Origin of the sequence: Mycobacterium sp. HUMS_12744610, assembly GCF_041206865.1 — a bacterium.
Classification (GTDB): domain Bacteria; phylum Actinomycetota; class Actinomycetes; order Mycobacteriales; family Mycobacteriaceae; genus Mycobacterium; species Mycobacterium servetii.
The window spans coordinates 400,649-625,721 of record NZ_JBGEDP010000001.1; the positions used below are offsets into that span (position 1 = coordinate 400,649).

Consider the following 225,073-nt stretch of genomic DNA (forward strand, 5'->3'; position numbering starts at 1 on the left):
CGCATCGACGGCGACACGGCGCTGATCGCGACGACGGACTTCTTCACCCCGGTCGTCGACGACGCCTACGACTGGGGCCGGATCGCGGCCACCAACGCGCTGTCGGATATCTACGCGATGGGCGGCCGGCCGGTCGTGGCGGTGAACCTGCTGGGCTGGCCGCGCGACGTGCTGCCCTTCGAGCTGGCGACCGAGACGCTGCGCGGCGGGCTGGACGTGTGCACGCTGGCGGGCTGTCACCTGGCCGGCGGGCACAGCGTCGACGACCCCGAACCCAAGTACGGGCTGGCGGTGACCGGCATAGGGGACCCGAAGCGGTTGCTGCGCAACGACTCCGGCCGACCGGGGACGCCGCTGTCGCTGACCAAGCCGCTGGGGGTCGGTGTCCTGAACGCCCGCCACAAGGCCACCGGGGAGCGCTTCCCGCAGGCCATCGACGCGATGACCACGCTCAACGCCGCCGCCGCGGCGGCGGCGTTGGCGGCGGGCGCCGACTGCGCCACCGACATCACGGGCTTCGGGCTGCTCGGGCACCTGCACAAGCTGGCGCGGGCCAGCGGTGTCACGGCGGTGATCGACTCGACCGCGGTGCCCTACCTGGAGGGCGCGCGGGAGGCGCTGGCCGCGGGCCACGTCAGTGGCGGCACGCGGCGCAACCTCGAGTGGGTGGCCCCGCACGTGGACCTGTCGGCGGTGAGCGGTGACGAGGCGCTGCTGCTCGCCGACGCGCAGACCTCGGGAGGGTTGCTGGTCGCGGCCGAGATCCCCGGGGCGCCCGTCATCGGGGAACTCGTGGCCCGCGGGGAGCACACCATCGTGGTTCGCTGAGCGGTTTGCCACCGAGCCCCCGGGGTAACCAGGGCGCTATGACCAACTTTGGCTACACTCTGATGACCGAGCAGAGTGGACCGAAAGACCTTGTGCGGTACGCCGTTTCGGCTGAAGAGCGTGGCTTCGACTTCGAGGTGTGCAGCGACCACTTCTCGCCGTGGCTGGTCTCGCAGGGGCACGCCCCCTACGCGTGGACGGTGCTGGGCGCGGTGGCCCACGCCACCGAACGGGTGGATCTGTACTCCTATGTGACCTGCCCGACGATGCGGTATCACCCGGCGATCGTCGCCCAGAAGGCGGCCACCGTGCAGATCCTGTCCGACGGGCGGTTCACCCTCGGCCTGGGCAGCGGGGAGAACCTCAACGAACACGTCGTCGGCGAGGGCTGGCCGACCGTCGAGCGCCGGCAGGAGATGCTGTGCGAGGCCATCGGGATCATCCGCGAGCTGTTCACCGGCGAGCTGGTGAGCTGGCGGGGCGACTACTTCGAGGTCGACTCGGCGCGGCTGTGGGACGTGCCCGAGGTCCCGGTCGGCATCGGGGTGGCGATGGGGGGTATGAAGGCCGTCGACCAGTTCGCCAAGCTCGGTGACCACATGATCGCCACCGAGCCCGATGGCGAACTCGTCCACGCGTGGCACGGCGCCCGCCGGGCGGCCGACACGGCCGGCAGCGGGCGCATCGTCGGCCAGATCCCGGTGAGCTGGGACCCCGACCGCGACGCCGCCGTGCAGCGCGCGCACGACCAGTTCCGCTGGTTCGCCGGGGGCTGGAAGGTCAACGCAGACCTGCCCACCCCGGCCGGTTTCGCCGGCGCGACGCAGTACGTGCGGCCCGAGGACGTCGCCGAGACCATCCCGTGCGGCCCGGACCTGGACGCCGTCGTCGAGGCCGTGCGGCCCTACTGGGAGGCCGGCTTCACCGACATCGCGCTCGTCCAGATCGGCGGCGAGACGCAGGACCGGTTTCTGGCCGAGGCCGCCGAACCGCTGCTCGAGGCGCTGCGGGTCGCGTCGGGCTGACGCGCGCCGCGCGGCAACATCGTCTGGCTCATAGGGGGTTGACGTGAGTGGAAACTCCGCAACGACAACGACTTTGACAAAAGCGCTCGGCGGCGGCAGGGCGCGATCGCGGCGGCGGTGCTCACCGGCATCGCCGGGGCCACATCTACGCGGCGTTGCGGACGGCACGGGCATGAGATCTTCGAGCACACGAAACCATTGAAGGAGCGCGCAATGCCAGAGGAGTTGCAGGGCAGGACCATCGCCATCCTGGCCGCCGACGGTGTGGAGAAGGTCGAACTCGAGAAGCCGCGTGCGGCACTGACCGGTGCGGGCGCCCGGGTCGAGGTCGTGTCGGTGCAGGCCGGTGAGATCCAGGCGCGCAACCACGATCTCGAGCCGGCCGGCACGTTCGCGGTCGACCGGGTGGTGTCCGATGTCTCCGTCGACGAATTCGACGGCCTTGTCCTGCCCGGCGGGACGGTCAACCCGGACAAGCTGCGCCTCGACGACCGCGCCGTCTCGTTCGTGCGCGACTTCGTGGAGTCCGGGAAGCCGGTGGCCGCGATCTGTCACGGCCCCTGGACGCTGGTGGAGGCCGGGATCGTGGCAGGGCGCAGGCTGACGTCCTACCCGAGCATCCGCACCGACCTGCGCAACGCGGGCGCCGACGTGGTCGACGAGGAGGTCGTCGTCGACGGCAACCTGATCACCAGCCGCTCCCCGAAGGACCTGCCCGCGTTCTGCGCGGCGATCCTTCGACAGTTCGCCCGCACTCCGGCGGGCTGAGGCGAAACCCGGGCGCGAACTGCTCCGAAGGCCGGACCGTTTGAGTCCATCGGTTTGCGGGCATAAGACAGGCCACGCCACGATCCTCGAATGGATTCCGAAAGGCCCAGGTTGACAATCACATTCCCCGCGCCGGCTGGCGCATTCGACGACCCGACCGCCCCCGCAAGCGGGAAAGTGTACCGGCCACAAGACGACTCGCGCCTCCTGGTGGCCACCATGGAGCGCACCGGGCTGATTCCCGGCCGCCGGGTGCTCGACCTGTGCACCGGCAGCGGGTTCGTCGCGATCGCGGCGGCCGAGATGGGATGCGCCGGCGTCACTGCCTTCGACATGCCCGCACGCCGTGCGATGTTCGCGCGGCAACGCCGCCGGCGCCGGGGTGGTGGTCGACGTCCGGGAGGGCTCCTGGACGCGCGCCCTGGATCTGGGCCCGTTCGAGGTCGTCGTCTCCAACCCGCCCTACGTGCCGACCCCGGCGAGCACCGTTCCCGAGGCGATCCCGGCGGTCGCCGGGCCGCCATGGGCGTGGAACGCGGGCGCAGACGGGCGCTCCATCCTGGACCCGCTGTGCCGGGCGATGCCGAAGCTGCTGTGCGACGGGGGAACGATGCTGATGGTGCAGTCCGCGTTCGCCGACACCGCTCGGTCGCTGGACATCCTGCGCTCGGCCGGTATAGCGGCGGAAGTAGTTGCCTCGGAGTTGATTCCGTTCGGGCCCGTCCTTTCGGCCAGGGCGGCCTGGCTCGAACAGACGGGGCGCATGCCGCGTGGCTGCCGCGAGGAGGAGCTGGTCGTGATCCGGGGGGACAAGCGATGAGCGCCGCCCGGGTACAGGTGGTGCCGGGCGGGCCGGTGCTGGTCTCGGGCCCGGTGCGCATCGAGATGCCCGACGGCGACGTCGTCGAGTCCGACCGGTTCATGGTGGCGGTCTGCACCTGTCGGCGCAGCGAGGAATATCCGTTGTGCGACACCAGCCATCGCCGGTGCCGCCGCGTCGCCGAATCCCCTAGTCGATCGGCCTGCGCAACGACGAGCGGCCCTGCTCCCACGCCGCCATGACGGTCGCGGCGAATCGGTCTTCGAGAAGCGCGTTGGCCCGCATGCCGAAGACGACGTCGGGCTCGAGCTGCGGTTCGCGCGCGAGGAGGTCGCCGACCACGTTGACGCGCACCACGTGCTCGTGGACCGCGTCGGCCTCGACGTGCTCGCGGTAGAACCTCACGCAGGCCGCGGGCGCGCCCATCCGCTGCAGCGCCTCGGCCATCCGCCGCGACCCCGGCGGAGAGGTGATCTCGATCGACGCGAAGTGCCCGACCGCGGCCCCGCGCAGCGCCCGGTGCAACCCGAACAGCGACATCAGGTTCACCACCGCCAGCGCCTCGGCCGGGACAGCGTCCAGGTAGCCCAGGTAGGCCGCGTCCAGGCCGGCGGCGCACAGCAGGTCGGCGAAGAGTTGCTGATGTAGGCGCGGGCCCTGGCCGGCGCCGTACTCGTCGTACTCGACCGCCACGAACGCGGCCTTGGCGCCGCCCGTCAGGCGGGGGATCGCCCAGGCGTGTGGGTCGCCCTCCTTGAGGTGGTACAGCGAACGGTGCACGAAGTACTCGCGCATCTGCTGCCAGGTTCCGTTGTCGCGCAGGTGATATGAGGGGCCGGTGCCGCCGGGCGGCTCGACGGTGAGCGCCTCCATCTCGGTCGCCGCGCTGCGGCCCGGTTCGATCGGTCCCACGTCGCGGCGCACGCCGGCCAGGAACACGCGTTCGAGCTCACCGCGCAAACCCAGCAGCGCGGGATTCCACTCCCAGGCGGGGTCCACGCCGGCGAAACCGCGGTAGTGCAACTCGTAGCACATGCACAGCGCCAGCTGCAGGTCCAGGCCGTAAGGGTCGGAATCGCGCGCACCGGAACCGATGCGCGTCAAATGGTCGAAGGAGGGCGGTCCGGTCAGCGCCAGGCGAACCGCCGTCGACAACGGTCCGTGGGCCGCCGGCAGGGCCGGTTCGGCGATGATCGGTGCACGGGTCACGCCGATGGATACCCGTCAGCCGCCGGAGCAAACTACCGGTTGCGCGCATACGATCGGGGTGGTGTGGACGCAGTCGCCCGTGGGGCAACTCTGATGGCGTCGGTGCCCCTCGAGGACTACGCGGTGCTGGGGGACCTGCACACCGCGGCGTTGCTGGGCCGGAACGGCAGCATCGACTGGTTGTGTCTGCCGCGCTTCGACTCGACGGCCTGCTTCGCGGCGTTGCTGGACGACGAGTCGGCCGGGCACCGGCGCATCGCCCCGGTCGGCACCGGGGCGGCGACCCGCCGCGCGTACCGCGAGGACACGCTGATCATGGACAGCGAGTGGGACACCCACGAGGGCACGGTGCGGGTGACCGACTTCATGCCGCCGCGCGGGGAGGCCGCCGACGTGGTGCGGGTGGTCGAGGGTTTTGTCCGGCCAGGTCCGGATGCGGATGCGGTTGGTGATCCGGTTCGACTACGGCAGCATCCGGCCCTGGATCACGTTCACCGAGCAGGGAATGCGCGCGATCGCGGGTCCCGACACATTGTGCCTGTCCACCCCGGTGCGACTGGCGGGCGATCACCAGGCCGTGGTGGCCGAGTTCGAGGTGGCCCGCGGCGAGAAGATCCCGTTCGTGCTCACCCACATGCCGACGCACAATCGCAACGCCGCCCAGGCGGAGGCGCAGCAGGCCCTGCGGGACACGGAGATGTTCTGGCGAAGCTGGATCGACCGCTGCACCTACCGGGGACCCTGGGACGCGGCGGTGCGCCGTGCCGTCATCACGCTCAAGGCGCTCATCTACCGGCCGACCGGTGGGGTGGTGGCCGCGGCCACCTCAGCACTGCCCGAAGTGTTTGGCGGCAAACGCAATTGGGACTACCGGTACTGCTGGTTGCGCGACGCCACCTACACGTTGCAGGCGCTGCTGGACACCGGGTACGTCGACGAGGCCAAGGCGTGGCGGGACTGGTTGGTTCGGGCCGTCGCCGGTGACCCGTCCAAGCTGCAGATCGACGAGTGGCGGGCCCTGCGGCACCGCATCCACGCCGACGTCTGCGAACACGGCTTCGACGCCGACCGGGGAACGTTCACCCAGTTCTACGGTTCCCGCGGCCTGGATGCCGCGCTGCTGCTGATCCCGCGGGTCCGCTTCCTGCCGTGGGACGATCCGCGGGTGGTGGGCACCGTCGAGGCCGTGCAGCGCGAGCTGAGCGACAACGGCCTGATCGTGCGTTACCGGCCCGGCGCCGACGGTGACGTCGACGGCATCCACGGCGGCGAATGCGCCTTCCTGGCATGCACTTTCTGGCTGGCCGACGCCCTGCACGGCATCGGCCGCCGCGACGAGGCCCGGGCGCTGTTCGAGCGCCTGCTCGACCTGCGCAACGACGTCGGTCTGCTCAGCGAGCAGTACGACACCGACACCGCCCGCCAGCTCGGCAACTTCCCGCAGGCGTTCAGCATGGTGGGCCTGATCAACACCGCCCGCCATCTGCAGCGCGATCAGTGACCCTGTGCCGGCGCCGGCGGGCGGAAGCCGGCCGCGACGACGGTCCCGTCGGCCGTGCTGTTGACCTCCATCGAGTCGCTGATCGCGCGCATCAGCGGCAGCCCCCGCCCGCTGTTTCCGGGGTTGGCGGCCGGGGTCTTCCAGGAGCCGGAATCGATGACCCGCAGGCGGATTTCCCGGTCGACGGCGTCGGCCTCGACCAGCATCGTCCCGTCCCCGCGCCCGCGGTAGGCGTGCTCGACGCAGTTGGTGCACGCCTCGCTGGCGACCAGCACGATGTCGGCACCCAGCGACTCCGGGACCCCGGCACCCTCGAGCCACTCGCCGAGACGGCGCCGCATACCGGCCAATTGGTCTGCGGCGGCCTGGGTTTCGAATCGGAACGGTGGTTGCCGGTGCCGGTAGATCACCATGGCGACATCGTCGTCAAATCCCGGCGCCGGGGCAAGCTCGCGAAGCACCGCCTCGCCGACGTCGTCCAGGGCCAGGTCCGCCGTCTGTGCCAGAACCTCTGCGGCGCGGGCGATCCCGACGTCTATCGACTCGTGTTTGCGCTCGACCAGGCCGTCGGTGAACACCATCAGCGTCGAGCCGGCCGACAGCACCCGCACGCCCTGCGGGCGGGGCGTGTCCCGGCGCACCGCGAGCGGCACCGACGCGGCGTCTGCCACCACGGTCGTCGCCCCCGGTTCCGGGCCCACGATCACCGCGGGCATGTGGCCGGCGTTGCTGTACTCCATGGCCCCGGACCCGGTGTCTAGGAGGGCGACGAAAACCGTTGTGCAATAAGCGTTGGGGATCAGCGACGCCGCCAGGTCGAGCTGCTCGAGCAGGAGGGCCGGCTGGGCGCCGTTGATCAGCAGTGCGCGCGCCGAGCTGCGCAGCTGACCCATGACCGCGGCGGCCGGCAGCCCGCGGCCCACGCAGTCGCCGACCACGATGCCGATGCGATGTTCGCCGACGGGCAGCACGTCATACCAGTCGCCCCCGATCTCCAGCGGCGGGACGGCCGGTTCGTAACGCACGGCGAAGCCGGGCGGCGGCTGTATCGGGGGCAGCATGGCGCGCTGCAGGGTCAGGGACGTCTCGCGGGCGGTCTCGAACTGGCGGACATGCTGCATGGCCAGGCTGAGGTGGCCGATGAGCACCGTGACCAGCAGCCGGTCCTCCGCGCTGATCCAGCGCGGGGAGCCCAGCTCGAGCCACAGTGCCAGATCCCCGGAGCCGGACAGCACCGCGACCAGCCCGTGGGCCTTGCCGGGGCGGTCCGGACCTTCGATCGGCTTGGCCGTCAGCGGCAGCTGCTGACGCGCCTGCTGGAAGGTCTCGCGCAGCCACGGATGGAGCTGGCGCCAGGACTGGGCCGGCCGGCCCGCCGCCTGCACGTTCGGTTCGCCGTCTCCGTTGGGCCATTCGGCGACGAGCACGCGGCGCACGTCGAGGGCCGCCCGGCATTCGTCGAGGGTGATCGACAGCAGCTCCGAGACGCTCTTGGCCACGGCCACCGACGTGGCCAGCCGCAGCACCGCGCTCTCGCGGGCCGCGAAGGCCCGTTCCGCGGTGATGTCGCGCACCGTGCCGACGTAGGCGTCGAGGCCGCTGCCGGATCCGCGGACCGTGTTGATGGTCACCAGGACCCAGACGAGGTGGCCGTCGCGGTGCCGGATCGGTGTCTCGTAGTGGCTGCCGCCGCTGTCGCGGACCACCGAACGTTGTTGCAGGGCGGTCTCCTTGTCGAGCAGCCAGGGGTGCGGCCACCGGTAGGGCAAGCCCTCGGCGGGGTACCCGACGATCTCGACCAGGGCGTGGTTCATCTCGACCACGGTCGCCTCGTGATCGGCGACGAAGAACCCCTCTTGCAGCGAGTTCACCAGGGCGGTGCGGAACTTGTCGCGGTCGGCGAGACCTTCGGCGCGCGCCCGTTGTTCGGCGTAGCGCCGGGTGCCGTCGAGGAATCCGCGGGTCGCGACGTCCAGCGGCGCCAGCGTCTGCAACAGGAACTCCAGGGCCCCGGCGTCGTCGACGGCGGCGGTTCGCCCCGCCTCATAGACCAGGCCGAAGTGGTGTTCGACGATGTCTAGCACGCTGATCCGGTCCTGCAGGGCGATCCGCCCGAGTTCGTGGCCCACGGCCAGACTGTCCTCGTCGCGGGCGGCCAGGTAGGCACGCAGCGCGGCGTCGTAGCGGGCGCGAAAGGCGTCGGCTTTGCTCATCTGGTTGCCCCCCGGTGACGAGCGGTGAGCACCATCGCGTCGTCGGTGTCCTTGGCGTGCTCGACCAATATATGTTCGGCGATGCCCGCGGCGGCCGCCGCGAAGTCGATTCCCTCCACGGCGAAGTCGGTGATGCCGTCGCTGGCGATGACGATCAGGTCGCCGGCGCGCAGGGGCACCACCTGCGCGGGCTGGATCTCCGGAATGCGGTAGCCGACGATGCCCGCGGTCAGGCGCGCCGCGGATCGGACGTGGATGCCGCGGGCGGACCTGGCGATCAGGTTGGCGGTGACGTTGCCGACCCCGGTCCAGGTCAGGGTGTTGGCCGTGAAGTCCACCCGGGCCAGGGTCATGGCGACCCCCCGGGTGCCGGCCAGCACGCGGTGGCACAGCTGCACCAGGACCTCCAGGCGTTCGGAGCGGGCGCGCCGCAGCGCATCGACGGCGCGCAGCGCGGGTGTCGCGGCGGCCGGGCCGTGGCCGAGCCCGTCCATCACACCGAACAAGGCGGCTTCGCCGCCGATGTCGATCGCGACCGCCTGGTCGCCGGAGATGGTCTCTCCGGGCAGCGGGCGACCCGCGGTGGCCCACTCGATCGGCCCGAGCCGGCCCCCGCGATTCCATTCCTCATGCACCCGGCGGAACCCATTTCCACATCTCGACCACCGTGCCGCGGCCGAGCACCGAGTGCACCGCCAGCCGGTCCATCAGGCGCCGGGCGCCGGGCAGGCCCATGCCGAGGCCGCGGCCGGTCGAGTACCCGTCCTCCATCGCGCGCTCGACGTCGGTGATGCCCGGGCCGTGGTCCTCGGCGCGCACCACCAGCGCCTTGCGGCCCTCCCGGTCGGCCACCGTGACGCGGACCGTGCCGCGACCCGCGTAGCTGGTGATGTTGCGCGCGATCTCCGAGATCGCGGTGGCGATCATCGTGACGTCGGTCAGGGAGAACCCGAGGTCGAGAGCGAGCTGGTGTCCCGCTTTGCGGGCGGCCACGATGTCGTCGGGATGCTCGATGGCGACGACGGCTTCGCTCGCGTCAGCCGCCACCGTCGCGCCCGATCGCCGGTTTGCCGGCCCGCAGCTGCCGATGCAGCAGACAGAGCCCCTCCTCCAGGTCCAGGGCGGTGGTCATGTCGTCGAACGCCAGCCCCAGCTGGACCATCGCGAAGGCCACCTCCGGTTGCAGGCCGACGATCACGGTGTCGGCGCCACGCAGCCGCGTCATCCGGGCGATGGTCTGCAGCGACCGCGCGGCGAAGGAGTCCATCACGTCGATGGCGGTGACGTCGACGATGATGCCTTGCGCACGGTACCGGCTGACGTGCTCCATGAGGTCGTGGCGCAGGCGCTCGGTGTCGGAATCGGACAGTGCCGCCTGCACCGTGGCGATGAGGATCGCCCCCTGCTTCAGGATCGGTACCGGCATGGTCCCCTCGCCCCGGCTGGGCTCACCCGGTCTGCTCCCCGGCGCGGGTGACTTCGTAGCCGAGCAGGCGCTCAGCCTCCTCGATGCCGCCCTGCAGGTCGCCGACGGCGTTCATCTTCGACAGGTCCAGCCCGATGGTCACCAGGGTCAGCGCGATCTCCGAGGACAGGCCGGTGATGATGACGCTCGCGCCCATCAGGCCGGACGCGTCGACGGTCTGCACCAGGTGGTTGGCCACCGTCGAGTCGATGGTGGGCACACCGGTGATGTCGATGACCACGACCTTCGCGCGGTTGGCGCGGATTGCCCGCAGCAGTTGCTCGGTGACCTGGCGGGCGCGCTGGCTGTCGAGCACACCGATGATCGGCAGGATCAGCAGCTGCTCGCGCACCTGCAGGACCGGCGTCGACAGCTCGCGGATCGCCTCCTGCTGCTGGCGGATGATGCGCTCGCGCTCCTGCACGAAGCTGACGGCCACGGTGTTGGCGATGCGGTTGGCCGCCGGCTCGTAGGCGTCGAGCACGCGGTTGAGCATCTCGAAGTTGCTTTGGTACTTCTTGAACAGCGAGCGGGCCAGCACGTCGCGCAGCAGCAGGACGATGCCGATGACCTCGTCGGTCTCCACACCCCGCGGGATGATTCGTTCGGACAGGTCGCGGGCGTAGGCCTGCAGCGCCTCCACGCTGCCCGTCTCGAGCACCTCGACGTAGTTGTCGTAGACGGCGGTGGCCTCGCCGAACAGCTCGTCCGGTGTCATCGCGGTGAGCAGTTTTGCCTCGGTGATCCTGCGGGCCCATTCCTCGCGCAGGATGGTGCGGTTCTGGCGCAGGTGCTGGACCAGTTGCGGCAGCAGTCCGTCGCTGGAGATGCTCACCGGCTGGGTGGCCGCGGCGGTGCCGGGGAAATTCGATGGAGATTCTGACATCTTTCCTCCTGATGCCCTCCCGGGGCGCACGCCGCGGTGCGCGCATCCTTGTGCGAGACTAGCTTGGATTGCTGTGGGGCAGGCGGTGAGGGCGTCTTGCTCTCGCCGTTCGTACGGCGGGTTACGCTTGCACCATCAGTCATGGCCCAGGACGAAGGATCGCCATTGTCAGCTCCTGATTCTATTACCACGATGGTCGCCGACCACGATGGGGTCTCCGTGGTCAGTGTGAGCGGCGAGATCGATTTGGTCACCGCTCCGGTCCTCGAACAAGCCATCGGCGCAGTGGTTGCCGAGGGTCCGACGGCGCTGGTCATCGATCTTTCCGCGGTGGAGTTCCTCGGTTCGGTGGGGCTGAAGATTCTCGCCGCCACCTACGAGAAGCTCGGCAAGTCCGCCGACTTCGGCGTGGTCGCGCGGGGCCCGGCGACCAGGCGGCCGATCCATCTGACCGGTCTGGACAAGACGTTCCCCCTGTACCCCACGCTGGATGACGCGCTGACCGCGGTGCGGGACGGCAAACTCAACCGCTAGGACGCCCGCGTCACTCGGGCTGCGTTTGGCCGGCGGCGCGTGCGGTTATCCGGCGTTGTAGGGGGTTCCGGAACGTCGAAGGGCTGGGAGATGAAGATCCGTCGTTCCACCGCGTGCCGGTCGCTGATCGCCGTCGTCGGGTGTTGCCTGCTCGGCGAGGTTCTCTGCCCCCCGCCGGCGCTCGCCGCGCCCCGTGTGAGCACCGCGTATCTGCGGCCGCACGACAAGGCCGCGGCCAGCCTGCGCGACTATGTGCGCACGCACCCGCAGCAGTACGACGACCTGCGCGGCATCATGGCGCCGGTCGTGGCGCGAAATCCGGGTCGCCCGTCAGCGGCCCCCGGCCAGCGCCCCGATGCGGGTGGATTCCAGGTGGTCCAGCAGGTCCTGCGCGTCGGCGAAGACGGGTGACGCGCCGGCGTCCTGCAACTCCGTGCGGGAGATGCCGCCACTGAGCACCCCGATGCAGGGGAGCCCGGCGTTCGCCGCGGCGTGCGCATCCCAGACCGCGTCGCCGACGAACACGGCTTGTTCGGCTCCCACGCCGGCCCGCTCCAGGGCGACCCGCATGATGCCGGGTTCGGGTTTGGCGGTGTCGACGTCGCGCGACGACGTGGTCGCGGCGATGACGTCGTCGCAGTCGAGGACCTTCAGCAACGCCTCCAGTTCGTCGCCGGGCGCCGAACTGGCCAGCACCACCTGCAGGCCGAGCGTGGCGACGTGGTGCAGCAACGCGCGGGCGCCCCGCAACGGGGCCAGCAGCGGGATGGCCTCGCGGTAGTAGCGGCTGTGCGCGTCGCTGAGCCGTTCCCGCACGTCGTGGGGCGCGTCGCACGAAAGCATGCGGACCAGCTCCGCGCCGTCCATGCCGATGCAGCGGTGGATGTGCCAGGCCGCGACGGGCAGGCCTTCGGCGTCGAAGGCCCGTTGCCAGGCGTGGACGTGCAGGTAGTTGGAGTCGACGAGCGTGCCGTCGACGTCGAACAGGACCGCGGGGCTATTCATGCGCCCGGCATACCCACACCACGTCCGGTTGACACCGGCGAGTGGGCAGGGGCGTTTGGCCCCCGCGCCGGCGGGTGGACGCGGTGGACACTTTCGTGGGATTCACTCCGAACGGCCCTGGTACGCAACCCTTCTCCCGTGGAGCGACGTTGGACCCGATCGATTACGAACGCACCACCCGCGGCCGTGCCGGCGAAACCGTCAACCACGGCGCTAATGTTCCGGGCCCGATCATCGTGGCGCTGATCCTGGCCCCCTGTCCGGGGTGGTCTCGGCCCTCCGGCTGATGCGCATACACCGCGGCGTCCGCGAGACGGAAGTGCGCCGGCACGCCGCGCGGCCCGACCAGCCACCGCCCCCGCCGGCCAGCTGACCGGACCGCCCCGGGGGTGTCGCGGTGGCCGCCCCGGCCCGTATCGACTGGCGGACGTGCAGATTTTTCCGTTTCGAGGGTGTGACCGGTACTCCAACGGGGTAGTGCATGAGCCACGGGTGATGAGTACAGGAAAGTGCGTCAACCCGCCACCGACGAGAAAGGAAAGGCCATGACGACCGCAAGCGATTACGACGCACGCCGCGTATCAGACACCGAGCACTCCGACATCGGCTCGCTCCGCGAGCTGGCACCCACCCGGCCCGAGACGTCGACCGCCGTTGTCGACCAAGACCCCAACGATGTGCACTTCTTCGAGTTGCCGGGCGCGGACCTGTCCTCCGAAGAGCTGTCGATCACGGTGATCCCCCAGCAGGCCGACGAGTTCACCTGCTCGAGCTGCTTCCTGGTGCAGCACCGCAGCCGGTTGCGCAACTCCGGCCCGGGAGTGGCGATCTGCGCCGACTGCGCGTGACCGGATCGCCGTAGACTCGGGGGATGGACGGCACCCTGGTTTTCGACGGGCGATGCGGGATGTGCACCCGGGCTGCCGGGCGGCTGGACCGCCTGGATCGGACCGGCCGACTCCGCATCGAACCGTTTCAGGCGCCGGGCATGGCCGACCGCCTGGGTGTTCCGGGCGACCGGCCGCCCAAGTCCGTGTGGTGGCTGGACTCGTCGGGCGCCGTCTCGTCGGGGGCCCGGGCCATCAACTCGGCCCTGTCCGCGGCGCTCGGCACGCCGGTGCCGTTGTGGATCTACCGGATTCCCGGGGTCGGCGCCGCGCAGAACGTCGTCTATCGCTGGGTCGCCGCCCATCGCTATCGCTTTCGCGGGGTGACACCGCTGTGCGAGGCCGAGCCGCAGCGCTGCGGTTGAGCCTATGATCCCCGAAAGCCGTGGTGCATAACGTTATTCAGCCGTGTCAGGTCGTTTCCGCCGCGCTGTCTGCAGCGTCTGCGACGCCGGGCCGCTTCGGCTTGCTCACGGACGGCTCGGGCCAGATCGCGGGTCTGTCGGGCCCGGCCGATGGCATCGTCGAGCACCGGCGGGGCGACGGACTCCTGCGCCTCGCGCCCGACGGCTCGCGACCGGTGGGCCTTCTGCCGGCAGGCATTGCTGCACTAGCGGGCGTCGGCGCGGGCGTGGAACGTGACGGCATGTTACAGCTATCCGTAACAGTCGTTGCCTAATCGTGCGAAATCGATTGGTGAACAATGGTTATCGCGACAGATTATCGCCGCCGTGATCTTGACGGAACGACCTCGCCGATAGTTCACTGGTGGCACCTGCCGATACCCCGCCCGGTGTGCGCGGAATCGGCGTCGGTGTCGAATGCACCGGTTTCGCGACAGCGAAGGTGCCGGTCGTGGTCGGCGAGAATGGCGTGAAGGAAAAATCGGCCTACGGGGCCCGGCCCTTCGGAGTGTTCGAACCCCGCCGGGGCCGACCTGGACCTCGATGCGACGTTGTACCGCATCGTCAGCGCCGCGATGACCGTGACGGGGGCCCGCTACGGGGCGGTGGGCGTGTGGGCGCCGGACGGCACGCCGCCTCGTTCGTGCCCGCTGGGATGGATCCCGACACGCCGAGACTGGTCGGCCACCCGCCCGTGGGTAAGGGCGTTGCGCCTCGACGATCTGACCAGGCATCCGGCCGCGGCGGGATTTCCCGCGCACCACCCGACGATGCGCGCCTTCCTGGGGATGCCCGTCGTCGCCCGGGCGCGTCTTCGGCGACGTCGACGAGATCACGTTGGAGGCACTGGCCTCGGCGGCATCGGCGGCGATCGACAACGCGCGGATGTTCGACCGGGTCAGCGCGGCCGCCCGGTGGACCGGCGCGAGCCGGGAGATCACCACCGCCCTGTTGTCGGAGGCCGACCCGGATCTGCAGCCGCTGCAGCTGATCTGCGAGCGGGCGGCCGAACTCACCGATGCGAGCAGGCGACCGTGCTGGTGCCCGCCGACCCCGAGCAGGCCAGCGTCGACGTCGACGCCCTCGTGGTGTCCGCCGCGGTCGGTAGATACTCGGATCAGGCTCTGGGACAATGCATTCCGATCTCAGGCTCGACGGCCGGCGAGGTGTTCCGGCCCGGTGAACCCTTGATCACCTCTTCGCTGTATTGCCCGGCCGACGCGATCACCAACCTGGGGGAGCGGTCGGCGATCGTGATGCCGCTGTCCGCCGAACAGCAGACGATCGTCGTGATCGTGTTGACGCGCAACGGCGCCGCACCGCCGTTCGACCCCGCATGCCTGCACCTGGTCGGTGATTTCGCCGGTCACGCCGCGATCGCCGTGATGCTGGCGACGACGCGGCGCTTCGCGCGGGAACTCAGCCTGCTGACCGATCGCGAACGCATCGCGGCGGATCTGCACGACCTCGTCATCCACCGCGTCTTCTCCGTCGGCATGGGCCTGCAGAGCGTCGCCGCACGGCTGCGCTCGCCCGAGTTGGCGGCGCGGGTGAGCGGCTTCGCCAACGAGCTAGAGGACGTCATCAACGACATCCGGGTGACGGTCTTCGACCTGCCGCGGCCCGCCACGCCCCGCCGCGGTTTCGCCGAGTGCATCCAGGATGCGGTTGCCCGGCTCACCGAGGGCGGGGACATCAGCACCTCGCTGAGCATGGCGGGCCGCCTGGCCGCCGTGAGCGAGGAACTCGCCGAACACGCCGAGGCCTTCCTCGTCGAAGCGCTCGGCCATGCCGTGCGCCACTCCGGTACGACCCGCATCGCCGTCACCGTCGGCGTCGACGACATCAGCGCCGAGGTGAGCGACGACGGGCCCATCCGGGCCGATGACCGGCGCCGTTGTGGCCTGGCCGACCTCGCCCGCCGCTCAGGGGAAACCGGCGGCCGCTGCGTCGTCACCAGCTCCGCCACGGGAGACACCGTGGTGAGCTGGAGCGCGGCGCTGAACCAGCGAACCCGCTGACGGACTTTTCTGGGTCGGGGTGGCGGGATTCGAACCCACGGCCTCTTCGTCCCGAACGAAGGGGTCATCTGCCGACCTGGTACTTGTCTGTACTGGATAGCCTGTACGGAACCGATAGACAGGCAGGTGAGGGCACCTTTCCCCGATCCCGTCTGTCCAATGAATCCAAGGAATACCAAGAGTCCTGACACGCACCAGACACGCGGCACCGGCGACATGTCACGTCCCCTACCTCGCACGGAACGCCGGTGTGGTGCGGTGGAATGGGTCTGTGACCGAGCACGACCTGGACGCGCTCCTCGCTGACATCACGGCGCTGGAAGCCGACGACGACCTCGATACCTTCCCCTGGACGGACGCGGCGCGGTGGACTCCGCCCGAGCCCGCGCCCGCGCCCGCACCACGACCACGACCACGCCGCCGCACGCGGGCACCTCGTACAGGGACGGTGTACGGGCGTGGTTACGTGCCGATGCCGCCCGACGACGCGCTCGACCGAATCACCGATCCGGGCGGTCTGACCATCGACGGCGAGCGGTACGCCGCGCTGCTGCGGGAGTACGGCACGCCCTGACCTGCGCGTATCTACGTCCCCGCGCGGCGGTGTCGGTGGGCTGGTGCACGATTCGGACTATGAATACGAAACAGATCGACGCCCTCGTCATCCACGCCGTGTCATGCCTCGCGCCGCGCCCCGCGCCCCTTGACCCAGACGTGTTCTTGTACCAGCGCATCGCGGGCGGCTACGTAGAAGCGGTGTACGGGCAGACGGCGGCGGGGGAGCGTGCCGTCTTCTACGTCCACGAGGACGGGATACGGCTCGGGCTACCACTCAACCGCACGGCTACGCGGCATGTGGCACACCTTGAACCCGGCGGTGTTCGTCCCCTTGTTCGGGAACGTCATCGTGGTCGGGGTGGACGGCTGCGAGGACGCCAGCGTGCCCGAGGGCGTGGTGGACGCGGCACTCACGGCGCACTGCGAGGTCGAGATAACGGGATGGTTCGAGCGCATCCGCGCCGCGCACGGCTAGGCGTCTGACCAGCGCATGTGGTCGTCCCCGCGCGGTGTCAGCGCGCGGCTGAGAGGCGCGGGATGCGCGGGATCGGGAGCTGGGTCGTGACCACGGTGTGCGCGAGGATGGCGTTGACGTGGCGCTGTTCCAGTTTGAGCAAGGTGTCCAAGTTCTCGCCCGTGGGGTCAGCGTCGAACACGGCGCGGGCGGCGGCGATGGCGTCCACACCGGGGTCGTTCCGGGCGAGGTCGTCGTCCGCCTTGGCTTGCACCTGGCAGACGGCAGCGAGGGTCAGCGCGATGTCCGCAAGTTCCCTTGCGTCCGTCCCCCGCGCGCCTTCGAGCGCCTTGACAACCTCACCCAGCGCGACCGCGAGCGCCGCGAAACCGCCCGTGAGCTGCGCGTTTCCGTGTCCTTCGGTCACGACAGGACGGTTCCCGGCGTCATTGCCGAAGCGGGCGGGGCTGCGCTCAGGGGTGTCGCGGCGGGTGAGGGCTTCGCGGGCTCAGACGGCTTGACGGGCTCAGACGGCTTGACGGGCTCAGACGGCTTGTCCTTGTCCACGTCGTCGTGCTTGTCCTCGTGGTCCGATGCGAGGGTGACCCCGCCGCTGTCGCCGCCGTCGTGGTGGTCTTGCCCCGCGAGGAGCTTGTCGAGGGCTTCGGGCGTGACTTCTTGGCTGTCCCCGCCGCCCTGACCCATGCCCTGGAACAGGGAGCCGAGGTTCTGGATGATGTCCGCGCCGGGGGTGTGCTGAGTTAGCTGACCGAGCTGTCCCATCGCCCCTTGCATGGCTCCCATGCCCTGTCCGAGGAGTTGCTGCATCTCGCCGCCACCGCCCGGTGCGCCGCCCGAGCCCATGAGCTGCCCGACCTTGGACTGCACGTCCGAGGGGAGGTCGGGGGTAGCGCCGCAGTCACTGCTACCGCCCGGCATCGAGTCGGGGACGGACGGCTCATCCCCGTTGACGAACTGGTCCTTGAGCTGGTCGTGCGTCTCGTCGTGCTGACGCTTCACGCCCTCGACGGCTTGCTTGTTGCTCGCGACGATCTGGTCGTATTCCTCCTTCGCGTCCTTCTGCATTCCGCCCGAGGCTGCCATGCGTACCTTGAGGGCTCCGACCTGCGCTTCATGTTGTGCTGCAATGGAATTGATCTGCGACTTCGCGTTGGCGGTGTTCATCGCGAGGAGTCCCGCCACGACGGCGCGGTTGCCGTGGAACTCCCCGCGCCCGGTGAGGTTACCGGCGCGGTGGGTCATGGTTGAGGTCGCCGCGTCTGCGGTCATCCCCGTCATGTTGCCCGCAACGGCGGCGTGCATCGTCTGCACGGCTGCCGCGCCCGTGTGGGCTCGTCCCGCCGCGTCCACTTCGCCGTGCGCCACCTGCGCGTGGTCGTCCTCATTCCACTTGGGCCACGAGTCCTCGCTGACGATCTTGTGCCAGTCGGGGGTGTTTGCTGGTTCGATCATTTCCTGCTCCTTGCTACTTGGTGCGGTCAGTTCGCCGACGCCGTGCCGGGGTCCATGCCCGACACGTTGCTCGACTGTCCAGGGTTGGACGCCGCGCTCGCGGTCGTGTCGGACGGGACGCCAGGCGCTCCTGCGGTCTGCACGGGCTGCCCTGGCGTCGAGGTAGTGCCGTGTCCCTCCTCGTTCGGGACGCCGACCGGCTGGTCGAGCGATCCGCTGCCCGAGTTGGGCTCGGCGAGGCGAAAGATGCCTTGGTTCGGTCCATCGAAGTTCGCGACATCGCTGAGTTTCTTGACCGACTGGTCCTCCATTAGCACGTCCCCGTTGCCCAGGAACACGCCCTGGTGTCCCTGTCCGGTGGACACGATGTCCCCTGGCTGCATCTGGCTCGGCGGAACCTTCTCCCCGATGTCCTGTCCCATCGGCGGGAGCTGGTAACCCGCCTCACTGGCAGCCATGTACAGGCTCTTGGGGTTGTTCGGATCGGCGTTCATGAGCTGCTTGACCAGCTCAGCCTCGTGCGCGGTCGGGAACGTGACCCGCTGCCCTGACGGCAGGGTAACCGAACGTGCCTCGGGCGAGTTCGGGTCTACTGGCGCGGGCTGAGTTCCGTCACCCGCGACAGGCGGGACAGCGGCGGCGGGGTCGGCGGTGTGGTCGGGGTCGCCCACGTCCGCCTTCTTGTCCTTGTCGTGATCCTTGTCCTTGTCGTCCTTGTCGTCGGTGTCCTTGAGGGCGTCGTCCTTCTTGTCCTTGTCGAAGGGGTCGTCCTTGAGGGCGTCCTTGTCCTTGTCGAACGGGTCGTCCTTGGGGTCGTCCAGGGGCTTCATGGGCGGCATGTCGGGCATTCCTCCGCCAGCCGGTGCGCCTCCGCCCATCGACGGCATCGACGGCATCCCGCCGCCAGGCATCCCGCCTCCGCCGAGCGGGTCGCCACCGCCGAGCGGGTTGGCGTCAGGCTTGCTGTTGAGCAGGGCGTCCAGCTTCTTGCTGAGGTCGTCCTTGGACATATCGGCGGGCTTCACGTCACCTGTCAGCACCGTCTTCGGGTCGCGCGTCTCGTCCTTGGGCTTGCCCTTGTGTCCGTCTCCCAGGTTGATCGGGGTCGCGTTCGGGGTAACCGTCCAACCCCCGGTCTGTTCGTCCAGTGCCTTCACCGCGCTATCAGCCTTGGCTTGGGCGTCAAGCATCGCCTTCTTCGGCTTGTCGGTGTCCAGGTGCTCGTCCATAGCCTGGTACACGTCCCACAGTCGCCATGCCGCCATCCCGCCAGCGCCGACCAGCGCCATCGGGCTGGTTCCGAACGGGATAAGCCCAAGGTCTTGCCACTTGAGGTGCAACTGCTCCCAGCGGTTAGCCAGCAGGTCTCGGGCTTGGTGGATGACGTTGTGGAGTCCGTCCAAGTGGCTCTGCGCCGCCGTGTCAACCGATTCGACGGCATGGGTCGCGGACTCGTACACGTCCTGGGTCTTGCCTGCAATCGCGGCGATGTCGAAATGTCCGCCGGGACCGTACACGGCGTTAACACGGTCCACCCACTGCTCGCCGCTGTGAGAGTTCAACGCCCCGCCCACCGTCTCCAGGGCTTCCACGATGCGCTTCATGGGTGCTTCGAGGGCTTGCCCAGGGTCGAGTTTGCCTACGGCTGGGGGCATTTCAGCGCATCCCTCGCCGCACCCGGTGGGGTCGTACGACCAGGTATGGGCGGGGTCGCGGTTCAGGGTCGCGGTGTTGAGGCGGTCGATGCTCTTGTCCCAGCCGTAGACACTCTTGTCGCCGCCGTTCTCGTCAGGATCATCCACGTCGCCCACCCCGGACACGGGCAGGTACAGCGTCGGCTGCCCCGCGCGGTCTGGGCTCGGCGGCGTGTGCTTGAGAACGTCCGTGTTCATATCAGTCTCCTTGTCGGTTAGGCGAGAGCGCCGGTGTCGATGTTGTTGAACTTCTCCGAGTGCTCACGTTCGCTGTCCTCGTGTGCGCGGCAGATTGCGTCGATGGCGTCGGCGTCGTGTGTGAGCTGGGTGATGATTCCCTGCACGACTTGCTCGTACTGGTGGTCAAGTGCGGCAAGGGATTTCGTCATGCCAGACGCGCACGGCATCACGCCTCCGTCACGGGTAGGCGTCCCCGCGCCGTCCGTGCTGTAGTGCTTGGTCAACTCCGCGATGGCAGCCTTCATCTCACCCGGCGCGGTATGCAAGGCATCGGCGGCGCGGCGCAGCTCCACCGCGAACGCTCCCAACGCCTCAGTGTCGATTTCGATTTCGCCCGTGCCGCCGTGACCAGCACCGAACGACTTGCCATTACCGGCCACATCGGTGCCGTTGGGGATTCCTGCCGCGCCGAGCGCGTCACTCAGGGACTTGATTGGTCCGCCGCCATCGCCGCCTCCCATAGCCCCCGCCGCCAGCAAGCCCAGCCCTAGTGCGCCAACAGCACTGCTCTTAGGGTGCTTCTTGACGAAGCCGATTCCGTCTGAGAACAAGGACTTACCCTTAGCCGCACCCTTCTTCGCGGCGTCCGCGAGGGCTTCCTTACCGCCTTCGCCTGCCTCCACGGCGGTCTTCTCGGCTGCGGACACGCCCTCAGCGGTCTTCTCGGCTGCGGACACGCCCTCTGCTACCTTGGCGGTGTCCTCTACACCCTCAGCGGCTTTCGTGCCCATACCAAGGAACTCGGCTATGACCTTCGGCGCTCCCCGTGCCGCGAACTCGATGAGTGGTTCAGTCATGATGCCGCTCCTTCACTGATGCTGGTTACGAGCTTCAACACGGGAAACAGCGCCCGCGCGAAGTCCTGGGTGAATCCTGATGTTGGGCTGGTCAAGTCGTTCCGTAAGCAGGACATGAGCGTCCTGAATCCGCTTCCGTAGTGCCACGTCTCGCCGCTTCCAGTGCCTTCGTGCGTTGCGGCGGTTGCACCTACCACGGCGTAGGGGACACCGCGCGGGGCGTCCGTGTTACGCACCGAGGGAGCCATGTCACCGATCCAGGCGTTGAGGTTCTGGATGACCTCGCCCACACACAATCCGTCCCTCTCGGGCGGGGCGAGGGCTTGTTTGCGGAACACGTCCAAGTCAGGGCGCAAGTCCGCCATCGCGGCGCGCTGTCCGATGGCGGCACCCACCGCGCGGGCGGTGTGTTGACGGTTGGTCATGTCAGCGCCCCCTCGTGGTGTAGGTGGTGCATACGTCCACCACGTCCGCGTTGTTGCGTGCAGCCTCGAACCCGGCGCGGAACGCCCTGGTGGGAATACCGTCCGTGCCGAACATCTCGGTCTGGTTGAACACCTCGGTAGCACGGTCCTCCGTGACCTGTGTGAACCGCGCGGCGATGAATGCCCCGCTAGCGCAGTCCGCGCGGGCTTCCAGGGTCGTGTGGTCTACCTGGTCCCTACCTGCGTAGTGCTCCACGGCGTGTCCGACCTCGTGTCCGAACACCTCCGCCACGGCAAGGTCTCCGCTGTCGCGGCGTAGTCCCTCGACAGCGGTCGAGTCGTAGTAGACAACTCCATCACACATCGCCGCCATGTCGTCGTGCCACGGGCACGGGTTGGCGTTAACGTCAGCCACCACGCCGGGCAACGGGAACTTCTCCCCATGCTCCGACCAGTACGCGGTCGCGTTGGCGACGATGGCGGGCACTAGTTCCGCCACGGTCAACTCCCTACGCGGCTGCGGTACGTCCCCCGTGGGTGGTGCTGGTACCGATGCTGGGGTCGGGGTCGGGGTACCCGCCTCCACGACGGGAACGGTCTCTGTGTGGCTTGCTGTGGGATGTCCCTCGACCGTCTGCGAGCACGCCGAGATGGACAGCGCCATACCCAGCGCCGCCAGTGTCGTTGTGCCGTAACGGATCACGATTCCCACCTCCCCCGCTCCTTGTCCTCGGTCACCGATGAGTTCGGTGTGAGGTCGGGCTTCTCAGCCGTCGTACGTCCCAGGATTCCGCCCTCTACCGCGTCCTCGATTGAGTCCATGCCGTGCTGCTTCGGGTCGGACGACTTGATGTCCGCGCGGGGCTTCGGCTTGCTTCCGCCCGCGCCGCCTCCGCCGGGGACGCCCGCGCCCATTGGACCGCTCATCATGCCGCCCTGCGGTGGTACGGGTTGAGCGCCTCCGACCGCGCCCACGGCGGGACGGTTGAGTCCGCTGATGTCGGCGCGAGTGTGTGCGCCTTGTATAGTCGCGCCCCGCTCCATCGCCGCGCCCGCTGCCGCTCCAGCGGCACCTGCTGCGGCGTCCCCGCTGAGGTCGGTCTTGAGGTCATCCAGGGGATCGCTTCCCTTGTCCTTGTCCTTGTCCTTGTCCTTGGGCAGGGTTGCGCCCCGCATCGGGGGCATGGACGGGGCTCCTCCGCCCGCGCCTGGGGACGCCCCGCCCTGCGGCATCTGGGGTGCCTGGGGTTGCTGCGCCATTGGAGGCATCTGCGGCTGTCCCCCGCCGAGCATCGGCTTGGCTTGGTTACCTGCGTCCGAGGTGTCGCTGGACAGGCTCGTGTCGCCCGCGCCAGCGCTTGAGCCGTCCCCGCTACCGCCTGAGCCTCCGCCGCCGGTGAACGGGTCGGTAGACGACGATCCGCCGTATGCCTCTCCGCTGCCCCAGTGCCCGCCGAGTGCGGTCGGTACGGTAACCCCGCCCAGTGTCCCCACGGTGGGCTGAGTACCGGATGCGTGGACCTCTACCGCGTTGTCGTGTTCGCGCTTCACGTCCTCGTACTCGTTCATCTTCTGCGCCTTGGCGTTATCGCCCTGCGCTTCGTCCAGGCGGCGCTTCGCCTCTTCTACGTCCTGCACGGAGGGAGCCTGGGCGAGTTGCTGGTCCACGGCGTGCTGCTGCTGGCAAGCCTGGGCGATTTCCGATGCCTTCATCGCCATCGCGGACTCCCACTGCCTCTGGTCGGCGATGATCCCGTTCACGGCGTCGGCGGTCGCGCCCTCCCCGTCGATGGGGTCGAGGGCAGGGAGCGAGTTGAGAGCCTCCGCGAGCGCGTGGAACTGCGCTGCGGCGTCGTGGAAGGCGAACTCGCTTGTGCTTGAAGGCATCTCGTCTCCTAGATCGCTACCGGCTTGTCGCCAGTCGTGGGGGCGGGCTTGGTGGACGTACCGCCATGCGGCGCGATGTCGCGGGCGCGGTCGCCAATCCTGTCCATGTCCTTGGCGTTCTTGTCCTCAGTCGCGTCGTGCTTGTCCGTCGTCTTGAGGAGTGCATCAGCCTTCTCCGAGAGCGTCCGCACGGCGTGATCGGCTTCGGTCGCGAACTTGTCCGAGAGCGCCTTCAGCGAGCTGACAGCGCCGTGGTACACCTCCTTGGGTGCGTGGTGGGAGAGGAACTGCCCGGACGCCGTGTCGACGGTGGGCGGCAGTGCCGCAAGGGATTTCGCCGCCTTCTGGAGCGCGGCGGCGCGCTCCTGTAGCACGGCAGCAGCACGGCGTAGCGCGGCGGAGTCGGTCTTCACCGTCGTCTGTCCAGTCGTACCGAGCGTGGTCGGGGTTGTCATGCCACCTGCTCCTTCCGTGTCCATGCCCACGCCGCCGCAACGCCCGTACCGAGCGCCAAGGCACCCAACACGGCTGGGAGGATGTAGTACCGCGCCGTGTCCGCGACGACCGTTACAGGCTCGGCGGTGGGGGCGTTGGTCGTGAACATCACCGCCGCGCCCTTCGGCAGCCTCCGCTCGGTCATGTAGAGGGTGTTCAGGTACGCCGCCCTCGCTTCGACCTGTTGACGGGAACCCGCCGGGGCGGAAACGACAGCGTGCCAATTCGCGCCCGTGCTCCGCTCGGGAAGGATGTATCCCGTCCGGCAATACCCGCACCAACTGTCGCACACCTCACGCGCTCGTCCTGGTGCTTCCTGGGCGAGGGCATCGCGGCGGGCTGCCCACTCAGACACGGGCGGCAGGTCGAACGAATTAGCAACGGGCGCAAGCAGTTCCGCCACATCGGGGCGGAACGCCACCGACACGTTGCTTAGGTCGTCGTCGCGGCACGGGTGCAGATTCAGCCGTGCGTCGTCGTCATCGTGGCATCCGTGGCGCTGCACCGCCCAACGGAGAGCACTACGGCGGTCCTCCTCGATGCGCTGCTGAGTCTCGGCGGGGATGCTGAGCGTGTACGTGGTCGATGTGAGGGGATGCGCGGCGATGACACCCGCACCTACACCGATACCTACGGCGGTCACGGTAAGCACGGCGGCGATGGCGGTGTGCTTGGTCATGATTACGCCCCGACTTTCTCGCTGATGTACTGGCTCATGCTGCGGGATGCGCCTATCGCCCGCGCTATCTCGCCGTGGCTCGCGCCCGCTGCTCGTGCTCGTGCTACTAACTCCGTCCGGCGGCTTCGTGCCGCCTGTCGCCCCGCCTCGTGCATAGCAAGGGCTGCCGCCGTGGCGGCTAACTCGTTCAGTAGTTCGGTCTTTGCTGACATGAGGAAAGTATAGCAATCCTGTACGGGATATGACCTGCTTGTCCGCGTGTCGCCGTACAGTGCTAGTTGACCTACCTACGTTGCTAACGTGCCGTCAACATCGCCCGCCGCGTGGCGATGAACCGTAGTAGCTCGTCGTCTGTCATCTCGTGGATGGACGGCTCTAGTGACGGGTTCGGGACTTCCGCCCCCGCCGTGGGCTCGGGCTGCGCTTGCGTACGTGTTGCGGTTTCCGGTATCGGGCTCTTGCCCCCGCCCTGTGCCGTGGGCTCGGGCTTCGTCTTGCCCTCTGCCGTGGGCTTGCCTTGTGCTGACGCCGTGGGCTTCGGCTCGGGCTTGCCCGTGGGCTTCGGCGTGGTCTTGCCCTCGGGCTGCGTGCGTGTTGCGGTGCCCTCGGGCTCACTCTTGCCCTGGGGCTTCGGCGACGCCTCGGGCTTGCCCTCTGTCTTCAGCTCACGCTTGCCCTCGGGCTCACCCGCCCCTGTGGGCTTGCCGCTGCCGTCCGCCTTGCCCTCTGCCTTCGCCGTGGGCTCATCGCTCACGCTTGCGCTGTCGCTACCGCTTACGCTCTCGCCCTCGTCGTCATCGCTTGCGCTCTCGCTCTCGCCGTGTTCGGGTGAGGCTTCGGTTGCGCTATCGCTGTCGCCTGCGCTCTCGCTCTCGGGTGCGTTCTCACGTGAGGGTGGGGTACCGCCCGCTATCTCCACCATCACGTCCTCCAGTGATTGCCCTACCTCCACCAACTCATCCATGAATGCGCTACCGACTTCACCGGCAACTTCACCAAACGCCCGCCCGACTTCACCGGCTACCTCGCCAACGTCACGGGCTAGATCACCCGCCAGATCACCGACTGACGTGCCCGCCATCGCTAGCGCGCCCCTCACGGCGTCCGCCATCCGCCACATTGCGCCGCGCTCGGCTTCCGCCTGTTCTTCCTTCTCGGCGGCTTCCTCGTCCTTGTCAAACATGCGCGCGGTCGCTGCTTCACCGCTGAGTTTCGCCGCCGCCTTGCCGTGCTCAACTGCTGCATCAGCCGCCGCTGCTGCCGCGCCTTGCCACTCTTTCGGTAACTGTGAGAGGATGCCCGACTTGTACCGATCCCCCGCCTTCGGGTCGGTGAATCGTTCGATCAATCGGGCGGTTTCCACCGCGTCCGCCAACGGCTGCATCACTGCGGGGTCGGCGTGACTTGTACCGTCCGCCTCCTCTACCCAGTTCTTCGGGTTCATGCCCGCGTCGTGGTATTTCTTGCGGGCTTTCTTGAGTTCCCGCTTCGCCCTTGCATTTTCACGTTTGCAATTGTGCGCCATGCAACGCTTCCCGCCTTCAGCCCTAGACTGACACATGACGGCTCGCCCTCCGTTCCCACTCCTCGGCGCTTGCGGGGATGTACAGCCCGGCGGGTAGTTGTACCGCTAGGTTCCCTTCTCCCCTAACGATTTTCAACCGTTCATCGGTCACGGGTACCGCCGTCCTAATGCCCGCCGCCATCGCCCCAACCGCCGCCAACGCCCCGACTTGCGGGCGAAATGCCACGGCGCGGTCGGTGCCATCGGCGAGGGTTTCGCGCGGTGCCGTGACCCCGAACGTGTCCTGAACAGCTTTAGCCAGTGATGACATTGTTGACCCTTTGTGTTGATGCCCACACAGCCAGACAAGACATGTGGGATAAGGGAATTCGGCAACAGGGACGCCCTGTTTGTGCAACCTGTCCTCGATCAGGGCGTGCAAGGCTAGCCGCCGCGCTGCGGTCGGGTCACTCGTTCCCTTGCCGCCCGCCCCGCTGCTGCCCCACTGCTGCTTAGCCATCACTACCAGCGCGGGCTTGCCGTTGCCGGTCAACTTGTGCATCACTTCATCGGCTGCTGCGCTCGCCCGCTGCCACTGTGAGAGGGGCGTGTGGTCCTTGCCCTCGGGGCGTACCAGCACCCGCCCAATCCTCGGCTGCGGGTCGGCGTCGGTGATACGTGAAAACGACACGACAGCACTAAGGACATCCACCGCCCAGACACTCCGCTCGCTCCGTGTCATAGGTCGAACCCTCCAGTGCTCGGCTCGGGCTGCGCTGCGGGCTGCGCGGGGTTCGGGATGAGTCCACGCCTTTGCGCCTCGGCAAGGGCTGCCAGTAGCGCCGCGTCATCCAGTGGTGAACCGCTCGCGGCGGGCGCGGGCGGTTCTTGCGTACGTGTTGCGCTCGCGCTTGCGGGGTGTGCGCCTGCGCCCTCGGGGGCTCGCCCCGCCAACGCCGCCGCCACCGCCCACTGATCGGGTACGGGCTGCGCGTCCGCCAGCGCGTCCTCCAGGTCGCCGGGGCTGATGTACCCAGCTTGTCCCAAAACCAGCCCCGCGCCTTCGGTGTCCATGACGAACCGCCCACGTGCGCTGATGGGGATGTTCGACGGGTTCAACTGTGGATTTCCCGGAATGCTGCCTAGTGTCATCTGCGTCATGATGTCATTAGTCATCCTGAAGGCGATTTTGAGTTGTGCATTATCGCGGATGTCGGTCGGAATGCTTTCAGCACTCGGGCGCTGCGTGGTGATAATGACGACAATTCCCGCGCTTCGTCCCATTCTTATCAAATTCTCGACACATTCCCTGATTTGATTTTGAATGGTCGCCTTCGCTTTATCGGTGGACGGTTTCAGCCATACCTGAGCCTCGTCCAGCACCGCGAAAACGGGCTTAACGCCCAGGTCAGCGCGCTGCTGAGGGGTCAAGTGCCAGAACGACGCCGCGCCTAGCCGTTTGTATATAGCATCCCCGCGTAATGTGCGCAATTTCTCCAATCGCTGCATTGTTTCCAGCGGGGCGTCAATATCGCCGCTGTTGTCGTAAACTCGACAAATGTGACGGAGAGGGTGCAAATCCCTTTGTGCTTTTCCATCAAAAACGTACAGCTCGGTGTTGTTTTCCATTCCCCGGAAAACAGGTAAAAGGCTCGCCGTTTTACCCGATCCCGCCACGCCGCCGATAATTACGCCTGACGTGTCGCGCCACGTAATCCACACCTCGCGCCCGTTCGAGTCGATACCCAAAAGGCTGCGGAATTTTTCATTATCCCAGGCTCCCGTGGTGAGATTCGCCAGGGCGGAAAATGGATCGCGGTCGTTAAATCGGATGAGGATGTCGCCGGTGTCGGTCTCGTGCAAGGTCAGGGCATCGCTGTTGAAACCCCTGGCTTTCAAGGCTGACCTGAGCAACGGCAGCTTCGGCTTCCACTTCTCCACGCTGTCGCCGTCGCGGTGCGCGTACGTCAGCTCCAGCCCGCCCGCGCGGATGCACACGTCGGTCAACGTCGGGACGTTGCGGGTGGTCACGGTTCGCGGGTACACGCCATACGTGCCCGTCATCTGCTCGGTGGTTTTGTCATCCATGACTAGCCCGGCGGCGTCGAAAACCCTCGCCATCGCCCCGTCGTCGCGTAGACGGGTCAGCGCGGGGTACTTAGTCACCACGTCGGACAGGGCGGCGCGGTGCGCGACTAGAAACTCGGGCGGTAACGTGCTCCCGTGCTTGTTCTGCAAAGACACCAGCGCGGCGTCGTTCCTCTGAAAACTCCCACCCCCAGGGCGTAGGGCAACCAGTGCACCCAGCCCGTGACGGCGGACTTTCACGTCCACGTCGGCGGGCGGCTCACACCTGAAATCCCAAACGATGATCGGCTTATTGTTCCCGCGCGTTGCGCCCGTCCAGATAGTGCGCGGCTCGGTCAGGATCGCCTTCTCGGCGGCGGCGGCTTCACGGTCAGCTTCGGCTTGTGCCCGTTCGGCGATCTTGCGCCGTTCCTCACGGGCGCGTAGTTCGTCCTTCGCCATCTGCTGACGGATTCGGTCAGCCTCGCGGGCTTCCTGTTGCGCTATGCGCTTCCGTTCCCTAATCTCCGCCTGTTGTATCTGCCAGCGCTCGCGGGCGGTCGGCTCATAGCCAGGGGTACCGCCAAACCCAAACAGTCCCATGTGTCAACCCCAGGTCATGCCGTCATCGCCAGCGGCGGCGCGACGGGCGGCTTCGATAGCCTCGCGGCGGCGCTGTTCGGCGGCTGCTTTCGCGGCGGCTTCGGCGCGCTGCAACTCGGACATGCGCTCCTCCTCAGCCTGTAGCGCTTGCGTGTGCAAGTCGGACGGGCTCACATAGACAGGCGCGGTCGGCTTCGGCGCGGTCGCGCGTTTGTACAGCCAACGGATCGCCGCCGCGATTGCCAGCACAACCACCACGTCCAGGAACCCATGCCCAGCGGGTGCGCCCACGGCGGTCACGACAGCAAGCCCGGAAACGATCAGCCAGTACATCGGTCACTCCTTCACGGGTGACGCCATGCCCGCCGCGACAGCCGCCACGACAGCGGCGACGTACGGGACAGACGCGGGAACATGTGCCGCCAGGTAGAAAGCAAGTAGGGAAATCATCGGGGCTCCTCCTAGTCAGAAAAGGTCAGCGAACGGGTCATCGCTCGGGGCGGGTTCAGGGCTCGGCGCGGCGGGGGCTTGCGGGCGTGTTGCGGTAGCCACGGCGGGGGCGGGTGTGTTTGCTGCACGGGTTCGGGCTCCCGCTACCGTCAACAGCGCGCTAAGGCGGCGGCGGGCGGTGTGGACGTTCCAGAGGGTCACGATCAGCCCCCGCCAGACCCGGAAATCCCCAATCTCGGCGGGGGTGTTCGCTACCACGTGCTCGAACTCGCGGCGTGCCTTCTCCAGGGCGTCCAGGGCGGCGTCCAGGTCGTCCGCAATCTCGGCGGGTGAGGCGTCCATGAGACGGCGGGGGATGGAGATAATTACGTCAGCCTCGCCCGCGTCGGTCAGGGTCACCAGCTCAGCCAGCAGCACGTCCAACGCCAGCAAGTCGGCATACGCCGCCGTCACGGTCGGGATGTCACGGCGGGCGGCTTTGATGGTTCGCCCCAAGGTCGCCGCGTCATTGAAAAACCCCCGCCGCTCCTCGTGCGCCGTGCCCCACTTGCGCGCTATGTCCTCGTCGCGGCTATGCGCGTCCAGCATGTCCAGCAAACTTGGAAGGCTCGCCTTGAACGCCGCGAACCCGTCCAGGTAGCGGTCGCGCTTCTCCTCGATTGCGCCGTCGTAGTCCAACATTCCCGGCTCCTCAGTCCAGGTAATCCCGCGACGGGCGCGCGTCGTACCCAGGCGGCGGCGGGGGCGGCGGGGCGGTGCGACGGCGACGGCTCGCCCACCAAACAAAGCCAGCCAGCCCCCCGCCCACCAGCGGCAGCACCACATGCTCCAGGGTTTGATCGCGCGGCTTGTACTCGCTCGGCGGGTCGGCGGGGCGGTACTTACACACGGCGGAACCGCTCGGGCTCGTGCCGTCAGGGTTGCACCACGGCGCGGCGGCGGCGGTGCCCATTCCCCCACCCATGCCCAGGGCGGCGGCAACGGCTACGGCGGCGGCTAGTCGTCGGGCGTTCATTCGGTCGTCTCCTTCGGTCAGGGTTGTTGTCATGCTAAACTCCTTGTTGTTGATTGGTCATCATCTGTTGACTGTTTGGGATTCCCCCGCCCTGCCAGGCGGGGGTTTCTGCTTCACGGGGTCTCGGTCTTGAACACCTCCCTCATCTCTGCGCGGGCTAACAGGTAGTCCTCGAAAGCGGCGACGCGCTCGGTGTCGGTCTTGTACTCGTTCCCGTACCGGGCTAGCCAGCGCTGCCAGTCCGTGCCGGTCACGCCGCGCTCCCGTTGGTCTTGAGCCCGTGCCGTCCCAGGTACCGAAGAATCTCGTCATCGGTGACGAACACGCTGCCTTTCCCATCGGTTCCGCAGCCGCCGCGAAACGCCGTAAGTTCCAGCTCATTTCGCGTCCTCCGTACGTCCTCCGAACACGCGCTCCATCTCGTCGCGGGTGTGTAGGTAGGACTCGTAGGCGTCGATGCGCTCGGCGAGGGTCGGGTAGTCGTCCCCATACCGCTCCAGCCAGCGCGCCCAGGTGGCGGTCATGCCGTCGCCTTCTCACCGCGCGCCGTGCGCTGCGCCTGCTTTGCCAGCCACGCCTCGAACTCGGGCACCGGGTACCGCACACCACGTCCTACCTGCATGGACAGTGGTCCGGTGTTCTTCGAGCGCCAGTAGGAGAGGGTTTGCTTGCTCACCTGGAGCCGGTCGGCGACCTGCTGCATGGTCAGGTACTCGGGGTGTTCCTTGGGGGTGCTACGTGCACGCTGCATGTTGTCTGTTCCTGTCTGTATCGTTTGGACTGCCTGTTTTGTATAGTAGCACGGCTTGTACGGATTGTGGTTTCCTGTACAGATTGGATAGAGTGATGACATGACAGACGCGGACGACCGGGCACTCGGGGCGGTGATTCGACGCCGCCGGGCGGCGCGGGGGCTCACTCAGCAGGCGATGGCGGAGAGACTTGGTATGTCCCCTGTCGTGTACGGACGGGTCGAGCTGGGCAACCGCCCGGTGCGTGCTGTTGAACTGCGCGACATCGCCCGCACGTTGGGCGTTCCGATGGATGACCTTGTGCGAGAAGTCGATCCGATCACCGCCGAGGAGATGGTCGAGCGCGCGGTCGCCCTGCGAGACACCGCACATCGCGCCCTGCGGGAGTACGCCTCTGTCGTGGTCGATGCCGTCGCCGCCGTGGACGAGTCCGACCACGGAGCCCTGGTAGACGACGAGCCGCTCACCGACGCCGACGACCTGGCGGAGTACCTGGCGCGGATGCCGCAGTTCGCGGGACTCACCGCGCCCGCCGACCTAGTGCCCATTCTGCGCCGAGCGCTCACCGACCTCGCGTCGTCCGTCCCTCTGTATGTGTCCACGGAATCGGAGGAGTGCGATGGCTGACCAACGCCGCCGGGCGGGTGCTCACATCGAGGACACGTGGAAGTACAAGGACGGAAAGCCCAAGCCGCGCAACGGGATCGGGAAACGCTGGCGCGTCGTTGTCATCGGGCTGGACGGGAGCCGTTCAGGCGAGCATTTCGACCGGAAGGTGGACGCGGAGACCTACCGCGATGCCGTCAAGAACAGTCTCACCACGGGGACGTACGTCAATCCGAGGGCAGGACTCGTCACCGTCGCGGACGTGTGGGAGCAGTATCTCTCGCACCAGAAGCCCGGCGGAACTCGGGAGCGGCGCGTGTCGGGGTGGAACGCATGGGTGTCCCCTCGATGGGCAAACGTCCTCGTGCGCGACGTGCAACGGTCGGCGGTCAAGGCGTGGATCGTGGACATGGGCAATGCGGGGGCGACCGCGACCACCATCGAGAACGCGATGGAGGTGCTGCGCGGCATTCTGACCGTCGCCGTCGAGGACAAGCGCATTGCGGCGAATCCCGCTGCGGGACATAAACTTCCCGCGCGCACCGAGCCACCCAAGGTCTACCTCTCCCATGAACAGGTCTGGGTGCTAGCCGACGCCATCGACCCGCGCTACCGCACGCTGGTGCTGTTCCTGACGTACACCGGGCTGCGATTCGGAGAAGCCGCCGCGCTGGAGGTCCAAGACCTGAACCTGCTGCGGCGACAAATACACGTCCGGCAACAGGTCACCGAGGTATCCGGTGTCCTCACGTGGACACCGACCAAAGGCAAGCAGGCGCGGCACGTTCCTCTGCCGTCGTTCCTCGTCGAGCCGTTGAGCGTGGAATGCCAAGGGCGGCAGCGTGCCGACGCGGTGTTCACCGCCCCGCGCGGCGGCACCCTGCGCCTGAACACGTGGCGGAACCGGTACTGGAACCCGACCATCGAGGGACTACGAGAAGCGGGCGAGTTCCCCGACGCGACACCGCACGACCTGCGGCACACAGCGGCGTCCCTGGCGGTGCAGGCGGGAGCGAATGTAAAAGTCCTCCAGACCATGCTCGGGCACAAGAGCGCGACCCTGACCTTGGACACGTACGCCGCGCTGTTCCCGGAAGACCTCGCGGACATCGCCGCGCGCTTCGACGCCGCCGTCGCACGACTGGGGACATCCGCAAAAACGCCCCGTTCTATTCTCCAGACACGCACCAGACACGCAGACCGCTAACGTGCCCTCAACAAGAAACCCGCCCCGTCCTGTTCTCGCAGGTCAGAGCGGGTTTTTCCTTGTCGGGGTGGCGGGATTCGAACCCACGACCTCTTCGTCCCGAACGAAGCGCGCTACCAAGCTGCGCCACACCCCGTGTGAAGCCACGACAGCCTATCGCACCGGCCTATCGACTGACCAAATCGCCTGCCCCGCTCAGGTCCAGGAGCACGAGCGTTCGAACTCGCCCAGCGTCGCCGCGCCGGTAGCTGATGTAGCGGCCGATCGTCGCGCTGGTGCCGCCGGCGCCCGCGCCGACCACGATCCATTCCGGGACGGGGTGGCGTTCCTCGCCCAGCTGCTCGTAGATCGACTCGGCGATGTTGTTGTTGCCGCGCCAGTCGGTGGCGCGCTCGGCGTTGGTGAACTGGTCCAGGTAGTGCCCGCCGGACTCCCGGGCGACGCGCTCGGCCTCGGCGTAGACCTCGCTGGCGTTCCGCACGAAATGGCAACGGCCGCCCTGCGCCTCGATCAGCGCCACCTTCGCGGAACTGGTGGCCGCCGGCATCACCGCGACGAACGGCAGTCCCAGCAGGGCCGCGAAGTACGCCTCCGACACCGCCGTCGAGCCCGACGACGCCTCGACCACCGTGGTGCCCTCGCCGATCCAGCCGTTGCACAGCGCGTAGAGGAACAGCGAGCGCGCCAGCCGGTGCTTGAGGCTGCCGGTGATGTGGGTGGTCTCGTCCCAGAGGTACAGCGCGACGTCAGCGTGCCGTCGACCAAGCCGACGGAACGCAGCAGGGCGTGTCGGCGCTGCGCCGGGCGTCGGCCTGGATCAGCCGGATGGCGTTGTCGGTCCAGCGCCGGGAGCGGGTTCGGACCGCGATCTGGGTCCGTTCGTTCAACGCATCGACGCTGCCGGCACGGAGCGCCCGAGATCGCTGTTCGCGTCCCGGTCGCCCATCGGTGCGGCGATCAAGGTCAGCAGGGTGGCTTCTGGCCGGCAGCAGAAGCGCACGGGCGCGAACGGGGAGGTCCCGAGGCCGGCCGAGACGTGCAACTGCATGGTGGCACCCCAACGGGACGGGCCCTTCGCACGGGAGCGGTCCAGGCCGCAATTGGTCACCAGGGCGCCGTAGAAGGGCAGGCACAGCTGCCCGCCGTGCGTGTGGCCCGCCATCACCAACTGGTAGCCGTCGGCGGCGAAGCGGTCCAGCACCCGCGGCTCGGGGGAGTGCGTCAGACCGAGTCGCAGGTTGGCGGCGGGGCTGGGCGGGCCCGCGATCGTGTCGTAGCGGTCCCGGTCGATGTGCGGGTCGTCGACGCCCGCGGCGGCGATGTGCAGGCCGGCCACCTCGAACTCGCGCCGCGTATGGGTGAGGTCGAGCCAGCCGCGCTCGGTGAACGCCGCCCGCAGGTCCTGCCAGGGCAGCGGCTCGCCGCGGACCCGGTGCGACGGGTTGGTCAGGTAGTTCAAGGGGTTCTTCAGGAGCGGCCCGAAGTAGTCGTTGCTGCCGAAGACGAACACGCCCGGCCGCGACAGCAGATCCCCCAGCGCCTGGACGACCGCGGGCACCGCCTTGGGATGCGCCAGATTGTCGCCGGTGTTGACCACCAGGTCGGGCTCCCAGCCGGACAACTCGCGCAACCAGGCCTGTTTGCGGCGCTGGTTGGGCGTCATGTGGAGGTCGCTGATGTGCAGCACCCGCAGCGGCGTGGACCCCGGGCTCAGTACGGGCATGGTGATCTCGCGCAGGACGAAGGCGTTGCGCTCGACGACCGCGGCGTAGCCGATGCCGGCGACCGCGGCGCCGACCGCCGCGGCGCCGGTGCGTATCAGGACGGGCAGAACGTCAGCCATGAAGGCAGCCTACTGCCGCTCCCGGGATGGCAGCGCGCATTCCCCGCCCCCGTTAGGCCCCGCGGCGCCTACGGGGGTGGCGCGCCCGGTGGCGGTGGTGGGGCCAGTAGCGGAATGGTGATCGGCGGCAGGCCCGGAATCTCCACGACCTGCGAGCCGACCGGCACCGGCTCACCCTCCGGCGGCGGAGGTGGAGCGGGGGGAATGCCGTTGCTGATCTGGATTGTGATGATCGAACCCGGGATCGTCTGACCGCTGGGCGTGGTCCCGACGACCTCCCCGTACTCGGCGGAACTGTTCACCGAGGTGGTCTGGTCGGCCACCCGGAAGCCCGCGTCCTTGAGGCGCTGGCGCGCCGCGTCCACCTTCAGTCCCGCCACGCTCGGCACCCGCGACGCGGGCGAGCCGTCGACGTAGCGGGGATCGGTGGGCGGCAGGTGCACGTCGCCGAACATGGTGGCGATCGGCTTCATCGCCGTGAACCAAGTGCGGGCGGGCTCGTTGCCGCCGTAGAGGTCGCCCTCGCTGCAGTGGCGCAGCGGCGACGAGCACAGGTCGGTCGGGTTGGTCGAGTCGTCGTAGATGTAGTTCGCCGCGGCGTAGTGGTTGGTGAAACCCACGAAGCCCGACGAGCGGTGCGCCTCGGTGGTGCCGGTCTTGCCGGACATGGGCAGGTCCCAGCCCGCCGCGCTGGCCGACCCGGATGCCGTGCCGCCGGCCTGGGCATCCTTGCTCATCGCGTTGGCCAGGGTGTTCGCCAGCCCCTCGGGTACCACCTGTTCGCACGTCTCGGTGGTGACGGCCACCTCGTTGCCGTGGCGGTCGATCAGCTTGTCGATCGGGCTCGGCGGGCACCACACGCCGCCGGAGGCCAGGGTGGCCGCGACGTTCGACAGCTCCAGCGCGTTTACCTCGACCGGGCCCAGGGTGAAAGAGCCGACGTTCTGGCGCTTAATGAAGTCGGCCAGGCTTTCGTTGCTGTCCGGGTTGTAGTCGCGCGCGGTGCCCGGGTCGGCGTAGGACCGCAGCCCGAGCTTGATGGCCATGTCCACCGTGGGCGTCACGCCGACCTGCTGGATCAGCTTGGCGAACGCGGTGTTGGGCGAGGTGGCCAGCGCGTCCGTCACGTTCATCGACCCCCGGTAGCGGCCGGCGTTGATCACGCACCAAGTGTCCTTGGGGCAGCCCTTGGCCCCGCCGCTGCCCATGCCCTTGGCCTCGAACCGGCCTGGCACCTCGAGGGTCGCGTTGATGCCCATGCCCATGTCCAGCGCGGCGGCCGTGGTGAAGATCTTGAACACCGACCCGGCGCCGTCGCCGACCAGCGAGAACGGCTGCGGCCGCATCGTCTCGCCCGCGTCGATGTCCAGCCCGTACTTGCGGTTGCTGGCCATCGCCATCACCTTGTGGGAATCCTTGCCGGGCTTGATCACGCTCATCACGCTGGAGATTCCCGGCAGGGTGGGGCTGGCGAACTTGTCGATCGCCGACTTCACCGGGGCCTGCACGTCGGGGTCCAGCGTGGTGCGGATCGTGTAGCCGCCGCGGGCCACCTGCTCCTTGCTGATCCCCGCGCGCGACAGGTACTCCTGAACGTAGTCGCAGAAGAACGCCCGGTCTCCGGCCGCGATGCAGCCGCGGGGCAGCTCGTTGGGCTGCGGCAACACCCCCAGCGGCGTGGCCTTGGCGGCGCGCAGGGCGTCGGCCTCCTGCGGGATGTTCTCGATCATGGTGTCCAGGACCAGGTTGCGCCGCGCCAGGGCGCCCTCGGGATTGGTGTAGGGGTTCAGCGTGCTGGTGGACTGCACCATGCCCGCCAGCAGGGCCGCCTGCTGCCAGTTCAGTTCCGAGGCGTTGATGCCGAAGTAGGTCTGTGCGGCGTCCTGCACGCCGAAGGAGCCGTTACCGAACGACACCAGGTTCAGGTACCGGGTCAGGATCTCGGGCTTGGTGAAGGTCTTGTCGAGCGTGAGGGCCATCCGGATCTCACGCAGCTTGCGCGCCGGGGTGGTCTCGACGGCCGCGCGCTTCTCGGCGTCGGTCTGGGCCGTCACCAGCAGCTGGTAGTTCTTCACGTACTGCTGCTCGATGGTCGAACCGCCGCGGGTGTCGACGTCCCCGCGCGCATACCCGGCCAGCCCGGTCAGGGTGCCCTTCCAGTCCACCCCGTTGTGCTCGGCGAAACGCTTGTCCTCGATCGAGACGATCGCAAGCTTCATGGTGTTGGCGATCTTGTCGCCGGGCACCTCGAACCGGCGTTGCGAGTACAGCCAGGCGATGGTGTTGCCCTTCGCGTCGACCATCGTCGAGACCGCCGGCACCTCACCCTCGAGGAGCTGCGCCGAGCCGTTGGCGACGACCTCGGAGGCGCGATTGGACATCAGCCCCACACCGCCGGCCACCGGGAACATCAGGGCGGTCGCGACCACACCGGCCAACAGGCAGAATCCGGCGAGCTTGAGAACCGTGAGGCCTGCTGGGGGGCGGTCTGGCATGGGTACTAGAGTAGCGGGCCACGGTTTCCCCGATGCCGCCTCAGCCGCCCCGCCGGACCGGCAGAACGACTAAGCATTTCGCTGACCAGGGATGTTGCCCCCGGCTCGAGTGATATTCGCGCCGACTTAACCGGTCGTACACTCCCGCCGGGGTGCGTGATGGTACGTCTGGTCGTAGGCTACCGCGCAGGACGGCACGCGCGTCCCAAAAAAAGGTTATGAGACTGTCGCGCAATTGCCACCTGACCACCTAACTTATACACACGGTGAGATTCGGCTAACACCGTCGTGGATAGTGTGGCGTAGATCGCAGTCGGGTCTGCACCCGAGGAGGGCGGCCGCGGAAGGCGGCCGGGCAGGAAGGGAACGACTCGTGTCAGGAACACGGCCCGCCGCGCGTCGGACAAACATCGCGGCTGCGCAAGGCGTACTCCGCAGCGTCGACGCCGAAGAACGAATCACCTGGGTTTCGAAGGCGCTGTGCCGGACCACCGATCCCGACGAACTCTTCGTGCGGGGCGCCGCCCAGCGCAAAGCCGCGGTGATCTGCCGTCACTGCCCGGTCATGCAGGAGTGCGGGGCGGACGCGCTGGACAACAAGGTGGAGTTCGGCGTGTGGGGCGGCATGACGGAGCGTCAGCGCAGGGCGCTGCTGAAGCAACACCCCGACGTGGTGTCCTGGGCGGACTTCTTCGACAAGCGTCGCAACCGCAGCGTCGGCTGACCCCTCGATCCGAGCGGCAATCGCCGCTTGCCTCTGATTACGACCCTGTTACAGCCGTGCGCCGTCGAACTGGCTTGTGCATGGGACGAATTCGCGGCCGGAACTATCGCGCGTGCAATAAGGCCGGCTTCAGCCCGCCGCGGCGGTGAGCTGGTCGGCCAGCGCGCGCAGCGCCTCCAGGTCCGACACGTCGAACGGCAACGACGGCACCCCCACGATCGGCACGTGCGGATTGGCGCCGGTGAACCGCGACAGCAGCCGCACCTCCCGCTTGGCAGTCTGCGCGCGGTCGGCGTGAATCCGCAGCACCGCCGCCGCCAGCGCCGCGGCCTCCGAATCCTGTCCCGAACCGAGCGCGGCCTCCAGCGTCTCGCTGCCGTCGACGGCCCGCTCGACCGGCAGCGAACACAGCGTCGGGTGAGTGCGGTTGAGCACCAGCCCGGCCAGCGGCATGCTCTCCTGCGAGAGCCGGTCCACGAAGAACGCCGCCTCGCGCAGCGCGTCCGGTTCGGCCGCCGACACCACCACGAACTGCGTCCCCCGCCGTTTGAGCAGCGCGTAGGTGCGCTCGGCCTTCTCCCGGAACCCCCCGAAGGTGGCGTCCAGCGACTGCACGAATGCGGCTGCGTCACCGAGCATCTGGGAACCGAGCACGGTTGAGAGCGCTTTCATCGCCAAACCCATTGCGCCGGTTACCAGTCGACCGATGCCACGACCGGGTGCCAGCAACAGCCGCCACAGCCGGCTGTCCATGAAGCTGCCCAGCCGCTTCGGCGCGTCCAGGAAGTCCAGCGCGTTGCGCGACGGGGGGGTGTCGACCACGACCAGGTCCCAGCGGTCCTGGCCCAGCAGCTGCCCCAGTTTTTCCATCGCCATGTACTCTTGCGTGCCGGCCAGCGACGTGGCGACGGTCTGATAGAACTGGTTGTTCAGAATCGATTGCGCCCGTTCGGTTCCCGAGTACTGGACCACCATCTCGTCGAACGTGCGGCGCATGTCGAGCATCATCGCGTGCAGCTCCCCGGTGACCTCGGGGGCCAGCGGCACCCGCTGCGGGACGTTGCCGAGTTCGTTGACGCCCAACGCCTGTGCCAGCCGCTTGGCCGGGTCGATCGTCAAAACGCAGACGTTGCGGCCATATTCGGCCGCACGCAACGCCAGCGCGGCGGCCGTGGTGGTCTTGCCCACGCCACCGGCGCCGCAGCACACCACGACGCGGTTCGACATGTCGGACAGGATCGCCTTCATGTCAAGGACTGTCGGTGTGACGCTCATCGAACCCCCTGTTGGGCAAGCGATTCCGAAAGCTCGTAAAGGCTGCCGAGGTCGACGCCGTCGGAGATCGCCGGCAGTTCGAGCCGGGGCACCTGCAACGCGTCGAGCTGTTGGGCGGTCTCGGCGCGCGCGGTGATGCGGGTCGCATGCTCGATGGTCTCGGTGAGCAGGCCGGCGAAGTCGGCCTCGCCGAGCGTGATTCCGGCCATCTCGAGGCCGGCCCGAACCGAGTCCGCGTCGATCGCGCCCTCGGCGGCCTTGGCGAGATCGCGCGGCTCCAGATACGAGGGGATGTTGCGGTTGACGATCACACTGCCGATCGGCAGCTCCATCTCGGCCAGCTCCTCGATGGCTTCCAGCGTCTCCTGCACCGGCAGCGCCTCGAGCAGGGTGACAAGGTGGATGGCGGTCTGTTCGGAGTGCAGTAACCGGACCACGCCCTCGCTCTGCGAGTGCACCGGCCCACCCTTGGCCAGGTCGGACACGGCCTTGGTGACATCCAGGAAGCGCGCGATGCGGCCCGTCGGCGGCGAGTCCACCACGACCGCGTCGTACACCGGCAGCCTGTTGCGGTCGACGCGCACCACCGACTCCTTGATCTTGCCGGTGAGCAGCACGTCGCGCAGACCGGGCGCGATCGTCGTCGCGAACTCGATGGCGCCGATGCGCCGCATCGCCCGGCCCGCGATGCCGAGGTTGTAGAACATGTCCAGGTATTCCAGGAACGCCGCCTCTATGTCGATCGCCAGCGCGTTGACCTGGCCGCCGCGCTCCGCCGTCGCGATCTTGAGCTCCTGGTACGGCAGTGGCGGCACGTCGAACAACTGCGCAATCCCTTGCCTGCCCTCGACTTCGACGAGCAGGACCTTGCGGCCGCCCGCGGCCAGCGTCAGCGCCAGGGCGGCCGCCACCGTCGACTTGCCCGTGCCGCCTTTGCCGGTGACGAAATGCAGCCGGGCCTTGGACAGGCGCGCCGGCCAGCCCACGGGACTACCGCCGCTGTTGCTGCCGGGAGTGCCGGAAGTGGTTGCCACCTTCGCATGCTAGCCCGAGCGACTCCGGCCCCCCGCAGATCGGGGTCGACCGATAGGCTCACGCCATGAGTCAACCGACCGCATGGGAGTACGTAACGGTTCCGCTGCTGACGCACGCCACCAAGCAGATCCTCGATCAATGGGGCGCCGACGGCTGGGAGCTGGTGGCGGTGTTGCCCGGGCCCACCGGCGAACAGCATGTCGCGTACCTGAAGCGCCCCAAAGGATGAGTGCATCGGCCCGGCTCGACCAGCTCGGCATCACGCTGCCCGAGGCGGTGCCGCCGCTGGCCGCATACGTACCGGCGGTGCGCACCGGAAACCTCGTCTACACGTCGGGTCAGCTGCCCATGAAGGCGGGCGAGCTGGCCGCGACCGGCAAGGTCGGCGCCGCGGTCACCCCCGAGGAGGCCAAGGCGATGGCGCGGGTGTGCGCCCTCAACGCGCTGGCGGCCGTGAACGCGCTGGTCGGGATCGACGCGGTGACCCGGGTCGTCAAGGTCGTCGGGTTCGTCGCTTCCGCAGCGGGCTTCAACGGCCAGCCGGGCGTGGTCAACGGGGCCTCCGAACTGCTCGCCGAGGTTTTCGGCGACAGGGGCGCGCATGCGCGCTCGGCGGTCGGCGTTTCGGAGTTGCCGCTGGACGCGCCGGTGGAGGTCGAGCTGATCGTGGAGGTGGCCTGACGGCCGCGACCGGGGCCGACGAGCCGCTGACCCATCCCGCCTACCGGCGGTTGCGGGCGGTCACCGACACGGCCTCTGTGCTGTTGGCCGACAACCCCGGGCCGTTGACGCTCGAGGGCACCAACACGTGGGTGCTGCGCGGCCCCGGCAGCGATGAGCTGGTGATCGTCGACCCGGGTCCCGACGACGACGAGCACATCGCCCGCATCGCCACGCTGGGCCGCGTCGCGCTGGTGCTGATCAGCCACCGCCACGGGGACCACACCGAGGGCATCGACAAGCTGGTCGAGCTGACCGGCGCGACGGTCCGCTCGGCCGGCAGCGGATTTCTGCGCGGCCTCGGCGGCGAGCTCACCGACGGCGAGGTGATCGACGCGGCGGGCCTGTGTATCACGGTGCTGGCCACTCCCGGCCACACCGCCGACTCGCTGACGTTCGTGCTCGATGACGCGGTGCTGACGGCGGACAGCGTGCTGGGCCGCGGCACCACCGTCATCGACAAGGAGGACGGCAGCCTGCTCGACTACCTGGAGTCGCTGCGGCGGCTGCGCGGTTTGGGCCGACGCGCGGTGCTGCCCGGGCACGGCCCCGAACTACCCGACCTGGAGGCCGCCGCGTCCGGCTACCTGATGCATCGCCAGGAGCGGCTCGAACAGGTGCGCGCTGCGTTACGCGAGTTGGGGGAGGACGCCAGCGCGCGCCGGGTCGTCGAGCACGTCTATGTCGACGTCGACGAGAAGCTCTGGGAAGCTGCCGAATGGTCGGTCCAGGCTCAGCTGGACTACCTGCGCCGAGATTGACGTTTCGCAGCGAAAGTGCGAGTGGGCGTCTGCAGAACGTCGATCTCGGCGCCAAGCGCCTAGCGCGCGCGGCGGGCCAGCCGCTCGGAGTCCGAGATGAGCACGCTCTTGCCCTCCAGGCGGATCCAGCCGCGATGGGCGAAGTCGGCCAGCGCCTTGTTCACCGTCTCCCTGGACGCCCCCACCAGCTGGGCGATCTCCTCCTGGGTCAGGTCGTGGGTGACGCGCATGGCGCCGCCCTCCTGCGTGCCGAAACGCTGGGCCAGCTGCAGCAGCTGCTTGGCCACCCGCCCGGGCACGTCGGTGAAGATGAGGTCGGCCAGGTTGTTGTTGGTCCGGCGCAGGCGCCGGGCCAACACGCGCAGCAGCTGCTCGGCGATCTCGGGCCGGTCGGCGATCCACGCCCGCAGCGCGTCGCGGTCCATCGAGACCGCGCGCACCTCGGTGATGGTGGTCGCGCTGGACGTCCTCGGGCCGGGGTCGAAGATCGACAACTCCCCGAACATGTCCGAGGGGCCCATGATGGTCAGCAGGTTCTCCCGGCCATCCGGTGAGCGCCGGCCGATCTTGACCTTGCCGGCGATGATGATGTACAGCCGGTCGCCGGGTTCTCCCTCGGCGAAGACCGTGTGTCCGCGGGGGAAGTCGACGGGTTGCAGTTGCTTCGTCAACGCGGCGACCGCGCCGGGCTCGACCCCTTGGAAGATTCCTGCCCTTGCCAGGATCTCGTCCACGTTGCCCTCTTCAGCTTTCCAACGATGTGATGTAGACAGGCTAACCTCTTGCTCGCGTGTCGAGTCTAGAGGTACACCGGAGTGTCCAACGTGCCAACGCTACACACGATTGACATATCCCGGGGTCTTAAACTGCGGATTGCCGCGTGGATGGGTGTGTCGCGGCGCGGGCGACACGAACTCGCCCAGCCGGTAGCAGTCGGGGGCGAACCCGGGCGCGGCGTGCCGCCCCCCGGCCGGCGGGGCTTCCAGTTCCCGCCGCTCCCGTCGCAGATGCAAATACTCCAGCGCCTCGGGCATGCCGTCGTGGGCCGGCGTGCGCATGTCCATGGCCTCGGCGGGCCCGGGTGACTCGTCTGACGCGGTGATCGCGAGCGGCCGGCCGGACAGGTCGCGTTCGAGCCGCCCGAGGCCGAACGTCGCCAGCATCAGCAGCCCCGGCACGCAGGCCACCAGCAACCATGACACAGGGAAAGTAAACATGGTGGTGCAGCAACACGAGGTCTCGGTCAGATCACGAAATCAGTACTCTGCCGAAATCAGTACTCTGCCGAAATCAGTACTCTGTCGTAGGTGATAGCGGCGAAGGCCGAGCGGCGGTGGGCCGAAGAAACCCGCACCGGGCTGGTGCGACGGGCACGCCGGATGAATCGCACCCTGGCCAAGGCCTTCCCAGACGCCCATTGCGAGCTGGACTTCACCACGCCGCTGGAGCTGACGGTGGCCACGATCCTCTCGGCGCAGAGCACCGACAAGCGGGTCAACCTGACCACGCCGGCGCTGTTCGCGCGCTACTCCTCGGCGCTGGACTACGCGCAGGCGGACCGCGCCGAACTGGAGGCGCTCATCCGCCCGACCGGTTTCTTCCGTAATAAGGCCACCGCCCTGATCGGCCTCGGGCAGGCACTGGTCGAACGGTTCGACGGCGAGGTGCCGTCCACGCTGGCCGACCTGGTGACGCTGCCCTGGGTGGGGCGCAAGACCGCGAACGTCATCCTCGGCAACGCGTTCGGTGTCCCGGGCATCACCGTCGACACCCATTTCAAGCGGCTGGTGGACAGGTGGCGCTGGACCGCCGAGGAAGATCCGGTCAAGATCGAGCACGCCGTGGGTGCGCTGATCGAGCGCACCGAGTGGACGATGCTGAGCCATCGCGTGATCTTCCACGGCCGTCGCGTGTGCCACGCGCGAAAGCCGGCGTGCGGCGTCTGCCTGCTCGCCAAGGACTGCCCGTCCTTTGGGCTCGGTCCCACCGAACCGCTGCTCGCCGCGCCGCTGGTGAAGGGCCCCGAAGCCGAGCACCTGCTGGCCCTGGCCGGGCTGTAAGCACGGCCTTGACCCGCAGCACGCGCTGGACCATCGCGATCGTGGCGGTGGTGGTGGCGCTGGCGGCCGCGCTGGTGGCCCAGTTGCGCGACGACGCCCCGGGGCCCGCGGCGACCGACGCCGGCGCCGGCCGCGAGCACCGCGACGCCGACACCCCGGCCGCGCTGGCGGGACCGCGGCGGCGAGCGGACCTGCGGCCCTGTCCTGCACCTGCCGGCGGTCCCGGCCCCGCGGCGCTGCGGGGGGTCACGGTGCAATGCGCCGCCGACGGGTCCGTCGTCGACGTCGGCCGGGCGCTGGCCGGGCGGCGGGTGGTGCTGAACTTCTGGGCGTACTGGTGCGCCTCGTGCACCGCCGAGCTGCCCGCGATGGCCGAGTATGCGCGCCGGGCCGGGCCGGGCCTGACCGTGCTGACCGTGCACCAGGACGAGAACGAGACGGCCGCCCTGCTGCGGCTGGCGGAGCTGGGGGTTCGGCTGCCGACCCTGCAGGACGGTCGGCGCCGCGTGGCGGCGGCCCTGCGGGTGGTTAACGTGATGCCAGCGACGGTGGTACTGCGGCCGGACGGTAGCGTTGCCCAGACGCTGCCGCGCGCTTTCGCCAGCGCCGACGAGATCGCGGCCGCGGTCGGAGACCAGGAGCGATGAGGCGGCAGCCGGAGACGGACGGGCGGTCGGGAACCCAGTGGAGGTGGCGGTGAGTGCTTGGGGTACCGCCCGCACGCAGGGGACGGATCCCGTTACGTCCGAACTCTGCCCGCCGTGGCTGCGCCCCCTCATCGACAACCTCGGCCGGATTCCCGACGCGTACCGGCGCCGGCTGCCGGCCGACGTGCTGGCGATGCTGACCTCCGGCGCGGCGTCCGCGGGCGGCGAACGGCGCGACGCGGCGGTGCTGGTGTTGTTCTCCGGGCCGGAGTCCGGGCCCGCCGGCGGCGGCATCCCCGACGAGGCCGACCTGCTGGTCACCGTGCGCGCCGCGACGTTGCGCCACCACGCCGGGCAGGCGGCGTTCCCCGGCGGCGCCTCCGACCCCACCGACGACGGTCCCGTGGCCACCGCCCTGCGCGAAGCGCGCGAGGAAACGGGCATCGACCCGGCCCGGCTGCAGCCGCTGGCCACCCTGGAACGGTTGTTCATCGCGCCGTCGCAGTTTCATGTGGTCCCGGTGCTGGCCTACTCGCCGGATCCCGGGCCGGTCTCGGTCGTCGACCGGGCCGAGACCGCGGTCGTGGCCAGGGTCCCGGTGCGCGCGTTCGTCAACCCCGCCAACCGGCTGATGGTGTACCGCGGCGACCTCGGCCACCGGTGGGCCGGGCCGGCGTTTCTGCTGAACGAGATGCTGGTCTGGGGCTTCACCGGCCAGGTGATCTCCGCCCTGCTCGACGTCGCCGGGTGGGCCCGGCCCTGGGACACCACCGACCTGCGCGAGTTGGACGAGGCCATGTCGCTGGTCGACGACCAGGGTGGGCCGGCCCGATGAGCCTGAACTCGATGACCCCCTCGCAGTGGCTGGACATCGCCGTCCTGGCGGTCGCCTTCATCGCGGCCGTTTCGGGATGGCGTTCCGGCGCACTGGGTTCCGTGCTGTCGTTCGCCGGGGTGCTGCTCGGTGCGATCGCCGGGGTGCTGCTGGCGCCCCACATCGTCAGCCACATCGCCGCCCCCCGCGCCAAGCTGTTCACCGCACTGTTCCTGATCCTGGCGCTCGTGGTCGTCGGCGAGGTGGCCGGTGTTGTGCTGGGTCGGGCCGTGCGCGGGGCCATCCACAGCCGCGTCGTCCGGACCGTCGACTCCGTCATCGGGGTGGGGGTCCAGCTCGTGGTCGTGCTGACCGCGGCCTGGCTGCTGGCCACGCCGCTGACCCAGTCGAAGGACCAGCCGGAGCTGGCCGCCGCGGTCCGGGGCTCCCGGGTGCTCGCGCAGGTCAACGACGTCGCCCCGCCCTGGCTGAAGACGGTGCCCAAGCGCCTGTCGGCGCTGCTGAACACCTCGGGACTGCCCGCGGTGCTCGAGCCTTTCAGCCGCACCCCGGTCATCCCGGTCGCGTCCCCGGATCCGGCCCTCGCCACCAACCCGGCGGTCACGGCCGACGCGCCGAGCGTCGTCAAGGTGCGCAGCCTGGCCCCCAGCTGCCAGAAGGTGCTCGAGGGCAGCGGCTTCGTCATCGCGCCCGACCGGGTGATGACCAACGCCCACGTGGTGGCCGGGTCCAACAGCGTCCAGGTCTACGCCAGCGGCAACCCGCTGGACGCCACCGTGGTGTCGTACAACCCCGCGGTCGACATCGCCATCCTCGCCGTCCCGCACCTGCCGCCGCCGCCCCTGGCCTTCGCCCAGACCCAGGCTAAGACCGGCGCCAACGTCGTGGTGCTCGGCTATCCTGGCGGCGGCAATTTCACCGCGACCCCGGCCAGGATCCGCGAGATCATCAAGCTCACCGGTCCCGACATCTACCGGGATCCCACACCGGTCACCCGCGACGTCTACACCATCAGAGCCAATGTGGAGCAAGGCAATTCGGGTGGGCCGCTGATCGATTTGAACGGCCATGTGCTCGGCGTGGTGTTCGGCGCCGCCGTCGACGACCCCGATACCGGGTTCGTGCTGACAGCCGACGAGGTCGCCGGGCAGCTGTCCCGGATCGGCGACACCCAGGGGGTGAGCACCGGGGCCTGCGTCAGCTGACCCAGTGCACCTGGCCGAGGAACTTCGTCAGCTGCCCGTTGATCTCGTCGGGCAGCTCTTCGTGGCTGAAGTGTCCCGCGCCGGCGACCGACAGGTAACGCCCGTGCGGGGCGTACCGCTGCGTCCGGTCCACCGGGTCGGCCAGCACGTAGGGGTCCGCGTCACCGCGCAGGTGTAGCAACGGCACCCCGAGCTGTTGGGACATCGACGTCATGAACCGCCAGCCTTCACTGCGCAGCTGGCTGCGCACCGCCCAGCGCTGGTACTCCAGGGCGCAATGGGCGGCCGCCGGAATCTGGATCGCGGTCCGCAGGTAGCGGATGGTTTGGGAGAAGTCCTCGGAAGCCACCCATTTCGCGCTGCTGCGGCTGGCTACGAGGCGCTCGATCTCGGCCGCGTCGTCCCGGGTTAGCAGGCGCTCCGGCCACAGCGGCAGCTGGTAGCGCAGCAGCATGGGTAGCAGCGCATACCCCTGATCCCGCCGGCTCAGGGCGGACCGGCGCAAGGCGGCGGGGTGCGGCGAGCTGATCAGCGCGATCGCGCGCACCAGGCGTGAATGCAGCAGCGCGGTCGCCCAGCACGCAAGCCCGCCCTCGGCGTGGCCGACGAGGGTCGCCGAGGAGTGCCCGAGCGCGCGGATCAGTCCGGCGGTGTCACCGGCGAGCGTCCAGCCGTCGTAGCCGCGCGGCGGCTTGTCGCTGCCGCCGTAGCCGCGCAGGTCGACCGCCACGACCCGCGCGCCGCTCAGTCCTCGCAGCTGATGGCGCCACGACCACCAGAACGAGCCGAATCCGTGCAGCAGCATCACCAACGGCCGCGCCGTGGCCGGGGTGCCCGCGTCCTGGCCTGTCGGCGGGGTGGCCGGCGATGCCTCGACCACGTGGAATCGGATGCCGTTGGCGTGCACGTCCAGATGCCGCCATGGCCCGTCGATGCGGGTCATCGACGGATCCGGCGCTGCCACCTACCAGCCCGAGGTGTCGGAGGGTGCGCCGCTGTCCGGCGTCTCGTGCCTGCCGCGCCGCTCGGCGCCCGCCTTGTCGTGGCCGGGGGTGAGGGCGGTGCGGGTCTCGCGGACCGATTCGATCGTCTCGCGCGGCCCGCGGATCCGGCGCACCTTCAAAAAGCCCAGCAGGGCGAGTAGCGACCCGAACACCACCATGATCGCGAACACGATCAGGTATGCCACCCAGTGCCACAGCCAGGTGTCGAGCAACTCGGCGAGGAAGAAGAAGAAAAAGAACGTGGAATAGAACAGCACCACCAGCGCGGCGATGAAGAACACGCTGCCGGTCAGGCCCTTCTTGACGTCGCGGGTGATCTCGGCGCGGGCCAGTTCGATCTCGGCGCGCAGCAGCGTGGAGACCTGGGCACTCGCGTCTTTGATCAGGTCACCGATCGAGGGCTCGGCGGGTCCGGCGTGCGGATCGGTCAACGGGATGGTGGTCAGCGTGCTGGGTACACCGTTCTTGCGATCGGCTCTGCTCACGGACGGTCCTCTTTCCTCAGTTGCCCGGCTGCTCCTCGGGCCGTGGCGGCCCGCGTCGTCGCGTGGACTCGATTGCCCGGCACGCGTCGTCGCGGTTCATGTTGCCATGCGGTGCGTCGCCGGACGAGGTCAGCCGAGAACCGCGAGCGCCGGGGTCGAGCCACCACAACTGCGGCTGAACCCAGCGGTCAGAGGTGGCTCGCGGCGTAGTCGGCTCCCCTGGCCACCATTCCGTCCTCGTAGGAATTCGGGTTGTGCAGGGCGAAGTCGAGCCCGTCGGAGCAGACCGGGTCGTTGTCGATGCACAGCTCGAGCGTCTTCGGCTCATACAGTGGGCCGATGGTCACCGGGGGCTCGCCCAGGAAGCTCATGGCCCTCTCGTTCGGCAACCCGAACAGCACGACCGATGACACGTGGTCGGCGATGTCGGGCGCGAGCGGCCTGGGCACCGTGGCGGGATCGACGCCGGCGGGCACCTCCGGCGAGGTGACGAAGCCCATCACGGCCGCGCCCTGCGAGTACCCGCTCAGCACCATCTTGGTGTTGGGGCAGTTCTTGGCCATCGAGACGACGTGTGCGCCGGCGTCCCTGACACCGTCGATGCCGGTGTCCCACTGGTCGCTGGCGGGGTATTTGACCGCGTACACGCCGAGTGCGTTCGCGCCGACGCGGGAGCGCAGCTGGTTGACGAACGCCTCGCCGACGGGGCCGATGCCGGGCGGCTCACCGGTGCCCCGGGCAAACACCACCTGTTCGGCGGGGCAGGAGGCGGCGGATACGGACGGGACGGGCGCGCCGGCCAAGCCGCAGGCTGCGAGGGCGGCGGCGCCCAGCAATTGGGGGATGCGCCATTGACTCATGCTCAATAAATGCCCGTTCGAGCAGCGCTCAATCTGAGAGAACTCTGTGGGTCGACGCTGCGAAAACTTTCCTGACGTCAGGTGCATCGGGTTGCCAAGCCTTCCGCCTTTGTCCATTCTCTTCCGACCGCCTACTGAGTTTCGTTCGCTTCGGGTTTCGGCTCTCCTCGATGGCGAAGGTTACCGCACAACCGCGTGGACAGCGACGACCTCGCGGACGACATACAGTTGGCGCCGAAACCCTTTTGCGGCGCAAGAAGCTCAGGGCCCCGTTTGCTGGGCGCGCCGACGCCGGAGGTCCGGCGCCCCGGCGGACTAGACTTATCGAGCCCCTCGAAATGTGGGGCCGGTTGATGGGAGTGTTGCTTTGCAGACGGTGCACCGTTGCTTCCTGGCGGCGATGGTGGCCGTGTTATTGGCCCTCGGTTTGCCGACCTCGCCGGCGGCCGCCGGCGACAAGGTCCCCATGGGCGGCGGCGCGGGCATCGTCATCAACGGCGACACGATGTGCACGTTGACCACGATCGGCAACGATTCCGCCGGCGAGCTGATCGGGTTCACCTCGGCGCACTGCGGCGGTCCGGGCGCCAAGGTCGCCAGCGAGGCCAACGAGAACAGAGGCCCGCTGGGCATCATGGTCGCAGGCAACGACAACCTCGACTACGCGGTGATCAAGTTCGATCCCGCCAAGGTGACACCGGTGGCCGACTACAACGGCTTCCCGATCGACGGCATCGGCGAGGACCCGGCCTTCGGTCAGATCGCTTGCAAGCAGGGCCGCACGACGGGGAACTCCTGCGGCGTCACCTGGGGCCCCGGCCAGGACCCCGGCACCATCGTGATGCAGGTCTGTGGCCGGCCCGGCGACTCCGGCGCGCCGGTGACCGTCAACAACATGCTGGTCGGCATGATCCACGGGGCCTTCACCGACAGCCTGCCGACCTGCATCATCAAATACATTCCGCTGCACACCCCGGCGGTCGTGCAGTCGTTCAGCGCGATCATGGCCGACATCAACGCCAAACACCGTCCCGGCGCGGGGTTCGCGCCGATCTCGGCGGCCTGAGCTACTTTTCGGCCTGGATCGCGTCGAACACGCCGGGGTCCAGCAGAGTCGAGGTGTCGCCCAGTTCGCGATTTTCGGCGACGTCGCGCAGCAGCCTGCGCATGATCTTGCCGCTGCGGGTCTTGGGCAGCTCCGGGACCACGTGCACCTCCCGGGGCTTGGCGATCGGCGAGATCTCGCGTGCCACCTCGGCGCGTAACTCGTCGACGACCCCGTCGTGGACCGCTACGTCGGCGCACAGGACGACGAAGGCGCAGATCGCCTGTCCCGTGGTCTCGTCGGTCATCCCGACCACGGCCGCCTCCGCGACCGACGAGTGGCCGACCAGCGCCGACTCGATCTCGGCGGTCGAAAGGCGGTGACCGGAGACGTTCATTACGTCGTCGATCCGGCCCACCACCCAGATCGCGCCGTCGGCGTCGTACCAGGCGCTGTCGCCGGCGAAGTACCAGCCGTGCTCGGCGAACCGCGACCAGTAGGTCTCGGCGTACCGTTCGGGATCGCCCCAGATGCCGCGCAGCATCGACGGCCACGGCTGATCCAGGACCAGGTACCCGGTGGCGTGTTCGCCCTGCCTGCCGCCGGGCGGTAGCGGGTTGCCGTGATCGTCGACGATCTTGGCCGAGATGCCCGGCAACGGCGTCATCGCCGAACCCGGCTTGGCCGCAGCGACTCCCGGCAGTGGGGAGATCATCGCGGCGCCGGTCTCGGTCTGCCACCAGGTGTCCACGATCGGGATGCTGTCCGCGCCGATCACCTTGCGGTACCAGCGCCACGCCTCGGGATTGATGGGCTCGCCGACCGACCCCAGCAACCGCAGGCTGGACAGGTCGTGCGCGTCGGGGATCTCGCGCCCCCACTTCATGAACGTGCGGATCAGCGTCGGCGCGGTGTAATAGATTGTCACCCCGTACTTTTCGATGATCTCGAAATGACGGTGCGGGGTGGGTGTTTCCGGGGTTCCCTCGTAGAGCACCTCGGTGGCCCCGTTGGACAGTGGGCCGTAGACGCCGTAGGTGTGCCCGGTGACCCAGCCGATGTCGGCCGTGCACCAGAATACATCGGTTTCGGGCTTGATGTCGAAGACGTAGAAGTGGGTGTAGGACGCCTGCGTGAGATAGCCGCCGGTCGTGTGCACGATCCCCTTGGGCTTGCCCGTGGTGCCCGAGGTGTAGAGCAGAAACAACGGCTGCTCGGCATCGAAGGGCTCCGGGAGGTGTTCGGCGGCAGCGGATTCGACGACGTCGTGCCACCACAGGTCGCGTCCCTCGGTCCAGGGCACCTCGATCCCGGTGCGACGCACCACCAGAACATGCTGCACCGGGCTCGGTCCGTCCGGGCCGGGCGCGGTGGCCTCGTCGGCCGCTTCCTTGAGTGGCGCCGGTTTGCCGCGGCGAAACTGCCCGTCGCTGGTGATCAGCAGCTTGGCCTGGGCGTCGGCGATCCTGGCCCGCAACGCGTTTGCGGTGAAACCGGCGAAGACGACGCTATGCATGATGCCCAACCGGGCGCAGGCCAGCATCGCGATCACCGCTTCGGGGATCATCGGCAGGTAGATCGCGACGCGGTCGCCGGCGACCAGGCCCAGGCCAGTCAGGGCGTTGGCCGCCTTACACACCTCGGCGTGCAGATCGGCATAGGTCAGGCTGCGGCTGTCGCCGGGTTCGCCCTCCCAGTGGATGGCGACCCGATCGCCGTGGCCCGCCTCGACGTGACGGTCCACGCAGTTGTAGGCCACATTGAGCTTGCCGTCGGCGAACCACTTGGCGAACGGCGCCGCCGACCAGTCCAGCACCTCGGTGAACGGCGCCGCCCAGGACAGCCGATTGGCCTGCGCGGCCCAGAAGCCGAGCCGGTCGGCCTCGGCCTGGCGGTACATCTCCGCGCGGGCGTTGGCCTGCTCGGCGAACTGCGGTGGCGGCGGATACGACGCCGGGCCTTCGGTACCGGTGGCGGTCACGGGCTGCTCCTAAGTCGAGGTACGGCCGTTTGCTGGGTCCGCGAAATCGACTCGGCCGGCGCGGACCCGCCGACCGTCTAGTGAGCCTAGCCCCGCGATGATACGGCCGCGCGCGTCATTCCGAGGTCAAAGGGGGCCCCGATAGCGGATAATCGCCGGTGTGCCGGCACGCCACGCGCGGCCCGTCCGCCGCCCGATCCGCGGGTTTGCCGCGGCTTTTGCCGGTTGCGCGGCCAGCACCCTGCTGGGAGCCCCGGCCGGGGCCGCGCCGGCCGAGGGCACCGACGAGCCGCCGCCGTGCTGGTCGGACCAGATTGCGGTGACGGGGACCCCGGCCGAGGGCGCCGTGGGCCACCGGGCACTGACCCTGATCTTCCCCCTGGCCGGCGGGGCGGACCCGTGCACCCTGACCGGCTATCCCGGGGTGGACACCGGGACCGGCGGCCCGCTGGTCCATGCCGAACCCACCCTGCGCGGGTACATGGGCGGGCTGCCGCCCGGCGTCGACGTGCCGCCCGCGGTCACCCTGTCGCTGTCGAGTGGGGGCCGTGCCGTCGTGGAAAGCCTGGCCGTCGACGAGCACGGCGGCCCGTGCCCCACCTACACCGAGTTGCTCGTCAACCCGCCCGACACCACCGAGGTGCTGATGGTGCCGGTCAGCATCTACGCCTGCCTGCTGCAGGTGCACCCCCTGACCCCCGAGTGACGCGCGCGCCGCCGCCCTTCGCTTAGGGTCGGGTGTCATGCGTCGGATGCGGGCACGGCTGGTGCTGGTCGCCGCCGTAGTGCTGGCGCTGGCGCCGCTGGGCTCGCTGGCAGGGTGTGGCGGCGGGATACTGAGCCCCGATCTGGTGGTGGTCAACGGCGGTGAGCCGCCCAACCCGCTCGTCCCGACCGGCACCAACGACAGCAACGGCGGCAGGATCATCGACCGGCTCTTCGCCGGGCTCGTGTCCTACGACGCCAACGGGACGCCGGCCAACGAGGTAGCCGCCTCGATCGACACCACCGACAACATCAACTACCGGATCACCCTGCAGCCGGGCTGGTCGTTCACCGACGGCTCCCCGGTGACGGCCCACTCCTTCGTCGACGCGTGGAACTACGGGGCGCTGGGCGCCAACGCCCAACTGCAGCAAAGCTTTTTCAGCCCGATCGACGGGTTCGACGAGGTCACCGGCCGGGCGGCCGGCGAGAAGGCGGGTCCGACCACCATGTCGGGGCTGCACGTGGTCGACGACCTGGAATTCACTGTCCGTTTGAAGGCGCCGACCATCGACTTCAAACTGCGGCTGGGCCACAGCTCGTTCTATCCGCTGCCGGCCGCGGCGTTCCGGGACATGGCCGCCTTCGGCCGCCACCCCATCGGCGACGGGCCCTACCAGCTCGCCGACCGCCCGGACGGCCCCGCCTGGGAGCACAACGTCCGAATCGACCTGCAGCCCAACCCCGGCTACCACGGAAACCGCAAGCCGCACAACAAGGGCCTGCGGTTCGAGTTCTACTCCAACCTCGACACCGCCTACGCCGATCTGCTGTCGGGCAACCTCGACGTCCTGGACACGATGCCGCCCAGCGCGCTGCCGATCTACAAGCGCGACCTGGGCGAGCGCGTCGCCGCCGGCCCGGCGGCGATCAACCAGACCCTCGACACCCCGCTGCGGCTGCCGCATTTCGGCGGCGAGGAGGGCCGGCTGCGGCGTCTGGCGTTGTCGGCCGCCATCAACCGGCCGCAGATCTGCCGGCAGATATTCGCCGGAACACGCAGCCCGGCAAGGGATTTCACTGCGCAGTCGCTACCCGGCTTCGACCCCAACCTGCCCGGCAACGACGCGCTGGACTTTGACCCCGACCGGGCTCGCAAGCTGTGGTCGCAAGCCGACCGGATCTCGGCGTGGAGCGGCCGCTACGTGATCGCCTACAACGCCGACGCCGGCCACCGCGAGTGGGTGGACGCCGTAGCCAACAGCATCAAGAACGTGCTGGGCATCGACGCCGTCGGGGCCCCGCAGCCGACGTTCGCCGGGTTCCGCACCCAGATCACCAACCACACCATCGGCAGCGCCTTCCGCGCCGGCTGGCAGGGCGACTACCCGTCGATGATCGAGTTCCTCGCCCCGCTGTTCGCCACCGGCGCCGGCTCCAACGACGTCGGCTACTCCGACGCGAAGTTCGACTCGGCGCTGACGACCGCCGAAGCGGCGCACGACCTGCGGCAGGCCGACGCGCTGGCCAACGACGCGCAGCGAATCCTCCTGCGCGACATGCCCGTCGTCCCGCTGTGGGACTACATCGGGGTGGTGGGATGGTCGTCGCGGGTCAGCGGAGTCGCGGTCACCTGGAACGGCCTGCCCGACTACGAGCGCATCGTCAAGGCTTGATGCGATGGGCTGGTACGTCGTGCGCCGGATCGCCGCCATGGTGCCCGTCTTCCTCGGGGCCACGCTGCTGATCTACGGCATGGTGTTCCTGCTGCCCGGAGACCCGGTGGCTGCGATCGCCGGGGACCGGCCGCTGACACCGGAAGTGGCCGCGCAACTGCGGGCCCGCTACCACCTCGACGACCCGTTCCTGCTGCAGTACCTGCGCTACCTGGGCGGCGTGCTGCACGGCGACCTGGGCCGCTCCTACTCCGGCCTGCCGGTGAGCGACGTTCTGGCGCATGCCTTTCCGGTCACGTTGCGGCTGGCGCTGATCGCGCTTTCCGTCGAGGCCGTGCTGGGTGTCGGCCTGGGGGTGGCCGCCGGGCTGCGCCGGGGCGGGGTCTTCGATGCCACCGTGCTGGTCACCGGGCTGATCCTGATCGCGATCCCGATCTTCGTGCTGGGCTTCCTGGCCCAGTTCGTGTTCGGCATCTGGCTGGGGGTCGCACCGGTCACGGTGGGCGAGCGGTCGACGTTCGCGCGCCTGCTGCTGCCCGGGATCGTCCTGGGATCGGTGTCGTTCGCCTACGTGCTGCGCCTGACCCGGTCCGCGGTCGCGGCCAACGCCCACACCGACTACGTCCGCACCGCCACCGCCAAGGGGCTGTCGCGGCCCCGCGTCGTGGCGGTGCACATCCTGCGCAACTCGCTGATTCCGGTGGTGACGTTCCTGGGTGCGGACCTGGGGGCCCTGATGGGCGGGGCGATGGTGACCGAGGGCATCTTCAACATCCACGGCGTCGGCGGCGTGCTGTACCAGGCGGTCACCCGGCAGGAGGCGCCGACGGTGGTGTCGATCGTGACGGTGCTGGTGTTGGTCTACCTGGTCACGAACCTGGCGGTGGATCTGCTGTATGCCGCCCTGGACCCGCGGATCCGCTATGGGTGAGGGGGGCTTCTGGCGCGACACGTGGGCCGGGTTGCGCCGGCGTCCCAAGTTCGTCGTCGCCGCCGCGCTGATCCTGTTGATCCTGGCCGTCGCCGCGTTCCCGGGTCTGTTCACCGGAGCCGACCCGACCTACGCCGACCCCGCCCAGAGCCTGCTGCCCCCCTCGTCGGCCCACTGGTTTGGCACCGACCTGCAGGGCCACGACATCTACGCGCGCACCGTCTACGGGGCGCGGGCCTCGGTGACCGTGGGGCTCGGCGCCACCCTGGCGGTGTTCGTCGTCGGCGGCGCACTGGGCGCGCTGGCCGGGTTCTACGGCGGCTGGCTGGACGCGGTGGTCTCCCGCGTCGCCGACGTGTTCTTCGGGCTGCCGCTGCTGCTGGCCGCCATCGTGCTGATGCAGGTCCTGCGCCAGCGCACGGTGTGGACGGTGATCGCGATCCTGGCCCTGTTCGGCTGGCCGCAGGTCGCCCGGATCGCCCGCAGTGCGGTGCTGGAGGTCCGGGCCGCCGACTATGTCCTTGCCGCCAGGGCGTTGGGGATGAGCAACTTTCAGACACTGCTGCGGCACGCGCTGCCGAACGCCCTGGGGCCGGTGGTCGCGGTGGCCACGATCGCCCTGGGTCTGTTCATCGTCACCGAGGCCACGCTGTCCTACCTCGGGATCGGGCTGCCGGCGTCGGTGGTCTCCTGGGGCGGCGACATCAACGTCGCGCAGACCCGCCTGCGCTCGGGCTCGCCCATCTTGTTCTACCCGGCCGGCGCCCTGGCGGTCACGGTGCTGGCCTTCATGATGATGGGCGACGCGCTGCGCGACGCGCTGGATCCGGCGTCGCGGGCGGTGCGGCCGTGACCGCTCCACCGGCGCCGCTGCTGTCGGTGCAGGGCCTGGAGGTCAGGTTCGGTGAGCAGCCGGTGGTAAGCGGGCTGGACCTGAGCGTGCTGCCTGGGCAGGCCGTCGCCGTCGTCGGCGAATCCGGCTCGGGGAAGTCCACGACGGCCGCCGCCATCCTCGGGCTGCTGCCCCCGGGCGGGCGAATCACAGCCGGGCGCATCGTTTTCGACGGGCGTGACATCGCCTCAGCCGGCCCCCGGCTGCTGCGGTCGATCCGGGGCCGCTCGATCGGCTACGTGCCCCAGGATCCGGCGACCAACCTCAACCCCGTGTGGAGCGTCGGATTCCAGATCCGGGAAGCGTTGCGGGCCAACGCCGGTGGCCGCACGGCGCGACGGCGTGCAGTGGAGTTGCTCGGCGAGGCGGGGATGCCGGATCCCGAGCGGCAGGCCGGCAAGTATCCGCACCAGCTCTCCGGTGGCATGCGCCAGCGGGCGCTGATCGCGATCGGGCTGGCCGGGCGGCCCCGCCTGCTGATCGCCGACGAGCCGACGTCCGCGCTGGACGTCACCGTCCAGCGGCAGGTGCTCGACCACCTGCAGCGGCTCACCGAGCAACTGGGCACCGCCCTGCTGCTGATCACCCACGACCTGGCGCTGGCCGCCGAACGCGCCGAGTCGGTGGTCGTCGTGCACCGTGGTGCGGTCGTGGAATCCGGTGCCGCAGCGGCGATCCTGAAAAATCCGCAACACGAGTACACCCGGCGGCTGGTCGCCGCGGCGCCGTCGCTGACGGTTCGCAGCCCGCGCCGGAAGGCGGCCGGCATGGCCACGGGCGACATCCTCGTCGCGTCGGGGCTGAGCAAGGTCTACCGCGAGTCGCGGGGGGCGCCGTGGCGGCGCACCGAGTTCCGGGCCGTCGACGCCGTGTCGTTCCGGCTGCGCCGGGCGGGCACGCTCGCGATCGCCGGAGAATCCGGATCCGGCAAGTCGACCCTGGCGCGCATGGTGCTCGGGCTGCTGGAACCGAGCGCGGGCACGGTGGTGTTCGACGGCACCCGCATCGACGGCAGCCTGGGCCGGGACGCCGAGCTCGCGTTTCGCCGGCGGGTGCAGCCGGTCTTCCAAAACCCTTACGCCAGCCTGGATCCCAGGTACACGGTGTTCCGCGCCATCGAGGAACCCCTGCGGATCCACCGCATCGGAGACCGCGAGGAGCGGGCGCGGGCCGTGCGCGAACTCCTCGACCAGGTGGCGCTGCCGTCGTCGGTGCTGGGCCGGCTGCCCCGTGAGCTGTCGGGTGGTCAACGCCAGCGGGTCGCGATCGCCCGGGCCCTGGCCCTTCGGCCCGACGTGCTGGTCTGCGACGAGGCGGTCTCGGCGCTCGACGTCGTGGTGCAGGCGCAGATCCTGGACCTGCTCGCCGGCCTGCAGGCCGAGCTCGGGCTGGCCTACCTGTTCATCAGCCATGACCTGGCGGTGATCCGGCAGATCGCCGACGAGGTCCTGGTCATGCGGGCCGGACGGGCGGTGGAGTACGCGCCCACCGGCGAGTTGTTCGACCGGCCCGGCCACGAGTACACCCGGCAGTTGCTGGAGGCCATTCCCGGCCCCCGACTAGGTTGAGAACCCGTGACCGATGACCCGCTGGCTCCGTTGATGGGGCTGCCCGGCGTGGCCGAGGCCGCCGACCATGCCCGCGACGCGCTGAGCCGGGCGCACCGGCACCGGGCCAACCTGCGGGGCTGGCCGGTCACCGCGGCCGAGGCGGCGCTGCGGGCGGCGCGCGCCTCGTCGGTGCTCGACGGCGGACCCGGGCGGGTCGACGATCCGGGCGAGACCGCCCAGGTCAGCGACCCCGTGCTGGCCGGGGCTTTGCGGGTGGCGCAGGCGCTGGAGGGCGGCGAGGGCCCGGTGGTCGGGGTGTGGCGGCGGGCGCCGCTGCAGGCGCTCGCCCGGCTGCACGTGCTGGCGGCCACCGACCAGGTCGACGAGGAGCGGCTGGGCCGGCCGCGGGCCGGCGCCGAGGTTGGGCCGCGACTCGAGCTGCTGGCGGGCCTGGTCGCCGGTCGCACTCGGGCGCCGGCCCCGGTGATCGCCGCGGTGGCGCACGGAGAGCTGCTGGCGCTCCGGCCTTTCGGCAGCGCGGACGGCGTGGTGGCCCGCGCGGTGTCGCGGCTGGTGACGATCGCCGGCGGGCTGGACCCGCACGGGCTGGGGGTGCCGGAGGTCGCGTGGATGCGCCGGCCGGCGGATTACCGGGACGCGGCCGAGGGGTTCGCCGAGGGCTCCCCCGAGGGGGTTCGGGCCTGGCTGCTGATGTGTTGCCGGGCGCTGCAAGCCGGCGCGCAGGACGCGGTGGCGATCGCCGACGCGCTCTCGGGCCGCTAGCGGATCGGTAGCCAGCGGCTCCCGGGAACGTGTCCGGTGAATCGTCGGGAAATACGAAGCGGGCGACGTTCCGACAATTGTCGGCCCGCCGCCCGCCAGCACGGAACCCGGTTACCAGGCGTGCATTTCTGGGCTGCGTGGGTTGGCCTCGGCGATCTTGCGACGCCCCACGGCTGCAGTCCCACCCAAAGGACCGCGATACCTTGAAGATTCGCAATTACGCAGGCCCGCAACACTTCTGCCATTATCGCGGCTATGACTCCGCGTGGGTGCCGAGAACCGTGCTGGGCGCCCGGGTCGGGAGATCGAACCTTCTCTTCCGGTTCGAGCTAGGCCTTGCCGGGCTTCCGTGGTTTCCTTTGTACTACTAGACCCTGGGCGCGGCAAGGCCCGAATCCGCAGAGAATGCGAATGCGCCCGGCGAGTTCGGGTCGCCGGTTTGCTGGGTTCAGACTCCCAGGCGGCGCAGCAGCGAGTAGGTGACGGCTCCGGCCGCCAGCGCGCTGATGCCCACCGCGGCGGTGGTGGCGATCGCGGCGCCCGACGGGGCGGGGATCCGGTCGCGCAGCGACACAGGCCGGGAGAAGACCAGCACCGGCCAGCCTCGCTCGATGGCTTCCTTGCGCAGGCTGCGGTCGGGATTGACCACGCTGGGGTTCCCGACGGCCTCCAGCATGGGCAGGTCGGTGATGGAGTCCGAGTAGGCGTAGCAGTGTTCCAGCGGGTAACCCTCGCGGGCGGCCAATTCCTTGATCGCCTGCACCTTGCCCTCGCCGTAGCAGTAGAACGCGATCTCGCCGGTGTACTTGCCGCCCTCGACGACCATGCGGGTCGCCATCGCGTGGGTGGCGCCCAGCGCCCGCGCGATCGGCGCGACGATCTCCTCTCCGGACGCCGAAACCAGCACGACATCACGGCCACACAACTTGTGCGCCGCGATCAGGTCCGCCGCTTCGGCGAATACCAGTGGCGTCACGATGTCGTGCAGCGTTTCGTTGACGATCGCCTTGACCTGTTCGACGTCCCAGCCGCTGCACATGTTCGTCATGTGGGCGCGCATCCGGTCCATCTGATCGTGATCGGCACCGGAGAGCAGGAAGATGAACTGGGCGTAACTGGATTTGAGCACCGCGCGGCGGTTGAGCAGGCCCTGGTCGAAGAAGGGTTTGCTGAATGCCAGCGTGCTGGATTTGGCGATGATCGTCTTGTCCAGGTCGAAGAAGGCGGCGGTGCGGGCCTGCGGAAACCCGCCCGCGGGAGCTTCCGGTGGTGCCTGCTGTTGTGCGGCCGGGTCGGAGACGGTCACCGACCCAGCATAGGTCGGTCATCGGGCGGTGCCGTGGTGTTGCACCAAAAACGCTAGCCGGAGAGACCGCCGTACATGGATGAGCAGCGTCTTTTCGCCTCAACGTCTGATTCGGCTGGAACTACCACTTGCGTTAGTCCGCACTGTCATGTGTATAGTAAGCATTACTCGGCCTGAGCCGAGGGTGTATCAGCCCGACCCCCCGGGGCTGATACACGACGACCCTCGCCTCCTCCCCCCCTGGCGGGGGTCGTCCCTTTTCTGGGGTAAAAAATCTCCTTGCCGGGCGGCCTGCCCGATTCGTCCGTTCGTTGCGGGAAGCACGTGATCCGCTGCGGTGCGCACGCGTTTGTGCACAGTTGCGTCTCTATCAACAGATTCGGCTTTGGGACTGGCGTCCCATGATCGCCGCGCCGCAGGGTGGACGGATGACCGGTACCGCACAGACCCCGGCGGCGGGGTCGTCGATCGTGCTGGCGGTGTTGGGCGATCCGCCGCTGCGTTCCGAGGTGGACCGGATGGCCGCGGCCGTCGGGGTCCGGATCGTCCACGCGGGTGGCGGGCCGCCCGTGAGCCGCAAGAACTGGGCGGCCGCCGCGGCGGTGCTGCTCGACGAGGCGGCGGCGCGGGGATGCGGGCAGGCTGCGCTGCCCCGGCGCGGCCGCGTGATAGTGCTGACCGCCGCCGAACCCGCCGCTGCGACCTGGGCCGCGGCCATCGCGGCCGGTGCCGAACGGGTGCTGATCCTGCCCGGGCAGGAGCACGAGCTGATCGGCGAACTCGCCGACGCCGCGGAGGCGGTGCGTGACGACGGGTTGCGCGGTGACGTTGTCGCCGTCGTCGGGGGCTGCGGTGGCGCGGGCGCCTCGTTGTTTGCGACCGCCCTCGCGCACGCGGCGACCTGCGCCCTGCTGGTCGACCTCGATCCGTGGGGCGGTGGCCTCGATCTGCTGGTGGGTTGCGAGACCGCACCGGGCCTGCGCTGGCCCGACCTGGCTTTGCGGGGTGGCCGACTGACCTGGCCGGCCGTGCGCGATGCCCTGCCCCGGCATCGCGGCATCAGCGTGCTGTCGGGCACCCGGCGCGCCTACGAGCTCGAGGCGGGACCCGTCGAGGCCGTGATCGATGCCGGCCGGCGCGGGGGAGTCACCGTGGTATGCGATCTGCCCCGCCGCCCGGCCGATGCGTCCCAGGCCGCGCTCGAGGCGGCCGATCTCGTCGTGGTCCTCAGCCCCTGCCACGTGCGGGCGTGTGCATCCACCGCCGCGACGGCCGCGCCGTTGACGGCGATCAACCCCAACGTCGGGTTGGTCGTGCGGGGCCCGGCGCCGGGCGGCCTGCGGGCCGCCGAAATCGCCGAGGTCACCGGCCTGCCGCTGCTGGCGGCGATGAGGGCGCAGCCCCAACTCGCTGACCAGCTCGAGCGCGGAGGCCTGGCACCCCGGCGGCGATCGCCGCTGCACACGGCGGCTCGCCGGGTCCTCGCCGTGCTGCCCCGGGCCGGGGCTCCCCAGCTCGGCAGGGCGGCATGAACGGATCCCTCATCGAACGCGTGCGGGAACGGCTGGCCGCGGAGTCCGCGCCGCCGGGATCCGCTCTGCGGCCCGACGTGGTCGCCGCCGCGATCCGCGCGGAATCCCGCGGCATGCTGGGGGACACCGAGGTGCTCGCCCATCTGCGGGTGCTCGAGACCGAGCTGACCGGTGCCGGCATCCTCGAACCACTGCTGCGCGCGGAGGGCACGACCGACGTCCTGGTGACCGCGCCCGATGCCGTGTGGGTCGACGACGGAAACGGATTGCGCCGCACCGCGATCCGATTCGCCGACGAGGCCGCGGTGCGGCGCCTGGCGCAACGCCTGGCGCTGGCCGCGGGTCGGCGTCTCGATGACGCGCAGCCGTGGGTCGACGGCCAGCTCACCGGCGTCGGCGGCGCATTGGATCCCCGGGATCCCCGGGATCCCCGCGCGGTGCGGCTGCACGCGGTCCTGCCACCGGTGGCGCTCGCGGGGACCTGCCTGTCGCTGCGCGTGTTGCGGCCCGCCACCCAGGACCTGGCGGCCCTGGCCGCGGCAGGCACCATCGATCCGGAGGCCGCGGCGCTGGTCGCCGACGTCATCGCTGCCCGGCTGGCCTTCCTGGTGTGCGGCGGGACCGGGGCGGGCAAGACGACGCTGTTGGCGGCGATGCTGGGTGCGGTCGCGCCCACCGAACGGATCGTCTGCGTCGAGGACGCCGCCGAGCTGGCGCCCAGCCACCCCCATCTGGTCAAGCTGGTCGCGCGTTGCGCCAACGTCGAGGGTGTCGGCGAGGTGCCGGTGCGCCAACTCGTCCGCCAGGCGCTGCGGATGCGGCCCGACCGCATCGTCGTCGGGGAGGTGCGGGGCGCCGAGGTCGTCGATCTGCTCGCCGCGCTGAACACCGGCCACGACGGCGGGGCGGGCACCGTGCACGCCAACAACCCGGCCGAGGTTCCCGCCCGGCTGGAGGCGCTGGCAGCCCTCGGCGGTCTCGACCGGGCCGCCCTGCACAGTCAGCTCGCCGCGGCGGTACAGGTGCTGCTGCACGTGGCCCGCGACGGCGCCGGCGCTCGCAGGCTGACCGAGATCGCCGTGCTGCGTCCGGTGGACGGGCGGGTCCGGGCGGTGACGGCGTGGCGGGTGGGACGGGGAATGTCCGACGGTGCCGGCGAGCTGCGCCGCCTGCTGTGCGACCGGATGCCGCCATGAGCGGCCCCGCCGCCGGTGCCCTGCTGCTGGCGCTGGCGCTGCTCGTGCTGCCCAGATCGTCGCGCAGCCGTCTCACCCCGGGCGCTGCCGGGCGCCGGTGGGTCGGACTGCCCGCGCGCGCGGCCGGGGGCATCGTTGCGGGCACCGCTGTCGCGGCCGCCGCGGTGCTGCCGTCGACGACGGTCCTGGCCGGCGCGGTCGTGGGTGCGACGGCGACGCTGCGGCACCGCCGTCGCCGCCGGATCCGGCGAGCCATGGACGAGGGCCGGACGTTGGAAACCGCCCTCGACGTCGTGGTCGGCGAGCTGCAGGTGGGCTCCCACCCGGTGCGTGCGTTCGGCGTCGCCGCCGACGAGACCGGCGGCCCGGTCGCGGTGTCGCTGCGCTCGGTCGCGGCGCGGGCCCGGCTGGGCGCCGACGTGGCCGCCGGCCTGCGCGCCGCGGCGGGTTCGTCGTCGCTGCCCGCGCAGTGGGATCGACTCGCGGTGTGCTGGCAGCTGGCCGGTGACCACGGCCTCGCGATAGCGACCCTGATGCGCGCCGCGCAGCGCGATATCGCCGAGCGGCAACGCTTCTCGGTGCGCGTGGCCGCGGGCCTGGCCGGCGCCCGCGCCACCGCCGCCATCCTGGCCGGGCTCCCGGTCCCGGGCGTGCTTCTCGGTCAGCTGATCGGCGCGCGGCCGCTGAGTTTCCTGCTGGGTGGGCACGCGGGCGGATGGCTGTTGGTCGCTGGCTCGACCCTGGCGTGCGGGGGGCTGCTGTGGTCGGATCGCATCACCGATCGGCTAGTCGCATGAGAAGCCCTATGTCAAGCCGCCTCGTCTTGGGTGAGGATTCGTTGGAGTGCGCGGTGTTTGTCGGGGGCGTAGGCGAGGTTGTCTTGCCAGCAGTGCCAGATGATGTGCAGCCTGGCGCGGGCGAGGATGCGTGCGGCGTGGGGGTGGTCGTGCCCGCGGGTTCGGGCCCTGTCGTAGAGGTCGGCGGCCCAGGGGTTGACCAGTCGGGTGTCGGCGGCGAAGTCGGTGACGGCGTCACGGAGTTGTTTGTCGCAAGCCCAGCGGAATCCGACAATGCGGGATTTGCCGGACTGGCGCGTAGAGGGCGCGGCGCCGGCCAGACAGGTCAGCGACTCCGGGGTGGGGAATCGAGCACGGCAGTCCCCGATTTCGGCAAGCAGGCGCGCGGCGCGGACCCGTCCGGCGCGGGGCAGGGACGTGAAGATGTGGGCGTCGGCGTGGGTGTCCAGTTGTGCCTCGATCTGGGTCGGGAGCGCTTTGATCTGTGCGACCAGGGTGCCCAGCAGTGCGACGTAGCTGGCGGTGATGTGGGCCTGGGTGCTGCCGTGAGAACCGGTTGCGCCGGGGGCAGCGTCAAGGATGCGGTGGTGCAGCACGGCGGGGTCGACCTTGCCGGAGTAGCCCTGCTTGGCGAGCCAGTCGCCGAGTCGTTTGGGGGTCAGCCAGTCGATCTTGTCCTGGGTGTCGAATCGGGTCAGGAACGCCAGGCTGATCGCGGAGTCGATGTCTTTGAACAATCCGACGGCGGCAGGCAGCACGTTGCGCAGGTGTGCGCGCAGCTGATTGGCAACGGCCACACGGTGATTGACCAAGTCCTTGCGGGCGCGGCAGGCGCGCCGCAGGGCGACGGTGGCGTCGGTATCGGGGATCAGCGCCCGCAGCCGGGCGCGGTCGGTGCGCAGGGTGTCGGCGAGCACGTAGGCGTCGAACCGGTCGTCCTTGTTGCCGGCCGAGCCGTAGCGGCCGCGCAGGTTCTTGACCTGATTCGGCGAGATCACCACCACGGCCAGACCGGCGAGCAGCAGGGCGTCGACGACTGGCCCGTCAAGACGTTCGATGGCGACCTCACCCACTCCATGGCGGCGCAGGAAAGCGATGAGTTCCCGCAGTCCGGGCGCGCTATGGGGCACCGTGGCTCGGTCGAGTTCGCGGCCCCGGTCATCGACGACGCTGACCGCGTGGTCGTCGCGGGCCCAGTCCAGACCGGCGGTCACACCCCCCGGCGGCTCCTGCGTCAGGGTGGTATCGGTCGGGGTATTGCTGGCAGACTTCACGTCAGCCTCCTCGCTGCTAGTCCCAGTGCCCGGACGTGGTTGCCGCTCCGCTCACTGATCGGCGCTCGCAGCCAGACGCGGCGTTGGCGCTCAGCCCTATCGACGGTCGACACGCCCCGGGCAACCACCAGGGCCTGCAGATCTCATGCTGGACATCAACCGCGTCAAGCGAGCAGGGCAGTGACCTGGTGGCACCTCGGGTGCATCAACGCTTCATCCAGAAGCGATGACCTCAGGAAGGTAGTCCAGTGAGCACCGCGGCCGTGCTGCTGGCCGTCGCGCTGTGTGTGGGCCCCGGACCGTCGCTGGTGCGGGAGCGTGCCGGGTTGTCTGCGCGGGCACGGTGGCCGCGGCGCAGGCCACCGCACGGCCGTACGCACGGCCCGGACCCGCTGGCCGCCGCCTCGTGCCTCGACGTGCTTGCGGTGTGCTTGGCGGCGGGCATGGCGGTGCCGGCGGCCGCGGCCGCCACCGCCGCGTCCGCCCCGCCCAAGCTGGCCGGGGTGTTGCGCCGCGCCGCCGATCTGCTGGCGCTGGGCGCCGATCCCGCCGTGGCATGGTCGGCGTCGGCAGACCCGCCGGCCGGGGCGCCCGACGCGCACACCGACGCGCTGCTACGCCTGGCGCGGCGTTCGGCGTCCTCCGGTGCGGCGCTGGCCGCTGGTGTCGCCGAACTGGCCGACCAATCCCGTCACGATGCCGTGCACGCGGCCGCCGCCGCCGCCGAACGCGCAGGCGTCCTGGTCGCCGGACCGCTCGGGCTGTGCTTTCTGCCGGCGTTCTTCTGCCTGGGCATCGTGCCGGTGGTCGCCGGGCTGGCCGGCGACATCCTGCGGTCGGGCCTGCTGTGAGACGTAAACGAGGAGGAAAAAACATTGCTGATCAACATGTTTCGTGCATTCCTGACGCGCATGACCGCCCTGGCTGTCGACGAGTCGGGCATGTCGACGGTCGAGTACGCGATCGGCACGATAGCCGCCGCCGCCTTCGGCGCGATCCTCTACGCCGTCGTCACCGGCGATTCGATCGTGTCGGCGTTGACCAACATCATCGGTCGCGCGCTCAATACCAAGGTCTAGCGGCGGGCTGTGCGGGTGCGAGCACCGTCGAGGCGGCACTGGGGATCGCCGCGCTGGTCGTGGTGCTCGCGCTGTGCCTGGGCGGTGTCACGGCGGTGTCCATGCAGTTGCGCTGCGTCGACGCCGCCCGCGAGGCCGCCCGCCTCGCCGCGCGCGGCGACCAGCGCTCGGCGTTCGAGGCCGCGCGCCGCCTCGCGCCCGCGGGGGCACGCATCCAGGTGCGTCGGGACGGGGATCTCTTCGTGGCCACGGTCGTTGCCCGTTCGCCGCTGTTACCCACCCTGGCCATCGGCGCCAAGACCGTTTCGGCGGCCGAGGAGCCGGGGTGACCGGGGGTCGGCCACCGTGGCCGCGGCAGCCATGGTCGCGGTGGTGCTGTGCGTCACGGTCGCGGGCGCCTATCTCGGAGCGGTGGTGGTCGCCCGGCACCGGGCTCAAGCGGCGGCCGACCTGGCCGCGCTGGCCGCGGCGGCCCGGCTGCCGGCCGGAGCGACTGCGGCCTGCGCCCGCGCGACGGCGGTGGCCCGCCGGATGGGGGCCGCTGCGGTCCGCTGCGAGATGGACGGGCTCGACGTGGTCGTCACGGTCGACGTGGCCGTCGGCCTGGTGGGACCCGCCGGCATTGCCCGGGCCGCGGCCCGGGCGGGACCCGCCGGCCCCGCGTAGTCAGGTCCCGGCGCCCGGCGTCAGTCCGGCCTCGGCGAGTTCGGCGTCGCTGGGCAACCGCAACGAGATCAGCCCGACGAAGGTCTCCGGTTCGAGTTCCACTCGGCTGACGGTGACGTGTACGGGCACCCAGTCGGCGTCGTGCCCCGGCATCCGTAACACCCGACTGGTCGCACCGCCGGCGAATTCCGTTGTCATCGAGGCCAAGAGGTGCTCGTCGTCGGGGTGAACGTTCGGTTTGTCCACCCTGCCGGCGCGCCAGTCGTAGAACGGGCACGGTTCGTCGAGCCACTTGAGCAGGGTCCAGTTCTTGAGGTCGACGAGCGCCCGGTGAACTCCGGCCCGCGCGAGTCCCTCCAGGATCCGCTGCGCGAGGTCGTCGGTGGACACCACGGGACCCTCGAGGTTGGCGCGCCAGTTCATCGCCCGGGCGACGAGGTGGTCGCGGCCGTCGGGGCCCGGCTCGAGCGCGGTGCGGGCGACGAAGCCGATCCGGATGGGATTGCCCTGCCAGTCGGTGAGATCCCAGGTGCTGCAGAACGTCCGGTCCGGCTCGGCCTTGACGGCCATGGCCAGCACCTTGGCTTCGTTCGGGTTGAGGTCGCGGGATGGGAGGTCTTCCGCGAAGGCCCTGCCGAGGGTGACCTCGACTTCGGCGTTCTTGCCGCTGTTGGTGAGCGATTCCCGGGTGTCGGTGGCCACGCCCAGTGTCAGATCCCACTTCAGCGGGCCCGGGATCGGTCGCGTGGGAGGCTCGGCGTCGGCGGGGCCGGTCCAGACGTGCACACCGTGCGTCCTGCCGTCGGACATCACCACCGGTTCGGTGCGGATGACGCGGTCCCGTTTGGGGGTGATGCTGGTCAGGCTCTGGCCGGTCTGCATCGACTCGGTGATCGCGGTGCGCACCGCGGCGCGGTGGGGGCTGCGGCGCAGGAATGTTGCGACGGGAATGAGGTTTTTCAGCTGCCGATCCTGCGCCACCACGGCGGGTTCGTCGCCCAGCGTCTCCACGAGCAACCAGTCGTGGACCATGCGAGCAGTTTACCGACTGTGCCGCGTTCCCCGACCCGACGGGCGGCGCGCCCGATCAGCCTGTCGGTTTGCACAAATGGTCGCCGCCTTGATAATTTGCTGCTGCGCCCGCATCGACGGAATTGCGGACGGGTCGCGTAGTACGACCGTTCGCCGCCGGCTACGCGGCCGACCCGTCGATCCCGCGCGCGCCCACCAGCAACCCGGGCGCACCGCCGGTGCCGGCGGGGCCGTCCGTGCTGCCGAGTCCGCCGTCGCCGATCAGCACAGCGTTTCCGCCGTGCCCGCCACTCTCCTAAGAGGCGCTGCCGCCCTCCCCCCAGCGCCTCCGCTGCCGAAGAGGACCGCGTTGCCGCCCGTTCCGCCCGTACCGCCGTCGCCGAGCGAGGCGTCAATCGGCCATTCTTAAACTCGCGGTATTCATTAGTAAACTTTCGGCATTTGCCGGTGGTGACCGTCGCACATGCTGATTGTTTTTCAGCGCGATTCGCCAGGCAACTGCGCCAGCACGCGTCGCAGCACCGTGACCGCACCGGCCTTGTCGAGCGGGTCGTTGCCGTTGCCGCACTTGGGCGACTGCACGCACGACGGGCATCCGCGCGGGCATTCGCACGCCTCGATGGCCTCGGCCGTGGCGCCCAGCCAGGTGCGGGCCCGGCGGAAGCCCCGCTCGGCGAACCCCGCACCACCCGGGTGGCCGTCGTAGACGAAGACGCTCGGCAGGCCGAACGGGTCGGGGCCGACCGCGGTCGACAGGCCGCCGATGTCGCCGCGGTCGCAGCTGGCCACCAGCGGCAGCAACCCGATCGCCGCGTGCTCGGCGGCGTGCAGCGACCCGGGTATGCGGGGCGCGTCGATACCGTCGTCCAGCAACGCCTCCGGGGTCACGGTGTACATGACTGCGGTCGTCTCCAGCCTTTGCTCGGGCATGGCCAGGTCGACGAAGTCGATGACCTCACCGTTCAGCCGGCGGCGCAGGTAACCGACCAACCGGTGGGTGACCTGGACCGGCACCAATCCCACAGTGACGGGCCCGAACTCGGACCGTTCACCGCAACCGGTGACGGCGATGTCGGTGAGCTCGCGCGCGAACGTCGCATAACCGGGGTCCTCGGCGTGGACGAACGCGATTCCGCCGTCGAAATCCAGCGAGTCGACGACGTAGGCCTCGCCCTGGTGCAGATATACCGCTCCCGGGTGGACGCAGGCCGGGGCCCGGCCCACGTCGACACTGCCTAGGGCGTGTCTCCCAATTGGTTGTTTCCGACGCGGGAATGGATTACGGCGCAGGCCAATAGGACACCGCCGAGGTAGGTCAGGGCGTATTTGTCGTAGCGGGTCGCGATACCGCGCCATTGCTTGAGCCGGTTGTAGCCTCGTTCGACGGTGTTGCGCAGACCGTAGAGCTCGGCGTCGAACGCCGGTGGGCGACCCCCGGCCGATCCCTTGGCCTTGCGCCGGGCGATCTGGTCTTTGCGTTCGGGAATCGTGTGCTTGATTCTTCGGGAACGTAATTCGGTGCGCGTGCTCGGGTGTGAATACGCCTTGTCGGCGAGCAATCGGAAGTCGCCACCGGTCACACCGTGCTCAGCGCAGGCGTGGTCGTAGTCGTCGAGCAAAGGCAGCAACTGCGGATTGTCGCCGGCCTGGCCAGCGGTCAACCGGACCGCGACAACAGCTTCGCGCTGATCGGTCAGGGTGTGGATCTTGGTGGTCAGCCCGCCTCGCGAACGCCCAATTGCATGGTCGTCGGGTTCATCGGCGGATTTCTTGTAATTCGACAGGGCCCCCTTTTGCCAGCGTGTCCGACCGGGCACCCGCCGAATGTTGATGCGCCCGTACGTTCGTCGAATCCACCGACAACAGCTTCTCGATATCGCCGGCCATCTCGGCGTCGAACCCGAAGGCGTGCGCCACCTGAGCAAACATCACGTCATAGGTGCCATCCAGCGACCATCGGTGATGACGCTTCCACACCGTTTTCCATGGCCCGAAATCAGCGGGCAGGTCCCGCCACGGGCATCCCGTGCGAAACCGCCAGGCAATCCCCTCCAAAATCAACCGGTGATCACCAAACCTCCGGCCCCGCTTGCCCTCATGCGAAGGCATCAACGGCTCAACCACCGCCCAGAACTCGTCAGAAATCACACCAATCCGCGTCACCAGCCAATCCTGGCTGGTCAACAGTCGAAAAATTGGGAGACACGCCCTAGCAACCGCCCGGTGTCGGCCTCCACGATCATGATCTGGCCGCCGGCCGCCCCCCGGATGTCCACGGTGGCATGGGGATCCAAGCCCGGCGCGGGAAAGTACCTGCCGTTGCGCAGCCGCAGCAGTCCCTCGTCGACCAGTCCCGCGGCGACCTCCGTCGCGCCCAGGGCGCGCACCTCGGCCGCATCGAGCGGCAGTTCGGTTGCCGCACAGAGAAGTTGCGGGCCCAGCAGATAGGGGTTGGCGGGGTCGATCACCACCCTCTCGACCGGCTTGCCCAGCAGCGCGGCAGGGTTGTGCACCAGGTAGGTGTCCAGCGGATCGTCGCGGGCGATCAGTACGACCAGCGCCCCCTGGCCGCGGCGGCCGGACCGGCCCGCCTGCTGCCAAAACGAGGCCACCGTGCCGGGGAACCCGGCCAGCACCACCGCGTCGAGCCCTGCGATGTCCACGCCCAACTCCAGCGCGTTGGTGGTGGCCAGGCCGCGCAATCGGCCCTCGGCCAGGGCGCGCTCGAGTGCGTTGCGGTCCTCGGCAAGATAACCGGCCCGGTACGACGCCACCGTGTGCGACAGCTCGGGGGCGACGTCGGCCAGGCGTGCTTGCGCGCCCAGAGCGGTCAGCTCCGCGGCCCGGCGCGACCGGACGAACGTCAGGGTCTGGGCGCCCTCGGCGATCAGGTCGGCCATCACCCGCGCCGCCTCCGCTCCGGCCGAACGGCGCACCGGCGCGCCGTTTTCGCCCGTCAGGTCGGCGCGTAGCGCCGGCTCCCACAGGGCCACCGTCCGGGAGCCCTGGGGTGAGCCGTCGTCGGTCACCTCCTCGACGGGCTGCCCGATCAGCTCGGCGGCCGTCGCGCCCGGAGAGTCCGTCGTCGCGCTGGCGAAGATCACCGTCGGGTACGACGAGTAGCGGGCGCACAACCGCAGCAGCCGGCGCAGCACCATGGCCACGTTCGAGCCGAAAACCCCGCGATAATAGTGACATTCGTCGACGACGAGGAAGCGAAGGCCGCGCAGCAGGGCGGCCCAGCGGGCGTGGTTGCGCAGGATCGACACGTGGATCATGTCCGGGTTGGAGAACAACCACCGGGAGCGTTCACGCGCGAAGCGGCGCACCTCGGCGTGGCTGTCGCCGTCGTAGGCGGTGGGCGCCACACCGAAACCGGGATCGTGCAGCCGCGGGACGGCCGCGGTCAGGGCGTGTGCGGCGCGCAACTGGTCGTGACCGAGCGCCTTGGTGGGGGACAGGTACAGCACCCGTGCCCGCGGGTCGGTGGCCAGGGCGTGTAGGACGGGAAGTTGGTAGGCCAGTGATTTGCCCGACGCGGTGCCGGTGCTGACCACCACATGCCGCCCGGCGTGGGCCAGCTCCGCGGCCTGCCTGGTGCGACCAGGGGCGGGTGATACCTCGGTCGGCGAACGCCTGGACCACGTCCGGCTCGGCCCAGTCCGGCCAGCGGTGGGGGCGGCCGGCGCGGGCCGGCAGCTCGGCGACGTGGCGCAGCGGACGCTCGTCGGCCGCGGTGCCGGCCAGCGCGGCGGCCAGCAGGTCGGCGCCGAAACTCGCCACCAGGCACCCTCCGGGAAGCCGTCGGCGGCACAAGTCTGTCGCCGACGCGATGAACATGATTGACTGATTACGGTCGCAGCTTCTGTGTTCGTGTCAAACTTTCGCAGGATCGACGTTGCGGCCGCGGTTCCTGCGAGGTTAATCGGTCGGGTGAAGTTCCGGCGACTCGGCGAGGTATGGCGGTCGTATCAGGCCCGGGGCACCGAAAGGCGGTGCACCGCACCCAGAAGAAAAGGAAAGATCGAGAAATGCCACAGGGAACTGTGAAGTGGTTCAACGCGGAGAAGGGGTTCGGGTTCATCGCTCCCGAAGACGGTTCCGCGGATGTTTTTGTCCACTACACGGAGATCCAGGGTTCGGGCTTCCGCACCCTTGAGGAAAACCAGAAGGTCGAGTTCGAGATCGGCCACAGCCCGAAGGGGCCCCAGGCCACCGGAGTCCGCTCCCTGTAGAGACGAGCAGATTCCCACGACAAACCCCCCGGGTAGTCCCGCTCAGCGGGCCGCCGGGGGGTTTTCGTTTCGCCCGGGCCGCGCCGGGCCGCCGCCGCGCCGATTACCTCGAGGCGAGGATCCCCGACCTGGCCTACTGTCGGTGGCGTGAGCCAGCTGTCCTTCTTCACAGCGGAGTCGGTGCCGCCCGCGGTCGCCGATCTCTCCGGGGTGCTGGCGGCTCCCGGCCAGATCATGATGGTCGGCGCCCCGGGCGGTCAGGGAGCCCGGATCTCGGTGGTCGTGGACCAGCTCTGGCGGGCGTCGGCGCTCGCTGAGATGATCCGGGAAGCCGAACTGGTCCCCGAAATCGGTCGCACCGAGGAAAAGACCCCGCTGGTGCGGACGGCGGTGAGCCCGTCGTTGGTCACCATCGCCGCCGAATGGACGCGCGGCGCGGTCAAGACGGTGCCGCCGCGGTGGCTGCCCGGGCCGCGCGAGCTGCGGGCCTGGACGCTCGCGGCGGGCGGCCCGGAAGGCGACCACTATCTTCTGGGTCTGGATCCGCACGCCCCCGACACCCATTCGACCCTGGCTTCGGCCCTGATGCGGGTCGGGATCGCACCCACTTTGATCGGCACCCGCGGTGGCCGGCCGGCGCTTCGCATCAGCGGCCGCCGCCGCTTATCGCGCCTGGTAGAGAACGTGGGGGAGCCACCTTCGGACGCCGACGCGTCGGCGTTGTGGCCGCGGGTATAACCCTTCGTCAGGGCCCGCGGTGCGGGGAGCCGGTTTGCGCAGGCGCGCCCCAGGGTGCGAAATTGTCAGGTGCCCTGAAGGACAAGGAACGCCGGCGTACCCGAAGTTCACCGGAATTTTCGACGCAGGCCTGTCATTCTTCCTGCAGGGCGGTCTCGCACGGGGCCGAGATGAGAGATGGAGCGTAAGCGCAGTTGGCTGACCCGAAGCTGAAGGACCCCGGAAGGCCTGGCGGCGCCAAGAATGGGAGCCCCCGGCGACTCGTCATCGTGGAGTCGCCGACCAAGGCGCGAAAGCTGGCCGGCTACCTGGGCTCCGCCTACATCGTCGAATCGTCGCGAGGTCACATCCGCGACCTGCCCCGGGCGGCGGCCGACGTGCCCGCGAAGTACAAGTCCGAGCCGTGGGCCCGGCTGGGCGTCAACGTCGACCACGACTTCGAACCGCTCTACATCATCAGCCCGGAGAAGAAGAGCACGGTCACCGAACTGAAGGGCCTGCTCAAAGACGTCGACGAGCTCTACCTGGCCACGGATGGCGACCGCGAGGGCGAGGCGATCGCCTGGCACCTGCTGGAAACCCTCAAGCCGCGCATCCCCGTCAAGCGGATGGTGTTCCACGAGATCACCGAGCCGGCGATCCTCGAGGCCGCCGAGCACCCGCGCGACCTGGACATCGACCTGGTCGACGCGCAGGAGACCCGCCGCATCCTGGACCGGCTCTACGGCTACGAGGTCAGCCCGGTGCTGTGGAAGAAGGTTGCGCCCAGGCTGTCGGCGGGCCGGGTGCAGTCGGTGGCCACCCGGATCATCGTGCAGCGGGAGCGCGACCGGATGGCGTTCCGCAGCGCGTCGTACTGGGACGTCGTCGCCGAACTGGACGCCAGCGTGTCCGACCCGAAGGCATCCCCGCCCACCTTCAGCGCCCGGCTGACCGCCGTGGACGGCATGCGCGTGGCCACCGGGCGCGACTTCGACTCGCTGGGGCAGCTGCGCAAGGCGGACGAGGTGACCGTGCTGGACGAGGCGGCCGCCACCGCGCTGGCGGCCGGCCTGCGGGGCGGCGAGCTTTCCGTGACGTCGGTGGAGGAGAAGCCCTACACCCGGCGCCCCTACCCGCCGTTCATGACCTCGACGCTGCAGCAGGAAGCGGGCCGCAAGCTGCGGTTCTCGGCCGAACGCACGATGAGCATCGCCCAGCGGCTCTACGAGAACGGCTACATCACCTATATGCGTACCGACTCGACCACGCTGTCGCAGTCGGCCATCGACGCCGCCCGCACGCAGGCGCGTCAGCTCTACGGCGAGGAGTATGTCGCGGCGTCCCCGCGCCAGTACACCCGCAAGGTGAAGAACGCCCAGGAGGCGCACGAGGCGATCCGGCCGGCGGGGGAGACGTTCGCCACCCCGGACGCGGTGCGCCGCGAGCTCGACGGCGACGAATTCCGGCTCTACGAATTGGTCTGGCAGCGCACGGTCGCGTCGCAGATGGCCGACGCGCGCGGGACGACGCTGAGCCTGCGGATCGCGGGCGCGTCCGGCGACCAGCAGGTGGTGTTCTCCGCCAGCGGCCGCACCCTGACCTTCCCGGGCTTCCTCAAGGCCTACGTCGAGACCGTCGACGAACTCGCCGGCGGCGAGGCCGACGACGCCGAGCGTCGGCTGCCGCAGCTGACCGAGGGGCAGCGGCTGGCGGCGCGCGAGCTGACCCCGGACGGGCACGCCACCAACCCGCCGGCGCGCTTCACCGAGGCGTCGCTGGTCAAGGCGCTCGAAGAGCTGGGCATCGGCCGGCCATCGACCTACTCCTCGATCATCAAAACCATCCAGGACCGCGGCTACGTCCACAAGAAGGGCAGCGCGCTGGTGCCCTCGTGGGTGGCGTTCGCCGTCACCGGCCTGCTCGAGCAGCACTTCGGCCGACTCGTCGACTACGACTTCACCGCCGCGATGGAAGACGAGCTCGACGCGATCGCCTCGGGCCAGGAGCGGCGCACCGACTGGCTGAACAACTTCTACTTCGGCGGGGATCACGGCGTGTCCGACTCGGTGGCGCGCGCCGGCGGCCTGAAGAAGCTCGTCGGGGTCAACCTCGAAGGCATCGACGCCCGCGAGGTGAATTCCATCAAGCTCTTCGACGACGACCAGGGCCGCCCCGTCTACGTCCGGGTGGGCAAGAACGGCGCCTACCTGGAGCGCATGGTGCCCGGCGAAGACGGCGAACCCAAGCCGCAGCGGGCCAACCTCAACGACTCCCTGACGCCCGACGAGCTGACGCTGGAGCTGGCCGAGGAGCTGTTCGCCACGCCGCAGGAGGGCCGCGTGCTCGGGGTGGACCCGGAGACGGGCCACGAAATCGTCGCCAAGGACGGCAGGTACGGCCCGTACGTCACCGAGGTCCTGCCGCCGGCGCCCGACGAGGACGGCGGCGCCGCGGCGCCGGCGAAGAAGGGCAAGAAGCCCACCGGCCCCAAGCCGCGTACCGGTTCGCTGCTGCGCAGCATGGACCTGCAGACCGTCACCCTCTCCGACGCGCTCAAGCTGCTGTCGCTGCCCCGGGTGGTCGGCGTCGATCCCGGCTCGGGCGAGGAGATCACCGCGCAGAACGGCCGTTACGGCCCATACCTGAAGCGCGGCACCGATTCCCGGTCGCTGGCGACCGAGGAACAGATCTTCGACATCACCCTCGAGGAAGCGCTGCGGATCTACGCCGAGCCCAAGCGCCGCGGCCGGCAGGCCGCCGCCGCACCGCCGCTGCGCGCGCTGGGGACAGACCCCGCATCGGGCAAGCCGATGGTGATCAAGGACGGCCGTTTCGGGCCCTATGTCACCGACGGCGAGACCAACGCGAGCCTGCGCAAGGGCGACGACGTGGCGTCGATCACCGACGCGCGGGCGGCCGAGCTGCTGGCAGACCGTCGCGCCCGGGGGCCGGTGAAGCGGCCCGCCAAGAAGACGGCCCGGAAGGCCGCCGCTAAATCGCCGGCGAAGAAGGCCGCCAAGCGCGGCTAGGTCGACACCTGCTGGCGGGCCACCTCGCCGTGGGCGGCGAGCTTGACCGGCCGGGCCAGCTGGGTGGGCGCCACCCGCCCGCGCAACTCGACGACCTCACCGACGTCCCAGCACAGGGCCTCGGCGTCCAGCGCGCCGCTGACCGCGATCGCCGACGCGAGCACGTGGCCGGTCTCGAGCTTGGCCAGCTCCGTCAGGCGCGCCGCCTCATTGACGGGGTCGCCGATCACGGTGTATTCGAAGCGGGCCTGCGCGCCGATGTGGCCGGCGATGGCCCGGCCCGCCGACACCCCGATCCCGAACTCCGCGGACCCGATGACCGGCAGCAGCTCGTCGTGTAGTTCGCGGGCGGCCGCGAGCGCCCCGCCGGACGCGTCCGGGTGCTCGATGGGGGCGCCGAAGATGGCCAGCGCGGCGTCGCCCTGGAACTTGTTGACGAACCCGCCGTGCCGGCCGACGGTCTCGACGACGACTCGGAAGAACTCATTGAGCAGGTGCACCACCTCGGCCGGTGGCCGGGTCGCGGCCAGCTGCGTCGAGCCGACCAAATCGACGAACAACACGGCGACGTGGCGTTCCTGCCCGCCCAGCTCGGTGCCCCGCTCCAGGGCGCGGCGGGCGACGTCCTCGCCGACGTAGCGGCCGAACAGGTCGCGCAGCCGCTGCCGCTCGGACAGGTCGCGGACCATGTCGTTGAACCCGGCCTGCAGCAGGCCCAGTTCGCTGGCGTCGTAGATCTGCATGTGGGCGTTGTAGTTTCCGCGCTGCACCTCGCTCAGCGCCCAGCGCAGCTGGCGCAGCGGGTCGGCGATCGACATGGCCACCAGCAGAGTGCTGACGAACCCGATGCCCAGTGCCGCCAGGGCCAGCAACAGGATCGGGGTGAACAGCTTGTCCGGCGTCGCGTGCAGCAGCGAGGTCTTGTCGGCGACCACCGCCAGCACGATCGCCAGCACGGGCACGGCGGTGGAGAGCATCCAGGTCAGGATCTGGCGCAGGATGACGCCGGGGGCCTTGACGTTCTCCGGCACGCCGCTGCGCAGGGCGGAGACGGCGACCGGGCGCAGCACCCGCTCGGACTGCAGGTAGCCGATGATCGCGGTGGCGGCGGCGCCCAGGCCGGTGGCGACGGCCACGACCGGTGCGGCGAACCTGGCCACCGACCAGCTGGCGACGATGAACACCACGCCGCCGATGCACCAGGCGACCATGCTGGTCAGCGTGCGGTAGAACGGCATGCGCAAGGCCCGGCTGCGGGCCAGCTCGGTGGCGGCCGGGTCGGTCTCGGCCAGCAGGTTGTCGCGGCGCTGCCAACGGAAGACCGGCATCAGCAGCTTGAGGTTGATCACCGAGACGGCGAGGAACAGCACGACCAGCGAGCCCGCGAACACCGCCAGGTTCACCCCCGGCAGGTCCTGCAGCTGCAGGCGGTCCTCGGGTGGCAGGCCGTAGCGCAGGAAGCCGAGTACGAATAGGGCGCCGATGATGTCGGCCTGCACCATGCTCAACAGGAACAGGGGCCACGGGGTGCGCACCACCCACCGGACGAACGCGTTGATCCGCCCGGGCAGTGTCGCCGCGGTTGCCATCAATCCACCGTATCGGTCAGTGGCCTTTTGTTGGAAAACTCTAAGGACCACGGCAAGTCGCCTGGTGGCGCCCGAAAGCCGGGGAGTTCACGAAACCGTCGCGATCCGGTGGCCGATCGGTGTCCGTCGGCGGGTGTCACTACTGTTGCCGGTGATGTCCGGGGTGTTTACGCGGCTGGTAGGCCAGGAGGCGGTGGAGGCCGAGCTGCTGGCCGCGGCGCGGGCCGCCCGCGGTGATCTGGATCACGCGGGCGCCGGCGACGGGACTATGACACATGCGTGGCTCATCACCGGCCCGCCGGGGTCGGGGCGCTCGGTTGCGGCGTTGTGCTTCGCGGCCGCGCTGCAATGCACCGCGTCGTTCGACGACGGCGGTCCCGGCTGCGGCAGCTGCCGGGCGTGCACGACGACGATGGCCGGCACTCACGCCGACGTGCGGCGGGTGATTCCCGAGGGCCTGTCCATCGGCGTCGACGAGATGCGCGCCATCGTGCAGATCGCGTCGCGCCGCCCGTCCGGCGGGCACCGGCAGATCGTGGTGATCGAGGACGCCGACCGGTTGACCGAGGGCGCGGGGAACGCGCTGCTGAAGGTCGTGGAGGAACCACCGCCGTCGACGGTGTTCCTGCTGTGCGCGCCGTCGGTGGACCCCGAGGACATCGCGGTGACGCTGCGGTCCCGGTGCCGCCACGTCGCGCTCGTGACACCGCCCACCGAGGCGATCGCGGGCGTGCTGGTCGACACCGACGGCCTGGACGCCGAGACGGCCGGCTGGGCCGCCTCGGTCAGCGGGGGCCACGTGGGCCGGGCGCGGCGGCTGGCCACCGACCCCGAGGCCCGGCAGCGCCGGGAGAAGGCGCTGGGGCTGGTGCGCGACGCCGCGACCCCGGCGCGGGCGTATGCGGCCGCCGAGGAGCTGGTGGCCGCCGCCGAGGCCGAGGCGGTGGTGCTGACCGCCGACCGCGCCGAGGCCGAGACCGAGGAGCTGCGGACGGCGCTGGGCGCCGGCGGCACCGGCAAGGGCACCGCGGGCGCGCTGCGCGGCGCAACGGGCGCGATCAAGGACCTGGAGCGGCGGCAGAAGTCGCGGCACACCCGGGCGTCGCGGGACGCGCTGGACCGCGCGCTGATCGACCTCGCGACGTATTTCCGCGACGCCCTGGTGGTGTCCGCGGGCGCCCCGGCGATCCGGCCCAACCACCCGGACATGGCCGAGCGGGTCGCGGCCCTGGCCGGCCACGCCGCGCCCGCCCGGCTGCTGCGCTGCATCGAGGCGGTGCTGGAGTGCCGCGAGGCGCTGGCGATGAACGTCAAACCGAAGTTCGCCGTCGACGCGATGGTCGCCGCCATCGGCCAGCAGCTGCGCGAGTGACTTGGGCGGGCCGGGCCGCCTGCCGTAGACTCGTGCCGCCCCTACGCGGGCACGCCGCCTTAGCTCAGTCGGTAGAGCGATTCACTCGTAATGAATAGGTCAGGAGTTCGATTCTCCTAGGCGGCTCCACGGCTCCACGGCTCCATGCCTCAGGCCGGGGTCAGGAATCCCACCGGTCCCGACGCGAGGCACAGTGACAGCGCGGCGGTGTCGGCGCGCACGGTGATCGCGTCGCCGGCGCCGGGCAGGCGCACGAAAACCCGGTTGAGTCCCGGATGCACCGCAACCCTGACGCCGGGCCCCTGGGTCAGCGACAACGTCATCGAGCCGTCGCTGTTGGCCAGGTAGTTGAGTTCGACGGTCCAGTCGGCCGGCAGCAGGGGGCCGTCGAGCACCAGCCGCGCCGGCTTGTCCGGTTGCGCGAAGTACCCGCACCGCGGCAGCGGTCCCGGCACGATGGTGCGCACCCATGTCACGTGCGCGTCGACCAGCCGGCCCGAGCTGTCCAGCATGCGCAGTTGCGTTGTTGCCGGGGCGAATTCGGGTCGGTCCCGCAGGAGTGCGAACAGGTGGCTGGCCAGGTTCTCGGGCCAGACCACTCGTTGGAGCACCAGCGGGTCGACCTCCTGGTCCAGCAGCGGCGCCGGCGAGGCCGCGCGGGCGGCGGCCAGGCCGGCGCGGGCGTTGCGCAGGTAGGGCTGGGCGGGGTTATCGCGCCAGCTGGTCAAAAACGTCGCCGTCGAGTACAGGCTGCTGACCACGAACAGCGCAGCAAGGATCCCCACCGCCACGGCGCGCCCGGGCGAGGCGTCGAGCCGGCGCGCCGGCCCCGCCCGGTTGGGGGCGCACAGCGCGACGGCGGCCAGCAGCGCCAGCACCACGACGAGATCGGGCAGGTACCGCAGGGTCTGGGCGAGCTCGAGCGCGGTCTGCTTCGACGAGCGCATCAGGTAGATCGGCACCTGGCAGGCGACGGCGTAGCCGGCCGCGGTGAGCCAGACCGCGACGATGCGCTGCTTGCGGACCAGGGACAGCGCGAGCAGCCCGGCCAGCACCAGCCAGCCGAGCGCCATCACCGCGGGCGGGGGCGTGGCCCACGGGGACGCCGGCGCCCACCGGGCCCAGCGCCACGGCCCGCCGGCGAGCCCCGGCACGATGCCGTGGGTGACCGATCGCCACAACAGCGCCCCGGTCATCGGCAGGTCGAAACTCCACCGCCGCTGGTTGACAACGGCCAGATAGACGGCCGCCCAGGCGGCGGTCAGGGTCAGCGACGCCACCCACAACCGCACGCCGGCCCGCCACACCGTCACCACGGCCGACCGGTCGCCCAAGACGTGACGTAGCAACGCGGCGACGGCGAAGGCGACGAACGGGATCACCGCGGCCTTCTCGAAGAACACCAGGCCGGCGAAGTAGGCCAGGGCGCCGGTCACCGCGTAGCGCTGGTTGCCGGTGCGCACCAGCAGGATCGCGTCGGCGCACACCCAGGCCAGCGCGGCCAGCATCGGCAGCGAGTTCAGTGCCGCCGCCCACCAGGCGAACCCGGGCACCGCCAGCGGGGTGAACAGCGCGAACGTCAACGGGATCAGCAGCACCCGGCGCCAGCCCAGGATGACGTACAGGGCGCGCAGCAGGGCCAGCGAGGCCAGCAACTGCAGCACCACCAGGCTGATCGCGGGCCCCGTCCAGTTCAGGGGCGAGGCCCGGATGATGGCGCCGGCCAGCAGGAAGGCGGCCGGCATCAGGTGACCGTCGTGATCGTCGAACAGGTACGACGGCGACAACAGGCCCTCGGTGCCGGCCTTGCCGACGAGAATCAGGTCGTCCCAATAGAAGTAGCCGCCGAACGCCAGCGCCGCGTGGATGCCCAGCTGCACGGCGATCAGCCCCGCGGCGGCCGCCGCTATGTATGGTGGGCCGGTGCGCGCACTGGTCACCGGGGCAGCCGGGTTCATCGGCTCGACGCTAGTCGACCGTCTGTTGGCCGACGGTCACACGGTGGTGGGGCTGGACAACTTCGCGAGCGGGCGAGCGGCCAACCTCGAGCACCTGGCCGGCAACCCGGCCTACGACTTCGTCGAAGCCGACATCGTGACCGCGGATCTGGGCGACGTCCTGGACCGGCACCGCCCCGAGGTGGTGTTCCACCTGGCGGCGCAGATCGACGTGCGGCGCTCGGTGGCCGACCCGCAGTTCGACGCGTCGGTCAACGTGATCGGCACGGTGCGCCTGGCCGAGGCGGCGCGCCGCGCCGGTGTGCGCAAGGTCGTGCACACGTCGTCGGGCGGGTCCGTGTACGGCGTCCCGCCGTTCTACCCGACCCCCGAGTCGGTCCCCACCGACCCGGTGTCGCCGTACGCCGCGGGCAAGGTGGCGGGGGAGATCTACCTCAACACCTTCCGCCACCTGTATGGCCTGGACTGCTCCCACATCGCCCCGGCCAACGTCTACGGCCCCCGCCAGGACCCGCACGGCGAGGCGGGCGTGGTGGCGATCTTCGCCCAGGCGCTGCTGGCGGGCAAGCCCACCAAGGTGTTCGGCGACGGCGGCAACACCCGCGACTACGTGTTCGTCGACGACGTGGTCGAGGCCTTCGTCAGGGCCTCCGGCGACGCGGGCGGCGGGCAGCGTTTCAACATCGGCACGGGCACCGAAACGTCGGACCGCCAACTGCATTCGTCGGTGGCGGCGGCCGCCGGCGCGCCCGACGACCCGGAGTTCCACCCGCCGCGGCTCGGCGACCTGAAGCGGTCCTGCCTGGACATCGGCCTGGCCGAACGCGTGCTGGGCTGGCGCCCGCGGGTGGGCCTCGACGAGGGGGTACGCCGCACCGTGGACTACTTCCGCACGGTGCGTGCGGGCTAAGCCTGTTCGGGTGCCTGCGCGCCCTCGAGCGCCACGGCCCGGGCCAGGCGCGCGTAGCGCAGTTCGAGGTCCTTGAACCGCAGGTAGGTGCTCAGCGTGGTGAAGCTGAACGCCATGATCAGCGCGTAGAGCATCAGGTCGGTGCCGCGGCGCACCCCGAACCAGTGCGCGACCACCGAGGTGTCGTCGGGCCGCAGCACGGCATAGACGCCGGCCAGCACGAAGGCGATGTAGCCGACCTTGACCCAGGCCCGCGACCGCGCGCTCCGGCGCGACCGCAGCAGATAGACCAGCAGCGCGACGATCGACCCGATCAGCAGCACCTGGATCCAGTTCATCTCTCACGTCCTCTTCATCGCGATGACCGGCCCCGCAGGAACCCCTCGAAGATGATGTTGACACCGTTGAGTAGGGGCTGCCCCTTCGACTTCGAGTAGTCGGTGTAGAGCACTTCGACGGGTTGTTCGGCCACCCGCCAATGGTTTTCCTCGATCAGCATGACGAATTCGTTGGCGTGGCTCATGCCGCTCATCGTGATGTCGAGCCCGTCGGCGACCTTCTTGTTGAACACCCGCAGCCCGTTGTTGGTGTCGGTCAGCCCGAGGCGGCGGCCGCGCCGGCTCAGTCGCGCGGCGGTCTGCAGCACAACGCGTTTCAGCAGCGGCGGCCGGCTGCTCTCGGTGCCGCCGAACCGGGTTCCGATCACGATGTCGACGTCGCCCGCGCACAGCCGGTCCACCATCGCGGCCAGGTCCTTGACGCGGTGCTGGCCGTCGGCGTAACGTCGCGAAAACCATTGCCCCGGGCTGTTTTCGGGCGTACTCGACGCCGGTCTGGATCGCGGCGCCCTGGCCGAGGTTGACCGGATGGCGCACCAGGTGGGCGCCGGCCCGCAAAGCGATCTCGCCGGTGCCGTCGGTGCTGCCGTCGTCGACGCAGACGACGTGGTCGAAGACCGCACGGACGTCGCCGATGACCTCGCCGATGACGGCGGCTTCGTTGAAGGCGGGGATGACGACCCAGACGTCGGGATAGCGCTTTTCGATCCCCATAACCTACACCCGGGACATCGTTCAGCCGGTGATGCGCCCCGTGCGCGCCAGCGCCGCCAGGTGTACACCGATCCCCACCAGCGGACCGCACATCAGGCCGACCACGGTGCGGGCCGGCAGCGGCAGCGGCAACAACAGCAGCAGTCCCGACGCCACCGTCGCGACCACCCAGCCCAGCGAATAGGCCCGATGCAGCGCGGCCGCGACCGCGGCGGCGCCCGTCAGCGTCAGCATCGCGATGGCCACCGCGGCCGCGGTCAGCCAGGCCAGCAGCGCGCCGCTGGCCTGGTACTGCGCCCCGAACCCGATCCGCAGCAGCCACGGCCCCACCACACCCGCGGCCAGCACCCCGACGGCGCCGATGCCGCCGATCACCCCCGCCGGCGTGATCAGGGCCCGCAGCCGGTCGTTGCGCTCGTCGACGAAATGCGCGATCAGGTTGCCCTGCATGGCGGTCAGCGGCACCAGCAGCGGAGCGCGCGTCAGCGTCACCGCCAGGATGATCACGCCGCCCGGCGCCCCCAGCTCGGTGCTGGTCAGCTTCAGCAGCACCGGGAAACCCATCACCAGGATCGCGCTGGCGCCGGCCGCGGTGATCGAATGGGCGGCGCCCCGCAGGAAGGTCGCCGCGCCGCCGGGCGTCATCAGGCGGGCCGCGAGCCGGGTCGCGGGCGAGGCCGCCAGCATGACCAGCCAGGCCACCGCGCCGGCCACGGTGGCCCACAGGAACCCGACGAGCCCCCAGCCCAGCGTGAACGTGGCCGCGGCGACCGACACCCGGATCGCCGCGTCGGTCACCATCAGCGCCCCGTATTGCGTCCACTGGTCGGTGCCCGCCAGCATGCCCAGCAGCGTGGCGTGCAGGCAGAATCCCGCCAGTCCGACGCTGAGCAGCGCGACCGACAACCAGCGCGCGTCCACGAACACCCGTGCGCCCCACAACGGCGAGCTGCCGGCGATGACGACCGCCGCGGCGGCCCCGACCAGCGCGGCGACCCGCAATGGGTGCGTGCGCGTACCGTCGGGGCCGGGCAGCACCTCGAAGTAGCGCGTCGCCCGGACCTCCCGAGTGGTTTCCTGCAGCAATCCGTTGGCCGCGCCGGTGACCAGCCCGAACGCCCCCCAGAAAACCCCGAACACCGAAAAACCGCCCGGAGCCAGGTCACGGGCGGCCAGATAGATCACCGCGTAGCCGCACAGCGCGGTGAGGGCGGTGGCGGTGCCCACGCGCGCCATGCTGCCGCGGGCCACCGGACCGCTGGAGGCTCCCACACCGGTCACCGGGGCGGCACCCCCGGCCGCCCGACCCGATGCAACGACACAGGCTGAAGATAGTGCCCCGACGTCGTTGCGTCGCCACCGACGGGCGCGGCGGCGACCGGGTTTCGCTAATGTGAGCGGCTGTCTGGGAAGGATTCATGGCCGCGTTGCGCATTTTCGGGGTCTCGCTGTTGCTCACCGCGGTGGCCCTCGCGCTCGGATACGCCCACGGCGGCACCAAGGACCTGTTCCTGCTGCTGGTGCTGGCGGTGCTCGAGGTCTCGCTGTCCTTCGACAACGCGATCATCAACGCCGCGGTCCTGAAGCGGATGAGCCCGCTGTGGCAGCGGATTTTCCTGACTGTCGGGATCCTCATCGCGGTCTTCGGGATGCGGCTGCTGTTCCCGCTGGTCATCGTCTGGGCGAGCGCGGGCATCGACCCGGTCCGCGCGATGGAGCTGGCGCTGCATCCGCCGCCGCACGGCGCGCTGGTGTTCCCGGACGGCTCACCCAGCTACGAGAAGCTGGTCATCGCCGCGCACCCCCAGATCGCGGCGTTCGGTGGCACGTTCCTGCTGATGCTGTTCCTGGACTTCGTCTTCTACGACCGGGACATCAAGTGGCTCAAGTGGATCGAGGTGCCCTTCGCCCGCATCGGCCGGCTGGGTCAGGTGGCGGTGAGCGTGGCGCTGGTCGCGCTGGCGCTCGTCGGCAACGGGCTGACGCACTCCGCCGCCGAGCGTGCGACGGTGCTGACGGCGGGCTTGCTGGGCCTGGTCACCTACCTGGTGGTCAACGGCCTGAGCCGGGCCTTCCGCCCGGCGGACGTGGAGGCCGTCATCGCCAACGAGCCCCCCGGCGCGGCCGTCGGCAAGGCCGGCCTGACGCTGTTCCTCTACCTCGAGGTGCTCGACGCCGCCTTCTCGTTCGACGGCGTCACCGGCGCCTTCGCGATCACCTCGGACCCGATCGTCATCGCGCTGGGTCTGGGACTGGTGGGCTCGATGTTCGTCCGGTCCATCACCATTTTCCTGGTCCGCCAGGAGGCGCTGGACCGCTACGTCTATCTCGAGCACGGGGCGCACTGGGCGATCGGCGTGCTGGCCGTGATCATGCTGATCTCGGTCGAGCCGCGGTTCCACATCCCCGAGACGTTCACCGCGTCGGTCGGGGTGGTCTTCGTGGGGGCGGCGTGGACCTGGAGCGTGCTGCGCAACCGCCGCGTCTCCAGGTCCGCCGCCTGACCTCCTACCGCGGTGTCAGTGGCCCTGGGCCTTGAACCGCTCGATCGAGCGCTGGATCTCGGCCTCGGCCTCCTCGCGGCCCACCCAGTCGGCAGCCTTGACGAACTTGCCCGGCTCGAGGTCCTTGTAGTGCACGAAGAAGTGCTTGATCACCTCGAGCTCGAACTCCGGAACGTCGCCGACGTCCTGGACGTGGTCCCAGCGGTGGTCGCCGGCCGGCACGCACAGAACCTTGTCGTCGCCGCCCTTCTCGTCGGTCATCTTGAACATTGCGACCGGACGCGCCTCCACGATCACGCCCGGGTAGACCGACTGCGGCAGTAGCACCATCGCGTCGAGCGGGTCGCCGTCCTCGCCGAGGGTGTCCTCGATGTATCCGTAGTCGGTCGGGTAGGCCATCGAGGTGTACAGGTAGCGGTCCAGCCGCACCCGCCCGGTCTCGTGGTCGATCTCGTATTTGTTGCGCTGGCCTTTGAGAATCTCGATGGTCACGTCGAATTCCACCGTGTTGGCTCCTTCATCTGGTTCCGCCCTGTCGGGCGTCCACCCTATTCGATGCATCCTGTGAGGAGTTCGGCACAATGGGGTCAGACAGTCAGGAGAGTGATGGGTCCTACTCGCTGGCAAAAATCAACCCGGATTCTGTTCGGGTTGGCCGTGCTGGTGTTCGTGGCCGCCGTGATCGGCACAGCAACGTTTCTCACCATGGGCGGGCACCGAGCCAGCGGCGCGCGGCCCACCGTGCCGCCGCCGCGCCCGCCGGCGGTGAAGCCGGGGCTGGTCCCGGTCAGCGACACCGCCGAGGTGCCCGGCGCCGCGGGGCTGGCGGCGGCGTTGGGGGCCGCGGCGGCCGACCCGAACCTCGGCAGGCTCGGCGGCCGGGTCACCGACGCCATGACGGGCATGGAGCTCTGGCAGGTGGCCGACGACCTGCCGCTGGTGCCCGCCTCGACGAACAAGATCCTGACCGCGGCCGCGGCGCTGCTGACGCTGGACCGGCAGGCCCGGATCAGCACCCGGGTGGTGGCCGGCAGCCAGAACGCCCAGGGGCCGATCGTGCTGGTAGGCGCCGGGGATCCGGCGCTGTCCGCGGCGCCGCCCGGCGTGGAGACCTGGTACAAGGATTCGGCGCGCATCAGTGACCTGGTCGATCAGGTCCGGCGCAGTGGCGTGACACCGACCGCGGTGCAGGTCGACACCTCGGCCTTCAGCGGCCCGACGCTGGCTCAGGGCTGGGATCCGGCCGACGTCGACAACGGTGACATCGCCCCGATCGAGTCGGTGATGATCGACGCCGGGCGCATCCAGCCCACCACGGTGAACTCGAGGCGGTCGCACACCCCGGCGCTGGACGCCGGGCGGGAACTGGCCAAGGCCCTGGGTCTGGACCCAGCCGCCGTGAAGATCGCCACGGCACCCTCGGGGGCGCGGCAGCTGGCGGTCGTGCAGTCGGCGCCGCTGATCGAGCGACTGTCGCAGATGATGGAGCACTCCGACAACGTCCTGGCCGAATGCATCGCCCGCGAGGTGGCGGCCGCCATCAACCGGCCCCGCAGCTTCGCCGGCGCCGTCGATGCGGTGACCAACCGGCTCGGTGCCGCCCACGTCGATACGGCGGGTGTCACGCTGCTGGATTCCAGTGGGCTCTCGGTCGACGACCGCCTGACCGCCAAGACGCTGGACGGCACGGTGCAGGCGGCCGCGGGGCCGGACCAACCCGGGCTGCGGGCGCTGCTGGATCTGCTGCCGGTCGCGGCTGGCAGCGGGACGCTGGGCGACCGTTTTCTGGACTCGGCGAGCAACCAGGGCCCCGCCGGCTGGCTGCGCGCCAAGACCGGCTCCCTGACCGCCGTCAACGCGCTGGCCGGGGTGGTCACCGATCGCAGCGGACGGGTCCTGACCTTCGCGTTCCTCTCCAACGACGCGGGCCCGAACGGCCGTAACGCGATGGACGCGCTGGCGGCCAAGCTGTGGTTCTGCGGATGCGCGACGTGACCGCGGCGCCCGACCTGACGCTCGGCACCGCCGTCGACTGGGGCTTCGCGGCCACCGTCGGGCAGCGGCTGGCCCGGCCGGGCCCGCCGTTCAGCGACTACACCCGCCACCAGGTGATCGACGAGCTGACCGGCGCGGCCGCCACGGCCGAACCGCCGGTGCGCGACATTACGGGCCTGGCCACCAACGGGTCGGTGCCGGCGGCCCGCGTCGTCGACCGCCCGGAGTGGGTGCGGGCCGCGGCCGAGTCGATGCGGGCGATGACCAACGGGACGGAAAAGCCCCGCGGCTTCCTCACCGGCCGCGTTACCGGCGCGCAGACGGGCGCTGTGCTGGCGTTCGTCTCCTCCGGGATCCTCGGGCAGTACGACCCGTTCGCGGCCGCCAAACAGGGCTGTCTGCTGCTGGTCTATCCGAACGTCATCGCCGTCGAGCGGCAACTGCGGATCGATCCGTCGGACTTCCGGCTGTGGGTGTGCCTGCACGAGGTGACCCACCGCGTGCAGTTCACGGCCAACCCGTGGCTGGCGGACTACATGTCGGAGGCGCTGGGGCTGCTGACCCAGGGCGCCGGCGACGACATCGGGCAGGTCGTCGCCCGGCTGGCCGACTACGTCCGCAGCCGCGGTGCGGGGGTCGACGCCGGGTCGTCGGGAATCCTGGGCCTGGTGCGCGCCGTGCAATCCGAGCCGCAGCGCGAAGCCCTGGACCGGTTGCTGGTGCTGGGAACGCTGCTGGAGGGGCATGCCGACCATGTGATGGACGCCGTCGGGCCGATGGTGATCCCGTCGGTGGCCACCATCCGCCGCCGGTTCGACGAGCGGCGCCACCGCAGGCAGCCGCCGTTGCAGCGGGTGCTGCGCGCCCTGCTCGGGCTCGACGCCAAGCTCAGCCAGTACACCCGCGGCAAGGCGTTCGTGGACCATGTGGTCGGGCAGGTCGGAATGCAGCGGTTCAACACCGTGTGGTCGGGGCCCGACACGCTGCCGTTGCCGGCCGAGATCGACGAACCCCGGCGATGGATCGACAGGGTCCTGTAGGGCGGCTGCGTGCGGCCGTCGAGGGTTTCGCCGCCACCTACCTGCCCACCGGGGCGCGATGGTGTGTGGCGGTCTCGGGCGGCCCGGACTCGCTCGCACTCACCGCGGCCGCGGCCCAGCTGCGACCCACCACAGCGCTGATCGTGGATCACGGCCTGCAGCCCGGCTCGGCGGCCGTCGCGGAAACCGCCCGCGTACAAGCGGTCGCGCTGGGATGCGTCGACGCACAGGTGCTTCGCGTGCACGTCGGCACCGATGGCGGTCCCGAGGCCGCCGCCCGCGCCGCGCGCTACGCAGCGCTGGACAGCCACCGCGACGGCCCCGTGCTGCTGGGGCACACGCTCGACGACCAGGCCGAGACGGTCCTGCTGGGGCTGGGGCGCGGCTCCGGGGGGCGTTCGCTCGCCGGGATGCGCCCGCACGATCCTCCGTGGTGCCGGCCGTTGCTGGGAGTGCGCCGCAGCCTGACGCACGCCGCGTGCCGCGAACTGGGGCTGACGGCTTGGCGGGACCCGCACAACGCCGACCGCCGTTTCACCCGGACCCGGATCCGCCTGGAGGTGCTGCCACTGCTCGAGGACGTGTTGGGCGGGGGGGTGGCCGAGGCGCTGGCCCGCACCGCGACGGCGCTGCGCGAGGACACCGAGTTGATCGACTCGCTCGCCGCCGAGGCGATGCCCGGCGCGAACGGGCACGGGGCTGCGGGCGGGGACGCTGGCCGCGCTGCCCGATCCCGTCCGGCGCCGGGTGATCCGTTCCTGGCTGCTGGCCGGCGGCGCGACCGGCTTGACGGACAAGCAGATTCGCGGCGTCGACACGCTGGTCACCGCGTGGCGCGGGCAGGGCGGAGTGGCCGTCGGATCCTCCCTGCGCGGTGAGCGGCTGATCGCGGGCCGGCGCGACGGTGTCCTGACGATGTGGCACGAGCCGGTCCGGTAACCGCAATATCCGAACCGCCGTTGGTTATTGGCGCGCCGGCATGGCACGCTGTGCTCGTGGCGCAGATCTCCTCGGCGATCACCCCCGCGCAGCCAACGGAGCTCTACCCGGGGGATATCAAGTCTGTGCTGCTCACGGCTGAGCAGATTCAGGCGCGGGTCGCCGAACTCGGCGACGAAATCGGCGCCCGCTACCGCGACCTGGTGGCCGAGTCCGGCCAGGACCTGTTGCTGATCACCGTGCTCAGGCGCTGTGATGTTCGTCACCGACCTGGCGCGCGCCATCCCCGTGCCGACCCAGTTCGAGTTCATGGCGGTCAGCTCCTACGGGTCCTCGACGTCGTCGTCGGGTGTGGTGCGGATCATGAAGGACCTGGACCGCGACATCCAGGGGCGCGACGTGCTGATCGTCGAGGACGTCGTCGACTCCGGACTCACGTTGTCGTGGCTGCTGCGCAACCTGAGCAGCCGGCACCCGCGGTCGCTGCGGGTGTGCACGCTGCTCCGCAAGCCCGATGCGCGGGGCGCCAACGTCGACATCGCCTATGTCGGTTTCGACATCCCCAACGAGTTCGTCGTGGGCTATGGCCTGGATTACGACGAGCGCTACCGCGACCTGTCGTACATCGGCATGCTGGACCCCAGGGTCTACCAGCAGTAGCACCGACTCAGTCCAGCCCCCACACCGCGGTCACCGAGAAGCTCACCGTCTGCCGGCCGGGTTCAGCGGGACGGCGGCCACGCCGCGTTGTGGCGCCGGCGCCTTGGGCGGCCCCGATCCGGCCACTTCGGAGATGGACAGCACCTTGCCCAGCCGGAGGCCGGACAGTTGCGCGTATTGGCCGGCCCTGTTCTTGGCGTCGTCGAACGCCCGCGCCCGCGCATCCTTGACGAGCTGGGAGTCGTCCGAGATCGAATAGCTCACCGAGTTGATGCGGGTCGCATCACCGCCGGCGCCGACGATGAGCGCCAGTACCCGCGACGCGGCGTCGGGTGGATGGATCTTGACCTCGATGGCGTTGGCGGCGCGGTAGCCGGCGATGGTGGCGGTGCCGCCGGGCGGGGCAGTACCGTATTGCGGCTGCAGGGTGACGTCGGTGGTGTTGATGTCCTTGCGATCGATCCCGGCGCCGGTGAGCGCGCCGAGGACCGCTTGCTGGCGGTCGTTGGTCTGGTCCATGGCCGCGGTGACGTCGGGTGCGGTGAATTCAATGCCGACCTCGGCGGCCAACGTGTCCGGGACGCCCTCGACGTGCCCCGAACCGACGACGGTCACCTGGCGCGGGTTCGCCCCCGGCTGGGCTGGGTCGTGGTCACAGGCCGACACCGTGGCGATGGCCGCGCCCGCGGCGGTGGCCACGAGCGAGCGGCGGACGAAGCCCGGAATGCTGGGTTGCGGCATGCGGTGCACCTTAGCGCCTCGACCCGCCCGGATGTTGCCAGCAAAGCATAGTTTCTCTATGGGCAACCACGAGAAAGTTCATGCCAAACTCTAATCATATTTTTTTGCAGCATATTTCATGCCATACGCATAGACTGCAGCACAGCCCCCCAGCTAAATGAACAATTGTCGGCTCCGTGGTGAACATAGCCCGCGAAGGCTGTAGTGCGGCGACATCGCGCGCTTAACATGTCCGAAGCTCTGCGGCAGTGGCCGACTGGCCGCTGAAATGCATTGGATATCACCACCTTTGAGGAGAAGACATGTCAAATGTGATCGCACGTACGGAGATACTGGCGGCCACCGCCGGGAAATTGCATTCCATCAATGCGGCGCTGCAGGCCGGGACCGCGGCGGCAGTCGCACCGACGACCGGCGTCGTTCCGGCCGCCGCCGACGTGGTGTCCTTCCTCACGGCCGCACAGTTCGCTTCGCACGCAAAGCTTTACCAGGAAATCAATGCTCATGCCGCAGTGGCCCGGGAGCAGTTGGCGACCATGCTGGCCATCAGCACCGGTTCCTATGCGGCCACCGAAGACGCCAACACCGCCTTGGTCGGATAGGAGCGGGCGCAGACATGCTGGACTTCGCGTAGTTGCCCCCGGAGATCAACTCCGCGCTGAAGTACTCCGGTACCGGCTCGGGGCCGATGCTCGCCGCCGCGGCGGCCTGGCAGGGACTGGCCACCGAGCTGCACACCACCGCGTTCTCCTGCGGCTCGGCGGCGGTGGCCGCCTACGAGGCGGCCTTCGCCGCCACGGTGCCGCCGCCGGCGATCGCCGCCAACCGGGCCCTGCTGGCGGCGTTGCTGGCGACGAACTTCCTCGGCCAGAACACCGCGGCGATCGCGGCCACCGAGGCGTCGTACGCCGAGATATGGGCCCAGGACGCGGCCGCGATGTACGGCTACGCGGGTGCATCGGCGGCGGCGTCGCAGCTGGCGCCGTTCACCGTCGCGGCGAGCGCCGTGGATCCGGCGGGTCTGGCCGGCCAGGCCGCCGCGGTCGCGCAGGCGCTGAACGGGGTGGTCGAGACACAGGCGATGGCGCAGATCCCCAGGGCGCTCTCCGCGCTCGCGGGGATCACCAACGAACCGCCGTGGCTGAGCAACCCCGCGGCCGCGCTCGGCCTGACCGGGCACCTGTGGAACGAGAACGGTGACGGGATCGTCTTCGGCGGGATGGTCGGCGACGTGGTCCAGGGCGTGACCGGGTCTGCGGAGGTGGACGCCGGGATCTTCATGGACACGTTCAACAAGTGGGTGAGCCCGGCGCGGCTTGCGGTCACCCAGTTCAAGGACTACGTCGGCCTGGCGCACGACCTGCCGAAGTTCGCTCAAGACAGCGTCAAGGCCGTGGCCGGGGCCGCCACGCAAGCGCCTGCCGCGCTTCCGGGCGCGGCTCTGGGCGGCATTGCGGGAGCCGTCGGCAAGGCGGCCTCGGTCGGCGGCCTGTCGGTGCCGAGTTCGTGGGCCGGTGCGGCACCGACGGCCACGCCGGTTACCTTGGCCCTCAACGTCTTCGGGGCTGCCGCGAGCGCCGAGCCCGCCACCCAGGCGGTGGGCGGGCTGCCACTGATGGGCGGCGGCGCCGGGCGCGGTTTGTCAGGGCATTTCCTGGCTCCCCGATACGGATTCAAGCCGACGGTCATGCCGCAGCCCCCGGCCGGCGGGTGATGGGACCGTTCCTCAGAAAGGCGGATCGTCTGGCAAGGGCGCCGGCTCGGGGGGCGTCCAGTCGGCGGGGAGTTCTTCGGGCTCTCGGGGCTCGTTCACCCAGGTGCACAGGGGGCTGATGCTCGGTGCTCCCCTCATCAGGAACAGCATGTCGCGCATGTGGTTTCGGAATTTGCGGCCGTCGATCTCCCGTATGCGGGCCTGTTCGAGATGGCGCCGCGCTTCGTTGAGGGGCCGCTGCTCACGGTTATGCTTGCGTGCCTGGGTGATTCGTGCGCTGCGCTGCTGGGCCCTGCTCTTTGTGCGCGGACGCGGCGCCGCGCACGCCGGCCCGCGTGGTGGTGGGAACAGGTCGGCCCCGGCCGGCGACGTCCGATACACCCGCCCCGTCGGTGAAGTCCATACCACCGTCCCGTCTTCCAATTGCTCGTCACGCCAACCACTGTGGAAGGTTTTGAGCCTGTGATGTTGGCGGCAAAGGCATTTCAGGTTCCCCGCGACGGTAAGACCACCGGCCGCGGGGTCCTGGTGGTTGAACGGGATGGTGTGGTCGATGTCGCAGGTGACGGCCGGGCGGCTGCACCCGGGGAAGCGGCAGGTGAGATCCCGGCAGCGGATGGCGCGTTCGAGCGGCGCCGACGGCTGGTAGCGCAGCGCCTCGACCGGGCTGGTGACCGGGTCGGCGATGAGAACGGACGCGGCGTCTGCCAATCGGCGGACCTGCTCGGCGTCGATGACGCCGTACCCCTCCAGATAACCGGGCGCAGCGCCGTCCTCGAAAACGGTTCGGTACCCGGCAATCACATTGACCACCACCCGCGCACCGCCCCGATCCCGCTCGGCGCCGTCGTCGGCCTTGGCCGGGCAGTCGTGCCGTCCGCACGCACAGGCCAGCGGGCGCCCCTGGGTCAGGGCGGCCAGCGCGTCGGCGCGGCGTTGGTCCAGCGTCCGCGGATCCGCCGCGCACACCTGCTTGGCCAACTGCGACAGCCGCAGGTCGAAGGCGGTCGCGGTCGCGGCGGCGACCGTGCCGTAGACCTCCGCCATGCCATTGCCGAGCGCGTTGATCCCGATGCGCCGGTGGTCCTCGGCGGTTTCGCGGCGCTCGCGCACGGCGTCGGGATCGATGGCGTGCACCGTGGCGTCGACGGCGTTGACGATCCGCCGCCTCGACCAGCCGTGCCACTTGCCGATGCGTGCGGCCAGTGACTGGTCGAGCTTGGCGACCAGCGCGTCGTCGGTAACGAGATCGGTGCGCCTGATGATCAGCCGCACCGCACGCCAATCCGTCTGTCCCTTGGCGAGGAGCGCCGCGATCCTGGGCAACCGGGTGTCCAGTGTCTCTGCGTCCGACACCAGGTAGCTGGCCGCCCTGGGGGACAGGTTCATCGCCGCGGCCACCTCGGCGGTGGTCTGGTCGAACCCGCTGATCATGGCGTGATCCGGCTCGCCCTCGGTCCGTCGGGCAGCGGTCCTCCGATGCCGCAGTAGCCGCGCCACGGCCGCCATCCGCCGCGCCAGCAGCGCCGACTCCTCGCGGTGCGTCGACTCGACCACCGCCACCAGCGCGTCGGGGCCGAGCTCCAGCAATTCATCGAACATGTGTTCGAGTATAGGGGGCCGCACTGACACGGGTCGCGCAACTCGTGGGCCCGATCGCGGTCTACGGCGTGACGAGGACCTTGCAGTGCCGCTCGGGGTCGGCCAGGTCGTCGAACGCCGCGCCGACCCCGTCCAGGCCGACCTGCCCGGTGATCAACGGGGTGACGTCGATGTCGCCCTCGGCGAGCGCGCGCAGCGAGTCCGCGAACTCCTCCGGGCTGTAGGCGAGCACGAACTGCACGTTGATCTCCTTGGCGATCGCGAAGAACGGGTGCACCGTGTCGGCTTGCATGCACACGCCCGCGACGACCAACCGCGTGCCCGGCCGTGCCCGTAGCAGCACGTCGTCGATGATCCCGGGCACCCCGACCGCTTCGAACACCACGGCCGGTTTGACGGTGTCGAAGGGCGACCCCTGCGCCGGGTCCAGCGCCCGGTGCGCGCCCATCGCGGCGGCCAGCTCCCGTCGCGTGGGGGAAAAGTCGGCGGCCACAATGTCTTCCACGCCGCGCGCCGCGAGCGCGGCGATGATCGCGATGCCGATCGGGCCGCAGCCGAGCACCAGGGCGGTCTCGCCGGGCTGCACCCCCGACTTGTTGACGGCGTGCAGTCCCACGGCCATCGGTTCGGTCAGCGACGCGTGCCGGAAATCCAGGCCGTTGGGGACGGGCAGCAAAAGCGGCGCCGAGAGCAGCATCCGCTCCGCGTAGCCACCGATCGTGTTGTTGCTGTACACGATCGGCTCGACGCCCTTGGCGGACAGCACCACCGGAATCGACGTGACGAGAGTTCCGGCGGGGTGTGTCTCGGTGTCCGGCCCGGCTTCGAGCACCTCGGCGCTGAATTCGTGGCCCATGAAGACGTCGCGGCCCAGGTCGATGTTCATGCCGCCGCCGCCCGACACCCGTTCGGTCATCGCGACCACCTCGTCGCCGTGCGCGGCGAAATGCAGGTCGGAACCGCAGATCCCACACGATCGGACGGCGACGAGCACCTGGCCGGGTCCGGGCACCGGGTCGGGCACGTCGTCCCGGTAGACCATGCGACCGCCCCGCAGCACCGATGCGCGCATCACTTCACCACCCCTTCGTGCTCGGAGGTGTGCTCGCCGATGGCCTTCACCACGGCCTCCCCGGCGCGCCCGAGCAGTTGGTCGCGCTTCGCCTTCGCCCAGTCGTGCGACGACCGCGCCGCCGCCAGCTGCCCCTTGAAATGGGGAATTACCTTGCGGGCGAACAGATCATAGCAATGGTACGTCGCCTGCGGGGATGCCCAGTCGTGGCCGAGCATCAGCAGCGTGCCGAACCCGCCGGAGCGCTCGAGCAGGTCTTCGATGTGGGCGATGGCGTCCTCGGGTGTGCCGATGCAGCAATTCCCTTTGGCCGCGTAGTCTTCGACGAACTGGTGGGGTGTCTGGGCGCCCTCCACGGAGTTGGCCAGCGGAACGAAACCGGCCGCGCCGAAATAGTTCGCGAAATCCTGCAGCCCGTAGGTGCAGTCGTCGATCGCCTGGTCGCGGCTGTCGGCGATGTGCATGATGCTCAGGACCCGCCAGCCGGACCGGTCCGGTTCGTCCCGGCCGGCTCTGGCGGCCTGCTCGCACACCACGTCCCAGGTGTTCTCCAGCGCGGCGTAGCCGCCGGGCACCGACATCGACAGCGACAGCAGGGACGTGCCCAGCGTGCCGGCCAGCCGCGGCCCCGACGGCGAAATCATTGCCGCCGTCGAGATCTCGGGATAAGGCCAGGTGTAGGGGCGGATGTGCAACTGCGCGTCGCGCAAGGTGAACCAGTCGGAGTGCCGGTCGATGCGCTCCTCGGGCGCGGCGCGGAACAGGGCCAGGATCGCCTCGAGGGACTCCTGCATCATCCGCCGCTGTTCTACCGGGTCGATGCCCATCATGTAGGCGTCCGACGGCAGCGCACCGGGGCCGGCGCCGAACATCACGCGGCCGCGCGTCAAATGGTCCAGGAGCACCCAGCGGTCGGCGACCATCAGTGGATGGTGATAGGGCAGGGAGACCACGCCGGTACCCAGCCGGATGTGCTTGGTGCGCTCCGCGGCGGCGGCGATGAACACCTCCGGGCAGGCGATCAACTCGTAGCCGCCGGAGTGGTGTTCGCCGAACCAGGCCTCGTCGAAACCGAGGCGGTCCAGTGCGACGACGCGCTCCATGTCGTATTCCAGTGCCACCGTGGGTGATTGGCCGGTGGGATGAAACGGTGTGATGAAGACGCCGAAACGCAGGGGCATGCTCATCGCAACTCCAATCCGCCGAGAAAGTCCAGCAGTAGGGCGTTCACCTCGTCGGGTCTTTCCTGTTGCAGCCAGTGCCCCGCGCCCTCGATCATCTCCTGGCGGTACGGGCCCGAAACCACCTTCGACGCGCGGTCGGTGCGGGTGAACGTCAGCACCGGGTCGGCGGTGCCGGCGACGAACAGGCACGGCACGGCGATTTTGGCGTCGGCGAGTTCGGGGGTCGTTTCCCAGTTGCGGTCGAAGTTGCGATACCAGTTCAGGCCGCCGGTGAAGCCCGTGCGGGAGAACTCGCCGATGTAGTGGTCGAGCTCCTCTTGGCTGAGCCAGTCCGGCAGCTCGGCGGGTTCGGGGAGGCGCTCGATGAAGCCCTCCGGCCCCGGGGCCACCAAGCGGATCGACGCGGCTTGATCGTCGGAGGCCCGCAGACCGCCCAGCATCCGGCGCATCGTGCGCGCGGGGTCTGCGTCCAACTCGGCGTCGGCGACGCCGGGCTCCTGGAAGTACAGGATGTAGAAGAAGTTGTCCCCGGCGATCCTGCGCCACGCCGCCGTCGGCGCCACCCGTGGCCGGGGCACCGGCGGCACGCTGAGCGCGGCGACGGCGGCGACCCGGTCCGGGTGCAACAGGGGCGCGTTCCACACCACGGAGGCACCCCAGTCGTGGCCGACCCACACGGCGCGCTCGGCGCCGACATCGTCGAGCAGGCCGACCAGGTCGCCCGTCAGCGCGTGGATGTCGTACGCCTCGATCGCCTCCGGGCGGGCGGATCCGCCGTAGCCGCGCTGGTCAGGTGCCAGCACGTGGTAGCCCGCGTCGGCCAGGACCGGTATCTGGTGCCGCCACGAGTAGGCCAGTTCGGGGAATCCGTGGGCCAGGATCACCACTGGCGCGCCGGGGTCACCGGCTTCCACCACCCGTAGCCGCACGCCGTTGGTGTCTACTAACCGTTCGGTTGATGTCGCCACCACCACACCAAATCACAACCGCCGGGGGCTGAGAAGTGCGTGCCGCGATCGCACCCGCATTGGGATAGCGTGTCGACTCATGCGGCTGGACCACGTCGTGCTCTGGACGAGCGATCCGCGCGTCGCGATGGACTTCTACTCGCGGGTGGTCGGGCTCGAGCCGGTGCGGTTCGACGAGTTCGAGGCCGGCGACGCGCCATTCCCGAGCGTGCGCGTGTGCGAGGACTCCATCATCGACCTTCTGCCGGTGGACAACGTCGCCGCCACCGAATCGTTGACGCGGGTAGCCGGGAGCGCCGGGCACCGGGTCAACCACGTCTGTCTTGCGATGTCGAAATCCGAATACGACGCCCTGGATCGGCGCCTGCAGGCCGAGGGCGTCGACACCGGGGCGCGGCTGGACAACTCGTACGGGGCCCGCGGGTGGACGCCGCAGGGATACTATTTCGCCGATCCGGACGGCAACGTGGTCGAGGCCCGGTACTACGAGCGCTGAGTTGCACGCAACATCGATCGCGCTGGCGAATGCCGAACCGATCGGGAACTGCCGGTCGTTATCTGGACAGGACGGCATGCATGATGGCGGTAACCCGCTGCGCCCGGCTCGGCCGGGCTGGCGATTACCGCGCGGCATGATGGCGGTAACCCGCTGCGCCCGGCTCGGCCGGGCTGGCGATTACCGCGCGGCATGATGGCGGTAACCCGCTGCGCCCGGCTCGGCCGGGCTGGCGATTACCGCTAGCGGTAACCTGGACTTTTTCAGCTACGTGTGCGTCGGAAGGACCTGGCCCGTAGGGCCGATGATTGATGAACCGAAAAAATCTGACTCGCACCCTCGTCGCGATCGCGGTCGTGGTGCTGCTCGGTTGGTCGTTCTTTTACTTCAGCGACGACACCCGCGGCTACAAGTCCGTCGACACCTCGGTGGCGATGGCCCAGATCAAGAGCGACAACGTCAAGAGCGCGCAGATCGATGATCGCGAGCAGCAATTGCGGCTGACCCTGAAAAAGGGCAACGGCGAGACGGACAATTCCGACAAGGTCATCACCAAATATCCCACCGGATATGCCGTCGACTTGTTCAACGCCCTCAGCGCCAAGAACGCCAAGATCAGCACCGTCGTCAACCAGGGCAGCATCCTGGGCGAGCTGCTGGTCTACGCGCTGCCGCTGCTGCTGCTGGTGGGGCTGTTCGTGATGTTCTCGCGCATGCAGGGCGGCGCCCGGATGGGCTTCGGCTTCGGCAAGTCGCGCGCCAAACAGCTGTCCAAGGACATGCCCAAGACCACGTTCGCCGACGTTGCGGGCGTCGACGAGGCGGTCGAGGAGCTCTACGAGATCAAGGACTTCCTGCAGAACCCGGGGCGGTACCAGGCGCTGGGCGCCAAGATTCCCAAAGGCGTGCTCTTGTACGGCCCGCCCGGGACGGGCAAAACCCTGCTGGCCCGCGCGGTCGCCGGCGAGGCGGGCGTCCCGTTCTTCACCATCTCCGGTTCCGACTTCGTCGAGATGTTCGTCGGCGTCGGCGCGTCGCGGGTTCGTGACCTGTTCGAACAGGCCAAGCAGAACAACCCGTGCATCATCTTCGTCGACGAGATCGACGCGGTGGGCCGCCAGCGGGGTGCGGGACTGGGCGGCGGTCACGACGAGCGCGAGCAGACGCTCAACCAGTTGCTGGTCGAGATGGACGGGTTCGACCCGCGGGCCGGTGTCATCCTGATCGCCGCCACCAACCGCCCCGACATCCTGGACCCGGCGCTGCTGCGCCCCGGCCGCTTCGACCGGCAGATCCCGGTGACCAACCCCGACCTGGCGGGTCGTCGCGCGGTGCTGAGGGTGCACGCGAAGGGCAAACCGATCGCCCCCGACGCCGACCTCGACGGGCTGGCCAAGCGCACCGTCGGAATGACCGGTGCCGACCTGGCCAACGTCATCAACGAGGCGGCATTGCTGACCGCCCGGGAGAACGGCACCGTCATCACCGGCGCCGCCCTCGAGGAGGCGGTGGACCGGGCGGTCGGCGGGCCCCGCCGCAAGAGCCGGATCATCAGCGAGCAGGAGAAGAAGATCACCGCCTACCACGAGGGCGGACACACCCTGGCCGCGTGGGCGATGCCCGACATCGAGCCGATCTACAAGGTGACGATCCTGGCCCGGGGACGCACGGGCGGCCACGCGGTCGCGGTGCCGGAGGAGGACAAGGGCCTGCGCACCCGCTCGGAGATGATCGCGCAGCTGGTGTTCGCCATGGGCGGGCGCGCCGCCGAGGAACTGGTGTTCCGCGAGCCGACCACCGGCGCGGTCTCCGACATCGAGCAGGCCACCAAGATCGCGCGCGCGATGGTCACCGAGTTCGGCATGAGCTCCAAGCTCGGGGCCGTCAAATACGGCTCCGAGCACGGCGACCCGTTCCTGGGCCGGACCATGGGCAACCAGGCGGACTACTCGCACGAGGTCGCCCGCGACATCGACGACGAGGTGCGCAAGCTGATCGAGGCGGCGCACACCGAGGCCTGGGAGATCCTCACCGAATACCGCGACATCCTCGACACCCTGGCCGGCGAGCTGCTGGAGAAGGAAACCCTGCACCGGCCCGAGCTGGAGGGCATTTTCGCCGGTGTCGAGAAGCGGCCCCGGCTCACCATGTTCGACGACTTCGGTGGCCGCATCCCGTCGGACAAACCGCCGATCAAGACGCCCGGCGAGTTGGCCATCGAGCGTGGCGAGCCGTGGCCCCCGCCGGCCCCCGAGCCGGCCTTCAAGGCCGCGATCGCGCGGGCCAGCCAGGCCGCCGAGGCCGCTCGGGCCGAGGGAGACAACAACGCCCACGGCGGGAACGGCTCGCGCGGCGGGCAAGCCGGCAACCGGCAGGGCGCGCCGCATGGGGCCACCCAGCCCGACTACGGCGCCCCGGCCGGCTGGCACGCGCCCGGCTGGCCGCCCCAGGAACAGCAGCCGGGCCACTGGTATCCGCCGCAGCAGCCCCGGCCGCAGCAGCCCTACTGGCCGCAGCCGGCGGGCCACGGCCACTACCCGGGCCCGGCCCAGCCGTCCTACCCGCCGTTCCCGCCGTATCCGCCACCCGGCCAGTCGGGCCCGGATGCCGCCCCCGATCCGGGACGGTCGCCCGACCAGGCAGAAGAAGACATCCGCCGGTTCAACCCGCCGGCCAGGGGCTGAGAACGGAGAACCCGATGGCCTTACCGGATCTGGACTCGGACGCCTCCAACGCCGCCGGATGCGTACGGTCGTTCGACCAGCAGCGTGCCGAGGCCGCGATCCGCGAGTTGCTGCACGCGATCGGCGAGGACCCGGACAGGGACGGTTTGCGGGACACTCCGGCGCGCGTGGCGCGGGCCTATCGCGAGATGTTCTCCGGGCTGTACATCGACCCCGACACCGTGCTCAACACCATGTTCGACGAGGACCACGACGAACTGGTGATCGTCAAGGAAATCCCGATGTACTCGACCTGCGAGCACCACCTGGTGTCGTTCCACGGGGTGGCCCACGTCGGCTACATCCCCGGTGACGACGGCAGGGTGACGGGTCTTTCGAAGATCGCGCGGCTGGTCGACCTGTACGCCAAGCGGCCCCAGGTTCAGGAGCGGCTCACCAGTCAGATCGCGGACGCGCTGGTGAACAAGCTCAATCCGCGGGGGGTGATCGTCGTCGTAGAGGCCGAGCACCTGTGCATGGCGATGCGCGGTGTCCGCAAGCCCGGCGCCGTCACCACGACCTCCGCGGTGCGCGGCCAGTTCAAGAGAAACGCTGCCTCGCGAGCCGAGGCGCTCGACCTCATCCTGCGGAAGTGAGCCTGCGCCTGTGCAGGTCATGGGGGTTGTGAACGTCACCGACGATTCGTTCTCGGATGGCGGTCGTTACCTCGATGCCGACGCCGCCGTTGCCCACGGTCTGGCGCTGGTCGCCGAAGGCGCGGAGATCGTCGACGTCGGGGGCGAGTCCACCCGCCCCGGTGCCACACGGATCGACCCCCGGGTCGAGGCGTCCCGCGTCGTCCAGGTCGTCAAAGAGCTTGCCGCGCAAGGCGTCACGGTGAGCATCGACACCATGCACGCCGACGTGGCCAGGGCGGCACTGCACAGCGGCGCGCGCATCGTCAACGACGTCTCCGGCGGGCGGGCCGATCCGGCGATGGCGCCACTGCTCGCCGAAGCGGGCGTGCCCTGGGTGCTGATGCACTGGCGACCTGTGTCGCCCGACCACCCGCACCGCGCCCCCCGCTATCGCGACGTGGTGGCCGAGGTGCGCGCCGAGTTGCTCTCCAGCGTCGACCAAGCGGTGGCCGCGGGCGTCGACCCGGCCAAGTTGGTGATCGACCCGGGTCTGGGTTTCGCCAAGACGGGACAACACAATTGGGCGCTGCTGCATGCCCTGCCCCAGCTGGTCGCCACCGGGATCCCGGTGTTGCTGGGCGCCTCGCGCAAACGGTTCCTCGGGACCCTGCTGGCCGCGCCCGACGGGTCGCCGCGGCCGCCCGACGGCCGCGAGACGGCGACTGCGGTGATCTCCGCGCTGGCCGCCCTGTACGGTGCCTGGGGGGTGCGGGTGCATGACGTGCGTGCCTCGGTCGACGCCGTCAAGGTCGTCGGGGCCTGGACGCGCACCGGGACTGGACACCATGGCTGATCGAGATGGCTGATCGAATCGAATTGCGCGGCTTGGCACTTCACGGCCGACACGGGGTCTTCGAACACGAGCGCGCCGATGGGCAGGAGTTCGTCGTCGACATCACCGTGTGGATCGATCTCGCCGACGCGGCCGTTAGCGACGACCTGGCCGACACGTACGACTACGGCGCGCTGGCCCGGCTGGCCGCCGACGTGGTGACCGGACCGCCCCGCAACCTGATCGAGACGGTTGGGGCCGAGATCGCCGACCAGGTGATGGGAGATCGGCGGGTGCACGCCGTCGAGGTGGTGGTGCACAAGCCGTCGGCTCCGATTCCGCAGCAGTTCGCCGACGTGGCGGTGGTGGTCCGGCGCTCGCGCCGCGGCGGCCGCGGCTCGGTGGTCCCGGCGGGCGGGACGTCATGACGCGCGTCGTGCTCTCCATCGGCTCCAACCTGGGGGACCGGCTGGCGCGGCTGCAATCGGTCGTCGACGGGCTGGGCACGGCGGTGCTGGCGGTGTCGCCGGTCTACGAGACCGATCCCTGGGGCCGCGTGGACCAGGCGCCGTTTCTCAACGCGGTGCTCATCGCCGACGACCCGGCGTGCGGCGCGCAGGGCTGGCTGGGGCGAGCGCAGGAGTTCGAGCGTGCGGCCGGCCGGGTTCGCGGCGAGCGCTGGGGCCCGCGCAACCTCGACGTCGACCTCATCGCCTGCCACGGCGACGCGGAGGTGATCTCCCGCGAGAACAACCTGACGCTGCCGCATCCGCTGGCCCACTTGCGGGCCTTCGTGTTGATCCCGTGGCTGGCCGTCGATCCCGACGCCCGGCTGACGGTCGCCGAGGGGCCGCGCCCGGTCGCCGGACTGCTGGCCGAACTCGAACCCGCCGACCGGGAGAGCGTCCGGTTGACCGACCTGACGCTCGTGCCGCGGGAAAGCTGATGGGCCCGACCCGCAGACGCGACCTCACGGCCGCGGTCTTCGTCGCCGCGATGCTGGGCTATCTACTGGTCACCGCGCTGTACCGGTGGTTCCCGCGCATCACCGTCTGGACCGGGATCTCGCTGCTCGCGGTGGCCGTCGGCGAGGCGCTGTGGGCCCGCTACGTGCGGGCCAAGATCAGCGACTGCGAGATCGGACCCGGCCCGGGCCGGCTGCATCCGCTGGCGGTGGCGCGCAGCCTGGTGGTGGCCAAGGCGTCGGCGTGGGTGGGCGCGTTGATGCTGGGTCTTTGGATCGGGGTGCTGGTGTACTTCCTGCCGCGCCGGCCCTGGCTGCGCGTCGCTGCCGAGGACACAACCGGGACGGTGGTCGCGGCGGTCAGCGCGCTGGCGCTGCTCGTGGCGGGATTATGGCTGCAGCATTGCTGCAAATCGCCCCCGGAGCCACCGGAGCACGGGGAGGGTGCCGAGGACTAGCGTTCCCGGGTCGTCGCGGAGGTCGAAGCGAGAATCGCCGGACCGGCGCGACACGCGGAATGACCTCGCACAGGTACAGTCGGGCCATGACCGTTCTGTCCCGCGGCGCCCGGGTACGGCGCGGCGGCCGCAGGCCGGGTTGGGTGCTCTTGACCGCGTTGCTGGTCCTTGCGATGGGGGCCAGTTCCGCACTGGTTTTCACCAACCGTGTGGAACTTCTCAAGCTCGGGGTGATCCTGGCGCTGTGGGCCGCCGTCGCGGGTGCCTTCGTCTCGGTGCTCTACCGTCGGCAGAGCGACGCCGACCAGTCACGGGTGCGTGACCTGAAGCTGGTCTACGACCTGCAACTGGACCGGGAGATCTCGGCCCGCCGTGAGTACGAGCTGACGGTGGAGTCTCAGCTGCGCCGCGAACTCGCCTCCGAGTTGCGCGCCCAGAACGCCGACGACGTCGCGGCGTTGCGCGCGGAGCTGAACGCCCTGCGGACCAGCCTGGAAATCTTGTTCGACACTGACCTCAAGGAGCGGCCCGCGCTGGAGACGCTGGAGGCCGAGGCGCCCCCCGCCCGCGCGTACAGCGAATGGGACCGCAACGGGGAGGGCGCACCCGTCGATTGGGTGGCCAGCGACCGGGTGACCTCGGTCCCGCGCGACCAGTCCTCCGGCGCCCTTGGGCCCGAAGCAGCGGCCGAAGCCCGCGCCGACGAGACGGCGATCATCGACGTGCCCGAGGAACCCCTGTCGCCGCCCCGGCAGCCACCGTCCCCCCCGCGCGAACGCGTGCGCTTCTACGAAGCGCCGCACGAGCCCGCCTACGCGCCGTCGCAGCCGGAGCGGCGTTTCGACTCCCGGCACCGGCAGGCGCCGCCCGCGCAGCAGCAGGCGCAGGATTGGCGGCCGGTCGCCAACGGCCTGTGGCTGCCGCCGGGCACCGCGACTCCCACTGCGGGTGAGTCGCCGGGCCGGCGGCGCCGGGCCCGGCACATCAGCCCCGAAGAGCCCACAGAAAAACCCCGAGAACCCCGAGACTCGTGGGCCGCACCCGGCGCGTCCGGTCCCGCCGGCTCACCCGGCGACCAGGAGGCCCCCCGACCTTATGGCGAGTCGGGCCGCCGCTCGCGGTCGCGCCATTCGGCGGAGTACCGCGACTTCGGCGTCCGCAGGTTCACCGCCCCGGACGAACCTGCCCCGCCTCCGGTCACCGCACCCGCAGCCGCGCCGCCCCCACCGCCGCCGCCGGCCCCGGCGCCGTCGGCCGCCGAGCCGCCGCGACTGGCTCCGCCCCCGGCCCCCGAGCCCGCGCCCCGGCACGGCGGCGCGGACGGCGCCGACGGCGCGGACGGACCGCCCTCCGGTGGGCAGTCCGTGGCCGACCTGCTGGCGCGGTTGCAGGTCGAACCGTCCGGGGGTGGCCGGCGCCGCCGCCGTAACATCTGAGCTGAAAGCTCCGTCATATTGGGCCGGACCCGGCCATCGACTACAGTCTTAGTGACCGTCCGGTACCCCTGAGGCTGGGACCGGAACGAACGAACACCTATGTGAGGTCGTCTGCGATGGTGCAGTTCGACGGTTTGCGCCCAGCCCGGCTCAAGGTGGGCATCATCTCGGCCGGCCGGGTGGGAACCGCCCTGGGCGTCGCGCTGGAGCGCGCCGACCACGTCGTGGTGGCCTGCAGCGCCGTCAGCCACGCGTCCCGGCACCGGGCGCAGCGGTGGCTGCGCGAAACCCCGATCGTCCCGCCGCAGGACGTGGCGGCCGCCGCCGAATTGTTGCTGTTGGCGGTGCCCGATAGCGAACTTCCCGGCCTGGTGGCGGGTCTGGCCGCGACGTCGGCGGTGCGGCCGGGCACGATCGTTGCGCACACCTCCGGTGCCAACGGGGTCGGTGTGCTCGCGCCGCTGACGCCCGACTGCATACCGCTGGCGATCCACCCGGCGATGACGTTCACCGGGTCCGACGAGGACATCGCCAGACTGCCGGACACCTGCTTCGGCATCACCGCGGCCGACGACGTCGGGTACGCGGTGGGACAGTCCCTGGTGCTGGAGATGGGCGGCGAGCCGTTCTGCGTCCGCGAGGACGCCCGGGTGCTCTACCACGCGGCCCTGGCACACGCGGGCAACCACATCGTGACCGTGCTGGCCGATGCGCTCGAGGCGTTGCGGGCCGCGCTGCGCGGTCAGGAACTGCTCGGGCTGGGGGTACCTCCCGCGTGCGGGGGAGAGTCCGTCGACGATCAGCCCGGTGGCATCGCCGAACGCATCGTGGGTCCGTTGGCGCGGGCGGCGCTGGACAACACCCTGCAACGCGGCCAGGCCGCCCTCACCGGCCCGGTCGCCCGCGGGGACGCGGCGGCGGTCGCCGGGCACCTGGCGGCGCTGGCGCGCGCCGACCCCGACCTGGCGGACGCCTACCGGGTGAACGCCCTGCGGACCGCCCGGCGCGCGCACGCCCCCGACGATGTCGTCGAGGTGCTGGCGGGATGAACCGGACGCCGCGGCCGGTCTTCAGCCCGGGCGAACTGAACGTGTACTCGGCGCCGCGCGATGTCTCCGACGTCAGCCGGGCGCTGCGCCAGACCGGGCGCCGCGTGATGCTGGTGCCCACCATGGGGGCGCTGCACGACGGTCACCTGGCCCTGGTGCGGGCCGCCAAGCGAGTGCCCGGCTCGGTGGTCGTGGTCTCGATCTTCGTCAACCCGCTGCAGTTCGGCGCGGGCGAAGACCTCGACGCCTACCCCCGCACGCTCGACGACGATGTGGCGCTGCTATCCGGCGAGGGCGTCGAGATGGTGTTCGCGCCCACCGCCGCCGCGATGTATCCCCACGGGCTGCGCACCACCGTGCAGCCGGGTCCGCTGGCGGTCGAGCTCGAGGGCGCCGCGCGCCCGACCCATTTCGCCGGGGTCCTGACGGTGGTGTGCAAGCTGCTGCAGATCGTGCGTCCGGACCGCATCTTCTTCGGGGAGAAGGACTATCAGCAGCTGGTCCTGATCCGTCAGATGGTCGCCGACCTGAACGTCGACGTCGCCGTGGTCGGGGTGCCGACCGTCCGGGAGCCCGACGGGCTGGCGCTGTCGTCGCGCAACCGCTACCTGGACCCGACCCAGCGCGAGCTGGCCGTGACGCTGTCCGCGGCGCTGACGGCCGGCGCGCACGCCGCGACGGCAGGCGCCGTGGCCGCGCTGGACGCGGCCCGCTCCGTGCTCGGTGCCGTGCCCGCGATCGAAGTCGACTACGTGGAACTGCGCGACGCGGACCTCGGCCAGCTGGGAGACGGCGGGCCGGGCCGGCTGCTGATCGCCGCGAGGCTGGGCGGCACCAGGCTGCTGGACAACGTCTCTATCGAAGTGGGAGCTTCCGCCGGCACCGACGGGCCGGACCGACACGTCCAACCACTGTGGAGGAATTGATGCAACGGACGATGCTGAAATCGAAGATCCACCGCGCCACGGTCACGCAGGCCGACCTGCACTATGTCGGCTCGGTGACCATCGACGCCGACCTGATGGACGCCGCGGACCTGCTCGAGGGCGAACAGGTGACCATCGTCGACATCGACAACGGGGCCCGTCTGGTCACCTACGCGATCACCGGCGAGCGGGGCACCGGGGTGATCGGGATCAACGGTGCCGCAGCGCATCTGGTCCACCCCGGCGATCTGGTCATCCTGATCGCCTACGGGACGATGGAAGACGCGCAGGCCCGCAGCTACCGGCCCCGGATCGTGTTCGTCGACGCCGACAACAAGCCGGTCGACCTGGGCCACGACCCGGCGTTCGTCCCGGCTGACGCCGCCGACTTGCTGAACCCGCGCATCGGTGTGGGGTAGCCGTGCTGCTGGCCATCGACGTTCGCAACACCCACACCGTCGTCGGGTTGTTGTCCGGCTCGAAGGAGCACGCCAAGGTCTCGCAGCACTGGCGGATCCGCACCGAATCGGAAATCACCGCTGACGAATTGGCGTTGACGATCGACGGCCTGATCGGCGACGACTCCGAACGGCTGACCGGCGCCGTCGCCCTGTCCACCGTCCCGTCGGTGCTGCACGAGGTGCGGGTCATGCTCGACCAGTCCTGGCCGTCGGTGCCCCACGTGCTCATCGAGCCAGGGGTACGCACCGGCATCCCGCTGCTGGTCGACAACCCCAAAGAAGTTGGCGCGGACCGGATCGTCAACTGCCTGGCGGCATTTCAGAAGTACGCGGGCGCGGCGATCGTCGTCGATTTCGGCTCCTCGATCTGCGTGGACGTGGTGTCGGCCAAAGGTGAGTTTCTCGGCGGCGCTATCGCGCCCGGGGTGCAGGTCTCCTCGGATGCCGCCGCGGCCCGCTCGGCTGCGCTGCGCCGCGTCGAGCTGGCCCGGCCCCGTTCGGTGATCGGCAAGAACACCGTCGAATGCATGCAGGCGGGCGCGGTGTTCGGGTTTGCCGGGCTCGTCGACGGTTTGATCACCCGCATCCGCGAGGACGTGGAGGGCTTCTCGGGCGACCAGGTCACCATCGTGGCCACCGGGCACACCGCGCCGCTGCTGCTCCCGGAACTGCAGACCGCCGCCACCTACGACCAGCATCTGACCCTGCACGGCCTGCGGCTGGTCTTCGAGCGCAACCGGGAGACCCAGCGCGGCCGCCTGAAGACGGCGCGCTGACGGCCCGGCCGCTGCGGCGGCCCGCCGCCGACCGGGCTCCGCGACAGGTCAATTAAGCTGGCTCGTCGTGAGTGCCGCCGACCCAGACCTTCCCGAGCAGTTCCGGATCCGCCGGGACAAGCGTGCCCGCCTGTTGGCGGAGGGGCGTGAGCCGTACCCGGTCGAGATCGTGCGCACCCACACCCTGGCCGAGGTCCGCGACGCCCACCCCGACCTTCCGGTCGACACCGCAACCGAGGACGTCGTCGGCGTCGCGGGCCGGGTGATATTCGCCCGCAACTCCGGAAAGTTGTGCTTTGCGACCCTGCAGGACGGCGACGGCACCACGCTGCAGGTGATGATCAGCCTCGACAAGGTCGGCAGGGAGGCGCTCGACGCGTGGAAGGCCGACGTCGACCTCGGCGACATCGTGTACGTGCACGGCACCGTGATCAGCTCCCGTCGCGGCGAGTTGTCGGTCCTCGCCGACTCCTGGCAGATGGCGGCCAAGTCCCTGCGGCCGCTGCCCGTCGCGCACAAGGAGATGAACGAAGAGTCCCGGGTGCGGCAGCGCTACGTCGACCTGCTCGTGCGGCCCCAGGCGCGAGCGGTCGCCCGCCAGCGGATCGCCGTGGTCCGGGCGATACGCGGCGCGCTGGAGCGGCGTGGCTTTCTCGAAGTCGAAACCCCGATCTTGCAGACACTGGCCGGCGGCGCGGCGGCCCGGCCGTTCGTCACCCATTCCAATGCTCTCGACATGGATCTCTACCTGCGGATCGCCCCGGAACTCTTCCTCAAACGCTGCGTAGTCGGCGGTTTCGACAGGGTCTTCGAACTTAATCGGGTGTTCCGAAACGAAGGCGCCGATTCGACGCATTCTCCGGAATTCTCCATGTTGGAGACCTACCAGGCGTATGGAACGTATGACGATTCGGCGGTCGTCACCCGGGAGCTTATTCAAGAGGTGGCCGATGAGGCGATCGGCACCCGACAACTGCCGCTGCCCGACGGCAGTGTCTACGACATAGACGGAGAATGGGCGTCGATACAAATGTATCCGTCGCTGTCGGCGGCGCTCGGCGAAGAGATCACCCCGGAAACGACGGTCGAGCGGCTCACCGCGATCGCCGGTCGGCTCGGGGTCGAGATTCCTGGAAATCGTGGTTTCGGGCACGGCAAGCTCGTCGAGGAACTGTGGGAACACCAGGTGGGCAACACGCTGACCGCGCCCACCTTCGTCAGGGACTTTCCAGTCGAGACAACGCCTTTGACGCGCCAGCATCGCAGTGTCGCCGGCGTCACCGAGAAGTGGGACCTCTACGTGCGGGGCATAGAATTGGCCACCGGCTACTCCGAATTGAACGATCCGGTGGTGCAGCGCGAGAGATTTGCCGCGCAGGCGCGCGCCGCCGCCGCCGGCGACGACGAGGCCATGCAGCTCGACGAGGATTTCCTCGCCGCCCTGGAGTACGCGATGCCGCCGTGCACGGGCACCGGAATGGGGATCGACCGCTTGTTGATGTCTTTGACCGGCCTGTCAATTAGAGAGACAGTTTTGTTCCCGATTGTTCGGCCGCACTCGGGCTGATAGTTCGGCTGTACGCCCCGCGTCGCGATTGAGTATGCTGCGTTAATATGGGAGATTAGTGGACGGGGAGGTCCTAAACCAATCTGCACAGCAACTGCTCAGGACGAAACGCGAGGGTAAGCCAATGGCGAAAAAAGTGACCGTCACCTTGGTCGATGATTTCGACGGTGCGGGCGCAGCCGACGAAACGGTCGAATTCGGGCTTGACGGGGTGACCTATGAGATCGATCTTTCGTCTAAGAATGCCGCGAAACTGCGCGGCGATCTAAAACAATGGGTCGCGGCGGGCCGCCGCGTCGGCGGTCGGCGTCGCGGGCGTTCCGGCTCCGTGCGTGGACGCGGCGCGATCGACCGCGAACAGAGCGCCGCGATCCGTGAATGGGCCCGCCGCAACGGGCACAACGTGTCGACGCGCGGGCGTATCCCGGCTGACGTCATCGATGCGTTCCACGCGGCGACCTGACAAACCGCGCACCGACGCCCGGGCCGCGCCGCCCGGGCGTCGGTCGTTTGGTGCTTTCGCTGGCGGCGAAACGGCCCGGGGTGGCCGCAGGAAACGAATCGGGTGTTCATCTCGTTTCCTCAGTTGTGGCGCTGGTGCCCGGGCGGATCCCCGTCGGGTACGACAACCGCAAGGTTAGGCCGCCTGGCAGGCCGACCATTACAGTGGATGGCAGGTACGCGATTCCGAGCCCCACTGGACCGCTAGTGAGGTTGTACCGATGGTGAGGGAGAGCAGGTAACCACCGATGTTTGAACGATTTACCGACCGTGCCCGCAGGGTCGTCGTCCTGGCGCAAGAAGAGGCCCGGATGCTCAACCACAACTACATCGGCACCGAGCACATCCTGCTGGGTTTGATTCACGAGGGCGAAGGGGTCGCAGCGAAGTCGCTGGAGTCGCTGGGCATCTCCCTGGAGGGCGTCCGCAGCCAGGTCGAGGAGATCATCGGCCAGGGGCAGCAGGCCCCGTCGGGACACATCCCGTTCACGCCGCGCGCCAAGAAGGTCCTCGAGCTGAGCCTGCGCGAGGCGCTGCAACTCGGCCACAACTACATCGGCACCGAGCACATCCTGCTGGGGCTGATCCGCGAGGGTGAGGGCGTGGCGGCCCAGGTGCTGGTCAAGCTCGGCGCCGAGCTGACCCGGGTGCGCCAGCAGGTGATCCAGCTGCTGAGCGGCTACCAGGGCAAGGAGGCCGCGGAGGCCGGCACCGGCGGCCGGGGTGGCGAGTCCGGGTCCCCGTCGACGTCGTTGGTGCTCGACCAGTTCGGGCGCAACCTGACGGCGGCCGCGACGGAGGGCAAGCTGGACCCCGTCATCGGCCGCGAGAAGGAAATCGAGCGGGTGATGCAGGTGCTGAGCCGGCGCACCAAGAACAACCCGGTGCTGATCGGGGAGCCCGGCGTCGGTAAGACCGCCGTCGTCGAGGGCCTGGCGCAGGCCATCGTGCACGGCCAGGTTCCCGAGACGCTGAAGGACAAGCAGCTCTACACCCTCGACCTGGGGTCGTTGGTCGCGGGCTCGCGCTACCGCGGTGACTTCGAGGAGCGCCTGAAGAAGGTGCTCAAGGAGATCAACACCCGCGGCGACATCATCCTGTTCATCGACGAGCTGCACACGCTGGTCGGGGCGGGCGCCGCCGAGGGCGCGATCGACGCCGCGAGCATCCTCAAGCCCAAGCTGGCCCGCGGCGAGCTGCAGACCATCGGCGCCACCACCCTCGACGAGTACCGCAAGTACATCGAGAAGGACGCCGCCCTGGAGCGCCGTTTCCAGCCGGTGCAGGTCGGGGAGCCGACGGTGGAACACACCATCGAGATCCTCAAGGGTCTGCGCGACCGCTACGAGGCCCACCACCGGGTGTCGATCACCGACTCGGCGATGGTGGCCGCGGCGACGCTGGCCGACCGTTACATCAACGACCGGTTCCTGCCGGACAAGGCGATCGACCTGATCGACGAGGCGGGCGCCCGGATGCGGATCCGCCGGATGACCGCGCCGCCGGACTTGCGCGAGTTCGACGAGAAGATCGCCGACGCGCGCCGAGAGAAGGAGTCGGCGATCGACGCGCAGGACTTCGAGAAGGCGGCCAGCCTGCGCGATCGGGAGAAGCAGCTGGTGGCCCAGCGCGCCGAGCGCGAAAAGCAGTGGCGCTCAGGTGATCTCGACGTGGTCGCCGAGGTCGACGACGAGCAGATCGCCGAGGTGCTGGGCAACTGGACGGGCATCCCGGTGTTCAAGCTCACCGAGGCCGAGACGACCCGGCTGCTGCGCATGGAAGACGAGCTGCACAAGCGGATCATCGGCCAGGAGGACGCCGTCAAGGCCGTCTCGAAGGCGATCCGCCGCACCCGCGCCGGGTTGAAAGACCCCAAGCGCCCGTCGGGCTCGTTCATCTTCGCCGGTCCGTCCGGTGTCGGTAAGACCGAGCTGTCCAAGGCGCTGGCCAACTTTCTGTTCGGCGACGACGACGCGCTCATCCAGATCGACATGGGCGAGTTCCACGACCGGTTCACCGCGTCGCGGCTGTTCGGCGCCCCACCCGGATACGTCGGCTACGAGGAGGGTGGCCAGCTCACCGAGAAGGTGCGCCGCAAGCCTTTCAGCGTGGTGCTGTTCGACGAGATCGAGAAGGCGCACCAGGAGATCTACAACAGCCTGTTGCAGGTCCTCGAGGACGGCCGCCTCACCGACGGCCAGGGCCGCACAGTGGACTTCAAGAACACCGTGCTGATCTTCACGTCCAACCTGGGTACCTCCGACATCTCCAAGCCGGTCGGCCTCGGGTTCACCCAGGGCGGTGGCGCGAACGACTACGAGCGGATGAAGCAGAAGGTCAACGATGAGCTCAAGAAGCACTTCCGGCCGGAGTTCCTCAACCGCATCGACGACATCATCGTCTTCCACCAGCTGGCCAAGGACGAGATCATCCGGATGGTCGACCTCATGATCAGCCGGGTGGCCACCCAGCTCAAGGCCAAGGACATGGCTCTGGAGCTGACGGAGCAGGCCAAGTCGTTGCTGGCCAAGCGCGGCTTCGACCCGGTGCTGGGCGCCCGACCGTTGCGGCGCACCATCCAGCGCGAGATCGAGGACCAGCTGTCGGAGAAGATCCTGTTCGAGGAGGTCGGACCCGGCCAACTCGTCACCGTCGACGTCGACAACTGGGATGGCGAGGGCGCCGGCGAGGACGCGGTGTTCACGTTCACCGGGACCCGCAAGCCACCCGCTGAGCCGGATCTGGCCAAGGCCGGGGCCCACAGTGCGGGCGGGAACGGACCGGACGCGCACTAGGGATTGCCGCAAACGGGCGGTTACTTTCTGACGGGAGTAACCGCCCGTTTAGCTGTGGTCAGGGGGCCGGCCGGTGCTGATCGTCACCACCAACGACATTCCGGGCTGGGAGATCCAACGGGTGCGCGGCGAGGTGTTCGGGCTGACCGTGCGTTCGCGGAACGTGATCTCCCAATTCGGCGCGGGGATCAAATCCATCTTCGGCAGTGAACTGCAGGGAATGACCAAGAACCTGGCCGAGAGCCGCAACCAGACGATGGAGCGGCTGATGGCCGAGGTGCATCACCGCGGGGCCAACGCGGTCGTCGCCATGCGGTTCGACACCATCGAGATCGGTGACGTGTGGACCGAAATCTGCGCTTACGGCACGGCGGTCCAGGCCACCCCGGTCACCGAGGCGGCCAAACACATGGCCAGCCAATTCCGCCACAACGGCCCCGGGTAGGACTGAACGGGGCGGTCCAACCGGTCAGCTCGGCGCGATCAGCGCAAAGACCTGTTTGGCGATTTTCAGCATCCAACTGGTCGCGCTCGGCCCGTGGTCGCGGGGCCAGTTCAGCTGGAAGCTGACCACCCACGGCTGCCTCGTCTTGTCGACGGCGTACCAGCTGAAGGTCAGGTCGCCGGGCAGGCCGCCGGCTTTCGCGCCGATGTACGGCCAGACGTTGCGGTCCAGCTGGATGCCCGACACCGCGGACAGAATCTGCCGGACCGGCGCCGCCGCGCCGACCGCGTCGGCCTGCAGCGCCGCATGGACGCGGCAGATGTCTTCGGCGGTGCCGTACCACTCCGCCCCATAACTTGAGGCCGGGGTGTGCGCGCGAGTCGGATCCGGCTGGTACGGCGTCGAATTGGCCTGCGCCAGCAGCCGGGCGCGCACTTGCGGGGAACCGTGCTCCCACTGGGCGCGCAGGTCCGGCTTGCCCCAGCCGACGGAGAACAGCTCGTACATCGTGGGGAAGGGGGTCATGCTGGCCGGATCGTGATGGCCGGCCGTGGCGAGCGCCTGCTCGATGGCGTGCGTGCCGAGCCGCCCGATCAGCAGGTCGGTGGCCATGTTGTCACTGGTCGCGATCATCTTCTCGGCGGCGGTGCGAACCGAAACATGTTCTCCCGCGGACAGTTCCAGCCCGGACGAACCCACCGCCCGGCTCTTGTCGGTGACGGTCAGCTGGTCGTCCCAGGCCACCGTCCCGTTCTGCACCGCACCGGCCAGGGCGTGCAGGACGTAGAGCTTGAAAATCGACGCCAGCGGCAGGGGTTCGGTGGTGTTGGTGCCCGCCACCGGGTCGCAGTGGCCGTCGTCGACCTTGGCGACCTGGTAGGAGTAGCGGGCCCCGGTCTTGCTCAACACCGCGTCGACGTCGTGGAACGACTTGACGGTCGGCGCGCGGGTGTCGACGTCGAAGTGATCGACCCGGCCCTCGTCGTCGGTGTGGATGCGGATGTCCTGGCGCGCACCGTAGGACGAGGTCAGGTGCAACGTGGCGGCGATGGCGCTGATGTCGACGCCGTCGAGGGCGAAGGGCCGATCCCACCACAGCTTTTCCATGGTCGTTTCGACCGGCTTGACGTCGTCGGGCGCGGCGAGGGTGCGCACGCCAACCGGGCCGATCGGCCAGTCCGAGTTGAGCATGTCCAGGGTCTGTTGGGCGCGCAGCCCCGGGGGGGTCCGGGTGTCGATCGCTCGCCCGGAATCCGACGCGCTCGCCCGCGGCGGCGGGGCGGGGGAGCAGCCGGGTGCCACGGCCAGGATCAGGGTGGCGGAGGCGCCCAGCGCCAGCAGACGATGCAGTGCCCGACGCCTGCTACTTGGTGTGGTCTTTCCCGACAACGTCCATCACAACCTCGAATTCCAGCAGCGACGCCCCGGTTGCCACCGGGTTGGCCCGCTCGCCGGCGTGGGCTTCGATGGCGGGACCCTTCGCCCACGCCTGGAACGCCTCCTCGGACTCCCACTGCGTCACCACGAAGTAGCGGTTCTCCCCCTTGACCGGGCGCAGCAGCTGAAACCCGAGGAAACCGGGCTGGTTGTCGACCGCGTGGGCGCGGTGGGCGAACCGCTTCTCCAGCTCGGGACCGGCGTCGGCCGGCACTTCGATTGCGTTGATCTTCACCACTGGCGGCATCCCGCTAGGCTACCGCGGCCCGCCCTGCCCGTCTGCGGTGCGGGTCGCGCAAGATGGTGGGGTGCCCGGCAACCTGCTGACCCGTCACGGCGGACGGGGCGAACCTTTGGTGCTGGTGCACGGCCTGATGGGGCGCGGTTCCACCTGGTCGCGGCAGCTGCCGTGGCTGGCCCGGCTGGGGACCGTGTACACCTACGACGCGCCGTGGCACCGCGGCCGTGACGTCGAGGACCCGCACCCGATCAGCACCGAACGGTTCGTGGCCGACCTGGCCGACGCGGTGGGTGAGCTGGGGGCGCCGGCCCGACTGGTCGGGCATTCGATGGGCGCCCTGCATTCGTGGTGCCTGGCCGCCGAACGCCCCAACCTGGTTTCGGCGCTGGTGATCGAGGACATGGCGCCGGATTTCCGCGGGCGCACCACTGGGCCCTGGGAGCCGTGGCTGCACGCGCTTCCGGTCGAATTCGGCTCCGCCGAAAAGCTTTTGGGCGAATTCGGGCCGGTCGCCGGGCGTTACTTCATGGATGCCTTCGACCGCACCCCCGGCGGCTGGCGGCTGCATGGCCACACCGCGCGTTGGATCGAGATCGCCGCGGAATGGGGCACCCGCGACTACTGGGCGCAGTGGGCGGCCGTGCGGGCGCCGGCGCTGCTCATCGAGGCCGGCAACTCGGTGACGCCGCCCGGTCAGATGCGTGCGATGGCGGAGTCGGACTGCCCGACGACATTTCTGGCCGTAGCCGAGGCCGGTCACCTGGTGCACGACGAGGCGCCGCACGCCTACCGCGCCGCCGTCGAGTCCTTCTTCGCGGAACTGCCCCCGGGCGGCTGAGTGCGCCACGAATTAGCTGCGCTGATCGATTGGCGAATTCTTTTACGCGAAATCATCGCATAGTAAGATTGCTGCGTGGACGTTGCTTCGAAAGGGAGGGCGGTAGCGCGACCCGCTGCCGAGGGTTCTGATCGCAGGTGGACATTCCTGACCAACCACGGTCATGTGTTGTTGTGCGTAGCCACTGGCGAACCGCTGACGGCGCGCGAGCTGGCTTTGCGCATCGGCATCACCGAGCGCTCTGTGCAGGCGATTCTGACCGATTTGACCGACGAGGGATACCTGATCAAGTCGAAGGTCGGACGCCGCAACGTATACGAGCTCAATCCGGAGGGGAAGCTGCGCCACCCGCTGGAAGCCAGTCATTCCGTGGGTGAACTCGTCGCGGCATTGTCGTGACGGTCCTTCAGGGATTGCACGCCGGGCAGAAGCGAGGGGCTGCGCCGGCCGTGCTGCGTTTAACGGTGCTGTTGTGTGTGCATGCCGGGCACCCATGGACGTCGGCGGCGATGAGGGTGGTCGGACAGCCGCAGGCCTGACACGGCAGCCCGTCGCGGCTCGCGACCCTGCCGTAGCCGGGACATCCGCAGCCGGGGCAGGGCGTCGCGAGCCGGCGTGCGAGCCGGCCCGCCAGGGCGACCAGGACATCGCGTCGGCTGGGATTGTGATGCGCGCGCAGGTCGGGTTCGACCCAGGCCCGCTTGTCATCGGCGAGCGCCAGTGCCGCGCCGACGACCTCGGTGAGTGTGCCGGTGTCGGTGATACCTTTGCCGAACACCGGCACCCGATCGCCGACGGCGGCCTTGACCGCGGCACCTTGGCGGGGAAACCCGAAACTGCGCGCCGCGTCGACGGCCTCGTCGGCGCCGCCGACCGATCGCGGCGGTCCGGGTGCGCCGGGGGTGTTGACACCCTCGACGACCCGGATGCCGCGGACGTCATCCACGAAGACCAGGGTTTCTTCGTGTACGGCCAGCATGCCCAACCAGCTGCCGTAGGTGGCTTCGCTGGCCAGGCCGTAGGGCACCCCGGCGGCCCGCATTGCCAGGCGGGCTTTGGCGGTGGCGGTGTCCGACGGCGTCGAGGTCCTGGTGACCTCTCCGGTGAAGGTGCCGAACTGATCGGTGTCGATCCCGGCCGGCGCGACGACCCGCGCGTGGAGCACGTCGGCGAACGGCGGTGCCACCTGATGCTCCTTGCCGTGCATGGTCCCCATCGCGATCACCGTCCCGGCGTAGCCGTGCGACGTGCGGGCCACATCTCCTTCCATGCCGACCCTCACACGCACTCCAAAAGCGGCGACTCACGTTCGGAAATGTCTCCGAACGTCGCGCAGACGCGCAGTCGGCCGTCGTTGCGACCGCTGACGAGGCATACGATCGCGGCCTGTCCGTTGTCGACGGCCTTGGCGAGGACCGGCGACTTGTGCAACAGCGTGGCGCCGGTCTGCACCACGTGCGCGGCGGACAGTTCGTCGGCGGCGCCGACAGTGGCGTTGAGCCGGCTGAGCGACGAGATCGCCTGTTCGACGACCACGCGGGCAGCTCCCTCGGGGAAGGTGACCTTTTTCCAGGCGTCGAGCGCGGTGCGCATCGCGGCGCAGTCCGGATGACCGAGGACGGCGATCAGTGGTGTTCTGAGCGTCCCGACGGCGTACTCGACGCAGGCCAACACGCCGGTGTCGATGACGTGGCCCCAGGTGCTGATGTCGATGAGTGCGCCGCGGCTCTGGCCGAAGACGGCCTCGCTCGGCAGGTGGGAGTCCGCACAGCGGAACACCGCCGCCAGCGGCGCCTGCCGCTCGGTGATGTCTTCCGGCGTGTGATGCAACGCCGCGTCGAAACGCTTGTTGCCGGCTTGGAGGCGCCGCCAGGCGGCCGAGGGGCTGGACGCGGTTGAGCGGTCGGACATGGTTTTTCCTTTCCTGGTGGGATTTTCAGCCGAAATATTCGGGCCGGCTCACATAGGTGTCGGTGACGAACATGACCCCGGGCGATTCGTCGAGCAGGCGGCGGAGGCCGACGATCAACGCCGCGGACTTCGCCTCCGGGACAACGGAGATGAGCAACTCGAGGGCGGACTGTTGATTGAAAAGCAGCCGGCCCTGGTGGTAGCCGTTGTGTCCGAGTCCCGACACGCCGGACACGCTGGTGAAACCCGTTGCCCCGGCGCTGCGGAACTGCTCGCGAACCGCGGGTACGTTTTCACCGGGAACGACGACTTCGATCTTGGTCATCTTGGTCAGCCCGTCTACCGACATGGGATTGCCTCCTGCTCGGTTGGGTGGTGGGGGTCGGCGGCGGCGGTCGACTCCCATGGCCGCCAGCCGCCGCGGGTCCAGCGTTGCCAGGCTTGGTGTGTGTGCTCCCGGGCGGCCAGGCAGACCCAGTCGTTGCCGAACAAGTTCTGCAGCAATGGGTTTCGCTGAATGATCGTGTCGATGCGCTGCAGCGGTGCCTGGACGATGGTCAACAACCGCATGGGTTCGTGCCCGAAAGTCTGGCCATCGGCGAGCGACTGCCGGGGCAACCCCAGCTTGAGGTCGCCGCCGTAGCCCGCCAGCACACCCACGCCGCCGACGACGTTGTGGATGGTCTTGGTTCCCGCTCCGAAGACCTCCGGAGCCACCGTCGAGAAGTAGTACTGGCAGTTGATCCATTGAGCGACCACCATCGGCGCGGTCATAATGGTTTCCAGTGCGCTGCCCTCGGGGTCGACGTCGGCTTCGTAGGAGTGCAGGAAAACCCGCCGGTGCAGGTCGATTCCGTGGGTGAGTGCGCGGGGCGCCACGATGAACGCCGCGTTGCCGGCCAGGCCCCACTCGGGGAACACCTGGGCCCAGTCGACGGATCGTCTCGCGACGTGGCGTGCGGCGCGCGCCGGGCCGGCCGCGGCGGGGCCGCCGGGGAGACCCGGGCAGCGCTCGGCGGCCAGTTCGGCGCCGGCGATGCCCAGGTCCGTGCCGAGCCTGCGCACGTCGTGACGATGGGTGGCCGGAACCAGATGCTCGTCCAAGATGGTGATGCGGTCGGTCGCGGTGTCATGCTGAGCGGCGACGAACCAGGTGTCGTGCGGGATCGCGATGCCCGCGTTGCGCAATTCGCCGCGCACGTCGGCGTTGTTGAGTATGGCCGCAGCGGTGCGGGCGTTCGGGCCGCCCGCCTGCCCGCCGCAAGCCCCGCAGTCCAGCGCCGCCTGATATGGGTTGTTTTCGGTGACGCTGCCGTGCCCGCACAAGACGACGAGGCGGGCGAATGCCTCGGTGAGTCCCATGGTGGCGAGCGCCACCTGCGCGTAGAGGACGCGACGGGCCAGGTCGGACGTGTCGTTGATCGACAGCACGGTGGGCGCGGGGGGTGCCAGCCGGTCGCGCAGCCGCCGGCGCAGTGCGCCAGATGCTTTCGGGCTCAGCGTTTTGGCCGCTGCCCACGGACCGGCGGCCCAGCCCGCGGCCTCGGCCAACGCGAACGGGGCGAGCAGCGCTTGTTTGGCTGCGCTGAACGCCGACTCGGCTCCGGCCATCGTCTCGCTGCCGGCGCGCAGGCGCCGCGCGGCGGCGGCGGCCGACGGTGCCGGGGCCTCGCTGACCTCGTGTTCGGGGCTGATCAACACCGGGCAAAGATCGTCGGGGGTTCCGCCGAGCAGGCTGGTGAACCGGATCGCGACGGCGAAGAAGCCGGCGAAACCGAATGTCTGGTATGCGCCCAGGGATTCGATGTGGCGACGCAGCCCCTCGGACCGGGTGTCGATGCAGCACACGAGTTGGGCTGCCGGTCGCCCACCGCTCGGTGCCGGCTCGCTCCGCGCCAACGACCGCAGCAGCGCGTCGCGGTAGTTCGCCTCGTAGGCCTGCTGCCACACCATGGGCCGGGCGGTGACGGGCAGCGCCGACAACACCCGTGCGGCCGCACCCAGGTCGCCGTCCTGCACCTCGTCCAGCTCCCAGGCCCGGGCCAGCGCGGCCGCCCGTTCGCGGGCCGAGGGAACGGGCTGATCGCCGGTCCCGGACGACCTGGGCGGTGGCGCAGAACCACTGTGCGACAACAACACCGCTTCGTAGGTCAGCCGCATGGCGAGGTAGTCCAGCAGGTTCACACCGGTGACGCGCCCCGCGGACCACCGGACGTGGGCGGCCCAGCCCGGCAGGCGGGTCAAGTGCGCCTGCAGGTAGGTGATTCGTTCGTCGGCGCCGACAGCCAACTGCTCCAGGGCCTGCAGCGCGGCATCGTCGGATCGGTTGGGCACCTGCTTCAGCGCGGCCCGGACACTCCTGCTCAGCGTCTGGTCCCCGGCCGCCAGTTCCCGCCAAGCGTGGTAGAAGCCGTCGTGCTGACCGGGCATTTGCCAGGCCGCCGCAGGCGAGCCGAAGTACGCCGCACACCATCTGGCGGCCTGGTCGTCGACCTGTTGGGCTACCCGCGGTTCCGCCTTTTCGCTGCGGGTCATGTTGCGCCGCTTGGGTGCCGGCGCGGGCTCGCTGTACAGGAGGTCGGCGCGCAGCAATTCCGCGGGCGTCACCGAGCGGTCCCTCATCCGGACGGGCGCGCCGTCCAGCAGCGCCGGGTAGCGCTGCCGCAGCACCGTTTCCAGGTCGGCGTCGGTGATCCGTCCGCGGCGGTAGAGGTCGCGGTAGGTGGTCTCGTCGAGCATGCCGCGGATGCCGTAGAGATCACCGGCGCGCCGGGCGGCCTGCTCGAAGGGCATCGACTCCAGCCCGGCCAGCGGGTTGACCGCGATGAACGTCTCCAGCGGGTAGTGGGTCGGTATCACGCGGGCGGCCAGGTTGACCTCGCTGCGCAGCAGCGCGCGGCGGGTTTCGATCGAGATGTGGTCAGCCACCGTGGTCACCGGAACGCTCCTGTCGTTGTCATCGGAATCTGTCCTGCTACCAGTGCTTTCGTGTACACGGCGCGTTGCAGCCGGCCGGTGCGGCCGTTGGGCGGCGCCTGGCGCGCCAGGGCCAGCGCGCCCAGGACGACAGCCACCGCGGCGAGGGCGGGCGTCGCGGCGGCCGGCACGGTGGCCGCGGGCAGGTCCGGAGCCAGGAACCCGGTCACGGCGCGCATCAGCGCCACGTACCCGACTGCCGCCGTCAGCAGCGCCGCGCCACCGGCCAGGGCGGCCCTTGCGCCCGAGATACGTGACAGCCAGCCCGCCAACGCCGCCGCTACGGTCGCCCAGGTGAAGATCAGCAGCGCTGTTGCCGAGCCGTGCTCGGCCGCGGGCACGCGCACGATGGCGGCAGCGGCGTACAGCGCGGCGGCGGACACGAGCATCGCCGCGAGCCGGATCGCCGTCCGCCGTGGCGCGGTCAGGTTCGGAGCGGCCGGCCTGGAGGCCTTTTGGCGACGCCGTGCTATCGCCGAGCCGGACGACAGGAACAACGTGGCCTTGTAGAAGCCGTGGCCCACCAGGTGGAAGACCGCGGCGGCGGACAGCCCCAGGCCGCAGGTCAGGATCATGAAACCCATCTGGGCCATCGTCGAGTACACCAATGCCCCCTTGATGTCGGCTCTGGTGAGCATCACGACGCCGCCGTAGACCATGCTCAGCATGCCGGCGCCGAACGCCAGGGCCATGGCGACGGCAGAGCCGGTGACTATGGGGCTGAGCCGGACCAGCAGCACACCGCCGGCATTGACCACACCGGCGTGCAGGAGCGCCGAGACGGGAGTCGGTGCGGCCAGCGTCGCGGGAAGCCAGCTCTGGAAAGGGATCTGGGCCGATCGCGACAGAGCCGCCACGACGATCAGGGCGGCGGCCGCCGGCAGGAGTGGCGATTGCTCGATTCCGTTGTTGCTCGATGTCGAGAGCCTGACGTTGCCCCCGTGTGCGGTGACCAGGCCGACCGCCAGCCACAGGGCAAGGTCGCCCAGCACGAACGCGGTGGCGGTGCGCCGCACCCCTTCCCGGGCAGCCGGCAGCTCCCAGTAGGTGGCCAGCAGCAGGCACAGCGCGGCGCCGGCCGACGTCCAGCTGATGGCGAGTCCGACGAGGGTTCCGGCGGTCATCAGGCCGGCGGAGGCGGTGGTGAGCAGGCCGGCGCCGGCGGTGAACCAGTGCGCCCGTCCGTCGCCTGCGAGGTATCGCAGCGCGAATGCCTGGACCACCGCGCTCACCCCGTAGACCAGCACCAGCAGCAGTGCGCTCAGCCTGTCGGCTTCCAGCTCGACGAGCTGGGTGCCGTGCTGCGTGCGCAACGTGGCCGACACGGGGCCGTCGATCGTCACGGCGAGTCCGAGCAGGGCTGCGCCGAGGAATCCCGCACCGGCGGCCGAGGCTCCGATTCTTCCCACGATGCGGGGAGAGCGCGAACCGGCCAGCGGAGCGGTCAGCGAAGCGAAGAGGGGCAGTGCGACAACACCGACGAGTATCGCAGGAGCGGTGTACATGTGCAGAACAGTACGCGAGACACAATACACGGGTCAACCATCATGAAATAAAGATCGTATGACGACGCCGTCGTACCAGATCAAGGCCGAGTTCTTCAAGACGCTGGGACATCCGGCGCGAATCCGTGTCCTCGCATTGCGCTCGTCGGGGACAAGTCGGTCGCCGAACTGCTGGCGGAGGTCGGGCTGGAATCGTCGAACCTGTCCCAGCGGCTGGGCGTCCTGCGCCGCGCGGGTGTGGTCGAGGCGCACCGGGACGGCAACACGATGATCTACTCGATCGCCTCGCCGGACATCGCCGAACTGCTGACGGTGGTGCGCAAGGTTCTCACCGGGGTACTCAACGACAGCATCGCGGTCCTGGAAGACCTGCGGGCCGGCGCGGAGTAGCTGCCATGGGCTGGATCGGCAAAGCTTTCCGGGTCGGGCGGGTCGCCGAGCCCGCCGGGCCGGCGCCGCAGCCTGCGACGAATCTCGTTGCCGCAGTGCGTGGTTCGCTGCAAGATCCGGCACGTCGACGCCGGCTCCTGCAACGGGAGCGAGGTGGAGAGCCCGGGCGCGTTCGGGCCGGTGTACGACGCCGAGCGGTTCGGCGCCCGGCTGGTGGCTCCCCGCGCCACGCGGACGCGGCCCTGGTGACCGGTGTGGTGACGCGCAACATGGCCGATCCGCTGCGCGACACCGTCGACGCCACACCGCGACCGCGGCGGGTGATCGCTTGCGGGGACTGCGCGCTCAACGGAGGGGTGTCCGGCGACGGTGACGGTGTGGTCGGCGCGGTCGGCGAGGTGGTTGCCGTCGACGTCGGAATCCCCGGGTGCCCGCCGACGCCGAGCCGGATTGTCGAAGCGCTGCGATCGGTGACCGGCAAGTGACCGCGCTGAAAGCGTTGTGGCGCAGTTATTACCGGTCCCTGTGCACGGGCGCGCTGACCCTGGTGGCCAGGGAGGCGATGGCGGTCGCCTCGTTGGTGCTGGCGCTGGCCGAGCACTACCGGCCCGAGGTAGGCTCCGCCGCCCTGCTGTACGCGGTCAGACCCAGGTGGGGTTCGCGGCGATCCTGGTCGCCCTGATGGTGCGGCCGGCGGCCGGCGGCGCGGACCGGTTCACCGGGTTGCGCGAGCTCCCCCGGGCGCGCGCACCGCGGTGTTCCTGTTGACGCTGGCCGGGTTCGGGCCGAAGGGCGGCCTGGTGCCGCCCGCTACACGGTGCGCCGGGACGAGTTCGCCGCGGCGACGGAGCTGGCCTGCCTTTTGATCGAAAACCACTGCGGCCCAAACCGTCACATCCTCGACGCGGCGCGCGTCCCCGGCAGCGGTGTCGGCACCGTCGAGGGCTGGCGCGGCACCGTCGTGTACCGCGCCGAGATCGTGGACCCGTCCTGGTTCAACTGGCCCGCACTGCCCGTCGCGATGGCCGACACCATCGTCCCCGACTTCCCGTTGGCCAACAAGAGTTCCAACCAGTCCTACGCCGGTAACGACCTTTGAGCCCTACCCCTCGCCGGCCAGCGCGAACCGGCCGTCCGCGGTCCGGGTGACCAGGCCGTCGGCGAGTAGGGAGTTCAGCGCCCGCTCACGCTGGAGGTGATCGGCCCGCCACGCCACCTCGAGTTCGGCGCGGGTCACCGGAGAATCGCTGGTGCGCAGGACATCGAGCAACCGCCCCCGGACCTGACGGTCGGTGCCGGCGTAGGTCTGCGCGCGGCGCGGCGGCCCCTGCGCCTCGGGGTAACCGGCGCGGCGCCACCCGCACTCGCCGAGCGGGCACAGCCCGCATCGCGGGGTGCGCGCGGTGCAGACCGTCGCACCCAGTTCCATCAGGGCCACCGAGAACCGGGGCGCGGTGTCGTCGGCGGGCAGCAGCGCCGCGACGTCGGCATGGTCGCGGGCCGGCGACGGTACGGCGGCGTCGGCCCGGCCGTGCACGGCCCGGGCCACCACGCGGCGCACGTTGGTGTCCACCACCGGCACCGGCCTTTGGTAGGCGAAGCAGGCCACTGCACGCGCGGTGTAGCTGCCGACGCCGGGCAGGGTCAGCAACGTCTCGACGTCGTCGGGGACCACGTCGTCGTGGTCGCGGGCGATGACGGTGGCGCACTCGTGCAGTCGCTTGGCCCGCCGGGGATAGCCCAGCTTGCCCCAGGCGCGCAGGACGTCCGCCGCGCTGGCGGCGGCGGTGGCCGACGGGGTTGGCCAGCGACGCACCCATTCGGACCAGACCGGCAGCACCCGGGACACCGGCGTCTGCTGCAGCATGAACTCGCTGACCAATATCTGCCACGCGCTGACGCCCGGCTCGCGCCACGGCAGGTCGCGCCGGGACCGGTCATACCACGGCAGCAACTCGTCGGCACGCACAGTTGGGCTTCCGTTCACCGGCGGGTGGGGCATGATGTGGACCATGCCTAACACCAGTCCGGTAACCGCGTGGAAAGCACTCAAAGAGGGTAACGAGAGGTTCGTCGCCGGCAAGCAACAGCATCCCAGCCAGAGCGTCGAGCACCGGGCCAGCCTGGCCGCGGGGCAGAAGCCGACCGCCGTCGTGTTCGGCTGCGCGGACAGCCGAGTGGCGGCCGAGCTCATCTTCGACCAGGGCCTGGGCGACATGTTCGTGGTGCGCACCGCCGGCCAGGCCATCGACGCGGCGGTGCTGGGTTCCATCGAGTTCGCGGTCACGGTCCTCGACGTGCCGCTCATCGTCGTGCTCGGCCACGACAGCTGCGGCGCCGTCAAGGCGGCGCTGAGCGCGATCGACGACGGTGCGATACCGAGCGGCTTCGTGCGCGATGTGGTGGAGCGGGTCACCCCCTCGATCCTGATGGGCCGCCGCGAAGGCCTGAGCCGCGTCGACGAGTTCGAGGAACGGCACGTGCGCGAGACGGTGGCGCAGCTCATGTCGCGCTCGTCGGCCATTTCCGAGCGCGTCGCCGCGGGCACGCTGGCGCTAGCGGGGGTCACCTACCACCTCGCCGACGGGCGCGCGGCGTTGCGCGGCCACGTCGGCGACATCGGCGAATAGGCGGGGCATAGCCGGCTGACGGACGGGCGACGAGCGCCCCACTAACACGGCGGTTGGCCGGCTAACTCCGCGACACGCCGAGGCGGGTCGGGCAAAACCGGATGACCTGGGCCTACGGTGTGAATGTGTTGGATCTGGAACCGCGTGGCCCGCTACCCACGGAGATCTATTGGCGGCGCAGGGGCCTGGCGCTGGGCATAGCGATCATCGTGGTCGGAATCGTGGTCGCGATCGTCGTCGGCTTCATGGGCGGCAGCGAGGGCGCCAAACCCGCCAGTGCCGACAAACCCAACTCCGCTCAGGGCAAGCCGGGCTCGCCCGCGCCGCAGGCCCCGCCGGCGGCCCCAGGGCAGGACGGCAACAGCCCGGCGGCGCCGGGTCCGGGACAGAACCTGGAAATGCCCACCCCCACTGCGGCGGTGCAGCCGCCGCCGGTGCTGAAGGAGGGCGACGACTGCCCCGATTCGACGCTGGCTGTCAAGGGGCTGACCAACCAGCCGCAGTACTTCATCGGCGACCAGCCGAAGTTCACCATGGTCGTGACCAACATCGGCCTGGTGGCGTGCAAGCGGGACGTCGGTGCCGCGGTGCTGGCCGCATATGTCTACTCTCTGGACAACAAGCGGTTGTGGTCCAACCTGGACTGCGCGCCGTCCAACGAGACCCTGATCAAGACCTTCACGCCGGGCGAGCAGGTGACGACGGCGGTGACGTGGACCGGCATGGGGTCGGCGCCGCACTGCCCGCTGCCGCGGCCGGCCATCGGGCCCGGCACCTACAACCTCGTCGTGCAGCTGGGCAATCTGCGCTCGCAGGCGGTTCCGTTCATCCTGAACCCCCCGCCGCCCCCACCGGGTCCGCTGCCCGCGCCGGGTCCGGCCGCCGCGGCCCCGCCGGAGGGCCCGCAGGTCGCCCCGGCCCGCACGGGCTGAGATCTCAGCTGAGGGGGTCGGCGATCGTCGACTCCGCCAATTGCGACAGCCCCTCCCGCACGTGGCGGGCCCACATCGCGCCGATGCCCTCCACTGACTGCAGGTCGTTTGCGCTGGCCGCCAGCAGCCCCTGCAGCGTCCCGAACGAGCGGACCAGCAGATCGACGTGGGCGAACTGCAGCCGGGGAATGCCGGCCATCGCGCGGTAGCCGCGCGGGCTCAGCGCCGAATCCTGAGCCTCGGCTGTCGTGGGATATCCGAAGACCTTTGCCAGAGAAGTGAAATCGAGCAGCTCGGCATCCGACAGCGCGTCCAGCTCGTCCAGGGTGGCGGTCATCTGCGCTCCAGGCAGCGGCTCCGGGCTGGCGTGATAGTCCCGCACGATCAGTTCGCGGGCGACGTCGTTGCCGCCGAGTAGCTCCTCGAGCTGCAGCCGCAGCTGGCGCCCGTCGGTGCCCAGCTCGACGACGTCGCTGTCGATCGCCAGGCCGATCCGGCGCACCAGTTCGAGCCGCTGCACGACCGTCATGACGTCGCGCAGCGTCACGAAGTCCTCGATCTCGGCCCGTGACAGCTGCCTGCTGACCTCGTCCAGCCGCGCCTTGTACCGTTCCAGCGTGGCGATCGCCTGGTTGGCGCGCGAGAGGATGGTCGCCGAATCGGCCACCACGTGGCGTTCCCCGCCGACGTAGACGGTGACGATGTTCATCGAGTGGCTGACCGAGATCACCGGGTAGCCGGTCTGGATCGCGGCCCGCTCCGCGGAGCGGTGGCGGGTTCCCGATTCGTCGGTGGGTATCGACGGGTCCGGGACCAACTGCACGTTGGCCCGCACGATCCGGCTGCCGTCGGTGGACAGTACGACGGCCCCGTCCATCTTCGCCAGTTCGCGCAGCCGCGTGGGCGCGTACCGGACGTCGAGCGCGAAGCCGCCGTCGCAGATGGCCTCGACGTTCTCGTCGTTGCCGAGCACGATCAGTGCGCCGGTGCGGCCCCGCAGGATGCGCTCCAGGCCGTCCCGGAGCCCGGTCCCCGGGGCCAGGCGGGCGACAGTCTCACGCAGACTCGGACCGGTCACAGCGTGTCATTCTGCGGCCACATCGCGTTATGCGTCCAGCCGCCGCGGTCCCGGGGGCGTGGCGCTGCGGTGATCGGCGATGTCGATCATGTGCTCGAGCGCCGCGACGATGGTCGGTGCCCGCAGCGCCCGCATGCCGCGCGGCACGATCTCGCGTCGGGGGTTGTCCCCGTCGGGAATCAGGGCGATGGTGAATCCCTGGCGTGCGGCCTCGCCCAGCCGCCGCTCCATCCCGCCGACCCGGCGCAGGTCGCCCGCGAGGCCGACCTCGCCGATCATCACCGCCGTCGTCGGCAGCGGCAGGTCGGCGTATGCCGACGCGAGCGCCAGCGCGACGGCCAGATCCGAGGACGGGTCGGTCAACCGCATGCCGCCCACGGTCGACAGGTAGACGTCGTTGACGGCGATGTTCAACCTGGCGTGCTTCTCCAGCACGGCGCCGATCATCGCGGCGCGGGAGTGGTCGATTCCGCTGACGGCGCGCCGTGGTGACCCGCCGGAAGGCGTCGCCAGCAACGCCTGGACCTCGCCGATCAGCGGCCGCTTCCCGTCCAGTGCCACGGTGATCGCGGTCCCCGGGACCGGCGCCGGCCGCTGGTCCAGGAACAGGTTCGATGGGTCGGCGACACCCTCGATGCCGTTGTCGTGCAACATGAAACAGCCGACCTCGTCGGCCGCGCCGAAGCGGTTCTTCACGCCACGGACCATGCGCAGCGGACCGTTGCGGTCGCCCTCGAAATGCAGCACGACGTCGACGAGGTGTTCCAGTGACCGCGGCCCGGCTATCGCCCCGTCCTTGGTGACGTGGCCGACCAGGATCAGCGCGAAGCCGCCGGCCTTCGCGGCCGCGGTCAGGGCGGCGGTGACCGCGCGCACCTGCGTGACGCCGCCGGCGACGCCGTCGGCCTCGGTCGTGGACATGGTCTGTACCGAGTCCACGACGACTAGCGCGGGTTTCACCGTCGCGATGTGCTCCAGCACCGCGTGCACGTCCGATTCGGCGGCCAGGTAGAGCTGGTCACCGCCGCATCCGGTGCGGTCGGCGCGCAGCCTGATCTGGCCGGCGGACTCCTCACCGGAGACGTAGAGCGCGCGCCGGCCCGACTGCGCACACCGATGGGCGACCTCGAGCAGCAGCGTCGACTTGCCCGCGCCGGGGTCGCCGGCCAGCAGCGTGACCGATCCGGGCACCACACCGCCCCCGAGCACCCGGTCCAGTTCGTCGACACCGGTCGAGCGGTGCCGGCTGGCGTCGGGTTGCACGGAGGTGATCGGAACGGCCCGGGACGCGGGCGGCCCCCGGCGGGCGCCACCGACCGCGCTGAGCACCGCGACCTCGTCGACCGTGCCCCAGGTGCCGCATTCCAGACAGCGGCCCACCCACTTGGCGGTGACGTGGCGGCATTCCGAGCAGCGGTATTGGGAGCGCGTGTTTGCCACGCCATGAACGTATCGGGCGGGTCCGACAAGCCCGGCGTGACAGGCCGGGAACGCCCGGGTCAGACCTCCGGAGAGGTCACCGGGGCTGAGATCGGCACGAGCACGCTGGCCTGCCCGGCCTTCTCGAAATTGAAGGTGAAGTGGTAGTTGAGGCCGTTGGTGATCGGCTTGGCCAGGGTGATGGTCGCCCTGGCCGCGGTGTCGGAGTCGATCGGGCCCGGGGCGACGTACTTGCCCTCCGGTTCGCCGATGAACAACATTCCGCCGGCGGGGATGCGGGTGTCGCCGGACACGGTCACCGTGCCGATCTCGCTGGTGATGCCCACGAGGTTGTCGGTGGTGTCCGGGGACTCGTTGACGGCCACCAGCGCCAGGTCCACCGTGCGGCCCGGCTGCAGGAAGTCGCCGCGCTGAACGGCTTGGATGCGGATGTTCCGCAGCGCCACGTGCTGGATCGTCACCTTGTTCCCGTTGATGGCCGGATCCTGGAGCGCCGTCTGCGAAACCTGGCCGGCTCCGCAGCCGCTGAGCAGGGCGGCCAAGCCCAGAACGGCGATGACGGCAAGGGGGAGGCGGATCTTGGAACGGTTCACTCGGTGCCTCCTGGCGGGCCGGTTCGACTTGGCAACGATGCGCATTCGCCTTTGCAACTATGCAGAGTAGTAGGAACCCGCCGACCGCGGTAGCGCGGGGCGCAGGACGGGCGGGGTGACCTGCGTAACGGGCCTCCGGTAGACTACCTAAAGGGTAAAAACGAGGAGATGGATGTGTGTCCCATTGCACGTCTTGCTCCTCCTGTCAACCCCTAACCTACGCGTGTTGTGCCTCTGACCTGCACTGTTGCTTCGCGCGTGTTGGGCCGCCGTGTTAGGATGAAGTAACGAAAGGGGCTCGAATCAGATGATCTTCAAGGTCGGCGACACCGTTGTCTACCCCCACCACGGTGCTGCGTTAGTCGAGGCGATCGAAACCCGGACCATCAAAGGGGAACAAAAAGAGTATCTCGTCTTGAAAGTGGCGCAGGGCGACCTGACAGTTCGAGTTCCCGCGGATAACGCCGAGTACGTCGGCGTCCGCGATGTCGTCGGACAGGAAGGCCTCGACAAGGTCTTCCAGGTGCTGCGGGCCCCCCACACCGAGGAGCCGACCAACTGGTCCCGCCGGTACAAGGCCAACCTCGAGAAGCTCGCCTCCGGCGACGTCAACAAGGTCGCCGAGGTGGTGCGCGACCTGTGGCGGCGCGACCAGGAGCGCGGGCTGTCCGCCGGCGAGAAGCGCATGCTGGCCAAGGCTCGGCAGATTCTGGTCGGCGAACTGGCGCTCGCGGAGAGCACCGACGACGCCAAGGCCGAGACCATCCTCGACGAGGTTCTTGCCGCCGCTTCCTGAAGGCCGTGGCTGTGGTGGTCGCGGTTGTCCCGGCGGCGGGCTCCGGCCAACGGTTGGCCGCCGGCATTGCGAAGGCATTCTGTGAGGTCGACGGGCGCACCCTGCTGGAACGCGCCGTCACCGGCCTGCTGGAGTCGGGGGTCGTCGACCGGGTGGTCGCGGCCGTCCCCCCCGACCGTGTCGACCAGGCCGGACAGTCGCTGGCCGGGCGGGCCACCGTCGTGGCCGGCGGAGCCGACCGCTACGAGTCGGTGCGCTTGGCGCTGTCGGCCCTCGACGAGTCGGATCACCCGGACTACGTGCTGGTGCACGACGCCGCCCGCGCGCTCACACCGCCCACACTGATCGTGCGCGTGGTCGAGGCGCTGCGCGCCGGCCATCCCGCGGTCGTGCCGGCGCTGCCTTTGCACGACACCATCAAGGCCGTGGACGCCAACGGGGTGGTACTGGGCACCCCGGAGCGGGCCGGGCTGCGAGCCGTGCAGACGCCGCAGGGGTTCGCCACCGACCTGCTGTTGCGCGCCTATCGGGCCGTTCGGGGTAGCGGGGGCGCCGGCGGCTTCACCGACGACGCGTCCCTCGTCGAGCATGTCGGCGGCCAGGTTCAGGTGGTCGACGGTGACCCGCTGGCGTTCAAGATCACCACCCAGCTCGATCTGTTGCTGGCCGAGGCGATCGTGCGCCGATGACCCAGCTGCCCCGCGTCGGTCTGGGGACCGACGTCCACCCGATCCAGCCCGGGCGCCCCTGCTGGCTGGTCGGGCTGTTGTTCCCGGACGCCGACGGCTGCGCCGGCCACTCCGACGGCGACGTCGGGGCGCACGCGCTCTGCGACGCGGTGCTGTCGGCGGCGGGGCTGGGCGACATCGGCGCCGTGTTCGGTGTCGACGATCCGCGCTGGAAGGATGTCAGCGGCGCCGACATGCTAACCCACGTCGCCGACCTGATCTCGCGCCACGGCTTCCGGGTGGGCAACGCCGCGGTGCAGGTGATCGGCAACCGGCCGAAGATCGGCCCGCGCCGCGCCGAGGCGCAGCAGGTGCTGTCGGGTCTGCTGCGGGCGCCGGTGTCGGTGTCGGCGACGACCACCGACGGGCTGGGCCTGACCGGCCGCGGCGAGGGTCTGGCCGCCGTCGCCACCGCGTTGGTGGTCCCGATCGGGTAGCGCCCGCTGCGGGCGGGGCGGCCGTAACCAGCAGGTAAGCTGGCACGTCGTGACCGATCGCGCCCGCATGCGGCTACACGACACGGCGGCCGGCGCCGTGCGTGACTTTGTTCCGTTGCGCGCGGGCCACGTTTCGATCTACCTGTGCGGCGCCACCGTCCAGGGTCAGCCGCACATCGGGCACGTGCGCAGCGGGGTGGCCTTCGACATCCTGCGCCGCTGGCTGATCGCCCGCGGCTACGACGTGGCGTTCATCCGCAACGTGACCGACATCGACGACAAGATCCTCAACAAGGCCGCCGCGGCTGGCCGGCCGTGGTGGGAATGGGCGGCCACCTACGAGCGCGCGTTCACCGCGGCCTACGACGCGCTGGACGTCTTGCCGCCGTCCGCGGAGCCCCGGGCGACCGGGCACATCACCCAGATGGTCGAGCTGATGCAGCGCCTGATCGAGACGGGGCACGCCTACGCCGCCTGCGGGGACGTCTACTTCGACGTGCTCAGCTACCCCGAGTACGGGCAGCTGTCCGGGCACCGGATCGACGACGTCCACCAGGGTGAGGGCGCGGCCACCGGCAAGCGGGACCCGCGCGACTTCACCCTCTGGAAGGGCGCCAAGCCCGGCGAGCCGTCGTGGCCCACGCCCTGGGGCCGCGGCCGCCCGGGCTGGCACCTGGAATGCTCGGCGATGGCGCATACCTACCTCGGCGCGGAATTTGACATCCACTGCGGCGGAATGGATCTGGTTTTTCCCCACCACGAGAACGAGATCGCGCAGAGCCGCGCGGCCGGCGACGGGTTCGCCCGCTACTGGCTGCACAACGGCTGGGTGACGATGGGTGGGGAGAAGATGAGCAAGTCGCTGGGCAACGTGTTGTCGATACCGGCGATGCTGCAGCGGGTCCGCCCGGCCGAACTGCGCTACTACCTGGGCAGCGCGCACTACCGGTCGATGCTGGAGTTCTCCGAGACCGCCCTGCAGGACGCGGTCAAAGCCTATGTCGGGGTCGAGGAGTTCCTGCACCGCGTCCGCGCCCGGGTCGGTGCCGTCGAGCCGGGCGAATGGACCCCACGGTTCGCCGCGGCACTCGACGACGACCTGGCGGTTCCCGTCGCCCTGGCCGAAATCCATCACGCCCGCGCGGAAGGCAACCGGGCGCTCGATGCCGGCGATCACGAAGGTGCGCTCGAGCACGCCGGCGCGATCCGCGCGATGATGGGCATCCTGGGCTGCGACCCGCTCGACGAACGCTGGGAAACCCGCGACGAGACCTCGGCGGCGCTGGCCGCCGTCGACGTGCTGGTGCGCGCCGAACTGGAGCACCGGCAACGGGCCCGTCAGGAGCGCGACTGGGCCCTGGCCGACGAGATCCGCGATCGGCTCAACGAGGCCGGTGTCGAGGTCACCGACACCGCGGACGGGCCGCAGTGGTCGCTGCGCGGCGACGGGAGCAGGTAAATGGCCGGCAACTCGCGGCGCCGCGGCGCGGTGCGCAAGTCGGGAACCAAGAAGGGGCCGACGGTCGGGTCGGGCGGCCAGCGTCGCCGCGCGCTCGAGGGACGCGGGCCCACACCGCCGGCGCACATGCGGCCCAATCATCCCGCCGCCAAGCGCACGCAGCAGGCCCAGCCGCGCAGGCCCGCGCGGGGTAAAGCCGACGAGACCGAGACGGTGCTCGGCCGCAACCCGGTGCTGGAGTGTCTGCGCGCCGGTGTGCCGGCGACCGCGCTCTACGTCGCCCTGGGCGTCGAAGCCGACGAGCGGCTTACCGAATCGGTTGCGCGGGCCGCGGATTCGGGGATCTCGATCCTCGAGGTGCCGCGCTCGGACCTGGACCGCATGACCGCCAACCACCTGCACCAGGGCATCGCGTTGCAGGTGCCGCCGTACGACTACGCCCACCCCGCCGACCTGCTCGCCGACGCCCTCGGCTCGCCGCCGGCGCTGCTGGTCGCGCTGGACAACATCTCCGATCCGCGCAACCTGGGCGCCATCGTGCGTTCGGTGGCGGCGTTCGGCGGCCACGGCGTGCTGATCCCGCAGCGGCGATCGGCGTCGGTGACGGCGGTGGCCTGGCGCACCAGCGCCGGCGCGGCGGCCCGCATTCCGGTGGCGCGGGCCACCAATCTCACCAGGACGCTGAAGGATTGGGCCGACAAGGGACTGCGAGTCGTCGGCCTGGACGCCGGTGGCGACACCGCGCTCGACGGCCTGGACGGCACCGACCCGCTGGTGGTGGTCGTCGGCTCGGAAGGCAAGGGACTTTCGCGGCTGGTGCGGCAGAACTGTGACGAGGTGGTGTCGATCCCGATGGCCGGCGATACCGAGTCACTGAACGCCTCGGTGGCCGCCGGGGTGGTGCTCGCCGAGATAGCCCGCCAGCGCAGGAGCTAGCCTCTTTGGCCGAGCAGACGCAGAATCGCCCAAAACGGGCAGTTTCCCGGCGATTCTGCGTCTGCTCGCGCACATGGGGTGCGCTGCTGGCGGCAGTGACGCTCCTGGCCCCAACGGCCTCCGCGCAACCGCCCGGCTTCGATCTGCAGGCGCACCGCGGCGGGCGCGGCGAGACCACCGAGGAATCGCTGCGGGCGTTCGCCAAGTCGATCGAATTAGGCGTCACCACCCTCGAATTCGACATCGTCCTCACCGAAGACGGGCAGCCGCTGGTGTGGCACGACGCGACGATCGAGCCCGAGAAGTGCTCGGACACCGCGGCCGCGTTCCCGCACGACCCCCGGTACCCCTACGTCGGCAAGCTGGTGCACGACCTGACGCTGGCGCAGATCCGCACCCTGGACTGCGGCAAGCGGCTCCCCGATTTTCCCGACGCGGAAGTTTTGCGGGGCAACAGGATAGCGGTCCTGCCGGAGGTGTTCGCGCTCGCCGATTCCTACCGCGCCGACATCCGCTACAACATCGAGACCAAGGTGGAGGCCGACCGGCCCGCGGATTCGGCCGACCCCCAGCAGTTCGTCGACGTGATACTGGCCGCGGTCCGGGCGGCGGGCAAGGCCGATCGCGTGGAGATACAGAGCTTCGACTGGCGGACGCTACCGCTGGTGCGCCGGGCCGACCCGTTGATTCCCCTGGCGGCGTTGTGGGACCACACGACGTGGGTACCGGATTCGCCGTGGTTGAACGGCGTCGACCCAGCCTTCGTCGGGGATCCTCTCGTCGGGGCGATGCTGGTCGGTGCAGACACCGCCTCGCCGGACTACACGCTGGTGGACAAAGCCTTCGTGGACCGCGCGCACGCGTTGGGGCTCAGGGTCATTCCGTGGACCGTCGACGACGCCGCCGACATGCGCGATCAGATCGCCGACGGGGTCGACGGGCTGATCACCGACTACCCGACGCTGGCGCGCAGCGTAATGGCCGGGCTCGGTATGCCGCTGCCGCCGGCCTACCACCGGAACTAGAGGCCCAGCAGCCGCGCACTCGCCCACAGGGCGACCACGGCCGCCACCAGGCTCACCGGAACGGTGCACAGCCCGAGGCGGTTGTACTCCCCGACCCCGAATTCGACATCGTGACGGCGCAACACGCCGCGCCACAACAGGTTCGACAGCGAGCCGACGTAGGTCAGATTGGGGCCGATGTTGACCCCGAGCAGCACCGCGAGCACGGCGACCGGCCCGGCGGGCGCCACCAGCGGCAACAACACCAGCGTCGCCGGCAGGTTGTTGACGATGTTGGCCAGCACCGCGGCCACCGCGGCGATCGCCAGCAGCGCAGCGAGACCCGAACCGGACGGCAGCACATGGGACATGGCGGCATCCATCCCGTTGAGCATGACCGCGTGCACCACCACGCCGAGCCCCAGCACGAACACCAGGAACGACACGCTCGCCGAGCCCACGATCTCGACCACCGAGGTGTGCCCGCGACCGAGGCTGCGCATCGCCAGCACCGAGGCGCCGGCCAGCGCCACCCACGCCGGGGCCACCCCGACCGACTGGCCGACCGCGAACCCGGCCAGCGTCAGCCCCACCACCACCAATACGAAAACCGGCGGGCGCGGCGCCGGATCGCGTTCCTCGGGTTGGGGTGTGACGCGCAGGTCCGCCGCGAAGAACCAGCGGAAGACCGCGTACACCACGGCGATGGTGACCAGCCAGGGCAACGCCATCACCAGGGCGAACCTGGTGAACGAGATGTCCGCCACGTGGAAGGCCAGCAGATTGGTCAGGTTCGACACCGGCAGCAGCAACGACGCGGCGTTGGCCAGGGAAGCGGTGGCGTAGGCGTAGGGGCGCACCGGCGTGCGCAGCAGGCGCACGCTGGCTAGCACCACCGGCGTCAGCAGCACCACGGTGGCGTCCAGGCTCAGCACGGCGGTGATGGTCGAGGCAATGACGAACACCTGGCGCAGCAGCCCGTGCGACCCGACGCGTACCCGCGCGATCGCCGCACCCGCGGCCTCGAACAGGCCCTCGTCGTCGCACAGTTTGGCGAGCACCAGCACCGCCCCCAGGAACGCCACCACACCGGACAGGTCGGCGACCTGCCGCACCGCCTGGTGCACCGAGATCGCGCCGGCCCCGACGAGGATGGCGGCCGCTGGGACCGCCGCGAAAGCCTCCGGCCAACCCGACGGGCGCAGCACGGCGAACCCGAGGACGACAGCGAGCAGCAACAGCGAAAGGGCCAGCATCACGATTCGATCCGTCTCACGCCCACGGGTTCTCGCGCCGCCACACCGTGGGCAGGTGCAGCGCGACGCCGTCCCGTGCGGCCAGTTCGTCGAGAATTCGGATGGATACGTCCAGGTCGTCGCCCGCATAGGGCAGGGCGCGCAACGGCTTGGACAGTGGGCGGAAGAAGTCGTCCCAGTGGACCAGGATCGCCCTGCGCGCGCCCACCGCGCGCACGGTCTGCGTCCAGTAGTCGACGAGGTAGGACCGAGGCTGAAGGCCGAGCTGGCCGACGCTGAGGTAGACCGCGTCCGCGCTCTGGCCGGCCAGCGCGCCCTCGACGAAGCCGGCGCTGCCCTGGATCAGCAGCCGCCGGCCAGACGGCAGGTGGTGCACCAGCGCCGACCATGCCTCTCCGCAGCGGTAGGCCGACGCGCGCACCGGCGGGGTCAGCGGCGCATCGATCACCCCGGGAAACCGGTCGGGCGGGCAGTGCCGCGACCGGACCAGCGTGACGTCGTAGGCGCCCAACCGGATCGGTTCGCCGTCGACCGCGACGACCAGCCGGTTCGGTGCCAGGCCGTACCCCCGCCCGACATTGGCCGCCGATCGCCCGCCGACCAGCTGCGCGCCGGTGCGGTCGGCGACCAGGGCGGAGTCCAGGACGTGGTCGATGTGGGTGTGCACCGGGATGACCGCCGCGAGCCGGGACACCCTGGCGCGGGCGAGGCAGCCGTCGACGCGCGCCGGTGCCGGTGCCACGGTGCCCGCGGCGACCCGCGCCAGGGGAGGCCGGGAGAAGTACCCGTCGGTCATCAGCGCGGACGACCCGTCGTCGACCAGCAGCGTCGACACGCCCAGCCAGGTCACCGAGAGCCCGGATTCGGCGGCGGGCACGTCGAAGCGGTCCGCATACCGCGCGATATCGGGCCGGCCGAGCCGCAGCCGCATCAGCAGAACGACCTGATGTCGGAGCCGGCGGCCCGCAGCCGGTCACGCACCGCGGTGGCGATCCGCACCGCGCCGGGCGAATCCCCGTGCACGCAAACCGATTCCACGTCGACGGCGACACGGGCGCCGTCGATCGCGGTGACGTGGCCCGAGGTCACCATGGTCGCGACGCGCTCGGCGATCGCCGCCGGGTCGTCGAGCACGGCACCGCGTTCCCGACGGGAGACCAGGCTGCCGTCCGGGTGGTAGGCGCGGTCGGCGAAAGCCTCGGCGACCGTGCGCAGGCCGAGGCGGGCCGCCTCCTCGAAGAAGGCCGAACCGGCCATGCCCAGCACCGGCAGGCCGGCGTCCACCAGGTGTACCGCCGCCGCCACGGCGGCAGCCTGCTCACGATTGGCGACGATCGTGTTGTACAGCGCGCCATGGGGTTTGACGTAGGACACCGTCGAACCGCACGCCTGGGCGATCGCCTGCAACCCGCCGATCTGATAGACCACGTCGGCGAGCAGTTCCTCGGCGTCGACGTCGATGAAACGCCTGCCGAACCCGGCGAGGTCGCGGTAGCTCACCTGGGCCCCGATGCGCACCCCGCGCTCGGCGGCCGACCGGCACACCTGCAACAGGCCGGCGGGATCGCCCGCATGGAATCCGCACGCCACGTTGGCGCTCGTGACGATCTCGAGCATCGCCTCGTCGTCGCCGAGACGCCAGACACCGAAACCCTCGCCCAGGTCGGCGTTCAGGTCGATTCGGGCCACGTGCCCAGCTTAGGGAAGCGACGGATAGCGGCGTCGCCCGAGTAGCCGGCACAGCAGGTAGATCACGAACGAGATGGTTGCGACGAAGACCGAGACGGGGACGCCGGGCGCCAGCGAGAGCACGATGCCCCCGACGGCGGAAATCTCGGCGAAGACCACCGAGACCGCGATCGCGGCGGCCGGCGAGGCGACCACCCGGACCGCCGCGGCCGCCGGGGTGATGAGCAGCGCCATCACCAGCAGCGCCCCGACGATCTGCACCGCCTGGGCCGCCACCACGCCGACCAGGGCGGCGAACACGACGCCCAGCGCGCGGACCGGCACACCCCGCGCGGCCGCCACCTCCGGGTCGACGGTGGCGAACAACAACGGGCGGTAGCACGCCGCCAGCACCGCGGCGACCAGCAGGCACACCAGTGCCAGCATGGCCAGGCCGGTGTAGCCGACGCCGACGATCTGGCCGGTCAGCAACGCGAAGCTGGTGCCGCTCCGGCCCGGGTAAAGGTAGACGAACAGCACCGCCAGCCCCATCCCGAACGCCAGCACCACCCCGATCACCGAGTCGCGTTCCCGGACGCGCTGGCCGAGGATCCCGAACAGCGCGGCGGCCAAAGCGCTGCCGGCCAGCGCGCCCACGCTCACGGGGGCGCCGACCAGCAGCGCGAACGCGGCGCCCGTCAGCGACAGTTCGCTGGATCCGTGCACCGCGAACGACATCTGGCGCATGACGACGAACGGTCCGATCAGTCCGGCCACCAGTCCCAGCAGGGCGGCCGCCAGCAGCGCCTGCCGGACGAAGTCGTGGCTGAGCAGGTGGGCGGTGACGTCGAAGGAGAACAGGTGGCCCAGCACGTCGGCGAGGCGGTGGTTCACCGGAGGTGCCCGTCGATCGGCTCGCCCACCACCACGTAGCCTCCTTTGACCTGCACCACCTCGATGTCGGCCCGGTACAGCGCCGACAGCGTCTCGGTGGTCATAACCTGCTCGACGCTGCCGATCCCGAAGCGGCCGTCGACCAGGTACAGGACCCGGTCCACGTACGGCAGGATCGGATTGACCTCGTGGGTGACGACGATGACGGTGGTCGCGGCGTCCCGGCGGCGGCGGTCAATCAGCGCCGCCACCAGTTTGGCGTTGGCCGGGTCCAGGGTGAGCAGCGGTTCGTCGCACAGCAGCAACGCCGGGTCGCTGACCAGCGCCTGCGCGATCCGCAGCCGTTGTAGTTCACCGCCCGAGAGCACGCCGACGCGGGCGTCGGCCAGATGCTCGCCGTTGACCTGGCGCAGCGCGCGTCGGACGGCCGCACGGCGACGGGCCCGCCCGGCCGACCGCAGCGGGGCGACGCCCCAGCGGCGCCCGTCGGCGCCCAGCCGGACCAGGTCGCGACCGCGCAGCATCACGTCACGGTCGAGCGGACGATGTTGCGGCACGTATCCGACCCGGTCGCTGCCGGCGGTGACGGGCCTGCCGTCCACCAGCACCGTGCCGCCACTGAGCGGCAGCTGCCCGAGCAGCACCTTGAGTAGCGACGTTTTCCCGCTGCCGTTGGGGCCCAGCACCGCGATGAACTCACCCTTGGACACCGACAGGTCCAGGCGGTCCCACAGCGTGCGGTCACCGAACGCCAGCCGGGCGCCGATCATGCGGACCGTGGGCACGGGGTGGCCGACGGCTGGGGCCGCTTGCACGCTCACGGCTGCGCCCGCCGGTTGGTGCGCAGGGCGGCGAGCAGCTGGTTGACCGTGTCACGCTGCCAGGTCAGGTAGTCGGTGTGCTCCGGCAGGGTCTCGGTCACCTCGGTGACCGGCACGCCCGCCCGCCGTGCGGCCTGTCGCAGGCCGTCGACCGCGGGCGTCGACGTCTGCGGGTTGATCAGCAGCGCCGAGACCTCCCGGTGCTCGATGAGGCCGAGGACCGATGCCATGTCGGCCGGCGTGGGATCGGTTTCGGCCTCGTTGGCCGCGGTGAACGCGGCGGGGGTCCGATCCACCAGGCCCGAGGCGGTCAGCAGGTAATGCACCACCGGTTCGGTCGCGACGACCGCGGCACCGGGGTACGCGCTGGCGATGGCGTGCTCGGAGATGGCGATGCCGTCGGCCGCGCGGCAGAACCGGGCGGCGTTGGCGCGGTAGTCGGCGGCGTTTGGCGGGTCGATGGCCGCTAGCCGGTCGGCGATGGCCACGGCGACCGACCTGGCGACATCCATGTCGTAGAAGACGTGCTCGTCGGGTGGTTGCCGGTCCGGCGCCGGGGACGCCGCGAACGAATAGGCGTCGACGGCCGCGACGCGCGGACGCCCGGCCAGCGCCGGGTTCACCCAGGGGTCGTAACCGCCGCCGTTGTAGACGACCAGGGCGGCGTCGGCGATTGCGGCGGCGTCCGAGGGGGTCAACCGGTACGCGTGGGGATCGGCGTCGGCGCCGCTCAGGAGGGACGTGACGGCGACATGGCGGCCCGCGACCGCCTGCGCCACGCTGCCCCATACGTCGGTGGACGCAACCACCGTGTGCGCGTGCGGGTGCCCGGGAGACGCGCAGCCGGTGAGGGCCGTGGCGCCGGCGAGGGCGATCGACAAGACCGATCGCCAGCGACGGCGCACGTGAACTCCTGCCGTGTGTGTCCCGTCGGCGCTGGGCGTCCCGGGCGTTCTTCGTGGCCTGATCGGCCGACCCAATAATACTAATGAAAATCGTTTCCACTTCAAAGTGGCGTCGCGGAGCCTCGTAGGCGCCGACGGCGATCCGCTGTAGCCTCACCGAGCGTGAGCCCCACCCCGCGCCGGCGCGCCACTCTGGCCTCGGTGGCGGACGACCTCAAGGTCTCGCGCACAACCGTCTCCAACGCCTTCAACCGGCCGGATCAGCTCTCCGCCGACCTGCGCGAACGCGTGCTGGCCGCGGCGAAGCGGCTGGGCTACCCGGGACCCGACCCGGTCGCGCGATCGTTGCGCACGCGCAAGGCCGGCGCCGTCGGCCTGGTGATGGCCGAACCGCTGACGTACTTCTTCAGCGACCCGGCGGCGCGGGACCTGGTCGCGGGAGTCGCGCAGTCGTGCGAGGAGCTGGGGCAGGGCCTGCTGCTGGTGGCCGTCGGCCCCACCCGCAGCCTGCAGGACGGCACCGCCGCGGTGCTGGCCGCCGGTGTGGACGGCTTCGTGGTGTATTCGGTCTGCGACGACGATCCCTACCTGCAGGTGGTGCTGCAGCGCCGCCTACCCGTGGTGGTGGTCGACCAGCCCAAGGGTTTGTCGGGGGTGTCCCGGGTGGGCATCGACGACCGGGCGGCGATGCGCGAGCTCGCCGAGTACGTGGTGGGGCTGGGTCATCGCGAGATCGGGTTGCTGACCATGCGGCTGAGCCGGGACCGCCGGCAGGGCCTGGTAGACGCCGACCGGCTGCGCTCACCGGCCTTCGACGTGCAGCGCGAACGCATCCTCGGCGTGTGGGAGGCCATGAGCGACGCCGGTGTGGACCCGGAGTCGCTGACCGTGGTGGAAAGCTACGAGCACCTGCCCGAGTCGGGCGGCGACGCCGCGCGGGTGGCGCTCGAGGCCAATCCGCGGATCACCGCGCTGATGTGCACCGCGGACGTCTTGGCCCTGTCGGCCATGGATTACCTTCGGGCGCGCGGCATCTACGTGCCCGGCCAGATCAGCGTCACCGGGTTCGACGGGGTGCCCGAGGCGATCAGCCGGGGCCTGACCACGATGGTGCAGCCGAGCCTGCGCAAGGGCCGTCGCGCCGGTGAACTCCTGCTGCGGCCACCGCGCACGGGGCTGCCGGTCATCGACCTGCTGGACACCGAGCTGATCCGGGGCCGGACCGTCGGACCTCCCGGCTAAGGGGCCCGTTCGGTGTCGCCGATCAGCAGTCGCACCGCCAGGTCGAGGCGCTTGCTGACGTCGGTCGCCGAAGCGCGCCGGGTGAGCCACGCCAGCAGGTTCGACAGCCACACGTCCGAGATCACCCGGGCGATGTGGTACTGGTCCTCGGTGGGTTCGCCGTCGGCCATGGCCCGGGCGAACATCGAGTCGATGAGCTTCTCAACCTGGTCGACCTCGCTGGCGGCGGACGCGTCGGCGAAGACGTAGGCGCGGGTCATAGCCTCGGTGAGCAGCGGGTTGCGCTGCATCGCCCGGTTGAGCTTGCCGATCATGAAGTTCAGCCGCTGGAACGGACTGGCCCCGGCCACCGCGGAGCGGTCGGTCTTGGCGTCGATGCGGCTGAATTCCCGGCCCAGCGCCGACACCAGCAGGTGCACCTTCGAGGGGAAGTACCGGTACAGCGTCCCCACCGCGACGTCGGCGCGGTCCGCGACCGCCCGCATCTGGACCGCCTCGTAGCCGCCCTTGGACGCGATGGCCATCGTGGCGTCGAGGATGCGCTTGCGGCGCTCCCGCTGCGCCTCCGAACCGAGTTCGGACTCGGCCAGGACCGCCACGTTCATGACCTCGCGCGGCTGCGAGTCGGACACTCGGCCCGAGTTCGTGTTGGCTGGCATCTGACGGATCGCTCCTCCCGTGGGCGGTTCGCTTGCAAACGATACGCACGCTGAGTGTGAATTTCCCACCTCCGTACCGCCGGGACAGCCACGTGTGCTGCTGTAATGCAGTTTTACTTGACGGTCGATCGCTGGCACTATTAGAACACGTTCTAGTCTGATGACGATGCGGGTTGCGCAGCAACCCGCGGAGGAATCGGACAATGCGGACCGTCGGTCAACGCCGGATTCGTCACCCCGGAACATGACACGGAGGGCTCACACGTGGTAGCGACCGTCACCGACGAGCAGTTCGCGGCGCGGGAGTTGGTGCGCGACTGGGCCCGCAACTCGAGTTCGGGGCCGGGCGGGACCGCGGCGATCCGCGCCGTCGAGCAGGGCAGCGCCGACGCCTGGCGGCCGGTGTTCGCGGGCCTGGCCGACCTCGGCATCTTCGGCGTGGCCGTCGCCGAGGAATGCGGGGGAGCGGGCGGCAGCATCGAGGACCTGTGCGCGATGGTCGAAGAGGCGGCCAAGGCGCTGGTGCCCGGGCCGGTCGCGACCACCGCGCTGGCCACGCTGGTCGTGCCCGAGCCCGAAGTGCTGGCGGAGCTCGCCTCCGGCGAGCGCTTCGCCGGCCTGGCGCTCGAAGGCGATCTGCGCTTCGACGGCGTGACGGCGTCGGGAATCCTGCCGCTGGTGTCCGGCGCCGCGTCGGGCGGCCTGCTGCTGGCCCCGGCCGACGGGAAGTGGCTGTTGATCGACGCCGCCGGCGAGGGCGTGCGGCTCGACCCGCTGCGGGCCGCCGACTTCTCCCGGCCGCTGGCCAGGGTGGTGCTGACGTCGGCGCCCGTCACCGTGCTCGAGGTGCCGGAGGGTCGCGTCGAGGAACTGGCCGCGACGGTGCTGGCCGCCGAATTGGCCGGCGTGACCCGGTGGTCGCTGGACACCGCGGTCGCCTACGCCAAGGTGCGCGAGCAGTTCGGCAAGCCGATCGGCAGCTTCCAGGCCGTCAAGCACCTATGCGCGGAGATGCTGTGCCGCGCCGAGCAGGCCGAGGTGGCCGCCGCCGACGCCGCGTGCGCCGCCGGGGACCCTGATGCGGCCCAGTTCGCGATCGCGGCGGCCCTGGCGGCGAGCACGTGTATCACCGCCGCGAAGGCCAACGTCAAGGACTGCATCCAGGTGCTCGGCGGCATCGGCTGCACCTGGGAGCACGACGCGCACCTGTACCTGCGCCGGGCGCACAGCAGCGGCCGGTTCCTCGGCGGCACCGAACGCTGGCTGCGCCGCATCAGCGCGCTGACCCAGGGCGGTGTGCGCCGCCGCCTGGGCATCGACCTCACCGACGTCGAGGGTTTGCGGCCCGAGATCGCCGCGGCCGTCGCCGACGTCGCCGCGCTGCCCGAGGAGAAGCGTCAGGTGGCGCTGGCCGAGGCCGGCCTGCAGGCGCCGCACTGGCCGCCGCCCTACGGGCGCGGCGCCTCGCCGGCCGAACAGCTGCTGATCGACCAGGAGTTGGCGGCGGCCGGCGTGGCGCGTCCCGACCTGGTGATCGGCTGGTGGGCGGCGCCGACCATCCTCGAACACGGCACGCCGGAGCAGATCGAACGTTTCGTGCCGGGCACGCTGCGCGGCGAATTCCTCTGGTGTCAACTGTTTTCCGAGCCGGGCGCCGGCTCCGACCTGGCCTCGCTGCGCACCAAGGCGGTAAGGGGCGAGGGCGGCTGGCTGCTGACCGGGCAGAAGGTGTGGACCTCGGCTGCGCACAAGGCGCGCTGGGGCGTGTGCCTGGCGCGCACCGACCCGGACGCCCCGAAACACAAGGGCATCACCTACTTCCTGGTCGACATGAAATCGCCCGGCATCGAGATCCGGCCGTTGCGCGAGATCACCGGCGACTCACTGTTCAATGAGGTGTTCCTGGACAACGTGTTCGTGCCCGACGAGATGGTGGTCGGCGCCGTGAACGACGGCTGGCGGCTGGCGCGCACCACGCTGGCCAACGAGCGCGTGGCGATGGCCACCGGTACCGCCCTGGGCAACCCGATGGAAGAGCTGCTCGAGGTGCTGGCCCGGCTCGATCTCGACGCGGCCCAGCAGGACCGGCTGGCGCGGCTCATCGTCCTGGCCCAGACGGGCGCGCTGCTGGACCAGCGCATCGCGCAGCTCGCCGTGGGCGGCCAGGACCCCGGGGCTCAGTCCAGCGTGCGCAAGCTCATCGGGGTGCGCTACAGGCAGGCGCTGGCCGAATACATGATGGACGTGAGCGAGGGCGGCGGGCTGGTCCACAACCAGGCGGTGTTCGACTTCCTCAACACCCGCTGCCTGACGATCGCCGGCGGTACCGAGCAGATCCTGCTCACCGTCGCCGCCGAGCGGCTGCTCGGGCTGCCCCGCTGACGGCGAGGGCCTTTCGGCCATGCGGCTCGGGACTTGTGGCTGCTGACGGCCGGCGGCGGAGCTTCTAGCGTTGATGCTTGTGAGCTATGACGCAATGGTCGCCACCGCGATCGTCGTCTTCGTGGGCATGCTGTTGCTCGCCGCGTCGGTCCGGGTGGTGCAGCAGTACGAGCGCGGCGTGCACTTCCGTCTCGGCCGGGTGATCGGTGTCCGCGAACCCGGGTTGCGGTTCATCGTTCCGGTCATCGACCGGCTGTGGCGGGTCTCGATGCGCATCGTGACGATGCCGATCCAGTCCCAGGGCATCATCACCCGGGACAACGTCAGCGTCGACATCGCCGCGGTCGCCTACTTCCGGGTGATCGATGCCCGCAAGTCCGTCGTGGTCATCGAAAACGTCCGCGCCGCGATCGATCAGATCGCTCAGACCACGCTGCGTAACGTCGTCGGGCAGCACTCCCTCGACGAGGTGCTGGCCCAGACGGAGAAGATCAACGGCAGCATCCGCCAGATCCTCGACACCACCACCGTCGAGTGGGGCGTGGAGGTCACCCTGGTGGAGCTCAAGGACATCCAGCTGCCCGACAGCATGAAGCGCGCGATGGCTCGCGAGGCCGAGGCCGAGCGGGAGAAGCGGGCCAAAATAATTGCCGCCGAAGGAGAGGCGCGCGCCGCCGCCGCGCTCGGCGACGCCTCCGACACGATGATGCGGCACCCGCTGGCGCTGCAGCTGCGCAACCTGCAGACCTTGCTCGAACTCGGCGTGGAGAAGAACACCACCATCGTGTTCCCGGCCCCGTTGATGAGCGCGATCGGAGAACTCACCGGCTTCCTGACGCGGGAGTTGGGCGCGGCCAAGCCGGTTGAACCCGAGGGGTTTCCGGGAGAGCGGCTACACGCCACCGCCGCGCGCTGACCCGAAGCGGGTAGGTCGGCCCGCGGCCGAGGCGCCGCACCGGGGTAATCCGGAAAAGAACTCCTAGGAGAACGTCGTCTGCGCGCAGGTGCTGGGCGAGGTGATGTTGACGCCGGGGTAGACGACCTGCATGTGGGTGCAGACGATCACGCTGACGTCGGTTTTGGGCCGGCCGGTCGACCAGTCGGTGGAGTCGATGCGGCCGGTCGTCTGGTACTTGTCCGGCGGCCCCTCACCGAAATAGACGTCGGTGATCTCGTCGGTGCCCATGGCCTTCATGACCCGCTCGTGCTCGCCGTCGGCGTGCGCGTCGAGGTAAGCCATCCGGTTCGGGGACCGGATCTCGGTGGTCTGGCGGGCCCACAGTCCGGGCGGGAAGCCGGTGACGCCGTCGGGCGTGCGCATGTCGGCGCCGGCGGTGAAGTCGCAGTGCCCATCGGAGGAGAAACAGTTGAGGAAGGTGTGCGTCTCGAGCTGGTTGGGGCCGTCGAGCGGGAACAGGGTCGTGGCGGTGTTGGCCGCCGCCCGGGCCATCGGTGCGAGGGGAGCGGGCAGGAACGCCAGCGCGGTTGCGATGACTGCGAATCCCGTCATCAGCCGCTTCATGATGCCCCTTCCCGGGTTGACCGATTTCACGGTGAATGTAATCCCGCGCCTATTCGTCGTAGGTGACTTCCACCGAATCAGATTCCGGGAGGGATTGACAGGCCAGGATCAGGCCCTCATCGAGATCCTGCTGCTCGAGGACGTCGTTGACCTCCATGGTGACCTTGCCGCCGCGCAGGGTGCACGCGCACGCGCCGCAGTGGCCCTCCCGGCAGGAGAACGGGGCGTCCAGACCTTTGGCGAGCAGCACGTCGAGCAGCTTGGCGTTGCGCGGCCAGGACACCGTGTGCGTTTCGCCGTCGAGTTCCACCACCGCGGTGGCTGGCGGCTCGTCGCCCTCGCCGGCATCGTCGAGTGCGACCGCCGCGAACGGGTCGGAGTCCAGCGACTTGAACACCTCGATGTGGATCTGCTGCGCCGGCACATGCAGCGCCTCGAGGGCCTGCCGCGCCGCGTCCATGAACGGGCCGGGTCCGCAGATGAACGCGGGCCGGTCGGCGCAGGGGGCGGCCAGCTTCGCCAGCGCGGTCGCGTCCGGCAGGCCCTGCAGCGTCTCCAGCCAGTGCACGACCGTGAGCCGGTCGGGATATTTGCCGGCCAGCTCGCGCAGGGTGTCGGCGAAGATCACCGAGCGGTCGTCGCGGTTGGCGTAGAGCAGCGTCACCTGCCCGCTGCCCTCGGCCAGGGCCGACTTGCAGATCGACATGATCGGCGTGATGCCGCTGCCGGCGGCCAGCAGCAGGAAGTCATCGTCGAGCGTCTTGGGCACGAAGGTGCCCGACGGTGCCAGCACGTGGATCCGCATGCCGGCGTGCGCGTGGTCGCACAGCCAGTTGGACGCGTATCCGGCGGCGGTCCGTTTGACGGTGACCGCGAGCGCGTCGTCGGTGAACGGCGAGCTGCACAGCGAGTAGCAGCGCGCCACCGAGCCGGTGCGGTCGCTGGGGACGCGCAGCGTCAGGAACTGCCCCGGCGCATACCGGAGCCGCTGCGCGGGGATGCTCGAGCCCTCGGGCACCGCGAACACCAGCGACCGCGCATCGTCGGTCTCGTCGACCACCGCGGCGATCTGCAGCTCAAGGACGTGGCCGCCGAGTGGCTCGTCGAGATTCGTCTCGACCAAGACCCATCCTCCCTCTCGTCGCAACTAGAACATGTTACAGAAAAGCCGATCCTTATTGCTACCAGCCGCAGGAATACCCTGCTCGACACGAATCGGAACGTGTTCTAGTCTCTGGTGTAAGTCCACTGCGTAAGTTTGGCTCAGGAGGCACCCTAAGTGACGTCCATTCAACAGCGCGATGCGCAGTCGGTGTTGGCCGGCATCGATGATCTGCTGCCGCGGATCCGGGAGCGCGCGCAGGCGACGGAGGAGCTGCGCCGGTTACCCGCCGAGACCGTGCAGGACCTTCAGGACATCGGCTTCTTCACCTTGTTGCAGCCCGAGCAGTGGGGCGGGCTGCAAGCCGACCCCACCATGTTCTACGAGGCGGTCCGCCGGCTGGCGAGCGCGTGCGGTTCGACCGGCTGGGTGAGCTCGATCATCGGTGTCCACAACTGGCACCTGGCGCTGTTCGATCAGCAGGCCCAGGAGGACGTGTGGGGCGAGGACTCCAACGTGCGGGTCTCGTCGTCGTACGCGCCGATGGGCGCCGGCGTGGTCACCGACGACGGGTACGTGGTCAACGGTTCGTGGGCCTGGTCGTCGGGTTGTGACCACGCGACGTGGGTCTTCGTGGGCGGGCCGGTGATCAAGGACGGCCGGCCGGTGGACTTCGGCAGCTTCTTGATCCCGATCAGCGACTACCGCATCGACGACGTGTGGCATGTCGTCGGGTTGCGTGGCACCGGCAGCAACACCGTGGTCGTCGAGGACGTCTTCGTGCCTCGGCACCGGTTTTTGTCCTACAAGGCGATGAACGACCACACCGCGGGGGGCCTGCGGACGAACACCGCCCCGGTGTACAAGATGCCTTGGGGCACGATGCATCCCACCACCATCTCGGCGCCGATCGTGGGGATGGCCTACGGCGCCTATGGCGCGCACGTGGAGCATCAGGGCAAGCGGGTGCGCGCGGCGTTCGCTGGGGAGAAGGCCAAGGACGACCCGTTCGCCAAGGTGCGCGTCGCCGAGGCGGCCAGCGACATCGACGCGGCGTGGCGCCAATTGATCGGCAACGTGGGCGACGAGTACGCGCTGTTGGCCGCGGGCAAGGAGATCCCGTTCGAGCTGCGCGCCCGGGCTCGCCGCGACCAGGTGCGGGCCACGGGCCGCTCGATCGCCTCGATCGACCGGCTGTTCGAGGCCTCCGGTGCCACCGCGCTGGCCAGTGACGCTCCGATCCAACGATTCTGGCGCGACGCGCACGCCGGGCGGGTGCACGCCGCCAACGACCCCGAGCGCGCGTACGTGATCTTCGGCAACCACGAGTTCGGGTTGCCCCCCGGCGACACCATGGTCTAGGCCATGACGGTCACGGGGGAGTTGACGTTCGAGTCCACCTCGCGGTTCGTGGAGGTGGACGTCGACGGGCCGCTGCGGTTGCACTACCACGAGGCCGGTGCCGGCCACGACCAGACCGTGGTGCTGCTGCACGGCGGCGGGCCGGGCGCGGCGAGCTGGACGAACTTCGCGCGCAACATTCCGGTGCTGGCGCGGCATTTTCACGTGCTGGCCGTCGACCAGCCCGGCTACGGCCTCTCCGACAAGCGCCCCGAGCACGGGCAGTTCAACCGCTACGCCGCGCGAGCGCTCAAGGGGCTGTTCGACCGGTTGGGCCTCGGTCGCGTTCCGCTGGTGGGCAATTCGCTGGGTGGGGGCACGGCGGTGCGGTTCGCGCTGGACTATCCCGACCGGGCCGGCCGCCTCGTGTTGATGGGCCCCGGCGGGCTGAGCATCAACCTGTTCGCGCCCGACCCGACCGAGGGCGTCAAGCGGCTGGGCAAGTTCTCCATGGAGCCCACCCGCGAGAACCTCGAAGCGTTCCTGCGGGTGATGGTCCACGATCAGAAACTGATCACCCCCGAGCTGGTCGACGAGCGATTCGCCCTGGCCGCCACGCCGGAGTCGCTGACGGCGACCCGGGCGATGGGCATGTCTTTCGCCGGGGCCGACGCCGAACTCGGCATGATGTGGCGCGAGGTGTACCGGCTGCGGCAGCCCGTCCTGCTGATCTGGGGGCGCGAGGACCGCGTCAACCCGCTGGACGGCGCGCTGGTGGCGCTGAAGACGATTCCGCGTGCGCAACTACACGTCTTCGGGCAGTGTGGGCACTGGGCGCAGGTGGAGAAGTTCGACGAGTTCAACAAGCTGACCGTTGATTTCCTGGGAGGCGCGAAATGAGCATCCGGTCGCTGGGCTATCTGCGCATCGGGGCCACCGACATGGCGGCCTGGCGCGAGTACGGCCTCAAAGTCCTCGGCATGGTCGAGGGCAGCGGCGCCACGGAAGGGGTGCTGTACCTGCGCATGGACGACTTCCCGGCCCGGCTGGTGATCGTGCCTGCCGAGCAGGACCGGTTGCTGGAGGCCGGCTGGGAGTGCGCCAACGCCGAAGGGCTGCAGGAGATCCGCAACCGGCTCGACGTGGAGGGGGTGCCCTACAAGGAGGCCACGGCCGCCGAGCTGGCCGACCGCCGGGTGGCCGAGATGATCCGGTTCTCTGACCCGTCCGGCAACTGCCTGGAGGTGTTCCACGGCGTCGCGCTCGAGCACCGCCGCGTGGTCAGCCCGTACGGCCACCGGTTCGTCACCGGCGAGCAGGGCCTGGGGCACGTGGTGCTCTCCACCCGCGACGACGACGAGGCCTTGCACTTCTACCGCGACGTGCTCGGCTTCACGCTGCGCGACTCGATGCGGATGCCGCCGCAGGTGGTAGGCCGGCCCGCCGACGGGGCGCCGGCCTGGCTGCGCTTCTTCGGCTGCAACCCGCGCCACCACAGCCTGGCGTTTCTGCCGCTGCCGACGCCGAGCGGCATCGTGCACCTGATGATGGAGGTCGAGAACGCCGACGACGTGGGTCTGTGCCTGGACCGGGCCCTGCGCCGCAAGGTGCCGATGTCGGCGACCCTGGGTCGTCACGTCAACGACCTGATGCTGTCGTTCTACATGAAGACGCCCGGCGGCTTCGACGTTGAGTTCGGTTGTGAGGGAAGGCAAGTCGACGACAACGACTGGATCGCCCGGGAAAGCACCGCGGTGAGCCTGTGGGGCCACGACTTCACGGTCGGGATGAGCGGCTGATCCGGGGCTGATTGTGGCGGACTCCATCGATCCACGGGCCTTCCGGCAGGTGCTGGGCCAGTTCTGCACCGGGATCACGATCATCACCACGGTGCACGACGAGGTCCCGGTCGGCTTCGCCTGCCAGTCCTTCGCCGCACTGTCACTGGACCCGCCGCTGGTGTTGTTCTGCCCGACCAAGGTGTCCCGATCCTGGCAGGCGATCGAGGCCAGTGGCCGGTTCTGCGTCAACGTGCTGACCGAGAAGCAACGGCATGTCTCGGCCCGGTTCGGGTCCAAAGAGCCGGACAAATTCGCCGGGATCGACTGGCACCCTTCGGAACTCGGTTCACCGATCATCGATGGATCGCTAGCCTTCATCGACTGCACCGTGGCCTCCGTGCACGACGGCGGCGATCATTTCGTGGTGTTCGGCGCGGTCCGTTCGCTCTCGGAGGCGCCCAAGATCAAGCCGCGGCCGCTGCTGTTCTACCGCGGCGAGTACACCGGCATCGAACCCGACAAGACGACGCCGGCCCAATGGCGTGACGACCTGGAAGCGTTCCTGACCACCACCACCCAGGACACCTGGCTGTAGTCGTAGCCGCCGGCGAACGCCGCATGTTTAGCAGGTGTATCTTCAACGCCCATCACCTCGGCGAGGACGCCGTCCACGACACGCGGGTGGCGATCCGGCGGGTGCCAGCACACTTCCGGTGTTCGACACGGCGCTCGACGCCCCGAGATCGGCGACATGGACCCTGAGCTGAGGTGGTTCGCGTCGCTGCCGGGCGAGGTCCGCGGCTGCCAGGTCCAGCGCAACCGGTTCATCGCCGCGGTCGACGGCCTGCCCAGGAAGTTGGTCCTGTGGCCGGTCAAGTCGCGGATCCGCAAGGATCTGCACGCCGCCGAGCGCCCGGCGCGCAAAGCGGCGACGGCGGCGATGAAATCGCAACGCTACGCCATTCTGGCGGTGCTGCGGCGCTGGGCCGCCGCGCCGCCGAACTGTGCCGGCCCGGGGCAAGCCGAAGCGTGCGAAGCGAACCATCGGGCATTACAAGCACATCCAGAACCTGCTCGGCGAGCATCATGACACCGCGCTCGCCGAGCAGGCCCTGCGCGGGATGGGCGCCGCGGTGCGGGACGCTGCGGGGGGGAGGACGGCTTCACCTTCGGCATGCTGTGTGCGCGCGGGGAGCGGATCGCCCACGATTGCCGCCGGCTGCGCAGGTAAGATTCGGGGCTGTGCGCGTTCGGCGCTTCGGCGAACTCGAGGCGGTCGTCATGGACCGCGTGTGGAACCGCGCCGAGGTTGTCACCGTCCGCGACATTTTCGACGACCTGGCTCGTGACCGGCAGACCGCCTACACCACCGTCATGTCCACCATGGACAACCTGCACCGCAAAGGCTGGCTGCAACGGGAACGGGCGGGAAAGGCCTTCCGTTACTGGCCGACCATGACCCGCGAGGAACATTCCGCGACGCTGATGCGGGACGCCTTCGCCGCCGGCGGTGACTCCGACCTGGTGCTGGCGCATTTCCTCGAACAGATGGACGAGGGCGAGTCGCTGCGGGTCCGCGACTTCCTGCGGCGCATCATCGACGATCGGCCCGGGTCGTGAACGCCGCCCTGTTGCTGCTGGGGTACGGGTGCGGGCTGGCCTGGCTGGCTCCGCGGCTGCTGCGCCGGGTCACCGGCATCGGCGCGCATCCCCGCCTGGCGCTGGCATCCTGGCTGACGGCGGTGGTCGCCGCGCTCGGAGCGTGGTTCGGCGCGCTCGCCGTCCTGGGCGCCGCGGCGGCGCAAAGCATGTGGCGCCACGGGGAACTGACCCTGTGTCTGAAGGTGTTGGGCGTCAGCGGTGCACTGGGGTTGCCGCGCGCGGCCGCCTCGGCGCTCGCGGTGTGCCTGTGGGTGGCCGGTGTAGTGGTCACCGCCGTCGCCGGCTGGCGTATCGGCCGCCAGGTGCGGCGGCAACGAGCGCGGAGCCGGCTGCACGCGTCGACCGCCCGGGTGGTTGGGGTCCCCGGTGACCGGCCCGGCGTCGTCGTGGTTGCGGCGCCGCAGCCGGCGGCCTACTGCGTGGCCGACCGGCCGCAGTCCATCGTCGTGGTCACCACCGCGGCGCTCGGCCGGCTCGACGAGGTGCAGCTGGCCGCAGTGCTGGCCCACGAGAACGCCCATCTGGCCGGGCGCCACCATGACGTCCTGATGGTGCTGCGCGCGATCGCCGCGAGCCTGCCGCGGTGGGCGTTGTTCGCCGCGGCCGCCGAAGCCGCGGCCCGCCTGCTCGAGATGTGCGCCGACGACACCGCGGTCCGGCTACACGGGAAGATGCCGGTGTTGCGGGGCCTGCTGGCCCTCAGCGGTGACTCACCGGCAATGGCCTCGGCGGCGTTGGGTGCTTCGGGCACCGCGACGCTGGCCCGCGCCGCGCGCCTGGCGATTCCGGCGCCCCGCCGCACACGGTGGCGGGAGCGCGTGACGCTCTGCGCGGCAATATGTTTCGCTTCTATCACCCCGGCGGTGGTGGCGCTGGCCTGCCAGCTGTGACCACCGCGGTGCCGGTGTCCTGCCGGCCGGTGCGCCACCGGGCCACGGCATGCCAGATGACCCCGGCGGCGACGAGCGCCACACCCACGGTCGGCAGCATCCACGGGCTCAGGCCGTTGACCCAGTCCGCCAGGCGGCTCTGTACGTCACCGGCGGCCCCGACCACCGGGTCGTCGGCGCCGGCATCGCTGAAATACAACCGGATTTCGTAATAGCCGTAGTAGGCCACGTACAGGCCGGTGAGCAGCACGACCACGCCGGCGATCCGGCCGACGAAGGGCAGCACGCGCCGAAACGCCGAGGTGGCCGACGAACCGGCCAGCGCGACGGCCAGCGCCGCGACCCCCACCATGATGCTCATCCCGGCGGCATAGGCGAGGAAGGCCAGCACGCCGGAGAGCACCGAGCCCTGTTTGAACGTCATGCTGATCACCGCGAGAAACGGTGCGATCGTGCATGACAGCGATGCGATCGCATAGCCCACGCCGTAGCCGTACATCGATCCCAGCCGCCCCGTCGGCGTGCCCCCGAAGCGTTTGGGAAGCACGACGGCGATGTCCTTGCCGGCCACCAGCCAGATTCCCACGCCGACGAGCAGCAGCCCGATCACCACGGTGGCGAACGGCAGATACCTCTGCGCCGAGGCGATCACGGGTGAGATCACCAGGCCGAAGGTGCCGAACACGGTCAAAAAGCCCAGCGACATGCCGGCGGTGGCCCCGGCGGCGCGCAGCAGGGCCGCCGGGCGTGAGACGTCGTGGCTGCCGGCGATCACCAACCCCAGGTAGCCGGGGAGGAAGGCGAAGCCGCAGGGGTTGAGCGCGGCCACCAGCCCGGCGCCCAGCGCGAAGCTCAGCGCGGCGGTGTCGATCACCGGTTGCCCAACCCGCTGATCCGCTCGGTCAATTGGGATTCGGTGAGCCGGCCCTTGACGACGTCGACGCTGCCGTCGGCGCCGACGAACGCCCACGCGGGTTGGCGCGTGATGCCGAATTTGGCCCACACCGCCCCGTCGGTGTCGTCCAACTGGGTGAGCCCGCCGAGGTGGTATTTGTCGACGAAGGACTGCATCGACGACACCTGGTCGCGCGCCGCCACCCCGACGAACGTCACGCGCGGGTTGGCCGCCGCGACCTTGGCGACGACGGGGGCCTCCTGCTGGCACGTCGGGCACCACGGTGCCCAGAACCACAGCACCGCCGGCTTGCCCGCCAGGCTTTCTCCGGAAAAAGTCTGTCCCGCCAGCGTTTTCGCGGAAAACTGCAGCTGTGCCGGCACCCCGGTAGCCTGGCCGGCGGCAGCGTGCGGGGACGAAGCGGTCGCGTTCGGCGCTGCGGACGGCTTCTCGGGGGAGCCGCATGCCGCGATGACCGCCGCGACGGCGAGGGCGACGAGCGGGGCGGCCGAAAGGCGTGGCATCGAGGAGTCCTTCCCATCCGATCTATGTACTACCTACGTACGTAGATAGTACGTGTCGTGCCCGGATTGAGGCGCCCCACATCGGGTACTGCCCTCACAGCCCACGGGCTATCGGACCCACCCGTCTCCGCTGAGCTGTTGAGGAGTGCTCGATGTTTCTGCACAACACGAAGATGATGTACACCGTCCGGGTCGACGACCCGGACCCGGCGTTCGCCAAGCTCCTGCTGGAACAGTTCGGCGGCCCCAACGGGGAGCTCGCGGCGGCGATGCGCTACTTCCTGCAGGGCTGGAACGAGCCGCACGGACCGCGGCGCAGCATGCTGCTCGACATCGCCACCGAGGAGCTCTCGCACCTCGAGATGGTGGCCCAGATGCTTTCGATGCTGCTGAAGGGTTCGCCCTCGGAGCTGGTCGACCAGGTCGAGGGCACCTACCTCGGTGAGCTGCTGGACGGCAAGATGCCCGATTCCGCGACCGTCGCGCTCAACAGCGGGGCGAACGTGCTGGGCGGGGGCGGGCCGCGGCTCACCGATTCGCAGGGGGCGCCATTCACCGCCGCATACATCGACACCCTCGGCTCGCCGGCCACCGATCTGCGCTCCGACATCGCCGCGGAGGCGCGGGCGAAGATCGTCTACGAGCGGCTGATCAAGCTCACCGACGACAGCGGCGCCAAGGACACGCTGAACTTCCTGATGACCCGCGAGATCGCCCACCAGAAGATGTTCGAGGCCGCGCTGTCGGCCATCGAGGACAACTTCCCGCCCGGAAAGCTGCCCGGCGACGAGAAGCTGGGGCACGCCTACGTCGCCGACTCCGGCACGTTCGGCGAGTCGGGCAGCAACGGCGGGGGAACCCGCGAGGGCTTCGAGCACGCCGAGTCCAACAGCTCCTGGGGCTTCACCCTGGACCAGGACCCGGTTCAGCACGCCTCCGCTCAGCAGGTCAAATAGCCCCCGAAAAGCCGCGAAAACCCGGCGACGACATGCGGCGGGCGGTCGTCGGAGGGGGCCGCTCGCCGCATGTTCCGGTCAGCTCCGGCCGCGCTGCCACCAGCGTTGCCCGGGCTCCTTGGGATGGCCCGGGCACCACTGCGCCGCCGGCACGGTCCGGCGGACCTGCTCCACGTGCGCTCCGCACCCGGACCATGTCGTTTTCCCGCAGGTGCGGCATTTGACGGGGTGACACATCAGCGGGGCTCCTCCTCGAGCGTCGGCGGCCCCTGCACGGGCCGTTGCAGTGTTGCGAATTCGGGTGTCTGCGCGGCGATGAGCACCGCTTCGAGCAGGCGGACGCCGTCCTCGTTGCCGGGGATCCGTGTCATGACCGGGCCGTGGAACCCGCGGCCGTCCACCACGATGATCGGGCTGCCGGCGGAGCCGCCGAGTGTGTCCTGGGCGGCTTGGTGGCTACGTTTGACGTCCGCGTCGAAACCGCTGTCGTCGAGCGCGTCGGCGAGCGATTCCTGAAGTCCGCACTTGGCCAGTATCTCCCTGATCTCGCCGCCGGTCAGCTCGTCCTCGCGCACATGGATCTGGGCGCCCAGCGAGTCGTAGAGGCGCGTGAACGCGTCCTGTCCGTGCTTGCCGACGACCGCGGCGAACAGGCGCCCCAGCCGTCGTGACCGTTCCATCATGCGCTTTTGCTTGCCCTCGAGTTCCTTGCCCTCGTTGAGAACGGCCAGGCTCATCTGGCGCAGGGTGACCGGTGTGTGGGTGGCGTGCGCGGCATCGAGCAGCCAGCGCGAGGTGACCCAGGAGAACGGGCACACCGGATCCAGGTAGAGGTCGACGTCAGGCATGTTCGCGATAATACCCCCGCGGGTATGACCTGTCGAAGCGGCTCCGCGGGCGCGCGGCGGCCGGGACCGGCAGCAGAATGGCTGTATGACTCTGGATCTGAACGGGTATTTCGCCCGCGTCGGCTATTGCGGCCCCGCCGAGCCGGGCCTGCAGGTGCTGCAGGAGCTGGTGTCGGCCCACGCGAGGGCGATTCCGTTCGAGAACCTCGACCCGTTGCTGGGGGTGCCCGTCGACGACCTGAGCGCGGCGTCCCTCTACGACAAGCTGGTCCGCCGGCGGCGGGGCGGCTACTGCTACGAGCAGAACGGGCTGATGGGATACGTGCTGGCCGAACTCGGCTTCCGGGTGCGGCGCCTGGGCGCCCGGGTGCTCTGGATGCGCCCGCCCGATGCGCCCTTCCCGACGCGGACGCACACCCTGCTGGCGGTGCGGTTCCCCGGTGCCCGCGGGGCCTATCTGGTCGATGTCGGCTTCGGCGGCCTCACGCCGCCCTCGCCCCTGCGCATCGAGACCGGCAGCGTCCAGCAGACCACGCACGAGCCCTACCGGCTGGAGGACCGCGGCGACGGGCTGTTGTTGCAGGCCATGGTGCGCGGCGAATGGCAACCGCTCTACGAGTTCACCACGCGGACCGAGCCGGATGTCGACCTGCAGGTGGGCAGCTGGTTCGTCTCGACGCACCCGTCGTCGATCTTCGTGACCGGCCTGATGGCCGCACTGGTCACCGACGACGGCCGGGTCAACCTGGCCGGCCGCGAGCTCACCTGGCACCGGGCCGACGGCAGCGAGAAACGCCTCCTGCCCGACGCGGCCGCCGTCGTCGACGCCCTGGGCGACCGGTTCGGCATCCACGTGGGCGAGCGCGCCGCGCTTCAGGCGCGCATCGACAGGCTCCTCGGCGGCTGACAGCGGGCACGGACGCGTCGGTGCGCGAGATCGACCTTCTGCAGTGCCCTTCTCGAACTTTCCCTGCAAAACGTCGATCTCGACGGAGGCTCGACACGCTCCTCGGCGGCTAGCGCGCGGCGAGCCAGGGGCCCATGCGCCGCAGCGCCTCTTCTATGTCGCTCGAGGGTCCGGCGAACGACAGCCGGACGAACGAATTGCCGCGCGCGGTGTCGAAGTCGATGCCGGGAGCGATCGCAACGCCGGTGTCGGCCAACAGCTCCGAGCAGAACCCGAGCGAGTCCGCGGTGAAGTCCGAGACGTCGGCGTAGACGTAGAACGCACCGTCGGTGGGCGCCAGCCGGTCGAGACCGATCCGGCGCAGTCCGTCGAGCAGCAGCGACCGGTTGACCGCGTACTGCCGCAGGTGGCCGTCGGCCTCGGCAATCGCCTCGGGGGTGAACGCGGCGACCGCGGCGAGCTGGGACAGCACCGGCGGGCAGATCGTGAAGTTGCCGGTGAGGCAGTCCACCGCGCGGCGCAGCTCGGTCGGCACCAGCAACCAGCCGAGCCGCCAGCCCGTCATCGCGAAGTATTTGGAAAAGCTGTTGACCACCAAGGCATCTCGCGATGTCTGCCACGCGCAGCTGGTCTGCGGCGCCCCATCGTAGACCAGGCCGTGGTAGACCTCGTCGCTGATCAGCCGGGCCCCGGAGGCCTCGCACCAGGAAGCGATGGCGGCCAGTTCGTCCGGCGGGATGACCGTCCCGGTCGGGTTGGCCGGGCTCGCCACGATCACGCCCTGCACCGGCGGGTCGAGCTCGGCGAGCATCTGTGCGGTGGGCTGGAAGCGGGTCTGCGGTCCGCAGGCGATGTCCACCACCTCACAACCCAACGCGGACAGTATGTTTCGGTAGCACGGATAACCGGGACTGGCCAGCGCCACCCGGTCGCCCACGTCGAAGCACGACAGGAAGGCGAGCAGAAACCCGCCCGAGGAGCCGGTGGTGACGACGACCGCGTCGGGCTCGACGTCGATCCCGTGCCGGCGCCGGTAGTCCGCGGCGATCGCGGCGCGCAGCTCGGGCACGCCCAACGCCACGGTGTAGCCGAGCTGGTTGAGGTGCAGGGCGGCGGCCGCGGCCGCGCGCACCGGCTCGGGAGCGCCCACGCTGGGCTGACCCGCCGAGAGGTTCACCAGGTCGCCGTGGCTGCGCTGGCGCTCGGCGGCGGCCAGCCACACGTCCATCACATAGAACGGCGGGATGCCGGCGCGCAGCGAGACGTGACCGTTCACGAGGTCGTCAGCACCTCGGATTCCAGTCGGCGCAGCAACTCTCGCGTCGAAGCGAGCAGGTGCGCGCTGCCGTGCGCGCGTTTGAAATACAGGTGCATGTCGTGTTCCCAGGTGATGGCGATGCCGCCGTGCAGCTGGATTCCCTCGGCGGCCACGGCTTGCAGCGCGTCGGTGGCGGCCAGCCGTGCGGTGGCGGCGTTGGTGGGCGTGGGGTCGGCGCACGCTTCGGACACCACGGCCTTCGCCGCGGAGACGGCGACGTACAGGTCGGCCATGCGATGTTTGAGAGCCTGGAAGCTGCCGATCGGCCGGCCGAACTGCACCCGGTTCTTGGCGTAGTCGACGGTGAGTTCCAGGCAGCGCTCGGCCGCGCCGACCTGCTCGGCCGCCAGCAGCACGGCCGCGCTGTCAGCGAGGCCGGGGTCGGGGCCGATGCCCTCGGTCTGGTCGGGCCGGATCCGGGCCAGCCGGCGGGTGGGGTCCATGGTGGCGACGGGCTGGGCGGTGAATCGCGTCCACCGGCTCAGCTGCCCGTCGGCCGCGGCCACCACGACGTCGGCGATGTCGCCGTTGACCACGTAGTCGGCGTCGAATGCCACCGCTCCGATCGAGTCGCCCGCGGCGAGGCGTTCGAGGGTGTCGGTGTCCGGTTCGGGCGCGGCCAGCAGCGCCAGCTCGGCCAGGGTGGTGCCCACTAGCGGCGAGGGCACCAGCGCCCGCCCCAGCTCCTGTAACACCGCTGCCGCATCGGCCAATTCACCGCCGGCACCGCCCAACTCCTCGGGTATCACCAAGGCGGCGGCACCCACCTGCTCGCACAGCAGCCGCCACAGCGACTCGTCGTACCCGCGCTCGGACTCCATCGCCGCGCGCACCGCGGCCGGGCCGGCATGCTTGGCCACCAGGGCGGCGACGCTCTGGCGCAGCATTTCGCGTTCTTCACTCACTGAGGGCCTCCAGCACTCGCCGTCGGTGCGCCTGGGGGTCCCCCCATGCCGATCGCAGCGCCTGCACGCGCAGCAGCCACAACGACAGGTCGTGCTCCTGCGTGAACCCGATGGCGCCGTGGGTCTGCAGCGCCGAGCGCGCCGCCAGCAGGCCCGCCTCGGCGGCGGCGGCTTTGGCCGCGCTGACGTCGCGGGGCTCCAGCGACAAGGCCGCGCCGTACACCAGCGGGCGGGCCAGTTCGACCGCGATGTGCACGTCGGCGAGCTTGTGCTTGATCGCCTGATAGGACCCGATCACCCTGCCGAACTGGGCCCGCTGCTTGGCGTAGTCGACGGCGGCCTGCAGCAGCGCCTCGGCGGCACCGACCAGCTGTGCGGCGGTGGCCAGCGCCCCGAACTCGCAGGCCCGCGCGACGTCTGCCTGCCAGACCGCGCCTGTCGCCGTCACCTCGTGAAGGTGCCGGCTGGGATCGACGGACTCGTGGCGCTCGCCCGCCTCGGCTTCGCTGACGCCGTTGGCGCTGGCCAGCAGCACCAGCCCGGCCGCGTCGGCATCGACTGCCCGCGGGGCGTGCGGCGGCAGCGCCACGGTGGCGATCAGCTCACCCGATGCGAGGGCGGCACAGCGTTCGTCGTTTGCGAGTAAAACCGGTGCGACGGCGATGGATTCGGCCACCGGCCCGGGAACGCACCAGCGTCCGAGGCGTTCGAGCGCGACCACCAGGTCCACCGGGTGGGCGCCCACGCCGTCGAACCGTTCCGGCACGGCCAGCGCGGTGACGCCGAGGTCGGCCAGCCGCTGCCACACCTTGCGCCCGGGCGCGAAGTCACCGGCGGACCACGCCCGCACCGCGCCGGGCAGGTCCGCCGCGCCGAGCGCCGCGTCGATGCTGGCCGCGAAGTCCCGCTGTTGATCGTCGAGCGCGAATTTCACTTCCTGCCCCCAGACTTCTCCCGGGGCAGGCCCAGCAGCCGCTCGGAGATGATGTTGCGCTGGATCTCGTTGGTGCCGGCGTAGATCGGGCCGCCCAGCGCGAACAGCAGCCCGTCGGTCCAGGGGCCGGCGAGCTCGCCGTCGGCCGCCAGCAGGTCGAGCGCGGTCTGGTGTAGGGCCACGTCGAGGTCGGACCAGAACACCTTGGTCACCGAGGATTCCGCGCCGAGCTCGCCGCCGGCGGCCAGCCGCGTCACCGTGCCGAACGTCTGTAGCCGGTAGGCCTGCGCGTCGATCCACGCGTCGGCGACCCGGTCGGCGAACGCGGGCGGGGACCCGCGATCCCGCCAGAGCCGCACCAACCGCTCGGCCGCCGCCACGAAGCGCGCCGGGCTGCGCAGCGACATCCCGCGTTCGTTGCTGGTGGTGCTCATCGCCGCGCGCCAGCCGTCGTTCGGGGTGCCGATCACGTCGGCGTCGGGCACGAAGACGTCGTCGAGGAAGATCTCGCCGAAGCCGGTGTCGCCTCCGAGCTGGGCGATCGGGCGCACGGTGACGCCGTTGGCCTTGAGGTCGAACATGAAGTACGTCAGTCCGTGGTGCCGCTCGGCTGCGGGGTCGGACCGGAACAGCCCGAATCCCATCTCGGCGAATGGTGCCCGCGAGCTCCAGATCTTCTGCCCGTTCAGCAGCCAGCCGCCGTCGGTGCGGGTCGCGGTTGAGCGCAACGACGCCAGATCGCTCCCGGATTCGGGTTCCGACCAGGCCTGCGCCCAGATCTGTTCGCCGCTGGCCATTTTCGGCAGTATGCGGTCGAGCTGCTCGGAGGTTCCGTGCGCGAACAGCGTCGGGGCCAGCATCGAGGTGCCGTTGGCGCTGGCCCGGCCGGGCGCCCCGGCGCGGAAGTACTCCTCCTCGAACACCACCCAGTGCAGCAGTGGCGCGTCGCGGCCCCCGTACTGCTGCGGCCAGGTGATCACCGACAGGCCGGCATCGAAAAGCACCCGGTCCCAACGCCGGTGCTGGGCGAAGCCTTCGGCGTTGTCGTAGGACTTCGTCGGGATGGAATCGGCGTTGTCCGACAGGAATTCCCGCACCTCGGCCTGGAAGGCCAGTGTCTGTTCGTCCAGGTCCAGATCCATCAGGCCAGCTCCCGCAGTTGTGATTTGACCACCTTGCCCCCCGCGTTGCGCGGCAGCGCGTCGACGAACCGCACCGATCGTGGGGCCTTGAAGTTCGCCAGATGTGCGCGGCTGTAGGCGATCACCGATTCCTCGTCGAGCCCGGCGCCGGGCCGGGTCACCAGGAATGCGCGCCCGACCTCGCCGAGGCGCTCGTCGGGAACCCCGATCACCGCGGCGTCGGCCACCCCGTCCAGCCGGGCGAGCACCTGCTCGACCTCGGCGGGGTAGACGTTGAAACCGCCGCAGATGTACATGTCCTTGAGCCGGTCGGTGATGCGCAGGTTGCCGGCTTCGTCGAGGGCGCCGATGTCACCGGTGTGCAGCCAGCCGTCGGCGTCGACGGCGGCGGCGGTGGCCGCCGGGTCGTCGAGGTAGCCCAGCATCACGTTCGGCCCACGCAGCAGCACCTCGCCGGAGTCCGATCCCGCGTCGGAGTCGATGCGCAGCTCGAAGCCGGCGAACGGGCGACCGCAGGTGGTCGCGACGGTGACCGCGTCGTCGTCGGGGCGGCACATGGTACCCATGCCGTTGGCCTCGGTCAGGCCGTAGGCGGTGAGCACGATGTCGATGTCGAGTTCGGTTTGCATGCGCTCCACCAGCACCACCGGCACCGTCGCCGCGCCGGTCACGGCGAAGCGCAGCGAGCTCAGGTCGTAGTCGTGGCGCGCCGGGTGGTCCAGCAGCATCTGGTAGATGGTGGGCGGGCCGGGGAGCACGGTGATGCGCCTGCGTTCGATGGCCTGCAGCGCGGCCAGCGGGTCGAAGGTCAGGTGCGGGATCAGCGTGGCCCCGGTCTGCAGGCAGGCCAGGATGCCGGCCTTGTAGCCGAAGTTGTGGAAGAACGGGTTGATGCACAGGTAGCGGTCGTCGCTGGTGATCTTGCCGTTGGCCGCCCACGCCGCCGACGCCGACAGCGACTGGCGGTGCGCGCACAGCACGCCCTTGCTGCGGCCGGTGGTGCCGGAGGTGAACAGGATGTCGCTGACGTCGTCGGGGGTGACGGCGGCGGCGCGCGCGGCCACCGCGTCGACGTCGGTCCCGCGGGCCATGAATTCGTCCCAGGTCCCGCCCGGTGCCTCGACCGGCACCCGCACGATGTGCCGTAGCGCGGGCAGCGCGGCGCGGTCCAGGCCGGCGACCCGGTCGGTGCCCAGGAACTCGCCCATCGCGAACAGGACCGGCGCCTCGGTACGGGCCAGGATGTCGGCGGCCTCCTCGGCGGTGTAGCGGGTGTTCAGCGGCACCATCGCGGCACCGGCGTGGTGGATCGCCAGGCAGGCCACCACCCAGTGCCAGGTGTTGGGGGACCAGATAGCCACCCGGTCGCCGGGCCGGACCCCCAGCGCGATCAGGGCGGCGGCCGCATGGTGCACCTCGGCGCGCAGCTCGGCGGCCGAGAAGCTTCGCTCGTCGGTGATCAGGGCCGGATGGTCGGGGAGTTGCAGCGCGAAACGATCGAGCGCCGCGGGCACGGTGCGCGAATCGTTGATCATCGGATGCTCCTCGGTGTCCGGTCCGCGGCGCGCAGCACCGGCGGCCTAACAAAGCAAGTGCTTGGTAGGTTAGCCTACAGGGCGTGCAGGACGTCGAAGAGTTTCGGGCGGAGGTCCGGCAGTGGCTCGCCGACAACCTCGTGGGCGAGTTCGCGGCGCTCAAAGGGCTCGGCGGGCCCGGGCGCGAGCACGAGGCCTTCGAGGAGCGCCGGGCCTGGAACCAGCATCTCGCCGCGGCGGGGCTGACGTGTCTGGGCTGGCCGGTCGAGCACGGCGGGCGCGGACTGTCGACCGCGCACCGGGTCGCCTTCTACGAGGAGTACGCCCGCGCCGACGCCCCGGACAAGGTGAACCACTTCGGCGAGGAACTGGTGGGCCCGACGCTGATCGCCTACGGCACCCCCGAGCAGCAACGGCGTTTCCTGCCGCGCATCCTCGACGTCAGCGAGCTGTGGTGCCAGGGATATTCCGAACCGGGCGCGGGCAGCGACCTGGCCAACGTGGCGACCACCGCCGAACTCGACGGCGACCAGTGGGTGATCAACGGCCAGAAGGTGTGGACGTCGCTGGCGCACCTGTCGCAGTGGTGCTTCGTGGTCGCGCGGTCCGAGAAGGGCTCCAAGCGCCACGCCGGCCTGTCCTACCTGCTGGTGCCGCTGGACCAGCCGGGCGTGCAGGTCCGGCCGATCGTCCAGATCACCGGCACCGCGGAGTTCAACGAGGTGTTCTTCGATGACGCCCGCACCGACGCCTCGATGGTGGTCGGCGAACCGGGTGACGGCTGGCGGGTCGCGATGGGAACGCTGACGTTCGAGCGCGGCGTGTCCACCCTGGGGCAGCAGATCGTCTATGCGCGAGAGCTTTCCAATCTTGCCGAGCTCGCGCAGCGCAACGGGGCCGCCGCCGACCCGTTCATCCGCGAACGGCTGACCCGGGCGTGGACCGGGCTGCGGGCCATGCGTTCCTATGCTCTGGCCACCATGGATGTCGAGCAGCCCGGCCAGGACAACGTATCGAAGTTGTTGTGGGCCAACTGGCATCGCGCCCTGGGCGAGCTGGCGATGGACGTGGTCGGCAGGTCGTCCATGACCCTGCCGGACGGCGAGTTCGACGAGTGGCAGCGGCTGTTCCTGTTCACCCGCGCCGACACCATCTACGGCGGATCCAACGAGATCCAGCGCAACATCATCGCCGAGCGGGTGCTCGGCCTGCCCCGGGAGGTTAAGGGATGACCCTGTCCGAAGCGCCGGAAGAGATTGCCGGACACGGGCTTCTGACTGGCAAGGTGGTCGTCGTCACGGCGGCCGCGGGCACCGGCATCGGGTCGGCGACGGCGCGACGGGCCCTGGCCGAGGGTGCCGACGTCGTGATCTCCGATCACCACGAACGCCGGCTGGGGAAGACCGCCGACGAACTGGCGGCGCTGGGGTTGGGCCGCGTGGAGAAGGTGCTGTGCGACGTGACGTCCACCGCCCAGGTCGACGCGCTGTTCGCGTCGGTGACCGCCCGGATGGGGCGCATGGACGTGCTGGTCAACAACGCCGGGCTGGGCGGGCAGACCCCGGTGGTCGACATGACCGACGAGGAATGGGACCGCGTCCTGGACGTGACGTGTACGTCGGTGTTCCGCGCCACCCGCGCGGCGCTGCGGTACTTCCGCGAGGCCGGGCACGGCGGCGTGATCGTCAACAACGCCAGCGTCTTGGGCTGGCGGGCCCAGCACTCGCAGGCGCACTACGCCGCGGCCAAGGCCGGGGTGATGGCGTTGACCCGTTGCAGCGCAATCGAAGCCGTCGAATACGGGGTGCGGATCAACGCCGTGTCGCCCAGCATCGCTCGGCACAAGTTCCTGGACAAGACGACCTCAGCCGACCTGCTCGACCGGTTGTCGGCCGGCGAGGCGTTCGGACGCGCCGCCGAACCGTGGGAGGTCGCGGCCACCATCGCCTTTTTGGCCAGCGACTACTCGAGCTATCTGACCGGCGAGGTCATCTCAGTGTCCAGCCAGCATCCATGAGGTCGCTAGCCGAGCAAGCGCTTGGTTGATAGGCTGGCCCGGTGGAGCGGGAGACCAGTCAGCCGAACAGCCGCCGCGGGGAGCTGCTCGAGCTCGCCGCGGCCATGTTCGCCGAGCGTGGCCTGCGCGCGACCACGGTGCGCGACATCGCCGACGGTGCCGGCATCCTCTCCGGCAGCCTGTACCACCATTTCTCCTCCAAGGAGGAGATGGTCGACGAGTTGCTGCGCGGCTTCCTGGACTGGCTGTTCGCCCGCTACCGCGAGATCATGCACACCGAGGCCAATGCCCTGGCGCGGCTCAAGGGCCTGTTCCTGGCGTCGTTCGAGGCGATCGAGCACCGGCATTCCCAGGTCGTCATCTACCAGGACGAGGCCAAGCGGTTGTCGTCGCAGCCGCGGTTCTCCTATATCGAGGACATGAACCGCCAGCAACGCAAGATGTGGGTCGAGGTGCTCAACCAGGGCATCGACGAGGGCTACTTCCAGCCCGACCTGGACGTGGACCTGGTCTACCGTTTCATCCGTGACACCACCTGGGTGTCGGTGCGCTGGTACCAACCCGGCGGGCCGCTCACCGCGCAACAGGTGGGCCGGCAATACCTCGCCATCGTTCTCGGCGGAATCACCAAAGAAGGAGTCTGACGCAAATGGCAGAGGCGTACGTCATCGACGCTGTACGTACCGCGGTAGGCAAGCGCAACGGATCGCTGGCCGGCGTGCACCCCGTCGACCTGGGGGCGCTGGGTTGGCGCGGTCTGCTCGACCGCGTCGACGTCGACCCCGCCGCCGTCGACGACGTGATCGCCGGCTGTGTCGACGCGATCGGCGGCCAGGCGGGCAACATCGCCCGGCTGTCGTGGCTGGCGGCCGGCTACCCCGAAGAGGTTCCCGGTGTCACCGTGGACCGGCAGTGCGGCTCCAGCCAGCAGGCGATTTCGTTTGGCGCACAGGCGATCATGTCCGGGACAGCCGACCTCATCGTGGCCGGTGGCGTGCAGAACATGAGCCAGATCCCGATCTCGTCGGCGATGAGCGTGGGCGAGCAGTTCGGGTTCACCTCGCCGACCAACGAGTCCAAGCAGTGGCTGCACCGTTACGGCGATCAGGAGATCTCGCAGTTCCGAGGCTCGGAGATGATCGCCGAGAAGTGGAACCTGTCGCGCGAGGAGATGGAACGGTACGCGCTGGCCAGTCACGAGCGTGCGTTCGCGGCGATCCGCGGCGGTCACTTCGACAACGAAATCATCACGGTGGAAACCGAATCCGGGCCGTTCCGGGTCGACGAAGGCCCGCGCGAGTCGTCCCTGGAGAAGCTGGCCGGCCTGAAGACCCTGGTCGAGGGCGGCCGGCTGACCGCGGCGATGGCCAGTCAGATCTGCGATGGTGCCAGCGCGGTACTGCTGGCGTCCGAGCAGGCCGTCAAGGACCACAAGCTGACCCCGCGGGCCCGCATCCACCACATCAGCGCGCGCGCCGCCGACCCGGTGTTCATGCTCACCGGGCCGATCCCGGCGACCCGCCACGCCCTGGACAGGACCGGCCTGAGCATCGACGACATCGACACCGTCGAGATCAACGAGGCGTTCGCGCCGGTGGTCATGGCCTGGCTCAAGGAGATGAAAGCCGACCCGGAGAAGGTCAACCCCAACGGCGGCGCGATCGCGCTTGGCCATCCGTTGGGGGCGACCGGCGCCAAGCTGTTCACCACCATGCTCAACGAACTCGAGCGCATCGGCGGCCGCTACGGGCTGCAGACGATGTGCGAGGGCGGCGGCACGGCCAACGTCACGATCATCGAGCGGCTCTAGCTTTTTCCTCTCGCCGCCGAACGTGAACTGGCTGCGAGTTTTTCGCGGTTTTCTCGCAGTGGTTGCACACTCGGCGCGGGGCTAGGGGTCGTAGTCGACGGCGACGAACGGCGTCGTCGGATGTGACTGGCAGGTCAGGATGTAGCCGGCGTCCAATTCGGCGCGCCCGAGGGCGAAGTTGTGGTCCATGTCGACCTCGCCCTCGACCAGCTTCGCGCGGCAGGTGCCACACGCGCCGCCCATGCAGGCATACGGCGCGCGAATCGCCGTCAAAAACCTTCCCGGCGGAACTCCCAGGCGGTTACGGCGCAGGCCGCCGGCACGAGCAACGCGACGTCACCGCCGTGCCACAGCGCGCCCAACGCCGCGCACCCGACCACCAGGACCGGTCCGATCGCCAGGGTCGGCCACGCCGCACGCATCGTCCGCCGGCACAGGTCGGCGATGCCCACCGCGATCAGGAAGACAGCGATGGCGCTCACGGCAGGCTCCGAAGATATCGCGACGCGACGACGAGGAGATCCAGGCCGTCACGGCTCGCCCGCTGCGACACCGCCGAGGCGCTGATGGCCTCGGCGGCGGCGAGTTCCTTCTTGGTTCGGCCTGTCATCAAGCCCTTCACGATTCGCAGCGATCTTTCATCGAGCGATCCAAGCAGATGGTCCCGACAGATCAGGGCCGCGTTGACGGCCGCGACGTCTGCGCGGGCGTCCTCGTCCGCCCGGAAGGTGGTGCGCACCAGCGTGAAGCCGGGCTGCCGTTGCGTCTGTGCGGTCGCCTGGATCGCCTCGCGCGCGGCCCACCACGCCGGCCCGTCCTGGATGCCGGCCTCGGGGTCCAGGACGGTGATCGGGCCCCAGCTGATGCCGAAGCGCACGTCGACGGCGGGGGCGAGGAGCAGTCGCACGCGCAGCGCGGCGTCGATGGCGGCGCCGACCGTGGGGTAGCTGCCCTGGAACTCGTCGCCGACGGTGAAGGCGGGGGCGTCGATCGCGCCGTCGGCGACCTCGCGCAGGGCGGTACTTACGCGTCGGTGCAGGGCGGACCGGTCCACGGCGCGCCGGGATGCCACGACGTCACCAATCACGGCCGCCCTTGGTGAAGAATTGCGCTTCACTCGGGCTATATGAAGACTATAGATTAATCCGAGCTGAATGCAGCTATTTGCTTAATCGCCTAGCCGGCGTCGCGGTTCGCGGACGCGGTCACGCCGGCGATGATGTCGTCGACCGTGCGTTCCGCCAGCGCCTCGACCCGGCGGCGACCGGCGTGACGCAGCGGTCCGCGCAGGGCAAGCTCGGCGAATCCGTGCACCGCCGACCAGCAGGGCCATTCGGCGCCTTCGCGTCGTTCAGGGGACAGCGTTCCCACCTCCGACATCGCATCGAGCGCCTCGACCAACGCCACATACGGTGGCGCGCCCGCGGTCTCGCCGGTCGGGGAACCGGCTCCGAAAAAGGCCACGGTGAACCACCCCGGCTCGTCGAGTGCGAATTTGATGTAGCCGAGCCCGACCGCGCGGAGCCGATCGATCGTTTGCGGCCGCGTGGAGCCGCGCCGGCGCGTCAAGCTCTGCATCCGCGCCGCCATCCGGTGCTGGATCGCGATGGCGACGGCGCCGAGCAGGGCCTCCCGATCGGCGAAGTGGCGATAGGCGGCGTTGGGCGAAACCCCTACTCGCCGAGTCGCTTCCCGAATGGTGAGCGCTTCGGGTCCTCCGGTCCGGGTGAGGTACAGGCCGGCGTCGACCAACGCGGTGCGCAGATCCCCATGGTGATAGCCGGTCTTCAAGGTGGCCACGCTTGACCCTTCTCGGGCTGGAAGTGTACGGTGTCCACATTATCATGTTGACGCTGTGAACATCGAGATCGGAGGTGGTGTCGTGAGCTCCGCAGCATTGCCGTCGATTGTGGAAGAGCGGTTGTGGCAGCGCGAACTGAACGCTTTGCGGGCCCGGGAGAAGGCGGCTACCCGCGAACTCGATGCGATCGCCGCGCAGCGCCGGCGGCTACCCATGGTCGCGATGCCCGATTACGTCGTGGAGGGTGAGCGGACCGGTGCGGCTCGCCGACGTGTTCGGCGGCAGATCGCAGTTGATCTTCTACAGCCACATGTGGTCTCCCGGCGAAACGTGGCAGTGCCCGGGATGCACGTCGCAGTACACCCGTCAGGAGTTCCTGGACAACTACGACGCCCGGTTTGTCATCGTCACCCAGGGGCCCATCGACGAAGTGCTCGAATACAAGCGGCGGGTGGGCAACCAGGATGACCTGGTACTCCACCGCCAACAGTCCGTTCGGTGCGGATGTCGGTGCCCCAGCGGGAGGTGGCTTTGCGGTCAACGTCTTTCTGCGCCAGGGGGAGCGGGTCTACCGAACCTGGCACACCAACGGCCGGGGAACCGAACAGCTCAGCCCCTCGTTCGCGTCGATCGATCTTTTGCCGTACGGCCGCCAGGAAGAATGGCAGGACTCCCCGGACGGCTGGCCCCGGCGGCCGACCTACCGTGGGTGGGCCGGCTCCCAGGACATCGCCCGAGCCTACCGCGCTGCCGCTGATGCCCAACCGGAAGGAGCAAGATGACCTCCATGACGACCGGCCTGACCACGATCAGCCTGGTGTGCGTACCGACACCCGAACAGGACAAAGCGGTCGAGTTCTACGAGTCGCTCGGGTTCGAGAAGCGAACCGATCAGCCATTCGGTGGCGGCTACCGGTGGATCGAGGTCTATCCGCCCGAGGGCTCGACCGGCATCGCGCTGGCTCCGCCGCCGTCGGACGCCGGAACGGTGCAACCGACCAACACCGGTATCACGTTGTCCACGAGCGACATCGACGCCACCCACGCGGCGATGGCCGCACTCGGCGTCGACGTCGACGCGCAGGTGTCGCGAATGGGCGAGCCGGTCCCGCCGATGTTCTGGTTCCGCGACCCTAGCGGGCACACGCTGCTGGTCGTCGAATCCTGAATCGCGGCTGAGCGCTCACTGCACCAAAGCGGCCGCCGACTGCAGGTGTTCGATCGCCTCGCGAACGACCTGCTCGATCAGCTCGGCGCACGAGGGCAGGTCGTCCAGGATGCCGGCGACCTGGCCGGAGGCCAGCACCCCGGCCTCGGTATTGCCCTCGACCAGACCGGCTTTGAGCAGCATGGGCGTGTTCGCGGCCATCACCACCTGCGACCAGCTCAGCTCCTTGCCGTGCCGCATGGCCATGCCGTCGGTGATCATCGACCGCCACGTCATCTGCGACATCTGTTTGAACTTGGCGGCGTTACGCACCGCGGCGACCAAACCACGTGCTTGGGAACCGCTCTCGAGCTTCTCGACCAGGGCGGTCCGCAGCACGCGGTGCGGCATGCCGTCGACCCGCGTGGTGACCACCGTGCCGTCCAGCGCGGCCTCGAGGTAACGCCGCTTGACCGCGTCGGGCACGGTCGAGTCCGAGGTGAGCAGGAACCGCGTGCCCATCGCCACCCCGGCGGCGCCGTAGCTCAACGCGGCGGCCAGCCCGCGCCCGTCGAAGAAGCCGCCCGCCGCGATCACCGGGATCCCCGTGCCGGCCACCGCGTCCAGCACCGAGGGCAGCAGCAGCGTCGTCGCGACCGGCCCGGTGTGACCGCCGCCCTCGCCGCCCTGCACGATCATCGCGTCGGCGCCCCACGCCGCGACCTTGCGCGCGTGTTTGGCCGCGCCGATCGACGGGATGACCACCGCCCCGGCTTCTTTCAGCCGGGCGATCAGCTCCTGTTTGGGGGCCAGGGCGAACGACGCCACCTTGACGCCCTCGCGGATCATCAGCTCGATGCGGTCGGAGGCGTCGGCCGCGTCGGCGCGGATGTTCACCCCGAACGGCTTGTCGGTGGCGGCCTTCACTTTGCCGATGGCCGTCGCCAGCTCGTCGAGCGTCATGGTGGCCGAGGCCAGGATGCCCAGCCCGCCGGCATTGGCCGTGGCCGATACCAGCCGGGCGCCGGCCACCCAGCCCATGCCGGTTTGGACGACCGGGTGCTCGACGCCGACCAACTCGGTCAGCGGCGTGCGCAGCCTGCTCACCGAATCTCCCTGTCCCGCAGTGACTTCGGATCGACGACCTCCCGGATGAGCCGCAACTCCTCGTCGGTCGGCAGCCGGGTTTCGTCGGCGCCGTCAAGGCCGTGCACCTCGAACGAGGTGGCCTCCCGGACGTCGCCGGGCGTCACGCCCGGGTGCAGGGACACTGCGCGCATGGTGTGTTCCGGCCCGCCGAAGTCGAACACCCCGAGGTTGGACACCACGCGATAGGTGTTGGCGAAACGGAACGCCGGATTGGCCGGGTCGACCTTGTCCCAGCCGATGCCGCAGACGATGTCGACGGCGTCGCAGAACACCCGCTTCGAATGGTTGCCGACCCAGTAGCTGGTCGCATGGTTGATCGCGTTGCCGGGTGCACCGCGCACGCCGAACATCTGCCGGGTCGGACGCTGCAGGGGGCCGAACGCCGAAATGTTCTGGTTGCCGAAGCGATCCACCTGGTTGGCGCCCATCACCACATGCCGGCGCCCCCAGGCCAGGGTCTCGAAAACCCGGCCGAAGGGCATCCAGCCCTCAATGTTGTTTGGGGGGCCGGTCTTGCCCAGCGGCGGGGTGTCGGCGAGGAGCTGCGCCTCGCCGTCAGTCAGCAGGATGTCGGGGGAGAAGGTCAACCGCGCCAGACGCGCGCCCACCGAGGCCATGTTCGTCATCGGGCTGACCATGATCTCGCCTGCGTTCCTGAACAACTCGGCGCAGGCGACCGCGCAGATCTCGGCTCTGGTGCTGCTCACTTCGCCGCCTCCTCTGCGAACTTGCGCACGGCTGCCTGGTAGTCGTCTTCGCTGCCCGAGAGGTAGATCTGCTCGAACTGCTGCCAGCCCTCCTCCGTGGCGGCCGCCTCGGCGTAGTGCCGCTGGAATTTCTCGTCGCGCCCGTAATCCGTTGCAGCCGTGGTGAAGTGGGCACCACCGGGGGCTTCCACGACAGCGTCGACCATCATCCGGTTCACCAGCAGTGACTGTGGGGGAACCGATTTCACCAGCTCTTGGGTCGACACGACCCGCTCCACCGACAGGTAGCGCCGCTCGGCGGCCATCAAGAAGAGGTCGTCGAAGTAGGGGTCGATGCCGGTGTAGGCGGCGTTGCCCCGCTCGTCACCGAGGTTGAGATGCACGAATGCGGCGTCGAGGCGCAACGCCGGCATGGCGATCAGCGTCTCCTGCCCACCGCCAGGTGCCGGATACGGGCTCGCCACGGTCTTCAGTTCGCCCTCCCAGAAGTCGAGGACCGAACTGCCCAGCCCGGCGCGGATCGGCAGGAACGGCAGGCGTTGCGCCGCGGCCTGCAGGCCGCACCGCAGCATGCCCTCGTCCATCTCGCGGGATTCGATCGACCCGGCGGTGCGCGCCTTGGCGAACCACGGGTCGTAGAAGGGTGGCGTGTCCAGCGAGACGAAGCCGTAGTAGACGCGCTTCACCTTGCCCGCCGAGCACAGCAGGCCCAGGTCGGGCCCGCCGTAGGTCACCACGGTGAGGTCCTTGACGTCGGTGCGCAGCATGGCCCGCACGAACGCCATGGGTTTGCGCCGCGAACCCCAGCCGCCGATGCCGATGGTCATGCCGCTGCGCAATTGCGCGACGGCCTCGTCGAGCGTGGTCCTCTTGTCGGTCACTCCGTTTTGCCCTTCGTCGTTCCGGCAAACGCGTCGCGGTGCTCGTCGGACACCCCCGCGAGGTTCAGCTCGAACGTAAAGCCTTGCTCCATACGGTAACTCGAGTTGACCCGCTGCACGTCGATGAGGTTGAGCGCCTCTTTGGCCGCGCGGATGACGCGGGTGTCCTTGGCGGCGATGTCGCGCGCCACCCGCAGCGCGGCCTCGTCGAGTTGCTCGCGCGGCACCACCTCGTGCACCGAGCCGAAGTGGTGCAAGGTGGCGGCATCCACGGTGGCCGCGGTGAAGAACAGCCGCCGCATCATGTGCTGGGGCACCAGCCGCGACAGGTGGGTCGCCGCTCCCAGCGCGCCCCGTTCCACCTCCGGCAGCCCGAAGGTGGCGTCGTCGGAGGCCACGATCACATCGGAGTTGCCGACCAGTCCGATGCCCCCGCCGACGCAGAAGCCGTTCACCGCCGCGACCACCGGCACTGCGCATTCGTAGACCGCGCGGAATGCCGCGAAGCAGCCGCGATTGGCGTCGATGAGGGCGGTGAACCCTTCCGTACGTTGCATTTCCTTGATGTCCACGCCGGCGTTGAAGCCGCGGCCCTCCGCCCGCAGGATCACCACGTGGGTGTCGGAGTCGTTGCCGGCGGCCGTGATCGCCTCGGCGAGGTCGAACCAGCCGCGCGAGGGGATGGCGTTGACGGGCGGGAAGTCGACGGTGACCGCGACGATGCCCGGTTCGGCGGTGGTGGTTGTGATCGGCATTGCACTCCTGGGGGCGTCGCTACCTAAGCAAGCACTTGCTTGGTACGCTAGCACAGTGACCCGCGCCGAAGGATGCCTCCCTTCCGGAGAAGCCGTCAGTTTGGCATTGGCCGGACGGGTCGTCCTCGTCACCGGCGGCGTTCGAGGGGTGGGCGCCGGTATCAGCGCCGTTTTCGCTCGGCAGGGGGCGACCGTCGTCACCTGCGCGCGCCGCGCCGTCGAGGGGTCGCCGTACGAATTCCATGCGTGCGACGTCCGCGACGAGGACTCGGTGGCGCGGCTCGTCGGCGCGATCGGCGAACGCCATGGCCGCCTCGACGTGTTGGTCAACAACGCCGGAGGTTCGCCGTACGCGCTGGCCGCCGAGGCCACACACAACTTCCACCGCAAGATCGTCGAGCTCAACATGCTTGCGCCGCTGCTGGTTTCGCAGCACGCGAATACCCTGATGCAACAGCAGCCCGGAGGCGGTTCGATCGTCAACGTGTGCAGCGTCAGCGGCCGCCGGCCGACACCGGGTACGGCTGCCTACGGGGCGGCCAAGGCGGGTCTGGAGAGTCTCACGTCGACCTTGGCGGTGGAGTGGGCTCCCAAGGTGCGGGTGAACGCCGTGGTGGTCGGCATGGTGGAGACCGAACAGTCCGAGCTGTTCTACGGCGACGCCGAGTCGGTCGCCCGCGTGGCCGCCAACGTGCCGCTCGGCCGGCTGGCCAAGCCGGACGACGTCGGCTGGGCCGCAGCTTTTTTGACTTCCGATGTGGCCTCCTACATCAGCGGTGCCACGCTGGAGGTGCACGGCGGCGGCGAGCCGCCGCCGTATCTGGCCGCCTCGAGCGCCAACAAGTAACGAGTTAAGGAGCAACGGTATGGGCTTGGTGGACGGCCGCGTCGTCATCGTCACCGGAGCCGGCGGCGGCATCGGGCGCGCGCACGCGCTGGCCTTCGCCGCCGAGGGCGCGCGGGTGGTGGTCAACGACATCGGGGTGGGTCTGGACGGTTCGCCCGCGGGCGGTGGCAGCGCCGCGCAGGGCGTCGTCGATGAAATCATCTCGGCCGGTGGGGAAGCCGTGGCCAACGGGTCGAACATCGCCGACTGGAGCCAGGCCGAGAGCCTCGTCCGGGCCGCCGTCGAGACCTTCGGTGGCCTGGACGTCGTGGTCAACAACGCCGGCATCGTGCGCGACCGAATGATGGCCAACACCAGCGAAGAGGAGTTCGACGCCGTCGTCGCCGTGCACCTCAAGGGTCACTTCGCGATGATGCGCCACGCCGCGTCGTACTGGCGCGGGCTGTCCAAAGCGGGCAAGGCCCCGGGAGACATTGACGCGCGGATCGTCAACACCAGTTCCGGTGCGGGCCTGCAGGGCAGCGTCGGGCAGGGCAACTACAGCGCCGCCAAGGCCGGCATCGCGGCGATGACGCTCGTCGGCGCCGCCGAGATGGGCCGCTACGGCGTGACGGTCAACGCGATCGCGCCCTCGGCGCGCACCCGCATGACCGAGACCGTGTTCGCCGAGATGATGGCAACGCAGGACCAGGATTTCGACGCGATGGCACCGGAGAACGTCTCGCCGCTGGTCGTCTGGCTGGGCAGCACCGAGTCCCGCGACGTCACCGGCAGGGTCTTCGAGGTCGAGGGCGGCAAGATCCGCGTCGCCGAGGGCTGGGCGCACGGCCCGCAGATCGACAAGGGCGCGAAGTGGGACCCCGCCGAACTGGGGACCGTGGTCACCGACTTGCTGGCCAAGGCGCGCCCGCCGGTTCCGGTTTACGGGGCCTAGCGGCGGCTGATCACACGCCCGGCGCGGGCTGTGTGATCAGGCGGGGGTCTGCTGCGCTCGAACGCGTTCCGAGCCGCCGCGGCCGCTCGGGCGCGAGCAGGGCTGGTATGGACCACGGGCGCTACCACATGTCCTACGTCGTCGCAGCACCGGAGTTTTCCAACGGCGGTCTCTTCGAACGGCTGGCCGGTCTGAGCATTCCGTCGCTCGGCATCACATTCAACGGCGCCACTTGCGGGACGTCGGCGAAGCCGTCGTATTCCTGCGTGTAGATGGTCGTCTGGTAGAGGTCGGAGCGATCGGTCGAGAGTCGTGCTGTCCAGGGTGGGCGGCGTCAGGGGTCGCAGATGACGACGGGGATGACCCGATCGGTCCACGACCGGTAGTCGCCGAACGACGGGTACATGGCGTCCAGCTTCGGCCAGTATTCCGCGCGCTCCTCCTCGGTGGCATCGCGCGCCTGTAACTGCAACACCTCGTCCTTGATCTGCACGGAAACTTTGGGATTCGCCTTGAGATTCAGGTACCACAGCGGATGCTTGTCGCTGCCGCCCTTCGATGCGACCAACACCACGCGGTCCCCCTCGCGCAGGTAGAGCAGCGGGCTAACCCGCGGTTCACCGGTCTTGCGGCCCGTCGTGGTGAGCAGCGCGACCGGAGCGTTGCCGAAGGTGCCGCCGAGCTTTCCGTTGCTGCGACGGTAGATCCACGCGTTGCCCTTGGCCATGTACTTGATGATCAGGCCGACCCAGGGCGAGTTCAGCGAGCGTGGCTTCTCTTTCGGCATGGCGCTCCTAGCGGGAGTTTCCGGCCTTCGTTGATCGACGGCCTGATTTGCCCTGGTGGGGTTGGGTTTTTGGGCAGGGTTGGTGTATTACCCAAGTCGTTGTGTTGGGCGTTGTTGGTCAGCGGGTGGGTGCGTATTGGTGGATTGCGAACAGGTCGGCGAGTCGCTGTTGGGTGGGGCTGGTGTCGGTGAGCATGCGCTGCACGCGGGGCCGTCCCTTGCTGCCGTCGTGGTAAATCAACACGGTCTCTTGGATGCCGGAGAGTTCGTCGAGTAGTTCGCGTACCGACAGGTGCAGCCCGGCGTGCTCGGTCTGGCGGCGCATCAGGTGGGCGACGGCCAGGGCGAGCACGCAGTAGAACACGTGCACCCGGATCTTGGAGTCGGTCCAGTGGTGCATCGGGCTGAACGAGACTACGTGGGGGTCTTTGAGTTGGCGGAACCCGAATTCGGCGTCGGATTGCGATCGGTAGGCGGCCACCACGTCGGGTACCGGCCAGTCGCGGTTGGTGAATAGGATGCGCTTGCCGAACAGCCGTTCTTGCAGGCGCTTTCGGGCCTTGGTGTCGGTGCGCCAGGACAGCCTCAATTGGGCGGGCGTGTCGCCGGTGAGGGTGGTGGTGATGATGTCGGCGACCCAGCGGGGTTTGAGGATCGCGGTGATCTCGGCCTGGACCTGGTCGCGGTCGCGGCGGGTGCGGCCGCGCGCGAGGCGGGCGGCCAGCTCGGCCAGGCGGCGCCGGGCCTTGGCCAGGGTCTGGTCCAGGCCGCGGGATTGTTTGGCCGCCAGGTTCGCCGAGTGGGTGAGTACCGCTCGGCGGGTGACGCCGAGCGCGGTGACGGTGGTGTCGACATAGCTCAGCTCGGGGTAGCGGTCGTCGTCCACGGGCCGGTAGTCCCGGGTCGGGATCTGCAGCAGTTCGGGGTGATCGCTGGGCGGCAGCGAACCGACGAACCCGATCCGGTGCGCCTCCACTACCGCATGGTTGTCGCTGCTGTTTTGCCCGGCGTCATAGACCACGGTCAGCGACTCCACGTGCTCGACCAGGTCCCGGTAGCGGGTGAGCAGTTCGTCGACGACGGTGCTGAACTGGGTGACATCGGGCCGGTCCCCGGGATAGGGGTGGCTGATCACGGGCACCCCGCCGTCGCGGGTGACGACCAGGGCCAGCCCGACCAACCGCAGATCGGTGCGTTTCTGCTTGGCCTTGCCCCGCTGCGCGATCGGCGCGCGGTCGTTGCCGGTGTCGATGAAGGTGGCGAAGTTGGTCATGTCCAACGCCAGCCCGGTCAAATCCAGCCCGAACTCGGTCACCATCCGCCGTCCCAGCCGGGTCTCGATCTCACGCAGTTCGGTCTGGCCGAGGCGGTCCATCGCGTCCCAGAACCGGCGATGATCCAGCGCGGCCCGGTCCAGCTTCACCCACCGTGACCCGGCCGTGGTGGCCCACCAGTCGGCGAAGCCACGCTTGGAACATGGGTCGACAATCCGGTTCGCGCACGCCAGGGCCACATAGGTGCCCACCGGTGCGGCCGCGTTCGCGTACCGGGGCGCCACGTCGTTGACGATGCCGGCCACATCCAGCCGGGCCAGCATCGACCACACCGCAGCCAGATCCCCGAACTGCTTGTGCTGGCTACGGATCGGCTGCCCGGCCGGCGTCGCCGACAGCTTCGCCATCACCTCCTCCGCGCTGCCCAAATACTGCTGCGAAACGATGCGCGGCTTACCTTGCACGCGGGCCGATTCCACCAGGTAGTAATAGGTCTGCTTGCCGCGCCGCTTACCCACGATCGACGCCATATATGGGTAATACACTCCAGCCCCACAAACATCAAGCACCACAACGCAAGACACGCCGATCAGCTACAAAGGCTGGAAACTCCCGCTAGCGCTGGACGAATGGATGAAAACGGACCTTGATGTGCTGGATTTCGGCCGTGCCACCGGGGCTTTCGGCGGGAATCACGAAGGTCTCGTCGACCCGCGCGCCCACCCGCCGCCCGCCGAAGGCCACCTTGGTCAGCACGTCGTACACCGCGCGCACCTCGTCGCCGCTGATGCGGTAGTCCGGCGGTGTCGTGTCGGCGATGATCCGAAACTGGGGGCCGCGGTTGAGGCCGCGCCGCATGTGGCGCCCGGAGAACCCGTTCTTGATGCCCTGCTCGGTGCGGGTGCAGCCCGTTGCGAACGGAACCGCGTCGGCGTTGTGGCTGACCAGCGCATCGATGTAGGCCTGCGCCGCGGCGATGCGGCTCTCTTCGGGAACGAGCACCGCTCGGGCTAGATGCGCTCGATGATGGTGCCGGTGGACAGGGCGCCGCCCGCGCACATAGTGATCAGCGCGGTGCTCTGGTCGGTGCGCTCCAGTTCGTGCAGGGCGGTGGTGATCAGCCGGCTACCGGTGCAGCCCACCGGGTGGCCCAACGCGATGGCGCCGCCGTTGACGTTGACCCGGGCCATGTCGGGTTCGTGGACCCGCGCCCAGGACAGCACCACCGACGCGAACGCCTCGTTGATCTCGACAATGTCGATGTCGCCCCTTCATCCCGGCCTTCTCCAGCACCTTCGCCGTCGACTGCACCGGGCCGTCCAGGTGGTAGTAGGGCTCCGCACCGACCAGTGCCTGGCTGACGATCCGGGCCCGGGGGCGCAGGCCCAGCGCCTTGGCCTTGTCCTCGTCCATCCAGAGAACGGCTGCCGCACCGTCGGAAATCTGCGACGCCGTTCCCGCCGTGTGGATCCCGCCCTCCAGGACCGGCTTGAGCGAACTCAGGCCCGACAGCGTGGTGTCGCGCAGGCCCTGGTCGCGGGAGATGGTCACGCGCTCCGAGGTCGGCTGCTTGTTCTCGTCGAGCGCCGGCGCCACGATCGGGGTGATCTCGCGGTCGAAGCGCCCCTCCTCCCAGGCCTGCTTCGCCTTGGCCTGGGATTCGAGACCGAACTGGTCGATATCCTCGCGGGTGATGCCCCGCCGCTTGGCGATTCGCTCGGCGGCCGTGAACTGGTCGGGCAGGTCGATGTCCCACGACTCGGGCCGCAGGATGCTGCGGTCGGGCCCGGCATTGGCGCCCAGTCCGACGCGGCTCATCGCCTCGATCCCGCACGCGATGCCGATGTCGATGGCGCCGATCGCGATCAGCCCGGCGATCAGGTGGTTGGCCTGCTGGCTGCTGCCGCATTGGCAGTCCACGGTCGCGGCGCCGACGTGCTCCGGCAGCCCGGCGACCAGCCAGCTCACCCGGGTGATGTTGTTCGACTGCTCGCCGTACTGCGTCACGCAGCCGCCGATGGCCTGTTCGACGTCGCCGGCGTCGATGCCGGCCTTCTCCACGACTGCCTTCTGCACCGCCCCCAGCAGCTCGGTGGCGTGCAGTCCGGACAGCCAGCCGGCGCGTTTGCCGATGGGGCTGCGGGTGGCTTCGACGATTACCGGGTTACCCATGGAGCCAGGCTAGAACACGTTTCATTACTATGACAAGCGAGGATACTGCCGCGCCTTTTTTCTACGGTGGAGGCGTGTTTTACTGGCAGCAGAGCTCCACTAGGAGAGCTAGTGCCCTGGATCGCCAGTCGCAGGAACAGCATATGCACGAGCAGTGAGGAGAAACAGCGTGCCTAGCCCCAACCTTCCGCCCGGATTCGACTTTCTCGATCCGGACAGAAATGTCAAAGGCCTGCCGGTCGCGGAGCTGGCGGAGCTGCGTAAATCCCAGCCGGTCTACTGGCTGGACGTTCCGGGCGGGACCGGGGGCTTCGGCGACAAGGGTTACTGGGTGATCACCAAGCACCGGGACGTCAAGGAGATCTCGCTGCGCAGCGACATCTTCTCCAGCCAGCAGGACTGCGCCATCCCGGTCTGGCCCCAGGAGATGACCCGCGAGCAGATCGACCTGCAGCGACTCGTCATGCTCAACATGGACGCCCCGCACCACACCCGGTTGCGCAAGATCATCTCCCGTGGCTTTACCCCGCGCGCCATCGGACGGCTTCGCGACGAGTTGGACAGCCGGGCGCAGAACATCGCCAAGACCGCCGCGGCGGCGGGCTCGGGAGACTTCGTCGAGCAGGTCTCCTGCGAGTTGCCGCTGCAGGCGATCGCCGGTCTGCTGGGTGTGCCGCAGGAGGACCGCGACAAGATCTTCCGCTGGTCCAACGAGATGACCGGCAACCAGGATCCCGAGTTCGCCCACGTTGACCCGGCGACGTCGTCGGCCGAGATCATCGCGTACGCCATGAAGATGGCCGAGGAGCGCGGCAAGAACCCCGGCGACGACATCGTCACCAAGCTGATCCAGGCGGACATCGAGGGCGAGAAGCTCTCCGACGACGAGTTCGGGTTCTTCGTGATGATGCTCGCCGTCGCCGGCAACGAGACCACGCGGAACTCCATCACCCACGGCATGGTCGCGTTCTCGCAGAACCCGGAGCAGTGGGAGCTGTTCAAGAGGGAACGACCCGAGACCGCGCCCGACGAGATCGTGCGCTGGGCCACCCCGGTCACCGCGTTCCAGCGCACCGCCCTGGAGGACTACGAGCTCTCCGGGGTGCAGATCAAGCAGGGCCAGCGGGTGGTGATGTTCTACCGTTCGGCCAACTTCGACGAAGAGGTTTTCCAGGATCCGTTCAGCTTCAACATCCTTCGGAACCCCAACCCGCACGTCGGTTTCGGTGGCACGGGCGCGCACTACTGCATCGGCGCCAACCTGGCCAAGATGACGATCAGCCTGATCTTCAACGCGGTCGCCGACCACATGCCGGACCTGAAGCCGATCTCGGAGCCCGAGCGGCTGCGGTCGGGCTGGCTCAACGGCATCAAGCACTGGCAGGTCGACTACACCGGTAAGTGCCCGGTGGCGCACTGAGGGATGTAAAGCCGATCATGGACTTCAATCTCACCGCGACGCAGCAGGCCGTCGCCGACGTGGTCACGTCCGCGCTGGGCCGCGAACTTTCGTGGACGGCCCTGGTCGACGGGGGGGTGACGGCGCTGCCGGTGCCCGAACGCCTCGGCGGCGACGGCGTGGGTCTGCCCGAGGTCGACGGTGCTCACCGAAGTGGGCCGCCACGGCGCCATCACGCCGGCGTTGGCCACACTGGGCCTGGGTGTGGTGCCCCTGCTCGACCTCGCCTCCGAGGAACAGCAGGACCGCTTTCTGGGCGGTGTGGCCAAGGGTGGTTTGCTGACCGCCGCGCTCGACGAACCCGGTGCCGCGCTGCCCGACCGGCCCGCCACCATGTTGGCCGGCGGGCGGCTGGCGGGCACCAAAGTCGGTGTGGCGTATGCCGAGCAGGCCGACTGGATGATCGTGACGGCGGACAACGGGGTCGCGGTGGTTTCGCCGAAGGCTGACGGCGTCCGGTTGGTGCGCACCCCGACCTCGAACGGTTCCGAGGAGTACGCGGTCACGTTCGACGACGTCGCGGTCGAGGAATCCGGTGTGCTGGCGAATGCGGGCGCGCCCCGGGTCAACCAGCTCGCGCTGGCGATGATCGGGGCGTACACCGACGGGCTGGTGGCCGGGGCGCTGCGCCTCACCGCGGACTACGTGGCCAGCCGCAAGCAGTTCGGTAAACCGCTGTCCACCTTCCAGACCGTGGCGGCACAGCTCGCGGAGGTCTACATCGCCTCGCGCACCATCGATCTGGTGGCCAAGTCCGTCGTGTGGCGGCTCTCGGAGGGCCGGGATGCCGGCGAGGACCTCGACGTCCTGGGCTACTGGATCACCTCGCAGGCGCCGCCGATGATGCAGACCTGCCACCACCTGCACGGCGGCATGGGCATGGACATCACCTATCCGATGCACCGGTACTACTCCACGATCAAGGACCTGACCCGCCTGCTGGGCGGGCCATCTCATCGCCTCGGACTGGTGGGAGCGCAATGTTCATCGATCTGACCCCGGAGCAGCGCCAGCTGCAAGCCGAGCTGCGGCAATACTTCTCGAACCTCATCTCGTCCGACGAGATGAAGGCGATGGAGCAGGACCGGCACAACGAGGCGTATCGTGCGGTGATCCGGCGGATGGGCCGCGACGGCAAGCTCGGGGTCGGGTGGCCGAAGGAGTACGGCGGCTTGGGCTTCGGCCCGATCGAGCAGTCGATCTTCGTCAACGAGGCGCATCGCGCCGACGTGCCGCTGCCCGCGGTGACGTTGCAGACGGTCGGCCCGACGCTGCAACAGTTCGGCACCGAGGCGCAGAAGAAGAAGTTCCTCCCGGCGATCCTCGCCGGTGAGGTGCATTTCGCGATCGGCTACAGCGAACCCGAGGCGGGGACCGACCTGGCATCGCTGCGGACCACCGCCGTGCGCCAGGGCGACGAGTACATCGTCAACGGCCAAAAGATGTGGACCACCGGCGGTCACGACGCCGACTACATCTGGCTAGCCTGCCGCACGGATCCGGAAGCGGTCAAACACAAGGGCATTTCGATCCTGATCGTCGATACGAAGGATCCCGGCTTCTCGTGGACGCCGGTCATCCTGTCCGACGGCGCCCACCACACCAACGCCACGTACTACAACGACGTTCGGGTGCCCGCCGACATGCTGGTCGGCGAGGAGAACGGCGGGTGGCAGCTGATCACCACCCAGCTCAACAACGAGCGGGTGATGCTGGGCCCGGCGGGACGTACCGCCGGCATCTACGACCGGGTGCACGCGTGGGCGTCCAAACCCGGTAGCGACGGGGTCACCCCGATCGACCACGCCGACGTCAAACGAGCGCTCGGTGAGATCTACTCGATGTGGCGGGTCAACGAACTGCTCAACTGGCAGGTGGCCGCCGCGGGCGAGGACATCAACGTCGCCGACGCCGCGTCGACGAAAGTCTTCGGCACCGAACGCATTCAGTACGTCGGTCGACTCGCCGAGGAGATCGTCGGCAAATACGGCAACCCCGCCGATCCGGGCACCGCCGAACTGCTCGGCTGGCTCGACTCCCAGACCAAGCGCAATCTGGTGATCACCTTCGGTGGCGGAGTGAACGAAGTCATGCGAGAGATGATCGCGGCCGCGGGACTCAAGGTGCCGAGGGTGCCCAGATGACAGATATCCAGGAGGCCGTCGCCGAGATCAAGGCGGCGGGCGCCCCCAAGCCGCGCGTCGGGCGCGACCCGGTGAACCAGCCGATGGTGAACAACTGGGTGGAGGCGATCGGCGACCGCAACCCCATCTACGTCGACGAGGCCGCGGCCAGGGCGGTCGGCCACCCCGGAATCGTGGCCCCGCCAGCCATGATTCAGGTGTGGACGATGTTCGGGCTGGGCGGTGCGCGTCCCAAGGACGACCCGCTGGGGCCCATCATGCAGCTCTTCGACGACGCGGGGTACATCGGCGTGGTGGCCACGAACTGCGAGCAGACCTATCACCGTTATCTTCGCCCCGGCGAGCGGGTCGCCATCACCTCCGAGATGGGTGACGTGGTCGGGCCGAAGCAGACCGCGCTGGGCGAGGGCTTCTTCGTCAACCAGCACATCACGTGGCGGGTGGGTGACGAGGACGTCGCCGAGATGAATTGGCGCATAATGAAATTCAGGCCGCGCGAGGAATCCACGGTGGCTGCCACGGTTCCGGCGGACCTGGACCCCGACGCCATGATGCGCCCGTCTTCGTCGCGGGACACCGCCTTCTTCTGGGAGGGTGTCAAGGCGCACGAGCTGCGGATCCAGCGGCGCCCGGACGGGAGCCTGCAGCACCCGCCCGTGCCCGCGGTGTGGCAGGACAAAGCAGCGCCGATCGACTACGTGGTGGCCGGCGGCAACGGCACCGTGTTCAGCTTCGTGGTGCACCACGCGCCGAAGGTGCCCGGCCGCACGCTGCCGTTCGTGATCGCTTTGGTCGAACTCGAGGAGGGCGTGCGCATGCTGGGTGAGCTGCGTGGCGTGGACCCCGGCGAGGTGAGGATCGGAATGCCGGTGCGCGCAACGTATATCGACTTTCCGGCCGGTGCCACCGGCCCGGAATGGACCCTCTACGCCTGGGAGCCTTCGGCATGAGCGCACCCGTTGTCGAGGTGGGCACGACGCTGCCCGAGCTCAAACTCTACGGCGACCCGACGTTCATCATCTCGACGGCCCTGGCCACCCGGGACTTCCAGGACGTGCACCACGACCGCGACAAGGCGCAGGCCAAGGGGTCCAAGGACATCTTCGTCAACATCTTGACCGACACCGGTCTGGTGCAGCGCTACGTCACCGACTGGGCCGGTCCGTCGGCCCTGATCAAGTCGATCGGGCTGCGGCTGGGCGTGCCGTGGTACGCCTACGACACGGTGACTTTCTCCGGTGAGGTGACTTCGATCGAGGACGGTCTGATCACAGTCAAGGTGTTGGGCCGCAACAGCCTTGGCGATCATGTCATCGCCACGGTGACGTTGACGATTGGGGATGCGTGATGCTGTCCGGTAAAGCGGCGATTGTCGGCATCGGCGCCACCGACTTCTCGAAGAACTCGGGGCGCAGCGAGCTGAGGCTGGCGGCCGAGGCGGTGCTGGACGCGCTGGGCGATGCCGGTCTCTCACCGTCGGACGTAGACGGGCTGACCACCTTCACGATGGACACAAACAACGAGACCGCGGTCGCGCGTGCCGTGGGAATCGGCGATCTGAAGTTCTTCTCCCAGATCGGTTACGGCGGCGGCGCCGCGTGCGCGACTGTCCAGCAGGCCGCGATCGCCGTCGCCACCGGGGTGGCCGACGTCGTCGTCGCCTACCGGGCCTTCAACGAGCGCTCGGGCATGCGCTTCGGCCAGGTGCAGACCCGCCTGGTGGGAGACGGCGGCGCACAGGCGGATTCGACAGCAGCGGACAATTCGTTCTCGTATCCACACGGGCTCTCCACCCCGGCAGCGCAGGTGGCCATGATCGCCCAGCGCTACATGCATCTGTCCGGCGCGACCAGCCGCGACTTCGGCGCCATCTCGGTGGCCGACCGCAAGCACGCCGCCAAGAACCCGAAGGCCTATTTCTACGAGAAGCCGATAACGATCGAGGACCACCAGAATTCGCGGTGGATCGCCGAGCCGTTGCGGCTGCTGGACTGCTGCCAGGAAACCGACGGGGCCGTGGCGATCGTGGTGACGTCGGTGGAACGCGCGCGCGACCTCAAGCAACGCCCCGCGGTGATCGAGGCGGCAGCGCAGGGCTCCAGCCCGGACCAGTACACGATGGTCAGCTACTACCGCCCCGAGCTCGGCCTGCCCGAGATGGGCGTGGTGGGCCACCAGCTCTGGCGGCAGTCCGGGCTCAAACCGAGCGACATCCAGACCGCGGTCATCTACGACCACTTCACACCCTTTACGCTGATCCAGTTGGAGGAGTTGGGTTTCTGCGGCAAGGGCGAGGCCAAGGACTTCATCGCCGACGGCGCGATCGAGGTGGGCGGCCGGCTGCCCATCAACACCCACGGCGGCCAGCTCGGCGAGGCTTACATTCACGGCATGAACGGCATCGCCGAGGGCGTGCGGCAGCTGCGCGGCACTTCGGTGAACCCCGTACCCGACGTCGAGCACGTGCTCGTCACCGCGGGGACGGGCGTGCCGACGTCGGGGCTGATCCTGGGCTAAGCCGCCGGCGGAAACCGGGCGCGAAACCTAGGCCGGAATCAGCTCGACGCCGGAGAGCACCACGGCGTTGTCGCGCGACGGCGCGACCACGCTGGCCATCACACGGCCGTCTTCCTTCCAGATGGCGACGCTGAGCGTCTCACCGGGGAACGCCACCCCGGCGAAGCGGGCCCCGTAGGCGGCCACCGCGCCGGCGTCGCCGTCGAGCAGGGCGTCGGCGATTGCCTTGCAGGTCATGCCGTAGGTGCACAGGCCGTGCAGGATGGGACGCGGAAAGCCCGCTGCCGCAGCAAATTCCGGATCCGAGTGCAGCGGATTGCGGTCGCCGCAGAGCCGGTAGAGCAGAGCTTGTTGCGGCAGGATCGGCATCGCGACTTCCAGATCGGGCGCCCGGTCAGGAGCCCCGTCCGATCCCGACGGCCCGCGTGAACCGCCGAATCCGCCCTCGCCGCGGGCGAAGATGGACCGCTTCTGCGTCCACAGCAGGGTGCCGTCCGGGGCGCTGACCGTGGTCTCGCTCCAGATCACCGCGGCCTTGCCCTTGTCCCAGATGTCTGTGAACCGGGTCACCGCGCGCGCCGAACCCGCCGGCGGCAGCGGTGCCGGCACCTCGATCCGCTCGCTGGCGTGCAGCACCTTGCTCAGCTCGATGTCGATGCCGGGGAACTGCACCGTCGGCGGTGTGGTCATGTGGAAGGTGGCGGCGACGTTGCCGAACGTCGGGAGCACCTGCGGTGTGTCGTCGACCAGGTAACGCAGTTCGTGGGGGTCCATCGGATCTTTGCCGGCGCCCAGCCCGAGGTGGTAGAGCTGCACATCGCTGCTGGTCCAAGAGAATTCGATGGGTTCCAGCTCGGCGGCCAGGGCGACGTCCACGTCGATGGGCATCTCAGGCTTCCCCCGCGATGTGTAGAGCGGCCAAATACCCGAAGGTCATGGCCGGACCGATGGTGCCGCCCGGGCCGGGATAGGTGTGTCCCATCACCGGGGCGCTGACATTGCCTGCGGCGTAGAGCCCTTCGATGATGGTGCCGTCGTCGCGCAGCGCACGGCCGTGCAGGTCGGTGCGGATACCGCCCTTGGTGCCCAGGTCCCCGGGAACCATCTTGGCGGCATAGTACGGCGCGTGGCTGATCTCGCCGAGGTTGGGATTCGGCTTGTTGGTGGGGTCACCGTAGTACTTGTCGTAGGCGCTCTCCCCCCGGTGAAAGTCGGCGTCCACGCCCGAACGCGCGAAGCCGTTGAAGCGCGCCACCGTGTCGGTGAACGCCGACGTCGGCAGTCCCGCCTTTTCGGCCAGCTCTTCGAGCGTTTCCGCCTGGACGATCACCCCGGAGTCCAGCCATTTGCGTGGAATGCGCTGGCCGGGTTGCAGTCCGGCGAAGATGTAGCGGTCGCGGTACTGCTGGTCGAACACCAGCCACGCGGGGATGTTCTCTCCCGGCCCGGGCCCCTGCCCGTACTCGCCGCCGTACATGTGGTGGCAGGCTTCGACGTAGGGCATCGATTCGTTCATGAACCGCTTGCCCGACATGTTGACGATGATCGAGCCCGGCGAGTTGCGCTCCGAGAGCGCGAACCACGGTGCGCCCACCAGCGGCACCGTCGGGCCCCACCACGCGTCCTCCATCAAATCCAGTGCTGCGCCCAGCTTTTCACCGGCTAGGATGCCGTCGCCGGTGTTCGCTTTGGCGCCGACGGTCCATTCGGTGGTGATCGGCGCCCGCTGATATTTCACCCGCATCTGTTCGTTGTGCTCGAATCCGCCGCAGGCCAGGATCACGCCGCGCCGGGCCCGGATCAGCCGGGGCTCGGTCGATTCGGGTGCGTCGGTGTCGCGCACATAGATTCCGCGCACCACCCCGTCCTCGACGCAGAGGTCGGTGAGTGCGGTGTTCAACTCGACCGGCACGCCGGCCTGCCGCAGCCCGATCCGCAGCGGGCCGATCAGCGCTCGGCCCATGCCGACGAGGTTCTTGCCCGTCGCCTTCGCCCACATCGTGCGCGCGCCGACCTTCAGGCTGCGCACCACGCCGCGCGGGTGTCGTTTGAGCTGGTTGAGCCGCACGTAATCCTGCTGCATCACAACGACGTTGAGCGGGACCTTGCCGTACGCCGGCTCCAGCCCGGCCATGTCGGCCCCGAGCTTGCGGGCGTCGAACGGCTTGGGCTCGATCGAACGCCCGCCCGCGCGCCCGCCCGGCGCCTCGGGGTAGTAGTCGGAGTAACCCGGCACCCAGCACATCTTCAGCGGGGTGTGCTTGAGGACGAACGACAGCATCTCGGGCCCGCGGTCGAGGTAGGCGTCGATCCTCTCCGGCTCCACGACGTCGCCGACGATCCCGTGCAGGTAGGTGCGGGCCGCCTCCGCGGTGTCGGGCACGCCGTAGCGCTGCAGCACCTCGTTGTTGGGAATCCACACGCCCCCACCCGAGCGTGCGGTGGAGCCGCCGAAATGAGAGGCCTTTTCGACGACTATCGTCGAGAGGCCTCGGTGTGCGGCGGTGAGGGCAGCTACCATGCCGGCTCCGCCGCTGCCGACCACGACGACGTCGAACTCCTGCGCTGTCATGTAGAACACGTTATAGAATTGCTCGGGCCGGGCGCTACCGGCCCGGTCAAACGGACGAGGGGACTTCGGTAAATGCTCAGTGCGCAGGTTCGCGACGAGCTGGCTGCGGGGTTGTGGCGTGCTGAGTTGAGTCGTGAGCCGGTCGCGCCGTTGACGGCTGCCCATCCTGAGATCGATGTGGTGGATGCTTATGAGATTCAGTTGATCAACATTCGTCGGCGGGTCTCGGGGGGTGCCCGGGTGGTGGGGCACAAGGTGGGGCTGTCGTCGTTGGCGATGCAGCAGATGATGGGTGTCGATGAGCCCGATTACGGGCATCTGCTCGATGAGATGCGGGTGTTGGAGGACACCCCGGTCAAGGCGGGCAAGTACCTGTACCCGCGAGTCGAGGTGGAGGTGGGTTCATTTTGGCCGCCGACCTGCCGGGGGCGGGTTGCACCGAGGATGACGTGCTGGCCGCGACCGAGGCGCTGGTTCCTTCGATCGAGTTGATCGACACCCGGATCACCGATTGGAAGATCGCGTTGTGTGACACCATCGCCGACAACGCCTCCTCGGCGGGTTTCGTGTTGGGCGCGGCGCGGGTGTCGCCGGGCGAGGTGGACGTCACGGGGATCGAGGCGGTGTTGAGCCGTAACGGCGAGGTGATCGCCGAGGGCCGCAGCGAGGCGGTGCTGGGCAATCCGGTGACCGCGGTGGCCTGGCTGGCCCGCAAGGTGGAAAGCTTTGGGGTACGGCTGCGCAAAGGTGACATCGTGTTGCCCGGGTCGTGTACGCGGGCCATCGACGCGCGCGGCGGCGATGAGTTCGTCGCCGAGTTCACCGGCCTGGGCGCGGTCGGGTTGTCGTTCGAATAGGAGCGTTCTTCATGCCGTCGTCTCAAGCGGGTGTGGCCTTGAAAGTGGCCATTGTCGGGTCGGGAAACATCAGCACCGACCTGCTCTACAAGCTGCTGCGCTCGGAGTGGCTGGAACCGCGCTGGATGGTGGGCATCGACCCGGCCAGCGAGGGCCTGGCCCGGGCCCGCAAGCTGGGTTTGGAGACCACCCATGAGGGGGTGGACTGGCTTTTGGGGCGCTCGGAGAAACCCGATCTGGTGTTCGAGGCGACCAGTGCCTATGTGCACCGGCAGGCCGCACCCCGCTACGCCGAGGCCGGGATCCGGGCCATCGATTTGACCCCGGCGGCGGTGGGTCCGGCGGTGATCCCGCCGGCGAACCTGCGCGAGCACCTGGACGCCCCGAACGTCAACATGATCACCTGCGGGGGCCAGGCCACGATCCCGATCGTCTACGCGGTCTCGCGTGCGGTCGCCGAGCAGGGCGGGGTGCCCTATGCCGAGATCGTGGCGTCGGTGGCCTCGGTGTCGGCGGGGCCGGGTACGCGGGCCAACATCGACGAGTTCACCAAGACCACCAGCCGCGGCGTGCAAAGCATCGGCGGGGCGGTGCGCGGTAAGGCGATCATCATCTTGAACCCGGCCGACCCGCCGATGATCATGCGCGACACCATCTTTTGCGCCATCCCCGAGGACGCCGACCGCGACGCGATCGCCAAATCCATCCACGACGTGGTGGCTGAGGTGCAGACCTATGTGCCCGGCTACCGGCTGCTCAACGAGCCGCAGTTCGACGACCCCTCGCTTAACTCCGGCGGGCAGGCCCTGGTCACCACGTTCGTCGAGGTCGAAGGCGCCGGGGACTACCTGCCCCCCTATGCGGGCAACCTGGACATCATGACCGCGGCGGCCACCAAGGTCGGCGAGGAGATCGCCAAAGAGATGCTGTCGGTGGCAGGAGGCACACGATGAGCACGCAGGACATCTTCTTCAACCCCATCTGGGACGTGCGGATGACCGACACCTCGCTGCGCGACGGCTCGCACCACAAGCGCCACCAGTTCACCACCGACGAGGTCGCGGCGATCGTGGCGGCCCTCGACGTCGCGGGGGTGCCGGTGATCGAGGTGACCCACGGCGACGGGCTGGGCGGGTCGAGCTTCAACTACGGCTTTTCCAAAACCCCCGAACAAGAACTGATCAAACTCGCCGCCCAAACGGCCAAAGAGGCCAAGATCGCCTTCTTGATGCTGCCCGGGGTGGGCACCAAGGAAGACATCAAACAGGCCCAGGACAACGGCGGGTCGATCTGCCGCATCGCCACCCACTGCACCGAGGCCGACGTCTCCATCCAGCACTTCGGGTTCGCCCGCGACCTGGGCCTAGAAACCGTCGGGTTTTTGATGATGGCCCACACCATCCCCCCCGAGAAACTGGCCGCCCAGGCCCGCATCATGGCCGACGCCGGCTGCCAGTGCGTCTACGTCGTCGACTCCGCCGGCGCGCTGGTCCTCGAAGGCGTCCGCGACCGGGTCGCCGCGCTGGTCGCCGAGTTGGGGTCGGATGCTCAAGTTGGTTTTCATGGCCATGAAAACCTCGGCCTGGGCGTGGCCAACTCGGTGGAGGCCGTCCGCGCGGGCGCCAAACAGATCGACGGCTCGTGTCGCCGCTTCGGCGCCGGTGCGGGCAACGCCCCCGTGGAGGCCCTGATCGCGGTGTTCGACAAGATCGGCGTCAAGACCGGCATCGACTTCTTCGACATCGCCGACGCCGCCGAAGACGTCGTACGCCCGGCCATGCCCGCCGAATGCGTACTGGACCGCAACGCCCTGGTCATGGGCTACTCCGGGGTCTACTCCAGCTTCCTCAAACACGCCGTCCGCCAATCCGAACGCTACGGAGTGCCCGCCCACCAACTCCTGCACCGCGCCGGCCAACGCAAACTCATCGGCGGCCAAGAAGACCAACTCATCGACATCGCCCTGGAAATCAAACGCGAACAGGACAGCGGGACAGCCGCCACACATTGACCACGTCGTCAATTTGCTGGTGTGACCCAGCCCACTAGCTGGATTTATTCAAGTCTGGTGGAAAACGGGTGATTCTGAGCCCGGATTGTCCTACCTTCGTATTAACGACCGCCAGTCGGCATTAGGGGAGTCCGATGAGTTTCATGACGTTGCCACCGGAGATCAACTCTCTGCTGATGTACTCCGGTGCGGGGTCGGCTCCGATGCTGCAGGCTGCGGCGGCCTGGAACGGGTTGGCCAGCGAGTTGGCCTCCGCCGCGCAGTCTTTTGCGTCGGTGACTTCCACATTGGCGGGGCAGGCGTGGCAGGGTGCGGCGGCGCGGGCGATGGCCGCGGCGGCGGCACCATACGCCGGGTGGTTGAATGCCGCGGCTTCCCAGGCGGCCAGTGCGGCGGCTCAGGCCCAGGCGGTGGCAAACGAGTTCGAGACCGCGCTGACGGCCATGGTCCACCCGCTGGCGGTGGAGGCCAACCGCAACAGTCTGGTGAACCTGGTGATGTCGAACCTGTTCGGGCAGAATTGGCCGGCTATCGCGCAGACCGAGTTCAATTACGCGGAAATGTGGGCGCAGGACGTGTCCGCGATGGTGGGTTATCACGGTGGGGCCTCGGCGGCGGCCGCGCAACTGACGTCGGGGCAGGCATTGATGCCGCCGATGCCGTTCTTGCCGGGCATGGGTGGTATGTCCGGTAGCGGCGGCACCGGTGCCGTGGGTACCGGCGGCGGCGCCATCGCCGGAGCCGGCGCCGCGAGCGCCGGCGGCACCGGCCAGACGGTCGGCAACGTGGGTGGCGGCATTGTGGGTGGCGGAGTCGTCGGTGCCGGGAGCGCCAACCTCGCTGCTGCGGCGGGTGGCGGAGGTGTCGCCGCCGTGACTCCCGACAGCGGTGCCGTGGCCGATGGAGGGACCGGGGCAGCCACCAGTGCCAACGCCGGCGGGGGTGTGGCCGGTGTCTCGAGCACCGGGACTGCCGGCTTCACCGGCGGCACCGCCGGCCTCGCGGGAACCGTCGGCATGGGAGCGATGATGGCCGCGCGGGTGGCTGGCTCGGCGTCTGCGGGCTCGGCGCCACCGCCCGCGGCGGAGGCGCCGGCACCGGGAACGGCCGCACAGTCGTCGCCGGAGGTCACGGCAGCGGTGGAAGCCCTCGAAGCGGAAGCCGTGGTGAGCACGCCGGCGGTGGGCACCCCGCTCGTCGCGACGTCGGCGGCGGCGGGCCCGGCTGCGGCCAACGCCCCGAAGGCCCCGACGAAAGCCCCCGCGGCCGAGGCCGAGGGCCAGCGCGAGCGGGTGGCGGTGGAAGCGGAACCGCCGGAACTCAAAACCGCGACCCGCTGATCCTTCCGGTCGGTTCGGATCTCAAGAGCACCGATACTGACGATTTTCCGTTGTTGCTGCGGATGGTTTCGCGCCGTCCATTTTGCCGACGACCGCGTCGGGTAAGGCTTACAAGTCCGAGGCACAGCCGAGCGATGGAAGCGCAACCCGATGACCGTGACCGCCCCCCATGTGCGCCGTGGCTTGTGCGGCAATCCTCGCCGGCGGTCTGCTCAGCGCCGCCGCCTCGACCGCGGCAGTGGCACCCGCGGCACACGCCGCGCCCGACCCGCGCAGCTCGAGCGCCCACGCCGGCCAGCCGAGTACGAGGCCGGACAGGACCAGCCCCTACCTGGCCGACCCCCCGGCGTCAACCAGCGGCTGACTCAAATTGCGCAGCAACCGCCCGCCCAGGCCAAAACCGACCTGCCCACCTACCTGTACAGCTTCTCGGCGTGGTACGGGACCTGCAGAGCATCCGCGCCCCACTGTCCGCCCAGCGCAACCAATGCGGCATGCAGGTGCCGCCATCGAACATCGTGATGGGGTTGGATCGTTCATGAACGGCTTCATGGCGTTCGGCGGTGGGCTGCCGTACGGCGGGTAGCGGCCGGCGGCGGCGCAGTTCGCGCCAGGATTGGTGCCGCGCGGACGCGGGTAACCTGGGCTGCATGACCGTGATTACGACTGCCGGTGGGCGCAGGGGCGGGGCTACCCGCGTCGTCGGGGCCGGCTTATTGGGCGCCATCGCGTCGATGGTGATCGCGCTGCCGGCGGCCACCGCGGCTCCCGAGTGCGATCAGACAGTGGGTAACTCCATCAACTCCTACCTGGAGCGCCATCCCGACCTGCACCAGCAGCTGATCGCCAAGTCGGAGGCGGAGGGCGACGGCGGCAACGTCATCACCTACCTGGAGCGGCATCCGGATGTGCGGCAGCATCTGATCGACCTGTCGCAGCAGTGCGTACCCTAGTGAGTCGGCCTCGTCGCTGAATGCCGCGCACGACGCGCGGGAACGTTCGCCATTGACGAAAAAGTAGAACACGTTCTAGCGTCTAGGCGTGTCCACAGACTCCTTTTCAGGCCCGCTCACCGCTGCCATCGCCGAAGCCGAGCAACTGGTCGCCGCCGCACCGCACATCGAGACCGAAGCGGATCTGCTCGAAGGACTGCAGTATCTGGCCGGCTGCATCGCCGGCTGCATGCATCTGGCCTTCGACTACGAGCGCGACCACCCGTTCCTGCAATCGGGGACCGGACCGTTCACCAAGATGGGCCTGGACAACCCCGACACCCTCTACTTCGGCACCCGGGTGCACGCCGGCCACGACTACGTCGTGATGGGCAGGCGCGGCACCACGACCGACCTCAGCTTTCAGCTGCTCGGCGGTGAGTACACCGACGACAACGTGCCGGCCAGCCAGGCCGCGTTCGACGACCGTGAGATCGAGATCGCCGTGGACGGCAGCTTCGAGTGGCGGGTGCGGCCGACCAGCCCCGGGCAACTGGTGATCCGCGAGGTGTACGCCGACTGGTCGGCGCAGCGTGGCACCTTGGCCATCTCCCGGTTGGACACCGCGGGCACCGCGCCACCGCCACTGACCCGCGAGACCATCGAAAAGCGTTATGCCACAGCCGCCAAGCAACTCGTCAACCGGGTCAAGACCTGGCTGCAGTTCCCGCAGTGGTTCTACCTCGACATCCCGGTGAACACCATGGTCGCGCCCCGGCTGACACCGGGCGGCCTGGCGACCCAGTACTCCTCGGTCGGCCATTTCGACCTGCGGCCCGACCAGGCGCTGGTGATCACTATCCCGGTGTCGGACGCACCCTACCTGGGCTTCCAGCTGGGCAGCATGTGGTACATCTCGCTGGACTACATCAACCACCAGACCTCGCTGAACAACACTCAGGCTCAAGCGGACCCGGACGGCAAGGTGCGCATCGTGGTCGCCGACCAGAATCCGGGCGTGACCAACTGGGTCGAAACCCTCGGTCACCGGCGTGGCATCCTGCAGTTCCGCTGGCAACGGGTCTCGCGCCCGGTCGCCGAGGCCGACGGGCCAACCGTCGAGCTGGTCGACTTCGACGCGGTACCGGACGCGTTGCCGCACTTCGAGCACAACAAGATCTCCGAGGACGAGTGGCGTGCGCGGATCACGCTGCGACAACAGCAAATTGCGGCCAGGATGCTGGGGTGAAGATGGCAGAGATGCTCAAGGACAAGGTAGTCGTCATCAGCGGCGTGGGGCCGGGGCTCGGTACCACGCTGGCGCACCGGTGCGCGAACGAAGGGGCCGACCTGGTGCTGGCGGCCCGTACCCCGGAACGGCTGGATGCCGTCGCCAAACAGGTCGGTGACACCGGGCACAAAGCGCTGTCGGTGCGCGCGGACATCACCGTCGACGACGAGGTGAACAACCTCGTCGAGACCACCATGGCGACCTACGGGAAGGTCGACGTGCTGATCAACAACGCTTTCCGGGTGCCGTCGATGAAACCCTTGGCCGGCACCAGTTTCCAGCACATCCGGGACGCGATCGAGCTGAGTGCGCTCGGGGCGTTGCGTCTCATCCAGGCGTTCACGCCCGCGCTGGAGAAGGCGAACGGATCGGTCGTCAACGTCAACTCCATGGTGCTGCGGCATTCGCAGGCCAAGTACGGCGCCTACAAGATGGCCAAGTCCACTCTGCTGGCCATGTCGCACTCGCTGGCCACCGAGCTCGGCGAGAAGGGAATCCGGGTCAACTCCGTTGCGCCCGGATATATCTGGGGTGACACGCTGCAGGCCTACTTCGAGCACCAGGCCGGCAAGTACGGCACCACGGTGGATCAGATCTACCAGGGGACCGCAGCCAATTCCGACCTGAAGCGGCTGCCCACCGAGGACGAGGTGGCCTCGGCGATCCTCTTCCTGGCAAGCGACCTGTCCAGCGGCATCACCGGGCAGACCCTGGACGTCAACTGCGGGGAGTACCACAGCTGATGACCGATCGGACCGGCCGGACCGACATCGGCACCGTCGAGGACCTGCACGCGTCGGCCACCAAGATGGTCGGGCTCGACGATTTCGGCGCCGACGACGACAACTACCGCGAAGCCCTGAGCGTGCTGCTGGACTCCTACCAGCGCGAGGCCGGCCTTACGGAGTTGGGCAGCAAGATGAATCGGTTCTTCCTGCGCGGCGCGCTGGTGGCCAGGCTGCTGTCGGAATCGGCGTGGAAGCAATACCCGCAGCACGCTGACGTCGTCATCGAACGGCCGATCTTTGTCACCGGGCTGGTGCGCACCGGAACGACGGCCCTGCACCGGCTGCTGGGTGCCGACCCGGCCCACCAGGGCCTGCACATGTGGCTCGCCGAGTTCCCCCAGCCGCGCCCGCCGCGCGACACCTGGGAGTCGAACCCGTTCTACAGCCAGCTCGACGCGCAATTCACCCGGCACCACCAGGAGAACCCCGGGTATACCGGGCTGCATTTCATGGCCGCCTACGAACTCGAGGAGTGCTGGCAGCTGCTGCGCCAGTCGCTGCACTCGGTGTCCTACGAGAGCCTGGCGCACCTGCCGAGCTACGCGAAATGGCTTTCCCAGCAGGACTGGACGCCGTCGTATCAGCGGCACCGCAGGAACCTCCAGCTGATCGGGCTCAACGACGCCGACAAGCGGTGGGTGCTCAAGAACCCCAGCCACCTGTTCGCGGTGGAGGCGTTGATGGCCACCTATCCCGATGCGCTCGTCATTCAGACCCACCGGCCCGTCGAGACGATCATGGCCTCGATGTGTTCACTGGCCCAGCACACCACCGAGGGTTGGTCGACGACGTTCGTGGGCGCCCAGATCGGCGCGGATTCGATGGAAACCTGGTCGCGCGGGCTCGAGCGGTTCAACACCGCGCGCGCCAAATACGACCCGGCCCAGTTCTACGACGTCGACTACCGCGACCTGATCGCCGACCCGTTGGGCACCGTTGCCGACATCTACCGGCACTTCGGTATCACGCTGACCGACGATGCGCGGGCGGCCATGGAGTCCAGCCACGCCGAGAGCCGGTCGGGCGAACGGGCGCCCAAACACACGTACTCGCTCGCCGACTACGGGCTGACCACGGAGATGGTCAGGGAGCGGTTCGCGGGGCTCTGACCTCAGCCGCCGGGGCCAGCGCTACGGGTTGTCGACTCGCCGTGTTTTCGGCGGTGACCACGGATATAACTCCGGATTCTTCAACCCGATCTCCTTCGCGTCCGGCCTGGGCGCGCTCGGGAGCATGACGGGGGGTTGGTCGCGGGAACGCCGTCGCGCGCGGTGGCACCGCTGGCCGGTGTGCCGCCGGCTCAGTCCTCGTCGGGGGCCGCGTCGAGGTAGCCTTCGGCAACGGCGTGTTCGATGCTGTCGCCGAGCTTGGGACACGAGCGCATGCGTGCGGAATCCCCGCCGGAGCCGCGGATTTCGGCGAAATACGCACAACGCTGCGACGCCTCGGTGGTCCACTGGACGGCGGTGTGGCCCGGTCCCGGCCGTCTCACATTCACCGTCACATGGCAGAAGCGGCAGTCGACCGGGCGCAATCCCGAGCTCAGGTAGCGCTCCCGGTCGGCGCGGCTGGCCTCGGCAACCGCGGCGGCGCGCCGCGGATCTTCACTGAAATCCCTTGATTTCGACCATGAGTCGAGCCCACCGCCCGGGCTGGCGGTCCCGTGGGCGTGGTCGTGGGCGTCACCGCAGCGAGAGCATCGATCGGGCGAGCCGATCGACGTCGGGTACCGTGGGGTGGTCCTCCGGCATGTTCGGTTCAGTGCTGCTCGGCGGGCACGTCGCCCGAAACGGGCTCGGCGCCGGCCACTTTGGCCTTGAGATTCTCCTGCACCTCGGCGTTCCAGTACTCGTTGGCGCGGGTGGTGTCCACCTCGATCTCGAAGCGCTCCACCATCTCCGGCTTGATGTCGGCGACGTCGACGTAGAACTGCTCGTACCAGCGGCGCAACTGGTAGACCGCGCCGTCTTCCTCGACCAGCAGCGGGTTGTCGATCCGGGTCTTGTGCCGCCAGATCTCGACATCCTGCAGGAAGCCCTTGCTGACACCCTCGGTGAACGTCTTGGACAGCTTGTCGGTCATGGCGTCGTCCATGCCCTTGGGCTTCTCCACGATGACGCCCCACTGCAGGACGAAGGAGTTCTGCGTCACCGGGTAGTGGCAGTTGATCAGGATCGACTCGGCCTTGTAGCCGCCGTAGCTGTTGTGCAGCCAGTTGATCATGAACGACGGCCCGAAGTAGGACGCCTCCGAGTCCAGGTGCGCCTCGCCGTAGGAGGTGCCCAGGTCGTTGACGTCCGGCCGGCCCACGTTGTGCAGGTACTGCGAGGCGATGTGGCCCTCGAAGACGTTCTTGAAGTACGTCGGCAGGCCGAAATGGATGTAGAAGAAGTGCGCCATGTCGGTGACGTTGTCGATGATGTCGCGGCAGTTCGATCCCTCGATGTGGATGCTGTTCCACCGCCAGTCCGTCCACTCGTCGCTGGCGGCCTCGGGGATGTCGGGAATCCGGACCGCGGGGTCGGGGGGATTGCCCTCGTGGTCGTGCCAGACGAACAGCAGGCCGCCGCGCACGTCGGTCGTCCAGGCCCGGGTGCGCGCCGTCTTGGGCGTGCGCTTGGCGTACGGCACCAGCTTGCAGCGCCCGTCGCCGCCCCAGCGCCAGTCGTGGAAGGGGCAGGCGACCTCGTCGCCCTTGATCGTGCCCTCAGACAGGTCCCCGCCCATGTGCCGGCAGTAAGCGTCGAGGACCTTCACCTGACCTTGGGAGTCGGCGAAGACCACCAGCTTGGTGCCGAACGCCCGCACAGCGTGCGGCTTCCCGTCCAGGTAGTCCTTCGCGACGCCCAGGCAGTGCCAGCCGCGGGCGTACCTGGTCGGCAGTGCGCCGGAGTCGATCTCCCGGATGCCGACCGCATTGGTGTCGGTAGTCACCTGTCACCTCCAACTCGCGGGCCTCTAACTAGAACACGTTACAGTTTTACGCCGGGCGTGCGCAATGACGGCGGTTCTGAGCACCGAATATTCATCCGGGGCGTATGTCTGAGCGGATGCCGCTGTTTTCTTTCGAGGGCCGCGCGCCCCGGGTCGACCCCACCGCGTTCGTGGCCCCGACAGCCACCCTGATCGGGGACGTCACGGTCGAGGGGGGTGTCGGTATGGTTCAACGCCGTGCTGCGCGGCGACTACGGCCCGATCGTCGTGCGGGAGGGCGCCAACGTGCAGGACGGGTCGGTGTTGCACGCGCCGCCCGGCATCCCCGTGGACATCGGCCCGGGGGCGACGGTGGCGCACCTGTGTGTCATCCACGGCGTCCACGTCGGGCCCGAGGCGCTGATCGCCAACCACGCCACCGTCCTCGACGGCGCGGTCATCGGCGCGCGCAGCCTGATCGCGGCCCACTCGCTGGTGACGGCCGGCACCCAGATCCCGGCCGGCATGCTGGCCGTCGGGGCGCCGGCCCAGGTCAAGGGGCCGGTCGCCGGCACGGGCGCCGAGATGTGGGTCAACCTGAACCCGCAGGCCTATCGGGAGCTGGCTCAGCGGCACCCGGCCGGCCTGAAGCCGATCTAAACCTTGCGGGTGCTGACGGCCGCGCGGTCCATCTCCCAGTAGGCGCGCAAGGCCACCATCTCGCCCTCGTCGTTCGCCTTGTAGGTGAACACGCCCTCGGCGGTGGTCTGGTATTCGCCGGTCGTGATGAGGATGTGCCCGACGTTGGCCTCCTCGTTCCCGCACTGGTAGGTGTCGCGGAAGACGAACTCGATCCTGGTGGTCGGCGCGATGGCCTTGTCCCAGAACGCCGAGATCGCGTCGCGCCCGCGGTGTCCCTTGCCCTCCGGGTCGAAGGCGGACGGGCCGATGGGATCCTCGACGATGGCATCCTCGGCGAACACCGCCAGCCACGCGTCCTTGTCGCGGGCCATGACCGCCTCCCGGGACCGGCGGCCGGCCTCGTGCGCGGGGTGCGCGACCGTCGCCGGGGTCTCGGTCATGCGTCCACCCGCTCCGGCTTGTCCGCGCCGACCACCCACATGGAGTAGTACTGCGAGCCGCCACCGTAGGCGTGCCCCAACGCCTTTCGGGCGCCGGGCACCTGGTGGTCGCCGCCCTTGCCCATCACCTGGATCGCCGCTTCGGCGAAGCGGATCAGCCCCGAGGCGCCGATCGGGTTCGACGACAGCACCCCGCCCGAGGGGTTCACCGGCAGCCGGCCGCCGATCGCGGTCTCGCCTGCCTCGGTGAGTTTCCAGCCCTCGCCCTCGGCGGCGAACCCGAGGTTCTCCAGCCACATCGGCTCGAACCAGGAGAACGGCACGTAGATCTCGGCGGCGTCGATCTCGTCGATGGGACTCTTGATCCCCGCAGCCTTCCACAGCGCGGCGGCCGCGTCGCGGCCCGCCTGGGGGCTTACCTGATCGCGCCCGGAGAACTGCAGCGGCTCGGTCCGCAGCGCCGTGGCGTGGATCCACGCCACCGGATGTCCCTGCGCCACAAGGGCATCGGCGATCTCCTCGTTGCCGATGACGACTGCGGCGGCACCGTCGGAGGACGGGCAGGTCTCGTCGTAGCGGATCGGGTCCCACAGCATGGGGGATTCCATCACCTTTTCCAGGGTGATGTCGGGCTGGTGCAGATGGGCCAACGGGTTGCGGGCCCCATTGAGGCGATCCTTGACCGCGACCATGGCGCCGATGTTCAACGGAGCGCCGGAGCGCCGGATGTACGACCGCACGTGCGGGGCGAAGTAGCCACCGGCGCCGGCGCCCACCGGCTTGATGAAGGGGACCGGAATCGACAACGCCCACATGGCGTTCGACTCCGACTGCTTCTCCCAGGCCATCGCCAGTACGCGCTTGTACTTGCCGGACTGGACCAGGCTGGCCGCCACCACCCCGGTGGATCCACCGACCGAGCCGGCCGTGTGCACGCGGATCATCGGCTTACCGGTGGCGCCCATGGCGTCGGCCATGAACAGCTCCGGCATCATGACGCCCTCGAAGAAGTCGGGGGCCTTGCCGACGACGACCGCGTCGATGTCGTCGAACGTGCAGCCGGAGTCCTCCAGCGCCCGGTCGATCGCCTCGCGCACCAGTCCGTTCATCGAAACGTCTTGGCGCTTGGCGACATACTTGGTCTGTCCGGTGCCCAGGACCGCCGCGAGCTTTCCGGCCATCAGTTCTTCCCTTCCATGACCGCAACCAGGTTCTGCTGCAGGGCGGGCCCGCTGGTGGCGTGCGCCAGCACCCGCCCGGCCGAACCGTTCCAGATGTGTTGTGCCGCGAACCCGATGCGCTCCAGGCCGGCGACGAACATCGGGTTGGCCACCAGCGCGCCCCCGGACGGATTGACTTTCGTCTGCCCCGGCAGCCGGATCGCCTCGGCGAGGATCAGGTGCTGGTGGGTGAAGGGCGCACAGATCTCGGCCACCTCGATGTTGTGGACGACGCCGCTGGTGGCCGCCTTGGCCGCCGCCATGGTCGACGGCGACGCGGTGAGGTCGCGCGCGCCGAGTACCGGGGTCTCGATGCGGTGCTCGATGCCGGTGATCCAGGCCGGGTTCTCGCGCAGCTCGCGCGCCCGGTCGTCGGCCGCCAGCACGATCGCGGCGGCCCCGTCGGTGATCGGTGCGATGTCGTGGCGCCGCAGCGGTTCGGCGAAGAACGGCCGTTCGAGCAGTTCGTCCAGGCTCCCGGCCGGCTCGACCGAATCCACCCGGGGGGCGGTCGCGAAGGTGTCGAAGGCCACGCGCGCCATCTGCAGCTCGTTCCACTTGCCGGAGTCGAGTCCCATGCGGGCCTGCAGTCCGGCGATCGACACCGAGTCGGGCCACAGCGGAGCGACGGTGTAGGGGTCGGTCTGGCGCGACAGGATGCGGCGCAGCACCCCCGCCGAGGACTTCCCGAAGCCGTACACCAGCGCGGTGTCGACCTCGCCGGTCAGGATCTTGATGTAGGCCTCATAGAGGGCCCACGCCGCGTCCATCTCTACGTGCGACTCGTTGATCGGCGGCACGGCACCGATCGAGTCGATCGCAGAGATGAACGAGAATGCCCGCCCGGCAAGGTAATCCGAAGAGCCCGAACACCAGAAGCCGATGTCGGCCTTGGTGATCCCGAGGTCTTCGTAGAGCTCGGCGAAGCACGGCATCAGCATCTCGACGCCGTTGGTGGTGCCGTCGGTGCGGCGGACATGCGGGGCATGGGCAAAGCCGACCACCGCAACGTTGCGTTCGCTCATGAAAAGTAAGCCCTTTACAGGTGGTGCTTGTAGGTGTCGTAGTCGGCGTCGGGTTCGCCGGTGGGGCGGAAGTACGCGATGTTGTCGATGCCGTAACCCCACTCCTCGCGCGGCCGCCACACGGCCTCGACCCGCATGCCCATGCGCACCTCGTGCGCGTCGACATCGGCGACCAGGTGCAGGAACGGGATGTCGGCCCCGTCGAGCAGCACGTAGGCCGCCACGTAGGGCGGCTTGATGCGCTGGCCCTGGAACGGGATGTTGATGATCGCGAACGTCGTCACCGTGCCCTTGTCGGGCAGTTCGACGAACTCGGTGGTGGGCTGGCCGGTGGCCGGGTCGGCGCCGTGGGGCGGGAAGTAGACCTTCCCGTGTTCGCCCGTGCGTGCGCCCAGCAGTTTGCCCTGGGCGATGGCCCGCAGGTAGGCGCTCTCCTCATGGGAGGCGGTGTGCTGGATCGTCAGCGAGATCGGTGTGACGATCATCGTGACCGGATCCTGGTCGCCCCCAGGCTTTTCCGTCACGGGTTCGGCCTCACCGCCCAGCGCGAAGTAGGCGATGTCGGTGATGGCGCCCACCGTCTCGTCGGCCCAGTGCACGTGCACCCGGGTGCCGGCGCGGATCGCACTCGGTTCCCCTGCGTCGACGGCATGCATCAGCGGGGTGTCGGCGCCGTCGAGCTTGATCAGCGCCCAGGCGAACGGCCGGTCCAGCGGCTGGCCTTCCAGCGGTTCGGGCTGCCACGTCCAGGACACGACGGTGCCCACGGCCGACGCCGGTACCATCTCGCCCAGCGGCTCATAGGTGACCGGGTCATATTCCGGCGGCGGTACGTGCACCCGGCCATCGGATCCGCGCACTCCCAGGAGGTGGCGTTCACGTAGTGCGGTGAAGAACTTGCTCAGCGTGGGACCGACCGAACGGGTGTAGTCGAAAGACAACGTCAGTGGCGGAGAGCGGTGGTTCAGGGTGATCCATCAAGGTCGGGCTACTCGAACTGGTTGTCACGTCATCGAGTAGAACAGGTTCTAAGAACGGATTCAAATTTTTCTTTTGTCGGGTCTTCCGCGGGAAAGGCAAACGCATGAAACTGGGGTTGCAGCTGGGGTATTGGGGCGCTCAGCCGCCGGAAAATCACGCCGAGCTCGTCGCCGCGGCCGAGGGGGCCGGATTCGACGCCGTGTTCACCGCCGAGGCGTGGGGCTCCGACGCCTACACACCGTTGGCGTGGCTGGGCTCGTCGACGCAGCGGGTGCGGCTGGGCACCTCGGTGGTGCAGCTGTCCGCGCGGACCCCGACTGCCTGCGCGATGGCCGCGCTGACGCTCGACCACCTGTCCTGTGGCCGGCACATCCTGGGCCTCGGCGTTTCCGGCCCGCAGGTCGTCGAGGGCTGGTACGGCCAGAAGTTTCCCAAGCCGCTGGCCCGCACCCGCGAGTACATCGACATCCTGCGGCAGGTGTGGGCCCGCGAGAAACCGGTGACCAGCGCCGGGCCTCACTACCCGTTGCCGTTGAAGGGGGAGGGCACGACCGGCCTGGGCAAGGCCCTCAAACCCATCACCCATCCGCGGCGCGCCGACATCCCGATCATGCTGGGTGCCGAGGGCCCCAAGAACGTCGCGCTGGCCGCCGAGATCTGCGACGGCTGGCTGCCGATCTTCTACACCCCGCGAATGGCCGACACCTACAACGAGTGGCTCGACGAGGGGTTCGCCCGGCCCGGCGCGCGCCGCAGCCGCGAGGACTTCGAGATCTGCGCGACCGCGACCATCGTCATCACGGATGACCGCAGCGCCGCCTTCGCGGCGATGAAGCCCTATCTGGCCCTCTACATGGGCGGCATGGGTGCCGAGGACACCAACTTCCACGCCGACGTCTATCGCCGGATGGGGTACGCCGAGGTCGTCGACGAGGTGACCGCGCTGTTCCGTTCCGACCAGAAGGACAAGGCCGCCGAGATCATCCCCGACGAGGTCGTCGACGACGCCGCGATCGTCGGCGACCTGGACTACGTGCGTAAGCAGATCAAGGTGTGGGAGGCCGCCGGAGTCACCATGATGGTAGTGTCCGGACGCAACACCGAGCAGGTCCGCGAGCTCGCGACGCTGATCTAGCCGGCCCTTGCCCAAGGAATAGAACACGTTCTAGATTGGCCCGATGGTGCGTCCTGAAAGTTGGATTGGACTAGCGGGTGGAAGTCCCGTCCCGGTAGGTACCGGAGCGCCGGGTAGCAGGCCCCGGTTCGTTGGAGAGATCTGGCGGGCTGAGCGGGGTGTCGAGAGCCTCTTTGGAGGGAGCAAGTGTGCGGGCCGTAGCGTTAAGCGAACTCTGCAGCCTCGTCACAACCACAATGGGAGAGCCGAGCCGCTCATTTCACGGCGAAGGCCATGTCCGGCGAGCCCTGGTCCGGGGTCAGCTTGTCGGGTCTTCCCGGGGTATGGGTGGCGGCACGTGCACATAGTCTGGTTCGGAACAGGAGAGACCCGTCTGCCTGGCCTTCGTCGGGCAAAGACCAGGGGTATAAGCCGATGGTGAAATCCTTTGGAGGGCAGCGGGAGTCCGATGGGGTCGTAGTACCGCGGATCGGCGTGCAACATAACGCGCCGGGAGGGAAGGGCCCCGACTTTGATCATGCGCGTGAAGTGGGTAAGCGTGAGGGCATGGCCGGGTCTGCCCGGTCCAACTACCCCGGTGGGCTATCGCCTGTCGTAGCCGACGAGGAGCCGTTGAGTTGCTCGCCGGTGAAAGTGCGACAACTGCAACGCACGCTATGGGCTGCGGCCAAGCAGTCGAAGGGTCGGCGTTTCCACGTCCTGTATGACCGTATCTGTCGGGGTGACGTCCTGGTGGAGGCGTGGGAACGAGTGCGCAAGAACAGGGGTGCGGCCGGGATGGATCGTGTCACTCTGGTCGCGGTGGAGGATTACGGCGTGGACCGCATGTTGCGTGAGTTGCGCCATGACCTTTGCGAGGGTGTGTATCGTCCCGCGCCAGCCAGGCGTGTGGAGATTCCGAAACCACGAGGTGGTGTGCGGCCGTTGGGGATTCCCACGGTGCGAGACCGGGTGGCTCAGGCGGCGGCCAAGCTGGTGTTGGAACCGATTTTCGAGGCGGACTTTCTGTCGTGCTCGTATGGGTTTCGGCCGAAGCGGTCGGCGACGATGGCGATGGAGCGGTTGCGTACCGGGTTCATCGAGGGTCATCGGTTCGTGGTCGAGTTCGACATCGCCAATTTCTTCGGCGAGATCGACCACGAACGCCTGCTTGAGTTGGTGGGCAGGCGGGTCTCGGATCGCAGAATACTCAAACTGCTGCGTTTGTGGCTGCAAGCAGGGGTGTTGGTCGACGGGGTGGTGACGCGGACGGTCGCGGGCACCCCGCAGGGCGGGGTCATCTCCCCGCTGCTGGCTAACGTCTTCCTGCACGTGCTCGACACTGAACTGTCCGCCCGCGGGGTGGGTGAGTTGGTGCGCTACGCCGATGACGGTGTGGTGCTGTGCCGATCGCAGGCACAGGCGAATGTGGCTCTGGAAGCGGTGGGAGAGATCCTGGCGTCGTTGGGGTTGCGGCTGCATCCGGAGAAGACGAAGGTGGTCGATCTGCGTGAGGGTCGTGAGGGCCTGGATTTTCTGGGTTGTCATTTCCGGGCGCGCATGTCGGGGCGGTTGTGGGAGCAGCAGCGCATTGTGCGCTACTACCTGCACCGTTGGCCCAGCCAAACGGCGATGGTGCGGCTGCGGACGAAAGTTCGTGAGCGTACCGGTCGTCACCGGGTCGGAGCCGATATTCGCGATGTGATCGCGGATCTCAATCCGATCTTGCACGGCTGGGGCAACTACTTTCGGACCGGTAACGCCGCCGAGAAGTTCCGTCAGATCGACTGGTATGTGAATAGTCGGCTGTTCCGCTTGATGGTTAAGAAGCGGGGCCGCAACCTACGCGCAGGCCAGGCCGATCAGTGGACCGAAGCGTGGTTCAACGGGCACGGCCTGCACCGGCTTCGTGGCACTATCCGCTACCCGAAGGCTGCGTAACCATGTCAAGAAGATCATCGGTAAGCCGTGTGCGGGAAAACCGCATGCACGGATTGAAAGGGGGATGGGGAAACGGGTCTGCTCTGCGGACACCGCGCCCCTGACTACCAATGACAGCCTCCCAGCACACCATCGCGGGCACGGTACTCACCATGCCGGTGCGGATCCGTCAGGCGACGCAGCACATGGCGATGTTCTCGGTGGACGCCGACGCGGCCCAGCGCCTGATCGACTACAGCGGGCTGCGGGTGTGCCGCTACCTGCCCGGGCGCGCGATCGTGGTGCTGATGCTGATGCATTACATCGACGGCGACCTCGGCCGGTACCACGAATTCGGCACCAGCGTCATGGTGAACCCGCCGGGGTCGCGCGCGACCGGGCCGCGTGCCCTACAGGACGCCGGCGCCTTCATCCACCACCTGCCCGTCGACCAGGCGTTCACGCTGGAAGCGGGAACCAAGATCTGGGGTTACCCGAAGGTCATGGCGGACTTCACCGTTCGCGAGGGTCGGACGTTCGGGTTCGACTGCAGTGTGGACGGGCAGTTGGTGATCGGCATGGAGTTCGGGCGCGGCCTGCCGATCCGGCTGACCCCGCGCCACCAGGCGCAGCGCACCTACTCCCACCGCGACGGCGTCACGCGCGAGACCTCCTTCGAGCACACGCTGAGCGGCGTGCACACCCGCCCCGGTGGCGTGCACGTCCGGCTCGGCGATCACCCCTACGCCAAAGAGTTGGCGTCGCTGGGCCTTCCGAAGCGTGCGCTGGTGTCGACCTCCGTGGACAACGTACAGATGACCTTCGGTGACGCTCAGGAGATCTCATGACCATGACTCGACCCGACGTCGACCTGACCGACGGGACCTTTTACGCCGGTGACTCCCGGCCCGTCTACAAGTGGATGCGGGAGAACGAGCCGGTGTTCCGCGACCGCAACGGGCTGGCCGCCGCGTCGACGTATCAGGCCGTGATCGACGCCGAGCGCAACCCCGAGCTGTTCTCGAATGCCGGCGGCATCCGTCCCGACCAGCCGGGGGTCGAGATGATGATCGAGATGGACGACCCGCAACATCTGTTGCGCCGCAAGCTCGTCAACTCCGGCTTCACCCGCAAGCGCGTCAAGGACCAGGAGTCCAAGATCGTCGAGCTGTGCGACACGCTGATCGACGCGGTCTGCGAGCGCGGCGAATGCGACTTCGTCTGGGATCTGGCCGCGCCGCTGCCGATGGCGGTCATCGGCGACATGCTCGGCGTGCGCCCGGAGGAACGCGAGATGTTCCTCAAGTGGTCCGACGACCTGGTCGGCGCGTTGAGCAGCACCGCCGCCGAAGCCGACGTCCAGGTCACCATGGACGCGTTCGCCGCCTACAGCGAATACATGATGGGCATGATCGGGGCCCGCAAGGAAAGCCCGACCGACGACCTGGTCAGCGTCCTGGTGCACGCGGAGGTCGAAGGCGCGCACCTCGAGGACCACCAGATCGTCACCGAGGTGCTGCTGTTGCTGATCGGCGGCGACGAGACGACACGGCACACGCTCTCCGGTGGCACACGCCAGCTGCTGGTGCACCCCGACCAGCACCAGCGTCTGGCGGCCGACCTGAGCATGCTGCCCAACGCGATCGAGGAGATGCTGCGCTGGACCGCGCCGGTGAAGAACATGGCCCGCACCATCACCGCGGACACGGAATTCCACGGCACCGCGTTGCGCCAGGGCGAGAAGATCATCCTGCTGTTCGAGTCGGCGAACTTCGACGAGAAGGTCTTCGAGAACCCGGAGAATTTCGACATCGAGCGCTACCCGAACAACCACCTGGCGTTCGGCTTCGGGACGCACTTCTGCCTGGGCAACCAGCTCGCCCGGCTCGAGCTGTCGATCATGCAGAGCCGGCTGTTGCAGCGTCTTCCCGACATGCGGCTGGCGTCGGACGCGGCGCTGCCGCTGCGCCCGGCGAACTTCGTGTCCGGCCTCGAGAAGATGCCGGTCGTCTTCAGCCCCGCCGCGCCGCTGGGCTGACCCCGCGCGCCGAGAGTGAAACTGTTGCGAAAAAACGGCTTAAAACTCGCCACAGTTTCACTCTCGGCGATCCCATGCCGCTGATACCCGTCCGATTGCCCCACCCGGGGTGTCTTCGGCTGTAATCCGGACGTCGATCCAGCCCAATTCCGCGAGGGCTTCGGCGCGCCGGATGTCATGGTTGAACCGCCGTCGATCGGTGCGGTGGTGATCGCCCTCGTAGTCTGCGGCGATCTTCACCTCCTCCCAGCCCATGTCGCAGACCGCGACCAGCTGGCCGTATCGGTCGCGCACGGGAATCTGCGTGCGCGGACGGGGAAAGCCGGCCCGGATGAGCAAGAGGCGCAGCCAGGTTTCGCGCGGTGACTCGGCGCCGGCATCGACGAGATCCAGCGCGCAGAGCGCCCGCCGGATGCCTCGGCGTCCCTTATAACGCTCGGCGAGTAGCTCGACGTCTGCCATCTTCAGGCGGGTCGCCCGGGCGAGGCCATCGATCAGCGCGACCGCCTTGTCTACCGGATAGCGCGACGCCAGGTCGAGGGCGGTGCGCGCCGGCGTCGTCACTGGCATTCCCTTGAGCGTCGCGACCTCGTCGTCCTCGATGCGATCGGCCCAGGTGCGGATTTGCGCGGGGGCATGCCGATTCTGGTAGATGAGTTCGGCGGGTGCATTCCCGTCGATCCACTTGGCGCCGTGCAGCGCCGAGGCCGAGCGGCCCGCGACGATGCCGCGCCGCCGGGACCACAACCAGGCGGCCTCGGCGCGCACCACGGCGGTGATCTCGGTATCCCGCGGCACGTAAACGTCGCGGTGGATCGCCGTGAAGCTGCTGCGCAGCGCGTACGGCGTAACGCGACCCGAGGCGACGGCCTCGCTACCTAGGAATGGCCCCACCATGCGCGCGAGTGTGCCGTGTGGGGCCGACACCCCGCCGAGCGTGAAACTGCCGCGAGAAAAATCCGAAAAATCGGCAACAGCTTCACGTTCGGCGCAGCGAGGGGGCTACTTGTTCTGGAAGTTGGGCTTGCGCTTCTCGGCGAACGCCCGCGGGCCTTCCTTGGCGTCGTCGGACAGAAACACCTTGATCCCGATCTGAGTGTCGATCTTGAACGCCTCGTTCTCGTGCATGCCCTCGGTCTCGCGGATCGCGCGCAGGATCGCCTGCACGGCCAAGGGGCCGTTGTTCTCGATCATCGCCGCGATCTCGAGCGCCTTGGTCAGCGCCTGCCCATCGGGGACGACGTAGCCGACCAGTCCAATCTCCTTGGCCTCGGCGGCGGTGATGTGGCGGCCGGTCAGCAGCAGGTCGCACGCGACGGTGTAGGGGATCTGCCGCACCAGGCGCACCGCCGAGCCGCCCATCGGGTACAGGCTCCACTTGGCCTCCGAAATGCCGAACTTGGCGCTCTCGGCCGCGACCCGGATGTCGGTGCCCTGCAGGATCTCGGTGCCGCCGGCGATCGCGGGCCCCTCGACCGCCGCGATCAGCGGTTTGGTCAGCCGGCGCCCCTTCAGTAATGCGTCGATGCGCGACGGGTCGTAGCTGCCGTCCTTGAACGACTCACCCGGCGGCTTCTTGGTTGCTGCCTTGAGGTCCATGCCGGCGCAGAAGTAGCCGCCGGCGCCGGTCAGGATGCAGCACCGGATGTCCGGGTCGTGGTCGACGCGGTCCCAGGCTTCGACCATGATCTGCATCATCTCGGTGCTCAGGGCGTTGCGGGCATGGGGCCGGTTCAACGTGACGATCAGGGTGTGACCGTGCTGTTCGACCAGCGCGTCCGGGCCGGTCTGTTCGTTTGCTGGAGCCTCCGTCACCGCTACCGCCTTCCGGTCCACAATGGGCATGAGCTTGTCAAGAAATGTAACACGTTCTAATTTGGTGGCCGTGGCCCTGAATATTGCCGATCTTGCCGAGCACGCCATCGACGCTGTGCCTGACCGTGTCGCCCTGATCTGCGGCGACGAGAAGCTGACCTACGCCGAACTGGAGGAGAAGGCCAACCGCCTGGCGCACTACCTGATCGATCAGGGCGTGCAGAAGGACGACAAGGTAGGCCTGTACTGCCGCAACCGCATCGAGATCGTCATTGCGATGCTCGGCATTGTCAAGGCCGGCGCGATCCTGGTCAACGTCAACTTCCGCTACGTCGAGGGCGAGCTGCGGTACCTGTTCGACAACTCCGACATGGTCGCGCTGGTCCACGAACGCCAGTACTCCGACCGGGTGGCCAACGTGCTGCCCGACACGCCGAACGTCAAGACCGTCCTCGTCATCGAGGACGGCAGCAATAACGATTACCACCGTTACGGCGGCGTCGAGTTCTACTCGGCGATCGCGCAGGGCTCACCCGAGCGCGACTTCGCCGAGCTGGTGGGCGAGCGCAGCGCCGACGACATCTACCTCCTGTACACCGGCGGCACCACCGGCTTTCCCAAGGGCGTGATGTGGCGTCACGAGGACATCTACCGGGTGCTGCTCGGCGGAACCGACTTCGCCACCGGCGAATTCGTCAAGGACGAGTACGACCTGGCCAAGAGCGCCACCGCCGGTCCGCCGATGATCCGCTACCCCATTCCGCCGATGATCCACGGCGCCACGCAGTCGGCCACCTGGATGTCGATCTTCTCGGGGCAGACCACCGTGCTGGCACCGGAATTCAACGCCGACGAGGTGTGGCGCACGATCCACGAACACAAGGTGAACCTGCTGTTCTTCACCGGCGACGCGATGGCGCGGCCGCTGCTGGACGCGCTGAACAAGGACCACGGCTACGACCTGTCGTCGCTGTTCCTGCTGGCCAGCACCGCGGCGCTGTTCTCGCCGAGCATCAAGGAGCGCCTGCTGGAATTGCTGCCCAACCGGATCATCACCGACTCGATCGGTTCCTCGGAGACCGGCTTCGGCGGCACCAGCATCGTCGCCAAGGACGCGCCGCATGCCGGGGGCCCGCGGGTGACGATCGACCACCGCACCGTCGTCCTGGACGAGCAGGGCAACGAGGTCAAGCCCGGCTCGGGGGTGCGCGGCCTGATCGCCAAGAAGGGCAACATCCCGGTCGGCTACTACAAGGACGAGAAGAAAACCGCCGAGACGTTCAAGACGTTCAACGGCGTGCGCTACGCCATTCCCGGCGACTACGCGCTGGTCGAGGAGGACGGCAGCGTCACAATGCTGGGCCGCGGGTCGGTGTCGATCAACAGCGGCGGCGAGAAGATCTACCCCGAGGAGGTCGAGGGCGCGCTCAAGGGTCACCCCGACGTCTTCGACGCCCTGGTGGTCGGGGTGCCGGACCCGCGGTACGGCCAGCACGTGGCCGCCGTCGTGCAGCCCCGGCCGGGCGCCCGGCCGTCGCTGGCCGAGCTGGACCGGTTCGTGCGTTCCGAGATCGCCGGATACAAGGTGCCGCGCAGCCTGTGGCTGGTCGACGAGGTGAAGCGGTCGCCGGCCGGCAAGCCCGACTACCGCTGGGCCAAGGAACAGACCGAGGCGCGGCCCGCCGACGAGGTGCACGCCGCCCACGCCAACGCTTGAGCGACTTCATCAAACGCAACCCGGACGCCCCCGCGGGCTTCTTCGCGTGGGAAGCCGCCGGTCTGCACTGGCTTTCCGGGGTGGACAGCGGGGTGCCGTGCGCGCGGGTGGTCGCCGTCGACGAGTCGAGCCTGACCCTGCGCCGGCTCGAGTCGGTGCCGCCCGGCCGCGAGGCGGCCCACGCGTTCGGCGCCCGGCTTGCCCGCACCCACGACGCCGGCGCCGCCGCGTTCGGCGCGGGACCCGACGGATGGGACGGGCCCGGGTTCTTCGGGCCGTTGTCGCAGCCGTTGCCGATGTCGCTGCGGCGCCACCAACGCTGGGGGCAGTTCTACGCCGACGAGCGGCTGACGCCGATGGCCGAGCTCGCGGCTTCGCGGCTCGAGGACTCGACCCGGGCCGCGATCGACTCCGTCATCGCGCGTTGCCGGGCCGGTGACTTCGACGACGACGCCCCCCCGGCGCGCCTGCACGGCGACTTGTGGAGCGGCAACGTGATGTGGACACCCGACGGGGTGGTGCTGATCGACCCGGCCGCGCATGCCGGTCACCGGGAAACCGACCTGGCGATGCTCGCGCTGTTCGGTTGCCCGCACCACGACGCCGTCCTCACCGGCTACCAGGACGTGCGGGGGCTGCGGCCCGGCTGGCGCGGCCGCGTGGGGCTACACCAGCTCTACCCGCTGCTGGCCCATGTCGTGCTGTTCGGCGGCGGGTACGCGCAGCAGACGGACGCCGCCGCCCGGGCCGCGCTGGCCGCTGAGGGCTAGAGTCGATCGCGATGACCATCGACGTGTGGATGCAGCATCCGACCCTGCGGTTGCTGCGCAGCGACATGCTGGCGTCCCTGCGGCGCTGGACGGGTGGCGCCATCCCCGACACCGAGATTCCCATCGCGGCGACGGTAGAAGCCATGGACGCCGCGAGCGTGGACCTCGGTCTGCTCAGCGCCTGGCGTGGGCCGGGCGGCCAGGACCTCGTCTCCAACGACGAGGTCGCCGACTGGATCGCCATGTATGCCAAGCGATTCGGCGGACTGGCGACGGTCGACCTGGGCCGTCCGATGGAGGCGGTGCGCGAATTGCGGCGGCGCGTCGGCGAGGGCTTCGTCGCCCTGCGCGTGGTGCCCTGGTTGTGGGACGCTCCCCCGACCGACCGGCGCTACTACCCGCTGTTCGCCGCCTGCGTGGACCTCGGTGTCCCGTTCTGCACCCAGGTCGGGCACACCGGCCCGCTGCGGCCGTCGGAGACCGGACGTCCGATCCCCTACATCGACCAGGTCGCACTCGACTTCCCGGAGCTGGTGATCGTCTGCGGACACGTCGGCTATCCGTGGACCGAGGAGATGGTCGCCGTCGCCCGCAAGCACGAGAACGTCTACATCGACACCTCGGCCTACACCATCAGACGGTTGCCCGACGAGCTGATCAGGTTCATGAAAACCGGTACCGGACAACGTAAGGTCTCGTTCGGCACCAACTACCCGATGATCACCCCCGCGCACGCGCTGGCCGGGCCCGACGACCTCGGGCTCACCGACGAGGGGCGCCGCGACTTTCTGCACGACAACGCCGAGCGCGTATTCAGACTGGAGGCGAACAGGTGAACGGTGCGCAGGCCCTGATCAACACCCTCGTCGACGGGGACGTCGACGTGTGCTTCGCCAACCCGGGCACCTCGGAGATGCACTTCGTGGCCGCACTGGACACCGTTCCCCGAATGCGCGGCGTGCTAGCGCTTTTCGAGGGTGTCGCCACCGGTGCGGCCGACGGCTACGCCCGCATCGCCGACCGGCCCGCGGCGGTGCTGCTGCATCTGGGACCCGGACTGGGCAACGGACTGGCCAACCTGCACAACGCGCGCCGGGCCCACGTGCCGATGGTGGTGGTGGTCGGCGACCACGCCACCTACCACAAGAAGTACGACGCCCCACTGGAATCCGACATCGACGCGGTCGCGGGCACCGTCTCGGGCTGGATGCGCCGCACGGGTGACGTCGCCGGCGTCGGCGCCGATGCCGCCGAGGCGATCGCGGCCAGCCGGTCGGGCGCCCAGATCTCGACCCTGATCCTGCCCGCCGACGTGTCGTGGTCCGACGGCGCGCAACCCGTCGCGCCGGAGCCCGCGCGCGCTCCGGCCACCCCCGCGTTGCCGTCGGAGGTGCTCGACGTGCTGCGCTGCGGGGAGCCGGCGGTGCTGATGATCGGGGGAGACGCCACCCGTGCAAGGGGTTTGTCCGCGGCCGCGCGGATCGCCCAGGCGACCGGTGCCCGGCTGCTGTGCGAGACGTTCCCGACGCGGCTGGAGCGCGGCGCGGGCGTGCCCGCCGTCGACCGGCTGGCCTACTTCGCCGAGGCCGCCACGGCTCAACTCGACGGCGCGAAGCACCTCGTGCTCGCCGGTGCCAAGTCGCCGGTGTCGTTCTTCGCGTATCCGGGCATGCCCAGCGACCTGGTGCCGGCCGGCTGCCGGGTGCACACGCTCGCCGGGCACATCGGCGCGGCCGACGCGCTGGAGGCGCTGGCCGAGGAGGTGGCGCCGGGGACGGTCGCGCCGGTCGCGGCGGCGTCGCGCCCGGAGTTGCCGACCGGCGCGCTGACGTCGGCGTCGGCGGCCGGCGTGATCGGGGCGCTACTGCCCGAACGGGCGATCGTCGTCGACGAGTCGAACACGTCGGGCCTGCTGCTCGCCCAGACCACCGCCGGGGCGCCTGCCCACGACTGGCTGACTCTGACCGGCGGCGCGATCGGCTACGGCATCCCGGCCGCGGTGGGCGCCGCGGTCGCCGCGCCTGACCGCCCGGTGCTGTGCCTGGAGTCCGACGGCTCGGCGATGTACACGATCGCCGGACTGTGGACCCAGGCGCGGGAGCACCTCGACGTGACGACCGTGCTCTACGACAACAGCGCCTACGACATCTTGCGGGTCGAGCTGCAACGCGTCGGCGTTGGGAACGCACCCGGGCCCAAGGCCCTGGATCTGCTCGACTTGTCGCGCCCGGCAATCGATTTCGTGAAGATCTCCGAGGGCATGGGAGTGCCGGCCCGCCGCGTCACCACCTGCGAAGAGCTCGCCGACGCCCTGCATGCGGCGTTCGCCGAGCCCGGGCCGCACCTGATCGACGCGGTGGTGCCGTCACTGTTCGGTTAGCGCGTGGCCGACGAGCCAGTCCGTCGTCGCGTCGAGCGCTTCGACCGCGGCGTCGAAGTCGCGGGCTTCGGCCGCCAACGCCACCCCCACCGGCCCCGTCTCCGTCGGGACGATCCCGAACTGGCGGGCCAGATAGTTCTCCTCCTCGACGCCCGGCCCCCAACCACCCTTGGCGGCAAAGCCTTTCGCGGCCAGGCCCCACCGCTGGTGGGCGGCGAGGCGGTGCATCAGGTCCACGACCGGGCCCGCTTCATCCAGTTGCGACAGCCGCGCGGCGAACCGCGCCTGTCGGCCCAGCGGCCACCGTGTCTGGCCGAACGCGGTGTAGCCGTGCCGAAGCCGTCGTGACTCGACCACCGTGGCCGTATCGCCGGCCGCGGCGATGACCGCCCGCACCTGCCGGGCGGCGTCCGCCGGCTCGCCCAGCCGGGACCACAACTGCTCGGCCGCGGGATTGTCGGATTCGGTGATCGCCTTGACGACCAGGTCATAGGCGCCCGACGGATCGCTGCGCAGGGCCGCGACCGCCAGCGGCACCTTGATCGTCGACCACGCGACACCGGCCGACCAACGGCCCAGCGACAGGGTCCGGCCCGGCCGGGCGATCGCGACGCCGACTTCGGCCGACACGGTCACGGCAAGCCGCTCGAAGCTCGCCTCGAGCTCACGTTCGGTAGACCGGGAAGTCATGGGCTACCGGCGAATCCGCCACACCGGGTCGCCGCAGTCGACCCCCTCGGCCGTCAATTGACGCTTGAGCACCTTGAATGTCACCGTCCTCGGGAGCTCGGCGCTGACCCGGACATACGACGGCCACTGCTTGGGCCCCAGATCGGGCTGCCCGGCGAGGAATGCGCGGAACTCCTCGGGGTCGAACGCCTCCCCCGGCCTCATCACCAGGGCGGCCATCACCTGGTCTCCGACTATCGCGTCGGGCACCCCGTACACCGCCACCTCGGCCGCGCCCGGGTAACGCAGCAGCACCCGCTCGATGGGGGCCGCGCCCAGGTTCTCGCCGTCGACCCGCATCCAATCGCCGAGCCGCCCGGCGAAATAGGCGTATCCGGCGTCGTCGCGGTAGGCGAGGTCGCCGCTGTGGTAGACCCCGCCGGCCATCCGCGCGGCCTCGGCGTCGTCGTCGTTGTAGTAGCCCTCGAAACGGCCCGGCCCGGCGGTGTTCACCAGCTCGCCGACCACTCCCACCGGGCACGGTTCGCCGGTGTCGGGGTCGATGATCTGGAGCCCTTCGGTGAGCGGGCCCAGCGCGCCGGCGGGCGTGTCGGGGGTTCGGGCGATGGCCACCCCGCCTTCGGTGGAACCGAACCCGTCCTGCACGGCACAGCCGAACCTGCGCGCGAAGCGCTCGATGTCGGCGGGCACGCCCTCGTTGCCGTAGACCGCGCGCAGCGGGTTGTCCGCATCGTCGGGGTGTTCGGGAGTGGCGAGCACATACGACAGCGGCTTGCCCACGTAATTGGCGTAGGTCGCGCCGTAGCCGCGGACGTCGGGCAGGAAGTTCGACGCGGAGAACTTGCGCCGCAACGCCATCGAACCCCGGCACGCCGCCGCCACCGACCACCCCACCAGCAGCGCGTTGGAGTGGAACAGCGGCATCGAGACATAGCAGACGTCGTCGCGGCCGAGATCGAAGCGCTGCGTCATGGTCGCGCCGGCGATGGCGACCTTGCCGTGGCTGCACTTGACCGCCTTCGGCTCGCCGCTGGTGCCGGAGGTGAAGATCAGCATGAACAGGTCCGTGGCCGAGGCGGACCGGAAGCCTGGCTCGGCGTCCGCGTGGGCGGCGACCTCGTCGGTCCACTCGCTCGAATCGACGTCGACGTGCTCGATATCTTCTAGTACCGCAGCCGAATTCGCGTCGGCCAGCACCAGCTGGCAGTCCGCCCGGCCGATGTCGCGGGCCAGCGCCTCGCCGCGGCGCACCGGATTGAGCCCCACCGGCACGATCCCCGACATCCCGGCGGCGACCAGCATGGCCGAGAAGAACGGGGTGTTCTCCAGCAGCACGCCGACGTGCGGGGGACGCGCCGGGTCGAGGCGCTCCCTCAGCGCCGCGGCGACCGCCGCGCCGTGCCGCAGGTGATCGCGCCAGCTGGTGAACGACTCCTCGAAGTAGACGCCGCGGTCGTCGATCTCGGCCAGCGGTCTGAGCAGGTCGGTGACGGTCAGGTCAGTCGGAACCTGGAGCACCGTCGCACCTAGGCCGGGGTTTCCGCCAGCTCGCGGCCTATGCGGCGCAGCTGGCCGGTGGCCCCGCCCAGGGCGAACTCGGTCTCCTTGGCGGCCAGGAAGTAGCGGTGCACCGGGTGGTCGGTGTCGACACCCACCCCGCCGTGCACGTGCACGATCGTGTGCGCCACGCGGTGCCCGGCGTCGGCGGCCCAGAACGCCGCGCTGGCGACGTCGATGTCGGCGGGGATGTCCTCCGACACCCGCCAGGCCGCCTGCGTCAGCGTCAGCCGCAACCCCTTGACGTCGATGTAGCCGTCGGCCAGGCGTTGCGCCACCGCCTGGAAGCTACCGATCGGGCGGTCGAACTGTTCGCGGGTGCGCGCGTACTCGGCGGTCATCTGCAGGCCCCGCTCCAGCACGCCAAGCTGGAAGGCGCTGGCGCCCAGAGCCGCCAGCGTCTCGAGCCAGGTCACCGCTTCCGGTCCGCCGACCATCCGGGTGCCGTCGATCTGGCTTCCATCGAGCGCCAGGTGCCCGACGCAGCCGCGGCCGGTGGTCTGGATCGCGGTCACCGAAACGCCCGGGTCATCGGCGGCGACCAGGAAAACCGCCGTGCCGGAATCGGTTTCGGCCGGAACGAGGAACGCGTCGGCCACGGGGCCGAAGCCGACCTGGGTGCGGGTACCGGTGAGCCGGTAGCCGTCGCCGGCGCGGGCCGCCCGGACCGGCCCCTCGCCCATTTCGCCGTGCAGGGCGACGGTGAGGACCTTCTCGCCGTTGACCGCCGCGACGCCCCACTGCTGCTGCAGTTCCTCGGTCCCGAAGCGTGCGAGCGCACCCGCGGCCAGCACGATCGAGTCGAGATAGGGAACGGCGGCCAGTTGATGGCCCAGCGCGACGAGTACCGCGACCTGTTCGAGCACGCCGAAGCCGTCACCGCCCAGCTGCGTCGGCGCCGCGCTGGTCAAGATGTCGGCGTCGACGAGCTTGCCCCACAGCTGCCGGTCGAACCGGTGATCCAGCCCGTCGAGCTCACGGTGATGCTCGGGCGTGCACACCGAGTTCACGATCGTGTCGACCAGGCCCCCGAGGTCGTTCGCCGCTTCGGTTGTCGTGAAATCCATGGATTTTCGTCCTTCTCGATGCTCGGCGGTGCTTAGCGGCTTCGGGGCAGGCCGAGGGCGACCATGCCGATGATGTCGCGCTGGACTTCGTTCGTGCCGCCGCCGAAGGTCAGGATCAGGCATGCCCGGTGCATCCGCTCGACCCGCCCGCGCAGCAGCGCGCCGGGGGAGTCCTGGCGCAGCGTCGCCGCGGTGCCCAGCACCTCCATGAGCAGCCGGTAGGCCTCGGTGGCCAGTTCGGTGCCGAACACCTTGGCCGCCGACGCGTCGGCCGGATTGAGCGAGTCGCCGGCCGCCGAGGCGAGTTCCCAGTTGATCAGCTTGAGCACCTCGGCCTTGGCGTGCACCCGGGCCAGGTTCAGCTGCACCCACTCGGAGTCGATGAGGCGGCCACCGCCGGCGTCCTTGGTGTTCTGCGCCCACTCGCGAACCTCGCGCAGGGCCAAAAAGATCGGCTGCGCCGACACCAGGGCGACCCGCTCGTGGTTGAGCTGGTTGGTCACCAGCTTCCAGCCGCCGTTCTCCTCACCGATCAGGTTCGTGACCGGCACCCGCACGTCGGTGTAATAGGTGGCGCTGGTGTCCACGCCGGCCATGGTGTGCACGGGCGTCCAGGAAAAGCCCTCCGCGGTCGTCGGCACCACCAGCATCGAGATGCCGCGGTGCTTTTTGGCCTCGGGATTGGTGCGCACGGCCAGCCAGACCCAGTCGGCGTAGGCGATCAGGCTGGTCCACATCTTCTGGCCGTTGATCACGTAGTCGTCGCCATCGCGCACGGCGCTGGTGCGCAGGTTGGCCAGGTCGGTGCCGGCTCCGGGCTCGGAGTAGCCGATCGAGAAGTGCAGCTCCCCGGCCGCGATCTTGGGTAGGAAGAACTTCTTCTGCTCGTCGGTGCCGAACGCCATGATGGTCGGCGCCACGCTGTTGATCGTCAGGAACGGCACGGGCACGCCGGCGATGGCGGCCTCGTCGGTGAAGATCAGCGAGTCCATCGGCGAGCGGTCCTGGCCGCCGTACTCCTTGGGCCAGTTCAGGGTGAGCCACCCGTCCTTGCCCATCTGCGCAACGGTGTCGCGATACGCGGTTCCCGTCCCGACCTCGCCCTGTGTGGAGGTCAGCGCCTCGCGGCGCTCCGGCGTCATGAGCGCGGTGAAATATGACCGCAGCTCGCGACGCAGCTCCTCCTGTTCGGGGGTGTAACTGATGCGCATTCCAGCTGTCCTTTGGCTAGGCGTGAGAAGCCGGCCGGCCACCCGTTCGTCTTCCCGGTTGTAACACGTTCTAGTCTGGGAATCCAGCGACCGTTTCCCCAGACCTACCGGGGCCCCTATGGTGTAGCTACATACCGACGGGGCATGTGCTCATAGTGCAGGCCAGATTCGAGGAGGGTACCGTGCGGGTGATCGTTGATCGTGATCGGTGCGAAGGCAATGCAGTGTGCCTGGGAATCGCGCCGGACATCTTCGACCTTGACGACGACGACTACGCCGTCGTGAAGCTTGACCCGATTCCACCCGACCAGGAGAGTTTGGCCGAGCAGGCGATCGCCGAATGCCCGCGAGCCGCGCTCCTACGCGGCGAATGACCCGGGCGCGACGCCGGGCGACTCGAAACTAGAGGTATTCATAAATTGACTAGCAGCACGAACGCGACCGATCTCTCCGGGAAGGTCGCGGTGGTCACCGGTGCGGCCGCGGGCCTGGGGCGCGCCGAGGCGCTCGGCTTAGCCCGCCAGGGCGCCACCGTCGTCGTCAACGACATGGCCGGCGCCCTGGACGCCTCCGACGTCATCGACGAGATCGGCACCGCCGGGTCCAAGGCGGTCGCCGTTGCCGGGGACATCAGCCGACGCGCGACCGCCGACGAATTGGTTGCCTGCGCCGACAAGCTCGGCGGGCTGGACATCGTGGTCAACAACGCCGGGATCACCCGGGACCGGATGCTGTTCAACATGTCCGACGAGGAATGGGACGCCGTCATCGCGGTGCACCTGCGCGGCCACTTCCTGCTGACCCGCAACGCGGCCACCTACTGGCGCGCGAAGGCCAAGGACGCCGCCGACGGCAGCGGCAAGGTCTTCGGCCGGCTGGTCAACACCGCGTCGGAGGCGGGCCTCGTCGGACCAGTCGGACAGGCCAACTACGGCGCCGCCAAGGCGGGCATCATCGCGCTGACCCTCTCGGCCGCGCGGGCTCTGGGCCGCTACGGGGTCTGCGCCAACGCGATCTGTCCGCGGGCCCGCACGGCGATGACGGCCGACGTCTTCGGCCCCGGCCCCGAGATGGAGGAGGGGCAGATCGACCCGCTCTCGCCCGACCACGTGGTGACCCTGGTCCAGTTCCTGTCGTCCCCGGCGGCCGCGGAGGTCAACGGCCAGGTCTTCATCGTCTACGGTCCGCAGGTGACGCTCGTGTCGGCGCCCACCGCGGAGCACAGGTTCAGCGCCGACGGGCCGGCGTGGAACCCCGCCGAACTCAGCACGACGTTGGGAGAATACTTCGCCGGCCGCGACCCCGAGCACAATTTCGCGGCCGTCGGACTGATGGAGCAGTAGCCGGCGAGCGCGCCGAAAACACGGATTCCGACGATTAGAACTTGTGTCAGTTTGGAACACTGCAACTTGCTCTGACCTGGCGAAATTAACGATTCAGACAGAGAAATAGCGTTCATTGACAGGGTCAACTTGTTCTGGGTTAATATGATCCGGCTCACACCCGAGCCGCAAGTGATCGAAGGGCGCGCACAGGCGACACGCAGGCTTCGCCGCGAGCAGCGAAGGGGGGTACCACGTTGATCCAGCAGCTTGCGGTGCCCGCCCGCGCTGTCGGTGGATTCTTCGAGATGTCGATCGACACCGCGCGCGCGGCGTTCCGGCGGCCCTTCCAATTCGGTGAGTTCCTGGATCAGACGTGGATGATCGCGCGGGTGTCGCTGGTCCCGACCCTGCTGGTGTCCATCCCGTTCACGGTGCTGGTGGCGTTCACGCTGAACATCCTGCTGCGTGAGATCGGTGCGGCCGACTTGTCGGGCGCCGGAACGGCTTTCGGCACGATCACCCAGCTCGGTCCGGTGGTCACCGTGCTCGTCGTGGCCGGTGCCGGCGCCACCGCGATCTGCGCCGACCTGGGCGCCCGCACCATCCGCGAGGAGATCGACGCGATGCGGGTGCTGGGCATCGACCCGATCCAACGGCTGGTCGTACCGCGGGTTTTGGCATCCACGCTGGTCGCGCTGCTGCTCAACGGCCTGGTCGCAGCCATCGGTCTGTCCGGCGGTTACGTGTTCTCGGTCTTCTTGCAGGGCGTCAACCCGGGTGCCTTCATCAACGGGCTGACGGTGCTGACCGGGTTGCGCGAATTGGTTCTCTCCGAAGTCAAAGCGCTGTTGTTCGGAGTGATGGCGGGGCTGGTCGGGTGTTACCGCGGCCTGACGGTCAAGGGCGGGCCCAAGGGCGTCGGCAACGCCGTCAACGAGACCGTCGTTTACGCGTTCATCTGTCTGTTCGTCATCAACGTGGTGACTACCGCGATCGGCGTGCGGATCTCGGCCAAGTGATGACGCGAGTGATCAGCCGATGAGCTACGACGCCACTCTTCGGTTCCGCCGCTTGATGTCGCGGTTCTCCGAACCGATCGACGACTTCGGCGAGCAGGCCCTGTTCTACGGCCAGACGATGCGTCACGTCCCCAGCGCGCTCACCAAGTACCGCACCGAGACGATCCGCCTGATCGCCGAGATGACGATGGGCACCGGGGCGCTCGTCATGATCGGCGGCACCGTCGGCGTCGCGGCCTTCCTGACGCTGGCCTCCGGCGGCGTCATCGCCGTGCAGGGCTACTCGTCGCTGGGCAACATCGGCATCGAGGCGCTGACCGGGTTCCTGTCGGCGTTCCTGAACGTGCGCGTCGTCGCGCCCGTGATCGCCGGTATCGCGCTGGCGGCCACCATCGGCGCCGGTGCCACCGCGCAACTGGGCGCCATGCGGGTGTCGGAGGAAATCGACGCCGTCGAGTGCATGGCGGTCGAATCGGTGTCCTACCTGGTGTCCACCCGGCTGATCGCCGGCCTGATCGCGATCATCCCGCTGTATTCGCTCTCGGTGCTCGCCGCGTTCTTCGCCGCCCGCTTCACCACCGTGTACATCAACGGGCAGTCCAAGGGCCTCTACGACCACTACTTCAACACCTTCCTCATCCCGTCCGACCTGCTGTGGTCGTTTCTGCAGGCCATCGTGATGTCGATCGCGGTGATGCTGATCCACACCTATTACGGCTACAACGCCAAAGGCGGGCCGGTGGGTGTGGGTATCGCGGTCGGCCAGGCGGTGCGGACCTCGCTGATCGTGGTCGTCGTCATCACTTTGTTCATCTCGCTCGCCGTATATGGCGCGTCCGGTAACTTCAACCTCTCCGGGTAAGGGGAGTCCCAATGGCAGAAGGCGAATCTCGGCGATCGACGGTCCGGCTGGCGGCGGCGCTGCTGGCCAGCCTGATCGTGGGATTCGTCGCGCTGACCTACCTTTCCTACACTGCGGCTTTCGCGTCGACCGACACCGTCACCGTGTCCGCGCCGCGGGCCGGGCTGGTGATGGACAAGGGCGCCAAGGTGAAGTACCGCGGCATCCAGATCGGCAAGGTCACGGCCATCGATTACGCCGCCGATCGCGCCCGTCTGACGCTGGCCATCGACAGCAACGACATGCGCTTCATCCCCTCCAACGCGACGGTGCGGATCGGCAGCAACACCGTCTTCGGCGCCAAGGCGGTGGAATTCGTTGCACCGCAGACGCCTTCGGGGACGTCGCTGCGCCCGGACGCGCACGTTGCCGCCTCGGCGGTGCAGCTGGAAGTCAACACCTTGTTCCAGTCGCTCATCGAGCTGATGCACAAGATCGACCCGGTGGAGCTGAACGGAACGTTGAGCGCCCTGGCCGAGGGTCTGCGTGGCCACGGCGAAGACCTGGGCCGGCTGCTGTCGGGCTTGAACACACTGACGCGCCAGACGAATCCGAAACTGCCGGCGCTGCAGCGGGACTTCCGTAAGGCGGGGACCGTCACTAATATCTACGCCGACGCCGCCCCTGACCTGAACACCGTCATCGACAACCTCCCGACGATCAACAAGACCGTGGTCGACCAGCAGAGCAACCTCGACGAGACGCTGTTGGCCGCGATCGGTCTGGCCAACAACGCCTACGACACGGTGGCGCCGGCCGAGCAGAACTTGATCGACACCGCCAACAGGTTGCGCGCCCCGGTCAAGGTGGCCGCGGACTACTCCCCGGAATTCGGTTGCCTGTTCGCGGGTATCGAACGCGGCATCAAGGAGTTCGCGCCGCTGCTCGGCGTCCGCAAAGCGGGCCTGTTCACCTCCTCGAGCTTCGTGCTGGGCGCGCCGTCGTACACCTATCCGGAGTCCCTGCCCGTCGTCAACGCCTCCGGCGGCCCGAACTGCCGCGGGCTGCCCGACATCCCGAACAAGCAGTACGGCGGGTCCTGGTACCGCTCCCCGTTCCTGGTCACCGACAACGCCAACGTCCCCTACGAGCCGTTCACCGAGTTGCAGTTCGACGCGCCCTCGACGCTGCAGTTCTTGTTCCACGGCGCGTTCGCCGAACGGGACGACTTCTGATGGCCGCCGCGGGTATGCCGTCGCACCGCTCGATGGTGATCAAGGTGAGCGTCTTCACCGTGGTGATGGTGCTCGTGTCCGTCGCGCTGATAGTGGTCTTCGGTGATTTCCGCTTCGGGTCCGAAGGGACTTACCACGCGACGTTCACCGACGCGTCGCGGTTGAAGGCCGGCCAGAAGGTCCGCATCGCCGGCGTCCCGGTCGGTGCGGTGCAGGGCATCGCGCTGAACCCGGACAACACCATCGACGTGAAATTCGGGGTCGACAAGCGCTACACCCTGTATTCGTCGACACGCGCGCTGATCCGCTACGAGAACCTGGTCGGCGACCGTTTCCTGGAGATCACCTCCGGTCCGGGCGAGCTGCGCAAGCTGCCGCCCGGCGGGACGATCAACGCCCAGCACACCCAGCCCGCCCTGGATCTCGACGCGCTGCTGGGCGGGCTGCGCCCGGTGGTCAAGGGCTTGGACGCCGACAAGATCAACACGATCAGCGGTGCGGTGATCCAGTTGTTGCAGGGGCAGGGGGGAGCGCTGTCGAACGTGCTGGCTGACACCAGCGCCTTCTCGTCGGCGTTGAGCAACCGCGACCAGCTCATCGGCGATACGATCACCAACCTCAACACGGTGCTGGGCACCATCGACGCCAAGAGCGCGCAGTTCTCGGCCAGCGTCGACCAGTTGCAGCAACTGATCACCGGGCTGGCCGAGCACAAGGACGACATCGCCGGCGCCATTGGACCGTTGGCGTCGACGACGACGGACCTGACAGAGCTGCTGAAGAATTCGCGCCGGCCGCTGCAGGGCATCCTGGAGAACACCCGGCCGCTGGCCACCGAGCTGGACAACCGCAAGGCCGAGGTGGACAACGACATCGAGCAATTGGGCGAGGACTATCTGCGGCTGTCCGCGCTGGGCGCCTACGGCTCGTTCTTCAACATCTACTTCTGCTCGGTGAGGATCAAGATCAACGGCCCGGCCGGTGGTGACATCTTGATCCCGATGGGCGGTCAAGTCGACCAGAGCAAGGGGAGGTGCGCTTTTGTCAAGTAGTCCCAGGCGCGAGCGCGACCCGCTGCGCACCGGCGTCTTCGGCCTGGTGGTGGTGGTCTGCATCGTGCTGATCGCGTTCGGTTACGCCGGGTTGCCGTTCTGGCCGCAGGGCAAGGTCTATGACGCCTATTTCACCGACGCGGGCGGCATCAAGCCGGGCAACGCCGTGTACGTGTCCGGCTTCAAGGTCGGCAAGGTGCAGGCCGTCGGCCTGGCCGGCAACAGCGCCAAGGTGACGTTCACGGTCGACCGGCACGTCGCTGTCGGCGACCAGTCGCTGGCCGCGATCCGCACCGACACCATCCTCGGGGAGCGCTCGGTCTCGGTGAGCCCGGCCGGCGCCGGCAGGGCCACCAGCATCCCGCTGAGCCGGACGACCACGCCGTACACGCTCGCCGGCGCGCTGGAGGACCTGGGCCAGAACGCGAGCAACCTGAACAAGCCCCAGTTCGAGCAGGCCTTGAACGTTCTGACCGACACGCTGCACGACGCCACCCCGGAGCTGCGCGGTGCGCTGGACGGGGTGACCTCGCTGTCGCGCACCCTCAACCGCCGCGACGAGGCACTGCAAAGCCTGCTGGTGCACGCCAAGTCGGTGACGTCGGCGCTGGCCCAGCGCGCCGGACAGGTCAACAAACTCATCGACGACGGCGACCAGTTGTTCGCCGCGCTCGGCGAACGACGCGCGGCGCTGGGCCGCCTGATCTCGGGCATCGACGCGGTCTCGCAGCAGATCTCGGGCTTCGTCGCCGACAACCGCAAGGAGTTCGGCCCGGCGCTGAGCAAGCTCAATTCGGTGCTGGCCAACCTCAACGAGCGCCGCGACTACATCACCGAAGCCCTCAAACGGCTGCCCACCTACGCCACCGAACTGGGCGAGGTGGTCGGTTCCGGGCCCGGATTCAACGTCAACGTCTTCTCGGTGCTACCCGCGCCGATGATCGCGATGATGTTCGACTTCTTCTACCAACCGGGCAAGCTGCCGGCCAGCCTCGCCGACTACCTGCGCGGTCTCATCCAGGAACGCTGGATCATCAGGCCGAAGTCACCATGATGAAACGGATAGCGGCCGGCCGGGGGCTGCGCTACACCACCGCCGTCGCGCTGGTCGCGGCGTTGGTGGGCGGCGTGTATGTGCTCACCGCGCAGGCCAACAGCCGGACCATCGTCGGCTACTTCGCGTCGGCCGTGGGCATCTACCCCGGCGACCAGGTCCGGATCCTCGGCGTCCCGGTCGGCCACATCGACACGATCGAACCGCGGCCCTCGGACGTCAAGATCACCATGTCGGTGTCCGACGAGGTGAAGGTGCCCAAGGACGCCCGGGCCATCATCATGTCGCCGAACCTGGTGGCGGCGCGGTTCATTCAGCTCACCCCGGCCTACACCGGTGGGGCGGTGCTGCCCGACGGCGGAAGCATCGACCTGGCCCGCACCGGCGTCCCGGTGGAATGGGACGAGGTCAAGGAGTCGCTGACCCAACTGGCCGTCCAGCTCGGCCCGACGGGATCTGGTGGGGGGTCGATGCAAGGGCCGTTGGGCGCCGCGATCAACCAGGCCGCCGACACGTTCGACGGCAACGGGGAGTCGTTCCACAGCGCCCTGCGTGAGCTCGCGCAAGTCGCAGGGCGGCTTGGGGATTCGCGCGGCGACCTGTTCGGCACGGTCAAGAACCTGCAGGTGCTCGTCAACGCGCTGTCGTCGAGCAACGAGCAGATCGTGCAGTTCGCCGGCAACGTCGCATCGGTGTCGCAGGTGCTCGCCGACAGTTCCCGCCACCTGGACACCACGCTGGGCACCCTCAACAAGGCGCTCTCGGACGTCCGCGGCTTCCTGCACGAGAACAACTCCACGCTGGTCGACACGGTCAACCAGCTCAACGACCTGGCCAAGACGCTGAGCGACCAGAGCGACAACATCGAGCAGGTCCTGCACGTGGCGGGCCCGGGCATCTCCAACTTCTACAACATCTACGACCCCGCGCAGGGCACGCTCAACGGGCTGCTGTCGATCCCCGAATTCGCCAACCCCGTCCAGTTCATCTGCGGGGGATCCTTCGACACCGCCGCCGGGCCCCGCGCGCCCGACTACTACAAACGCGCCGAGATCTGCCGCGAGCGGCTCGGGCCCGTGCTGCGCCGAATCGCCGTGAACTACCCCCCGATCATGTTCCACCCGCTCAACACGATCACCGCGTACAAGGGACAGATCATCTACGACACCCCGGCCACCGAGGCCAAGGCGCAGACCCCGGTGCCTGAGCTGACGTGGATCCCGGCCAAGGGCGCCAAGCCCCCCGCCCCCGAGAACCCGGCGGATCTGCAGGCGCTGC

216 protein-coding genes, 2 tRNA genes and 23 pseudogenes (2 of these 241 cut by a window edge) are annotated in these 225,073 nt (G+C 69.3%); 132 read left to right on the plus strand and 109 right to left on the minus strand.

Annotated elements, in window-relative coordinates:
* The 5 genes and pseudogenes from selD to AB8998_RS01995 form a co-directional block, all read left to right on the plus strand.
* Positions 1–828, plus strand: the 3' portion of a protein-coding gene (gene selD / locus AB8998_RS01975) for a selenide, water dikinase SelD (RefSeq protein WP_369736568.1). Its footprint begins 174 nt before the window's first position; the window shows 828 of its 1,002 coding nt (coding positions 175–1,002); its start codon lies beyond the left edge, outside the window; it ends in the stop codon at positions 826–828.
* A 38-nt stretch (positions 829–866) separates the two neighbouring features.
* On the plus strand, positions 867–1,853 hold the full coding sequence (locus AB8998_RS01980) for an LLM class F420-dependent oxidoreductase (protein ID WP_369736570.1): 987 nt from the start codon (positions 867–869) through the stop codon (positions 1,851–1,853).
* A 213-nt stretch (positions 1,854–2,066) separates the two neighbouring features.
* On the plus strand, positions 2,067–2,621 hold the full coding sequence (locus AB8998_RS01985) for a type 1 glutamine amidotransferase domain-containing protein (protein ID WP_369736571.1): 555 nt from the start codon (positions 2,067–2,069) through the stop codon (positions 2,619–2,621).
* Positions 2,622–2,732: 111 nt separating this feature from the next.
* A pseudogene (locus AB8998_RS01990) lies at positions 2,733–3,441 on the plus strand (HemK2/MTQ2 family protein methyltransferase).
* A complete protein-coding gene (locus tag AB8998_RS01995) occupies positions 3,438–3,683 on the plus strand; it encodes a CDGSH iron-sulfur domain-containing protein (protein WP_369736572.1) in 246 nt (81 codons plus the stop codon). The pseudogene AB8998_RS01990 and the gene AB8998_RS01995 overlap by 4 nt, the downstream one beginning before the upstream one ends.
* Here AB8998_RS01995 and AB8998_RS02000 read toward each other — a convergent pair.
* Entirely contained in the window at positions 3,631–4,650 is a 1,020-nt protein-coding gene (locus AB8998_RS02000; protein WP_369736573.1) for an iron-containing redox enzyme family protein, read from the minus strand. The genes AB8998_RS01995 and AB8998_RS02000 overlap by 53 nt on opposite strands.
* 93 nt (positions 4,651–4,743) lie before the next feature.
* On the opposite strand from AB8998_RS02000, the pseudogene AB8998_RS02005 reads away from it, so the two are divergent.
* Together AB8998_RS02005 and AB8998_RS02010 are read left to right on the plus strand one after the other, a co-directional pair.
* Positions 4,744–5,007 (plus strand): annotated as a pseudogene (locus AB8998_RS02005) (trehalase-like domain-containing protein); the annotation flags it as partial.
* Positions 5,008–5,089: 82 nt separating this feature from the next.
* Positions 5,090–6,151 carry a glycoside hydrolase family 15 protein gene (locus AB8998_RS02010; protein ID WP_369736574.1) on the plus strand — a complete coding sequence of 354 codons (1,062 nt, stop codon included), beginning with the start codon at positions 5,090–5,092 and terminating at the stop codon, positions 6,149–6,151.
* Here AB8998_RS02010 and AB8998_RS02015 read toward each other — a convergent pair.
* The 5 genes from AB8998_RS02015 to AB8998_RS02035 are packed head-to-tail and all read right to left on the minus strand — an operon-like array spanning position 6,145 to position 10,715.
* A complete protein-coding gene (locus AB8998_RS02015) occupies positions 6,145–8,364 on the minus strand; it encodes a SpoIIE family protein phosphatase (protein ID WP_369736575.1) in 2,220 nt (739 codons plus the stop codon). The genes AB8998_RS02010 and AB8998_RS02015 overlap by 7 nt on opposite strands.
* Positions 8,361–8,933 carry a SpoIIE family protein phosphatase gene (locus tag AB8998_RS02020; protein ID WP_369741392.1) on the minus strand — a complete coding sequence of 191 codons (573 nt, stop codon included), beginning with the start codon at positions 8,931–8,933 and terminating at the stop codon, positions 8,361–8,363. Before AB8998_RS02020 ends, AB8998_RS02015 begins: the two co-directional genes overlap by 4 nt.
* Positions 8,934–8,991: 58 nt before the next feature.
* The gene (locus tag AB8998_RS02025) at positions 8,992–9,411 is read right to left on the minus strand and encodes an anti-sigma regulatory factor (RefSeq protein WP_369736576.1); all 420 of its coding nucleotides are present in this window, start codon (positions 9,409–9,411) and stop codon (positions 8,992–8,994) included.
* Positions 9,401–9,790, minus strand: a complete 390-nt coding sequence (locus tag AB8998_RS02030; protein WP_369736577.1) for an STAS domain-containing protein — start codon at positions 9,788–9,790, stop codon at positions 9,401–9,403. The genes AB8998_RS02025 and AB8998_RS02030 overlap by 11 nt, the downstream gene beginning before the upstream one ends.
* Before the next feature lie 22 nt (positions 9,791–9,812).
* A complete protein-coding gene (locus AB8998_RS02035; protein WP_369736578.1) occupies positions 9,813–10,715 on the minus strand; it encodes an STAS domain-containing protein in 903 nt (300 codons plus the stop codon).
* Positions 10,716–10,907: 192 nt separating this feature from the next.
* On the opposite strand from AB8998_RS02035, the gene AB8998_RS02040 reads away from it, so the two are divergent.
* Together AB8998_RS02040 and AB8998_RS02045 are read left to right on the plus strand one after the other, a co-directional pair.
* Positions 10,908–11,249: an STAS domain-containing protein gene (locus tag AB8998_RS02040; RefSeq protein ID WP_369741393.1), complete on the plus strand. Its 342-nt coding sequence runs from the start codon at positions 10,908–10,910 to the stop codon at positions 11,247–11,249.
* Between the two features lie 90 nt (positions 11,250–11,339).
* Entirely contained in the window at positions 11,340–11,660 is a 321-nt protein-coding gene (locus tag AB8998_RS02045; protein WP_369736579.1) for a heme-binding protein, read from the plus strand.
* On the opposite strand, the gene AB8998_RS02050 is transcribed toward AB8998_RS02045, so the two are convergent.
* Entirely contained in the window at positions 11,580–12,254 is a 675-nt protein-coding gene (locus AB8998_RS02050) for an HAD family hydrolase (protein WP_369736580.1), read from the minus strand. The genes AB8998_RS02045 and AB8998_RS02050 overlap by 81 nt on opposite strands.
* Before the next feature lie 545 nt (positions 12,255–12,799).
* Here AB8998_RS02050 and AB8998_RS02055 point away from each other — a divergent pair.
* From AB8998_RS02055 to AB8998_RS02075, 5 genes are all read left to right on the plus strand, one after another.
* Positions 12,800–13,102 (plus strand): DUF4193 domain-containing protein, encoded by a 303-nt coding sequence (locus AB8998_RS02055; protein ID WP_369736581.1) that lies wholly within the window; start codon positions 12,800–12,802, stop codon positions 13,100–13,102.
* Positions 13,103–13,125: 23 nt separating this feature from the next.
* Entirely contained in the window at positions 13,126–13,506 is a 381-nt protein-coding gene (locus tag AB8998_RS02060; protein ID WP_369736583.1) for a thiol-disulfide oxidoreductase DCC family protein, read from the plus strand.
* Between the two features lie 1,073 nt (positions 13,507–14,579).
* The gene (locus AB8998_RS02065) at positions 14,580–15,566 is read left to right on the plus strand and encodes a GAF domain-containing sensor histidine kinase (RefSeq protein WP_369736584.1); all 987 of its coding nucleotides are present in this window, start codon (positions 14,580–14,582) and stop codon (positions 15,564–15,566) included.
* 271 nt (positions 15,567–15,837) lie between these two features.
* A complete protein-coding gene (locus tag AB8998_RS02070) occupies positions 15,838–16,140 on the plus strand; it encodes a hypothetical protein (protein WP_369736585.1) in 303 nt (100 codons plus the stop codon).
* 279 nt (positions 16,141–16,419) lie between these two features.
* Positions 16,420–16,599 carry a hypothetical protein gene (locus AB8998_RS02075; RefSeq protein WP_369736586.1) on the plus strand — a complete coding sequence of 60 codons (180 nt, stop codon included), beginning with the start codon at positions 16,420–16,422 and terminating at the stop codon, positions 16,597–16,599.
* Positions 16,600–16,636: 37 nt separating this feature from the next.
* Here AB8998_RS02075 and AB8998_RS02080 read toward each other — a convergent pair whose 3' ends face one another.
* From AB8998_RS02080 to AB8998_RS02165, 18 genes are all read right to left on the minus strand, one after another.
* Entirely contained in the window at positions 16,637–17,005 is a 369-nt protein-coding gene (locus AB8998_RS02080) for a hypothetical protein (RefSeq protein WP_369736587.1), read from the minus strand.
* Positions 17,002–18,051 (minus strand): hypothetical protein, encoded by a 1,050-nt coding sequence (locus AB8998_RS02085; RefSeq protein WP_369736589.1) that lies wholly within the window; start codon positions 18,049–18,051, stop codon positions 17,002–17,004. The genes AB8998_RS02080 and AB8998_RS02085 overlap by 4 nt, the downstream gene beginning before the upstream one ends.
* A 26-nt stretch (positions 18,052–18,077) precedes the next feature.
* Positions 18,078–19,943 (minus strand): NlpC/P60 family protein, encoded by a 1,866-nt coding sequence (locus AB8998_RS02090; protein WP_369736590.1) that lies wholly within the window; start codon positions 19,941–19,943, stop codon positions 18,078–18,080.
* 17 nt (positions 19,944–19,960) lie between these two features.
* On the minus strand, positions 19,961–20,782 hold the full coding sequence (locus AB8998_RS02095; RefSeq protein WP_369736591.1) for a hypothetical protein: 822 nt from the start codon (positions 20,780–20,782) through the stop codon (positions 19,961–19,963).
* Complete coding sequence (locus tag AB8998_RS02100; RefSeq protein ID WP_369736592.1) at positions 20,779–21,207, minus strand: hypothetical protein; 429 nt, start codon at positions 21,205–21,207, stop codon at positions 20,779–20,781. The genes AB8998_RS02095 and AB8998_RS02100 overlap by 4 nt, the downstream gene beginning before the upstream one ends.
* Before the next feature lies 1 nt (position 21,208).
* Positions 21,209–21,919, minus strand: coding sequence for a neutral zinc metallopeptidase (locus tag AB8998_RS02105; RefSeq protein WP_369736594.1), 711 nt, complete (start codon positions 21,917–21,919; stop codon positions 21,209–21,211).
* A complete protein-coding gene (locus tag AB8998_RS02110; RefSeq protein ID WP_369736596.1) occupies positions 21,907–23,094 on the minus strand; it encodes a hypothetical protein in 1,188 nt (395 codons plus the stop codon). The genes AB8998_RS02105 and AB8998_RS02110 overlap by 13 nt, the downstream gene beginning before the upstream one ends.
* Before the next feature lie 8 nt (positions 23,095–23,102).
* Positions 23,103–23,549, minus strand: a complete 447-nt coding sequence (locus AB8998_RS02115) for a hypothetical protein (RefSeq protein ID WP_369736597.1) — start codon at positions 23,547–23,549, stop codon at positions 23,103–23,105.
* The gene (locus tag AB8998_RS02120) at positions 23,546–24,268 is read right to left on the minus strand and encodes a hypothetical protein (RefSeq protein ID WP_369736598.1); all 723 of its coding nucleotides are present in this window, start codon (positions 24,266–24,268) and stop codon (positions 23,546–23,548) included. The genes AB8998_RS02115 and AB8998_RS02120 overlap by 4 nt, the downstream gene beginning before the upstream one ends.
* Before the next feature lie 295 nt (positions 24,269–24,563).
* A complete protein-coding gene (locus AB8998_RS02125) occupies positions 24,564–25,793 on the minus strand; it encodes a prolipoprotein diacylglyceryl transferase (protein WP_369736600.1) in 1,230 nt (409 codons plus the stop codon).
* A gap of 22 nt (positions 25,794–25,815) precedes the next feature.
* Positions 25,816–26,514, minus strand: a complete 699-nt coding sequence (locus tag AB8998_RS02130) for a hypothetical protein (protein ID WP_369736602.1) — start codon at positions 26,512–26,514, stop codon at positions 25,816–25,818.
* Positions 26,511–28,442, minus strand: a complete 1,932-nt coding sequence (locus AB8998_RS02135) for an ATP-binding protein (protein ID WP_369736603.1) — start codon at positions 28,440–28,442, stop codon at positions 26,511–26,513. Before AB8998_RS02135 ends, AB8998_RS02130 begins: the two co-directional genes overlap by 4 nt.
* A 3-nt stretch (positions 28,443–28,445) precedes the next feature.
* The gene (locus tag AB8998_RS02140; protein ID WP_369736605.1) at positions 28,446–28,775 is read right to left on the minus strand and encodes a hypothetical protein; all 330 of its coding nucleotides are present in this window, start codon (positions 28,773–28,775) and stop codon (positions 28,446–28,448) included.
* Positions 28,776–28,907: 132 nt separating this feature from the next.
* Entirely contained in the window at positions 28,908–29,573 is a 666-nt protein-coding gene (locus tag AB8998_RS02145; RefSeq protein WP_369736606.1) for a hypothetical protein, read from the minus strand.
* Positions 29,574–29,583: 10 nt separating this feature from the next.
* Positions 29,584–29,940, minus strand: a complete 357-nt coding sequence (locus tag AB8998_RS02150; RefSeq protein WP_369736608.1) for a hypothetical protein — start codon at positions 29,938–29,940, stop codon at positions 29,584–29,586.
* Positions 29,941–30,020: 80 nt separating this feature from the next.
* A complete protein-coding gene (locus AB8998_RS02155) occupies positions 30,021–30,161 on the minus strand; it encodes a hypothetical protein (RefSeq protein ID WP_369736610.1) in 141 nt (46 codons plus the stop codon).
* A 123-nt stretch (positions 30,162–30,284) separates the two neighbouring features.
* Positions 30,285–30,431: a hypothetical protein gene (locus AB8998_RS02160; RefSeq protein ID WP_369736611.1), complete on the minus strand. Its 147-nt coding sequence runs from the start codon at positions 30,429–30,431 to the stop codon at positions 30,285–30,287.
* A complete protein-coding gene (locus AB8998_RS02165; protein WP_369736613.1) occupies positions 30,428–30,658 on the minus strand; it encodes a helix-turn-helix transcriptional regulator in 231 nt (76 codons plus the stop codon). Before AB8998_RS02165 ends, AB8998_RS02160 begins: the two co-directional genes overlap by 4 nt.
* 100 nt (positions 30,659–30,758) lie before the next feature.
* Here AB8998_RS02165 and AB8998_RS02170 point away from each other — a divergent pair, with 100 nt between their 5' ends.
* Together AB8998_RS02170 and AB8998_RS02175 are read left to right on the plus strand one after the other, a co-directional pair.
* A complete protein-coding gene (locus AB8998_RS02170) occupies positions 30,759–31,286 on the plus strand; it encodes a helix-turn-helix domain-containing protein (RefSeq protein ID WP_369736615.1) in 528 nt (175 codons plus the stop codon).
* Positions 31,279–32,472 (plus strand): tyrosine-type recombinase/integrase, encoded by a 1,194-nt coding sequence (locus AB8998_RS02175; protein ID WP_369736617.1) that lies wholly within the window; start codon positions 31,279–31,281, stop codon positions 32,470–32,472. Before AB8998_RS02170 ends, AB8998_RS02175 begins: the two co-directional genes overlap by 8 nt.
* A gap of 62 nt (positions 32,473–32,534) precedes the next feature.
* Here AB8998_RS02175 and AB8998_RS02180 read toward each other — a convergent pair.
* From AB8998_RS02180 to ponA2, 4 genes and pseudogenes are all read right to left on the minus strand, one after another.
* Positions 32,535–32,608, minus strand: a tRNA-Pro gene (locus AB8998_RS02180).
* 102 nt (positions 32,609–32,710) lie between these two features.
* Positions 32,711–33,359 (minus strand): annotated as a pseudogene (locus tag AB8998_RS02185) (pyridoxal-phosphate dependent enzyme); the annotation flags it as partial.
* Complete coding sequence (locus tag AB8998_RS02190; RefSeq protein WP_369736619.1) at positions 33,356–34,315, minus strand: metallophosphoesterase; 960 nt, start codon at positions 34,313–34,315, stop codon at positions 33,356–33,358. The pseudogene AB8998_RS02185 and the gene AB8998_RS02190, both read right to left, overlap by 4 nt.
* Positions 34,316–34,383: 68 nt before the next feature.
* Positions 34,384–36,810: a transglycosylase/D,D-transpeptidase PonA2 gene (gene ponA2, locus AB8998_RS02195; RefSeq protein ID WP_369736620.1), complete on the minus strand. Its 2,427-nt coding sequence runs from the start codon at positions 36,808–36,810 to the stop codon at positions 34,384–34,386.
* A 373-nt stretch (positions 36,811–37,183) separates the two neighbouring features.
* On the opposite strand from ponA2, the gene AB8998_RS02200 reads away from it, so the two are divergent.
* On the plus strand, positions 37,184–37,534 hold the full coding sequence (locus AB8998_RS02200; protein ID WP_369736622.1) for a WhiB family transcriptional regulator: 351 nt from the start codon (positions 37,184–37,186) through the stop codon (positions 37,532–37,534).
* A 129-nt stretch (positions 37,535–37,663) separates the two neighbouring features.
* Here AB8998_RS02200 and bagB read toward each other — a convergent pair whose 3' ends face one another.
* Together bagB and bagA are read right to left on the minus strand one after the other, a co-directional pair.
* Positions 37,664–38,809: an ATPase BagB gene (gene bagB, locus AB8998_RS02205; protein WP_369736623.1), complete on the minus strand. Its 1,146-nt coding sequence runs from the start codon at positions 38,807–38,809 to the stop codon at positions 37,664–37,666.
* Positions 38,806–39,843, minus strand: a complete 1,038-nt coding sequence (gene bagA, locus AB8998_RS02210; RefSeq protein ID WP_369736624.1) for an ATPase BagA — start codon at positions 39,841–39,843, stop codon at positions 38,806–38,808. Before bagA ends, bagB begins: the two co-directional genes overlap by 4 nt.
* 65 nt (positions 39,844–39,908) lie before the next feature.
* Here bagA and AB8998_RS02215 point away from each other — a divergent pair, with 65 nt between their 5' ends.
* The 3 genes from AB8998_RS02215 to AB8998_RS02225 are packed head-to-tail and all read left to right on the plus strand — an operon-like array spanning position 39,909 to position 41,325.
* A complete protein-coding gene (locus tag AB8998_RS02215; RefSeq protein ID WP_369736625.1) occupies positions 39,909–40,073 on the plus strand; it encodes a Sp36 family protein in 165 nt (54 codons plus the stop codon).
* Entirely contained in the window at positions 40,070–40,525 is a 456-nt protein-coding gene (locus tag AB8998_RS02220) for a RidA family protein (RefSeq protein ID WP_369736626.1), read from the plus strand. The genes AB8998_RS02215 and AB8998_RS02220 overlap by 4 nt, the downstream gene beginning before the upstream one ends.
* Positions 40,522–41,325, plus strand: a complete 804-nt coding sequence (locus AB8998_RS02225; RefSeq protein WP_369741394.1) for an MBL fold metallo-hydrolase — start codon at positions 40,522–40,524, stop codon at positions 41,323–41,325. Before AB8998_RS02220 ends, AB8998_RS02225 begins: the two co-directional genes overlap by 4 nt.
* Positions 41,326–41,384: 59 nt before the next feature.
* On the opposite strand, the gene crp is transcribed toward AB8998_RS02225, so the two are convergent.
* Together crp and AB8998_RS02235 are read right to left on the minus strand one after the other, a co-directional pair.
* Positions 41,385–42,059 (minus strand): cAMP-activated global transcriptional regulator CRP, encoded by a 675-nt coding sequence (gene crp / locus AB8998_RS02230; RefSeq protein ID WP_369736628.1) that lies wholly within the window; start codon positions 42,057–42,059, stop codon positions 41,385–41,387.
* A gap of 99 nt (positions 42,060–42,158) precedes the next feature.
* On the minus strand, positions 42,159–42,542 hold the full coding sequence (locus AB8998_RS02235) for a hypothetical protein (protein ID WP_369736630.1): 384 nt from the start codon (positions 42,540–42,542) through the stop codon (positions 42,159–42,161).
* Positions 42,543–42,704: 162 nt separating this feature from the next.
* Here AB8998_RS02235 and nth point away from each other — a divergent pair, with 162 nt between their 5' ends.
* The 4 genes and pseudogenes from nth (at position 42,705) to marP (ending at position 46,072) form a co-directional block, all read left to right on the plus strand.
* Positions 42,705–43,385 carry an endonuclease III gene (gene nth / locus AB8998_RS02240; RefSeq protein WP_369741395.1) on the plus strand — a complete coding sequence of 227 codons (681 nt, stop codon included), beginning with the start codon at positions 42,705–42,707 and terminating at the stop codon, positions 43,383–43,385.
* Between the two features lie 8 nt (positions 43,386–43,393).
* Positions 43,394–44,032 carry a TlpA disulfide reductase family protein gene (locus AB8998_RS02245; protein ID WP_369736631.1) on the plus strand — a complete coding sequence of 213 codons (639 nt, stop codon included), beginning with the start codon at positions 43,394–43,396 and terminating at the stop codon, positions 44,030–44,032.
* Between the two features lie 53 nt (positions 44,033–44,085).
* Positions 44,086–44,867, plus strand: a pseudogene (locus tag AB8998_RS02250) (NUDIX hydrolase).
* 11 nt (positions 44,868–44,878) lie between these two features.
* Entirely contained in the window at positions 44,879–46,072 is a 1,194-nt protein-coding gene (gene marP, locus AB8998_RS02255) for an acid resistance serine protease MarP (RefSeq protein WP_369736633.1), read from the plus strand.
* Here marP and AB8998_RS02260 read toward each other — a convergent pair.
* The 3 genes from AB8998_RS02260 to AB8998_RS02270 all read right to left on the minus strand — a co-directional run bounded on the left by AB8998_RS02260 (position 46,065) and on the right by AB8998_RS02270 (position 48,421).
* Positions 46,065–47,036, minus strand: a complete 972-nt coding sequence (locus AB8998_RS02260) for an alpha/beta fold hydrolase (RefSeq protein WP_369736635.1) — start codon at positions 47,034–47,036, stop codon at positions 46,065–46,067. The genes marP and AB8998_RS02260 overlap by 8 nt on opposite strands.
* Positions 47,037–47,561: a phage holin family protein gene (locus AB8998_RS02265; RefSeq protein WP_369736637.1), complete on the minus strand. Its 525-nt coding sequence runs from the start codon at positions 47,559–47,561 to the stop codon at positions 47,037–47,039.
* A gap of 188 nt (positions 47,562–47,749) precedes the next feature.
* Positions 47,750–48,421, minus strand: a complete 672-nt coding sequence (locus AB8998_RS02270; protein WP_369736639.1) for a cutinase family protein — start codon at positions 48,419–48,421, stop codon at positions 47,750–47,752.
* A gap of 367 nt (positions 48,422–48,788) precedes the next feature.
* Here AB8998_RS02270 and AB8998_RS02275 point away from each other — a divergent pair, with 367 nt between their 5' ends.
* A complete protein-coding gene (locus tag AB8998_RS02275) occupies positions 48,789–49,487 on the plus strand; it encodes a S1 family peptidase (RefSeq protein ID WP_369736640.1) in 699 nt (232 codons plus the stop codon).
* A gap of 1 nt (position 49,488) precedes the next feature.
* Here AB8998_RS02275 and acs read toward each other — a convergent pair whose 3' ends face one another.
* A complete protein-coding gene (acs, locus tag AB8998_RS02280; protein WP_369736642.1) occupies positions 49,489–51,447 on the minus strand; it encodes an acetate--CoA ligase in 1,959 nt (652 codons plus the stop codon).
* A gap of 160 nt (positions 51,448–51,607) precedes the next feature.
* Here acs and AB8998_RS02285 point away from each other — a divergent pair, with 160 nt between their 5' ends.
* From AB8998_RS02285 to AB8998_RS02310, 6 genes are read left to right on the plus strand one after another with little or no spacing between them, the layout of a single operon-like run.
* On the plus strand, positions 51,608–52,153 hold the full coding sequence (locus AB8998_RS02285) for a DUF4232 domain-containing protein (RefSeq protein ID WP_369736644.1): 546 nt from the start codon (positions 51,608–51,610) through the stop codon (positions 52,151–52,153).
* A 37-nt stretch (positions 52,154–52,190) separates the two neighbouring features.
* Positions 52,191–53,828: a peptide ABC transporter substrate-binding protein gene (locus AB8998_RS02290; RefSeq protein WP_369736645.1), complete on the plus strand. Its 1,638-nt coding sequence runs from the start codon at positions 52,191–52,193 to the stop codon at positions 53,826–53,828.
* 4 nt (positions 53,829–53,832) lie between these two features.
* Positions 53,833–54,759: an ABC transporter permease gene (locus AB8998_RS02295; RefSeq protein ID WP_369736646.1), complete on the plus strand. Its 927-nt coding sequence runs from the start codon at positions 53,833–53,835 to the stop codon at positions 54,757–54,759.
* Entirely contained in the window at positions 54,752–55,612 is an 861-nt protein-coding gene (locus tag AB8998_RS02300; protein ID WP_369736647.1) for an ABC transporter permease, read from the plus strand. Before AB8998_RS02295 ends, AB8998_RS02300 begins: the two co-directional genes overlap by 8 nt.
* Positions 55,609–57,219 (plus strand): dipeptide ABC transporter ATP-binding protein, encoded by a 1,611-nt coding sequence (locus AB8998_RS02305; protein ID WP_369736648.1) that lies wholly within the window; start codon positions 55,609–55,611, stop codon positions 57,217–57,219. Before AB8998_RS02300 ends, AB8998_RS02305 begins: the two co-directional genes overlap by 4 nt.
* Before the next feature lie 6 nt (positions 57,220–57,225).
* The gene (locus tag AB8998_RS02310; RefSeq protein ID WP_369736649.1) at positions 57,226–57,984 is read left to right on the plus strand and encodes an oxidoreductase; all 759 of its coding nucleotides are present in this window, start codon (positions 57,226–57,228) and stop codon (positions 57,982–57,984) included.
* Between the two features lie 448 nt (positions 57,985–58,432).
* Here AB8998_RS02310 and AB8998_RS02315 read toward each other — a convergent pair whose 3' ends face one another.
* Complete coding sequence (locus tag AB8998_RS02315) at positions 58,433–59,290, minus strand: HAD-IB family hydrolase (RefSeq protein WP_369736650.1); 858 nt, start codon at positions 59,288–59,290, stop codon at positions 58,433–58,435.
* Positions 59,291–59,718: 428 nt separating this feature from the next.
* On the opposite strand from AB8998_RS02315, the gene ssd reads away from it, so the two are divergent.
* Genes ssd through AB8998_RS02330 form a run of 3 tightly spaced genes read left to right on the plus strand, consistent with a single transcriptional unit; the run spans position 59,719 to position 62,815 of the window.
* Positions 59,719–60,822, plus strand: coding sequence for a septum site-determining protein Ssd (gene ssd / locus AB8998_RS02320; protein ID WP_369736651.1), 1,104 nt, complete (start codon positions 59,719–59,721; stop codon positions 60,820–60,822).
* Entirely contained in the window at positions 60,819–62,018 is a 1,200-nt protein-coding gene (locus tag AB8998_RS02325; RefSeq protein WP_369736652.1) for a TadA family conjugal transfer-associated ATPase, read from the plus strand. Before ssd ends, AB8998_RS02325 begins: the two co-directional genes overlap by 4 nt.
* Complete coding sequence (locus AB8998_RS02330; RefSeq protein WP_369736653.1) at positions 62,015–62,815, plus strand: type II secretion system F family protein; 801 nt, start codon at positions 62,015–62,017, stop codon at positions 62,813–62,815. Before AB8998_RS02325 ends, AB8998_RS02330 begins: the two co-directional genes overlap by 4 nt.
* A gap of 11 nt (positions 62,816–62,826) precedes the next feature.
* Here the strand turns inward: AB8998_RS02330 and AB8998_RS02335 are convergent, their stop codons facing one another.
* Positions 62,827–64,089 carry an IS110 family RNA-guided transposase gene (locus tag AB8998_RS02335; RefSeq protein WP_369736654.1) on the minus strand — a complete coding sequence of 421 codons (1,263 nt, stop codon included), beginning with the start codon at positions 64,087–64,089 and terminating at the stop codon, positions 62,827–62,829.
* A gap of 248 nt (positions 64,090–64,337) precedes the next feature.
* Between AB8998_RS02335 and AB8998_RS02340 the strand changes: the two genes are divergently transcribed.
* From AB8998_RS02340 to AB8998_RS02355, 4 genes are read left to right on the plus strand one after another with little or no spacing between them, the layout of a single operon-like run.
* A complete protein-coding gene (locus tag AB8998_RS02340; protein WP_369736655.1) occupies positions 64,338–64,940 on the plus strand; it encodes a type II secretion system F family protein in 603 nt (200 codons plus the stop codon).
* A gap of 36 nt (positions 64,941–64,976) precedes the next feature.
* Complete coding sequence (locus tag AB8998_RS02345; RefSeq protein ID WP_369741396.1) at positions 64,977–65,168, plus strand: DUF4244 domain-containing protein; 192 nt, start codon at positions 64,977–64,979, stop codon at positions 65,166–65,168.
* A 53-nt stretch (positions 65,169–65,221) separates the two neighbouring features.
* Entirely contained in the window at positions 65,222–65,497 is a 276-nt protein-coding gene (locus AB8998_RS02350; RefSeq protein ID WP_369741397.1) for a TadE family type IV pilus minor pilin, read from the plus strand.
* A 16-nt stretch (positions 65,498–65,513) separates the two neighbouring features.
* Complete coding sequence (locus AB8998_RS02355) at positions 65,514–65,834, plus strand: Rv3654c family TadE-like protein (RefSeq protein WP_369736656.1); 321 nt, start codon at positions 65,514–65,516, stop codon at positions 65,832–65,834.
* Here the strand turns inward: AB8998_RS02355 and AB8998_RS02360 are convergent, their stop codons facing one another.
* The 4 genes and pseudogenes from AB8998_RS02360 to AB8998_RS02375 all read right to left on the minus strand — a co-directional run.
* Positions 65,835–66,866, minus strand: coding sequence for a PAS domain-containing protein (locus AB8998_RS02360; protein WP_369736657.1), 1,032 nt, complete (start codon positions 66,864–66,866; stop codon positions 65,835–65,837).
* A gap of 477 nt (positions 66,867–67,343) precedes the next feature.
* Positions 67,344–68,105 (minus strand): annotated as a pseudogene (locus AB8998_RS02365) (Zn-binding domain-containing protein); the annotation flags it as partial.
* Positions 68,102–69,029 (minus strand): annotated as a pseudogene (locus tag AB8998_RS02370) (IS5 family transposase). The pseudogenes AB8998_RS02365 and AB8998_RS02370, both read right to left, overlap by 4 nt.
* A gap of 38 nt (positions 69,030–69,067) precedes the next feature.
* Positions 69,068–70,649, minus strand: a pseudogene (locus tag AB8998_RS02375) (DEAD/DEAH box helicase); the annotation flags it as partial.
* 248 nt (positions 70,650–70,897) lie between these two features.
* On the opposite strand from AB8998_RS02375, the gene cspA reads away from it, so the two are divergent.
* From cspA to topA, 3 genes are all read left to right on the plus strand, one after another.
* Positions 70,898–71,101 carry a cold shock protein CspA gene (cspA, locus tag AB8998_RS02380; protein ID WP_007772268.1) on the plus strand — a complete coding sequence of 68 codons (204 nt, stop codon included), beginning with the start codon at positions 70,898–70,900 and terminating at the stop codon, positions 71,099–71,101.
* Positions 71,102–71,248: 147 nt separating this feature from the next.
* Positions 71,249–71,839, plus strand: coding sequence for a hypothetical protein (locus tag AB8998_RS02385; protein ID WP_369736658.1), 591 nt, complete (start codon positions 71,249–71,251; stop codon positions 71,837–71,839).
* 194 nt (positions 71,840–72,033) lie between these two features.
* Positions 72,034–74,850, plus strand: coding sequence for a type I DNA topoisomerase (topA, locus tag AB8998_RS02390; protein ID WP_369736659.1), 2,817 nt, complete (start codon positions 72,034–72,036; stop codon positions 74,848–74,850).
* Here the strand turns inward: topA and AB8998_RS02395 are convergent.
* Entirely contained in the window at positions 74,847–76,439 is a 1,593-nt protein-coding gene (locus tag AB8998_RS02395) for an adenylate/guanylate cyclase domain-containing protein (RefSeq protein WP_369736660.1), read from the minus strand. The two genes, topA and AB8998_RS02395, sit on opposite strands and share 4 nt — an antisense overlap.
* A 154-nt stretch (positions 76,440–76,593) precedes the next feature.
* Between AB8998_RS02395 and AB8998_RS02400 the strand changes: the two genes are divergently transcribed.
* Positions 76,594–77,811 (plus strand): DNA polymerase III subunit delta', encoded by a 1,218-nt coding sequence (locus AB8998_RS02400; RefSeq protein WP_369736661.1) that lies wholly within the window; start codon positions 76,594–76,596, stop codon positions 77,809–77,811.
* A gap of 53 nt (positions 77,812–77,864) precedes the next feature.
* Positions 77,865–77,940 (plus strand) — tRNA-Thr (locus tag AB8998_RS02405).
* 20 nt (positions 77,941–77,960) lie between these two features.
* Here the strand turns inward: AB8998_RS02405 and AB8998_RS02410 are convergent.
* On the minus strand, positions 77,961–79,769 hold the full coding sequence (locus tag AB8998_RS02410) for a hypothetical protein (RefSeq protein WP_369736662.1): 1,809 nt from the start codon (positions 79,767–79,769) through the stop codon (positions 77,961–77,963).
* On the opposite strand from AB8998_RS02410, the gene AB8998_RS02415 reads away from it, so the two are divergent.
* A complete protein-coding gene (locus AB8998_RS02415) occupies positions 79,735–80,679 on the plus strand; it encodes an NAD-dependent epimerase/dehydratase family protein (protein ID WP_369736663.1) in 945 nt (314 codons plus the stop codon). The two genes, AB8998_RS02410 and AB8998_RS02415, sit on opposite strands and share 35 nt — an antisense overlap.
* Here the strand turns inward: AB8998_RS02415 and AB8998_RS02420 are convergent.
* From AB8998_RS02420 to AB8998_RS02430, 3 genes and pseudogenes are all read right to left on the minus strand, one after another.
* Complete coding sequence (locus AB8998_RS02420; protein ID WP_369736664.1) at positions 80,676–81,017, minus strand: DUF2304 domain-containing protein; 342 nt, start codon at positions 81,015–81,017, stop codon at positions 80,676–80,678. The two genes, AB8998_RS02415 and AB8998_RS02420, sit on opposite strands and share 4 nt — an antisense overlap.
* 14 nt (positions 81,018–81,031) lie before the next feature.
* Positions 81,032–81,731, minus strand: a pseudogene (locus AB8998_RS02425) (glycosyltransferase family 2 protein).
* Positions 81,732–81,752: 21 nt separating this feature from the next.
* Positions 81,753–82,967 carry a hypothetical protein gene (locus AB8998_RS02430; protein ID WP_369741398.1) on the minus strand — a complete coding sequence of 405 codons (1,215 nt, stop codon included), beginning with the start codon at positions 82,965–82,967 and terminating at the stop codon, positions 81,753–81,755.
* 182 nt (positions 82,968–83,149) lie between these two features.
* Between AB8998_RS02430 and AB8998_RS02435 the strand changes: the two genes are divergently transcribed.
* A complete protein-coding gene (locus AB8998_RS02435; RefSeq protein WP_369736665.1) occupies positions 83,150–84,235 on the plus strand; it encodes a DUF475 domain-containing protein in 1,086 nt (361 codons plus the stop codon).
* A 15-nt stretch (positions 84,236–84,250) separates the two neighbouring features.
* Here the strand turns inward: AB8998_RS02435 and AB8998_RS02440 are convergent, their stop codons facing one another.
* Complete coding sequence (locus tag AB8998_RS02440) at positions 84,251–84,739, minus strand: inorganic diphosphatase (RefSeq protein ID WP_369736666.1); 489 nt, start codon at positions 84,737–84,739, stop codon at positions 84,251–84,253.
* A 102-nt stretch (positions 84,740–84,841) separates the two neighbouring features.
* Between AB8998_RS02440 and dacB the strand changes: the two genes are divergently transcribed.
* The 4 genes and pseudogenes from dacB to hpt all read left to right on the plus strand — a co-directional run bounded on the left by dacB (position 84,842) and on the right by hpt (position 88,869).
* Entirely contained in the window at positions 84,842–86,230 is a 1,389-nt protein-coding gene (dacB, locus tag AB8998_RS02445) for a D-alanyl-D-alanine carboxypeptidase/D-alanyl-D-alanine endopeptidase (RefSeq protein ID WP_369736667.1), read from the plus strand.
* Entirely contained in the window at positions 86,227–87,270 is a 1,044-nt protein-coding gene (locus AB8998_RS02450; RefSeq protein WP_369741399.1) for a zinc-dependent metalloprotease, read from the plus strand. The genes dacB and AB8998_RS02450 overlap by 4 nt, the downstream gene beginning before the upstream one ends.
* Positions 87,249–88,209: pseudogene (gene tilS / locus AB8998_RS02455) on the plus strand (tRNA lysidine(34) synthetase TilS). Before AB8998_RS02450 ends, tilS begins: the two are co-directional and overlap by 22 nt.
* A 50-nt stretch (positions 88,210–88,259) precedes the next feature.
* Positions 88,260–88,869, plus strand: a pseudogene (gene hpt, locus AB8998_RS02460) (hypoxanthine phosphoribosyltransferase).
* A gap of 7 nt (positions 88,870–88,876) precedes the next feature.
* On the opposite strand, the pseudogene AB8998_RS02465 reads toward hpt, so the two are convergent.
* A pseudogene (locus AB8998_RS02465) lies at positions 88,877–89,610 on the minus strand (SIMPL domain-containing protein).
* A gap of 302 nt (positions 89,611–89,912) precedes the next feature.
* Here AB8998_RS02465 and AB8998_RS02470 point away from each other — a divergent pair.
* Entirely contained in the window at positions 89,913–90,212 is a 300-nt protein-coding gene (locus AB8998_RS02470; protein WP_369736668.1) for a PE family protein, read from the plus strand.
* Between the two features lie 32 nt (positions 90,213–90,244).
* A complete protein-coding gene (locus AB8998_RS02475; protein ID WP_369736669.1) occupies positions 90,245–91,324 on the plus strand; it encodes a PPE family protein, SVP subgroup in 1,080 nt (359 codons plus the stop codon).
* Between the two features lie 12 nt (positions 91,325–91,336).
* On the opposite strand, the gene AB8998_RS02480 is transcribed toward AB8998_RS02475, so the two are convergent.
* The 4 genes from AB8998_RS02480 to AB8998_RS02495 form a co-directional block, all read right to left on the minus strand.
* Positions 91,337–92,926, minus strand: a complete 1,590-nt coding sequence (locus AB8998_RS02480; RefSeq protein ID WP_369736670.1) for an HNH endonuclease signature motif containing protein — start codon at positions 92,924–92,926, stop codon at positions 91,337–91,339.
* A gap of 61 nt (positions 92,927–92,987) precedes the next feature.
* The gene (locus AB8998_RS02485) at positions 92,988–93,998 is read right to left on the minus strand and encodes a zinc-binding dehydrogenase (RefSeq protein ID WP_369736671.1); all 1,011 of its coding nucleotides are present in this window, start codon (positions 93,996–93,998) and stop codon (positions 92,988–92,990) included.
* Complete coding sequence (locus AB8998_RS02490) at positions 93,998–95,185, minus strand: LLM class flavin-dependent oxidoreductase (protein ID WP_369736672.1); 1,188 nt, start codon at positions 95,183–95,185, stop codon at positions 93,998–94,000. The genes AB8998_RS02485 and AB8998_RS02490 overlap by 1 nt, the downstream gene beginning before the upstream one ends.
* Positions 95,182–96,150: an alpha/beta fold hydrolase gene (locus AB8998_RS02495; protein WP_369736673.1), complete on the minus strand. Its 969-nt coding sequence runs from the start codon at positions 96,148–96,150 to the stop codon at positions 95,182–95,184. Before AB8998_RS02495 ends, AB8998_RS02490 begins: the two co-directional genes overlap by 4 nt.
* A 79-nt stretch (positions 96,151–96,229) precedes the next feature.
* On the opposite strand from AB8998_RS02495, the gene AB8998_RS02500 reads away from it, so the two are divergent.
* From AB8998_RS02500 to AB8998_RS02575, 16 genes are all read left to right on the plus strand, one after another.
* Positions 96,230–96,646, plus strand: a complete 417-nt coding sequence (locus AB8998_RS02500) for a VOC family protein (protein ID WP_369736674.1) — start codon at positions 96,230–96,232, stop codon at positions 96,644–96,646.
* A 311-nt stretch (positions 96,647–96,957) separates the two neighbouring features.
* On the plus strand, positions 96,958–99,330 hold the full coding sequence (gene ftsH, locus AB8998_RS02505) for an ATP-dependent zinc metalloprotease FtsH (protein ID WP_369736675.1): 2,373 nt from the start codon (positions 96,958–96,960) through the stop codon (positions 99,328–99,330).
* A 14-nt stretch (positions 99,331–99,344) separates the two neighbouring features.
* Positions 99,345–99,965, plus strand: a complete 621-nt coding sequence (gene folE, locus AB8998_RS02510) for a GTP cyclohydrolase I FolE (RefSeq protein ID WP_369736676.1) — start codon at positions 99,345–99,347, stop codon at positions 99,963–99,965.
* Between the two features lie 19 nt (positions 99,966–99,984).
* Complete coding sequence (gene folP, locus AB8998_RS02515) at positions 99,985–100,800, plus strand: dihydropteroate synthase (protein WP_369741400.1); 816 nt, start codon at positions 99,985–99,987, stop codon at positions 100,798–100,800.
* A gap of 5 nt (positions 100,801–100,805) precedes the next feature.
* Positions 100,806–101,207, plus strand: coding sequence for a dihydroneopterin aldolase (gene folB / locus AB8998_RS02520; RefSeq protein ID WP_369736677.1), 402 nt, complete (start codon positions 100,806–100,808; stop codon positions 101,205–101,207).
* Positions 101,204–101,725, plus strand: coding sequence for a 2-amino-4-hydroxy-6-hydroxymethyldihydropteridine diphosphokinase (gene folK / locus AB8998_RS02525; RefSeq protein WP_369736678.1), 522 nt, complete (start codon positions 101,204–101,206; stop codon positions 101,723–101,725). Before folB ends, folK begins: the two co-directional genes overlap by 4 nt.
* The gene (locus tag AB8998_RS02530; protein WP_369736679.1) at positions 101,725–102,201 is read left to right on the plus strand and encodes a DUF3180 domain-containing protein; all 477 of its coding nucleotides are present in this window, start codon (positions 101,725–101,727) and stop codon (positions 102,199–102,201) included. The genes folK and AB8998_RS02530 overlap by 1 nt, the downstream gene beginning before the upstream one ends.
* 86 nt (positions 102,202–102,287) lie before the next feature.
* Positions 102,288–103,637: a DUF6779 domain-containing protein gene (locus tag AB8998_RS02535; protein ID WP_369736680.1), complete on the plus strand. Its 1,350-nt coding sequence runs from the start codon at positions 102,288–102,290 to the stop codon at positions 103,635–103,637.
* A gap of 116 nt (positions 103,638–103,753) precedes the next feature.
* A complete protein-coding gene (locus AB8998_RS02540) occupies positions 103,754–104,686 on the plus strand; it encodes a Rossmann-like and DUF2520 domain-containing protein (RefSeq protein WP_369736681.1) in 933 nt (310 codons plus the stop codon).
* The gene (gene panC, locus AB8998_RS02545; protein WP_369736682.1) at positions 104,683–105,612 is read left to right on the plus strand and encodes a pantoate--beta-alanine ligase; all 930 of its coding nucleotides are present in this window, start codon (positions 104,683–104,685) and stop codon (positions 105,610–105,612) included. Before AB8998_RS02540 ends, panC begins: the two co-directional genes overlap by 4 nt.
* The gene (gene panD, locus AB8998_RS02550; RefSeq protein ID WP_369736683.1) at positions 105,612–106,031 is read left to right on the plus strand and encodes an aspartate 1-decarboxylase; all 420 of its coding nucleotides are present in this window, start codon (positions 105,612–105,614) and stop codon (positions 106,029–106,031) included. The genes panC and panD overlap by 1 nt, the downstream gene beginning before the upstream one ends.
* A 2-nt stretch (positions 106,032–106,033) precedes the next feature.
* Complete coding sequence (locus AB8998_RS02555; protein ID WP_369736684.1) at positions 106,034–106,849, plus strand: type III pantothenate kinase; 816 nt, start codon at positions 106,034–106,036, stop codon at positions 106,847–106,849.
* Positions 106,850–106,916: 67 nt separating this feature from the next.
* Positions 106,917–108,416, plus strand: coding sequence for a lysine--tRNA ligase (lysS, locus tag AB8998_RS02560; RefSeq protein ID WP_369736685.1), 1,500 nt, complete (start codon positions 106,917–106,919; stop codon positions 108,414–108,416).
* Positions 108,417–108,540: 124 nt separating this feature from the next.
* Positions 108,541–108,879: a histone-like nucleoid-structuring protein Lsr2 gene (gene lsr2, locus AB8998_RS02565; protein ID WP_369736686.1), complete on the plus strand. Its 339-nt coding sequence runs from the start codon at positions 108,541–108,543 to the stop codon at positions 108,877–108,879.
* A gap of 286 nt (positions 108,880–109,165) precedes the next feature.
* Positions 109,166–111,712, plus strand: a complete 2,547-nt coding sequence (gene clpC1 / locus AB8998_RS02570; protein ID WP_369736687.1) for an ATP-dependent protease ATP-binding subunit ClpC — start codon at positions 109,166–109,168, stop codon at positions 111,710–111,712.
* A gap of 73 nt (positions 111,713–111,785) precedes the next feature.
* A complete protein-coding gene (locus AB8998_RS02575) occupies positions 111,786–112,157 on the plus strand; it encodes a YbjQ family protein (RefSeq protein WP_369736688.1) in 372 nt (123 codons plus the stop codon).
* 24 nt (positions 112,158–112,181) lie between these two features.
* Here AB8998_RS02575 and AB8998_RS02580 read toward each other — a convergent pair whose 3' ends face one another.
* Both AB8998_RS02580 and mhuD read right to left on the minus strand, forming a co-directional pair.
* On the minus strand, positions 112,182–113,546 hold the full coding sequence (locus tag AB8998_RS02580; protein ID WP_369736689.1) for a serine hydrolase: 1,365 nt from the start codon (positions 113,544–113,546) through the stop codon (positions 112,182–112,184).
* On the minus strand, positions 113,521–113,841 hold the full coding sequence (gene mhuD, locus AB8998_RS02585; protein ID WP_369736690.1) for a mycobilin-forming heme oxygenase MhuD: 321 nt from the start codon (positions 113,839–113,841) through the stop codon (positions 113,521–113,523). Before mhuD ends, AB8998_RS02580 begins: the two co-directional genes overlap by 26 nt.
* A gap of 61 nt (positions 113,842–113,902) precedes the next feature.
* Between mhuD and AB8998_RS02590 the strand changes: the two genes are divergently transcribed.
* Both AB8998_RS02590 and AB8998_RS02595 read left to right on the plus strand, forming a co-directional pair.
* Positions 113,903–114,673, plus strand: a complete 771-nt coding sequence (locus AB8998_RS02590) for an alpha/beta fold hydrolase (RefSeq protein WP_369736691.1) — start codon at positions 113,903–113,905, stop codon at positions 114,671–114,673.
* A 75-nt stretch (positions 114,674–114,748) separates the two neighbouring features.
* Positions 114,749–115,072 (plus strand): helix-turn-helix transcriptional regulator, encoded by a 324-nt coding sequence (locus tag AB8998_RS02595; protein WP_369736692.1) that lies wholly within the window; start codon positions 114,749–114,751, stop codon positions 115,070–115,072.
* A gap of 7 nt (positions 115,073–115,079) precedes the next feature.
* Here the strand turns inward: AB8998_RS02595 and AB8998_RS02600 are convergent, their stop codons facing one another.
* Genes AB8998_RS02600 through AB8998_RS02620 form a run of 5 tightly spaced genes read right to left on the minus strand, consistent with a single transcriptional unit; the run spans position 115,080 to position 121,065 of the window.
* Positions 115,080–115,943: a DUF6671 family protein gene (locus AB8998_RS02600; RefSeq protein ID WP_369736693.1), complete on the minus strand. Its 864-nt coding sequence runs from the start codon at positions 115,941–115,943 to the stop codon at positions 115,080–115,082.
* Positions 115,944–115,951: 8 nt separating this feature from the next.
* Positions 115,952–116,584 (minus strand): carbonic anhydrase, encoded by a 633-nt coding sequence (locus AB8998_RS02605; protein ID WP_369736694.1) that lies wholly within the window; start codon positions 116,582–116,584, stop codon positions 115,952–115,954.
* Between the two features lie 25 nt (positions 116,585–116,609).
* Entirely contained in the window at positions 116,610–116,933 is a 324-nt protein-coding gene (locus tag AB8998_RS02610; RefSeq protein WP_369736695.1) for a P-II family nitrogen regulator, read from the minus strand.
* Complete coding sequence (locus AB8998_RS02615; protein WP_369736696.1) at positions 116,924–119,521, minus strand: DUF2309 domain-containing protein; 2,598 nt, start codon at positions 119,519–119,521, stop codon at positions 116,924–116,926. Before AB8998_RS02615 ends, AB8998_RS02610 begins: the two co-directional genes overlap by 10 nt.
* Positions 119,518–121,065 carry a proton-conducting transporter transmembrane domain-containing protein gene (locus AB8998_RS02620; protein WP_369736697.1) on the minus strand — a complete coding sequence of 516 codons (1,548 nt, stop codon included), beginning with the start codon at positions 121,063–121,065 and terminating at the stop codon, positions 119,518–119,520. Before AB8998_RS02620 ends, AB8998_RS02615 begins: the two co-directional genes overlap by 4 nt.
* Positions 121,066–121,123: 58 nt before the next feature.
* Between AB8998_RS02620 and AB8998_RS02625 the strand changes: the two are divergent.
* The 4 genes and pseudogenes from AB8998_RS02625 to AB8998_RS02640 form a co-directional block, all read left to right on the plus strand.
* A pseudogene (locus tag AB8998_RS02625) lies at positions 121,124–121,455 on the plus strand (ArsR/SmtB family transcription factor).
* A gap of 5 nt (positions 121,456–121,460) precedes the next feature.
* Positions 121,461–121,940: pseudogene (locus AB8998_RS02630) on the plus strand (NADH-quinone oxidoreductase subunit B family protein).
* A complete protein-coding gene (locus tag AB8998_RS02635) occupies positions 121,937–122,137 on the plus strand; it encodes a hypothetical protein (RefSeq protein ID WP_369736698.1) in 201 nt (66 codons plus the stop codon). Before AB8998_RS02630 ends, AB8998_RS02635 begins: the two are co-directional and overlap by 4 nt.
* Before the next feature lie 123 nt (positions 122,138–122,260).
* Positions 122,261–122,554 (plus strand): annotated as a pseudogene (locus AB8998_RS02640) (formate hydrogenase); the annotation flags it as partial.
* Between the two features lie 3 nt (positions 122,555–122,557).
* Here the strand turns inward: AB8998_RS02640 and AB8998_RS02645 are convergent.
* Positions 122,558–123,469, minus strand: a complete 912-nt coding sequence (locus AB8998_RS02645; protein ID WP_369736699.1) for an HhH-GPD family protein — start codon at positions 123,467–123,469, stop codon at positions 122,558–122,560.
* Here AB8998_RS02645 and AB8998_RS02650 point away from each other — a divergent pair.
* Both AB8998_RS02650 and AB8998_RS02655 read left to right on the plus strand, forming a co-directional pair.
* Positions 123,468–124,085 (plus strand): carbonic anhydrase, encoded by a 618-nt coding sequence (locus AB8998_RS02650; protein ID WP_369736700.1) that lies wholly within the window; start codon positions 123,468–123,470, stop codon positions 124,083–124,085. The two genes, AB8998_RS02645 and AB8998_RS02650, sit on opposite strands and share 2 nt — an antisense overlap.
* A gap of 125 nt (positions 124,086–124,210) precedes the next feature.
* Positions 124,211–125,017: a hypothetical protein gene (locus tag AB8998_RS02655; RefSeq protein WP_369736701.1), complete on the plus strand. Its 807-nt coding sequence runs from the start codon at positions 124,211–124,213 to the stop codon at positions 125,015–125,017.
* A 4-nt stretch (positions 125,018–125,021) separates the two neighbouring features.
* Here the strand turns inward: AB8998_RS02655 and disA are convergent, their stop codons facing one another.
* The 3 genes from disA to AB8998_RS02670 are packed head-to-tail and all read right to left on the minus strand — an operon-like array spanning position 125,022 to position 128,128.
* The gene (gene disA, locus AB8998_RS02660) at positions 125,022–126,095 is read right to left on the minus strand and encodes a DNA integrity scanning diadenylate cyclase DisA (protein WP_369736702.1); all 1,074 of its coding nucleotides are present in this window, start codon (positions 126,093–126,095) and stop codon (positions 125,022–125,024) included.
* A gap of 27 nt (positions 126,096–126,122) precedes the next feature.
* Complete coding sequence (gene radA / locus AB8998_RS02665) at positions 126,123–127,535, minus strand: DNA repair protein RadA (protein ID WP_369736703.1); 1,413 nt, start codon at positions 127,533–127,535, stop codon at positions 126,123–126,125.
* 59 nt (positions 127,536–127,594) lie between these two features.
* Positions 127,595–128,128 (minus strand): copper chaperone PCu(A)C domain-containing protein, encoded by a 534-nt coding sequence (locus tag AB8998_RS02670; RefSeq protein ID WP_369736704.1) that lies wholly within the window; start codon positions 128,126–128,128, stop codon positions 127,595–127,597.
* 307 nt (positions 128,129–128,435) lie between these two features.
* On the opposite strand from AB8998_RS02670, the gene carD reads away from it, so the two are divergent.
* The 6 genes and pseudogenes from carD to AB8998_RS02700 all read left to right on the plus strand — a co-directional run bounded on the left by carD (position 128,436) and on the right by AB8998_RS02700 (position 133,509).
* Complete coding sequence (carD, locus tag AB8998_RS02675; protein WP_007166539.1) at positions 128,436–128,924, plus strand: RNA polymerase-binding transcription factor CarD; 489 nt, start codon at positions 128,436–128,438, stop codon at positions 128,922–128,924.
* Positions 128,921–129,613, plus strand: coding sequence for a 2-C-methyl-D-erythritol 4-phosphate cytidylyltransferase (gene ispD / locus AB8998_RS02680; RefSeq protein WP_369741401.1), 693 nt, complete (start codon positions 128,921–128,923; stop codon positions 129,611–129,613). Before carD ends, ispD begins: the two co-directional genes overlap by 4 nt.
* Positions 129,610–130,089, plus strand: a complete 480-nt coding sequence (gene ispF / locus AB8998_RS02685) for a 2-C-methyl-D-erythritol 2,4-cyclodiphosphate synthase (RefSeq protein ID WP_369736705.1) — start codon at positions 129,610–129,612, stop codon at positions 130,087–130,089. Before ispD ends, ispF begins: the two co-directional genes overlap by 4 nt.
* Positions 130,090–130,138: 49 nt before the next feature.
* Positions 130,139–131,548, plus strand: coding sequence for a cysteine--tRNA ligase (gene cysS, locus AB8998_RS02690; RefSeq protein WP_369736706.1), 1,410 nt, complete (start codon positions 130,139–130,141; stop codon positions 131,546–131,548).
* A pseudogene (rlmB, locus tag AB8998_RS02695) lies at positions 131,549–132,513 on the plus strand (23S rRNA (guanosine(2251)-2'-O)-methyltransferase RlmB); the annotation flags it as partial.
* A gap of 57 nt (positions 132,514–132,570) precedes the next feature.
* On the plus strand, positions 132,571–133,509 hold the full coding sequence (locus AB8998_RS02700; protein WP_369741402.1) for a glycerophosphodiester phosphodiesterase: 939 nt from the start codon (positions 132,571–132,573) through the stop codon (positions 133,507–133,509).
* Here the strand turns inward: AB8998_RS02700 and AB8998_RS02705 are convergent.
* The 6 genes from AB8998_RS02705 to AB8998_RS02730 are packed head-to-tail and all read right to left on the minus strand — an operon-like array spanning position 133,506 to position 139,008.
* Positions 133,506–134,747, minus strand: a complete 1,242-nt coding sequence (locus AB8998_RS02705) for an SLC13 family permease (protein WP_369736707.1) — start codon at positions 134,745–134,747, stop codon at positions 133,506–133,508. The genes AB8998_RS02700 and AB8998_RS02705 overlap by 4 nt on opposite strands.
* 13 nt (positions 134,748–134,760) lie before the next feature.
* On the minus strand, positions 134,761–135,675 hold the full coding sequence (locus tag AB8998_RS02710) for an MBL fold metallo-hydrolase (protein ID WP_369736708.1): 915 nt from the start codon (positions 135,673–135,675) through the stop codon (positions 134,761–134,763).
* The gene (locus AB8998_RS02715; RefSeq protein WP_369736709.1) at positions 135,675–136,433 is read right to left on the minus strand and encodes a LamB/YcsF family protein; all 759 of its coding nucleotides are present in this window, start codon (positions 136,431–136,433) and stop codon (positions 135,675–135,677) included. The genes AB8998_RS02710 and AB8998_RS02715 overlap by 1 nt, the downstream gene beginning before the upstream one ends.
* Before the next feature lie 9 nt (positions 136,434–136,442).
* On the minus strand, positions 136,443–137,306 hold the full coding sequence (locus AB8998_RS02720) for a metal ABC transporter permease (protein WP_369736710.1): 864 nt from the start codon (positions 137,304–137,306) through the stop codon (positions 136,443–136,445).
* A complete protein-coding gene (locus AB8998_RS02725; protein WP_369736711.1) occupies positions 137,303–138,127 on the minus strand; it encodes a metal ABC transporter ATP-binding protein in 825 nt (274 codons plus the stop codon). The genes AB8998_RS02720 and AB8998_RS02725 overlap by 4 nt, the downstream gene beginning before the upstream one ends.
* Positions 138,124–139,008, minus strand: a complete 885-nt coding sequence (locus AB8998_RS02730; protein ID WP_369736712.1) for a metal ABC transporter solute-binding protein, Zn/Mn family — start codon at positions 139,006–139,008, stop codon at positions 138,124–138,126. The genes AB8998_RS02725 and AB8998_RS02730 overlap by 4 nt, the downstream gene beginning before the upstream one ends.
* A 186-nt stretch (positions 139,009–139,194) precedes the next feature.
* Between AB8998_RS02730 and AB8998_RS02735 the strand changes: the two genes are divergently transcribed.
* Complete coding sequence (locus tag AB8998_RS02735) at positions 139,195–140,274, plus strand: Rv3575c family transcriptional regulator (RefSeq protein WP_369736713.1); 1,080 nt, start codon at positions 139,195–139,197, stop codon at positions 140,272–140,274.
* On the opposite strand, the gene kstR is transcribed toward AB8998_RS02735, so the two are convergent.
* Positions 140,271–140,873, minus strand: coding sequence for a cholesterol catabolism transcriptional regulator KstR (gene kstR / locus AB8998_RS02740; protein ID WP_369741403.1), 603 nt, complete (start codon positions 140,871–140,873; stop codon positions 140,271–140,273). The genes AB8998_RS02735 and kstR overlap by 4 nt on opposite strands.
* Positions 140,874–141,197: 324 nt before the next feature.
* Between kstR and AB8998_RS02745 the strand changes: the two genes are divergently transcribed.
* Complete coding sequence (locus AB8998_RS02745; protein WP_369736714.1) at positions 141,198–143,315, plus strand: acyl-CoA dehydrogenase family protein; 2,118 nt, start codon at positions 141,198–141,200, stop codon at positions 143,313–143,315.
* Between the two features lie 94 nt (positions 143,316–143,409).
* Complete coding sequence (locus AB8998_RS02750; protein ID WP_369741404.1) at positions 143,410–144,231, plus strand: slipin family protein; 822 nt, start codon at positions 143,410–143,412, stop codon at positions 144,229–144,231.
* A gap of 63 nt (positions 144,232–144,294) precedes the next feature.
* Here AB8998_RS02750 and AB8998_RS02755 read toward each other — a convergent pair whose 3' ends face one another.
* Positions 144,295–144,837, minus strand: coding sequence for a hypothetical protein (locus AB8998_RS02755; RefSeq protein WP_369736715.1), 543 nt, complete (start codon positions 144,835–144,837; stop codon positions 144,295–144,297).
* 49 nt (positions 144,838–144,886) lie between these two features.
* Complete coding sequence (locus tag AB8998_RS02760) at positions 144,887–145,960, minus strand: 2Fe-2S iron-sulfur cluster-binding protein (RefSeq protein ID WP_369736716.1); 1,074 nt, start codon at positions 145,958–145,960, stop codon at positions 144,887–144,889.
* A gap of 156 nt (positions 145,961–146,116) precedes the next feature.
* Between AB8998_RS02760 and hsaA the strand changes: the two genes are divergently transcribed.
* The 7 genes from hsaA to AB8998_RS02795 all read left to right on the plus strand — a co-directional run bounded on the left by hsaA (position 146,117) and on the right by AB8998_RS02795 (position 151,613).
* Positions 146,117–147,301 carry a 3-hydroxy-9,10-secoandrosta-1,3,5(10)-triene-9,17-dione monooxygenase oxygenase subunit gene (gene hsaA, locus AB8998_RS02765; protein WP_369736717.1) on the plus strand — a complete coding sequence of 395 codons (1,185 nt, stop codon included), beginning with the start codon at positions 146,117–146,119 and terminating at the stop codon, positions 147,299–147,301.
* Between the two features lie 3 nt (positions 147,302–147,304).
* Positions 147,305–148,180 (plus strand): 4,5:9,10-diseco-3-hydroxy-5,9,17-trioxoandrosta-1(10),2-diene-4-oate hydrolase, encoded by an 876-nt coding sequence (gene hsaD, locus AB8998_RS02770; RefSeq protein ID WP_369736718.1) that lies wholly within the window; start codon positions 147,305–147,307, stop codon positions 148,178–148,180.
* On the plus strand, positions 148,177–149,079 hold the full coding sequence (hsaC, locus tag AB8998_RS02775; protein ID WP_369736719.1) for an iron-dependent extradiol dioxygenase HsaC: 903 nt from the start codon (positions 148,177–148,179) through the stop codon (positions 149,077–149,079). Before hsaD ends, hsaC begins: the two co-directional genes overlap by 4 nt.
* 13 nt (positions 149,080–149,092) lie before the next feature.
* Positions 149,093–149,656 carry a 3-hydroxy-9,10-secoandrosta-1,3,5(10)-triene-9,17-dione monooxygenase reductase subunit gene (hsaB, locus tag AB8998_RS02780; protein WP_369736720.1) on the plus strand — a complete coding sequence of 188 codons (564 nt, stop codon included), beginning with the start codon at positions 149,093–149,095 and terminating at the stop codon, positions 149,654–149,656.
* A 147-nt stretch (positions 149,657–149,803) separates the two neighbouring features.
* On the plus strand, positions 149,804–150,151 hold the full coding sequence (locus AB8998_RS02785; RefSeq protein WP_369741405.1) for a CHAD domain-containing protein: 348 nt from the start codon (positions 149,804–149,806) through the stop codon (positions 150,149–150,151).
* Positions 150,152–150,303: 152 nt separating this feature from the next.
* Positions 150,304–150,681, plus strand: coding sequence for a BlaI/MecI/CopY family transcriptional regulator (locus tag AB8998_RS02790; protein WP_369736721.1), 378 nt, complete (start codon positions 150,304–150,306; stop codon positions 150,679–150,681).
* Positions 150,678–151,613: a M56 family metallopeptidase gene (locus AB8998_RS02795; protein WP_369736722.1), complete on the plus strand. Its 936-nt coding sequence runs from the start codon at positions 150,678–150,680 to the stop codon at positions 151,611–151,613. Before AB8998_RS02790 ends, AB8998_RS02795 begins: the two co-directional genes overlap by 4 nt.
* Here AB8998_RS02795 and AB8998_RS02800 read toward each other — a convergent pair.
* Both AB8998_RS02800 and AB8998_RS02805 read right to left on the minus strand, forming a co-directional pair.
* On the minus strand, positions 151,576–152,487 hold the full coding sequence (locus AB8998_RS02800; protein ID WP_369736723.1) for a cytochrome c biogenesis CcdA family protein: 912 nt from the start codon (positions 152,485–152,487) through the stop codon (positions 151,576–151,578). The genes AB8998_RS02795 and AB8998_RS02800 overlap by 38 nt on opposite strands.
* Positions 152,484–153,032 (minus strand): redoxin family protein, encoded by a 549-nt coding sequence (locus AB8998_RS02805; protein WP_369736724.1) that lies wholly within the window; start codon positions 153,030–153,032, stop codon positions 152,484–152,486. Before AB8998_RS02805 ends, AB8998_RS02800 begins: the two co-directional genes overlap by 4 nt.
* Before the next feature lie 152 nt (positions 153,033–153,184).
* On the opposite strand from AB8998_RS02805, the gene AB8998_RS02810 reads away from it, so the two are divergent.
* On the plus strand, positions 153,185–153,988 hold the full coding sequence (locus tag AB8998_RS02810; RefSeq protein WP_369736725.1) for a manganese catalase family protein: 804 nt from the start codon (positions 153,185–153,187) through the stop codon (positions 153,986–153,988).
* Positions 153,989–154,224: 236 nt separating this feature from the next.
* On the opposite strand, the gene AB8998_RS02815 is transcribed toward AB8998_RS02810, so the two are convergent.
* Entirely contained in the window at positions 154,225–154,836 is a 612-nt protein-coding gene (locus AB8998_RS02815; protein WP_369736726.1) for a mycothiol-dependent nitroreductase Rv2466c family protein, read from the minus strand.
* Between the two features lie 85 nt (positions 154,837–154,921).
* Between AB8998_RS02815 and AB8998_RS02820 the strand changes: the two genes are divergently transcribed.
* Positions 154,922–155,743, plus strand: coding sequence for an arylamine N-acetyltransferase family protein (locus AB8998_RS02820; RefSeq protein WP_369736727.1), 822 nt, complete (start codon positions 154,922–154,924; stop codon positions 155,741–155,743).
* Between the two features lie 109 nt (positions 155,744–155,852).
* Here the strand turns inward: AB8998_RS02820 and AB8998_RS02825 are convergent, their stop codons facing one another.
* From AB8998_RS02825 to fadD3, 5 genes are read right to left on the minus strand one after another with little or no spacing between them, the layout of a single operon-like run.
* Positions 155,853–156,971 carry a pyridoxal phosphate-dependent aminotransferase gene (locus tag AB8998_RS02825; protein WP_369741406.1) on the minus strand — a complete coding sequence of 373 codons (1,119 nt, stop codon included), beginning with the start codon at positions 156,969–156,971 and terminating at the stop codon, positions 155,853–155,855.
* Positions 156,972–157,015: 44 nt separating this feature from the next.
* Complete coding sequence (ipdE2, locus tag AB8998_RS02830) at positions 157,016–157,948, minus strand: acyl-CoA dehydrogenase IpdE2 (protein ID WP_369741407.1); 933 nt, start codon at positions 157,946–157,948, stop codon at positions 157,016–157,018.
* 10 nt (positions 157,949–157,958) lie between these two features.
* On the minus strand, positions 157,959–158,900 hold the full coding sequence (locus AB8998_RS02835; RefSeq protein WP_369736728.1) for an acyl-CoA dehydrogenase family protein: 942 nt from the start codon (positions 158,898–158,900) through the stop codon (positions 157,959–157,961).
* Positions 158,897–160,042 carry an acyl-CoA dehydrogenase family protein gene (locus tag AB8998_RS02840; protein WP_369736729.1) on the minus strand — a complete coding sequence of 382 codons (1,146 nt, stop codon included), beginning with the start codon at positions 160,040–160,042 and terminating at the stop codon, positions 158,897–158,899. The genes AB8998_RS02835 and AB8998_RS02840 overlap by 4 nt, the downstream gene beginning before the upstream one ends.
* Positions 160,042–161,577, minus strand: coding sequence for a 3-((3aS,4S,7aS)-7a-methyl-1,5-dioxo-octahydro-1H-inden-4-yl)propanoate--CoA ligase FadD3 (fadD3, locus tag AB8998_RS02845; protein ID WP_369736730.1), 1,536 nt, complete (start codon positions 161,575–161,577; stop codon positions 160,042–160,044). The genes AB8998_RS02840 and fadD3 overlap by 1 nt, the downstream gene beginning before the upstream one ends.
* An 83-nt stretch (positions 161,578–161,660) precedes the next feature.
* Between fadD3 and ipdE1 the strand changes: the two genes are divergently transcribed.
* Genes ipdE1 through fadA6 form a run of 4 tightly spaced genes read left to right on the plus strand, consistent with a single transcriptional unit; the run spans position 161,661 to position 165,404 of the window.
* Positions 161,661–162,809: an acyl-CoA dehydrogenase IpdE1 gene (gene ipdE1 / locus AB8998_RS02850; protein WP_369736731.1), complete on the plus strand. Its 1,149-nt coding sequence runs from the start codon at positions 161,661–161,663 to the stop codon at positions 162,807–162,809.
* A complete protein-coding gene (gene ipdF, locus AB8998_RS02855) occupies positions 162,806–163,594 on the plus strand; it encodes a (5R,7aS)-5-hydroxy-7a-methyl-1-oxo-2,3,5,6,7,7a-hexahydro-1H-indene-carboxyl-CoA reductase (protein ID WP_369736732.1) in 789 nt (262 codons plus the stop codon). Before ipdE1 ends, ipdF begins: the two co-directional genes overlap by 4 nt.
* Before the next feature lie 41 nt (positions 163,595–163,635).
* Positions 163,636–164,238 (plus strand): TetR family transcriptional regulator KstR2, encoded by a 603-nt coding sequence (gene kstR2, locus AB8998_RS02860; protein WP_369736733.1) that lies wholly within the window; start codon positions 163,636–163,638, stop codon positions 164,236–164,238.
* A 5-nt stretch (positions 164,239–164,243) separates the two neighbouring features.
* Entirely contained in the window at positions 164,244–165,404 is a 1,161-nt protein-coding gene (gene fadA6, locus AB8998_RS02865) for a steroid 3-ketoacyl-CoA thiolase FadA6 (protein WP_369736734.1), read from the plus strand.
* Positions 165,405–165,485: 81 nt separating this feature from the next.
* Here fadA6 and AB8998_RS02870 read toward each other — a convergent pair.
* The 4 genes and pseudogenes from AB8998_RS02870 to AB8998_RS02885 form a co-directional block, all read right to left on the minus strand.
* A pseudogene (locus AB8998_RS02870) lies at positions 165,486–165,662 on the minus strand (2Fe-2S iron-sulfur cluster-binding protein); the annotation flags it as partial.
* Positions 165,663–165,673: 11 nt separating this feature from the next.
* Positions 165,674–165,886 (minus strand): hypothetical protein, encoded by a 213-nt coding sequence (locus AB8998_RS02875; RefSeq protein ID WP_369736735.1) that lies wholly within the window; start codon positions 165,884–165,886, stop codon positions 165,674–165,676.
* On the minus strand, positions 165,883–166,530 hold the full coding sequence (locus AB8998_RS02880; RefSeq protein ID WP_369741408.1) for a SatD family protein: 648 nt from the start codon (positions 166,528–166,530) through the stop codon (positions 165,883–165,885). Before AB8998_RS02880 ends, AB8998_RS02875 begins: the two co-directional genes overlap by 4 nt.
* Positions 166,531–166,580: 50 nt before the next feature.
* Positions 166,581–167,204 carry a TetR/AcrR family transcriptional regulator gene (locus AB8998_RS02885; RefSeq protein ID WP_369736736.1) on the minus strand — a complete coding sequence of 208 codons (624 nt, stop codon included), beginning with the start codon at positions 167,202–167,204 and terminating at the stop codon, positions 166,581–166,583.
* Positions 167,205–167,310: 106 nt separating this feature from the next.
* Here AB8998_RS02885 and AB8998_RS02890 point away from each other — a divergent pair.
* A pseudogene (locus AB8998_RS02890) lies at positions 167,311–167,987 on the plus strand (DUF899 family protein).
* Positions 167,984–168,373: a VOC family protein gene (locus tag AB8998_RS02895; RefSeq protein WP_369736737.1), complete on the plus strand. Its 390-nt coding sequence runs from the start codon at positions 167,984–167,986 to the stop codon at positions 168,371–168,373. The pseudogene AB8998_RS02890 and the gene AB8998_RS02895 overlap by 4 nt, the downstream one beginning before the upstream one ends.
* 15 nt (positions 168,374–168,388) lie before the next feature.
* On the opposite strand, the gene ipdC is transcribed toward AB8998_RS02895, so the two are convergent.
* From ipdC to echA20, 4 genes are read right to left on the minus strand one after another with little or no spacing between them, the layout of a single operon-like run.
* Positions 168,389–169,459: a (3aS,4S,5R,7aS)-5-hydroxy-7a-methyl-1-oxo-octahydro-1H-indene-4-carboxyl-CoA dehydrogenase gene (gene ipdC / locus AB8998_RS02900; RefSeq protein WP_369736738.1), complete on the minus strand. Its 1,071-nt coding sequence runs from the start codon at positions 169,457–169,459 to the stop codon at positions 168,389–168,391.
* Positions 169,456–170,208 (minus strand): cholesterol ring-cleaving hydrolase subunit IpdB, encoded by a 753-nt coding sequence (ipdB, locus tag AB8998_RS02905; RefSeq protein ID WP_369736739.1) that lies wholly within the window; start codon positions 170,206–170,208, stop codon positions 169,456–169,458. Before ipdB ends, ipdC begins: the two co-directional genes overlap by 4 nt.
* Positions 170,205–171,089 (minus strand): cholesterol ring-cleaving hydrolase subunit IpdA, encoded by an 885-nt coding sequence (gene ipdA, locus AB8998_RS02910; protein ID WP_369736740.1) that lies wholly within the window; start codon positions 171,087–171,089, stop codon positions 170,205–170,207. The genes ipdB and ipdA overlap by 4 nt, the downstream gene beginning before the upstream one ends.
* Positions 171,086–171,844, minus strand: a complete 759-nt coding sequence (echA20, locus tag AB8998_RS02915) for a (7aS)-7a-methyl-1,5-dioxo-2,3,5,6,7,7a-hexahydro-1H-indene-carboxyl-CoA hydrolase (protein WP_369736741.1) — start codon at positions 171,842–171,844, stop codon at positions 171,086–171,088. The genes ipdA and echA20 overlap by 4 nt, the downstream gene beginning before the upstream one ends.
* Before the next feature lie 100 nt (positions 171,845–171,944).
* Here echA20 and AB8998_RS02920 point away from each other — a divergent pair, with 100 nt between their 5' ends.
* Together AB8998_RS02920 and AB8998_RS02925 are read left to right on the plus strand one after the other, a co-directional pair.
* The gene (locus tag AB8998_RS02920; protein ID WP_369736742.1) at positions 171,945–172,691 is read left to right on the plus strand and encodes an SDR family oxidoreductase; all 747 of its coding nucleotides are present in this window, start codon (positions 171,945–171,947) and stop codon (positions 172,689–172,691) included.
* Positions 172,692–172,710: 19 nt separating this feature from the next.
* The gene (locus AB8998_RS02925; protein WP_369736743.1) at positions 172,711–173,625 is read left to right on the plus strand and encodes an SDR family oxidoreductase; all 915 of its coding nucleotides are present in this window, start codon (positions 172,711–172,713) and stop codon (positions 173,623–173,625) included.
* 133 nt (positions 173,626–173,758) lie between these two features.
* Here the strand turns inward: AB8998_RS02925 and AB8998_RS02930 are convergent, their stop codons facing one another.
* From AB8998_RS02930 to AB8998_RS02950, 5 genes and pseudogenes are all read right to left on the minus strand, one after another.
* Positions 173,759–173,899 carry a hypothetical protein gene (locus AB8998_RS02930; protein ID WP_369741409.1) on the minus strand — a complete coding sequence of 47 codons (141 nt, stop codon included), beginning with the start codon at positions 173,897–173,899 and terminating at the stop codon, positions 173,759–173,761.
* A 60-nt stretch (positions 173,900–173,959) separates the two neighbouring features.
* A complete protein-coding gene (locus AB8998_RS02935; RefSeq protein ID WP_369736744.1) occupies positions 173,960–174,412 on the minus strand; it encodes a nitroreductase family deazaflavin-dependent oxidoreductase in 453 nt (150 codons plus the stop codon).
* Positions 174,413–174,530: 118 nt separating this feature from the next.
* The gene (locus tag AB8998_RS02940) at positions 174,531–176,216 is read right to left on the minus strand and encodes an IS1634 family transposase (RefSeq protein WP_369736745.1); all 1,686 of its coding nucleotides are present in this window, start codon (positions 176,214–176,216) and stop codon (positions 174,531–174,533) included.
* Between the two features lie 85 nt (positions 176,217–176,301).
* The gene (locus AB8998_RS02945) at positions 176,302–176,688 is read right to left on the minus strand and encodes a DUF8021 domain-containing protein (protein WP_369736746.1); all 387 of its coding nucleotides are present in this window, start codon (positions 176,686–176,688) and stop codon (positions 176,302–176,304) included.
* A gap of 8 nt (positions 176,689–176,696) precedes the next feature.
* A pseudogene (locus AB8998_RS02950) lies at positions 176,697–177,858 on the minus strand (steroid 3-ketoacyl-CoA thiolase).
* A 169-nt stretch (positions 177,859–178,027) separates the two neighbouring features.
* On the opposite strand from AB8998_RS02950, the gene AB8998_RS02955 reads away from it, so the two are divergent.
* The 6 genes and pseudogenes from AB8998_RS02955 to AB8998_RS02980 all read left to right on the plus strand — a co-directional run bounded on the left by AB8998_RS02955 (position 178,028) and on the right by AB8998_RS02980 (position 183,978).
* A complete protein-coding gene (locus AB8998_RS02955; RefSeq protein ID WP_369736747.1) occupies positions 178,028–179,278 on the plus strand; it encodes a cytochrome P450 in 1,251 nt (416 codons plus the stop codon).
* A 17-nt stretch (positions 179,279–179,295) separates the two neighbouring features.
* A pseudogene (locus AB8998_RS02960) lies at positions 179,296–180,313 on the plus strand (acyl-CoA dehydrogenase family protein).
* Positions 180,298–181,461 carry an acyl-CoA dehydrogenase FadE29 gene (fadE29, locus tag AB8998_RS02965; RefSeq protein WP_369736748.1) on the plus strand — a complete coding sequence of 388 codons (1,164 nt, stop codon included), beginning with the start codon at positions 180,298–180,300 and terminating at the stop codon, positions 181,459–181,461. The pseudogene AB8998_RS02960 and the gene fadE29 overlap by 16 nt, the downstream one beginning before the upstream one ends.
* Positions 181,458–182,411: a bifunctional MaoC family dehydratase N-terminal/OB-fold nucleic acid binding domain-containing protein gene (locus AB8998_RS02970; protein ID WP_369736749.1), complete on the plus strand. Its 954-nt coding sequence runs from the start codon at positions 181,458–181,460 to the stop codon at positions 182,409–182,411. The genes fadE29 and AB8998_RS02970 overlap by 4 nt, the downstream gene beginning before the upstream one ends.
* Entirely contained in the window at positions 182,408–182,809 is a 402-nt protein-coding gene (locus tag AB8998_RS02975; RefSeq protein ID WP_369736750.1) for a MaoC family dehydratase, read from the plus strand. Before AB8998_RS02970 ends, AB8998_RS02975 begins: the two co-directional genes overlap by 4 nt.
* Entirely contained in the window at positions 182,809–183,978 is a 1,170-nt protein-coding gene (locus AB8998_RS02980; protein WP_369736751.1) for a lipid-transfer protein, read from the plus strand. The genes AB8998_RS02975 and AB8998_RS02980 overlap by 1 nt, the downstream gene beginning before the upstream one ends.
* Before the next feature lie 27 nt (positions 183,979–184,005).
* Here the strand turns inward: AB8998_RS02980 and AB8998_RS02985 are convergent, their stop codons facing one another.
* Entirely contained in the window at positions 184,006–184,866 is an 861-nt protein-coding gene (locus AB8998_RS02985; protein ID WP_369736752.1) for a MaoC/PaaZ C-terminal domain-containing protein, read from the minus strand.
* Between the two features lies 1 nt (position 184,867).
* A complete protein-coding gene (kstD, locus tag AB8998_RS02990; RefSeq protein WP_369736753.1) occupies positions 184,868–186,550 on the minus strand; it encodes a 3-oxosteroid 1-dehydrogenase in 1,683 nt (560 codons plus the stop codon).
* A 72-nt stretch (positions 186,551–186,622) separates the two neighbouring features.
* Between kstD and AB8998_RS02995 the strand changes: the two are divergent.
* The 8 genes and pseudogenes from AB8998_RS02995 to AB8998_RS03030 all read left to right on the plus strand — a co-directional run bounded on the left by AB8998_RS02995 (position 186,623) and on the right by AB8998_RS03030 (position 194,878).
* Positions 186,623–187,407: pseudogene (locus tag AB8998_RS02995) on the plus strand (2-keto-4-pentenoate hydratase).
* An 11-nt stretch (positions 187,408–187,418) separates the two neighbouring features.
* Positions 187,419–188,360, plus strand: a complete 942-nt coding sequence (locus AB8998_RS03000) for an acetaldehyde dehydrogenase (acetylating) (RefSeq protein ID WP_369736754.1) — start codon at positions 187,419–187,421, stop codon at positions 188,358–188,360.
* Positions 188,357–189,418, plus strand: coding sequence for a 4-hydroxy-2-oxovalerate aldolase (dmpG, locus tag AB8998_RS03005; protein ID WP_369736755.1), 1,062 nt, complete (start codon positions 188,357–188,359; stop codon positions 189,416–189,418). The genes AB8998_RS03000 and dmpG overlap by 4 nt, the downstream gene beginning before the upstream one ends.
* Before the next feature lie 134 nt (positions 189,419–189,552).
* On the plus strand, positions 189,553–190,758 hold the full coding sequence (locus tag AB8998_RS03010) for a PPE family protein (protein WP_369736756.1): 1,206 nt from the start codon (positions 189,553–189,555) through the stop codon (positions 190,756–190,758).
* A 650-nt stretch (positions 190,759–191,408) separates the two neighbouring features.
* Complete coding sequence (locus AB8998_RS03015; protein WP_369736757.1) at positions 191,409–191,711, plus strand: hypothetical protein; 303 nt, start codon at positions 191,409–191,411, stop codon at positions 191,709–191,711.
* 88 nt (positions 191,712–191,799) lie between these two features.
* Positions 191,800–192,939 carry a hypothetical protein gene (locus AB8998_RS03020; RefSeq protein ID WP_369736758.1) on the plus strand — a complete coding sequence of 380 codons (1,140 nt, stop codon included), beginning with the start codon at positions 191,800–191,802 and terminating at the stop codon, positions 192,937–192,939.
* A 2-nt stretch (positions 192,940–192,941) separates the two neighbouring features.
* Positions 192,942–193,724 carry an SDR family oxidoreductase gene (locus tag AB8998_RS03025; protein WP_369741410.1) on the plus strand — a complete coding sequence of 261 codons (783 nt, stop codon included), beginning with the start codon at positions 192,942–192,944 and terminating at the stop codon, positions 193,722–193,724.
* Positions 193,724–194,878, plus strand: a complete 1,155-nt coding sequence (locus AB8998_RS03030; RefSeq protein WP_369736759.1) for a sulfotransferase family protein — start codon at positions 193,724–193,726, stop codon at positions 194,876–194,878. Before AB8998_RS03025 ends, AB8998_RS03030 begins: the two co-directional genes overlap by 1 nt.
* 191 nt (positions 194,879–195,069) lie before the next feature.
* On the opposite strand, the pseudogene AB8998_RS03035 reads toward AB8998_RS03030, so the two are convergent.
* Both AB8998_RS03035 and AB8998_RS03040 read right to left on the minus strand, forming a co-directional pair.
* A pseudogene (locus AB8998_RS03035) lies at positions 195,070–195,520 on the minus strand (hypothetical protein).
* Positions 195,521–195,527: 7 nt separating this feature from the next.
* Complete coding sequence (locus AB8998_RS03040) at positions 195,528–196,703, minus strand: 3-ketosteroid-9-alpha-monooxygenase, oxygenase component (RefSeq protein WP_369736760.1); 1,176 nt, start codon at positions 196,701–196,703, stop codon at positions 195,528–195,530.
* Between the two features lie 116 nt (positions 196,704–196,819).
* Between AB8998_RS03040 and AB8998_RS03045 the strand changes: the two are divergent.
* Positions 196,820–197,342: pseudogene (locus AB8998_RS03045) on the plus strand (gamma carbonic anhydrase family protein).
* On the opposite strand, the gene AB8998_RS03050 reads toward AB8998_RS03045, so the two are convergent.
* The 4 genes and pseudogenes from AB8998_RS03050 to AB8998_RS03065 form a co-directional block, all read right to left on the minus strand.
* Positions 197,339–197,764, minus strand: a complete 426-nt coding sequence (locus AB8998_RS03050; RefSeq protein ID WP_369736761.1) for a nuclear transport factor 2 family protein — start codon at positions 197,762–197,764, stop codon at positions 197,339–197,341. The pseudogene AB8998_RS03045 and the gene AB8998_RS03050 sit on opposite strands and share 4 nt — an antisense overlap.
* Positions 197,761–198,945, minus strand: a complete 1,185-nt coding sequence (locus AB8998_RS03055) for a thiolase domain-containing protein (RefSeq protein ID WP_369736762.1) — start codon at positions 198,943–198,945, stop codon at positions 197,761–197,763. The genes AB8998_RS03050 and AB8998_RS03055 overlap by 4 nt, the downstream gene beginning before the upstream one ends.
* The gene (locus tag AB8998_RS03060; protein WP_369736764.1) at positions 198,945–200,009 is read right to left on the minus strand and encodes a thiolase domain-containing protein; all 1,065 of its coding nucleotides are present in this window, start codon (positions 200,007–200,009) and stop codon (positions 198,945–198,947) included. Before AB8998_RS03060 ends, AB8998_RS03055 begins: the two co-directional genes overlap by 1 nt.
* Positions 200,010–200,023: 14 nt before the next feature.
* A pseudogene (locus AB8998_RS03065) lies at positions 200,024–201,017 on the minus strand (Zn-ribbon domain-containing OB-fold protein).
* 76 nt (positions 201,018–201,093) lie between these two features.
* On the opposite strand from AB8998_RS03065, the gene AB8998_RS03070 reads away from it, so the two are divergent.
* The 4 genes from AB8998_RS03070 (at position 201,094) to AB8998_RS03085 (ending at position 206,062) form a co-directional block, all read left to right on the plus strand.
* The gene (locus tag AB8998_RS03070) at positions 201,094–202,125 is read left to right on the plus strand and encodes an LLM class F420-dependent oxidoreductase (protein WP_369736765.1); all 1,032 of its coding nucleotides are present in this window, start codon (positions 201,094–201,096) and stop codon (positions 202,123–202,125) included.
* A 273-nt stretch (positions 202,126–202,398) separates the two neighbouring features.
* Positions 202,399–204,045: a group II intron reverse transcriptase/maturase gene (gene ltrA, locus AB8998_RS03075; RefSeq protein ID WP_369736766.1), complete on the plus strand. Its 1,647-nt coding sequence runs from the start codon at positions 202,399–202,401 to the stop codon at positions 204,043–204,045.
* A gap of 110 nt (positions 204,046–204,155) precedes the next feature.
* Complete coding sequence (locus AB8998_RS03080; protein ID WP_369736767.1) at positions 204,156–204,872, plus strand: acetoacetate decarboxylase family protein; 717 nt, start codon at positions 204,156–204,158, stop codon at positions 204,870–204,872.
* A complete protein-coding gene (locus AB8998_RS03085; protein WP_369736768.1) occupies positions 204,869–206,062 on the plus strand; it encodes a cytochrome P450 in 1,194 nt (397 codons plus the stop codon). Before AB8998_RS03080 ends, AB8998_RS03085 begins: the two co-directional genes overlap by 4 nt.
* Before the next feature lie 57 nt (positions 206,063–206,119).
* Here the strand turns inward: AB8998_RS03085 and AB8998_RS03090 are convergent, their stop codons facing one another.
* Together AB8998_RS03090 and AB8998_RS03095 are read right to left on the minus strand one after the other, a co-directional pair.
* A complete protein-coding gene (locus AB8998_RS03090) occupies positions 206,120–206,959 on the minus strand; it encodes a hypothetical protein (protein WP_369741411.1) in 840 nt (279 codons plus the stop codon).
* Between the two features lie 105 nt (positions 206,960–207,064).
* Positions 207,065–207,907 (minus strand): crotonase/enoyl-CoA hydratase family protein, encoded by an 843-nt coding sequence (locus AB8998_RS03095; RefSeq protein ID WP_369736769.1) that lies wholly within the window; start codon positions 207,905–207,907, stop codon positions 207,065–207,067.
* 34 nt (positions 207,908–207,941) lie between these two features.
* Between AB8998_RS03095 and AB8998_RS03100 the strand changes: the two genes are divergently transcribed.
* From AB8998_RS03100 to AB8998_RS03115, 4 genes are read left to right on the plus strand one after another with little or no spacing between them, the layout of a single operon-like run.
* Positions 207,942–209,594 (plus strand): acyl-CoA synthetase, encoded by a 1,653-nt coding sequence (locus tag AB8998_RS03100; protein WP_369736770.1) that lies wholly within the window; start codon positions 207,942–207,944, stop codon positions 209,592–209,594.
* Positions 209,591–210,364, plus strand: a complete 774-nt coding sequence (locus tag AB8998_RS03105) for a fructosamine kinase family protein (RefSeq protein ID WP_369736771.1) — start codon at positions 209,591–209,593, stop codon at positions 210,362–210,364. The genes AB8998_RS03100 and AB8998_RS03105 overlap by 4 nt, the downstream gene beginning before the upstream one ends.
* An 11-nt stretch (positions 210,365–210,375) precedes the next feature.
* Positions 210,376–211,200 carry an amidohydrolase family protein gene (locus AB8998_RS03110; RefSeq protein ID WP_369736772.1) on the plus strand — a complete coding sequence of 275 codons (825 nt, stop codon included), beginning with the start codon at positions 210,376–210,378 and terminating at the stop codon, positions 211,198–211,200.
* Positions 211,197–212,744, plus strand: a complete 1,548-nt coding sequence (locus AB8998_RS03115) for an acetolactate synthase large subunit (RefSeq protein ID WP_369736773.1) — start codon at positions 211,197–211,199, stop codon at positions 212,742–212,744. The genes AB8998_RS03110 and AB8998_RS03115 overlap by 4 nt, the downstream gene beginning before the upstream one ends.
* Here the strand turns inward: AB8998_RS03115 and AB8998_RS03120 are convergent.
* The 4 genes from AB8998_RS03120 to AB8998_RS03135 are packed head-to-tail and all read right to left on the minus strand — an operon-like array spanning position 212,730 to position 217,269.
* Positions 212,730–213,434, minus strand: a complete 705-nt coding sequence (locus AB8998_RS03120) for a serine hydrolase (RefSeq protein WP_369736774.1) — start codon at positions 213,432–213,434, stop codon at positions 212,730–212,732. The two genes, AB8998_RS03115 and AB8998_RS03120, sit on opposite strands and share 15 nt — an antisense overlap.
* A 3-nt stretch (positions 213,435–213,437) precedes the next feature.
* Positions 213,438–214,952, minus strand: a complete 1,515-nt coding sequence (gene fadD17 / locus AB8998_RS03125; protein WP_369736775.1) for a long-chain-fatty-acid--CoA ligase FadD17 — start codon at positions 214,950–214,952, stop codon at positions 213,438–213,440.
* A gap of 8 nt (positions 214,953–214,960) precedes the next feature.
* A complete protein-coding gene (locus AB8998_RS03130) occupies positions 214,961–216,058 on the minus strand; it encodes an acyl-CoA dehydrogenase family protein (protein ID WP_369736776.1) in 1,098 nt (365 codons plus the stop codon).
* A 32-nt stretch (positions 216,059–216,090) separates the two neighbouring features.
* Positions 216,091–217,269: an acyl-CoA dehydrogenase gene (locus tag AB8998_RS03135; protein ID WP_369736777.1), complete on the minus strand. Its 1,179-nt coding sequence runs from the start codon at positions 217,267–217,269 to the stop codon at positions 216,091–216,093.
* A gap of 182 nt (positions 217,270–217,451) precedes the next feature.
* Between AB8998_RS03135 and AB8998_RS03140 the strand changes: the two genes are divergently transcribed.
* The 8 genes from AB8998_RS03140 to AB8998_RS03175 all read left to right on the plus strand — a co-directional run.
* Positions 217,452–217,643: a ferredoxin gene (locus AB8998_RS03140; protein WP_369736779.1), complete on the plus strand. Its 192-nt coding sequence runs from the start codon at positions 217,452–217,454 to the stop codon at positions 217,641–217,643.
* Positions 217,644–217,688: 45 nt separating this feature from the next.
* Positions 217,689–218,612: a 3-oxoacyl-ACP reductase gene (locus AB8998_RS03145; RefSeq protein ID WP_369736780.1), complete on the plus strand. Its 924-nt coding sequence runs from the start codon at positions 217,689–217,691 to the stop codon at positions 218,610–218,612.
* Positions 218,613–218,848: 236 nt separating this feature from the next.
* On the plus strand, positions 218,849–219,613 hold the full coding sequence (locus tag AB8998_RS03150) for an MlaE family ABC transporter permease (RefSeq protein WP_369736781.1): 765 nt from the start codon (positions 218,849–218,851) through the stop codon (positions 219,611–219,613).
* 19 nt (positions 219,614–219,632) lie between these two features.
* Complete coding sequence (locus AB8998_RS03155; RefSeq protein ID WP_369736782.1) at positions 219,633–220,475, plus strand: MlaE family ABC transporter permease; 843 nt, start codon at positions 219,633–219,635, stop codon at positions 220,473–220,475.
* 11 nt (positions 220,476–220,486) lie between these two features.
* Complete coding sequence (locus AB8998_RS03160) at positions 220,487–221,689, plus strand: MCE family protein (RefSeq protein ID WP_369736783.1); 1,203 nt, start codon at positions 220,487–220,489, stop codon at positions 221,687–221,689.
* Positions 221,689–222,741 (plus strand): MCE family protein, encoded by a 1,053-nt coding sequence (locus AB8998_RS03165; RefSeq protein WP_369736784.1) that lies wholly within the window; start codon positions 221,689–221,691, stop codon positions 222,739–222,741. The genes AB8998_RS03160 and AB8998_RS03165 overlap by 1 nt, the downstream gene beginning before the upstream one ends.
* The gene (locus AB8998_RS03170; protein ID WP_369736785.1) at positions 222,731–223,795 is read left to right on the plus strand and encodes a virulence factor Mce family protein; all 1,065 of its coding nucleotides are present in this window, start codon (positions 222,731–222,733) and stop codon (positions 223,793–223,795) included. Before AB8998_RS03165 ends, AB8998_RS03170 begins: the two co-directional genes overlap by 11 nt.
* Positions 223,792–225,073 carry the 5' portion of a virulence factor Mce family protein gene (locus tag AB8998_RS03175; protein ID WP_369736786.1) on the plus strand. The gene runs 128 nt beyond the window's last position, so the window shows 1,282 of its 1,410 coding nt (coding positions 1–1,282); the start codon lies at positions 223,792–223,794; its stop codon lies beyond the right edge, outside the window. The genes AB8998_RS03170 and AB8998_RS03175 overlap by 4 nt, the downstream gene beginning before the upstream one ends.

Excerpts from the sequence above, each read along its gene's own strand:
- AB8998_RS01980 (WP_369736570.1), top strand. The coding sequence starts at position 867 with ATGACCAACTTTGGCTACACTCTGATGACCGAGCAGAGTGGACCGAAA.
- AB8998_RS01985 (WP_369736571.1), top strand. The coding sequence starts at position 2,067 with ATGCCAGAGGAGTTGCAGGGCAGGACCATCGCCATCCTGGCCGCCGAC.
- AB8998_RS01995 (WP_369736572.1), top strand. The coding sequence starts at position 3,438 with ATGAGCGCCGCCCGGGTACAGGTGGTGCCGGGCGGGCCGGTGCTGGTC.
- AB8998_RS02010 (WP_369736574.1), top strand. The coding sequence starts at position 5,090 with ATGCGGTTGGTGATCCGGTTCGACTACGGCAGCATCCGGCCCTGGATC.
- AB8998_RS02015 (WP_369736575.1), bottom strand. The coding sequence starts at position 8,364 with ATGAGCAAAGCCGACGCCTTTCGCGCCCGCTACGACGCCGCGCTGCGT.
- AB8998_RS02030 (WP_369736577.1), bottom strand. The coding sequence starts at position 9,790 with ATGCCGGTACCGATCCTGAAGCAGGGGGCGATCCTCATCGCCACGGTG.
- AB8998_RS02035 (WP_369736578.1), bottom strand. The coding sequence starts at position 10,715 with ATGTCAGAATCTCCATCGAATTTCCCCGGCACCGCCGCGGCCACCCAG.
- AB8998_RS02040 (WP_369741393.1), top strand. The coding sequence starts at position 10,908 with ATGGTCGCCGACCACGATGGGGTCTCCGTGGTCAGTGTGAGCGGCGAG.
- AB8998_RS02045 (WP_369736579.1), top strand. The coding sequence starts at position 11,340 with ATGAAGATCCGTCGTTCCACCGCGTGCCGGTCGCTGATCGCCGTCGTC.
- AB8998_RS02050 (WP_369736580.1), bottom strand. The coding sequence starts at position 12,254 with ATGAATAGCCCCGCGGTCCTGTTCGACGTCGACGGCACGCTCGTCGAC.
- AB8998_RS02055 (WP_369736581.1), top strand. The coding sequence starts at position 12,800 with ATGACGACCGCAAGCGATTACGACGCACGCCGCGTATCAGACACCGAG.
- AB8998_RS02060 (WP_369736583.1), top strand. The coding sequence starts at position 13,126 with ATGGACGGCACCCTGGTTTTCGACGGGCGATGCGGGATGTGCACCCGG.
- AB8998_RS02075 (WP_369736586.1), top strand. The coding sequence starts at position 16,420 with ATGTGGCACACCTTGAACCCGGCGGTGTTCGTCCCCTTGTTCGGGAAC.
- AB8998_RS02085 (WP_369736589.1), bottom strand. The coding sequence starts at position 18,051 with ATGATCGAACCAGCAAACACCCCCGACTGGCACAAGATCGTCAGCGAG.
- AB8998_RS02090 (WP_369736590.1), bottom strand. The coding sequence starts at position 19,943 with ATGAACACGGACGTTCTCAAGCACACGCCGCCGAGCCCAGACCGCGCG.
- AB8998_RS02095 (WP_369736591.1), bottom strand. The coding sequence starts at position 20,782 with ATGACTGAACCACTCATCGAGTTCGCGGCACGGGGAGCGCCGAAGGTC.
- AB8998_RS02100 (WP_369736592.1), bottom strand. The coding sequence starts at position 21,207 with ATGACCAACCGTCAACACACCGCCCGCGCGGTGGGTGCCGCCATCGGA.
- AB8998_RS02110 (WP_369736596.1), bottom strand. The coding sequence starts at position 23,094 with ATGCCTTCAAGCACAAGCGAGTTCGCCTTCCACGACGCCGCAGCGCAG.
- AB8998_RS02115 (WP_369736597.1), bottom strand. The coding sequence starts at position 23,549 with ATGACAACCCCGACCACGCTCGGTACGACTGGACAGACGACGGTGAAG.
- AB8998_RS02120 (WP_369736598.1), bottom strand. The coding sequence starts at position 24,268 with ATGACCAAGCACACCGCCATCGCCGCCGTGCTTACCGTGACCGCCGTA.
- AB8998_RS02125 (WP_369736600.1), bottom strand. The coding sequence starts at position 25,793 with ATGGCGCACAATTGCAAACGTGAAAATGCAAGGGCGAAGCGGGAACTC.
- AB8998_RS02130 (WP_369736602.1), bottom strand. The coding sequence starts at position 26,514 with ATGACACGGAGCGAGCGGAGTGTCTGGGCGGTGGATGTCCTTAGTGCT.
- AB8998_RS02135 (WP_369736603.1), bottom strand. The coding sequence starts at position 28,442 with ATGGGACTGTTTGGGTTTGGCGGTACCCCTGGCTATGAGCCGACCGCC.
- AB8998_RS02140 (WP_369736605.1), bottom strand. The coding sequence starts at position 28,775 with ATGTACTGGCTGATCGTTTCCGGGCTTGCTGTCGTGACCGCCGTGGGC.
- AB8998_RS02145 (WP_369736606.1), bottom strand. The coding sequence starts at position 29,573 with ATGTTGGACTACGACGGCGCAATCGAGGAGAAGCGCGACCGCTACCTG.
- AB8998_RS02150 (WP_369736608.1), bottom strand. The coding sequence starts at position 29,940 with ATGACAACAACCCTGACCGAAGGAGACGACCGAATGAACGCCCGACGA.
- AB8998_RS02160 (WP_369736611.1), bottom strand. The coding sequence starts at position 30,431 with ATGACCGCCACCTGGGCGCGCTGGCTGGAGCGGTATGGGGACGACTAC.
- AB8998_RS02165 (WP_369736613.1), bottom strand. The coding sequence starts at position 30,658 with ATGCAGCGTGCACGTAGCACCCCCAAGGAACACCCCGAGTACCTGACC.
- AB8998_RS02170 (WP_369736615.1), top strand. The coding sequence starts at position 30,759 with ATGACAGACGCGGACGACCGGGCACTCGGGGCGGTGATTCGACGCCGC.
- AB8998_RS02175 (WP_369736617.1), top strand. The coding sequence starts at position 31,279 with ATGGCTGACCAACGCCGCCGGGCGGGTGCTCACATCGAGGACACGTGG.
- AB8998_RS02190 (WP_369736619.1), bottom strand. The coding sequence starts at position 34,315 with ATGGCTGACGTTCTGCCCGTCCTGATACGCACCGGCGCCGCGGCGGTC.
- ponA2 (WP_369736620.1), bottom strand. The coding sequence starts at position 36,810 with ATGCCAGACCGCCCCCCAGCAGGCCTCACGGTTCTCAAGCTCGCCGGA.
- bagB (WP_369736623.1), bottom strand. The coding sequence starts at position 38,809 with ATGAGCGTCACACCGACAGTCCTTGACATGAAGGCGATCCTGTCCGAC.
- AB8998_RS02215 (WP_369736625.1), top strand. The coding sequence starts at position 39,909 with ATGAGTCAACCGACCGCATGGGAGTACGTAACGGTTCCGCTGCTGACG.
- AB8998_RS02220 (WP_369736626.1), top strand. The coding sequence starts at position 40,070 with ATGAGTGCATCGGCCCGGCTCGACCAGCTCGGCATCACGCTGCCCGAG.
- AB8998_RS02235 (WP_369736630.1), bottom strand. The coding sequence starts at position 42,542 with ATGTTTACTTTCCCTGTGTCATGGTTGCTGGTGGCCTGCGTGCCGGGG.
- nth (WP_369741395.1), top strand. The coding sequence starts at position 42,705 with ATGAATCGCACCCTGGCCAAGGCCTTCCCAGACGCCCATTGCGAGCTG.
- marP (WP_369736633.1), top strand. The coding sequence starts at position 44,879 with ATGACCCCCTCGCAGTGGCTGGACATCGCCGTCCTGGCGGTCGCCTTC.
- AB8998_RS02270 (WP_369736639.1), bottom strand. The coding sequence starts at position 48,421 with ATGAGTCAATGGCGCATCCCCCAATTGCTGGGCGCCGCCGCCCTCGCA.
- AB8998_RS02290 (WP_369736645.1), top strand. The coding sequence starts at position 52,191 with ATGCGTCGGATGCGGGCACGGCTGGTGCTGGTCGCCGCCGTAGTGCTG.
- AB8998_RS02295 (WP_369736646.1), top strand. The coding sequence starts at position 53,833 with ATGGGCTGGTACGTCGTGCGCCGGATCGCCGCCATGGTGCCCGTCTTC.
- AB8998_RS02300 (WP_369736647.1), top strand. The coding sequence starts at position 54,752 with ATGGGTGAGGGGGGCTTCTGGCGCGACACGTGGGCCGGGTTGCGCCGG.
- ssd (WP_369736651.1), top strand. The coding sequence starts at position 59,719 with ATGACCGGTACCGCACAGACCCCGGCGGCGGGGTCGTCGATCGTGCTG.
- AB8998_RS02325 (WP_369736652.1), top strand. The coding sequence starts at position 60,819 with ATGAACGGATCCCTCATCGAACGCGTGCGGGAACGGCTGGCCGCGGAG.
- AB8998_RS02330 (WP_369736653.1), top strand. The coding sequence starts at position 62,015 with ATGAGCGGCCCCGCCGCCGGTGCCCTGCTGCTGGCGCTGGCGCTGCTC.
- AB8998_RS02345 (WP_369741396.1), top strand. The coding sequence starts at position 64,977 with ATGTTTCGTGCATTCCTGACGCGCATGACCGCCCTGGCTGTCGACGAG.
- AB8998_RS02360 (WP_369736657.1), bottom strand. The coding sequence starts at position 66,866 with ATGGTCCACGACTGGTTGCTCGTGGAGACGCTGGGCGACGAACCCGCC.
- cspA (WP_007772268.1), top strand. The coding sequence starts at position 70,898 with ATGCCACAGGGAACTGTGAAGTGGTTCAACGCGGAGAAGGGGTTCGGG.
- AB8998_RS02395 (WP_369736660.1), bottom strand. The coding sequence starts at position 76,439 with ATGGCAACCGCGGCGACACTGCCCGGGCGGATCAACGCGTTCGTCCGG.
- AB8998_RS02400 (WP_369736661.1), top strand. The coding sequence starts at position 76,594 with ATGTCCGGGGTGTTTACGCGGCTGGTAGGCCAGGAGGCGGTGGAGGCC.
- AB8998_RS02410 (WP_369736662.1), bottom strand. The coding sequence starts at position 79,769 with ATGAACCCGGCTGCCCCGGTGACCAGTGCGCGCACCGGCCCACCATAC.
- AB8998_RS02420 (WP_369736664.1), bottom strand. The coding sequence starts at position 81,017 with ATGAACTGGATCCAGGTGCTGCTGATCGGGTCGATCGTCGCGCTGCTG.
- AB8998_RS02430 (WP_369741398.1), bottom strand. The coding sequence starts at position 82,967 with ATGGCGCGCGTGGGCACCGCCACCGCCCTCACCGCGCTGTGCGGCTAC.
- AB8998_RS02435 (WP_369736665.1), top strand. The coding sequence starts at position 83,150 with ATGGCCGCGTTGCGCATTTTCGGGGTCTCGCTGTTGCTCACCGCGGTG.
- dacB (WP_369736667.1), top strand. The coding sequence starts at position 84,842 with ATGGGTCCTACTCGCTGGCAAAAATCAACCCGGATTCTGTTCGGGTTG.
- AB8998_RS02470 (WP_369736668.1), top strand. The coding sequence starts at position 89,913 with ATGTCAAATGTGATCGCACGTACGGAGATACTGGCGGCCACCGCCGGG.
- AB8998_RS02480 (WP_369736670.1), bottom strand. The coding sequence starts at position 92,926 with ATGTTCGATGAATTGCTGGAGCTCGGCCCCGACGCGCTGGTGGCGGTG.
- AB8998_RS02485 (WP_369736671.1), bottom strand. The coding sequence starts at position 93,998 with ATGCGCGCATCGGTGCTGCGGGGCGGTCGCATGGTCTACCGGGACGAC.
- AB8998_RS02490 (WP_369736672.1), bottom strand. The coding sequence starts at position 95,185 with ATGAGCATGCCCCTGCGTTTCGGCGTCTTCATCACACCGTTTCATCCC.
- AB8998_RS02500 (WP_369736674.1), top strand. The coding sequence starts at position 96,230 with ATGCGGCTGGACCACGTCGTGCTCTGGACGAGCGATCCGCGCGTCGCG.
- ftsH (WP_369736675.1), top strand. The coding sequence starts at position 96,958 with ATGAACCGAAAAAATCTGACTCGCACCCTCGTCGCGATCGCGGTCGTG.
- folE (WP_369736676.1), top strand. The coding sequence starts at position 99,345 with ATGGCCTTACCGGATCTGGACTCGGACGCCTCCAACGCCGCCGGATGC.
- folP (WP_369741400.1), top strand. The coding sequence starts at position 99,985 with ATGGGGGTTGTGAACGTCACCGACGATTCGTTCTCGGATGGCGGTCGT.
- folB (WP_369736677.1), top strand. The coding sequence starts at position 100,806 with ATGGCTGATCGAATCGAATTGCGCGGCTTGGCACTTCACGGCCGACAC.
- folK (WP_369736678.1), top strand. The coding sequence starts at position 101,204 with ATGACGCGCGTCGTGCTCTCCATCGGCTCCAACCTGGGGGACCGGCTG.
- AB8998_RS02530 (WP_369736679.1), top strand. The coding sequence starts at position 101,725 with ATGGGCCCGACCCGCAGACGCGACCTCACGGCCGCGGTCTTCGTCGCC.
- AB8998_RS02535 (WP_369736680.1), top strand. The coding sequence starts at position 102,288 with ATGACCGTTCTGTCCCGCGGCGCCCGGGTACGGCGCGGCGGCCGCAGG.
- AB8998_RS02540 (WP_369736681.1), top strand. The coding sequence starts at position 103,754 with ATGGTGCAGTTCGACGGTTTGCGCCCAGCCCGGCTCAAGGTGGGCATC.
- panC (WP_369736682.1), top strand. The coding sequence starts at position 104,683 with ATGAACCGGACGCCGCGGCCGGTCTTCAGCCCGGGCGAACTGAACGTG.
- panD (WP_369736683.1), top strand. The coding sequence starts at position 105,612 with ATGCAACGGACGATGCTGAAATCGAAGATCCACCGCGCCACGGTCACG.
- lsr2 (WP_369736686.1), top strand. The coding sequence starts at position 108,541 with ATGGCGAAAAAAGTGACCGTCACCTTGGTCGATGATTTCGACGGTGCG.
- clpC1 (WP_369736687.1), top strand. The coding sequence starts at position 109,166 with ATGTTTGAACGATTTACCGACCGTGCCCGCAGGGTCGTCGTCCTGGCG.
- mhuD (WP_369736690.1), bottom strand. The coding sequence starts at position 113,841 with ATGCCGCCAGTGGTGAAGATCAACGCAATCGAAGTGCCGGCCGACGCC.
- AB8998_RS02600 (WP_369736693.1), bottom strand. The coding sequence starts at position 115,943 with ATGGAAGGAGATGTGGCCCGCACGTCGCACGGCTACGCCGGGACGGTG.
- AB8998_RS02605 (WP_369736694.1), bottom strand. The coding sequence starts at position 116,584 with ATGTCCGACCGCTCAACCGCGTCCAGCCCCTCGGCCGCCTGGCGGCGC.
- AB8998_RS02610 (WP_369736695.1), bottom strand. The coding sequence starts at position 116,933 with ATGTCGGTAGACGGGCTGACCAAGATGACCAAGATCGAAGTCGTCGTT.
- AB8998_RS02620 (WP_369736697.1), bottom strand. The coding sequence starts at position 121,065 with ATGTACACCGCTCCTGCGATACTCGTCGGTGTTGTCGCACTGCCCCTC.
- AB8998_RS02650 (WP_369736700.1), top strand. The coding sequence starts at position 123,468 with ATGCCTAACACCAGTCCGGTAACCGCGTGGAAAGCACTCAAAGAGGGT.
- AB8998_RS02645 (WP_369736699.1), bottom strand. The coding sequence starts at position 123,469 with ATGGTCCACATCATGCCCCACCCGCCGGTGAACGGAAGCCCAACTGTG.
- carD (WP_007166539.1), top strand. The coding sequence starts at position 128,436 with ATGATCTTCAAGGTCGGCGACACCGTTGTCTACCCCCACCACGGTGCT.
- ispF (WP_369736705.1), top strand. The coding sequence starts at position 129,610 with ATGACCCAGCTGCCCCGCGTCGGTCTGGGGACCGACGTCCACCCGATC.
- AB8998_RS02710 (WP_369736708.1), bottom strand. The coding sequence starts at position 135,675 with ATGCGGCTGCGGCTCGGCCGGCCCGATATCGCGCGGTATGCGGACCGC.
- AB8998_RS02750 (WP_369741404.1), top strand. The coding sequence starts at position 143,410 with ATGGTCGCCACCGCGATCGTCGTCTTCGTGGGCATGCTGTTGCTCGCC.
- AB8998_RS02755 (WP_369736715.1), bottom strand. The coding sequence starts at position 144,837 with ATGAAGCGGCTGATGACGGGATTCGCAGTCATCGCAACCGCGCTGGCG.
- hsaD (WP_369736718.1), top strand. The coding sequence starts at position 147,305 with ATGACGGTCACGGGGGAGTTGACGTTCGAGTCCACCTCGCGGTTCGTG.
- hsaC (WP_369736719.1), top strand. The coding sequence starts at position 148,177 with ATGAGCATCCGGTCGCTGGGCTATCTGCGCATCGGGGCCACCGACATG.
- AB8998_RS02805 (WP_369736724.1), bottom strand. The coding sequence starts at position 153,032 with ATGCCACGCCTTTCGGCCGCCCCGCTCGTCGCCCTCGCCGTCGCGGCG.
- AB8998_RS02810 (WP_369736725.1), top strand. The coding sequence starts at position 153,185 with ATGTTTCTGCACAACACGAAGATGATGTACACCGTCCGGGTCGACGAC.
- AB8998_RS02815 (WP_369736726.1), bottom strand. The coding sequence starts at position 154,836 with ATGCCTGACGTCGACCTCTACCTGGATCCGGTGTGCCCGTTCTCCTGG.
- AB8998_RS02820 (WP_369736727.1), top strand. The coding sequence starts at position 154,922 with ATGACTCTGGATCTGAACGGGTATTTCGCCCGCGTCGGCTATTGCGGC.
- AB8998_RS02825 (WP_369741406.1), bottom strand. The coding sequence starts at position 156,971 with ATGGACGTGTGGCTGGCCGCCGCCGAGCGCCAGCGCAGCCACGGCGAC.
- ipdE2 (WP_369741407.1), bottom strand. The coding sequence starts at position 157,948 with ATGCTGCGCCAGAGCGTCGCCGCCCTGGTGGCCAAGCATGCCGGCCCG.
- AB8998_RS02840 (WP_369736729.1), bottom strand. The coding sequence starts at position 160,042 with ATGGATCTGGACCTGGACGAACAGACACTGGCCTTCCAGGCCGAGGTG.
- fadD3 (WP_369736730.1), bottom strand. The coding sequence starts at position 161,577 with ATGATCAACGATTCGCGCACCGTGCCCGCGGCGCTCGATCGTTTCGCG.
- ipdF (WP_369736732.1), top strand. The coding sequence starts at position 162,806 with ATGACCCTGTCCGAAGCGCCGGAAGAGATTGCCGGACACGGGCTTCTG.
- fadA6 (WP_369736734.1), top strand. The coding sequence starts at position 164,244 with ATGGCAGAGGCGTACGTCATCGACGCTGTACGTACCGCGGTAGGCAAG.
- AB8998_RS02895 (WP_369736737.1), top strand. The coding sequence starts at position 167,984 with ATGACCTCCATGACGACCGGCCTGACCACGATCAGCCTGGTGTGCGTA.
- echA20 (WP_369736741.1), bottom strand. The coding sequence starts at position 171,844 with ATGCCGATCACAACCACCACCGCCGAACCGGGCATCGTCGCGGTCACC.
- AB8998_RS02925 (WP_369736743.1), top strand. The coding sequence starts at position 172,711 with ATGGGCTTGGTGGACGGCCGCGTCGTCATCGTCACCGGAGCCGGCGGC.
- AB8998_RS02935 (WP_369736744.1), bottom strand. The coding sequence starts at position 174,412 with ATGCCGAAAGAGAAGCCACGCTCGCTGAACTCGCCCTGGGTCGGCCTG.
- AB8998_RS02940 (WP_369736745.1), bottom strand. The coding sequence starts at position 176,216 with ATGGCGTCGATCGTGGGTAAGCGGCGCGGCAAGCAGACCTATTACTAC.
- fadE29 (WP_369736748.1), top strand. The coding sequence starts at position 180,298 with ATGTTCATCGATCTGACCCCGGAGCAGCGCCAGCTGCAAGCCGAGCTG.
- AB8998_RS02970 (WP_369736749.1), top strand. The coding sequence starts at position 181,458 with ATGACAGATATCCAGGAGGCCGTCGCCGAGATCAAGGCGGCGGGCGCC.
- AB8998_RS02975 (WP_369736750.1), top strand. The coding sequence starts at position 182,408 with ATGAGCGCACCCGTTGTCGAGGTGGGCACGACGCTGCCCGAGCTCAAA.
- AB8998_RS02980 (WP_369736751.1), top strand. The coding sequence starts at position 182,809 with ATGCTGTCCGGTAAAGCGGCGATTGTCGGCATCGGCGCCACCGACTTC.
- AB8998_RS02985 (WP_369736752.1), bottom strand. The coding sequence starts at position 184,866 with ATGCCCATCGACGTGGACGTCGCCCTGGCCGCCGAGCTGGAACCCATC.
- kstD (WP_369736753.1), bottom strand. The coding sequence starts at position 186,550 with ATGACAGCGCAGGAGTTCGACGTCGTCGTGGTCGGCAGCGGCGGAGCC.
- AB8998_RS03000 (WP_369736754.1), top strand. The coding sequence starts at position 187,419 with ATGCCGTCGTCTCAAGCGGGTGTGGCCTTGAAAGTGGCCATTGTCGGG.
- dmpG (WP_369736755.1), top strand. The coding sequence starts at position 188,357 with ATGAGCACGCAGGACATCTTCTTCAACCCCATCTGGGACGTGCGGATG.
- AB8998_RS03010 (WP_369736756.1), top strand. The coding sequence starts at position 189,553 with ATGAGTTTCATGACGTTGCCACCGGAGATCAACTCTCTGCTGATGTAC.
- AB8998_RS03015 (WP_369736757.1), top strand. The coding sequence starts at position 191,409 with ATGACCGTGATTACGACTGCCGGTGGGCGCAGGGGCGGGGCTACCCGC.
- AB8998_RS03025 (WP_369741410.1), top strand. The coding sequence starts at position 192,942 with ATGGCAGAGATGCTCAAGGACAAGGTAGTCGTCATCAGCGGCGTGGGG.
- AB8998_RS03030 (WP_369736759.1), top strand. The coding sequence starts at position 193,724 with ATGACCGATCGGACCGGCCGGACCGACATCGGCACCGTCGAGGACCTG.
- AB8998_RS03050 (WP_369736761.1), bottom strand. The coding sequence starts at position 197,764 with ATGACCGAGACCCCGGCGACGGTCGCGCACCCCGCGCACGAGGCCGGC.
- AB8998_RS03055 (WP_369736762.1), bottom strand. The coding sequence starts at position 198,945 with ATGGCCGGAAAGCTCGCGGCGGTCCTGGGCACCGGACAGACCAAGTAT.
- AB8998_RS03060 (WP_369736764.1), bottom strand. The coding sequence starts at position 200,009 with ATGAGCGAACGCAACGTTGCGGTGGTCGGCTTTGCCCATGCCCCGCAT.
- AB8998_RS03070 (WP_369736765.1), top strand. The coding sequence starts at position 201,094 with ATGAAACTGGGGTTGCAGCTGGGGTATTGGGGCGCTCAGCCGCCGGAA.
- ltrA (WP_369736766.1), top strand. The coding sequence starts at position 202,399 with ATGTCCGGCGAGCCCTGGTCCGGGGTCAGCTTGTCGGGTCTTCCCGGG.
- AB8998_RS03080 (WP_369736767.1), top strand. The coding sequence starts at position 204,156 with ATGACAGCCTCCCAGCACACCATCGCGGGCACGGTACTCACCATGCCG.
- AB8998_RS03085 (WP_369736768.1), top strand. The coding sequence starts at position 204,869 with ATGACCATGACTCGACCCGACGTCGACCTGACCGACGGGACCTTTTAC.
- AB8998_RS03090 (WP_369741411.1), bottom strand. The coding sequence starts at position 206,959 with ATGGTGGGGCCATTCCTAGGTAGCGAGGCCGTCGCCTCGGGTCGCGTT.
- AB8998_RS03095 (WP_369736769.1), bottom strand. The coding sequence starts at position 207,907 with ATGCCCATTGTGGACCGGAAGGCGGTAGCGGTGACGGAGGCTCCAGCA.
- AB8998_RS03110 (WP_369736772.1), top strand. The coding sequence starts at position 210,376 with ATGACCATCGACGTGTGGATGCAGCATCCGACCCTGCGGTTGCTGCGC.
- AB8998_RS03120 (WP_369736774.1), bottom strand. The coding sequence starts at position 213,434 with ATGACTTCCCGGTCTACCGAACGTGAGCTCGAGGCGAGCTTCGAGCGG.
- AB8998_RS03130 (WP_369736776.1), bottom strand. The coding sequence starts at position 216,058 with ATGGATTTCACGACAACCGAAGCGGCGAACGACCTCGGGGGCCTGGTC.
- AB8998_RS03135 (WP_369736777.1), bottom strand. The coding sequence starts at position 217,269 with ATGCGCATCAGTTACACCCCCGAACAGGAGGAGCTGCGTCGCGAGCTG.
- AB8998_RS03155 (WP_369736782.1), top strand. The coding sequence starts at position 219,633 with ATGAGCTACGACGCCACTCTTCGGTTCCGCCGCTTGATGTCGCGGTTC.
- AB8998_RS03160 (WP_369736783.1), top strand. The coding sequence starts at position 220,487 with ATGGCAGAAGGCGAATCTCGGCGATCGACGGTCCGGCTGGCGGCGGCG.
- AB8998_RS03165 (WP_369736784.1), top strand. The coding sequence starts at position 221,689 with ATGGCCGCCGCGGGTATGCCGTCGCACCGCTCGATGGTGATCAAGGTG.